This window comes from Demequina ureilytica (genome assembly GCF_048553575.1).
Lineage (GTDB): Bacteria > Actinomycetota > Actinomycetes > Actinomycetales > Demequinaceae > Demequina.
Genome location: NZ_JBLZIE010000001.1, coordinates 155,735 through 386,420, shown reverse-complemented (window position 1 = coordinate 386,420; position 230,686 = coordinate 155,735). Strand labels below are relative to the sequence as shown.

The 230,686-nt window shown below is 68.1% G+C and carries 197 protein-coding genes, 5 tRNA genes, 4 pseudogenes and 1 riboswitch (2 of these 207 cut by a window edge); of the genes and pseudogenes, 132 read left to right on the top strand and 74 right to left on the bottom strand.

What is annotated here, in order from left to right; genetic code table 11:
• A protein-coding gene (locus ACNI3K_RS01700; protein ID WP_419390127.1) for a sensor histidine kinase crosses the window boundary here: on the bottom strand, positions 1-581 show its 5' portion. The gene continues 256 nt to the left of window position 1, outside the view; the window shows 581 of its 837 coding nt (coding positions 1-581); the start codon lies at positions 579-581; its stop codon lies off the left edge, out of view.
• Positions 582-702: 121 nt separating this feature from the next.
• On the opposite strand from ACNI3K_RS01700, the gene ACNI3K_RS01695 reads away from it, so the two are divergent.
• The 10 genes from ACNI3K_RS01695 (at position 703) to purM (ending at position 12,124) form a co-directional block, all read left to right on the top strand.
• Entirely contained in the window at positions 703-1,128 is a 426-nt protein-coding gene (locus ACNI3K_RS01695) for a hypothetical protein (protein WP_419390126.1), read from the top strand.
• 267 nt (positions 1,129-1,395) lie between these two features.
• Positions 1,396-3,720, top strand: coding sequence for a phosphoribosylformylglycinamidine synthase subunit PurL (gene purL, locus ACNI3K_RS01690; RefSeq protein ID WP_419390125.1), 2,325 nt, complete (start codon positions 1,396-1,398; stop codon positions 3,718-3,720).
• Between the two features lie 103 nt (positions 3,721-3,823).
• Positions 3,824-4,708, top strand: a complete 885-nt coding sequence (locus ACNI3K_RS01685) for a hypothetical protein (protein ID WP_419390124.1) — start codon at positions 3,824-3,826, stop codon at positions 4,706-4,708.
• Positions 4,709-4,898: 190 nt separating this feature from the next.
• Entirely contained in the window at positions 4,899-5,330 is a 432-nt protein-coding gene (locus ACNI3K_RS01680) for a sterol carrier family protein (protein WP_419390123.1), read from the top strand.
• Positions 5,331-5,532: 202 nt separating this feature from the next.
• A complete protein-coding gene (locus ACNI3K_RS01675) occupies positions 5,533-6,921 on the top strand; it encodes an ABC transporter substrate-binding protein (RefSeq protein ID WP_419390122.1) in 1,389 nt (462 codons plus the stop codon).
• A gap of 88 nt (positions 6,922-7,009) precedes the next feature.
• Positions 7,010-8,083, top strand: coding sequence for a carbohydrate ABC transporter permease (locus ACNI3K_RS01670; protein WP_419390121.1), 1,074 nt, complete (start codon positions 7,010-7,012; stop codon positions 8,081-8,083).
• Positions 8,083-9,030 (top strand): carbohydrate ABC transporter permease, encoded by a 948-nt coding sequence (locus ACNI3K_RS01665; protein WP_419390120.1) that lies wholly within the window; start codon positions 8,083-8,085, stop codon positions 9,028-9,030. Before ACNI3K_RS01670 ends, ACNI3K_RS01665 begins: the two co-directional genes overlap by 1 nt.
• Before the next feature lie 84 nt (positions 9,031-9,114).
• Positions 9,115-9,531, top strand: coding sequence for a hypothetical protein (locus tag ACNI3K_RS01660; RefSeq protein WP_419390119.1), 417 nt, complete (start codon positions 9,115-9,117; stop codon positions 9,529-9,531).
• A complete protein-coding gene (purF, locus tag ACNI3K_RS01655) occupies positions 9,531-11,006 on the top strand; it encodes an amidophosphoribosyltransferase (RefSeq protein WP_419390118.1) in 1,476 nt (491 codons plus the stop codon). Before ACNI3K_RS01660 ends, purF begins: the two co-directional genes overlap by 1 nt.
• On the top strand, positions 11,003-12,124 hold the full coding sequence (gene purM, locus ACNI3K_RS01650) for a phosphoribosylformylglycinamidine cyclo-ligase (protein WP_419390117.1): 1,122 nt from the start codon (positions 11,003-11,005) through the stop codon (positions 12,122-12,124). Before purF ends, purM begins: the two co-directional genes overlap by 4 nt.
• 98 nt (positions 12,125-12,222) lie before the next feature.
• Here the strand turns inward: purM and ACNI3K_RS01645 are convergent, their stop codons facing one another.
• Complete coding sequence (locus ACNI3K_RS01645) at positions 12,223-13,143, bottom strand: type IV toxin-antitoxin system AbiEi family antitoxin domain-containing protein (RefSeq protein ID WP_419390116.1); 921 nt, start codon at positions 13,141-13,143, stop codon at positions 12,223-12,225.
• Between the two features lie 262 nt (positions 13,144-13,405).
• Positions 13,406-13,600 carry a DUF3073 family protein gene (locus ACNI3K_RS01640; protein ID WP_419390115.1) on the bottom strand — a complete coding sequence of 65 codons (195 nt, stop codon included), beginning with the start codon at positions 13,598-13,600 and terminating at the stop codon, positions 13,406-13,408.
• A gap of 224 nt (positions 13,601-13,824) precedes the next feature.
• Here ACNI3K_RS01640 and ACNI3K_RS01635 point away from each other — a divergent pair, with 224 nt between their 5' ends.
• The 3 genes from ACNI3K_RS01635 (at position 13,825) to ACNI3K_RS01625 (ending at position 15,665) form a co-directional block, all read left to right on the top strand.
• Positions 13,825-14,028, top strand: a complete 204-nt coding sequence (locus tag ACNI3K_RS01635; protein ID WP_419390114.1) for a BldC family transcriptional regulator — start codon at positions 13,825-13,827, stop codon at positions 14,026-14,028.
• Positions 14,029-14,175: 147 nt separating this feature from the next.
• The gene (locus tag ACNI3K_RS01630; RefSeq protein ID WP_419390113.1) at positions 14,176-14,727 is read left to right on the top strand and encodes a methylated-DNA--[protein]-cysteine S-methyltransferase; all 552 of its coding nucleotides are present in this window, start codon (positions 14,176-14,178) and stop codon (positions 14,725-14,727) included.
• Between the two features lie 77 nt (positions 14,728-14,804).
• Positions 14,805-15,665, top strand: coding sequence for a DMT family transporter (locus ACNI3K_RS01625; protein WP_419391085.1), 861 nt, complete (start codon positions 14,805-14,807; stop codon positions 15,663-15,665).
• 38 nt (positions 15,666-15,703) lie between these two features.
• Here ACNI3K_RS01625 and ACNI3K_RS01620 read toward each other — a convergent pair whose 3' ends face one another.
• The 4 genes from ACNI3K_RS01620 to ACNI3K_RS01605 form a co-directional block, all read right to left on the bottom strand.
• The gene (locus ACNI3K_RS01620; protein ID WP_419390112.1) at positions 15,704-16,078 is read right to left on the bottom strand and encodes a phage holin family protein; all 375 of its coding nucleotides are present in this window, start codon (positions 16,076-16,078) and stop codon (positions 15,704-15,706) included.
• Between the two features lie 142 nt (positions 16,079-16,220).
• Positions 16,221-16,293: transfer RNA gene (locus ACNI3K_RS01615), tRNA-Phe, on the bottom strand.
• Between the two features lie 61 nt (positions 16,294-16,354).
• Positions 16,355-16,428, bottom strand: a tRNA-Asp gene (locus tag ACNI3K_RS01610).
• A 63-nt stretch (positions 16,429-16,491) separates the two neighbouring features.
• A tRNA-Glu gene (locus tag ACNI3K_RS01605) sits at positions 16,492-16,564 on the bottom strand.
• Positions 16,565-16,700: 136 nt separating this feature from the next.
• Here ACNI3K_RS01605 and ACNI3K_RS01600 point away from each other — a divergent pair.
• Positions 16,701-17,054, top strand: a complete 354-nt coding sequence (locus ACNI3K_RS01600) for a metallopeptidase family protein (protein WP_419390111.1) — start codon at positions 16,701-16,703, stop codon at positions 17,052-17,054.
• A 4-nt stretch (positions 17,055-17,058) separates the two neighbouring features.
• Here ACNI3K_RS01600 and ACNI3K_RS01595 read toward each other — a convergent pair whose 3' ends face one another.
• Positions 17,059-17,280: a hypothetical protein gene (locus ACNI3K_RS01595; RefSeq protein ID WP_419390110.1), complete on the bottom strand. Its 222-nt coding sequence runs from the start codon at positions 17,278-17,280 to the stop codon at positions 17,059-17,061.
• Between the two features lie 42 nt (positions 17,281-17,322).
• Here ACNI3K_RS01595 and ACNI3K_RS01590 point away from each other — a divergent pair, with 42 nt between their 5' ends.
• Positions 17,323-17,712, top strand: coding sequence for a Rid family hydrolase (locus ACNI3K_RS01590; RefSeq protein ID WP_419390109.1), 390 nt, complete (start codon positions 17,323-17,325; stop codon positions 17,710-17,712).
• Positions 17,713-17,727: 15 nt separating this feature from the next.
• On the opposite strand, the gene ACNI3K_RS01585 is transcribed toward ACNI3K_RS01590, so the two are convergent.
• The 4 genes from ACNI3K_RS01585 to galK all read right to left on the bottom strand — a co-directional run bounded on the left by ACNI3K_RS01585 (position 17,728) and on the right by galK (position 22,274).
• Entirely contained in the window at positions 17,728-18,939 is a 1,212-nt protein-coding gene (locus ACNI3K_RS01585) for a kynureninase (RefSeq protein ID WP_419390108.1), read from the bottom strand.
• A 146-nt stretch (positions 18,940-19,085) separates the two neighbouring features.
• Positions 19,086-20,072 (bottom strand): UDP-glucose 4-epimerase GalE, encoded by a 987-nt coding sequence (gene galE / locus ACNI3K_RS01580; protein WP_419390107.1) that lies wholly within the window; start codon positions 20,070-20,072, stop codon positions 19,086-19,088.
• A gap of 35 nt (positions 20,073-20,107) precedes the next feature.
• Positions 20,108-21,082, bottom strand: coding sequence for a UDP-glucose 4-epimerase GalE (gene galE / locus ACNI3K_RS01575; protein ID WP_419390106.1), 975 nt, complete (start codon positions 21,080-21,082; stop codon positions 20,108-20,110).
• 31 nt (positions 21,083-21,113) lie between these two features.
• Positions 21,114-22,274, bottom strand: a complete 1,161-nt coding sequence (gene galK / locus ACNI3K_RS01570) for a galactokinase (RefSeq protein ID WP_419390105.1) — start codon at positions 22,272-22,274, stop codon at positions 21,114-21,116.
• A 274-nt stretch (positions 22,275-22,548) separates the two neighbouring features.
• Between galK and ACNI3K_RS01565 the strand changes: the two genes are divergently transcribed.
• From ACNI3K_RS01565 to mmsB, 4 genes are all read left to right on the top strand, one after another.
• Positions 22,549-23,523 (top strand): LacI family DNA-binding transcriptional regulator, encoded by a 975-nt coding sequence (locus tag ACNI3K_RS01565; RefSeq protein WP_419390104.1) that lies wholly within the window; start codon positions 22,549-22,551, stop codon positions 23,521-23,523.
• Between the two features lie 174 nt (positions 23,524-23,697).
• Positions 23,698-24,861, top strand: a complete 1,164-nt coding sequence (gene chvE / locus ACNI3K_RS01560; protein WP_419390103.1) for a multiple monosaccharide ABC transporter substrate-binding protein — start codon at positions 23,698-23,700, stop codon at positions 24,859-24,861.
• A gap of 89 nt (positions 24,862-24,950) precedes the next feature.
• Positions 24,951-26,525: a multiple monosaccharide ABC transporter ATP-binding protein gene (gene mmsA / locus ACNI3K_RS01555; protein ID WP_419390102.1), complete on the top strand. Its 1,575-nt coding sequence runs from the start codon at positions 24,951-24,953 to the stop codon at positions 26,523-26,525.
• On the top strand, positions 26,525-27,703 hold the full coding sequence (gene mmsB / locus ACNI3K_RS01550) for a multiple monosaccharide ABC transporter permease (protein WP_419390101.1): 1,179 nt from the start codon (positions 26,525-26,527) through the stop codon (positions 27,701-27,703). Before mmsA ends, mmsB begins: the two co-directional genes overlap by 1 nt.
• A 90-nt stretch (positions 27,704-27,793) precedes the next feature.
• On the opposite strand, the gene ACNI3K_RS01545 is transcribed toward mmsB, so the two are convergent.
• The gene (locus ACNI3K_RS01545) at positions 27,794-28,564 is read right to left on the bottom strand and encodes an SDR family NAD(P)-dependent oxidoreductase (RefSeq protein ID WP_419390100.1); all 771 of its coding nucleotides are present in this window, start codon (positions 28,562-28,564) and stop codon (positions 27,794-27,796) included.
• 97 nt (positions 28,565-28,661) lie between these two features.
• Here ACNI3K_RS01545 and ACNI3K_RS01540 point away from each other — a divergent pair, with 97 nt between their 5' ends.
• From ACNI3K_RS01540 to ACNI3K_RS01510, 7 genes are all read left to right on the top strand, one after another.
• The gene (locus ACNI3K_RS01540; RefSeq protein WP_419390099.1) at positions 28,662-29,150 is read left to right on the top strand and encodes a beta-class carbonic anhydrase; all 489 of its coding nucleotides are present in this window, start codon (positions 28,662-28,664) and stop codon (positions 29,148-29,150) included.
• Between the two features lie 229 nt (positions 29,151-29,379).
• Positions 29,380-29,628 (top strand): YkvA family protein, encoded by a 249-nt coding sequence (locus ACNI3K_RS01535; protein ID WP_419390098.1) that lies wholly within the window; start codon positions 29,380-29,382, stop codon positions 29,626-29,628.
• Between the two features lie 52 nt (positions 29,629-29,680).
• Complete coding sequence (locus ACNI3K_RS01530; RefSeq protein ID WP_419390097.1) at positions 29,681-30,421, top strand: flavodoxin family protein; 741 nt, start codon at positions 29,681-29,683, stop codon at positions 30,419-30,421.
• Positions 30,422-30,491: 70 nt separating this feature from the next.
• Complete coding sequence (locus ACNI3K_RS01525; protein ID WP_419390096.1) at positions 30,492-30,992, top strand: GyrI-like domain-containing protein; 501 nt, start codon at positions 30,492-30,494, stop codon at positions 30,990-30,992.
• 120 nt (positions 30,993-31,112) lie between these two features.
• Positions 31,113-31,910: a LamB/YcsF family protein gene (locus ACNI3K_RS01520; RefSeq protein ID WP_419390095.1), complete on the top strand. Its 798-nt coding sequence runs from the start codon at positions 31,113-31,115 to the stop codon at positions 31,908-31,910.
• 36 nt (positions 31,911-31,946) lie between these two features.
• Positions 31,947-32,684 carry a 5-oxoprolinase subunit B family protein gene (locus ACNI3K_RS01515; RefSeq protein ID WP_419390094.1) on the top strand — a complete coding sequence of 246 codons (738 nt, stop codon included), beginning with the start codon at positions 31,947-31,949 and terminating at the stop codon, positions 32,682-32,684.
• Entirely contained in the window at positions 32,681-33,613 is a 933-nt protein-coding gene (locus ACNI3K_RS01510) for a 5-oxoprolinase subunit C family protein (RefSeq protein WP_419390093.1), read from the top strand. Before ACNI3K_RS01515 ends, ACNI3K_RS01510 begins: the two co-directional genes overlap by 4 nt.
• 9 nt (positions 33,614-33,622) lie before the next feature.
• On the opposite strand, the gene ACNI3K_RS01505 is transcribed toward ACNI3K_RS01510, so the two are convergent.
• The 5 genes from ACNI3K_RS01505 to ACNI3K_RS01485 form a co-directional block, all read right to left on the bottom strand.
• A complete protein-coding gene (locus ACNI3K_RS01505) occupies positions 33,623-35,467 on the bottom strand; it encodes a BCCT family transporter (RefSeq protein WP_419390092.1) in 1,845 nt (614 codons plus the stop codon).
• Between the two features lie 97 nt (positions 35,468-35,564).
• Positions 35,565-36,182 (bottom strand): Pr6Pr family membrane protein, encoded by a 618-nt coding sequence (locus tag ACNI3K_RS01500; RefSeq protein ID WP_419390091.1) that lies wholly within the window; start codon positions 36,180-36,182, stop codon positions 35,565-35,567.
• 21 nt (positions 36,183-36,203) lie between these two features.
• Complete coding sequence (locus tag ACNI3K_RS01495; protein ID WP_419390090.1) at positions 36,204-37,553, bottom strand: APC family permease; 1,350 nt, start codon at positions 37,551-37,553, stop codon at positions 36,204-36,206.
• Positions 37,554-37,624: 71 nt separating this feature from the next.
• The gene (locus tag ACNI3K_RS01490) at positions 37,625-38,818 is read right to left on the bottom strand and encodes a low temperature requirement protein A (protein ID WP_419390089.1); all 1,194 of its coding nucleotides are present in this window, start codon (positions 38,816-38,818) and stop codon (positions 37,625-37,627) included.
• 22 nt (positions 38,819-38,840) lie between these two features.
• Entirely contained in the window at positions 38,841-41,267 is a 2,427-nt protein-coding gene (locus ACNI3K_RS01485; RefSeq protein ID WP_419390088.1) for a glycoside hydrolase family 3 C-terminal domain-containing protein, read from the bottom strand.
• Between the two features lie 115 nt (positions 41,268-41,382).
• On the opposite strand from ACNI3K_RS01485, the gene ACNI3K_RS01480 reads away from it, so the two are divergent.
• Positions 41,383-41,937, top strand: a complete 555-nt coding sequence (locus tag ACNI3K_RS01480; RefSeq protein ID WP_419390087.1) for a TetR/AcrR family transcriptional regulator — start codon at positions 41,383-41,385, stop codon at positions 41,935-41,937.
• 168 nt (positions 41,938-42,105) lie between these two features.
• On the top strand, positions 42,106-42,891 hold the full coding sequence (locus tag ACNI3K_RS01475; protein ID WP_419390086.1) for a siderophore-interacting protein: 786 nt from the start codon (positions 42,106-42,108) through the stop codon (positions 42,889-42,891).
• An 84-nt stretch (positions 42,892-42,975) separates the two neighbouring features.
• Here ACNI3K_RS01475 and ACNI3K_RS01470 read toward each other — a convergent pair whose 3' ends face one another.
• From ACNI3K_RS01470 to ACNI3K_RS01450, 5 genes are all read right to left on the bottom strand, one after another.
• Positions 42,976-43,710, bottom strand: coding sequence for a hypothetical protein (locus ACNI3K_RS01470; protein WP_419390085.1), 735 nt, complete (start codon positions 43,708-43,710; stop codon positions 42,976-42,978).
• 53 nt (positions 43,711-43,763) lie between these two features.
• Positions 43,764-44,612 (bottom strand): aldo/keto reductase, encoded by an 849-nt coding sequence (locus tag ACNI3K_RS01465; protein ID WP_419390084.1) that lies wholly within the window; start codon positions 44,610-44,612, stop codon positions 43,764-43,766.
• Positions 44,613-44,674: 62 nt separating this feature from the next.
• A complete protein-coding gene (locus ACNI3K_RS01460; RefSeq protein WP_419390083.1) occupies positions 44,675-46,066 on the bottom strand; it encodes an MFS transporter in 1,392 nt (463 codons plus the stop codon).
• 91 nt (positions 46,067-46,157) lie between these two features.
• The gene (locus ACNI3K_RS01455) at positions 46,158-46,523 is read right to left on the bottom strand and encodes a VOC family protein (RefSeq protein WP_419390082.1); all 366 of its coding nucleotides are present in this window, start codon (positions 46,521-46,523) and stop codon (positions 46,158-46,160) included.
• 187 nt (positions 46,524-46,710) lie between these two features.
• Positions 46,711-47,400, bottom strand: coding sequence for a fasciclin domain-containing protein (locus tag ACNI3K_RS01450; protein WP_419390081.1), 690 nt, complete (start codon positions 47,398-47,400; stop codon positions 46,711-46,713).
• Positions 47,401-47,608: 208 nt separating this feature from the next.
• On the opposite strand from ACNI3K_RS01450, the gene ACNI3K_RS01445 reads away from it, so the two are divergent.
• The 3 genes from ACNI3K_RS01445 to ACNI3K_RS01435 all read left to right on the top strand — a co-directional run bounded on the left by ACNI3K_RS01445 (position 47,609) and on the right by ACNI3K_RS01435 (position 51,943).
• Positions 47,609-49,408, top strand: a complete 1,800-nt coding sequence (locus ACNI3K_RS01445; protein WP_419390080.1) for a cytochrome c biogenesis protein CcdA — start codon at positions 47,609-47,611, stop codon at positions 49,406-49,408.
• A gap of 59 nt (positions 49,409-49,467) precedes the next feature.
• Positions 49,468-49,638, top strand: a complete 171-nt coding sequence (locus ACNI3K_RS01440; RefSeq protein ID WP_419390079.1) for a hypothetical protein — start codon at positions 49,468-49,470, stop codon at positions 49,636-49,638.
• Positions 49,639-49,792: 154 nt separating this feature from the next.
• Positions 49,793-51,943: a putative bifunctional diguanylate cyclase/phosphodiesterase gene (locus tag ACNI3K_RS01435; RefSeq protein WP_419390078.1), complete on the top strand. Its 2,151-nt coding sequence runs from the start codon at positions 49,793-49,795 to the stop codon at positions 51,941-51,943.
• A gap of 39 nt (positions 51,944-51,982) precedes the next feature.
• Here the strand turns inward: ACNI3K_RS01435 and ACNI3K_RS01430 are convergent, their stop codons facing one another.
• From ACNI3K_RS01430 to ACNI3K_RS01405, 6 genes are all read right to left on the bottom strand, one after another.
• Positions 51,983-53,908: an S-layer homology domain-containing protein gene (locus ACNI3K_RS01430; protein WP_419390077.1), complete on the bottom strand. Its 1,926-nt coding sequence runs from the start codon at positions 53,906-53,908 to the stop codon at positions 51,983-51,985.
• A 442-nt stretch (positions 53,909-54,350) separates the two neighbouring features.
• Entirely contained in the window at positions 54,351-56,378 is a 2,028-nt protein-coding gene (locus ACNI3K_RS01425) for a CocE/NonD family hydrolase (RefSeq protein WP_419390076.1), read from the bottom strand.
• Positions 56,379-56,390: 12 nt separating this feature from the next.
• Positions 56,391-57,731, bottom strand: coding sequence for an ATP-grasp domain-containing protein (locus tag ACNI3K_RS01420; RefSeq protein ID WP_419390075.1), 1,341 nt, complete (start codon positions 57,729-57,731; stop codon positions 56,391-56,393).
• A gap of 110 nt (positions 57,732-57,841) precedes the next feature.
• On the bottom strand, positions 57,842-58,399 hold the full coding sequence (locus ACNI3K_RS01415) for a VanZ family protein (protein WP_419390074.1): 558 nt from the start codon (positions 58,397-58,399) through the stop codon (positions 57,842-57,844).
• Between the two features lie 55 nt (positions 58,400-58,454).
• Positions 58,455-58,527 (bottom strand) — tRNA-Lys (locus ACNI3K_RS01410).
• Between the two features lie 12 nt (positions 58,528-58,539).
• Positions 58,540-59,556 carry a phosphotransferase gene (locus ACNI3K_RS01405; RefSeq protein WP_419390073.1) on the bottom strand — a complete coding sequence of 339 codons (1,017 nt, stop codon included), beginning with the start codon at positions 59,554-59,556 and terminating at the stop codon, positions 58,540-58,542.
• Between the two features lie 116 nt (positions 59,557-59,672).
• Here ACNI3K_RS01405 and ACNI3K_RS01400 point away from each other — a divergent pair, with 116 nt between their 5' ends.
• The gene (locus tag ACNI3K_RS01400) at positions 59,673-59,954 is read left to right on the top strand and encodes a hypothetical protein (RefSeq protein WP_419390072.1); all 282 of its coding nucleotides are present in this window, start codon (positions 59,673-59,675) and stop codon (positions 59,952-59,954) included.
• 12 nt (positions 59,955-59,966) lie between these two features.
• Here the strand turns inward: ACNI3K_RS01400 and surE are convergent, their stop codons facing one another.
• The 3 genes from surE to ACNI3K_RS01385 form a co-directional block, all read right to left on the bottom strand.
• Positions 59,967-60,836, bottom strand: coding sequence for a 5'/3'-nucleotidase SurE (surE, locus tag ACNI3K_RS01395; RefSeq protein WP_419390071.1), 870 nt, complete (start codon positions 60,834-60,836; stop codon positions 59,967-59,969).
• Positions 60,837-60,875: 39 nt separating this feature from the next.
• Positions 60,876-61,889 (bottom strand): 1-phosphofructokinase family hexose kinase, encoded by a 1,014-nt coding sequence (locus ACNI3K_RS01390; RefSeq protein ID WP_419390070.1) that lies wholly within the window; start codon positions 61,887-61,889, stop codon positions 60,876-60,878.
• 78 nt (positions 61,890-61,967) lie between these two features.
• Entirely contained in the window at positions 61,968-62,306 is a 339-nt protein-coding gene (locus ACNI3K_RS01385) for a YciI family protein (RefSeq protein WP_419390069.1), read from the bottom strand.
• 88 nt (positions 62,307-62,394) lie between these two features.
• On the opposite strand from ACNI3K_RS01385, the gene ACNI3K_RS01380 reads away from it, so the two are divergent.
• Positions 62,395-62,994 carry a DUF1349 domain-containing protein gene (locus tag ACNI3K_RS01380; RefSeq protein WP_419390068.1) on the top strand — a complete coding sequence of 200 codons (600 nt, stop codon included), beginning with the start codon at positions 62,395-62,397 and terminating at the stop codon, positions 62,992-62,994.
• 130 nt (positions 62,995-63,124) lie between these two features.
• Here ACNI3K_RS01380 and ACNI3K_RS01375 read toward each other — a convergent pair whose 3' ends face one another.
• The 7 genes from ACNI3K_RS01375 to ACNI3K_RS01345 all read right to left on the bottom strand — a co-directional run bounded on the left by ACNI3K_RS01375 (position 63,125) and on the right by ACNI3K_RS01345 (position 68,548).
• The gene (locus ACNI3K_RS01375) at positions 63,125-63,442 is read right to left on the bottom strand and encodes an AzlD domain-containing protein (RefSeq protein WP_419390067.1); all 318 of its coding nucleotides are present in this window, start codon (positions 63,440-63,442) and stop codon (positions 63,125-63,127) included.
• On the bottom strand, positions 63,439-64,227 hold the full coding sequence (locus ACNI3K_RS01370; protein WP_419390066.1) for an AzlC family ABC transporter permease: 789 nt from the start codon (positions 64,225-64,227) through the stop codon (positions 63,439-63,441). Before ACNI3K_RS01370 ends, ACNI3K_RS01375 begins: the two co-directional genes overlap by 4 nt.
• 78 nt (positions 64,228-64,305) lie before the next feature.
• Complete coding sequence (locus tag ACNI3K_RS01365; protein ID WP_419390065.1) at positions 64,306-64,608, bottom strand: DUF1540 domain-containing protein; 303 nt, start codon at positions 64,606-64,608, stop codon at positions 64,306-64,308.
• 129 nt (positions 64,609-64,737) lie between these two features.
• Positions 64,738-65,496, bottom strand: coding sequence for an iron ABC transporter ATP-binding protein (locus ACNI3K_RS01360; protein WP_419390064.1), 759 nt, complete (start codon positions 65,494-65,496; stop codon positions 64,738-64,740).
• Positions 65,493-66,557: an iron chelate uptake ABC transporter family permease subunit gene (locus ACNI3K_RS01355; RefSeq protein WP_419390063.1), complete on the bottom strand. Its 1,065-nt coding sequence runs from the start codon at positions 66,555-66,557 to the stop codon at positions 65,493-65,495. The genes ACNI3K_RS01360 and ACNI3K_RS01355 overlap by 4 nt, the downstream gene beginning before the upstream one ends.
• On the bottom strand, positions 66,544-67,530 hold the full coding sequence (locus ACNI3K_RS01350; RefSeq protein WP_419390062.1) for an ABC transporter permease: 987 nt from the start codon (positions 67,528-67,530) through the stop codon (positions 66,544-66,546). The genes ACNI3K_RS01355 and ACNI3K_RS01350 overlap by 14 nt, the downstream gene beginning before the upstream one ends.
• A 4-nt stretch (positions 67,531-67,534) precedes the next feature.
• Positions 67,535-68,548, bottom strand: coding sequence for a siderophore ABC transporter substrate-binding protein (locus ACNI3K_RS01345; RefSeq protein ID WP_419390061.1), 1,014 nt, complete (start codon positions 68,546-68,548; stop codon positions 67,535-67,537).
• Positions 68,549-68,997: 449 nt separating this feature from the next.
• Between ACNI3K_RS01345 and msrB the strand changes: the two are divergent.
• Positions 68,998-69,384, top strand: a pseudogene (msrB, locus tag ACNI3K_RS01340) (peptide-methionine (R)-S-oxide reductase MsrB); the annotation flags it as partial.
• Between the two features lie 85 nt (positions 69,385-69,469).
• On the top strand, positions 69,470-70,099 hold the full coding sequence (locus tag ACNI3K_RS01335) for a hypothetical protein (RefSeq protein WP_419390060.1): 630 nt from the start codon (positions 69,470-69,472) through the stop codon (positions 70,097-70,099).
• Between the two features lie 628 nt (positions 70,100-70,727).
• Here the strand turns inward: ACNI3K_RS01335 and ACNI3K_RS01330 are convergent.
• Both ACNI3K_RS01330 and ACNI3K_RS01325 read right to left on the bottom strand, forming a co-directional pair.
• The gene (locus ACNI3K_RS01330) at positions 70,728-71,699 is read right to left on the bottom strand and encodes an NUDIX hydrolase (protein ID WP_419390059.1); all 972 of its coding nucleotides are present in this window, start codon (positions 71,697-71,699) and stop codon (positions 70,728-70,730) included.
• Positions 71,696-73,972, bottom strand: a complete 2,277-nt coding sequence (locus ACNI3K_RS01325; protein WP_419390058.1) for an RNA degradosome polyphosphate kinase — start codon at positions 73,970-73,972, stop codon at positions 71,696-71,698. The genes ACNI3K_RS01330 and ACNI3K_RS01325 overlap by 4 nt, the downstream gene beginning before the upstream one ends.
• 114 nt (positions 73,973-74,086) lie before the next feature.
• Between ACNI3K_RS01325 and ACNI3K_RS01320 the strand changes: the two genes are divergently transcribed.
• From ACNI3K_RS01320 to ACNI3K_RS01305, 4 genes are all read left to right on the top strand, one after another.
• On the top strand, positions 74,087-74,572 hold the full coding sequence (locus tag ACNI3K_RS01320) for a GbsR/MarR family transcriptional regulator (protein WP_419390057.1): 486 nt from the start codon (positions 74,087-74,089) through the stop codon (positions 74,570-74,572).
• On the top strand, positions 74,569-75,522 hold the full coding sequence (locus tag ACNI3K_RS01315) for an ABC transporter ATP-binding protein (RefSeq protein ID WP_419390056.1): 954 nt from the start codon (positions 74,569-74,571) through the stop codon (positions 75,520-75,522). Before ACNI3K_RS01320 ends, ACNI3K_RS01315 begins: the two co-directional genes overlap by 4 nt.
• Positions 75,522-77,177 carry an ABC transporter permease subunit gene (locus ACNI3K_RS01310; RefSeq protein ID WP_419391084.1) on the top strand — a complete coding sequence of 552 codons (1,656 nt, stop codon included), beginning with the start codon at positions 75,522-75,524 and terminating at the stop codon, positions 77,175-77,177. Before ACNI3K_RS01315 ends, ACNI3K_RS01310 begins: the two co-directional genes overlap by 1 nt.
• Before the next feature lie 63 nt (positions 77,178-77,240).
• Entirely contained in the window at positions 77,241-77,954 is a 714-nt protein-coding gene (locus tag ACNI3K_RS01305; RefSeq protein WP_419390055.1) for a phosphatase PAP2 family protein, read from the top strand.
• Between the two features lie 28 nt (positions 77,955-77,982).
• Here the strand turns inward: ACNI3K_RS01305 and ACNI3K_RS01300 are convergent, their stop codons facing one another.
• The gene (locus ACNI3K_RS01300) at positions 77,983-78,438 is read right to left on the bottom strand and encodes a plastocyanin/azurin family copper-binding protein (protein WP_419390054.1); all 456 of its coding nucleotides are present in this window, start codon (positions 78,436-78,438) and stop codon (positions 77,983-77,985) included.
• A gap of 72 nt (positions 78,439-78,510) precedes the next feature.
• Here ACNI3K_RS01300 and ACNI3K_RS01295 point away from each other — a divergent pair, with 72 nt between their 5' ends.
• Positions 78,511-78,798 carry a hypothetical protein gene (locus ACNI3K_RS01295; RefSeq protein WP_419390053.1) on the top strand — a complete coding sequence of 96 codons (288 nt, stop codon included), beginning with the start codon at positions 78,511-78,513 and terminating at the stop codon, positions 78,796-78,798.
• A gap of 74 nt (positions 78,799-78,872) precedes the next feature.
• Here the strand turns inward: ACNI3K_RS01295 and ACNI3K_RS01290 are convergent, their stop codons facing one another.
• A complete protein-coding gene (locus ACNI3K_RS01290) occupies positions 78,873-79,469 on the bottom strand; it encodes a TetR/AcrR family transcriptional regulator (protein ID WP_419390052.1) in 597 nt (198 codons plus the stop codon).
• Positions 79,470-79,616: 147 nt separating this feature from the next.
• On the opposite strand from ACNI3K_RS01290, the gene ACNI3K_RS01285 reads away from it, so the two are divergent.
• From ACNI3K_RS01285 to ACNI3K_RS01275, 3 genes are all read left to right on the top strand, one after another.
• Positions 79,617-80,633, top strand: a complete 1,017-nt coding sequence (locus tag ACNI3K_RS01285) for an ABC transporter permease (RefSeq protein ID WP_419391083.1) — start codon at positions 79,617-79,619, stop codon at positions 80,631-80,633.
• Entirely contained in the window at positions 80,630-82,435 is a 1,806-nt protein-coding gene (locus ACNI3K_RS01280) for an ATP-binding cassette domain-containing protein (protein ID WP_419390051.1), read from the top strand. Before ACNI3K_RS01285 ends, ACNI3K_RS01280 begins: the two co-directional genes overlap by 4 nt.
• Before the next feature lie 61 nt (positions 82,436-82,496).
• Positions 82,497-84,584, top strand: coding sequence for a prolyl oligopeptidase family serine peptidase (locus tag ACNI3K_RS01275; protein ID WP_419390050.1), 2,088 nt, complete (start codon positions 82,497-82,499; stop codon positions 84,582-84,584).
• Here ACNI3K_RS01275 and ACNI3K_RS01270 read toward each other — a convergent pair.
• The 3 genes from ACNI3K_RS01270 to ACNI3K_RS01260 all read right to left on the bottom strand — a co-directional run bounded on the left by ACNI3K_RS01270 (position 84,581) and on the right by ACNI3K_RS01260 (position 89,959).
• Positions 84,581-85,987, bottom strand: coding sequence for an FAD-dependent oxidoreductase (locus tag ACNI3K_RS01270; RefSeq protein ID WP_419390049.1), 1,407 nt, complete (start codon positions 85,985-85,987; stop codon positions 84,581-84,583). The genes ACNI3K_RS01275 and ACNI3K_RS01270 overlap by 4 nt on opposite strands.
• Before the next feature lie 74 nt (positions 85,988-86,061).
• Positions 86,062-88,065, bottom strand: coding sequence for an acetate--CoA ligase (acs, locus tag ACNI3K_RS01265; protein WP_419390048.1), 2,004 nt, complete (start codon positions 88,063-88,065; stop codon positions 86,062-86,064).
• A 235-nt stretch (positions 88,066-88,300) separates the two neighbouring features.
• Complete coding sequence (locus tag ACNI3K_RS01260) at positions 88,301-89,959, bottom strand: catalase (protein WP_419390047.1); 1,659 nt, start codon at positions 89,957-89,959, stop codon at positions 88,301-88,303.
• A 262-nt stretch (positions 89,960-90,221) separates the two neighbouring features.
• Here ACNI3K_RS01260 and ACNI3K_RS01255 point away from each other — a divergent pair, with 262 nt between their 5' ends.
• On the top strand, positions 90,222-90,518 hold the full coding sequence (locus ACNI3K_RS01255; RefSeq protein ID WP_419390046.1) for a hypothetical protein: 297 nt from the start codon (positions 90,222-90,224) through the stop codon (positions 90,516-90,518).
• Positions 90,519-90,597: 79 nt separating this feature from the next.
• The gene (locus ACNI3K_RS01250; RefSeq protein ID WP_419390045.1) at positions 90,598-90,876 is read left to right on the top strand and encodes a hypothetical protein; all 279 of its coding nucleotides are present in this window, start codon (positions 90,598-90,600) and stop codon (positions 90,874-90,876) included.
• 24 nt (positions 90,877-90,900) lie between these two features.
• Here ACNI3K_RS01250 and ACNI3K_RS01245 read toward each other — a convergent pair whose 3' ends face one another.
• The 5 genes from ACNI3K_RS01245 to ACNI3K_RS01225 all read right to left on the bottom strand — a co-directional run bounded on the left by ACNI3K_RS01245 (position 90,901) and on the right by ACNI3K_RS01225 (position 95,361).
• Entirely contained in the window at positions 90,901-91,842 is a 942-nt protein-coding gene (locus tag ACNI3K_RS01245) for a hypothetical protein (RefSeq protein ID WP_419390044.1), read from the bottom strand.
• 175 nt (positions 91,843-92,017) lie between these two features.
• Positions 92,018-92,161: a hypothetical protein gene (locus ACNI3K_RS01240; RefSeq protein WP_419390043.1), complete on the bottom strand. Its 144-nt coding sequence runs from the start codon at positions 92,159-92,161 to the stop codon at positions 92,018-92,020.
• Positions 92,162-92,234: 73 nt separating this feature from the next.
• Positions 92,235-93,776: a hypothetical protein gene (locus tag ACNI3K_RS01235; RefSeq protein ID WP_419390042.1), complete on the bottom strand. Its 1,542-nt coding sequence runs from the start codon at positions 93,774-93,776 to the stop codon at positions 92,235-92,237.
• A 1-nt stretch (position 93,777) separates the two neighbouring features.
• The gene (locus ACNI3K_RS01230) at positions 93,778-94,542 is read right to left on the bottom strand and encodes a sigma factor-like helix-turn-helix DNA-binding protein (RefSeq protein ID WP_419390041.1); all 765 of its coding nucleotides are present in this window, start codon (positions 94,540-94,542) and stop codon (positions 93,778-93,780) included.
• A gap of 18 nt (positions 94,543-94,560) precedes the next feature.
• Positions 94,561-95,361 (bottom strand): HAD family hydrolase, encoded by an 801-nt coding sequence (locus ACNI3K_RS01225; protein ID WP_419390040.1) that lies wholly within the window; start codon positions 95,359-95,361, stop codon positions 94,561-94,563.
• 132 nt (positions 95,362-95,493) lie between these two features.
• Here ACNI3K_RS01225 and ACNI3K_RS01220 point away from each other — a divergent pair, with 132 nt between their 5' ends.
• From ACNI3K_RS01220 to ACNI3K_RS01195, 6 genes are all read left to right on the top strand, one after another.
• Complete coding sequence (locus tag ACNI3K_RS01220; protein WP_419390039.1) at positions 95,494-96,567, top strand: TadA family conjugal transfer-associated ATPase; 1,074 nt, start codon at positions 95,494-95,496, stop codon at positions 96,565-96,567.
• Positions 96,568-96,673: 106 nt separating this feature from the next.
• Positions 96,674-97,633, top strand: a complete 960-nt coding sequence (locus ACNI3K_RS01215) for a type II secretion system F family protein (RefSeq protein ID WP_419390038.1) — start codon at positions 96,674-96,676, stop codon at positions 97,631-97,633.
• A gap of 270 nt (positions 97,634-97,903) precedes the next feature.
• Positions 97,904-98,092, top strand: coding sequence for a DUF4244 domain-containing protein (locus ACNI3K_RS01210; protein WP_419390037.1), 189 nt, complete (start codon positions 97,904-97,906; stop codon positions 98,090-98,092).
• Entirely contained in the window at positions 98,089-98,493 is a 405-nt protein-coding gene (locus ACNI3K_RS01205; protein WP_419390036.1) for a TadE family type IV pilus minor pilin, read from the top strand. Before ACNI3K_RS01210 ends, ACNI3K_RS01205 begins: the two co-directional genes overlap by 4 nt.
• Positions 98,490-98,876 (top strand): pilus assembly protein TadG-related protein, encoded by a 387-nt coding sequence (locus ACNI3K_RS01200; RefSeq protein ID WP_419390035.1) that lies wholly within the window; start codon positions 98,490-98,492, stop codon positions 98,874-98,876. The genes ACNI3K_RS01205 and ACNI3K_RS01200 overlap by 4 nt, the downstream gene beginning before the upstream one ends.
• Positions 98,877-99,161: 285 nt before the next feature.
• On the top strand, positions 99,162-100,304 hold the full coding sequence (locus ACNI3K_RS01195; RefSeq protein WP_419390034.1) for an MFS transporter: 1,143 nt from the start codon (positions 99,162-99,164) through the stop codon (positions 100,302-100,304).
• Positions 100,305-100,423: 119 nt separating this feature from the next.
• Here the strand turns inward: ACNI3K_RS01195 and ACNI3K_RS01190 are convergent, their stop codons facing one another.
• Together ACNI3K_RS01190 and ACNI3K_RS01185 are read right to left on the bottom strand one after the other, a co-directional pair.
• Positions 100,424-102,358, bottom strand: coding sequence for a hypothetical protein (locus tag ACNI3K_RS01190; protein ID WP_419390033.1), 1,935 nt, complete (start codon positions 102,356-102,358; stop codon positions 100,424-100,426).
• Positions 102,355-102,915 (bottom strand): sigma-70 family RNA polymerase sigma factor, encoded by a 561-nt coding sequence (locus ACNI3K_RS01185; RefSeq protein ID WP_419390032.1) that lies wholly within the window; start codon positions 102,913-102,915, stop codon positions 102,355-102,357. Before ACNI3K_RS01185 ends, ACNI3K_RS01190 begins: the two co-directional genes overlap by 4 nt.
• A gap of 187 nt (positions 102,916-103,102) precedes the next feature.
• On the opposite strand from ACNI3K_RS01185, the gene ACNI3K_RS01180 reads away from it, so the two are divergent.
• The 6 genes from ACNI3K_RS01180 to ACNI3K_RS01155 all read left to right on the top strand — a co-directional run bounded on the left by ACNI3K_RS01180 (position 103,103) and on the right by ACNI3K_RS01155 (position 114,522).
• Positions 103,103-105,484, top strand: coding sequence for a sodium-translocating pyrophosphatase (locus ACNI3K_RS01180; RefSeq protein ID WP_419390031.1), 2,382 nt, complete (start codon positions 103,103-103,105; stop codon positions 105,482-105,484).
• 117 nt (positions 105,485-105,601) lie between these two features.
• Complete coding sequence (locus ACNI3K_RS01175; RefSeq protein WP_419390030.1) at positions 105,602-107,134, top strand: MFS transporter; 1,533 nt, start codon at positions 105,602-105,604, stop codon at positions 107,132-107,134.
• A complete protein-coding gene (locus tag ACNI3K_RS01170) occupies positions 107,131-108,585 on the top strand; it encodes a M20/M25/M40 family metallo-hydrolase (protein ID WP_419390029.1) in 1,455 nt (484 codons plus the stop codon). Before ACNI3K_RS01175 ends, ACNI3K_RS01170 begins: the two co-directional genes overlap by 4 nt.
• 21 nt (positions 108,586-108,606) lie before the next feature.
• Positions 108,607-110,202 (top strand): DUF7059 domain-containing protein, encoded by a 1,596-nt coding sequence (locus ACNI3K_RS01165; RefSeq protein ID WP_419390028.1) that lies wholly within the window; start codon positions 108,607-108,609, stop codon positions 110,200-110,202.
• Between the two features lie 176 nt (positions 110,203-110,378).
• Positions 110,379-113,573, top strand: coding sequence for a fibronectin type III domain-containing protein (locus ACNI3K_RS01160; RefSeq protein ID WP_419390027.1), 3,195 nt, complete (start codon positions 110,379-110,381; stop codon positions 113,571-113,573).
• 250 nt (positions 113,574-113,823) lie between these two features.
• Complete coding sequence (locus tag ACNI3K_RS01155; protein ID WP_419390026.1) at positions 113,824-114,522, top strand: hypothetical protein; 699 nt, start codon at positions 113,824-113,826, stop codon at positions 114,520-114,522.
• Positions 114,523-114,769: 247 nt separating this feature from the next.
• Here the strand turns inward: ACNI3K_RS01155 and ACNI3K_RS01150 are convergent, their stop codons facing one another.
• Positions 114,770-115,600 (bottom strand): inositol monophosphatase family protein, encoded by an 831-nt coding sequence (locus ACNI3K_RS01150; RefSeq protein WP_419390025.1) that lies wholly within the window; start codon positions 115,598-115,600, stop codon positions 114,770-114,772.
• A 142-nt stretch (positions 115,601-115,742) separates the two neighbouring features.
• Between ACNI3K_RS01150 and ACNI3K_RS01145 the strand changes: the two genes are divergently transcribed.
• The 7 genes from ACNI3K_RS01145 to ACNI3K_RS01115 all read left to right on the top strand — a co-directional run bounded on the left by ACNI3K_RS01145 (position 115,743) and on the right by ACNI3K_RS01115 (position 126,802).
• Positions 115,743-119,486: an Ig-like domain-containing protein gene (locus ACNI3K_RS01145; protein WP_419390024.1), complete on the top strand. Its 3,744-nt coding sequence runs from the start codon at positions 115,743-115,745 to the stop codon at positions 119,484-119,486.
• A 162-nt stretch (positions 119,487-119,648) separates the two neighbouring features.
• Positions 119,649-122,309 (top strand): type I DNA topoisomerase, encoded by a 2,661-nt coding sequence (gene topA / locus ACNI3K_RS01140; protein ID WP_419390023.1) that lies wholly within the window; start codon positions 119,649-119,651, stop codon positions 122,307-122,309.
• Positions 122,310-122,470: 161 nt separating this feature from the next.
• Positions 122,471-123,007 carry a sigma-70 family RNA polymerase sigma factor gene (locus ACNI3K_RS01135; protein ID WP_419390022.1) on the top strand — a complete coding sequence of 179 codons (537 nt, stop codon included), beginning with the start codon at positions 122,471-122,473 and terminating at the stop codon, positions 123,005-123,007.
• The gene (locus ACNI3K_RS01130; RefSeq protein ID WP_419390021.1) at positions 123,004-124,443 is read left to right on the top strand and encodes a hypothetical protein; all 1,440 of its coding nucleotides are present in this window, start codon (positions 123,004-123,006) and stop codon (positions 124,441-124,443) included. Before ACNI3K_RS01135 ends, ACNI3K_RS01130 begins: the two co-directional genes overlap by 4 nt.
• A 112-nt stretch (positions 124,444-124,555) precedes the next feature.
• Positions 124,556-124,726 (top strand): hypothetical protein, encoded by a 171-nt coding sequence (locus tag ACNI3K_RS01125; RefSeq protein ID WP_419390020.1) that lies wholly within the window; start codon positions 124,556-124,558, stop codon positions 124,724-124,726.
• Positions 124,727-124,835: 109 nt separating this feature from the next.
• Positions 124,836-125,372 carry an RNA polymerase sigma factor gene (locus tag ACNI3K_RS01120; RefSeq protein ID WP_419390019.1) on the top strand — a complete coding sequence of 179 codons (537 nt, stop codon included), beginning with the start codon at positions 124,836-124,838 and terminating at the stop codon, positions 125,370-125,372.
• Positions 125,369-126,802, top strand: coding sequence for a hypothetical protein (locus ACNI3K_RS01115; protein WP_419390018.1), 1,434 nt, complete (start codon positions 125,369-125,371; stop codon positions 126,800-126,802). The genes ACNI3K_RS01120 and ACNI3K_RS01115 overlap by 4 nt, the downstream gene beginning before the upstream one ends.
• Before the next feature lie 117 nt (positions 126,803-126,919).
• Here ACNI3K_RS01115 and ACNI3K_RS01110 read toward each other — a convergent pair whose 3' ends face one another.
• Together ACNI3K_RS01110 and ACNI3K_RS01105 are read right to left on the bottom strand one after the other, a co-directional pair.
• Entirely contained in the window at positions 126,920-127,585 is a 666-nt protein-coding gene (locus ACNI3K_RS01110; RefSeq protein ID WP_419390017.1) for a DUF998 domain-containing protein, read from the bottom strand.
• 181 nt (positions 127,586-127,766) lie between these two features.
• Positions 127,767-128,474, bottom strand: a complete 708-nt coding sequence (locus tag ACNI3K_RS01105) for a DUF998 domain-containing protein (RefSeq protein WP_419390016.1) — start codon at positions 128,472-128,474, stop codon at positions 127,767-127,769.
• 74 nt (positions 128,475-128,548) lie between these two features.
• On the opposite strand from ACNI3K_RS01105, the gene ACNI3K_RS01100 reads away from it, so the two are divergent.
• Positions 128,549-129,598, top strand: a complete 1,050-nt coding sequence (locus ACNI3K_RS01100; protein WP_419390015.1) for a Gfo/Idh/MocA family protein — start codon at positions 128,549-128,551, stop codon at positions 129,596-129,598.
• A 121-nt stretch (positions 129,599-129,719) separates the two neighbouring features.
• Here ACNI3K_RS01100 and ACNI3K_RS01095 read toward each other — a convergent pair whose 3' ends face one another.
• Positions 129,720-130,886, bottom strand: a complete 1,167-nt coding sequence (locus ACNI3K_RS01095; RefSeq protein ID WP_419390014.1) for an S-layer homology domain-containing protein — start codon at positions 130,884-130,886, stop codon at positions 129,720-129,722.
• A gap of 155 nt (positions 130,887-131,041) precedes the next feature.
• Between ACNI3K_RS01095 and tmk the strand changes: the two genes are divergently transcribed.
• The 6 genes from tmk to ACNI3K_RS01065 all read left to right on the top strand — a co-directional run bounded on the left by tmk (position 131,042) and on the right by ACNI3K_RS01065 (position 136,837).
• Complete coding sequence (gene tmk / locus ACNI3K_RS01090; RefSeq protein ID WP_419390013.1) at positions 131,042-131,731, top strand: dTMP kinase; 690 nt, start codon at positions 131,042-131,044, stop codon at positions 131,729-131,731.
• Positions 131,728-132,924: a DNA polymerase III subunit delta' gene (locus ACNI3K_RS01085; protein ID WP_419390012.1), complete on the top strand. Its 1,197-nt coding sequence runs from the start codon at positions 131,728-131,730 to the stop codon at positions 132,922-132,924. The genes tmk and ACNI3K_RS01085 overlap by 4 nt, the downstream gene beginning before the upstream one ends.
• A gap of 47 nt (positions 132,925-132,971) precedes the next feature.
• Entirely contained in the window at positions 132,972-134,519 is a 1,548-nt protein-coding gene (locus ACNI3K_RS01080) for an alpha/beta hydrolase (protein WP_419390011.1), read from the top strand.
• 35 nt (positions 134,520-134,554) lie between these two features.
• Positions 134,555-134,627: transfer RNA gene (locus tag ACNI3K_RS01075), tRNA-Thr, on the top strand.
• 597 nt (positions 134,628-135,224) lie between these two features.
• A riboswitch (cyclic di-GMP riboswitch) is annotated at positions 135,225-135,300 on the top strand.
• A 14-nt stretch (positions 135,301-135,314) separates the two neighbouring features.
• The gene (locus ACNI3K_RS01070; RefSeq protein WP_419390010.1) at positions 135,315-135,821 is read left to right on the top strand and encodes a hypothetical protein; all 507 of its coding nucleotides are present in this window, start codon (positions 135,315-135,317) and stop codon (positions 135,819-135,821) included.
• A gap of 44 nt (positions 135,822-135,865) precedes the next feature.
• Positions 135,866-136,837 (top strand): hypothetical protein, encoded by a 972-nt coding sequence (locus ACNI3K_RS01065; RefSeq protein ID WP_419390009.1) that lies wholly within the window; start codon positions 135,866-135,868, stop codon positions 136,835-136,837.
• A gap of 268 nt (positions 136,838-137,105) precedes the next feature.
• On the opposite strand, the gene ACNI3K_RS01060 is transcribed toward ACNI3K_RS01065, so the two are convergent.
• Complete coding sequence (locus tag ACNI3K_RS01060) at positions 137,106-137,978, bottom strand: hypothetical protein (protein ID WP_419390008.1); 873 nt, start codon at positions 137,976-137,978, stop codon at positions 137,106-137,108.
• Between the two features lie 120 nt (positions 137,979-138,098).
• The gene (locus tag ACNI3K_RS01055) at positions 138,099-139,559 is read right to left on the bottom strand and encodes an NAD-dependent succinate-semialdehyde dehydrogenase (RefSeq protein WP_419390007.1); all 1,461 of its coding nucleotides are present in this window, start codon (positions 139,557-139,559) and stop codon (positions 138,099-138,101) included.
• A 254-nt stretch (positions 139,560-139,813) separates the two neighbouring features.
• On the opposite strand from ACNI3K_RS01055, the gene ACNI3K_RS01050 reads away from it, so the two are divergent.
• Positions 139,814-140,632 (top strand): L,D-transpeptidase family protein, encoded by an 819-nt coding sequence (locus ACNI3K_RS01050; protein WP_419390006.1) that lies wholly within the window; start codon positions 139,814-139,816, stop codon positions 140,630-140,632.
• A gap of 255 nt (positions 140,633-140,887) precedes the next feature.
• Here ACNI3K_RS01050 and ACNI3K_RS01045 read toward each other — a convergent pair whose 3' ends face one another.
• A complete protein-coding gene (locus ACNI3K_RS01045; protein WP_419390005.1) occupies positions 140,888-143,911 on the bottom strand; it encodes a hypothetical protein in 3,024 nt (1,007 codons plus the stop codon).
• 352 nt (positions 143,912-144,263) lie between these two features.
• On the opposite strand from ACNI3K_RS01045, the gene ACNI3K_RS01040 reads away from it, so the two are divergent.
• The 4 genes from ACNI3K_RS01040 (at position 144,264) to ACNI3K_RS01025 (ending at position 149,879) form a co-directional block, all read left to right on the top strand.
• Positions 144,264-144,950, top strand: coding sequence for an arsenate reductase/protein-tyrosine-phosphatase family protein (locus ACNI3K_RS01040; RefSeq protein ID WP_419390004.1), 687 nt, complete (start codon positions 144,264-144,266; stop codon positions 144,948-144,950).
• Positions 144,951-144,953: 3 nt separating this feature from the next.
• Positions 144,954-145,625 carry an arsenate reductase ArsC gene (locus ACNI3K_RS01035; protein ID WP_419390003.1) on the top strand — a complete coding sequence of 224 codons (672 nt, stop codon included), beginning with the start codon at positions 144,954-144,956 and terminating at the stop codon, positions 145,623-145,625.
• A gap of 111 nt (positions 145,626-145,736) precedes the next feature.
• Positions 145,737-149,123 carry an FAD-binding and (Fe-S)-binding domain-containing protein gene (locus ACNI3K_RS01030; RefSeq protein ID WP_419390002.1) on the top strand — a complete coding sequence of 1,129 codons (3,387 nt, stop codon included), beginning with the start codon at positions 145,737-145,739 and terminating at the stop codon, positions 149,121-149,123.
• Between the two features lie 6 nt (positions 149,124-149,129).
• On the top strand, positions 149,130-149,879 hold the full coding sequence (locus ACNI3K_RS01025; RefSeq protein WP_419390001.1) for a YdcF family protein: 750 nt from the start codon (positions 149,130-149,132) through the stop codon (positions 149,877-149,879).
• A 25-nt stretch (positions 149,880-149,904) separates the two neighbouring features.
• Here ACNI3K_RS01025 and ACNI3K_RS01020 read toward each other — a convergent pair whose 3' ends face one another.
• Positions 149,905-151,476 carry an HNH endonuclease signature motif containing protein gene (locus ACNI3K_RS01020; RefSeq protein ID WP_419390000.1) on the bottom strand — a complete coding sequence of 524 codons (1,572 nt, stop codon included), beginning with the start codon at positions 151,474-151,476 and terminating at the stop codon, positions 149,905-149,907.
• Positions 151,477-151,733: 257 nt separating this feature from the next.
• On the opposite strand from ACNI3K_RS01020, the gene ACNI3K_RS01015 reads away from it, so the two are divergent.
• From ACNI3K_RS01015 to ACNI3K_RS01000, 4 genes are all read left to right on the top strand, one after another.
• Positions 151,734-152,147, top strand: a complete 414-nt coding sequence (locus ACNI3K_RS01015; protein WP_419389999.1) for a CAP domain-containing protein — start codon at positions 151,734-151,736, stop codon at positions 152,145-152,147.
• A gap of 47 nt (positions 152,148-152,194) precedes the next feature.
• The gene (locus ACNI3K_RS01010) at positions 152,195-152,623 is read left to right on the top strand and encodes a CAP domain-containing protein (RefSeq protein WP_419389998.1); all 429 of its coding nucleotides are present in this window, start codon (positions 152,195-152,197) and stop codon (positions 152,621-152,623) included.
• 132 nt (positions 152,624-152,755) lie between these two features.
• Positions 152,756-154,528, top strand: coding sequence for a DUF4012 domain-containing protein (locus ACNI3K_RS01005; RefSeq protein ID WP_419389997.1), 1,773 nt, complete (start codon positions 152,756-152,758; stop codon positions 154,526-154,528).
• A gap of 54 nt (positions 154,529-154,582) precedes the next feature.
• On the top strand, positions 154,583-155,137 hold the full coding sequence (locus tag ACNI3K_RS01000) for an LPXTG cell wall anchor domain-containing protein (RefSeq protein WP_419389996.1): 555 nt from the start codon (positions 154,583-154,585) through the stop codon (positions 155,135-155,137).
• A 69-nt stretch (positions 155,138-155,206) separates the two neighbouring features.
• Here ACNI3K_RS01000 and ACNI3K_RS00995 read toward each other — a convergent pair whose 3' ends face one another.
• Entirely contained in the window at positions 155,207-155,746 is a 540-nt protein-coding gene (locus ACNI3K_RS00995; protein WP_419389995.1) for an arsenate reductase/protein-tyrosine-phosphatase family protein, read from the bottom strand.
• Between the two features lie 217 nt (positions 155,747-155,963).
• Between ACNI3K_RS00995 and ACNI3K_RS00990 the strand changes: the two genes are divergently transcribed.
• Positions 155,964-156,488 (top strand): hypothetical protein, encoded by a 525-nt coding sequence (locus ACNI3K_RS00990; RefSeq protein WP_419389994.1) that lies wholly within the window; start codon positions 155,964-155,966, stop codon positions 156,486-156,488.
• A 59-nt stretch (positions 156,489-156,547) separates the two neighbouring features.
• Here the strand turns inward: ACNI3K_RS00990 and ACNI3K_RS00985 are convergent, their stop codons facing one another.
• Positions 156,548-157,924 (bottom strand): tyrosine-protein kinase domain-containing protein, encoded by a 1,377-nt coding sequence (locus ACNI3K_RS00985; protein ID WP_419389993.1) that lies wholly within the window; start codon positions 157,922-157,924, stop codon positions 156,548-156,550.
• Positions 157,925-158,026: 102 nt separating this feature from the next.
• Here ACNI3K_RS00985 and ACNI3K_RS00980 point away from each other — a divergent pair, with 102 nt between their 5' ends.
• Positions 158,027-159,505, top strand: a complete 1,479-nt coding sequence (locus ACNI3K_RS00980) for a sugar transferase (protein ID WP_419389992.1) — start codon at positions 158,027-158,029, stop codon at positions 159,503-159,505.
• A 249-nt stretch (positions 159,506-159,754) separates the two neighbouring features.
• On the opposite strand, the pseudogene ACNI3K_RS00975 reads toward ACNI3K_RS00980, so the two are convergent.
• A pseudogene (locus tag ACNI3K_RS00975) lies at positions 159,755-160,435 on the bottom strand (helix-turn-helix domain-containing protein); the annotation flags it as partial.
• Positions 160,436-160,710: 275 nt separating this feature from the next.
• Here ACNI3K_RS00975 and ACNI3K_RS00970 point away from each other — a divergent pair.
• The 8 genes from ACNI3K_RS00970 (at position 160,711) to ACNI3K_RS00935 (ending at position 170,124) form a co-directional block, all read left to right on the top strand.
• Entirely contained in the window at positions 160,711-161,913 is a 1,203-nt protein-coding gene (locus ACNI3K_RS00970; protein ID WP_419389991.1) for a glycosyltransferase family 4 protein, read from the top strand.
• 116 nt (positions 161,914-162,029) lie between these two features.
• Positions 162,030-163,196, top strand: a complete 1,167-nt coding sequence (locus ACNI3K_RS00965) for a glycosyltransferase (RefSeq protein WP_419389990.1) — start codon at positions 162,030-162,032, stop codon at positions 163,194-163,196.
• A gap of 285 nt (positions 163,197-163,481) precedes the next feature.
• On the top strand, positions 163,482-164,870 hold the full coding sequence (locus ACNI3K_RS00960; RefSeq protein WP_419389989.1) for an oligosaccharide flippase family protein: 1,389 nt from the start codon (positions 163,482-163,484) through the stop codon (positions 164,868-164,870).
• A gap of 293 nt (positions 164,871-165,163) precedes the next feature.
• Positions 165,164-166,033 carry a glycosyltransferase gene (locus tag ACNI3K_RS00955; protein WP_419389988.1) on the top strand — a complete coding sequence of 290 codons (870 nt, stop codon included), beginning with the start codon at positions 165,164-165,166 and terminating at the stop codon, positions 166,031-166,033.
• Between the two features lie 32 nt (positions 166,034-166,065).
• Entirely contained in the window at positions 166,066-167,166 is a 1,101-nt protein-coding gene (locus tag ACNI3K_RS00950) for a glycosyltransferase (protein ID WP_419391082.1), read from the top strand.
• Complete coding sequence (locus tag ACNI3K_RS00945) at positions 167,070-168,227, top strand: glycosyltransferase family 4 protein (RefSeq protein WP_419389987.1); 1,158 nt, start codon at positions 167,070-167,072, stop codon at positions 168,225-168,227. The genes ACNI3K_RS00950 and ACNI3K_RS00945 overlap by 97 nt, the downstream gene beginning before the upstream one ends.
• The gene (locus tag ACNI3K_RS00940; RefSeq protein WP_419389986.1) at positions 168,224-169,093 is read left to right on the top strand and encodes a glycosyltransferase family 2 protein; all 870 of its coding nucleotides are present in this window, start codon (positions 168,224-168,226) and stop codon (positions 169,091-169,093) included. Before ACNI3K_RS00945 ends, ACNI3K_RS00940 begins: the two co-directional genes overlap by 4 nt.
• Positions 169,090-170,124 carry a glycosyltransferase family 4 protein gene (locus tag ACNI3K_RS00935; RefSeq protein WP_419389985.1) on the top strand — a complete coding sequence of 345 codons (1,035 nt, stop codon included), beginning with the start codon at positions 169,090-169,092 and terminating at the stop codon, positions 170,122-170,124. The genes ACNI3K_RS00940 and ACNI3K_RS00935 overlap by 4 nt, the downstream gene beginning before the upstream one ends.
• Positions 170,125-170,278: 154 nt before the next feature.
• Here the strand turns inward: ACNI3K_RS00935 and ACNI3K_RS00930 are convergent.
• Positions 170,279-170,680: pseudogene (locus ACNI3K_RS00930) on the bottom strand (integrase core domain-containing protein); the annotation flags it as partial.
• 19 nt (positions 170,681-170,699) lie between these two features.
• Positions 170,700-171,943 (bottom strand): annotated as a pseudogene (locus ACNI3K_RS00925) (IS3 family transposase).
• A 199-nt stretch (positions 171,944-172,142) separates the two neighbouring features.
• Here ACNI3K_RS00925 and ACNI3K_RS00920 point away from each other — a divergent pair.
• The 3 genes from ACNI3K_RS00920 (at position 172,143) to ACNI3K_RS00910 (ending at position 175,871) form a co-directional block, all read left to right on the top strand.
• Entirely contained in the window at positions 172,143-173,144 is a 1,002-nt protein-coding gene (locus ACNI3K_RS00920) for a GDP-mannose 4,6-dehydratase (protein WP_419389984.1), read from the top strand.
• A 2-nt stretch (positions 173,145-173,146) separates the two neighbouring features.
• On the top strand, positions 173,147-174,061 hold the full coding sequence (locus tag ACNI3K_RS00915; protein ID WP_419389983.1) for an NAD-dependent epimerase/dehydratase family protein: 915 nt from the start codon (positions 173,147-173,149) through the stop codon (positions 174,059-174,061).
• Between the two features lie 409 nt (positions 174,062-174,470).
• Entirely contained in the window at positions 174,471-175,871 is a 1,401-nt protein-coding gene (locus tag ACNI3K_RS00910) for an O-antigen ligase family protein (RefSeq protein ID WP_419389982.1), read from the top strand.
• A 66-nt stretch (positions 175,872-175,937) separates the two neighbouring features.
• On the opposite strand, the gene ACNI3K_RS00905 is transcribed toward ACNI3K_RS00910, so the two are convergent.
• From ACNI3K_RS00905 to ACNI3K_RS00890, 4 genes are all read right to left on the bottom strand, one after another.
• Complete coding sequence (locus ACNI3K_RS00905) at positions 175,938-176,696, bottom strand: SGNH/GDSL hydrolase family protein (protein ID WP_419389981.1); 759 nt, start codon at positions 176,694-176,696, stop codon at positions 175,938-175,940.
• Positions 176,697-177,113: 417 nt separating this feature from the next.
• Positions 177,114-177,572 (bottom strand): homoserine O-acetyltransferase family protein, encoded by a 459-nt coding sequence (locus tag ACNI3K_RS00900; RefSeq protein ID WP_419389980.1) that lies wholly within the window; start codon positions 177,570-177,572, stop codon positions 177,114-177,116.
• A gap of 73 nt (positions 177,573-177,645) precedes the next feature.
• Positions 177,646-178,818, bottom strand: coding sequence for a homoserine O-acetyltransferase MetX (metX, locus tag ACNI3K_RS00895; protein ID WP_419389979.1), 1,173 nt, complete (start codon positions 178,816-178,818; stop codon positions 177,646-177,648).
• Between the two features lie 3 nt (positions 178,819-178,821).
• Positions 178,822-180,171, bottom strand: coding sequence for a bifunctional o-acetylhomoserine/o-acetylserine sulfhydrylase (locus tag ACNI3K_RS00890; protein ID WP_419389978.1), 1,350 nt, complete (start codon positions 180,169-180,171; stop codon positions 178,822-178,824).
• A gap of 521 nt (positions 180,172-180,692) precedes the next feature.
• On the opposite strand from ACNI3K_RS00890, the gene ACNI3K_RS00885 reads away from it, so the two are divergent.
• From ACNI3K_RS00885 to ACNI3K_RS00875, 3 genes are all read left to right on the top strand, one after another.
• Entirely contained in the window at positions 180,693-181,439 is a 747-nt protein-coding gene (locus ACNI3K_RS00885; protein WP_419389977.1) for an SGNH/GDSL hydrolase family protein, read from the top strand.
• Between the two features lie 563 nt (positions 181,440-182,002).
• Complete coding sequence (locus ACNI3K_RS00880; protein ID WP_419389976.1) at positions 182,003-183,598, top strand: S-layer homology domain-containing protein; 1,596 nt, start codon at positions 182,003-182,005, stop codon at positions 183,596-183,598.
• Positions 183,599-183,777: 179 nt separating this feature from the next.
• On the top strand, positions 183,778-184,182 hold the full coding sequence (locus tag ACNI3K_RS00875; protein WP_419389975.1) for a DUF4383 domain-containing protein: 405 nt from the start codon (positions 183,778-183,780) through the stop codon (positions 184,180-184,182).
• Between the two features lie 64 nt (positions 184,183-184,246).
• Here the strand turns inward: ACNI3K_RS00875 and metX (ACNI3K_RS00870) are convergent, their stop codons facing one another.
• A complete protein-coding gene (metX, locus tag ACNI3K_RS00870; protein ID WP_419389974.1) occupies positions 184,247-185,443 on the bottom strand; it encodes a homoserine O-acetyltransferase MetX in 1,197 nt (398 codons plus the stop codon).
• A 155-nt stretch (positions 185,444-185,598) separates the two neighbouring features.
• Here metX (ACNI3K_RS00870) and ACNI3K_RS00865 point away from each other — a divergent pair, with 155 nt between their 5' ends.
• From ACNI3K_RS00865 to ACNI3K_RS00855, 3 genes are all read left to right on the top strand, one after another.
• On the top strand, positions 185,599-187,032 hold the full coding sequence (locus tag ACNI3K_RS00865) for a C40 family peptidase (RefSeq protein WP_419389973.1): 1,434 nt from the start codon (positions 185,599-185,601) through the stop codon (positions 187,030-187,032).
• Between the two features lie 311 nt (positions 187,033-187,343).
• Entirely contained in the window at positions 187,344-190,391 is a 3,048-nt protein-coding gene (locus ACNI3K_RS00860; protein ID WP_419389972.1) for an S-layer homology domain-containing protein, read from the top strand.
• A 314-nt stretch (positions 190,392-190,705) separates the two neighbouring features.
• On the top strand, positions 190,706-191,266 hold the full coding sequence (locus ACNI3K_RS00855; protein ID WP_419389971.1) for a hypothetical protein: 561 nt from the start codon (positions 190,706-190,708) through the stop codon (positions 191,264-191,266).
• Positions 191,267-191,278: 12 nt separating this feature from the next.
• On the opposite strand, the gene ACNI3K_RS00850 is transcribed toward ACNI3K_RS00855, so the two are convergent.
• Positions 191,279-191,803, bottom strand: a complete 525-nt coding sequence (locus ACNI3K_RS00850; RefSeq protein ID WP_419389970.1) for an inorganic diphosphatase — start codon at positions 191,801-191,803, stop codon at positions 191,279-191,281.
• A 64-nt stretch (positions 191,804-191,867) separates the two neighbouring features.
• On the opposite strand from ACNI3K_RS00850, the gene dacB reads away from it, so the two are divergent.
• From dacB to ACNI3K_RS00745, 21 genes are all read left to right on the top strand, one after another.
• The gene (dacB, locus tag ACNI3K_RS00845) at positions 191,868-193,286 is read left to right on the top strand and encodes a D-alanyl-D-alanine carboxypeptidase/D-alanyl-D-alanine endopeptidase (protein WP_419389969.1); all 1,419 of its coding nucleotides are present in this window, start codon (positions 191,868-191,870) and stop codon (positions 193,284-193,286) included.
• A gap of 78 nt (positions 193,287-193,364) precedes the next feature.
• Entirely contained in the window at positions 193,365-194,396 is a 1,032-nt protein-coding gene (gene tilS, locus ACNI3K_RS00840) for a tRNA lysidine(34) synthetase TilS (RefSeq protein ID WP_419389968.1), read from the top strand.
• A 43-nt stretch (positions 194,397-194,439) separates the two neighbouring features.
• Positions 194,440-194,976 (top strand): hypoxanthine phosphoribosyltransferase, encoded by a 537-nt coding sequence (gene hpt, locus ACNI3K_RS00835; RefSeq protein WP_419391081.1) that lies wholly within the window; start codon positions 194,440-194,442, stop codon positions 194,974-194,976.
• 764 nt (positions 194,977-195,740) lie between these two features.
• Positions 195,741-196,043 carry an endonuclease domain-containing protein gene (locus tag ACNI3K_RS00830; RefSeq protein ID WP_419389967.1) on the top strand — a complete coding sequence of 101 codons (303 nt, stop codon included), beginning with the start codon at positions 195,741-195,743 and terminating at the stop codon, positions 196,041-196,043.
• A 190-nt stretch (positions 196,044-196,233) separates the two neighbouring features.
• Positions 196,234-198,291, top strand: a complete 2,058-nt coding sequence (ftsH, locus tag ACNI3K_RS00825; RefSeq protein ID WP_419389966.1) for an ATP-dependent zinc metalloprotease FtsH — start codon at positions 196,234-196,236, stop codon at positions 198,289-198,291.
• 10 nt (positions 198,292-198,301) lie between these two features.
• On the top strand, positions 198,302-199,000 hold the full coding sequence (gene folE / locus ACNI3K_RS00820; protein ID WP_419389965.1) for a GTP cyclohydrolase I FolE: 699 nt from the start codon (positions 198,302-198,304) through the stop codon (positions 198,998-199,000).
• A 6-nt stretch (positions 199,001-199,006) separates the two neighbouring features.
• Positions 199,007-199,852 carry a dihydropteroate synthase gene (gene folP, locus ACNI3K_RS00815; RefSeq protein WP_419389964.1) on the top strand — a complete coding sequence of 282 codons (846 nt, stop codon included), beginning with the start codon at positions 199,007-199,009 and terminating at the stop codon, positions 199,850-199,852.
• Positions 199,853-199,856: 4 nt separating this feature from the next.
• Positions 199,857-201,095, top strand: a complete 1,239-nt coding sequence (folK, locus tag ACNI3K_RS00810; RefSeq protein WP_419389963.1) for a 2-amino-4-hydroxy-6-hydroxymethyldihydropteridine diphosphokinase — start codon at positions 199,857-199,859, stop codon at positions 201,093-201,095.
• Positions 201,096-201,104: 9 nt separating this feature from the next.
• Positions 201,105-201,572 (top strand): DUF3180 domain-containing protein, encoded by a 468-nt coding sequence (locus ACNI3K_RS00805; protein ID WP_419389962.1) that lies wholly within the window; start codon positions 201,105-201,107, stop codon positions 201,570-201,572.
• 73 nt (positions 201,573-201,645) lie between these two features.
• Complete coding sequence (locus ACNI3K_RS00800) at positions 201,646-202,125, top strand: PH domain-containing protein (protein WP_419389961.1); 480 nt, start codon at positions 201,646-201,648, stop codon at positions 202,123-202,125.
• A complete protein-coding gene (locus ACNI3K_RS00795; RefSeq protein ID WP_419389960.1) occupies positions 202,122-203,741 on the top strand; it encodes a PH domain-containing protein in 1,620 nt (539 codons plus the stop codon). Before ACNI3K_RS00800 ends, ACNI3K_RS00795 begins: the two co-directional genes overlap by 4 nt.
• Complete coding sequence (locus ACNI3K_RS00790; protein ID WP_419389959.1) at positions 203,734-204,618, top strand: Rossmann-like and DUF2520 domain-containing protein; 885 nt, start codon at positions 203,734-203,736, stop codon at positions 204,616-204,618. Before ACNI3K_RS00795 ends, ACNI3K_RS00790 begins: the two co-directional genes overlap by 8 nt.
• Positions 204,615-205,478 carry a pantoate--beta-alanine ligase gene (panC, locus tag ACNI3K_RS00785; RefSeq protein WP_419389958.1) on the top strand — a complete coding sequence of 288 codons (864 nt, stop codon included), beginning with the start codon at positions 204,615-204,617 and terminating at the stop codon, positions 205,476-205,478. Before ACNI3K_RS00790 ends, panC begins: the two co-directional genes overlap by 4 nt.
• Positions 205,475-205,936, top strand: coding sequence for an aspartate 1-decarboxylase (gene panD / locus ACNI3K_RS00780; RefSeq protein ID WP_419389957.1), 462 nt, complete (start codon positions 205,475-205,477; stop codon positions 205,934-205,936). The genes panC and panD overlap by 4 nt, the downstream gene beginning before the upstream one ends.
• A gap of 171 nt (positions 205,937-206,107) precedes the next feature.
• Entirely contained in the window at positions 206,108-207,802 is a 1,695-nt protein-coding gene (locus tag ACNI3K_RS00775) for an L-aspartate oxidase (protein WP_419389956.1), read from the top strand.
• Positions 207,803-208,120: 318 nt separating this feature from the next.
• Positions 208,121-209,023: a carboxylating nicotinate-nucleotide diphosphorylase gene (gene nadC / locus ACNI3K_RS00770; RefSeq protein ID WP_419391080.1), complete on the top strand. Its 903-nt coding sequence runs from the start codon at positions 208,121-208,123 to the stop codon at positions 209,021-209,023.
• A gap of 122 nt (positions 209,024-209,145) precedes the next feature.
• On the top strand, positions 209,146-210,609 hold the full coding sequence (gene lysS / locus ACNI3K_RS00765) for a lysine--tRNA ligase (protein WP_419391079.1): 1,464 nt from the start codon (positions 209,146-209,148) through the stop codon (positions 210,607-210,609).
• A gap of 3 nt (positions 210,610-210,612) precedes the next feature.
• Positions 210,613-210,798, top strand: a complete 186-nt coding sequence (locus ACNI3K_RS00760; protein ID WP_419389955.1) for a hypothetical protein — start codon at positions 210,613-210,615, stop codon at positions 210,796-210,798.
• Positions 210,799-210,935: 137 nt separating this feature from the next.
• Positions 210,936-211,250, top strand: coding sequence for a histone-like nucleoid-structuring protein Lsr2 (locus ACNI3K_RS00755; protein ID WP_419389954.1), 315 nt, complete (start codon positions 210,936-210,938; stop codon positions 211,248-211,250).
• Between the two features lie 69 nt (positions 211,251-211,319).
• A complete protein-coding gene (locus tag ACNI3K_RS00750; protein ID WP_419389953.1) occupies positions 211,320-212,411 on the top strand; it encodes a lactonase family protein in 1,092 nt (363 codons plus the stop codon).
• Positions 212,412-212,572: 161 nt separating this feature from the next.
• Positions 212,573-213,316 carry a phosphoglyceromutase gene (locus ACNI3K_RS00745; protein ID WP_419389952.1) on the top strand — a complete coding sequence of 248 codons (744 nt, stop codon included), beginning with the start codon at positions 212,573-212,575 and terminating at the stop codon, positions 213,314-213,316.
• A 107-nt stretch (positions 213,317-213,423) separates the two neighbouring features.
• Here ACNI3K_RS00745 and phoU read toward each other — a convergent pair whose 3' ends face one another.
• On the bottom strand, positions 213,424-214,083 hold the full coding sequence (phoU, locus tag ACNI3K_RS00740) for a phosphate signaling complex protein PhoU (protein ID WP_419389951.1): 660 nt from the start codon (positions 214,081-214,083) through the stop codon (positions 213,424-213,426).
• A 142-nt stretch (positions 214,084-214,225) separates the two neighbouring features.
• On the opposite strand from phoU, the gene ACNI3K_RS00735 reads away from it, so the two are divergent.
• The 6 genes from ACNI3K_RS00735 to pstB all read left to right on the top strand — a co-directional run bounded on the left by ACNI3K_RS00735 (position 214,226) and on the right by pstB (position 220,200).
• The gene (locus ACNI3K_RS00735) at positions 214,226-215,368 is read left to right on the top strand and encodes a sensor histidine kinase (protein WP_419389950.1); all 1,143 of its coding nucleotides are present in this window, start codon (positions 214,226-214,228) and stop codon (positions 215,366-215,368) included.
• Positions 215,365-216,060: a winged helix-turn-helix domain-containing protein gene (locus tag ACNI3K_RS00730; protein ID WP_419389949.1), complete on the top strand. Its 696-nt coding sequence runs from the start codon at positions 215,365-215,367 to the stop codon at positions 216,058-216,060. Before ACNI3K_RS00735 ends, ACNI3K_RS00730 begins: the two co-directional genes overlap by 4 nt.
• Positions 216,061-216,213: 153 nt before the next feature.
• Positions 216,214-217,344 carry a phosphate ABC transporter substrate-binding protein PstS gene (gene pstS, locus ACNI3K_RS00725; RefSeq protein ID WP_419389948.1) on the top strand — a complete coding sequence of 377 codons (1,131 nt, stop codon included), beginning with the start codon at positions 216,214-216,216 and terminating at the stop codon, positions 217,342-217,344.
• Between the two features lie 82 nt (positions 217,345-217,426).
• On the top strand, positions 217,427-218,431 hold the full coding sequence (gene pstC / locus ACNI3K_RS00720; protein ID WP_419389947.1) for a phosphate ABC transporter permease subunit PstC: 1,005 nt from the start codon (positions 217,427-217,429) through the stop codon (positions 218,429-218,431).
• Positions 218,431-219,396: a phosphate ABC transporter permease PstA gene (pstA, locus tag ACNI3K_RS00715; protein WP_419389946.1), complete on the top strand. Its 966-nt coding sequence runs from the start codon at positions 218,431-218,433 to the stop codon at positions 219,394-219,396. The genes pstC and pstA overlap by 1 nt, the downstream gene beginning before the upstream one ends.
• 24 nt (positions 219,397-219,420) lie before the next feature.
• On the top strand, positions 219,421-220,200 hold the full coding sequence (gene pstB, locus ACNI3K_RS00710; protein ID WP_419389945.1) for a phosphate ABC transporter ATP-binding protein PstB: 780 nt from the start codon (positions 219,421-219,423) through the stop codon (positions 220,198-220,200).
• Positions 220,201-220,341: 141 nt separating this feature from the next.
• Here pstB and ACNI3K_RS00705 read toward each other — a convergent pair whose 3' ends face one another.
• On the bottom strand, positions 220,342-220,803 hold the full coding sequence (locus ACNI3K_RS00705) for a hypothetical protein (RefSeq protein ID WP_419389944.1): 462 nt from the start codon (positions 220,801-220,803) through the stop codon (positions 220,342-220,344).
• 157 nt (positions 220,804-220,960) lie between these two features.
• Between ACNI3K_RS00705 and ACNI3K_RS00700 the strand changes: the two genes are divergently transcribed.
• The 6 genes from ACNI3K_RS00700 to ACNI3K_RS00675 all read left to right on the top strand — a co-directional run.
• Positions 220,961-221,443 (top strand): CarD family transcriptional regulator, encoded by a 483-nt coding sequence (locus tag ACNI3K_RS00700; protein ID WP_301141442.1) that lies wholly within the window; start codon positions 220,961-220,963, stop codon positions 221,441-221,443.
• Complete coding sequence (locus tag ACNI3K_RS00695; protein WP_419389943.1) at positions 221,440-222,168, top strand: IspD/TarI family cytidylyltransferase; 729 nt, start codon at positions 221,440-221,442, stop codon at positions 222,166-222,168. The genes ACNI3K_RS00700 and ACNI3K_RS00695 overlap by 4 nt, the downstream gene beginning before the upstream one ends.
• Positions 222,165-222,650 (top strand): 2-C-methyl-D-erythritol 2,4-cyclodiphosphate synthase, encoded by a 486-nt coding sequence (gene ispF / locus ACNI3K_RS00690; RefSeq protein WP_419389942.1) that lies wholly within the window; start codon positions 222,165-222,167, stop codon positions 222,648-222,650. The genes ACNI3K_RS00695 and ispF overlap by 4 nt, the downstream gene beginning before the upstream one ends.
• Before the next feature lie 10 nt (positions 222,651-222,660).
• Positions 222,661-224,082, top strand: coding sequence for a cysteine--tRNA ligase (cysS, locus tag ACNI3K_RS00685; protein ID WP_419389941.1), 1,422 nt, complete (start codon positions 222,661-222,663; stop codon positions 224,080-224,082).
• Between the two features lie 468 nt (positions 224,083-224,550).
• The gene (locus ACNI3K_RS00680; protein WP_419389940.1) at positions 224,551-227,985 is read left to right on the top strand and encodes a beta-xylosidase family glycoside hydrolase; all 3,435 of its coding nucleotides are present in this window, start codon (positions 224,551-224,553) and stop codon (positions 227,983-227,985) included.
• A 59-nt stretch (positions 227,986-228,044) separates the two neighbouring features.
• Positions 228,045-230,686, top strand: partial view of a carbohydrate binding domain-containing protein gene (locus ACNI3K_RS00675; protein WP_419389939.1) — the 5' portion only. Its footprint extends 799 nt past the window's final position; only the first 2,642 of its 3,441 coding nucleotides appear in the window; its start codon is at positions 228,045-228,047; the stop codon falls past the right edge of the window.

Genomic DNA, 230,686 nt, shown 5'->3' with positions numbered 1-230,686 from the left:
GTCAGCTGCACGTAGACGCTGGGCGAGGGACCTGCGTGCTTGCGCACGTTGGTCAGCGCCTCTTGCACGATTCTGTACACCGCCAGCCCCGCCCCGATCGGCAGGGGTCGCGGCGTGCCCGTCGTCACGTAGCTCACGTCCAGTCCGCCCTCCCGCGTGGACGCCACCAGGGCGGGGATGTCCGCGAGGCTCGGCTGGGGCCCGAGCGCGACCGCGGAATCGGTGTCGCGCAGCAGGCCGAGCATCGCGCGCATCTCTGCCAGCGCCGACCGCCCCACCTCCGCGATCGTCTCAAGGGCGCGCGCCGCTGCGGCAGGGTCCTGGGGGCCGGCGAACCGGCCGCCGTCGGCCTGAGCGACCACCACGGACAGCGTGTGCGCCACGACGTCGTGCATCTCGCGCGCGATCCGGGCGCGCTCATCCGCCGCAGCCAGGGTCCGTTCGGCCTCGGTGTCGCGGCTCAGCTCGGCCTCGAGAGCGCCGATGCGCGCGCGGGCGCGGCGCAGACGTCGCCATTGGATGGCGGCGAGCACGGCAAGGCAGACGGCACCGGTGCCCAGAGCGATCGTCAGCCATTCCATAGCGCTCACCCTAGAGCGGTGCCGACTCGCTGCCCCGATTGTCTGATTTGTCACCTCGATTTCACATCGAGTGAGCGGGTGAGGTGTCATGGAGAGACCTTCAACTGCCGAAGGAGAAGTCATGGCACCGCCACGTCCCAACGCTGAGCACCGAGGCGCACTCGAGCATCTCGCGGACGAGCTCGCACACGACGCCGATTCCTTCACGCCCGAGGTCGAGTCCGTCAACGCTGATCTTCCCGGACGCCGGCGAGGCGCGGCGTCCGCGAGCGACCAGCGTCCGGGCACCGGCGCAGCGGCCGTGCTACTCGACATCGGCACCTCTCGGCACGAGGGTTACACGCACGTGCTGTGGGTCTCGGCCTCGGCGGAGTCCCAGCTGGGGTCCGGCGTTTTCGAGGGACTGGGTGACCGGCTGGGCCAGATCAGGGGCGTGCGCGGATACGAATGGGAGGGTCTCGATCACCTTCACCTGCGCGCTCCTGGCCGTGACCACACGAGCCTCCTGGAGGACGCTCGCCGAGTCGTGGCGAACCTGCTCGGCTGAGTGATCAGGTGACGCCGTGATCTGGTGACGCCGTGATCTGGTGACGCCGTGGGCGAGGCCGGCCCGCGCATCGGCCGCATGCCCTGTGGCCGACGGACCGGATGAACTGCGCCCCAAGCGGCGCGCCATGCGGTGCGCCCGGGTCCTTGCCTCAGTTGGTCCCGCCCGTCGGAGCCCGAGGGTGTCCTCACGCGGATCCGTGCTTGCGCGCGCCCGCCGGTAGTCTGTGGACATACGCCCCGGCCGCCTCTCACTCCAAGGGATCTCATGACCGACGCCCCCGCCCGCCAGTCCGATCACGCCCTGGACACCGTGGAGCAGGCCTCCTCGACTCCTGACCAGGAGATGCCCTTCGCCGCGCTCGGTCTGAAGCCCGACGAGTACGCACAGATCGTCGCGCTGTTGGGGCGCCGCCCCACCGCCGCGGAGCTCGCGATGTACTCCGTGATGTGGTCCGAGCACTGCAGCTACAAGTCCTCCAAGATTCACCTCAAGCAGTTCGGGGAGAAGACCACGGAGGCGATGAAGGAACGCCTGATGGTGGGCATGGGCGAGAACGCGGGCGTGGTGGACATCGGTGACGGCTGGGCTGTGACGTTCAAGGTCGAGTCGCACAATCACCCCTCGTATGTGGAGCCTCACCAGGGCGCGGCGACCGGCGTGGGCGGCATCGTGCGCGACATCCTCGCCATGGGCGCGCGCCCCGTCGCCGTAATGGACGAGCTGCGATTCGGTGCCATCGACCACCCGGACACCGCCCGCGTGGTGCACGGCGTCGTCAGCGGCGTCGGCTCGTACGGCAACTCGCTGGGGCTGCCGAACATTGGCGGCGGCTCGCTGTTCGATAGCGGATTCCAGGGAAACCCCCTGGTCAACGCGCTGTGCGTGGGCGTGATGAAGCACGAGGACATCCACCTGGCCTCCGCCGAAGGCGTGGGCAACAAGGTGGTGCTGTTCGGCGCCCGCACCGGTGGCGACGGGATCGGCGGAGCGTCCATCCTGGCCTCGGAGACCTTCGAGGACGGTGTCCCCACCAAGCGGCCGAGCGTCCAAGTGGGCGACCCGTTCATGGAGAAGGTGCTGATCGAGTGCTGCCTGGAGCTGTTCCGCGCCGATGTGGTGCAGGGCATTCAGGACCTGGGCGCCGCAGGCATCTCGTGCGCGACGAGCGAGCTCGCGAGCAACGGCTCGGGCGGCATGCACGTGTGGCTCGACGGCGTGCTACTGCGCGATCCGTCGCTGAATGCGGGCGAGATCCTGATGTCCGAGTCGCAGGAGCGCATGATGGCGGTCGTCACGCCGGACAAGCTCGACAAGTTCCTGGAGATCGCGGCCAAGTGGGACATCGAGTCCTCCGTGGTGGGCGAGGTCAACGATTCGGGCCGCCTCACGATCGACCACCACGGCCAGCGGATCGTCGATGTCGACCCGCGCACCGTCGCCCACGAGGGCCCCACGTACGACCGGCCGTACGAGCGCCCCGAGTGGATGGACGCCCTTCAGGCGGACACCGCGGGCGCCGCGCTCGAGCTGCCGTCCACGCCAGAGGACATGCGCGCCACCGTGATCGCGCTGATGTCGACGCCCAACCTCGCGGACCGCAGCTGGATCACCGACCAGTACGACCGCTACGTGCAGGGCAACACCGCGCTCGCACGCCCCGACTCCGTGGGCGTGGTGCGCGTGGACGAGGTCAGCGGCCGCGGCGTCGCGATCGCCACGCGGTCAAATGACCGCTTCACCAAGCTCGACCCGTACGAGGGCGCGCGCCAGTCGGTGGTCGCCGCGTATCGCGCGGTAGCGATCGCGGGAGCGACCCCCACGGCCATCACGGACGGGCTCAACTTCGGCTCTCCTGAGGATCCGGACGCGATGTGGCAGTTCGTCGAGGCCATCCGCGGCCTGGCCGACGTGTGTGCCGAGCTGGGCGTGCCCGTCACCGGCGGCAACGTCAGCCTGTACAACGGCACGGGCGAGCCGGGCCGCATCGACAGCTCGATCAATCCGACCGCCATCGTGGGGATGCTAGGCATCCTCGACACGGTCGACCGTGCGACACCGTCCGCGTGGCGCAAGGACGGCCAGCTGCTCTACCTGCTGGGCACCACGGCCGCGGAGCTCGACGGGTCGCGATTCGCCGAGTTGCACGGCCACCTGGGCGGTCTGCCGCCCCGGATCGACATCGAGGCCGAGAAGGTTCTCGCCGAGGTCATGGTCTCCGCCTCCCGCGACGGACTGATCGACGCCGCGCGAGAGGTGGGCGACGGGGGGCTGGCCGCAGCCATCGCTCAGGGCGCGCTGCGCTACGGCGTGGGCGCCCGCATCGTTCTCGACGAGATCGTCGAGCGCGACGGCGTGGCTCCCGCTCAGGCGCTGTTCTCCGAGAGCCAGGGCCGCGTGCTCGTGGCGCTGCCGCGCGACGAGGAGACCCGGTTGGTGGCGATGCTCGAGGCTCGTGGCGTGCCCGCGATCCGGCTGGGCGTCACCGAGAACGGGGACGAGCCGGCGATCGACGTGCAGGACCAGTTCTCGCTACCGCTCGCGGAGTTACGCGCCGCGTGGCAGGCACCGGTGCGGGCGCACTTCGCCTGAGCGATGTCGGCTCCATCACTGGGCCGTTGACGCTCTCGCGAGCGCGGCGCTAGCGTCTCGCCAGCGCCCCGGCACGACGGCCGATGCGCGGGACGGGGAGACCATGCGGGCTCGAGCGGTCCTGGCTTCAGCGCTGATGCTGCTCGTGACCGGGTGTGGGGCGACCGGAGAGGGGACTGCGACAGCGGCCACCCCGACCGCCGACTCCAGCCCCACTGTCGGTCCCGCAGAAGCCAGCCCCACCGCCGTTGCCGCGAGCGACGAGTCGCGCGACTCCGATGGCGACGGGCTCCCTGACACCAAGGAGGCCGAGCTCGGGACCGATCCCCAGAATCCGGACACCGACGGGGACGGCCTCGACGATCTCTACGAGCTCATCCACAGCCTCACGGACCCGCTCCTGGCCGCCACGTACGACGGGGTTCCGGACCCCCAGGTGGACCTCGATGAGGACGGCCTGACTCTCACCGAGGAGCTCGACCTCGGCACCGACCCCCTCACCGGAGACACCGACGGGGACGGCATCGACGACGGCGAGGAGGCGGCCGCGAGCACCGATCCGTTGGACGCCTATTCCCCGGGACCGGTCATGATCGACGGTGCAGTGGTGATGCACGACGGCGGCGAGACCGAGGTGACGGTGACGGCGGAGGGCTCTGACGATTCGCTCGCGCAACTGAACGTATTTCTGTCCGAGGACGGGCAGTGGGCCGAAACCCCCGCGCGACTTGGACCGGTCGTGAGCGCGATCGGAGGCACGGAGCCCGTGACGCTCAGGCTCCGGTACCCGGAGACGATCGCGGGCGGGCTCGCGGCGGAAGAGCTGATCGTCGCCGTGGACGACTACAGGTCCGGGACCATCGACTTCCTGGTGCTCGAGCACGATGCGAAGGCGGGAGTATTCACGGCAGAGCTCACGGTCGCGCCGGACGCGGCGCCCGACCTCGTGCTGCTGGACCTCGAGGCGTACAAGGTCCTGTTCCGCTAGCCCCGGCCCGCGCATCGGCGCTCCTTGCGCCCGGCCGGACGGATCAACTGAGTGCTCTGGTGACGCGCATGCGGGGAGCTCCGCGGCCGGCTCAGATGGTCCGGCTCCTCGGACGGCGACCCCGGGAGGGGAGCGGGTGTCGGGGGCACGTCAGACCCCAATCGAGTGGGAGTCATGCGAATCTAGGACCATGGCTACTCCCAAGAATCCCCGCCGCCGCATCGACCCCGAGGAAGGTCGCGCGGCCCTGCACATGTGGAGCTCGGGCCAGCGCGAGGCTGAGCTGCATCCCGGTGGCCTCGCGCTCGCCGAGGACGCGACGGCCGGCACCGAGCGCGCGACGCTCGCGACAGCTGTGCGGTACTCCCTCGAGGAGCTCGCGTCCCGCGCCCCGGGCCAGGCGCTCGAGGTGCGCGTCCCGCCGTTCGGCGCGACTCAATGCATCGAGGGCCCGTCCCACCGGCGCGGCACTCCTCCGGCGGTCGTGGAGGTGAGCCCGGACGTCTGGCTCGGGCTTGTGACTGGACGCGTGTCGTGGGCCGATGCGGTCGCGGCGGGAGAGGTCGACGCGTCGGGAGAGCGCTCGGACCTGTCCGCTCACGTGCCGATCACCGATTTCTAGCCAGATATCGAAACGGTAGTGAATGTCACGATTCTGTGACGTTGGCCGGTCCTGTTGCCCGGAGCGACATCCCTGCATAGTGTGGGACCGCAAGCGCTTACGTCGATGTTCGCGCCTCACGTGAACACGACTCGGCGGTTGGCCCCGGCACGCTCTGCACCAGGCAGGTCGGAGCAGTACTCAACGAGGAGGAGTGTTACGCATGAGAAGAAGGATCATCGGACCCATCGCGGTTATCGCCGCCGCGGGCCTCGTGCTGACGGGCTGTGCGTCCGACGGCGATGAAGAGCCCGCCGACGACGGCACCATGACGGCCACCGGCGACACTGACAACGGCGGCGATGTCGCCGCCGGCTGTGAGGACTACGCGGACTACGGCACCCACGAAGGCTCGGAGGTCGAGCTCTACGGCACCATCTCCGGCGTTGAGGCGGACCAGCTCGTGGAGTCGATCACGACGTTCGAGGACTGCACGGGAATCGACGTCACCTACAACGGCTCGGACGAGTTCGAGACCGAGATCAACATCCGCGTCGAGGGCGGCAACGCACCCGACCTCGCGATCGTCCCCCAGCCGGGCCTGCTGCAGCGCGTGGTCGGCACCGGAGCGGTCGTCGCGGCCCCCGAGGCCGTCGAGGCGAACGTCGACGAGTTCTGGTCCGAGGACTGGAAGAACTACGGCACCGTCGGCACCACGTTCTACGCGGCGCCGCTGATGGCGTCCGTCAAGGGCTGGGTCTGGTACTCGCCGAGCGAGTTCGAGGAGAAGGGCTACGAGGTTCCGACCACGTGGGACGAGCTCATGACCCTCACCGAGACCATGGCTGAGACCGGCGGCGAGGGCGACAACTACAAGCCCTGGTGCATCGGCTTCGAGTCCGGAACCGCTACCGGCTGGCCGGGAACTGACTGGATCGAGGACCTGGTCCTGCGTCAGCACGGTCCCGAGGCATACGACGCCTGGGTTGCTGGCGACCTGGACTTCACGTCCCCCGAGATCACCGAGTCCTTCGAGGCCTTCGGAGACATCGCGCTCAACGAGGACTACGTGAACGGCGGGCTCGGCGGTCCTTCGTCGATCGTCGACACGGCGTTCCAGGAAGCTGGACTCGAGATTCTCGAGAACTCGTGCTCGCTGCACCACCAGGCATCGTTCTACGAGGCACAGTGGCCCGAGGGCACGAACGTGGCCGAGGACGGCGACATCTGGGCATTCCTGACGCCCAACATCAACGCTGACGACCCGGACGCCGTGACCGGCGGCGGCGAGTTCGTGGCCGCGTTCAACGAAGAGGAGGCCACGCAGGCGCTGCAGGCCTTCCTCTCGTCCGACACCTGGGCGAACGAGCGCGTCTCCATCGGCGGCGTGATCTCGGCGAACACGGGTCTTGACCCCGCCAACGCATCGAGCCCGATCGGCCAGGCGTCGATCGAGATCCTGCAGGGCGAGGACACGATCTTCCGCTTCGACGCATCGGACCTGATGCCCGCCGAGGTGGGTTCGTCGGCCTTCTGGACGAGCATCAATGACTACGTCTCGGGCACCCCGCTCGACACGGTTCTGTCGGACATCGACAGCGCCTGGCCGTGATTCGGCGTAGGTGAGCTGTACGGCTGGGCCCCGCGCGATGAGCGCGGGGCTCAGCCGGGCCCGTCCCACGACTTGAAAGGAATCGACGATGCCGTCGACTGAGGTGTTCCTGGCCGGGCCGCGTGCGCTCCCGGCATCTGGGCTTGATGGGAGTTTCTGGGCGACCCAGAGCTCGAATCTGCTATTCGGCGGCATCGCGATCGTGGTGTTTCTCACCATCGTGGTGCTGGTCATGTATGGCGCGGACCTGGTCAAGGGCAGGTTTCGCGAGAAGTTGACGTTGTTCGTGCTGGTGTCACCAGCGCTGTTCATGCTGGCAGTTGGTCTGATCTGGCCTGCGGTCGATACCACCTGGCTGTCCTTCAACGAAGTGACGGAGGCCCCGGATCCCGACACGGGCATCTACACGACGACCATGCAGTTCGTGGGACTCGAAAACTACCGCTACGCGTTCACGGACGATGGAACGCTGCGCACGATCCTCAACACCTTCGTGTGGATGATCCTGGTGCCGTTGCTATCCACCGGCTTCGGCCTCGCCTACGCGGTCTTCATCGACAAGGCCAAGGGCGAGAAGGTCCTGAAGTCGCTGGTGTTCATGCCCATGGCCATCTCGCTCGTGGGCGCCTCGGTCATCTGGGGCAACATCATGTACGACTACCAGCAGGTGGGAGAGCAGACGGGAATGCTGAACGCCCTCCGCTCGCTGGTGGGGCTCGACCCTTACAACTTCCTGGCTGACGATCCGTTCAACACGTTCTGGCTTATCATCATCTTGGTGTGGATCCAGACCGGTTTCGCGATGGTCATCCTTTCCGCCGCGATCAAGGGTGTTCCGGCGGAGCTCAACGAGGCGGCGTCCCTCGATGGCGCCAGCGCGTGGCAGCGGTTCCGATCGATCACCATCCCCTCGATCCGCAGCACCATCGTGGTAGTGCTGACCACCATCACCATCATGGCGCTCAAGGTCTACGACATCGTCCGGACGGTGACACAGGGCCGCAATGACACGGACATCGTCGCCAACCGCATGTACGTGCTGAGTTTCGTCGAAGGACGTGAGTCCCTGGGTGCGGCGCTCGCGGTGATCCTCTTCGTGTTCGTGGTGCCGATCGTGATCTACAACGTCCGCTCCCTCAACAAGGTGAAGGAGACCCGCTGATGAGCACGTCAATGCAGCCTCCCGTGCAGCAGCCGGTGAGGGAGGGCAAGGACAGGGCGGGCAAAGCCACGGTCCGGGCCAAGAAGGCCAAGGAGAACCTGACCTCCCCGTGGGCTACCGCCGTCGCTATCATCATCGCGATGGTGTGGACCATCCCCACCGTCGCGTTGTTCATGAACGCGCTGATACCGGGCGATCGCTACCGCACCGACGCGTGGTGGACGGTCATGGCCGACGGCGAGTTGACCTTCGAGAACTTCAACACCGTGCTGTTCGACTCCTTTGGCGACAGTGCGAACTCTCCGCCGTTGCTCGCGAACGTGATCAACTCGATCGTCGTCACGGTGCCGTCCGTCGTGTTCCCCGTGGTGCTCGCCATGATGGCGGCCTACGCGTTCGCGTGGATCCCGTTCCGCGGCTCGAACTTCCTGTTCGTGCTCATCTTCGCGCTCCAGGTGGTGCCGCTGCAGCTCGCGCTCATCCCGCTGCTGCGCATCCTCGGACCGGAGAACCTGGGCCTGGCGGGAGAGTTCGGAGGCGTGTGGATCGCCCACACGATCTTCGCGCTGCCGCTATGCGTGTTCCTGTTGCACAACTTCGTGTCCCATATCCCGCGCGAGGTCCTCGAGGCCGCGCGCGTGGACGGTGCGAGCCACACGCAGATGTTCTTCCGGATCATCATCCCGCTGTCGTTGCCGGCGATCGCGTCCATCGCGATCTTCCAGTTCCTGTGGGTGTGGAACGACCTGCTCGTGTCTGCGGTGTTCGGAAGCAATGACACGTACCCGCTGACGTACCCGATCTCGAACCTCGCGGGCGACTACGGCCAGTACGCGTACCTGGTACCGCCGGCAGCGTTCATCTCGATGGTTATCCCGCTCATCGTGTTCTTCTCGCTCCAGCGCTACTTCGTGCGCGGCCTGCTCGCGGGTTCCACGAAGGGCTGATGCCCAAGGTGGGGGGGCAGGGGGCCCATGCTCGCGCATCGGCCCCCGTGCCCCACCGTGGAGAGCACGGCCTAGACTGATGCCGTGAGTGACGCCCCCCGCCCACCGGTGCCATCGGATCCTCCTTCGGAGGACGAGCTGCGGCGCACCGCGATTCCCGCACACCTGCGCCGCGCGCCCCGTTTCGCGCGTGTCGTGGGCACGGGTGTGACGGCCGGATTCGTCATCGGCGCGCTGTGCGGGCTGCTGCTGCCGAACTCCACAGGTGTGGGCCGCGGCGCGGTAGCCGTCCTGGTGGGACTCGCCTTTGCTCTCATCGGTGGCCTCGCGACCGGGCTCATCGCGATCGGTCTCGATCGCGGCACCCCGCGCTATCTCAAGTCCGCTCCGTCCGCGGCCTGGCCGCCGCCGACCGCGGAAAGCACGAACGCGGACGCGGGTCCCGCATCGGTCGGTGTCGAGCCGGCGGAGCCCCCCACGCGGGACGAAGAGCGCCGCTGATGGGGCGCGGAGACGGACGCCTGAACCACGATCTGCTGCCGGGCGAGAAGGGGCCGCAAGACGCGTGCGGCGTATTCGGCATCTATGCACCCGACGAGGAGGTCGCCAAACTCACTTACTTTGGCCTCTACGCGCTCCAGCACCGCGGACAGGAGTCCGCGGGCATCGCCACCTCGATGGGCGACAAGATCCTCGTCTACAAAGACATGGGGCTCGTCTCGCAGGTATTCGACGAGCGGGCGCTTGAGGCGCTCCAGGGGCACCTCGCCATCGGGCATGCGCGCTACTCGACCACCGGCGCCTCCGTATGGGCGAACGCCCAGCCGACCCTGGGTCCCACGAGCTCAGGCACCGTCGCGCTCGGGCACAACGGCAACCTCACGAACACCCCTCAGCTGCTCGAGCTCGTGCAGGAGCGGCTTGGCAGCGAACGCCACGATGCGATTCGCGCCGCCGGCTTCACGGACACGTCGATCGTCACCGCGCTGCTGGGCTGGGACCGTTACGACACCCTCGCGGAGACCGCGCTCGAACTGATGCCGCACCTCGCCGGGGCGTTCTCGCTGGTGTTCATGGATGAGACCACGCTGTATGCCGCCCGCGACCCGCAGGGGGTGCGACCGCTCGTGCTCGGCAAGCTCGCCTCGGGCGGGTACGTAGTGGCCTCCGAGACCGCGGCACTGGACATTGTGGGAGCCACCTGGGAACGCGAGGTCGAGCCCGGAGAGTTCCTGACCATCGACGGCGACGGCGTGCACTCTCAGCGCTTCGCTGAGTCGCGACCCAAGGGCTGCGTGTTCGAGTACGTCTACCTTGCGCGACCCGACACGGCGATCGCCGGCCGCTCCGTACACGCCGCGCGCGTGGAGATGGGGCGCCGCCTGGCGATCGAGCACCCTGTGGACGCGGACATGGTCATGCCGACCCCCGAGTCGGGCACACCTGCCGCCGTGGGGTACGCGCAGCAGTCCGGCATCCCGTTCGGCCAGGGTCTCACCAAGAACGCCTACGTGGGCCGCACCTTCATCCAGCCGTCGCAGACACTGCGCAAGCTGGGTATTCGTCTCAAGCTCAATCCCCTGCGCGAGCAGATCGCCGGCAAGCGGCTCATCGTTGTCGACGACTCCATCGTGCGCGGCAACACGCAGAGCGCCATCGTCGCGATGCTGCGCGAGGCGGGCGCTGCCGAGGTGCACGTGCGCATCTCGTCGCCGCCGGTGCAGTGGCCGTGCTTCTACGGCATCGACTTCGCGACCCGTGAGGAGCTTGCGGCGGTGGGCCACACCATCGACGAGATTCGCGACGAGCTGGGCGCGGATTCGCTGGGCTACATCTCGACCGAGGGCATGATCGCGGCGACCGAGCAGCCTCGAGACCGCCTGTGTGCGGCGTGCTTCACTGGCGAATACCCGATCAAGCCGCCCGTCAATGCCCGCCTTCTGCTTGCCAGCCAGCCCGTGGAGGTTGCTCCGTGACCGCGTCGTTTAAGGATGTCCAGCCCATCACCTATGCCGATGCCGGAGTCGACACCGAGGCTGGCGACAAGGCCGTCGAGTTGATGAAGGAGGCGGTGGCGCGCACGCACGGACCCGAGGTCCTCGGCGGCGTGGGCGCATTCGCCGGGCTGTTCGACGCCTCCGCCCTCAAGGAGTACCGGCGTCCCCTGCTCGCCTCGTCGACCGACGGCGTGGGTACCAAGATCGTCATCGCGCGCCAGATGGGCGTGCACGACACCATCGGCCAGGACCTGGTCGCGATGGTCGTGGATGACATCGTGGTGTGCGGCGCCAAGCCCCTCGTCATGACCGACTACATCGCGTGCGGCAAGGTGGTGCCTGAGCGCATCGCGGACATCGTGCGAGGAATTGCTCTCGGCTGCGAGATGGCTGGCACCGCACTGGTGGGAGGCGAGACGGCCGAGCACCCCGGCGTCATGGATCCGGAGGACTACGACGTCGCCGGCGCGGCCATAGGCGTGGTGGAGGCCGATGCGCTTCTTGGCTCCGAGCGGGTGCGCACCGGGGACGCGGTGGTTGCGCTCGGCTCGTCCGGTCTGCACTCGAACGGCTACTCACTCGTACGGCGGGTCGCCTCTCATGCCGGCTGGTCGCTCGAGGATCACCTCGACGAGCTGGGTCGCACCGTGGGCGAGGAACTGCTCGAGCCGACCCGCATCTACGCCCAACTGTGCGTTGACCTCGCCGCGTCGACCCCAGGCCTGCGGGCGTTCTCGCACGTGACCGGCGGCGGGCTGGCGGCCAACGTCGCACGCGTCATCCCCCGCGGCCTGGCTGCCACCGTCGCTCGGGACGCCTGGGCCCTGCCGGCCGTCTTCGGATTGGTGCAGGCCGCAGGCTCCGTGCCGTGGAATGACCTCGAGTCCACCCTCAACATGGGCGTGGGCATGGTGGCCATCGTCGCCCCGGACGAGGCAGACGCCCTCGTGGCCGCATCGGCCGCCGCCGGAGTGCCGGCATGGACCCTCGGCGAGATCATCGCTGACGACGGCCGTCTGACGAGCCCTGACGCCGTACGGGGCTCCAAGGGCGTCGACGGCGGCGCGGTGCTGCTCAGCGGCGCTTACCGGGCCTAAGCGCCCCCAGCGCGCCGCTCCTCCACCCGTCGCTGCGCCGGCGGGCCGGATGAACTGAGCCCGCGCATCGGCCGCACGCGGCGCGACCGCCGGCGGACTCAGTTGATCCGTCCGGTCGGCATCCCGCGCCAAGCGACCCACGGGTGCCATCGGCGTATTGTGATCCGCGTCAGCGGACCCAACCCGCGCCGCATGCGCTCAAGCTCGACCCCCCGCGTGACCGTGTCCACGAGTCCGGCGAGATCGCGCTCCACGTCCTGCCGGGTGAACCGCAGCGCGAGTCGGCCTCCCACCTGCGTCACGCGGTCACGCCGCCGGTCATCCCAGAACGAACGCTCGTTCATGTGGTAGGTCGAGCCGTCGACCTCCACCACCACCGCATCATCCACGACGAAGTCGACACGCCCCACGCCAGGAAGATGGACCTGCGTCGCAACCGGCAACCCCGCCTCGCGTAGCGCGACCCGGGCGAAGGTCTCCAGCGGGGATTGGCATGATGGGTCGCAGCTGTCGCGCAGCCACTGCGCGCGGCTCGGAGGAGTGATGAGCAGGTGGTCAAGGTCGGCGACGGTCAGCAGCCCGCCGTTGAGCGCCGCGTCAACAGCCGCGAGCTGATCCTGAGCGGACAGGCACATCGATGCGCAGTCCAGTGCTCCCAGCACCGTCCCCGCGTGGGCGACGGGGCCCCGGACCCAGTGGAGCCTCACCTCCAACGACCGCCGCTGCGAAGCCGTGAGGGAACGCGAGTGCGGGATCGCGACGTGGGCCTTCGAGTCGACCGAGGGTGCGGGCAGCCCCCACGCACGCAACGCAGTGATGCATGTGCGTTGTGCACGCCAGGCGGCCTCGAGATGGACGATGCGCGGGGAGGCGGGCAGCGCGTACACGCCTCGCGCGACGCGGAAGACGGCTCGCGCGTCGACGGCTCGGGCCAGAGCGGCGCGTGTCACCCCGAGAGCACGCAGCTGTGCCCAGGAGGCGGCACCCCCTCGCGCGGCGCAGGCCTCCACGGGTGTCATGAGAATGACCTGGCCCCACGTCGCGAGTGGGGAAGGGTATCCACAGGGTGGGGGCCCTGGGGTGCGGTGCGCGGGGCCTTGGGGACGGATCAACTCAGCCGAGGGGAGGCCCGGCCCGTGCGGACTCGAGCCCGGCGCTCAGTTGATCCGGCTGTTGTGTCTGCTCGTGCAGTGCCGGAGCCGACGGGCTAAGTGGCGCAGAGGAAGCAGCGCACTGATGGCGCAGCGAACCGGGGGCCTTGCTGGGTGACGAGGGCGCGAATCAGCGCTCGTCGTCGTCGGCCCACTTGTCGTAGGGGTCCTCGGGCTCTTCGGGCTCGGGAGGGGTGACGGGCGCTGGGGCAGGAGAGCCCGAGATAAGTTCGCGCTCGAGGTCTCGCAGATCCGCTCCGTGGTTGGAGTACTTGAGCTGACGCGCGATCTTCGCGTCCTTCGCCTTCTGACGGCCGCGCCCCATGTCGCCGTCCCTTCTTTAGTTGCGCGGGCGCACTGTGTCGCGGGCCCTGCGGCGTGAGTTCTGAACGTACTTTACAACGCTCACGCACATGGGTGCGAGTCCCCTCAGAACGGAGAGGAGGTGAAAAATCTCGCAAACATCGCCATAATCGATAACGACCCCCGCATTTGGGGTCAAACTGGGGGAGCGGAGTCCACATTTCCAACTGAGGGAAGTACACGACGATGGCAGACACAATTCAAGAACCGGAGAGGTTGCTCACGCCCAGCGAGGTGGCCGCAATCTTTCGCGTAGACCCGAAGACCGTCACGCGATGGGCCAAGGTGGGCAAGCTGTCCTCCATTCGGACCCTCGGCGGTCACCGGCGATTCCGTGAGACAGAGGTTCATGCCCTGCTCGCAGACGCGCAGGAGTTACGCCGCACGTAGCAACAGTGAGTTCACCGGCCCCCGCCCACCTCCGCAGGAGGGCGGGGGCCGATTCACGTGCGGGGTAGCTGAGCGCCACCAGCAGGCGGCGGACCTGGTGCCACCAGGAACTGCACTGGCCCGGTGCGGCGGGCGTAGCCTGTCGGCATGACCCTTGACCCCCTTGTGAGCACCGCCCACGCGACCCCCTTCGGGGAGGTCAACGTGCTGGTGACGCCCGAGGACGGGGTGGTGCGCGCGGCGGGCTTCCGCCCGCTCCGCGACGTGGCATTCGGACTGCGCGCAGACCTCTCGACGCGGGGTTGGGTCGCTGGTGAGGCCCCTGAGATCGATGATGCCGTCGTGCGGTGGCTCGGTGGCGATGCCGATGCGATCGCCACCGTTCCGGTCGACCAGCCGGGTGGCCCGTTCTTCCAGGAGGTGTGGGCGGCACTGCGGTCCGTTCCCGGCGGTCAGGTGGTGTCGTATGGCGAGCTGGCGCAGATGGCGGGACGGCCGCGTGCGATGCGTGCCGTGGGCACGGCGTGCGCCCGCAATGGGATCGCTCCGTTCGTGCCGTGCCACCGTGTCATCCAATCCGGTGGGCGGCTGGGCTCGTACGGGTTTGGCGGGATGGCGGTGAAGGCCGCCATGCTCGAGCACGAGGGGCTGTCCGTCCCCTTGCCTCACCCCGACGCTCGCGTGACGGCCGCGAGGTGACCGGCCTCTCCGATGTGCCGCTGCGCAGTTGGCTGCCGTACTTCTTGGGCGTCTCCGCCGTATAGGGTTCCAGCTTCCTGTTCATCGAGGTGGCGCTCGATGAGTTCACCCCCGTCCAGGTGGCGTTCGGACGGCTGGCGTGCGGTGCGGTAGTGCTGATCGTGCTCGCCGTGTCGATGCGCGCGGTGCCGCGGTTCACGTGGCGCATGACGGGTGCGCTGGCGGTGGTGGGCATCTTCATGTCGGGACTGCCGTTCATCCTGATCCCGCTCGCTCAGCAGCATGTCACGTCCATCCTCGCGAGCCTGCTGAACGCGACTACCCCGCTGTGGACCGCGATGTTCGTGGCACTGCTGATTCCCGCGGAGCGGGCGAACCGCGCGCAGCTCTTCGGCCTTGTGATCGGCGCGCTGGGAATCGCGGTGCTGCTCGGAGCGTGGCGAGTGGACGACTTCCCGGCGCTGGGCGCAGCGTTCATGCTGGGGGCGACCGCCTGCTACGGCATCGGTTCCACGCTGTCACGTGTGCTGCTGAACCGCATTCAGGCGTCCCCCGTGGGCTTGTCAGCCATACAGATCACGCTGTCGACGTTGATCATCGCTCCGCTCGCCCTCGCGACCCCTGTACCGGCGGAGGGCGCGTTCGAGCTTGGCTCCGCAGCCATGTGGGCGCTGATCGCGCTGGGCGTGACGGGGACGTCCTTCGCCTACGTGTGGTTCTGGAAGATCGTGAAGGCGGCGGGCGCGACAACGGCCGCCTCGGTCACGTATGCCGTGCCAGTGATCGCGACGGCGCTCGGGATCGTCGTGCTCGGTGAGCGGCTGCACTGGTACGAGCCGGTGGGGGCGCTGGTGGTGATGTCCGGCGTATGGCTCGCGCAACGCCGCCCGCGACCCCGGCCCGAGGTCCTGCCTGAACTCCAGGGGTCCTCGGTCTGACGCCTTAAGGCAGAAGACGAGTCAAGCGACCGAGGTCGCTACATCTTCTTCTTGATGCGCTCGATCGACGCGGTGGGCACCAGGTCCTTGTTCTTCTTGATCTTGCTCGCACCGACGGCGGCGAAGATCGCGACGAATACCAGAAGGATGCCCGCGACGACGAGGGCGGCGGCCCACGGCTCGAGGATGAGGGCGAAGGCAAGCACGGCTGCGGCGATAAGCACCAGCAGCATGAAGAACCCGAGTGCGCCGGCGATGGCGAGGAAGGCCGCGCCCTTGCCGAGCTCGCGGCTCTTGACCTTCAGCTCAACCTTGGCGACCTCTACCTCGGTCTTGATCGTTGCGATCCACTGGCCGGCGACAGCGCCGAGGATCGCGTTGACGATCATCTTTCCGAGTTTCGAGTCAGCCATGAGAGCTCCCTTGTTTGCTTGACACCTAGTACACCGCCTATCGGCACACCAGTGCAAACGCAGGAGACGCTGGGAGTCTTCCGCGCGGCCGTGCCGTGACATGCAGAAAGCCCCCGCCTTGAGGCGAGGGCTTGTCTGGAAGTGGCTCCGACCGGCGTCGATCCGGTGACCTTTCGATTTTCAGTCGAACGCTCTACCAACTGAGCTACAGAGCCTTGGGGGATGACCCCATCTTCACGCACAATGCCCCTTGCGAACAAGGGGCATTGCCGCTCGCGACCCTGACGGGACTTGAACCCGCGACCTCCGCCGTGACAGGGCGGCGCGCTAACCAACTGCGCTACAGGGCCTAGCGGTCCTTGCAATAGATGCGAGGACCGTATGAAGTGTAGACCATCCCTAGGGAGTAGTCGTACCCCCAACGGGATTCGAACCCGTGCTACCGCCGTGAAAGGGCGGCGTCCTAGGCCGCTAGACGATGAGGGCGCCGTCTGACGCGCGATGTTCTCATGCGTCAAGGACGGTGCCCATGCTACGTCCCGTGGGCGATATTCGCCAAGTCACGGCCTCGCAGCCGTGCGGAGGGCCGATGCGGGGGCGGGCTTGGGCAACAATGGTCGCCATGGTGGAGATGTCAATCGAGGAGTTCGAGTCCGCGGTCAACGACGCCTTGGACACGATTCCCGAGCGGCTGCTCGAGATGGTCGACAACGTGGTGATCCTGGTGGAGGACGATCCGGAGGGCGACGACCCCGACCTGCTGGGTCTGTATGACGGCGTGGCGTTGACGGAGCGCGGCTCCGAGTGGGGCCTGGGCGAGCTCCCCGACCGTATCCTCATCTTCCGCAATCCCACGCTACGCGTGTGCGAGGACGCGGATCACGTGCGTGAGGAGGTTGCAGTGACGGTGGTTCACGAGATCGCCCACCACTTCGGCATCGACGACGACCGCCTGCACGAACTGGGCTGGAGCTGACCCGTCAGGAGGGCTCGACGAGTGTCCAGCCCTGGCGCTGCAGGTCGAACACGAACTTCTGGAGAACGGCCTGCGACTCGTCCTCGTTCTCGCATTGCTCGTAGCCCACGTGCGGCGGTCGCTCCGGAGCGGCGGTGTCGGTGGTGGTGATCACGATCGTCGCGTCGTTGTCCTCGAGGTGGAAGACCTTCACCTCGGTGCCCTTGGTCATGCTGAACGGTTCCATCCCGCCAGCGTACGGTCCTCGGCCTCGTCATAGGGTGGGCATATGAGGATCGTGCGCGGCTCGGAGGGGCCTTTCGAGGAGATGTACGGGTACTCCCGCGCGGTGCGCGTGGACGGTCACGTGACGGTGGCGGGCACCTGTGCGCGTGAGGAGGCGCTGGACGGCGATGCGTACGCACAGGCGGCCGATGCGCTCCACACCATTGAGCGGGCGCTCGGTGAGGTGGGGGCGGAGCTGGCAGACGTGGTGAGGACCGTCGCCTATGTCACCGACATCCGTGACTTGGAGAAGGTGGCCGCGGCGCACCGGGCTGTGTTCGCCGACATCCGTCCGGCGGCGACCCTGGTCGAGGTGAGCCGACTGGCCGATCCGCGCTACCTGGTGGAGATTCAGGCGGACGCCATCGTTGCGGGTGCTGCGGGTTCGGCCTGACGATCTCGGTCGCTGTCAGGAGACCGTGCCGAGCGCCTTCGCAAGGGCCCGCACCCCGTGCTCGACTTCGGTGAACGAGGTGCTGAGCGGCGACAGGCCGATGCGCACGCCGCTCGGGTGTCGAAAGTCGGGGATGACCCCTTCGCCCCAGAGCTGCTCGACCGCCCGGCGTGCGTGCGGGTGGTCGATGGTGATGTGGCCGCCGCGGCGCTCGGGATCACGCGGAGTCGCGAGCCGTGCGTCGGGGACAGAATTGTCGATGAGCGCGATGGCGTAGGACGTGAGCGCGACCGACTTCGCCCTGATCGCGGCGAGACCCGCACGCTCGATGAGCGACACCATGTCGGCGAGCGGCAGCATGGCGAAGATGGGAGGGGTTCCGCTCACGAGCCGCCGGATGCCGGGTGCAGGCGAGAACTCGGTCGTCATGGCGAACGGCTCGCGAGCGCCCAGCCAGCCGGGGATGGGGTTGCGGAGCTGGTCCTGATGCCGCGCGGCGACGTAGCCCCAAGCCGGAGCCCCGGGGCCGCCGTTGAGGTACTTGTACGAGCACCCGACTGCCATGTCGACGCCCCAGGCGTCGAGTTCGAGGGGAACCGAGCCGACCGCGTGCGAGCAGTCCCAGATCATGAGGGCTCCGTGCGCTTGCACGACCTCCGTGACGGCGGCCATGTCCGCCCACCAGCCGCTGCGGTACGCGACCCCGCTGATGAGGGCCGCGATCGTCTTCGCACTCGCGTGCTCGGCGACGAGCGCGGGCGTGACCCCCGCATCGGGCGGTGCGTCGATCCACCGGATCGTGAGCCCGTGCTCCTCGGCGAGCCGCTCGACGATGAAGCGGTCGGTGGGGAACTCGTCGCGCATGATGATCAGCTCGTCGCGGCCGGGCCGAGCGTCGATGGCCGCCCGCAGCAGTTTGAAGATGAGCACGGACGTCGAGTCGGCCACGATCGTCTGCCCGGGCGCGGCTCCTAGACAGGCGGCGCCGATGCGGTCGCCGAGCTCTTCGGCGTGAGTCAGCCAGCCTTCGTCCCAGCCGCGGATGAGCCGGCCGCCCCAGCTCTCGCGCACGAACCTGGGCACGGATTCGGTGGTGACTCGCAGGGGACGCCCGAGCGAGTTCCCGTCGAGGTACGCGACGAGGTCGTCACCCGGAACGAACTCCTCGAGATGATGTTCGAGCGGATCCGTAGGGGCCGGGACAGAGCTGGCAGCGTGCGCGTTCACGCCGCCAGCCTAAGGCGGCGCGGGAGAACCTTGTCGCGAAACTCACCCGGGTGTGACCGCTGGTGCCAGTGGGACGTGGGTGCGGCCACCGGCGTCCCTTGCGTCCCGCCCCTCACACCTGTGTGAGGAATGCGACGGCAGGCGATCTAGCGGGTCGCGCCCGATCTGGGATGCGCCGCCCACGCCGAGGCGACCATGTCCCTCACCGAGTGCCGCATCTGCCACTCGAGGTCGTACGAGGCGCGCTTGCCGGAGGCGACGATGCGGGCGGGGTCGCCCGCGCGCCGCCCGGTGAGCACGGGCTCGAGCTCCGCTCCCGCCACGTCGATGCAGGTGTTCACGATCTCGCGTACCGAGGTGCCGGTGCCTGAGCCCAGGTTGTAGACGGTGCGCAGGTCCTCGCGCCGGTCGAGCGCCTGCGCCGCCACCACGTGTGCCGCAGCGACGTCCGCGACGTGCACGTAGTCCCGCACGCATGTTCCGTCGGGAGTGTCGTAGTCGGTGCCGAAGATGCGCGGCGCGTCGCCGCGGGCAATGGCATCCATCACCAGCGGAAACAGATTGTGCGGCGAGGAGTCGTAGACGCCGGGCGCGCTTGAGCCCACCACGTTGAAGTAGCGCAGCGCGGTGTGACGCAGCTGCTTGCCGACGGAGCGCTGCGCAGCTGCCTGCTCGATGATCGCGCGCTCTGCGGCCAGCTTGGAGGAGCCGTAAGGGGACTCGGGATGCGTGGGGGTGTCCTCGGTGACGAGTTCCGTCTCGGGCGTGCCGTAGACGGCCGCCGTCGACGAGAACACTAGTCGGTCGATCCCGAGCTCCTGCATGGCCCCGAGAACGGCCACGGTGCCGCCCAGGTTCTGGCGCCAGGTCTTCAGCGGCTGTTTGACGGACTCGCCCGCGTACTTGAAGGCCGCGAGGTGCACCACGCCGGTGATGTCGTTCTCCTCCATCACGTCGCGCACGTCGTCCTGGTCCGTCACCGACACCCAGCCGAGCGGCACAGTGTCGGGCAGGAACGCGCGGTGGCCGCTCGACAAGTTATCCAGCGCCACGACGTCGAGCCCGGCGTCGACCATGGCGTGCGCCACATGCGCGCCGATGTATCCGGCTCCGCCCGTCACCAACCAGGTCATGCGGTCACTGTATGCCGGGCCACCGGCGCTGTCACCTAGGATTCGGGCGCCGAGGCCCAGGCGCTCGACGCCATTTCGTGGATAGTGTGTGCCATCTTCCATTCGATGTCGTCCCCGGCGAGCTCGCCGGTGGCGACGATCCGCGCGGGGTCTCCGGGCCGGCGGGGCTTGACGGCGGGTTCGAGGTCGGAGCCGGCCGCCTCGAGGAGGGAGCCGACGATCTGGCGCACCGAGGTGCCTTCGCCGGAGCCGAGGTTGTACACGGGCGCAAGCGGCCGGCCCGCATCGAGCATGCGCGCGGCGGCGACGTGGGAGTGGGCGAGGTCCTCGACGTGGACGTAGTCGCGCACGCAGGTGCCGTCGGGGGTGTCGTAGTCGTCACCGAAGATCAGCGGGGGCTGTCCCGCCTTGATCGCGCGAATGACCTTGGGGAACAGGTTGTGGGGAGAGGCGTCGTAGACCTCCTCCGACCCCGAGCCCACCACGTTGAAGTACCGCAAGCTCGTGGCGCGCAGCGGTGCATCGGACTGTGCCGTGGCGCGCACCTGATCCCGGATGAGCCATTCGGCGACCAACTTGGATTCGCCGTAGGGCGACTCGGGGGTGGTGGCGGTGGCTTCGGTCACCACGGGTGCAGCGGGCGTGCCGTAGACCCCAGCGGAGGACGAGAACACAAGCTGGGTGACGCCCGCCTGAGCCATCGCGTCGAGCAGCGTGCCGGTGCCCTCGACGTTCTGCCGATAGGTGTGGACGGGGTGCTTCACGGACTCTCCGGCGTATTTGTAGCCCGCGCAGTGGATCACGCCCCGCACGTCGTGCTCGCGCAGTGCCGCCGCAACCGCCTCGGTGTCGAGCACCGTCGCACGTGCGAATGGCACGCCGTCCGGCACGAACTCCTCGAAACCGCTCGAGAGGTCGTCGAGCACCACCGGCTCCATGCCCGCTGCGGCGAGAGCGCGCACCACGTGCGCGCCGATGTATCCGGCTCCTCCGGTGACCATCCAGGCCATGGTGACTCCTTAGGGGTGAGATCAGTGCAGGTCAGATGTCGCGGCGCGCGCCCTCGGACGGGGTGACGGTGAACAGGTGGGGTTCGCGAAGACCTGCGCTCGCCAATGCCGAGGTGACGGCCGAGCCGATGTCGGAACGCGCATCAGCCGGAACCAAGGCGATCGCGGAACCGCCGAATCCGCCACCGGTCATGCGGGCACCGATGGCGCCGTTCTCCACGGCGGTGGCGCACGCGAGGTCGATCTCGGGGACGGTGATCTCGAAGTCGTCGCGCATGGACGCCTGCGACGCGTCCAGCAGTGCGCCGATGGCGCGCGGACCGGAGTCGCCGAGCGTGCGCACCGTGTCGACCACGCGGGCGTTCTCGGTGACGATGTGCCGCACGCGGCGGAACGTCTCCTCGTCCAGGGCGGCCGATGCGCGGTCCAGGTCGTCCTCGGACAGTTCGCGGAGCGTGGAGACACCGAGAGCGGCGGCGCCCTTCTCGCACGAGTCACGGCGGTCTCGGTAGCCGCCGGTCGCGTGCTCGTGCTCCACTCGAGAGTCCATGACGAGGATCTCGAGGCCCTCCTCGCGCAGGTGCAGCGCGACTGGCTCTGCCTCCTCCGTGTCGCAGTCGAGGAACACGCCGTGGTCCTCGCGTCCGAGCATGGAGGCGGCCTGATCGAGCAGTCCGGTGGGGGCGCCCACGGCGCGGTTCTCGGCAATGCGGCCGATCCGCGCGAGGTCCAGCGGGGACAGGTTCAGGTCCCATAGGTCATTGAGCGCGACGGCCACGGCACACTCGATGGCGGCCGAGGAAGACAGCCCTGCACCCACCGGCACCCGCGAGTCAATGAGGATGTCGAGGCCAGGCGCTGAGGACAGGTCGTGGCCCTCGTCCGACAGCGCCCACGCGACACCGAGGACGTACGCGCTCCAGCCCTGCATCGCACCGGGGGACAAGTCATCGATCGCGAGCGACACCTCTTCCTCGGTGAAGGTCGAACTCACACGCAGCACGCGGTCGTCACACACCCCCACGGCGGCGACGGTGCGCCGGTCGATCGCGAACGGGAGCACGAAGCCTCGATTGTAGTCAGTGTGCTCACCGATGAGGTTGACGCGTCCGGGAGCCGACCACACGCCATCGGGGCGGCGACCATGGCGGGCGGCGAAGCCGTCTCCCACAGCGCTGACCTGATCACTCATGTGTATCTCCGCTCTCTGGGTGGCTACGGTGGCGTCGCTCGAGTGCCGGCGGCGGGCCTGGCGCGCCACCATGCTAGCCCCAGCGTCCAGGAGCGCGGCCGGCGCCGGGAGTGCCTGATGACCAGCGCCTGACAGGCCCACGCATAGCTGGCGACTGCTGCGACTATCGCCCGCCAACATGCTTGCGTCCGCATCGGGCCAGTTCATCGGTGCTGCCGATACAGTGTGCTCCAAGGAGGAACGACAAGTGGTGAACAGCGCGCGCGGACCGAGCATGCATGACGTCGCTGCGCGCGCGGGCGTGTCCCACCAGACCGTGTCGCGAGTCATCAACGAGTTCGAAGGAATCAGGCCCGCAACTCGTGAGCGTGTGCTCGCCGCCATCGAGGAGCTCGGCTACCACCGCAACCTGTCGGCGAGGGCGCTCGTGACGGGTCGCACGCACACCATCGGCATGATCGGGCCGCTGATTCCCGACATCGGGCCCCTGTCGACACTGCACGCAATCGAGCGCTCGGCGCGCGGCGTCGGGTTGCACACCCTGATGACGAGCGCCGACGCGACCAGCGAGAGCGCGACGGAGGCCGTTGGCTTTCTCCTCGGACGTGGAGTCGACGCGATCGCCCTGGTCGCTCAGCAGCAGGCGATCGCCGATGCCGTCGCAGCCATGCGCATGGACGTGCCGGTCATTCATCTCCTCACCGGTGGCGAGCCCCGCGGCGAGGCGGCGTCCATCGACCAGCGGGCGGGGGTGCGGCTCGCGCTCGACCACCTCATCGACCTCGGGCACACCCGGATTCAGCACGTGAGCGGTCCCCCCACCTACACCGAGTCTCAGTTGCGCAGGGACGAGTACCTGAAGGTGGTCGCCGAGCGTCAGCTCGCCTCCCTCGACATCCTCGACGGCAACTGGACCGCAGACGCCGGATACGCCGCGGGCGGCCGGCTCGACCCGACCGCGACGGCGGTGTTCTGTGCGAACGACCAGATGGCCTTCGGCCTCATTCACGCGCTCGCGGACGCGGGCAAGGCCGTGCCCCACGACGTCTCGGTGGTGGGCTTCGACGACACGTCCGAGGCGCGGCACAGTCTGCCCCCGCTGACGACGGTGAGGCAGGACTTCGTCGCAGTTGGCCACCTCGCCGTGGACCTCATCGTCCGGGCCTTCGACGGCGCGGACACGTCCGAGACCAAGCAGCTCCTGCCTGAGCTGGTGGTCAGGCAGACCACCGGGACCCCCCGAATCTAGGCCGAAGGTCCCGCATGTAGCGCAACGTGCGGCTCGCTGACCGGAAAACCCGGTGGGTGCATGTGAACGACACTCAATCGTGACCTGCTGAGATTGGCGCTGGCGTGCAAACGTGTTCACAATGATCAGCACGACGGACGCGCAAGGTTGCGCGCCGAATCTCGAGGAGGAGATATGAAGGGCAAGAAGTTCTTTGCCGCAGGAGCGGGCGCCGCGATGGCGTTCACGCTGGCTGCATGCAGTGGTGGCGGCGCAGGATCCGACCCGGACCCGACCGGTCCTGACGAACAAGGCGCAGTCACTGAGGACATGAGCGTGGGCGTTGCGATGCCCACGCAGACCTCCGAGCGCTGGATCGCTGACGGCGAAGCCGTCGAGTCCGGACTCACGGAGCTCGGCTACGAGGTGGATCTTCAGTTCGCGAACGACGACATCCCCACCCAGTCGCAGCAGATCGACCAGATGATCACCAACGGCGTCGATGCCCTCATCATCGCGGCCATTGACGGCACCGCCCTCAACTCGCAGCTCGAAGCAGCTGCCGCAGCGAACATCCCGGTCGTCTCGTACGACCGTCTGATCCTGGACTCGGAGAACGTCGACTTCTACGTCACGTTCGACAACTACAACGTGGGCGTGCAGCAGGCGACCTCGCTGCTCGTGGGTCTGGGCCTGCTCAACCAGGACGGTTCCGAAGGCGACGCCGAGGGTCCCTTCAACGTCGAGCTGTTCGCGGGATCGCCCGATGACAACAACGCCACGTTCTTCTGGAACGGCGCGATGGACACCCTGCAGCCCTACATGGACGAGGGCACTCTGACGGTTCCGTCGGGTCAGACCGACTTCGAGCAGGCCGCCATTCTGCGCTGGCAGCAGGAGACCGCTCAGCGCCGCATGGAGGACGTGCTCACGTCGACCTACGTGGGCACCGACCTTGAGATCGACGGCGTGCTGTCGCCCTACGACGGCTTGTCGCGCGGCATCATCACTGCGCTGGAGAGCAACGGCTACGACGGCACCGTCGAAGAGGGCTTCCCCGTCGTGACCGGTCAGGACGCGGAGATCGCGTCGGTCAAGTTGATCGCGGACGGCGTGCAGTACTCGACGATCTTCAAGGACACCCGCAAGCTCGCTGCCCAGGCGGTGACGGCCACGGAGGCCTTCCTCGCGGGCGAGGAGCCTGAGGCGAACGACACCGAGACGTACGACAACGGCGTGAAGGTCGTGCCGTCGTACCTGCTCGAGTCGGACATCGTCTACCAGGACAACATCCAGGAGCTGCTCGTCGACTCCGGATACTGGACCGCAGAAGAGGTCGAGTCGGGCACGGCCGAGTAACACACTCACCCGCACGGCACGCGGTGCCGGCTCCTCAATTGAGAGGAGTCGGCACCGCGGCCTCCCGCGTCACCCTTGGAGAGGACCCGATGGCTCGCAACATTCTGGAGATGCGCAGCATCACCAAGACCTTCCCCGGCGTGAAGGCGCTCTCGGATGTGGAACTCCACGTCCGCGAGGGCGAGATTCACGCCATCTGCGGCGAGAACGGCGCCGGCAAGTCCACGCTCATGAAGGTGCTGTCAGGTGTGTACCCCTACGGCACCTACGAGGGCGAGATCCATTACGAGGGCAAGGAGGCTCGCTTTCACAGCATCAACGAGTCCGAGAGTTCTGGTGTGGTGATCATCCACCAGGAGCTCGCCCTCGTCCCGCACCTCACGGTCGCAGAGAACATCTTCCTCGGCAACGAACGCCGCGGAAAGACCGGCCTCATCGACTGGAACCAGGCGAACCACGAGGCGCTCAGCCTCATGGAGGAGGTAGGACTCCACGAGAACCCCGTGACCCCCGTCTCGCAGCTGGGCGTCGGCAAGCAGCAGCTCATCGAGATCGCGAAGGCACTGTCCAAGGACGTGCGCCTGCTGATCCTTGATGAGCCCACCGCGGCGCTCAACGACTCGGACTCCGCGCACCTGCTTGACCTGCTGCGCAAGCTCAAGGGTCGCGGCATCACCTCGATCATGATCTCCCACAAGCTGGGCGAGATCGAGGCGATCGCGGACCGCACCACGATCATTCGCGATGGCGAGACCATCGAGACCTTGGACATGTCCGAGGAGGACTCGACCCAGGACCGCATCATCCGCGGCATGGTGGGCCGCGACCTGGAGCACCGGTACCCCGAACGAATCGACCACGCGATCGGCGAGGAGCTGTTCCGGGTCGAGGACTGGACCGTCGAGCACCCCACGCAGCCGGGGCGCATCGTCGTGGACGGTGCCAGCTTCGACGTGCGTGCCGGCGAGGTGGTCGGTATCGCCGGTCTCATGGGCGCGGGCCGCACCGAGCTCGCGATGAGCATCTTCGGCCGCACCTACGGGAGTCATGCGAAGGGCACGGTCTACAAGCGCGGCGAAGTCATCCACACGCGGACCGTGTCGGAGGCGATCCGCAACGGCATCGCCTACGCGACCGAGGATCGCAAGAAGTACGGCCTCAATCTCATTGAGGACATCCGCCGCAACATCTCTTCGGCCGGACTGTTCAAGATGACCAAGCGTGGCTTCGTGAACGGCAACGAGGAGTTGAAGGTCGCAGAGCAGTACCGCGAGTCGATGAACATCAAGACGCCCTCGGTCCTGCAGAAGACGGGTAACCTCTCGGGCGGCAACCAGCAGAAGGTGGTGCTGAGCAAGTGGATGTACACCGACGCTGACGTGATCATCCTCGACGAGCCCACGCGCGGCATCGATGTCGGCGCGAAGTTCGAGATCTACACGATCGTCAACAAGCTGGCAGCGGAGGGCAAGGGCGTGATCGTGATCTCGTCCGAGCTTCCCGAGCTGCTTGGCACGTGCGATCGCATCTTCACCCTGGCCTTCGGCCGCATCACCGGCGTCACGGACGTCAAGGATGCGACCCCCGAGGGCCTGATGACACTCATGACCCAGGAACGAGACGCCGAGGCCCCTGCGGGTGCTAGCGCTGAGGAGAAGCACTGATGACCGGGATTGCCAATGTGCGTGAGCTACTCACGCGCAACCTCCGCCAGAGCGGAATCTACGTCGCCTTCGTGGCGATCATCGGACTGTTCGCTGTGCTCACGGACGGCACTCTGATCAGCCCGACGAACCTCACCAACGTCGTGCTGCAGTACTCGTACATCCTCATCTTGGCTATCGGCATGGTGATCGTCATCATCGGCGGGCACATCGACCTGTCGGTCGGCTCGCTCGTCGCGCTCACAGGCGCTGTGGCCGCCGTCGTCATGATCAGGGGAGGACAACCCTGGTGGGTCGGCGTTCTCGTCGCCCTGGGCGTGGGCCTCCTGGCAGGCGCATGGCAGGGCTTCTGGGTCGCCTTCGTGGGCATCCCGGCCTTCATCACGACCCTGGCGGGCATGCTGCTGTTCCGCGGCCTGACCTTCCGGGTGCTCGAGAACACGTCGCTGTCCCCGGTACCGAACGCGTATTCGGAGATTGCCACCGGCTTCCAGAATGGAATCCTCGGCGGCCCGGGTTACGACATCTTCACACTGGTGATTTTCGGCATCGCCATTGCTGGGTACGTGGTGTCGGAGATCCGCAAGCGCCGCGCAGCAGTCGCCTACAAGCAGACGGTGCCCGTCCTCCCGCTGTTCATCCTCAAGCTCGTCATCGTGGCGGCCGTGGTGATGTGGTTCGCGTGGCAGCTGGCCAACTACCGCGGACTCCCGAACGTGCTGATCCTCCTCGCGGTGCTGGTGATCGTCTACACGATCGTGACGACTCGCACGGTGTTCGGTCGCCACGTCTACGCCATCGGTGGCAACCTGACCGCCGCGACCCTGTCCGGGGTCAAGGTCAAGTGGGTCAACTTCGGCATCATGGTGAACATGGGTGTGCTCGCAGCTGTGGCGGGCGTGGTCTACTCGGCCCGCAGCAACGGTGCACAGCCGAGTGCTGGTGAGATGTTCGAGCTCGACGCGATCGCCGCATCGTTCATTGGTGGCGCGGCCGTCACCGGTGGCGTGGGACGCGTGACCGGTGCGATCGTCGGTGGTCTGATCATGGCGATCATGACCAACGGCATGCAGCTGCTGGGCTACGAGCAGTCGATCCAGAACGTCGTCAAGGGCCTGGTGCTGCTGCTCGCAGTCGCCTTCGACGTGTGGAACAAGCGCCGCGCAGGCGCCCGCTAGTTCGACGACGCCCCGAGCGACCGCATCGGTCCCCCACCTGTCACGCAGGTGGGGGGCCGATGCGCGTCTGGGGTGAGCGCGCGCGGTGCCCTACGGTACGGGCACGCCCGTGAGCTTGATGAGCTCGTAGACCAACGCGGCGCGCGCATCGGCGTCCCGCACGGCGGGATTCGGCTCGAGCTCTTCGCGGCGCTTGAGGTAACGGCCCGTCGCAGTCGCGGCCGGCTCGTCTGAGTCCGCGAGCCACACCTGGGTCTCGGCGCCGAGCTCGACCGGGTCCCATGCCTCGGAGCCGCCCATGTTGGTGCGGATCCAGCCCGGGTCGACCACGTTCACCGCGGCCTCGGGGTGACGTGTCGCGACCTCGATCGCGAGCATCGACACGTGCATCTTGGAGTCCGAGTAGGCCTGCATGCCGTCCCACTCGCGCGTGCTGCCCTGGACGTCGTAGGGATTCCAGCGGCCGTCGGCCTCGAGCCCCGACGTGAGGTAGATCATGCGCTCGGCGACCGGAATGAGCGCCGTCAGCAGGTACGGCGCGACCACGTTCACGTGGAAGATTCGCTCGATCCCGTCGGCGGTCGTCTCCCGCTCCGGGGCCTTGCCGCCGAGCCCGGCGTTGTGGATCACCACGTCGAAGGGACCCTGCTCGTTGGCCGCTGCGGCGAGGGCGGTGGTCTGCTCGATGCTCGCGAGGTCGCCCTTGACCACGGCGGCGGCACGCGGGTTCGCTTCGAGCGCAGCGGCGGCCCTGGCGTCGTCGCGAGCGTGCAGCACGACGTCGTGGCCGAGCGCGATGAGCTGGCGAGCGCACTCGGCGCCGATGCCCTGGGAGGATCCGGTGATGAAGATGCGTGACATGGGCCCATCGTGACACGAGCGGCCGCGACGCGTGCACGTGGGCGCGGTCCCGGATCGGGCACAATGACTGCTGAACGCCCATCCCGGAGGAGACCTCATGAGCATCGCTGACGAGCTGATCGAGAACAACAACCGCTACGCCGAGTCCTACCTGCCTGACCGCCCGCTGCCCCCACGCCGCAAGCTCGCGGTCGTGGCGTGCATGGACTCGCGTCTCGACACCTTCGCGATGCTCGGCCTCGAGGTGGGCGACGCGCACGTGATGCGTAACGCCGGCGGGGTGATCACGGACGACATGATCCGCTCGTTGGTGATCTCTCAGCGCAAGCTCGGCACCCGCGAGATCATCCTCATCCACCACACGGACTGCGGCGCGCTGACGTTCACCGACGACGAGCTGCGCAACGAGCTCCTCGACGAGACTGGTCTCAAGCCCACCTGGTCGCCCGAGTCCTTCAAGGATCTCGACGCGGACCTTCGCCAGTCCATCGCGCGGCTGCGGAACAACCCGTTCCTGGTGGACGCGTCTCAGGTGCGCGGCTTCGTGTTCGACGTGCACTCCGGGCTGCTGCGCGAGGTCGTCTAGCCAGATCAAGCCGGGCCGATGCGGGGGTGAGCGAGCGCTCGCACGTCCAGCAAGTGCATCGGCCGCCTTGCCGCGTGCCGACGGACCGGATCAACTGAGCGCTGCCGCTGGGTTTCCCGTTCGGAGCGGGCGGCCCGGCTGAGTTCGTCCGTCCGCTGTGCCCCCAACACTGCTGTGCGGGCCGCGCGCCGGGGTTAACGTAGAAACAGGAAACCGAGGAGGTGCACCCATGTGGTGGAGGTTCTTCAAGGCCGTGCGACGCGGCGAGCACAGGTTGTCGCCGATGACGTGGCTCACGGCGATCGGCGTCGTGCTCTACACGATCAGCCCGATCGACGTCATCCCCGAGCTGTTCCTTGGCCCCGTCGGGTTCATCGACGACCTGGGGCTCTGGGGCGTGTTCGTGATGCTCGCGACCCGTGAGAAGAACGCGTGGGAGGTGGCGCGAGGCAACCGCGCCACGGTGGTCGACGCCTGAGGCGGAATAGACGGCGCTCGATGCGCGTGTGACATGGCAGGAGGTGTCACCCATGACAGACACGAGCACGCAGCACTTCGCCGGACTCAAGGCCGTCTTCGTCAACTGCACGTTGAAGCCGAGCCCGGCCGTCAGCAACACGCAGGGCCTCATGGACAACGCGATCGCGATCATGGAGAAGCAGGGGGTCCAGGTCGACACCTTCCGCGCGGTCGACTTCGACATCGCACCCGGTGTGTCGCCCGACATGACGGAAGACGTCGAAGGCGGCAACCAGGCGGCAGACGACTGGCCCGCGCTGTCCGAGCGGATCCTCGCCGCCGACATCCTCGTGATCGGTACCCCGATCTGGCTCGGTGACCAGTCGTCGGTGTCTAAGCGCCTGGTCGAGCGCCTCGATGCGCTCTCGGGCCAGACGAACGAGCGCGGTCAGACCATCTACTACGGTCGCGCGGGCGGAGTCATGATCACCGGCAACGAGGACGGCGCCAAGCACATCGCGATGAACCTGATGTTCTCACTTCAGCACCTGGGATTCACGGTGCCACCGAACAGCTATGCGTCGTGGCTCGGAGAGGTCGGCCCGGGGCCGTCCTACTTGGACGAAGGCAGCGGCGGACCGGAGAGCGACTTCACCCGGCGCAACACGGCGTTCATGGCGTGGAACCTCATGCACACCGCCGCGTGGTTGCGCTCGGGCGGCGGGTTCCCCACGGGCGGCAACTCGAGCGAGGAGTGGAGCAACGGCAACCACTTCGGTCATCCCGATCCCGAGCAGGTTCCCCGCCAGTAAGTACCTGTAGGGCGGCCCTTGCCCACATCACCCCTGGTGGCTGGCCGGTGCTGGGTCTAGCCATGGCGTCATGGCCGGTTTCCGCGTCGAGCACCGCGAGGCCGTCGCCTACATCGCTGTCCCCGTTCACACGACAATGGCGGCCTTCCCCGCCCGGGTGGGCGAGGCGTTCGCCGAACTTGATGCATATCTGGCGCAGCGCGGAGCCGAGACGATCGGCGCGGGCGCGATCCGCTATCGCTCCGTCGCGCTCGATGCGACGTTCACGGTCGAGGTTGCGCACGCGGTCGTGGGGGTACCGAAGGTGCGAGACCGGAACCTCGCGGGTCGGTTCGAGGCCGGAACGTACGCCGTCGCCGAGCAGCACGGCCCCTACGCCTGGATCGGCGGACTCACTCGGGATTTGATGGACTGGGGCGATTCGCAGGGGCTTGACTTTGCCATGACCCCAGGGGATGAGCGGCGCCCCGACGTATGGGACTGTTGGTACGAGTACTACCCGGGATTTCCCGTCGAAGGGCCCCGGGGCCTGGAGGGAAACGTCCAGGTATGCGTACTCCTGCGGACCTGACGCCCGGCCGATGCGCGGGTCGGGCAAGCGCCGCCCCAGTCTCGGTCGGTCGCCGGGCTAGGCATGCGGCCGCGCCGCACCGGCGTGGTGCGACACGGCCCGTCGCGCTACGTTGAGGGGGTGAGCGACGGAACCGTCATCGACCTGAACGCGGACCTCGGCGAGGGCTTCGGCCGCTGGTCGCTGACCGACGATGATGCGCTGCTCGAGTCCGTGACCAGCGCGAACGTTGCGTGCGGCTTCCACGGCGGCGACCCGGCGACCATGCGCCGCGTGTGCCTACGCGCGGCGCGCGGGGGAGTGGCGATCGGGGCCCAGGTGTCGTACCGGGACCTTGCCGGGTTCGGCCGACGGGCGATGGACGTGCCGCCGGATGAGCTGGCGGCGGAAGTGGCGTATCAGATAGGCGCTCTCGAGGTTTTCGCCTCCGCTGCCGGTCCGGGCGTCGCATACGTCAAGCCCCACGGTGCCCTGTACCACCGCGTGGTGCACGACTCCAAGCAGGCGGCGGCCGTGATCGACGGCGTGCTCGTCGCGTGCGAGGCGACAGGACGGGACCTCGCCGTGCTCGGCCTGCCAGGGTCTCGCCTGCTCGAGACGGCCAGCGCGGCCGGCCTGCCCATCGTGACGGAGGCGTTCGCCGACCGGGCGTATACCGCGGGCGGCACGTTGGTGCCGCGCGCCGAGCACCGCGCCGTCATCAAGGATCCGCAGGACGTGGTGGCCCGCGCGATCGCCATCGCTGCGGGAGTGCCCATCGACGCCCACGACGGGTCCTCGCTCACGGTGACGGCGCGCTCGCTGTGCGTGCACGGCGACACTCCGGGCGCGGCGGCGCTCGCGGCACGCGTGCGCGCGGCGCTCGTGGAGGCAGGTGTTCAGGTGCGCGCCTTCACCGGCTCCGGCAGCGAGCAGTGACGCCGCAGCGCTGTTCCCATGAATACCGCTGTGCGCATGAATGACCCCATCACGGTGGGGGACCTCGTGTCGCGGGTCCGGCGGGCGGGGGCCCATGGGTTGCTCATCGAGCTCTCCGACCCCACCTGGGTGACGGCGCTCGACGCGCAGGTGAGGCAGCAGTGGGGCGGCTCCAAGAGCCGTGGCGTGTGGGTGCGCGACATCGTGCCGGCAGCGCGCACGCTCCTCCTCGACGGGATCGATGTCGGCGACGATCCTGGCCGGGAGCTTTCGGCCCCGGGTGCGTTCGACCCAGGTGCACTGGAGGCCGGTGCAATGCGGAGTCTTATCGATGAGTTGACCTCGTGGACGCTCACGCCCCTCCGGTCCCGCGACGCTCGCAGCGTCGAGGTGCCCGTCGTCTTCGACGGCCCCGACCTCAAGGCGGTCGCGGAGATGTGGGACATGACCGTCGCTGAGGCCGTCGCCACCGTGGTCGGCTGCGACTTCCAGGTGGCGTTCTGCGGGTTTGCGCCCGGCTTCGCGTACATGTCGGGCCTTCCACCGGAGCGCTCGGTCCCCCGCCGCTCCATCCCTCGCACGCGGGTGCCGGCCGGTGCCTTCGGTCTCGCCGGCGAGTACGCGGGAATCTACCCGCGGAGCTCTCCGGGCGGCTGGCAGCTGCTGGGCACTGCGGTCGAGGTCTTGCTCTGGGACGAGGGACGCCAGGATCCCGCGCTGCTCACGCCCGGCACCAGGGTCCGGGTCCACGAGCACCCCGGCGCGGAGCGATGAGTTCGGGGCTCGAGGTGGTGGACGCGGGCACGCTCACCACCATCCAGGATCGGGGGCGGCCCGGTCTCGCCCACCTGGGCGTGCCCCGGTCAGGCGCCGTCGACGCCCGTGCCGCCGCGCTCGCGAACCGGCTCGTCGGCAACGACCCGGCCGCCGCAGTGCTCGAGGTCACGGCTACGGGATGCATGCTGCGCGCGACGGGCCCGCTGGTGGTCGCGGTCACCGGAGCGCCGTGCCCGGTCTTCGTCGGCTGGGTGCCGGCGCCATTCGGCTCTCCCGTCAGGCTGACCGGCGGCCAGACACTCGAGCTCGGTGCGCCCGCGCACGGGATGCACAGCTACGTCGCCGTGCGAGGAGGAATCGACGTCGAGCCCGTGCTCGGCAGCCGCTCGACGGACACGCTCTCGGGGTTGGGCCCGGCTCCGCTGGTCGCGGAGGACCGAGTGCCCGTCGCAGCAAGTGAGCCGCTGACCGACCGCGACTTCGCGGCGCTTCGCGATGCGGGCAGGGGAAGCCCAGTGTCCGAGACGTCCCGGGGCCGGCGCCGGTCCTCGAGGGAGGATGCCCGCCGCGGGCACGGAGTCGTCATACTCCCGCTCCGGCTGGGACCGCGCGACGACTGGTTCACAGAGCAGTCGCTCGTCGCCCTCGTCGCCGAGGAGTACACGGTCTCGGTCGACTCGAATCGGGTGGGGCTGCGCCTCACCGGAGCCGCGCTCGAGCACGCGAGGGACGGTGAACTGGCCAGCGAGGGACTGGTGCTCGGCGCAGTTCAAGTGCCACCGTCGGGCCAACCCGTGGTGTTTCTCGCGGATCACCCGACCACCGGGGGATACCCGGTGGTCGGGGTCATCGACGCGGCGGGGCTCGCCGCAGCCGCCCAGGCGCGGCCGGGCGACCGGGTGAGATTCGAGATCATCACCGACTGACCACCCGCATCAGCGGTCCTCGTCCTCCTCGGGCAGAGGTTGCACGATGTGATCAGCCTGATGACGCTCGTAGTCCGGGGTGGACTCCTCGCGATCGTCGGGGGCCGGCTCGGGCGGGCTGCCCACCACGAATGTGCGTCCGGTGGCGGCGCCCGTAGTGGACTCCTGTGCCCGCTCGTCACCCTCCGACTGTCCGCGGCGAGGCCGCTTGCGCCCCGGCCAATGCGGCAGGTGTGGGGCGTGAGTGCGCGCGCCCTCGGGATCGATGTCGCTCGGGCTCGGCTCGAGCCCATAGGACTCGCCGACCCGTTCAGTGATGTGGTCCGCGAACTCCGCGCGGTTGGCGCTCAGGTAGCTCCGATGCTCTCGCCGGAATGCGCGCAGCGTGGCCGCGCACATCGCGATCATCACGAACGAGAATGGCAGCGCGGTGATGATCGCCGCCGTCTGCAGTGCATCGAGTCCTCCCGCGAGCAGCAGGGCGATCGCGACGATGGCCTCTACGGATGCCCAGAACACTCGCAGCCATCGCTTGGGATTGTCATTGCCGCCGGACGTGAGCATCGACAGCACGAGGGAGCCCGAGTCGGAACTGGTGACGAAGAACACCGCGATCAGGATGATCGCGCCGATTGCGGCCACGCTCCCGCCGGGGAGCCCGTCCAGGAGCTGGAACAGCGACCCCGTGTAGTCGATGGACCCGTCTGCGGCGATGAACCGTCCATCGCCGTAGACCTGCTCGTACAGCGCGGAGCCTCCCAGCACCGAGAACCACAGGAATGTCACCAGAGCGGGCACCAACAACACGCCCCACACGAACTCGCGGACCGTGCGGCCCTTGGACACGCGGGCGATGAATACCCCGACGAACGGTGCCCACGAGATCCACCAGCCCCAGTAGAACGTGGTCCAGGCAGCCTGCCACTCGGCACCGGCGTCTCCCTGGTATGCGGACACGTCGAAGCTCATTCCGATGAAGGCTTGGATGTACGAGCCGATGGACTGCACGAACTCCTGGAGCAGGAACACCGTGGGACCGGTGGAAAGCACGTAGAGAAGCAGCAAGCCGGCGAGCGCGAGATTGATGTTCGACAGCCACTTCATGCCCCGGTGGACGCCGGTGACCAGGGAGAAGATTCCGATGATGGTGATGATGATGATCAGCACGATCTGCGTGGTGGTGCCCGGCTCCGCGATTCCCGCGCTGCCGAGCCCCGAGGAGATCTGCTGAACACCCAGGCCGAGCGAGGTCGCGACTCCGAACAGCGTGCCCACCACCGCGGTGACGTCGATGACGTTTCCCCACACGCCGTGGATGCGGTCGCCGAGGAGGGGTTCGAGCGCGTAGCGGATCGAGACGGGGCGTCCTCTGCGGTGGACCGCGTACGCGATCGCGATGCCGACGACGATGTAGATCGACCACGCATGCACGCCCCAGTGAAGGAAGGTCCGCGACATGGCCTGCTGTGCGATCGACTCCGGTGTACCGGTCACGCCGGGCGGTGGCGCTGCGAAGTGGGCAAGCGGCTCGGACACCCCATAGAAGACGAGGCCGATTCCCATGCCTGCGGCGAACAGCAGCGCGAACCACGAGAACATGGAGAACTGCGGCTTCTCGTCGTCCTTGCCGAGCACAATCCCGCCGTACTTGCTGAAGCCGATGAACAGCGCGAACGCGACGAAGAACGCCGCGATCAGCACGTAGTACCAGCCGAACGCGCCGATGATCTCGCCCTGAATGGTGGCGAAGGCGCTCTCGGCGGCGCCGGGGGCGACGATCGCGAACAGTGCGAAACCGAGAATGATGACGGTGGAGGGCCAGAACACCCATGTAGCGAGGGTCTTCTTGGTCATGGGCTCACGGGCGACAGAGGTAGTGGTGGCCATCGTTCTCGCGCCGGGGGACAGTCGGCGCGCTCTCCTTTCTCGCTCCACGTTAACGCTCTTCCTGCTAGACCGCCGAGTATTGCGGAGAGACCCGCCTCCACCGCGTCACCTGGAACATCGCGGACCCGGCGAGCACCCCGGCGGCCACGATTCCGACTAAGACCGCGACCACCGGTCCGTAGCCGTCATCCGCGTCGAGGAACGGGTACGGCACCCACCCGTCCGTCGCGCCGCGCACCAACACAACCGCCAGCCATACCAGCGGATACAGCGCGGGAACCCACGCCCACCGCCACGAGATCGGACGCCGAGGGCCCTCCAGCAGCCAGTCGGCGAGCACCACCGCACCGCTCACCGCGTGAATGATCGCGTTCGCCCACGGGTGGGCCACCTGCCCCAGGGTGGGCCACAGCAGGATCCAATAGACACTCACCACGATGAGCAGATACACGACGGCCGATGCTCGGGCCAGCTCGACCCACAAAGCCCGGTCGCGCGCGGTGCGGGGCAGCGCGATGAGCAGCACGGCGGCGGCGATCAGGTTCGCCTGGTTGGTGAAGTAGCCGAAGTAATCGACGAACACGAACCTGTCTCCGCGCACGTCGGTGATGAGATTGGCGGTGATCGCCGCCAGGATCGCGACCGGCGTGAGCACTCGCCACAGTCGCACGACCATCGTCATGCCGCGATGCTAGCCCGGGCACTACTGGCCGGTGGGCGAAGCGTCCTCCTCAGCCCCCGCATTGGCCTGCTCGCTGTCGTCGCCCGGGTGTGTCCGGAGGTACCAGGCCTCGAGCGCGTAGACCACGCCCACCCCCGTGAAGGCGGCCACGATCACCCACGGTGCCTCCTGACCGCGCACGACGGCGAACGCGGTCAGCACCACCGCATCGGCGATGAGCGCGCTCACCAGCACCCACGCCTTCGCGCCCACGTCGCGGCGCAGCCGGCGCAGCACTCCCCAGTGGATGACGATGTCCATCACGAGATAGAAGATGATCCCCACGGCGGCGATCTGACCCATGTCGAGGGCCACCGCGAGCACCGCCGCGACCACGCCCAGATAGATCAGGATGTGATGGCGGACGTCGCCGGCCATCCCGAAGTGGCGGTGCGGAATCATGCGCATGTCGGTGACCATCGTCAGCATGCGCGAGACCGCGAACAGCGAGGAGATCAGGCCGGTGATGCACGCGACTACCGCGACCGCCACCGTTGCCCACACTCCCCACTGGCCGAGCGCCGGGCGAGCGGCCTCGGCGAGCGAATAGTCCCGAGCGTTCACGATCTCGTCGACGGTCAGCGACGACCCTGCCCCGATGGCGACGATGACGTAGACCACGGCGCACAGCGCCAGCGAGATGATGATCGCGCGGCCCACGTTGCGCGACGGGTTCTCGAGCTCGGAGCCGTCGTTGGTGATGGTGGTGAATCCCTTGTAGGCCAGCACTCCCAGGCCGGTCGCGGCGATGAAGCCGGCGAGCGAGGTGCCTGCGGTGAGTCCCTCGGAGCCCGCCTCGTAGGTCCCTCCCGCCGCCACGAACGCGGCGATGGCGAGCAGCCCGATTCCGCCGATCTTCACGATGGCCCCGCCGGTCTGAAGCCACCCGATCGATTCGTTGCGGACGAGGTTGATCCCGACTGCGCTCGCGATGACGAGCACCGCCAGCACCGGCACGAGCCAGCGGGAACCGAGTCCGAGCGGCTCCACCAGATAGGTGCCGAAGGTGCGCGCGACGAGAGCCTGGTTCAGCACCATCGACAGCGCCATCAGCATCGCCGAACCCGCCGCGACCGTCGAACGTCCGTAGCCTAAAGTGAGGATCATCGCGATGCCGCCGGCGTCGGGATGCTTGCGTGTCACCAAGACGTAGGAGTAGGCGCCCAGCCCAGCGACTCCCGCTGCGGTGACGAACGCAAGCGGCAGCAGCGGCCCGGCAAGCGCGGCGATCTGCCCCGTGAGGGCGAAGATGCCCGCGCCGACCATGACGCCCGTGCCCATCGCCACGGCGCCTCGCAGGGAGAGCGACCCCTCCCGGTAGCTGTCTGCCATACGTGAGGTTCGACGCGCCCGGGCGGCCTGCTATTCCCGCTTCGGCTAGCGGGCCGATGCGCGGGCTGGGTTCAGTGCTCTTCGTTCGCCGCGATCACGACGGACTCGCGGTGCCGGGCGGCGGGGGTGAGCCAGCCCACCGCGCACAGCACCACCACGGTCACTAGGGTCGCGATCGTGGGATCGATCAGGGGCATCCACAGCATCGCAAGCACGAAGAACACGGCTGAGACCACGAGCCACCGAGCCGTGCCGCCCGCCATGCGCATGAGCCAAGCGCACGTGAGGGCGACCAGCGCCGCGCCCCCTGCCATCAGCAGCGCCGAGTCCCCCGACGGCTGCTCCGACTCGATGGCCAGGACGGATCCCTTGTTGCCCGCGGAGACCAGCAGGATGCCCATGATGAGCGGCAGGTGCAGATACGTGTAGGCGTCGCGTGCGAGGTCGTTGCGGTGCTCCGGATCGGCTTCGCCGAGTGCATTCTCGAGGGTCGGCCCGACGTCCTTGAAGTACGGCCACCACAGGGCGATCGCGATGAGCACACCCAGCAGCGCTATCGCCATCAGTTCCGGGTTGAGCTCGATTCCGGCGGCGGTGATGCCGACGGCCAGCACGGATTCACCGATCGCCAGAATCACCATCAGATCGAACCGCTCCGCGAAGTGCTCGCCCGAGTGCACCTTCCAGCCGGGGCCGCGCACGGACAGGATCCACGTGGCGAGGATGTCGAGCGCAACGGTGCCGACCCACCAGTACAGCCGCTGCTCGGGTTCGACCAGGGCGCCCGCCACCAGGAGCCCCGCGGCCGGAATCCATGCGGCGGTGGACAGTATGATCTGCCGGCGGATCCGGGGATCGTCGCGCACTCCCCAGAAGAACACTGCGGCATGGAGCACCCGGATCAGCACGTAGAACGCCGTGAAGGCGAGGGGGGCGAGGCCCCCAGCTTCCGCCTCCCATAGGCCCGGGATCGTGATGGTGAGGCCGAACACGGCGACCATCGACACGACGAATCCGGCAAGAGGGAGCCCCTTGTCCGCGCGCATGACGTTGCCGAGCCAGGCCCACGCGATCCACACCCACCACAGGATCGCGAGCACCGTGAGGCCCTCCGCTGTCGTGCGCCACGAGAAGTCCTTGGCCATCCAATCGGTCACCTGGATGAAGGCGAAGACGTATACGACGTCGAACAGCAGCTCCTTGGGCGTGACGCGATGGTCCTCGCCGTTGATGCGGGCGCGCAACGACCAGCGGGTGGGGCTCATCTGCCGAGCATAAGCGCGCCTCTCACTTCCGTGCCGCGCGCCGGGAGGACAGCGCCGTGGAGTTGAGCAGCCTGATCAGGCGGTCGAGGGACGCGAAGGTGAGCCGGTCCTCGGACATCGCCGGCAGCGCCCGCAGTGGCATGTTGACGACGAACGAGGTCATGGTCTCGCGCACCTCGTCGGGCATGTCGCCGTCCGTGGGCATCGCCTTCGCCATGGCTGCGCGGAGCACACCCCCGAACCTGCGACCCAGCCAGGTCGATGTCAGGTCGCCGATCGTGGAGTCATAGTGGAACGGGAACAGCGGCCGCGGCGCGGGGATCGGTCGGCCCAGCATCCCGGCGAACTCCTTGTCCGCGGCGATGGCCGATGCTGGGGCGGCAGCGGGCGCGATCACGTCGTCGGACGAGATGCGGACCGTCTTGGTCGCGACGATCCGGGTCGACGAGAGCCCGATGCGCAGTTCGTACTCGCCGGCCTCGACCTTCCACGCGGAAGCGTCGACGTCGTACACGGCGAAGGAGCGCGCGTCCAGTGCGATGGCGGCCTGAGCGGTCTCGCCTGGCTCGAGCCATACCTTCGCGAAGCCTTTGAGCTCCTGGGCCGGCCGATGGAGGGTCGAGACCGGGTCGTGCACGTAGACCTGCACGACTGTCGAACCCGCGCGCCCGCTGGTGTTCGTGACCGGCACGGTCACGGTGCGCGAGGTGCCGCGGCCGGTGAGCTTGGTGTCGCCGATCTCGAATGTCGTGTAGCTGAGGCCGTGCCCGAAAGGGAACCTCGCGGGCACCCCGAAGGTGTCGTGGAACCGATATCCCACGTAGATGCCCTCGCGGTACTGCACCTGCGTGGGTGCGCTCGCGAAGTGGTGATCCGAGGGCAGGTCCTTCGCTTGCACGGGATAGGACTCGGCGAGGCGGCCGCCGGGCTCCGCGTCTCCGAACAGCACGTCGACGATGGCGCTGCCGGCGGCCTGGCCGCCCAGGTGCCCGGTCACGATGGCCTCCGGAGCGTCGGCCCACGGCATGTGCACGGGCGCGCCGTGGGACAGGGCAACAACCACACGGTCATGTCGCGCGGTGACGGCTTGAATGAGCCGCTCGTGAGAGGAGGGCAGGTCAAGGTGGTCGCGGTCGTAGCCCTCGGATTCGAAGGAGGTGGGCAGCCCGACCATCAGCACCACGGCCTCGGCGCCCTCAGCTGCGGCGAGGGCCTCCGCAATCTGGGCGTCGCTCGCCTCACCCGTCGCGGCGTCGTAGCCGGGCGCGTACACGACCTCGCCGTCGTCGCCCAGGCGTGTACGCATCGCCGCCAGCGCGGTGTCCATCCGAGTCGAGTTGACGAGCGAGCTGCCGCCGCCTTGGTGGCGCGGGGTCTCTGCGAAGGCGCCGATGAGCGCGATCCGCCCGCGCGGTGCCAATGGCAGCGTGCCGTCGTTCGTGAGCAGCGTCGCGGCGGCCGCGGCGACGCGGCGCGCCAGGTCGTGATGGTCGTCGTGCATGGCGACGGGGTCGGCCGGCAGCCGCGAGGCGCGTTCGGCGGCGACCTTGAGGGCGAGCGTCACCACGCGCCCGCATGCGACGTCGAGGTCTGCCTCTGAGAGCTCGCCCGCCTCGATCGCGGCCTCGATGCGCCCGTCCCACGCCCCCGAGCTTGACGGCATCTCGAGGTCGAGCCCCGCGCGGATTCCGGCGGGGCGGTCGAACGTGGCGAACCAGTCGGTCATCACCAGCCCGTCGAATCCCCACTCGTCGCGCAGCACCTCGGTCAGCAGCTTGTGGGACTCGCCCGCGTGCTCGCCGTTGATGAGGTTGTACGCGCACATCACGGTCCACGGCTCGGCCTCGCGCACCGCGATCTCGAAGCCCGTGAGGTAGATCTCTCGCAGGGCGCGCTCGTCGACGAGGGTGTCGATCCGCATGCGGTCGGACTCTTGGTTGTTCGCGGCGAAGTGCTTGAGGCACGCACCCACACCTTCGGACTGGATGCCGCGCACGAGCGCCGCAGCCATGCGTCCGGACAACAGCGGGTCCTCCGAGAGGTACTCGAAGTTGCGCCCGCCGGCGGGGTGGCGCTTGATGTTGAGACCGGGGCCGAGCAGCACGCCCACCTCCTCGGTGCGCGACTCGCGGCCGAGCGCGGCGCCCACCTCTTCCAGCAGCGGCACGTCCCAGGTGGACCCGAGGGCCGACGCGGTGGGGAAGCATGTGGCCGGTACCGAGTCGTGGAGCCCGGCGTGGTCTCCGGAGCCGTTCTGCTTGCGCAGGCCGTGCGGCCCGTCCGTCAGCATGAAGGCGGAGACGCCCTGGCCCTCGGCCGCTTCGGTGTTCCAGAAATCCGCGCCGGACACGAGCCGGATCTTCTCCGCGCGCGGGAGCGCCGCAATGATGCTGGCGGCCTGGGCCGTGACTCCGCGCGACTGGGCGGGAGAGGTGCTGGCGGCGGTCATGATCGCTCCTTCTGCGGCGACATCGCCGCGAGGTCGTTACCCTTATCTAACAGCATTAGATAAAGTCCATCCTAGGTGCTCGTCGGGTGCCCGGACAAGCACGGGAGGTGGCTGTATGGCGCAGCGACTCGCTCCCGAGGTGCGCCGCGAGCAGATCCTCGACACCGCGCTCGCGATCATCGACGCCGACGGCCACCGGGGCCTCACCATGGCCGCTCTCGCGCGCCGGTGCGGGATGTCCGCGCCGGGACTCATGCACTACTTTCCGAACATGCCCACGCTGCTGGTCGCGCTGGTCCGGCGGCGCGACGAGCGCGACAGCGCAGAGTTCTCGGCGCTCGCGCCGGGGGCCGATGCGCGGGCCGTCTTGGACGCAATCGTCGCCAACATTGCGGCCCGGCCACGCGCAGCGCAACTGTTCGTGATGGTGGGCGCGGATGCGCTCGACCCCGCGCATCCCGGCCACGAGTACTTTCGAGAGCGCGCAGACGCTGTGGCGTGGTGGCTCGCCGACCTGCTCGGCGATGAGGACGCCGGAAGAGCGCGACGAGTGTTCGCCGCCATGGATGGGTTGCAGGCGCACTTTCTGCGCGACCCCGAGGGCTTCGACCTCCTGGGCCAGTGGCGCGCCACGGCCGATGGTCTGCTCGGCCCGCACCCGGCCCACTGAGCGCGCGCACGGGCCCGGCCCGCGCATCGGCCGCTGGCCATCCCGGCCGTTGGATCCACTCACGGACCGGACCAACTGAGTGGGCACGCGCCGGGCGCCGTCTAGCACCCCCGGGCCGGCTCAGTTGATCCGGCTCGTCGGCATGCCCAGCGTGCCTACGATGACTAGATGGCAGACAAGAAGACGTTGCGCACGGCTCGAGTGGTCCGCACCGAGCGCCTGTCGCCGTCGATGGTGCGAGTGGTCGTCGGCGGCCCGGACCTCGCCGACATGCCCCCGCTCGAGCTCACCGACCACTACGTCAAACTCAGGTTCGACGACGTCAAGCGCACCTACACGATCCGATGGTTCGACCGCGAGGCGCTCGAGATGGCGATCGACTTCGTGATCCACGGCGACGAGGGGATCGCGGGCCCGTGGGCGGCGCGCGCGCAGCCGGGGGACGAACTCCACTTCGTGGGGCCCGGAGGCAAGTGGGCCCCGCGTCCCGATGCTGACGCCCACGTGCTCGTCGGGGACGAGTCCGCGCTGCCCGCGATCGCCGCTGCGCTTGACGCCCTGCCCGCCGAGGCGGTGGCGCGCGTATTCCTGGAGGTCGCATCGGCCGCCGAGAGGCAGGCGCTGCCGGTGACCGACCGCACCGAGGTGACCTGGATCCACCGCGACGAACTGGGCACGGCGTACGGCGAGGCATTGACCTATGCCGTGGAATCCTGCGAGTGGCCCAACGGCGACGTCGAGGCGTTCGTGCATGGCAACGCGGACATGATCAAGCCCCTGCGGCGCCACCTGTTCCGCGACCTCGGCGTCCCGAAGGGGCGCGTGTCCATCTCCGGCTACTGGCGTACCGGCATGAACGAGGACGGCTGGCAGTCGAGCAAGGCGGAGTTCGTGGCCCAGATGGAGGCCGAGCAGGACGGTCCCGCCGGCCCTTCCGACCGACCGGCCGGATGAACTGAGCCGCGGACGCCCCGCGGCCGTGTGCCGGTCGCGCTAGCGCTCAGTTGATCCGGTCGGTGTGCACGGGCCGCCGCGACTCTAGAGGCAGCCGCCCGCGACGTCGTCGCTGTTGGCCGTCGCGAAGTCCGGGTCGGACTCGTCGTCTAGCACGCGCATCAGTATCACCGTGGGAGGGGTGCCCTCGGGCTGAAGACCAGACTCCTCGCCCTGGGTCTCGAACACGAGGTAGCCCTCGTCGCCCTCGATCCACCACACGTCGGACACCCCGCCGCTGGAGCCTGACTCAAGGTCAGGGTGTGCGTCCTCAAGCTCCGCGAGCGTGGACCCGATCGAGATCCCCGCCTCGCTCGCGATCTCGGTGGCGAAGATGTCGATGCGCCACACTCCCTCGTCGTCATCCACGGCGAGGGTGAAGGGCGCTGTGGTGCTGTCGTAGAAGCCGGTCACGTCGTCGTACTCCGCGACCCATCGCCCGGGGTCAGCTCCCTCTGCGCCGCCGGGGCCTCCGGCGCAGTAGTCCTCGTCGAAGCTGATCATCTGCTCGCCAGGATTGCCCTCGGGGGGTTCACCGATGGCGAGCGGCCCGAGTCCGTCCGGCGTCGCCACCAACTCCTCGACAGGGGGGTGGGGATCCAGGGTGGGGCTCGGCGAAGGCGATGCCTCTGCACTGGTAGTGGCTGTGGCGGTCGCCGTAGTCGTCTCCACGGCGGTGGGGTCGGGAGTCGCGGTGGGTGACTGATCTCCCGAAGCGTCGCACCCGGCCACCAGCAAGGCCAACGCGGTGATTCCCATTGCGGACAGTGAGCGCATCATCGTTCCTCCTTGGGGTGGGGCTCGTGTCGCGCGCCGTCGTTTGTCTGCGCGCCTTACATCTCCTCGTGAGTGTTCGGGTCGCCGCCGAACAGCCGCCCGTCCTCGCGGGTAAGCCCCGAGATCGCGGACATCTCGGCCTCCGACAACTCGAAGCTGAACACGTCCAGGTTCTCCGCTTGGCGCTCGGGCGTCCCGGACTTGGGCAGCGGCACGTTGCCCAGTTGCACCTGCCAGCGCAGGATCACCTGGGCTGGAGTGACGTCGTGGGCCTTGGCGGCGTCTCCCACCGGACGCTCGGCGAACGGCGCATTGGCTTTTCCGAGCGGGCTCCAGGACTGCGTGAGGATGCCGCGCTGGTGGTGCTCGGCGCGCATCTGCTCCTGGATGAAGTACGGGTGCAGCTCGATCTGGTTGATCGCGGGCGTCTCCCCGCTCGATTCGACGATGTCCGCGAGGTGTTGGGCGGTGAAGTTGGACACGCCGATCGTGCGGACCACGCCGCTGGCGCGCAGATCCACCAGCGCCCGCCACGCGTCGCGGTACTTGTTGGTGATGGGATTCGGCCAGTGGATCAGCAGCACGTCGATGCGCTGCAGCCCGAGCCGCTCGAGGGACTCCTCGACCGAGGCGATCGCCAAGTGGTAGTCGTGGTGGCGGCCGGGGAGCTTGGTCTGGATCGTCAGCTCATCGCGGTCCACGCCGTTGTCCTCGAGCCAGTCGCGGGCGGCGCGCCCCACCTCCGCCTCGTTCTGGTAGTTGACCGCGCTGTCCAGCAGTCGGTAGCCGTGGTCGAGAGCGGAGCGGACGGCCTGGTAGCCCTCGTCCCCCTTGAGGGGGTAGGTCCCGAAGCCGATCGCGGGGATCTCGTTGCCGTCGTTGAGGGTGCGGGTGGGAATCGTCATACCTCCACGCTACGCCCGATCCGTGCCTCGGGCCCGTCCGGCAAGACCGAGCGCGGGTGCGGCTAGAGCCGCCTGCCCTCTCGCAAGGCCTTGCGCAGCGGCGGAACGGTGACGCCCGCATCGGCCATCTGTGCGCGGGTGCGTCGGCGAGAGTGGAGGATGCCCGCGACCCCGATGGTCCAGGGCACTGCCATGGTTGCGAGCGCGATCCGGTAGTCGTCGAGCGAATAGTCGGAGGTGCCGGGGGAGACGATCTGCAGGGCGGCGCCGATCAGGGCGACGGAGACCACGGTCGCCGCGAACCCACCGATGTTGACGAACCCGGTCGCGGTGCCGAGCCGGCCGCGGATGCCGAACGTGCGTGCGTAGTCCATGCCCACGAGCGCAACCGGGCCGCCGAGGCCCAGCACGACGATGAGCCCCGCGAGCTGCCACAAGGGCCGGGGGTTCGACGGCAGCAGGATTGCCGCCCATGTGACGGCGATCGCGGTCGCGCCGCCGAGGATCAGCCACGACCTGCGCAGCGGATGGCGCGCGGTAAGCGTGCCGATCACGGGCGCGGCGGCGATGTTGGTCATCACCAGCAGCGTGAGCAGGCCGCTCGCCTGCGCCGTCGTGAGCCCCTGTCCCTGCACGAAGAACGGCACGCCCCACAGCAGCGCAACGGTGTTGGCGGAGAACAGCCCGGTCCAGTGGGTCCAGAACCCGAGCTTGACGCCGGAGGGACGGATCGCATCGCGCATGCGCAGCGCCACGGGCTCAGCGGGGGAGTCGCCTTCATGCGGCCGATGCGCGGGCGAGGCAGGCGCCACCTCGCCTGAGGCGCCGGTTGCGGAGGGCACGGGATGGTGAGCGTGGTTCTCGGGTGGCATCCGCACCTGCCACAGCGACATGGCGCCAGCGAGCAGACCCAGGGCCGCGAGCGTGGCGAAGGTGGTGGTCCAGCCCTGCTGGTGCAGCAGCCACGCGACGGGGATCGCGCTCGCCAGCTGGCCCACCTGTCCGAGCGTGCCCGTGACCTGCACCATGAGCGGCGCGCGCCGGGGCGGGAACCACTCGGACACCAGGCGCGTGGCGGCGATGAACACGGGCGCGTCGCCCGCGCCGATCAGCACGCGGGCCGCGAGCGCCCAGCCCAGCTGATCGGTGAAGGCCAGCAGCAACTGCCCGAGGCCCATGATCAGCGAGCCCGCGAGCAGCATGCGCTTGGGCCCCAACCGGTCCAGTAGCGCGCCAGCGGGCAGCTGCAACGAGGCGTAGACGGTGATCTGCACCACGGACAGGGCGGACAGCCCGAGCGCCTCGACGCCGAACCGGTCGAGCGCCTCGACCCCCGCCACGCCGAGCGCGGTGCGCTGCACGACCGCCACGAAGTAGATGAAGGCAGCAGCCGCGAAGATGATCCAGGCGGTGCGAGGGGTGAGCGAGCCGCGGGTGGTGGCGGGCTGGCTCATGCGTGCTCCTGGAGTGTTGGCAGGCTTCACGCTAGTGTCCCAGCCTCCGGTGGTGCCAGGGACCCACGGCCTGGTCGGGCCTGGGTTCGGGTCAGTCCATGTTGGTGACGCCCTCGTAGAGCCCCACGGCGTTGCCGTCCGGGTCTGCGAAGGCGGCCCACCAGCTCGTCTCGTCGATCTCCGACTTCTCGACCAGGACCGTGCCGCCGTGCTTGATGATGAGCGCGAGAGTGACCTCGATCGAATCCACCTCGATGTACGAGCGCGGCTGGGTGAAGTCCTCGGACCGTGGCGCGAGGCCCCCGCTCCCGACCCCGTTGGGGGTGCTCCACATCGGATAGCCCTCGAAGCCCGGCGGCTCCGAGATCTGCCAACCGAACAGCGTGCCGTAGAACTCCGTCGCGGCTTCCATGTTGGAGACCGGGATGTCGATGTGGGTGATGTCGCCGTGCGCCATGGCGCCTCCTCGTCTTGGGCCACCGAGATCGCGGGCACCTGGATGGCGCGCCGTCCACGGCACGAGTGTCGCCCCGCTTCGCGCGCCTGGCAACCGGAGGGGCATGTCGGGCCTGGACGCCACAACGGCCGCCGACACCCGGGGGTGTCGACGGCCGCGCCTCAGGGAGAGAGGTCTGTGACGAGGACTACGGCATCAGCACCGTGTCGACCAGGTAGACGGTGGCGTTGGCGGTCTGGACGCCGCCGCACAGCACGGCGGACTCGCCGTTGATGGCGAAGTCGTCGCCTTCGCCCGTGACCTCGACGTCGGCGCCGTTCACGGTCGTGTGGGTGCCGGCGATGTCCATCGGCTCGATCTGGCCGGGGACCACGTGGTAGGTGAGGATCGAGCTCAGCAGGTCGGCGTCCTCCTGGAGCACACCAATGGTCTCCTCGTCGATCTTCGCGAAGGCATCGTCGACCGGTGCGAAGACGGTGAACTCGTCACCGTTGAGGGTGTCGACCAGGTTCACGTCGGGATTGAGCTCGCCGCTCACTGCGGACACGAGGGTGGTGAGCATCGGGTTGTTGGAAGCGGCGACCGCGACCGGGTCCTGGGACATGCCCTGGATCGAGCCGGCGCCATCGGGCACCTCTTCTGCGTAGGCCATGCAGGCCGGGCCCACGAGATTCGCTGCGGGGTCCATCGCCATGGCGTCGTCGTCCATCGCGTCCTCTGACATCGCCGGGGTGGGGGACTCCTCGGTCATTGTGGGGCTTTCCGACATGGCCGGGTCCATCGCCTCGTCGTCGGATGCGGAACAGGCGGACAGGGCGAACGTGCTGGCAACCGCGAGTGCGAGGCCCGTCGAGAACTTCGTCTTGCTGGTGAGCATGACTACCTCCGAAAAGTGAGCCCGAGCGTCCGGGCCGTGAGTGAGGCGTCCCGGGTGGGGCGCCCGCCGCTGTTGCGGCGATGACCGGGGTTCGCCTGGCTCGACCCGGCGGATTGGTGCGTGTCGAGAAATCCGACGGCCGCATCGGCCGCCCAATCCGTGACCCCGTGCCGAGCGAACCCACCGCAACAACTCGAGAGGCACGGACATGGAACTCGTGATCATCGGACTGCTGGGCGGTCTCATCACCGGCATATCGCCGTGCATTTTGCCGGTGCTGCCGGTCATCTTCCTGACGGGAGGCGCGCAGTCCGCGCGGACTCAGGGCTCGACCATCCCCCGGATCGATGCCATCGGCCCCGGGGGCGTGGCGCGCACCGGCACCACGGCGGTCAAAGCCCGGCCGGCCGAGCGGAAAGTCGGCTCGGTCTCGCGCTGGCGCCCGTTCTTGGTGATCGCGGGGCTGGTGACGAGCTTCACGCTCGTCACGCTGGTCGGCTCGCTGATTCTTGGTGCGCTGAACCTGCCGCAGGACATCATCCGGTGGGTCGCGATGGCCGTGCTGGTGGCGATCGGCGTGGGGCTCATCGTTCCCCGTTTCGCACACGTGCTGGAGCGGGCCTTCACGTGGGTGCCGCAGCGGCGTGTGGAGAACAACCGCGGCGGGTTCGGCGTGGGGCTAGCGCTCGGCGCCGTCTTCGTCCCGTGCGCCGGACCGGTGCTCGCCGCGATCATCGTCGCTGGTTCGACAGGGCAGATCGGCTGGGGCACCGTCCTGCTGACCATCGCCTTTGCCATCGGCGTCGCGGGCCCGTTGCTGTTCTTCGCGCTCGCGGGCCGCCGGGTGGCGGAGCGGGTCAAGGCGTTCCGTCGTCGTGAGCGCGGCCTGCGGATCGCCGCCGGCGTGGCCATGATCGCCCTCGCCGCCGGCCTGGCCGTGAACCTTCCGCAGACGTTGCAGCGACTCGTGCCCGACTACACCGCCGGGATCCAGAGCGACCTCACCGACAACGAGTCTGCACGGCGCGCTCTCGACCTGGGCGGACTGGTCACGGAGGAGAACAAGGACCTCGACCAGTGCACCAACGGCGCGACCGAGCTCGAGAGCTGCGGCACCGCGCCCAGCATCAGGGGCATCGAGCGGTGGCTGAACACTCCCGGCGGCGAGGGGATCGAACTCGATGAGCTGCGCGGCCAGCTGGTGCTCATCGACTTCTGGGCCTACTCGTGCATCAACTGCCAGCGCTCGATCCCCCACACCGTCGCGTGGAACGAGGCCTACGGGGACCTGGGGCTGAACGTGATCGGCGTGCACTCTCCGGAGTACGCCTTCGAGAAGGACGCGGGCAACGTGCGCGCCGGGGCCGAGGACTTTGGCATCACCTACCCCGTGGCGCTCGACAACAACCTGTCGACCTGGACCAACTACCGGAACCGCTACTGGCCCGCCCACTACCTGATCGACGCCGAGGGCACCGTCCGTCACATCGCCTTCGGCGAGGGCAACTACGAGGCGACCGAGGGGCTGATCCGCGAGCTGCTGCGGGACGCGGACCCCGATGTCGAGCTGCCCGGCGATACCGACGTTCAGGACGTGACTCCGGACGCGGGTTCGACCACCCGGGAGACCTTCCTGGGGACCTCGAAGGACGTCAACTACGGCGGCGAGGGCCGGTACGCGCCTGGCGAGGGGACGTACGCGTTCCCAGCGGCCCAGCCCGATGACTCGTTCACCCTTGCCGGAGACTGGGTGCTGGAGACGCAGTACGCCACCCCCGCATCGGCCGATGCGCGGGTCAGGTTGGACTTCCATGCCACCGAGGTGCGGATGGTCCTGGCCGGTTCCGGCGCGGTCACGGTGACGCTGGATGACGGCGAGGCGCGGGTGATCGAAGTGGACGGAACCCCACGCTCGTACGCGCTCGCGGAAGGCGTGGACGACGGGCAGCACGTGCTCGACGTCGAGCTGTCGGAGGGGGTGCAGGCCTACTCCTTCACGTTTGGGTGACAGCGCGTGGACGGGACCACGCAGGGAATGTGCCCGTCGGCGACCACGTTGACCCGGGCATGAAGACACTCATCATCGCCCTGCTCGTGCTGTGGCTCCTGCTCGCCGTCGTCGGCTTCGTCGTCGAGGCGCTGCTGTGGCTCGCGTTTATCGGCCTCATCCTCTTCGCCGCCACCGCGGTGTACTGGTGGGTCAAGAACAAGCGCTCACGAGGGTCCGCCACGAGATAGTTCACCTGTCGTCAGACCCGGGGGTCCGGGCCGCTTCAAGCGGCCCGGACCCCCGGGTCTGCTGCATGCGGGAGGGCGCGCCCGGCACGCGTTCGTGGGGATTGTCACAGGACGCGGGCGCGTGCCCCTTGCTGGCCCTACAGTGGGGTCCACCATGAATAGTTCGTCGGGCGCGAGGCTGACAACGCCCGGCGACTGCGCTGACGCCGCTGCCCGCAAGGCGTCCGCCACGGAGGCCGCCGCGCGTCTAGCCCCGTTTGAGCACTCCACGCTGGGTGTCCTCTTCACCAGGCCGGACGGGGACATCGTCGCGGCCAACCCCGCCGCGTGCCGGTTGCTGCAGCGAGACGACGCCGAGATTCAAGCGCTCGGCCGTGCCGGCCTGGCGGACCCGACGGACGACCGGTGGGGTGCTGCGGTGGAGACCCGCGCCCAGCACGGGGCGTTCCGCGGCAGGCTCCGCCTGGTGCGGGGCGACGGCTCGGTGTTCACGGCCGACCTCGCATCGGCGATCTTCCTGCACGATGGCGAGCCGTGGAGTTACGTTCTCTTTGAAGACGCCTCCGACGTCGACGCGGAGCTGCAGGCGGCCTCGCGCGAGCGGGAGCACGCCGGCTTCGTGATGGAGATGCTCGACTCCATCAGCGACGCGTACTTCTCGGTGGACACAGACTGGCGCATCACGTTCTTCAACCGACAGGCCGAGCGGCTGCTCGGCGTGGATCGCGCCGATGTGCTCGGCGAGGGTTTGTGGGAGTCCTTCCCGGCAGCTCGAGGCACGGAGTTCCAGCACCATTACGAGCACGCGGTGCACACCGGCCAGGCCGTGACGTTCGAGGGTCACTACCTGGGGACGGACCTGAGGTGCGAGGTGCGGGCCTACCCGCTCGACGGCGGTGGTCTGGCCGTGTACTTCCTCGACGTGGGTGATCGCTACGCCGTGGCGGCCGAGCGCGAGCGCCTGCTGGAGGCCGAGAGCTCCGCCCGTGAGGAAGCCGAGGCGGCCCGCGCTGCCGCCGAGCGGGCACGTGCGGAGCTGGCGCTGCGGGCGGCGTCGGATGACCTCACCGGCCTGCTCAACCGCTCCGGCCTGGCCGAGGCGCTGCGAGGCGAGCTCAGGGTGGACTCCGGACGGGCCTGCCTGCTGCTCGCCGACCTCGACAATTTCAAGCTTGTCAACGACACGCTGGGACATGTGGCGGGAGACGCCGTCCTCCGGGCATTCGCCGAGCGCCTTCGTGCGACCGCCGGACCCACGGCGCTGCTGGCGCGCCTGGGGGGTGATGAGTTCGCGATCATTCTCCCGGGAGACGCGGCGGCGGACGCCGAGCTGATCGCCACGCGAATCCTCGACATGGCGCGGCAGCCGGTGGAGGTGGACGGCAACTCGCTGCTCGTCACGGCCAGCATCGGGCTGGCCACGATCCCCGACGGGCGAGCGGACTTCGGGCGACTGCTGCGCGACGCCGACGCCGCCCTGTACCGGGCCAAGGGCGGAGGACGCGACCGGGCGGCATGGTTCGATGACGCGCTGCACGCTCAAGCCGTCGAGCGCGTCGATCTTGAGCAGCGCTTGCGAACCGCCCTGGCATCCGGTGGCCTGAGCGCCCGGTATCAGGCGGCCTTCGACCTGCGCACCGGCCGTGCCGTCGATGTCGAGGCCTTGGCCCGGTGGACGGATGCAGAGCGCGGCCCCATCTCGCCTGCGGCCTTCATTCCTGTGGCAGAGGAGTCAGGGCTCATCCAGGTGCTGGGCGATTCGGTGCTCGCGCTCGCGGCGTCCCAAGCCGCGCGCTGGGCCTCGACCCAGCAGGTGCGGGTGTGGGTGAACGTCTCGCCACGGCAGCTGGGGGCGACTGGCCTCGCCGACCGCATCGGCGCGGTGTTGGCAGACCTGGGACTCCCCCCCGAGCGATTCGGCGTCGAGATCACCGAGTCGAGCCTGGTGGATGAGCATCGGTTCGTGGAGGAGCTGCAGGCCATCCACGGGATGGGCGTGGGTCTCGCGGTCGACGACTTCGGCACGGGTTACTCGTCTCTTGCCCGGCTCGCTCGCATGCCGGTCGACCTGGTCAAGATCGATCGGGGCTTCGTGTCTGGCGAAGCGTCGCCCCGCCGCGAGTCCGTCCTGCAAGGCATCGTGGCGCTCGGGCATGCCCTAGGAGCGCGCGTGACGGCGGAGGGCGTCGAGACGCCCGACGAGCTGAGGCGTGTCATCGACTCGGGGTGCGATACCGCGAGCGGATACCTCCTGCAGCGCCCGGTCGAGCCCGAGGACGTCGCGTGGTCGGCGGACCTGTCGTAGCAGTGGTGGGCCTCCGGGCGTAGCGGCCGCGCGGGAGTCTCAGGCGGCCAGTCGGTAGAGGAACGCCGCCATTGCCTCGCGGGTGACGTGATCCAGCGGGCGGAAGGTGCCGTCCTTCCAGCCGGTCGAGATTCCAGCGTTCGCCATCCAGGTGATCTCGTCGTAGAACTCGCTTGACGTGCGGCTCACATCCTTGAATGACGCTTCGCCGGTCGCAGTCGCCGTCGCTCCGGCATATCGGTACAGGAACGCCGCCATGGCGTCACGGGTGATGCGCGATTCGGGCCGGAACTCGAAGCCGCCGCCGCGGGCCCAGCCGCTGGTGATGCCTTGTTGGTGCGCCCACACGATCTCCTCGTAGAACTCGGTGTTGGTGGGAGTGACGTCGGTGAAGGGGGATCGGCGTGGCAGGGTCACGGCGGGCTCGCCGGCCAGGCGGTAGAGGAACGCCGCCATCGCGTCGCGAGTGACGTTGGCGCGAGGACGGAAGGTGCCATCGGCCCAGTTGCTCGTGATGCCGTTGTCCCGCAGCCAGTCGATCTCCTCGCCGAACGGAGACGGGTTCGGGCCGCCGGTGGTGATGGTCACCTTGACGGCTTCGGTCGTGGTCGCGCCCCCAGCGATGGAGAAGCGGTCGAGATCGTCGACGAGCGTCGTGCCTGCGCGCTGAACGGCGTCCCACCGGTTGGTCGCCGTCAGCGAGGTCAGCACCGACACGGCCCCGTCGTGCCCATGCTGGGAGACGACGACGCCGGGGCCGAAGCGCACCTGTCCGCCGTCGAGCCGGATGCTCGAGGTCGACTGGTAGAAGGTGCCGGCGTCCTTGCCTCCACCGGCGCGGTACTCGACGAAGAACGTCTCGCCCGTGGCGGAATCGAGGAGACGCACGGCGGTAGTGCCTGAGTCGGCATAGACGGGGGCGAGCGTGATGGTGCGAGTGTCGCCCATCCCCATCTCGATCAGCATGTGTTCGGTGCTGTCGCGCGCTCCGGGCAGTCCCAAGAAGTATCGCTGTGAGGCGCCGACCGCTCCGGGTGCGAAGTCTGCGCCGACGGAGCCAGCCATCGGGCCGAAGAGCCCGAAGTACTCGTGCGCCTTCCAGCGTCCGTCCTTCAGGTACTGCAGGTTCGAGTGCATCAGCGACAGGTTGTGGCCGATCTCGTGGACGATCGTGGGGTGCTCATTCGCCGCGATGTGGACGACGCCGCCGTCCAGCCGTCCGCCCACGGAGGCGATGCCGGCGTACTCGTAGGTGCAGTCGTCAGGGGTGTACACGATCAGATGATCCGTGCCGGCAAAGAAGTCGACGTCGGGGTAGAGCCCCATGGCCTGGTTCCACAGCGTGAGGTATGCCGGGCACCGCGATCCGGGCGTGAAGGTCCGCGAATCGGCAATAGTGAAGTCGCCGATGGCGCCGTCGGTCTCGTCCATCCAGTAGTCGAGCGCTAGTCCCGTGGCATCGACAGCCTCGGCGACAGGGACGTCCGTCTCGGTCGCGTTGTCGTCCACGGTCACGACGTAGGCCCGGTGCGACGCGCCGTCCTTGGCGACTGGCGCCTGCGCCACGACCGTCACGGTCTCGAGCTGGACCTCGTCCTGCTCCTCGCCCTCCTCGCCGCTGGGCGCTCCAGCGGGGTCCGCGGCGTCCTGCTCGAACGAGGTGATCACGTCCACAGATCCCGCCGTGGCTGTCGCCTCGACCTGCGAGCCGGCCTCCACTTCGACGCCTGCGGGCAGCTCGACGGGGACCAGCACACCGTCGTCAGTGACGATGACGTCCTGGTCGCTGGCGTGCCCCTCGTCGGCGAAGACGTCGTCCCCCTGCGCGTGGGCGACGGTGATGAGCACCCCGTCGACGCTGTTGGCCGAGCCGGCACCCTCGGCGGGAGCGGCCAGGGCGGTCGCGGCAGCGATGGTCACGGCTGCGGCGGCAACACGGCCGGGGAAGGGGCGGCGGCCAGTCATCGATGCTGGGATGGCTCGCAGGCTAGGCAGATGCACGGGCCCCTGTACCTCTCTATGCCGAGCGCTCCTGGGGCGTCAGGAAGCGGCGTGTCGCAAACGGTACCGGCACTATGCGGCCGTTTCGGGGGAAACGGGGACGTGCGGACCGAGTGGGGGGCGCTGCCGCCGGGTGGCCAGATCAGCGGGCGGCGGCAACTGCCGGCGCGACGAGCCCCCTAAGGGCTTCTACCAGGAGGATCAATGGGGCTTCCAAAGTCATGGCGGTGTCGAGACCCCCGTCGTTCACCGCAACAGTACGAGGGCCGTCGCGCTGTGAGATGTATCACTGGGTGACGAGGATGCCTGAGTGGGGAGGGCAACCGTCGGGTCCGGCAGCGTGGCCAGGTCGCTGCGATCGACTTCGGTGGCCCGGCCTCACATGGCGCTCGTGCTTCCAGGCTTTTCAGATGAAGTCGCGAGGGATGCGGGTGCTCCAATTCTTGGCGAACACGCGCTCGTCTCCCTCGAAGCCGTCGAGTTCGGCCCGGACATGGAACTCGGTCGGAGTCGACGTGAGCACCGTGCGAGTCTGCGCGCGCACGCTCCACTCGTCGCGCTCGAATCCCATCAGCCAGTCGGTGCGACCGCGGACGGAGTTCGCATCGCTTCCCTCGAACGTGTATCTCTCGTCCGCGCGCCGGGTCACCATGAGGTCGATGTCCTCGAAGTGCACCTTGCCGAGGTCCTTGACGACGTCCAGCGTCCCCTCCATGGTCACGAGGTTCCGGCTCACGTGCCAGTCGTGCTCGCCGGGCACGATCTGGCGCACCGTGATGGGTGCTGCACCTTCCGGCTCCGCGAAGGTGGGCGGAGGGAACTCGTCGTCGATGCGGGTGGGACGCACAGGGAGCACCAGAGAGCTCTCGTTGGGGTGAACCGTGAGGCGCGCGGGCTCCGGCGAAGGCCACACCACCGGCCAGTACGACGAGGACAGCGACAGCCGCAGCCGATGGCCGGGAGGAAACGACTGCGCCATGCCGTTGAGCTGGACCTTCACCGTCACCAGCTCGCCTGGTTCCAGCATCTGCGGAGCGTCTGAACCTTCGTAGTGGTTCAGGTTGCACACGCCATAGCTCACGCGCGTGGCCTTGCCATCTGGCGCGACGTCGGACAATCGCAAGGCGACCATCGCGACCGGCTTGTCCGCGGACAGGGCCAGCTCGGCGACGGGAGCCCCCAGCGCCTCGAGCCGCTCCTCGAGTGGCTCGCTGTCGAACACCAGCGCTCCGCCGTCCTCCTCCCGCTGGTCGTACGGCATGTCGGGCGGCGCGTTGTAGGAGCACCACTTGCCGGCGAACTGTCCCACGGACAGGGGGGACTGCACCGTCAGCTCGGGGCTGACAGGATCGGTGTCGGGGGCGCAGATGCGGTGGCGCCCGAGCGGGTACCGCGTGCGCTCGATATGTGGGCTGGGCCAGCTCGGCTCGCCCACCCAGCGGCCGGGGCGCTCCTCATACGTCGTCGCGGGTCGCACCGCGTCCTGCATCCAGATGCTCAGCGCGGGGCCGTCCATCGCGCCGTTGTCCTCCTCGTCCTTTAACCAGCGGTCCCACCAGCCCACTGCCTCCTGCAGAAAGCCGATGGCGGGGCCGGGCTGGCCCAGGTGCGGGTACTTGTGGCTCCACGGCCCGATCAGGCCCCGGGTCGGAGCGTCGAGGCTTTCGAGCAGGCGAAACACCGAGTTGGAGTAGCCGTCGGCCCAGCCGCTGACCGCAAACACGGGGCATTCGATGGCGCTGTAGTCCACGCTCACCGATCCGCGTGTCCAGTAGTCGTCGCGGCGCTGGTGACGGAGCCACTCCTCGAGCCACAGGCCGCTGTGCTCGAGCCGCTCGAGCCACATGTCGCGCCAGTGCTCGCCGACGATCGCCGGGTCAGGGGGACACGAGTTGTAGGCGAACATGGTCGACGCCCAGGAGAGGTTGTCGGTGAGCAGGCAGCCACCCATGTAGTGGACGTCGTCCGAGTAGCGGTCGTCGGAGGAGCACGCGGTGATGATGGCGCCGAGACTCGGCGGTCGCCGTGCGGCCACCTGGAGTGCGTTGAACCCTCCCCACGAGATGCCCATCATGCCGGTGCGCCCGTTGCACCAGGGCTGTTCGGCGAGCCACGAGAGGACGTCCTCAGCGTCCTCGAACTCCTGATCGAGGTACTCGTCGGTGAGCACGCCCTCGGAGTTCCCGCTGCCGCGCAGGTCCACACGTACGCAGGCGTAGCCGTGCCCGGCGAAGTAGGGGTGATGGATCGAGTCCCGCTGTGCGGTGAGGTCGCGCTGGCGATAGGGGATCATCTCGACGATCCCCGGGACGGGCTCGCGCTCGGCATTGCTCGGTCTCCACACGCGCGCCGCGAGGCGGGTGCCGTCGGTCATCGGGATCCATACGTGCTCGAGCTGCTCAACGGCGAACGGCAATTGGGTGACTATTCGCATTGCGCTCCTCCCTCAGGCGTGGCCCTGCTCGTCGGTGTCGTGTTCAGGGCCCATCGTGTCCAGCGTTTCGGGATCGCTCACCTCGTCGATCTCGAAAGGCAGTGCGTCCAGGCAGCGCGAGTACTTGTTTGTGAGATCGCGTTCGTCCGCTGCGCCGATGAAGATCTCGGCGAGCACGTAGCTGTAGCTGTCCTCACCAAAGCCGGCTGACAGGCGCTCGCCCTCGTCCACGGTCACGTGCACGCGCACACCGTCGATCTCTCGCTCGCAGGCGGCGATCTCCGCATCTGTGGGCGTTCTCGCGACCACGCCGTCGGTGAAGCTGCGCACGAACCATTTCGCGGCGACCCCGTACCGCCCGTTCCCGGTGCGAGGCGTAGGACGACGGCCCAGTGCGAGATCAAGCATGTAGGCGTGATTGGCAACGCCGTCCACATGCTCGAACATGAGGGCGTGCGACTGCGAGTGCCGCGCGTTGATCTCGAGAAGAGCGAGCGTCTCCGTGTCTGGATCCCAGAAGAACTCGATGTTGAACGTGCTGTTGTCGAGACCCACCGCCACCATCACGCGACGTGCGACGTCGCACATGTGGTCCTGGGTGGCTTGGTCGATGCGAGTGGCCGGGTACTGATAGCGCAGAAAACTCGGTGCCTGCTCGTAGGTGATCGAGTCGACGACCCCGTACGTGACCGCCTCGCCGTCCTTGCAGAAGCCTTCGACTGTCATCTGATAGCCGGTGGCGGCCTCCTCCACCAGGCACATCCGATCAGTGACGGAGACGATCTCCTCGGGGAAATCGAAGCGGTCGAGCAGAGCACGGAAGGGACCCGAGAGCCGGTCGACCGTCTCGCGCTCGCTCTCGAGCGCCTCGCGCAGGCGCTCCTCGCCGTCGATGTAGTGCGCTCCCTCGGATGAGTAGGACTCGATCGGCTTGATCCACACCGGGTACGACATGCCCGAGGGCAGCACGGGGTCGTCATCCTCCAGGTCGAGGAGGCCGAAAGCGGGGTGCTCATCGATGGCGCTGCGCTGGATGAGGCGACTCCAGTACTTGTGCTCGCACTTGACGACGGCCTCCATCGGGGCGGACCGGAGACCGTGCCGTTCGCACAGGATCGGGACCATGAGCGTGCTGGGAAAGTCCCAGTACCCGACGATGGCGTCGATCTCCCCGTCGAACTCGTCGAGCTGGCGCTCCGCCCTGGCGATGAGCGCGGGCACCGAGACGGTGTCCTCCTGGAGATCCTCGACGGTGAGGAGCTGGTGGAACCGGTAGTCCTCGGCGCCGGGAACGCGGCGCAACACCGACAGATTCTCCTCGTCCAGCCCCACCACGAAGATGTTCTTGCTCATGAGTCCCCTTCCCGAGCACTCATGACCACGGTGCTCCTGGTACGCGCGTGCTTCCTCAGGCGACCCTCGACTTCGATGGTAGGCCGAGATCTCTGAGAGTTCAGGTCGAACTAGGACCTGCGTGACCGCACATGGCCCGAGGGGACGCCTCTTCGGGTGCTGAGCACGATCACGGAGAGGAGAGCGCCGAGGAGTCCCCCGGCGAGCGCGCCAGCGCTGTTGAGCAGCACGTCGTCGACATCGGCCACGCGACCGAGGACGTACTGCGATATCTCGATCGACAGCGACAGCACGAACCCGGAGATGAACGTAGCCGCCACCCGAATGAGGAAGCCGCCCCTCACCAGGCACGCGGTAACGAAGCCGAAGGGCAGGAACAGTGCGATGTTGCCGACGAGGTTGTCCCACGCCCCGGAACCGCGCGCCCCAAGCCCCCGGTCGATCTCCTGGAACGGTACGAGGTTCAGGCGGCGGTCTCCCTGGAACTGCGAGGTCACGGTGGAGCCGAGGGTGACCACCGCGATCACGAAGAGACACAGGATGAGCGCGGTCCACAGCACGTACCGGGTGGCGCGTCCCCGCCGCGCGCCGATCAGCCCTGCAGCGACCAGAGCCAAGGTCCCGAAGGCTCCGAAGCTGATGGCGGACACGAGCTCGTCGCCGATCATCTGCGGCATCCTTCCTCGGGCTCGGGACCAGTCGCGCTCGCCGAGCGCGGCGCAGTGGGCCCCGTGGGGCTCGAACCCACGACCTACGGATTAAAAGTCCGCTGCTCTACCAACTGAGCTAGAGGCCCCGTCAAAGAATCCTACGCGGATGAGACGACCCCGAGCTCGCGCAGCCCCCGCCACGCCATCGCGACGTTCAGCGGCCGGTCGAGCGTCGCCCACAGGAGGCACTTGTGAAGCGCGATGCCGAGCAGGCGGGCCTCGAGACCCGCATCGTCCACGCCGGTGGCCGCGCGGTACGCGGACACGGCGCTGTCGACGCCGGTGCGGGGCATCGCCGTGTAGAGGAACGCCAGGTCGACGGCCCGGTCCCCGCGCGCGATCTTGCCCCAGTCGATGATGCCGGCGAAGTCGCCGTGGTCGCCCAGCAGATTCGACCCGTGCAGGTCCGCGTGCGACCACACCTGCACGTCGGGTCCAGGAGCGTCCAGCGCGGCCTCCCACATCGCTCGCGCGGCGCCCGCTTCCACGCGCTCTCCCGACGGTCCGCCGTCGCCGGCCTCGACCTGCCCCAGCGCCCACATCACCTCGGGGCTGCGGTCAGCCAGGGTAAGGGACTGCTCGGGGTTGAACCACGCCTGCTCGACAGACGGTCTGCCGGACTGTCCCGCGGACCCTGCCCGCGCATCGGCCGCAGGCGTCGAGCTGACACCGTGGATCTCCGCGATCGCTCGCCCTACCGTGTCGCCGGCCGCCGCGTCCAGAGGGGCCGCATCGGCCGTCGTGCCCGGCACCCAGGTGACCACTGCCCAGGGCCAAGGAAAGCCCTCGCCCGGGACGCCGCTGCTCACCACATGCGGGTAGGCGAACGACCACTCGTGCCCGAGCGCCGCGGTCCAGCGGGTCTCGCGCGCAAGCGACGCGACAGCGGGCTCGACCCGCGGCAGACGCACGGCGAGCGCGTCTCCCAGCCGGTACATCGCCATGTCCCAGCCGTCGAACCGCTCTCCCACTGGGTGGTCAGCGAGGTGGGGCATCTGAGTTGCGAGCAGCGCACGCACCGTGTCGCGAGAGATCGAGGGGTGCGCGGCGGGCGGGCCGGTGTCCAGGGGGCCGTCCGTGATGGTGGAGGCGCCCGTCGCGTTGGCCTTGCTCATGTTCGCGACGCTAGCACCGTTGCAGCGCAAGGCAACGGCGCCCGCACCCCCATGGATGGATCGCGCGCCGTCATGCGTTACGGACGCAAGAGGCAATCCAAGGAAGGGAGCACATCATGACCGATGACAAGCACCACGACCAGGACAAGCCGCGGGACGACGCGAGCGAGACGGACCAGGACAAGCCTGTCGCCGTGGACAACGCCGCGAGCCACCGCCCGCCGCAGGCCGGAGGCCCTGATCTGCAGTCACCGCCGAAGGAGCCCGTCTCCGCGAAGGGGCGGATCGCCAAGGGCGGCAACCAGAACCCCGAGGCGAAGCAGCCGCCCGACTCGCGGATCCAGAAGGAACAGCGCAGTCAGGGCATGAACCACTCGGGGTGGGAAGGCAAGGGCTGAGGAGCCTCAGCCCTACGGCTTCGCGCCGTCTTCGCCGTCGTCGCTGAGTTCGCCCGCACCGGCGTCCTCGCCCGTCGACATGACGGTGCCGGCGGAGACGTCCAGCGAACTCCCGGACTCCTTGGCCATGTCGATGCGCGGCAGCACCAGGTCTCCGGAGTCAGCGATCGGGGCGCGGACAAGCGTCCACGTCGCCCAACCTCGCGTGAGCAGGTGGTGATCCGAATTTGGCTCGATCGTCGCCTCCACGCCTGAGTAGGTCAGTTGCACGTAGCCGACGCCTTCCTCCTTGACCCGGGCCTGGACGGCACCGAAGGTGGCGAGTTCGGCCGAGCGTATTCCGCGCAGTCGCTCGATTGGCGTGTCGGGCACGTTGACGTTCAGTACGCGGTCGCCGACATCGTGCTCAGAGGTCCACGCGAGCGCGTGGTCGACGACGGCGCGCGCGGTGTCCCAGTGCTGAGGCTCGGCGGAGGCGATCGATACCGCCATGCCCTTCACGCCGTGGGAGGCCGCCGCGAGCGCGGCACCCACCGTTCCCGAGTGCAGCACCGCCCGCCCGGTGTTGGCCCCGAGGTTGACCCCCGACATCACCAGATCGGGGACGAAGCCGAACGCCCCGGAGCTGGCGACGAACCCGATGAGACCGGGCGCGGCCTTCACGCCGGTGGCGCGCACCGACTCGTCCAGGCCTGGCGGGCGGGCGTCGACGAACACGAGATGCCCATCCGCCTCCGTCGCGGTGAGCGATGCGCTGGCCCCCGAGTACTGGCGGTGCGGGGCCACCACGGAGACCTCGTGCCCGGCAGCCAGGGCCGCGTGGGCCAGCACGGTCAACCCATATGAGTCGATGCCGTCGTCGTTCGTCACCAGCACATGCATGTCACTGTATCCCTCCCGTGTCGCTGTGTCCTTCCCACGTCACGCTGTCCCGTGGTGGTTCCGCTCGCCGTTCGTGATCTCGATGTGCGCGGCCAGGCGTTCAATCTGCTCACGGCGGCCAGATCCGAGGCCGCGCCGGGTCACGTTGAGAGTGCCCGCCGCGGTGCCGAGTCTGAGCGCGTCCGTCACCGCCATGCCGCGTCCGATGCCCACGGCGAGGCCGGCGGTCAGCGAATCCCCAGCGCCCTGGTGGACCACGGGCCTGACGGCCGGCCCTGAGGCGAGGCGGTAGCCCGCGGAGGTCACCAGCAGGGTCGGCTCGTGCGCGCGCGAGATCACGACGGCGCCCACGCCTGCCTCGACCATGCGCTCTGCTGCGCCACGCAGCGAATCCAGGTCGTCGTCCTCAGCGAGGCCGGCGGCGTTCACCTCCTCGTGGCTCATCTTCAGCACGGCCGGCCCCTCCTCGATCACCGCCAGTGCCGCCGCACCGGACAGATCCGCGACCACAGGCAGCCCGGCCGCGCGCACGTCCGCGACGAGCCGCGCGAAGAAGCTCGGCGGGACCAGGCCAGCGGGCTCGACGCCCGTGACCACCACTACGTCGGAGCCCAAGGCATCGACGAGCGCCATGCCGTAGAGATCGTCGAGGTCGTGGCGGCCGAGGGCCGGGGGCGGCATGTGCGCGACCGTGGCTCGCTCCGCTCCGCGCAGGTCGATCACCGCGGCCCCCGTGCCGGCGCCCACGCCCGCGTCGACCACCGTGATGCCGGCCGCACGGAGCATGCTGCGGACGGGTTCGCCCAGCTCTCCGCCAAGCGGTGCGCACACGCTGACCGTCGCGCCCAGCGACACGCCCATGCTCGCGACCCAGATGCCCTGCCCGCCTGGGTGCATGTGCACGGTCGGTTGGCCGGCAACTCCGGCGGTGCCGTCGTCGCCGGTGATCTCGACGAACATCATGGGCGCGGGCGCCAGCACGCACACGCGGGGGCCGCCGCCGCCCGAGTCGGGACCTTGCTCGGAGGACCCACGTTCGGCGAATGCGCTCATGTCAGCAAGCCTAGATCGCGAGACCTGAGAATTCGCGGGTGAACGCTTCCCCGAGGTCAGCAGGCGCTCGGGCCGTGCCTATCCTCCGTGAAGCGGACGGACCTCGATGGGGGCGCCGCAGGCATCGGCGGTCCGTGCCGCCCAGCTCTGCGCTGCTGCGAGGGTCGGCACCTCGATCACCCAGATGCCCGCGATGTGCTCACCCGACTGGGCGAACGGACCTTCGGTGACGACCGCATCGGCCGTCACCGTGTTGGCTTCGCTGGCGGGCGCGAGGCCCGCCCCGAAGACCCACACGCCGTCCGTGCTCATGTCTCGCTCGAGGGCGCCGACCCGCCGGCCAAAGTCGGCCATGCGTTCGGGCGTGGGCGCAGGGCCGTCGCCGCGATCGTGCACCATCAGTGCGAACTGAGCCACGTCACCCTCCCTGTGGACGGACCTCGGCCGGGTCCCTGGCACGCTGCGGAAGCCTTCGCGGCCCATGCTAGCGCCGTAGCCTGGCCGTATGCATGAGACGAACACAGGTCTTCAGGAGCTGGTGCGCACCGGCGCGTGGACCACCGAGCCGATGCGCGCGGAGTGGGGCGCGGACGGCGAGCTGCTGGTCGAGGCCCGCGAAGAGTCCGACGCGTGGCGCGAGACGTCGTACGGGTTCGTCCACGACAGTGCGCACGCGCTGTTGTCCCCCTTTGGTGCGCGCGAGGCCGTCGAGGTCACGTTCGTGCTCGACTACGACCAGCAGTTCGACCAGGCGGGCGTCATGATCCGCGTCGACGAGTCCACCTGGATCAAGGCGGGGGTCGAGGTCTCGGACGGTGCCGCGCAGGTCGGTGCGGTCGTCACCCACGGCGTCTCGGACTGGTCGGTCGCGCCGGTGCCCGAGTGGATGGGCCGTGAGGTGACGGTGAGGGCGTCGCGCGACGGCGGCGCAGTCACCATTCGCGCGCGGGTCGACGACGAACCCTGGCGGTTGGTGCGCGTCGCGCCCTTGTCTCCCACGGCCGATGCGCGGGCTGGCTTGTTCTGCTGCGCACCTACCCGGGCGGGCCTGGTGGTGAGGTTCGTGGCGCATCGGCGCGGTGAAGTAGACGCCGCGCTGCACTGATCTCGGGTCCCGTGAGTCCCGCGCGTCCTAGAGGGACATGAGTGCAGGATCCGGCCGTCTTCTTGCGCTCATGTCCCTCCAGGACGCGGGGTCGGTGGCCGGGAGGTGGGGCAGTGGGCGCAGCGATGAGTCAGAGGCCAGCGAGCAGCAGCGCCGCGAATGCCGCCGCGCCCGCCAGCAGCGTCCATCCCATGGACCGCTTCCACAGCGCGACGCCCACGGCCACGAGTGCCGCCAGGTGCCACGCGCCGAAGCCGCGCCACTCGGTCTGGTCCAGGAACAGCGAGTTCGCCACGATGGCGGCCATCGCGGCCGGTGCGACGAGGGACAGGGCCTTGCGCACGCGCGGCGGCAGATCACGGTCGCCGCCCAGCAGCACGATTCCCGAGATGCGGATCGCGAACGTGCCGATGGCGGCGATCGTGAACACGACGAAGGCGGTCATCATGGTGCGGCCTCCGGGGGCGGCTCGGCCGTGCCTGCGTCCTGCGGGCCACGGCGAGCCGGCACGAGCGTGCCGAGACCGATTCCCACCAGCGCGCCGATCAGCACGTTGAGGCCGTACGGCACGTCCTTCAGCGCCAGCACGACGGTGATGGAGATGCCCGCCGCGGCGACGGCCGGCCAGGTCGTGAGCGCGGGCACCAGGACCGCGAGGAACATCAGCGGCACGATGAAGCCGATCTGCCACGACTCGGGTATCACGGGGCCCAGCACCACCCCCGCCGCAGTGCCCAGGATCCACACCACGACGAACGGCCCTGACACCCCAAAGATGAACCAGCGTCGCCGCACGGCGTCCGGCCACTCGCCGGCCTTCAGCACCGACACGGCCGCCGACTGGTCCGTCATCAGGTAGGCGAGACCGAGCTTCCAGCGCATGGGGAAGGCCGAGAACACCGGGGCGAGCGCCGCCGAGTACAGCGCGAGCCGCGCGTTGATCACGAGCGCCGTCGCGATCGCGATTACGGCTGGAGCCCCTTGCCGCAGCGCCTCGATGATGGCGATCTGGCTCGCGCCCGCGGAGACCGTGCTGCTGGCGTAGGGCGCCATCCATCCCGGGAGCCCGACGACCTGGATGAGGGCACCGAAGGCGAGGCCGAACACCGCGGCGCCCGGCATCAGGGGGGCGATCGCGCGGATGCCCGTCCAGATATCCCGCCACTGCGCTGCGCCGATGCGCAGGAAGCTGCGCGCCCCGGGTTCGCGGGCGGGCGGCGGGGCAGCGGTCACCGGGTCAGTGTGGCATGGCCCGATGTCGCGCAGATGTCGCGTGACGGGCCGATGCGGGGGCCCAGCACGTGCCCAGGGTCAGGCGCGCGCGGCGAAGGTGAGGCAGTCGGCCTCGTCGAACGATGCGCCCACCTCGATGGCCTCCGCGGTGCAGCTGAGCTCTTCGTTGTGCACGCAGTCGGTGCGCGAGCACGCGCCGACGGCGGCGACGTCGGCGTTGCCGCCCTTGGCGTCGGTTACCGCATAGGTGTTGCACGCCGAGTTCTCGTTGCCGCGCGCAGCTCCAACCGAGATTGCTGAGGCGTGGCAGCCGTCGTGGTTGTAGCCGCAGCTCTCAACGGAGCAGGACGAGACGATGGGCAGTCCGATCATCGTGGGCATGGTTCCTCCTTGGTAGATCCATTTCCCTCAACAATACGCCGAGAATGCACACCTTGCGCGATTTGAAATAAAGAAACAATGCGGTTCCGCAATCATTATGGGAACATTATTGTTGGAGAAAGGTGACCCTTACCGGAAGTACGCGGCGATCCGGTCGCCATCCACGGCGTGCACCCGGAAGTTCATGCCGTACACGTCCTCGAGCGCATGCTCGGTGATCACCGTCTCTGGCGGACCGTCCTGGACCAGTGCGCCGTCACGCATCGCGATAATCCGGTCGGAGTACGCGCTCGCGTAGTTGACGTCGTGCAGCACCATCACCACGGACTTGCCCTGGCTGTCCGCGAGCCCGCGCAGCAGCCGCATCAGCCCCGTAGCGTGCACCATGTCCAGGTTGTTGAGCGGCTCGTCGAGCAGCACGTAGCGCGTGTCCTGGGCGAGCACCATCGCCACGTAAGCGCGCTGGCGCTGGCCTCCCGAGAGCTCGTGGATGGGCCGCTCGGTCAGGTCGCCGAGGTCGCAGTAGTCGACGGCCTCGGCGACCGCGACGCGGCATTCGGGCGTCAGGCGCCCGTTCGAGTGTGGAAAGCGGCCGAACTCGACGAGCTCGCGCACGGTGATGCGCGCTGTCATGTGAGTGTCCTGACGCAGGATGCTGAGCCGTTTGGCGACCTCCTTGGACGGTGAGGTGAACACGTCCAGGCCCTCGACCGAGACGACTCCGGCATCGGCGCCGAGGATGCGGCTCACCACAGACAGCAAGGTGGACTTGCCCGCCCCGTTGGGCCCGATGATCGAGGTGACCCCCGCATCGGGCAGTGCGAGCGAGACGTCGTCGACCACCACGTGGGAGCCGTAGGACTTGGTGACCGAATCGATCGCGATCATGCGCGCGCCTCCTTGATGAGCAGGGCGATCAAGTAGACACCGCCCACGAGATTGATGAGCGAGCCGAGAGTGCCGCCGAAGTGCAGCACATGCTGAAGGATGGCCTGGCCCAGCACGAGCGCGACCATGGCGATAAGCGCTGCGGCGGTGAGGGTCACGAGGTGACGGTGGGTGCGGGTGAGCTGATAGGCAAGATTGGCCACCAGCAGCCCGAGGAAGGTGATGGGGCCCACCAGCGCGGTCGAGACCGCCACCAGCCCGGCCACGATGATGAGCAGCGCGGTGACCGTCCGCTGATACTCGAGGCCGAGCGCGATCGCGCGCTCGCGACCGAGCGTGAGCACGTCCAGGCGCGGCGCGAGGGCGTAGGCGGCCACGATCCCGGCGCCCAGCAGCGCCGTCGCCATCCCCAGGAGGGTCGTGTCGATGGCGTTGAACGACGCGAACAGTTGGTCCATGAGCGTGTCGAACTCATTGGGGTCCATGACCCGAAACATGAATGAGGACAGCGAGGAGAAGAACGTGCCGGCTACGACGCCCACCAGGATCAGCGTGTACAGCCCGCGGGTCCCGTCGCCCAGCACCCACCGGTACAGCAGAGTCGCGCCGCCCATCATGAGTGCGGTGTTGACGGCGAACATGGCCAACGGATCGATCGCCTCGGCCGTCGCGGAGCCGAGAACGAACACCAGCGCGGTGGTGACCAGGACATAGAGCGCGTCGAAGCCCATGATGGACGGGGTGAGGATGCGGTTCTGCGTCAGGGTCTGGAACACGACGGTGCTGACGGCGATCGCGGCGCCCACGACCACCAGCGCGGCGAGCTGCTCGAGCCGGCGCGGCAGCGCGAAGTCCCAGTGGCCGTCGACGCCCCACGTCAAGAACAGGGCGACGGCGCCCGCGAGCAGCACGGCCAGGCCGATGAACAGCAGCGGCAGGCGGCGATCGCGGCGCCGATGCGCGGGCTGGCTCGTCCGTCCGGCTCCTGGGGGCGCGGCGGCATGGGTCCGATGCGCGGGCGGCTGCGCGGCAGGCGCGGCGGGGGCGTCAGGCATGGGCATAGCGGTTCCCCTTGCGCATCAGCAGGAACAGGAAGATCGCGGAGCCGGTCACGCCCACGATGGTGCCGACGGCGATCTCGTAGGGGAAGATCAGCCAGCGGCCCAGGATGTCGCACGCCAGCACGAGGGCAGCGCCGCCGAGGGCCGTGGTCGGCAGGCCGCGGCGCAGGTTGTCCCCCATCGTCATGGTCACGATGTTCGGGACGATGAGTCCCAGGAACGGGATGGCGCCCACGGTCACGATCACGACCGCGGTGACGAGCGCCGCGATCGTGAGGCCGCCGGCGACGGCGAGACGGTAGTTGACCCCGATGTTGGTGGCGAAGTCCTGGCCCATGCCGGCGGCCGTGAGCCTGTTGGCGAACAGGTACGCGAGCAGCGCGATCCCTCCCGCGAACCACAGCGTCTCGTACCGCCCTTGGATCACGCCCGAGAAGTCGCCGTTCATCCACACGTCAAGGGTCTGGGTGAGGTTGGCGCGGTAGGCGAAGAACTCGCTGATCGCGCGGAACACGCCGCCGAGCACCAGACCCAACAGCGGGACGAAGATGACGTCCTTGAACTGGATTCGCTGGATGAGCGCCAGGAACAGGGCGGTGCCCGCGAGGGCGAACAGCATCGCCAGCAGGATCTTGGACATGATCGAGGCGCCCGCGAAGAGGATGGTCGCGGTGAGCAGGCCCAGGCCGGCGGCGTCGATCGTGCCAGCGGTGGTGGGGGCGACGAACCGGTTGCGGGTGAGGTGCTGCATGATCAGGCCTGCGATCGCCATCGCCGCGCCGGCGAGGATGACCGCCGCGGTGCGCGGGAACCGGCTGATGACGAACACCTCACGCGCGGCGGGGTCCGTCAGTAGCGATCCCAGGTCGACCTGCGCGACTCCGACGAACAGCGATGTGAGGGCGAGGACGAGCACGACCGCGGCCGCCGCCCAGGGGGCGACGGCCGCGACCTTGCTGCGAGGAGGGGCCATCGGGTCAGCCGACCAGCGTGCCGACCTCGTCGAAGATGGACGTCACCGAGGTGAGACCGCCGAAGGCGAGGTACCACTTCTCGGTGTCCACATACGCGACCTTGTCGTTCTGGACGGCCGTCGTGCCTGCGACCAGGTCGTTGTCGAGTACCGCCTGGGCGGAGTCGCCGGGCTCGCCGATGGCGGCGTCACGGTCGAGCACAATCAGCAGGTCGGGATCCAGCTCGGAGATGAACTCGAACGAGATCGCATCGCCGTGGTCGTCGATCGCGACCTGGTCGACTGCGGGCGCGATGCCCAGCAGGTTGTAGACGAAGTCGAACCGGCCCTCTTCAGACGGCCCGTACGCGGAGACCTCGCCGGCGCTGGTCATGAGGACCAGGCCCTCGCCCTTGTCTGCGGCATCGGCCGCGACTGCCTCCGCGGTCGCGGTGACCTCTGCGAGCGCCACCTCCGCCTCATCGTCCGCCCCGAAGATCTGGCCGATCGCGCGGGTGTTGGCCTCGAACGTCGACATGAAGGCCTCCGAGCCCCAGCCGAACGACAGGTCGATGGTGGGTGCGATCTCCTCCATCTCGGCAAGGGTCGCGGCAGAGCGTCCGCCCACGATGATGAGGTCCGGCTCAGCGGCGTTGATGGCCTCGTAGTCCGGCTCGAAGAGCGTGCCGGTGTTCTCGGTCGAGGACTCGAAGTCCGAGAGGTAGGACGGGACCGCGTGGTGGGGGATGCCCACCACGGCGTCGCCGGCACCGAGGAAGTCGATCGTGTCGAGGATGCCGTGCTCGACGACCACGACCCGCTCGGGCTGGAAGGGCACGGTCACCTCTCCCTGCGCGGTGCTAACGGTGACTTCCGTGGGGGCCTCCGTCTCCTGCTGGTCCGTCTCCTGCTGTGCGGAGGTGGCAGAGGCGGTGGCTGTGGTGTCGGCGGGGGCCCCGGGCTCGGATGCGCATGCGGTGAGAGCGAGAGCGGCAATCGCGAGCAGCGTCGGCGCGCTGAATGACTTGGAAAGAGGCATGGAAACTCCAGTACTAGCGGTGGATGGAGAGCGTCGACGTCGATTGCGTGGCCCCGTCGGCGGGGCTGGCGGGAATTACGCTAGCGGAGAGTTGCGAAAAGGCCAACCTCGTAGGTAAGGTTTGCCTTATTCGGATATTTGCCAGGGGTTATGATCGACCAGGCCAACCCGCGCATCGGTCGCCGTGCTGGGGGCGGGGAACAAATCTGCGGCCGCCGGCGTCTCACTTGGTGACCTGTCACGGCGAGATGCTGCACGGGAACCTTTCAGTCACAGCGTGCGGCGCCCGGTCATCCCCCCCTCAGCGGCCGGGCGTCGCGCCTGTCCCTGCACAACCGTGCGTGCACTCCATGTGCTGCGGAGCGATGTGCTGTGACTCGACGTGGCATGAACCGAGGCTCCCGCGCGTACGCTGACAGCTACGGAGAGCCAATCCGAAGGGAACCACCATGACACCGCGCATCGAGAAGTCCGACGCCGAATGGCGCGCCGAGTTGAGCCCCGACGAGTTCCACGTGCTGCGCGAGGCGGGCACCGAGCGCCCCTGGACGGGTGAGTTGCTCGACAACGCGCGCGACGGGGTCTACCGCTGTCGCGCCTGCGGCGCCGAGCTGTTCCGCTCCGACACCAAGTTCGACTCCCACTGCGGCTGGCCGTCCTTCTTCACCGCCGAGAACGACGCAGTCAACCTCACCGAGGACGTGTCGCTGGGCATGATCCGCACCGAGGTGCGCTGCGCCACCTGCGACTCCCACCTGGGCCACGTCTTCAAGGATGCGCCGCAGACACCCACCGGCGACAGGTTCTGCATCAACTCCGTATCGCTCACCTTCGAGGACGGCGGCGAGAGCGGCGGGGGCAAGACGGCCGATGCTCGGGAGACTTACGGCGACGGCGCCGGGACCACTCAGGAGGACTGACGTGGTCGAGCCGCGCTTTCGCCGACCAGCCATGCTCGACATGGAGGAGGCCGAACAGATCGAGGGGGACATCGATCCCGCTGATCGCGGCCTGATCGCGCACGAGACTGCGCTCGCCCTGGTGTCCCAGGCTCGCGCCGCCCACGACCCGGACCTCACCAACCGACTCGTGCGGCTCGTCGACGAGGAGGGCATCGACACCGTCGCGATGATGTGGTCCAAGGCCGGCGCGCATAGTCTTCCCGGAGCCCTGTGGCGCATCTACATGCTGCGCGAGTGGGTCAAGCACGAGCCTCGCTCCGTCGCGCGCTCGTATCACCACGGCGTTCACGCGGCTCACGTCCGGCACGCCATCGCGGGCGTCGAGGATCCTCCGGGTCCCGACGAGGTACAGGCGCTCGCCGACTCGGTACTGTCCGGCGTGTTCTCCGGCGACCTGGCCGTAGCGCTCGAGCGCGCGGGGGCGTTCTGCCGTGTGGTCGCCACTGGCGCCGCATACGAGGCGGAGTCGGACGACGGCCACAACGATCGCCGTGCCCACGAGACCTCGTTGCGCGCCGCCCAGCTGCTGCGCACCGGCGAGGACCTCGAGCGTTGCGCCGCGATGTGGCGCGAAGACCGCCTGGACTGAAGCGCCTGGACTGGGCCGCCTGGACTGGGCCGTCTGGACTGGACCGCTGGTCCCGGCCCGCGCATCGGCAGGGCTCCCGCCCACTCGCCCGCCAGCAGTCACTCAGTGCCGAAGGCGGGCCCGCTCTCAGCACTCGATGACTGCTAGGACACGATCAGCCCAAGGGCGGCGTGGGGTGGGACTTGAGGTCCGCGGCGAGAGGCGTAAAGTGGAACCAGACATCGGACTGCGGTAGCCCCGGGCTCCAAATCAAGCCGCCACGAGCGGCCTTCGCGCCGACTGGCGCTCCCAGTCCGATGTCGCCCCTTTCTCCCTCGCGGCTGCGGCCGTACGCGCCCCTGTGCTGCGTGCCCCCGTGCCCCCGCCTGCGTACTGCGGCCCCTTGCCCCCGCTCCTGCGCCGCTGTGCTGTGCCGACGGGCCGGATGAACTGAGCCAGCGCCGCTCCGCCAAACGTGAGCTGAGGCGCGGGAGCTGAGTTGGTCCGGCCGCTCGGGTCGAGCAGCGGCGGGGGTGGGTCGCAGCCGGAGGGGCTGAGCAGTCGCGCAGTCCCGCAGTCGCAGAGTTCTGCGGTCCCGGTGACGGGGGTGCGGTAACGGGGCCCGGGTGATACGAGTGCGGGCGCAGCGCTACGGGTGCACCTGCAGCAGGTGGGTCTCGATGGCCGTCACGCGCGGCCCGGAGTCAGTGTCGAGCACGTGTGCCACCAGCACCCCGCCCGCAGGCAGGTACGGGTTCTTGCGGGGCAGCGCGCCACGCGTGTAGGAGCGGGTGGCCGCGCGGACCATCTCGACGATGGTCGGCAGCGTGGGGCGGTGCACGGAAACGACCCGGCTCGACTCCCTCCCCAGGAGATTCACGAACACCGATGCCGTCGACAGCGGCTTGGATGCGTGGCCGGGCTCCGTGAGGGCACGGAAACTCTTCACCTTGAGGCCGGCGGCGTCCGCGTAAGGCTCGACGGTCTGGATGCAACGCAGCGCCGGCGAGGAGTCGATGTGCTTGATCCCGAAGGCCGCGAACAGCGGCACGAGCTGCTGTGCACGCTCGCGGCCGGCCTTGGTGATGGGCCGGTCGATGTCGTCGCCCGCCCACGCCTTCCGGCGCTTGGCGCGGGCGTGGCGTGCGAGCACGAAGGCGCGGGTCTCGAGCCTGTCATTCCGGTACGCGTCGACCAGCACCTCGAGCGGCCGCAGATCGTCCTTGAACGTGATCTTGGCGCGGGCCTCGTCGACGTTGAGCCACCGCTTCTTGTCGATCTCCTCCTTGGAGGCGGGCTTGTAGGCGGGACGCGCCTTCACGGCGCAGGCACCGTCCGATGCGAGGTGGGCTGCCCAGTATTTGACCACCTTGGTCTTGCCTCCGGCCGGATAGCGCAGGGTCGGCAGGGGCTGCCCGAGGATCACCTGCTTGCCGGTTTCCTCGGCGACCTCGCGGATCGCGCACCCGGGCAGCGTCTCGCCCGGGTCGAGCTTTCCCTTGGGCCACGACCAGTCGTCGTACCTGGGGCGATGTACCGCGAGGACCTGCAACTCGCCGTCCCGGACACGCCAGATCAGAGCCCCTGCCGCGATGACGGTCCCGGGGGGATATCGCTTCACTTGCGCTTGGCCCTCCGCTTGGGCTGGCGTTTGATGTAGGTGGCTTGGACGTCCTTGAGCCGGCGGCCGTCGGCGTCCTCGGTGGTGCGGGTGAACACGCCGTCCTCCCCGAGCTCCCACGCGGAGTAGTCGGTCGACATCGCCATGTCGATGTTCTCGAGGAGGAATTCCTTCTGGTGCGGCGCGACGATGGAGATCAGCGCCTCGATGCGCCGGTCCAGGTTGCGGTGCATGAGGTCGGCGGAGCCGAGGAAGATCTCGGGCTCGCCGCCGCCCGCGAACGCGAAGATTCGCGAGTGCTCGAGGAACCGTCCCAGCACGGAGCGCACACGGATGTTCTCGCTGAGTCCCGGTACGCCTGGCCGCAGTGCGGAGATCCCGCGCACCACCAGGTCCACCTGCACGCCGGCCTGCGAGGCACGGTACAGCGCATCGATGGTCTTCTCGTCGACGATGGAGTTGAGCTTGAACTTGACCCACGCCTCCTTGCCGGCGCGGGCGTTCTCGGCCTCGCGCTCGATCCGGTCGATGAGGCCGATGCGCACGCCGGTGGGCGCCACGATCAGGCGCTTGAACTTTGCCTTGGGCGCGTAGCCGGAGAGCTGGTTGAACAGCTTGGTGAGGTCCGCCCCGACGTCGGGATCCTTGGTGAGGAGTCCGTAGTCCTCATACAGGCGGGCGGTCTTCGGGTGGTAATTGCCGGTGCCGACGTGGCAATAGCGCACCAGCCCCTCGTCCTCCTGCCGCACGACGAGTGACAGCTTGCAGTGAGTCTTCAGACCCACGAGTCCGTACACGACGTGCACGCCGGCCTTCTCGAGCTTGCGGGCCCAGCCGATGTTCTGCTGCTCGTCGAACCGCGCCTTGATCTCGACCAGCGCGAGCACCTGCTTGCCGTTGCGTGCCGCCTCGATGAGCGCGTCCACGATGGGGCTGTCGCCGGAGGTGCGGTACAGCGTCTGCTTGATCGCCAGCACCTTGGGGTCGAGCGCAGCCTGGGACAGGAATGCCTGCACCGACGTCGAGAACGAGTCGTACGGGTGGTGCAGCAGGATGTCGCCGCGGCGGATCGCATCGAACACGTTCTGCTCGTCTGCGGTCTCGACCGGCGCGAGCTGGTGGTGCGTGGTGGGGCGGAAGGCGGGGAACTGGAGCTTGGGGCGATCCAGGTCCGCGATGACGTTCAAGCCGGTGAGGTCCAGCGGCGCCGGCAGGTGGAACACGTCGTGCTCGGTGATGCCGAGCTCGCGCACCAGCAGGTCGTGGACGTGCCCGGGCAGATCCTGCGCCACCTCAAGACGCACGGCGGGGCCGAACCGGCGGCGCAGCAGCTCGCGCTCCATGGCCTTGAGCAGGTTCTCGGCGTCGTCCTCCTCGACCTCGACGTCCTCGTTGCGGGTGACGCGGAAGGTGGAGCTGCTCATCACCTCCATGCCGGGGAACAGGTAGTCGAGGTGCTCGGCGATCACGTCCTCGAGCGGCACGAAGCTGCGCGGCTCGTCCGACAGCGCCGATGCGTCGGTCACCTGAGCGGCCTTTCCCGTCGAGTCGACGCTCAGGAATCGGGGCAGCGTCTCGGGCACCTTCACGCGAGCGAAGAACTGCTTCAGGGTGTCGGGGTCGCGCAACTCAACGGCGAGATTGAGCGACAGCCCGGAGATGTACGGGAACGGGTGAGCGGGGTCGACGGCGAGCGGCGTCAGCACCGGGAAGATGTCGGAGCGGAACAGCTTGCGCAGTCGCTCACGCTCGGTCTCGTCGAGGTTCTGGATGTGCACCAGGTGGATGCCCTGCTCCTGGAGCTGCGGAAGCACCTGGTCCTCGAACACGTCCGCGTGACGGTCCATGAGGTGGTGGGCGCGGTCAGTGAGCGCCTCGACCAGACGGGTGGGGCTCATGCCGGTCGCGCTGGGCACGGCGAACCCTGCCGCGATGCGGCGTTTGAGGCCCGCCACGCGCACCATGAAGAACTCGTCCAGGTTCGAGGCGAAGATGGCGAGGAACCGGGCGCGTTCGAGCAGGGGAGTGGACTGGTCCTCGGCCAGCTCGAGCACGCGCTCGTTGAACGCAAGCCACGACAGCTCGCGGTCCAGGTAGCGGTTCGGCGGGAGGTGTGCGGAATCGTCCGGCGTGTCCGCGTCGTCGTCGTGGGCGTTGTCACCTGCGGTGGCGATCGCCCCGCTCGTGGGCGAGGTTGCCTCCGTCGTCTCCCCGACGGGAGGGGGCCCGGCTGCGGTCTTGTCGAGGCTGTCAGCCTGGGTGCCATCTTGCATGTGCCCATGGTGACATGGCCTCGCGCGCGCGACCACCCCCAGGGTCCCGGTCCCGGCGCGGATCATCCGCACGGACGATGGACAGTTTCATTAATTTCAAATAGAACTGAAACTATGACCGACGACAAGGCCTCCCACGACCTCACCCCCGAGCGTCTGGCGTATGTCGAGCGCGTGGCGGACTACTGGCAGGCGGGCGGGCTCGGGCACGCCGCAGGTGCCATCCTCGGGTACCTGAGCGTGTGCGAACCTGCCGCGCAGACCCAAGCCGAGATCGCATCGGCCCTTGGGCTCTCCGCCGGCACCGTGTCCACGCAGCTGCGCAACCTCGCCGGCGTGGAGATGGTCGAGAAGGTGCGGCGCATGGGCGTGCGGACGCACTTCTACCAGTTGCCGCAGGACATGTGGGTGCGGCTCATCGGCTCCGAGGACCGCCGCATCGCGGGTCTGCGTGAGCTCGCGGACATGGGCGCCGACGTGATGCCCGCCACCCGCCACGACCGCATCGTGTCTCTCGACCAGATGGTGCGGTTCTTCGAGCACGAGTGGCCGCTGCTGTCGAAGCGGCTCGAGGAGTTCCTCAGGAAGGAAGAGTCATGACCGACACCCCCGCGATCGAGATCGATCGCCTCACCAAGAAGTTCGGGCAGTTCACCGCGGTGGACGACGTGAGCTTCGACATCCATCCCGGCGAGATCTTCGGCTTCCTGGGACCCAACGGCGCGGGCAAGTCCACCACCATCAGGGCGCTTCTCGACCTTATCCGGCCCACTTCCGGAGAATGCCGGGTCCTGGGCCTCGACAGCAGGCGCGACGCCGTGGAGATCCATCGTCGCATTGGGTTCCTGCCCTCCGACCTCGCGCTGTGGCCGGGACTCACGGGCCGCCAGACGGTCCAGTACCTGGGGGGACTCCGTGGGGGTGTGGACCGGACGCGCGTCGACGAGCTCGCGGAGCGCCTGGATGCGGATCTGTCCCGGAAAGTCGGCGAGTACTCGTCGGGCAACCGACAGAAGCTCGGGATCGTGCTCGCCTTCATGCACTCTCCCGAGGTGGTGATCCTCGACGAGCCCATCACGGGTCTCGACCCGCTGGTGCAACTCGAGTTCCACACGCTGCTGCGCGAGATGGCCGATGCGGGCGGCACCGTCCTGCTGTCGTCTCACACCATCAGCGAGGTCGAGCGGGTCGCGGACCGGGTGGGGTTCATTCGCCGTGGCCACCTGATCGCAGTGGAGCGGATGGATGAGCTCCAGGACAAGGCGCTCCGGCGCATCACTCTCGAGTTCGGCGACGCCGTGCCTCGGAATGCCTTCGAGGGTGTGGAGGGCGTACACGAGCTGACTGTCGACGGCCCCACGGTCACCGCGCAGTACGAGGGCTCGATGGCGCCGCTGCTGGCCGTCGCGACCGAGCACGACGTCCTCTCGGTCTCCTCCGCGAGCGTCGATCTCGACGAGATCTTCCTCGAGTTCTATCGTGACGAGGTCGAGGCCGCGGGCGATGACCCGGACGGTCGCCGTGACCCCGAGGACGGCAGGGCGGCGTGATGCTGCGCACCGTCTATCTGAAGAGCCTGCGCGACCGCTGGCTGAGCGCCGCCATCGCGGTCGCATCCCTGTTCGCGATCGCCTGGATGGGGATGTGGGCCTACGCCGGCATGGGGGACGACGTGATCGACTTCATCTCCCAGATGCCACCCGCCTACCTGTCCTTGCTGGGCATCACGGCTGATGCGGGCGCCGCCGGGCTCATGCTCGGCAACCTGTTCAACTTCCTGGGTCCGTTCGTGATCGCGGGGATAGGCGTGTCGATGGGTGCGGCGGCGATTGCCGGCGAGGAGTCGGCGGGCACCATGAACGTGCTGGGCACGATGCCCCGCAGTCGCAGCCGGCTGCTGCGTTCCAAGGCGCTCGCGGGGGCGACGATCGTGGTGGTCGCGGGCGTCGCCGCCTCGGCCTCGTACGCGGGTGCCGCCGCGCTCGCGGGGTCCGACATCGGCTCCATGGACCTGACCGCCGCGACGGTGCACCTGCTCGTCGTCTGCCTGTTCTTCGCGGCTCTTGCGCTCGCCGTGGGCGCGTGGACGGGCGGCCGTGCCCTCGCATCGGGCGTAGGTGTGGGGCTGATCGTGCTGTCCTTCCTGGTCTCGGGTTTGCTGCCGCTGTTCGAGGGCTTCGAGGAGTGGGCGAAGGCATCGCCCTGGTACTGGATTAGCGGTTCGCAGCCCATGGCGAACGGCGTGGACTGGCCGCCGCTGCTGGTGCTCGGCGCGTTGACTGCCGGGCTGGTCGCTGCGGCGTGGTGGGGAGTGAACCGCCGTGACCTCGGCTCCGGAACCGTGCGCGCCCCCCTGCTGGAGCGGCTGCGCGAGGACCCGCGCGTGGGGCGGATCGTCTCGATGCTGACCGGGAGCGGCTCGACCCGGGGGATCGCAGCCAAGGCGACGACCGACCTGCGCCCGCTCCTCCTTGTCGCAGGTGGGGCGCTGGTCTTCCAGACCCTGGTGCTGGGGCCCATGTTCTCGGCGATCAGCGGGGAGATCGGCGACGTGGTCGACGCGATGCCGGAGTCCATCCTCGCGATGGTGGGCTTTGCCGACTTCTCGACGCCCGAGGGTTGGTACTTCGGCGAGGCAATGAGCATCGTCGCACCGGTCGCCGTCGCCGTGGTCGCGATCAACGCCGGTGCCGCGCTCGCGGGCGAGGAGAAGCGCCGCACCGTCAGCATGCTGGCCACGATGCCGGTCTCTCGCACCGCGATCGCGGCGCGGAAGGCGGCGGCGATGGCGGTCGGATCGCTCCTCGTGGGCGCGGCGCTCTTCGCGGGGGTCGCGGGCGGCAACGCGATCGCGGGCCTGGGGATGGACGTCGGTCACATCGCGGCTGCGGGAGCGCTGCTCGCGGGGCTGGGGATGCTGCTCGGGTCTGTCGCCTTCGCGGCTGGCGCGGTCACGGGGCGCGCGAGCACTGCGATCGGGGCGGGCACGGCGGTGGCCGTGCTCGGGTGGGGCATCAACAGCTTCGTGCCCGTGAACCCCGACCTTGCGAACTGGGCGCGCGTCTCGCCCTTCTACTACTACGGAAACGGAAACCCGCTCGAGATCGGGATGACGTGGTGGTATCTCGCGGTGCTCGTGGGCGTGGCGGCCGTGCTCGTCCTAGGAGGACTCGCGGCCTACCGCCACCGCGACCTGCGGGGATAGCGAGGGCGGCCGATGCGGGGGCCGGCTGGGGTGCTCGAGCGTGGGGCCGCTTAGGCTTGGTGGATGATTCGGGACCGTTGGATGAGGCTGCCGCCGCTGGTGCGCGTGATCGTGCCCGGCGCACTGCTCCTCGGCCTCGGCGCGTGGGGATTCGTCGCGGTGCTCGACGAGGTGCTCGACAACGACATCATCGAGGCGGCGGACCAGCCGCTCATCGAGTGGCTCGTCGACAACCGTGTCGCGTGGTTGACGACGGTGATGACCGCGATCACCGAGACCTTCGGACCGGTGGTCTTGCCGATCCTGATCCTGATCGGCTGCACGTTCTGGGTCCGGCGCACGCGTGCGTGGCGGGACCCACTGCTGCTCGCGGGGTCGATGGTGATGGCCACCGCGACGTCCATGCTCGTGAAGGCGATCGTGGCACGGGCGCGGCCGGAGGAGGGGTTTCAAAGCGTCCCCGGTTACGAGACCTCGTACTCGTTCCCGTCAGGCCACACCAGCGGCGCGGCCACTCTGGTGCTCGTCACGGCGTACCTGCTGTGGCGGGGGCGTAGCAGCGTGCGCGCCGCGCTGTGGTGGACGTTCGGTTCCGCCCTGCTCATCGCTCTCGTCGGCGGCACCCGGCTCTACCTGGGCTATCACTTCTTGTCCGACGTGCTGGCAGGAGCGTGCGTAGGCGTCATGGTGCTGGGCCTCGTGGTTGCTGCTGATCGCTGGCTGGATCTGCGCCGGGCGCAACTCGGGCCGCGTGCCGAGCCCGCGTCCTACGACTAGGCGGCCCTACGACTAGGCGGCCCTACGACTAGGTGACGGTGAACGTGACCTCCATGCCCTGTGCGCGGTGCGCGCCCACGGAGCAGTACAGCGTGTAGGTGCCGGGTTCGAGATCCACCGTGAACGAGTCCGTCTCGCCCGGGTTGATGATGGCGGTCGCGCCCCTGGCGTCCTCCCCTTCGAGCACCAGGTCGTGCTGCATGTCGCCGTCGTTGAACATCTCGAACGTGTAGCGGCCGGCCTCGATGGGTGCCACGAGCTGGTAGCCGTACTCGAACGCGGACACGGCGACCAGGGCCGCCTGCTCCTCGGCGCCCCCGCCGGTGCCGCCGGTGGGCTCGGGCGTTGATGCGGGCGCACTGTTGCCAGTGCCGAGGTCGACGACGTCTCCGCCGCCAGAGGAGCCGCATGCGCTGAGAGCCACGGCTGCGATCGTCGCCACCGCTGCGGCGGCGGCCCTGCGGGTCAAGGTGAGGTGAGCCATGGTCCGATGCTAACCCGGCGCGTTTGGGCGTGTGCGGGCGGGGGACGAAGGGGAGGCGCTAACGTGTGCCGCATGAGGGCAACCGCGAGGGCGATTGGCGGCGTGGGCGCGATGATCGGCCTGGTGATGGTCGCATCGGTGCTGGTGCTGGGGGTGACGCTGCCCGGCTTCAGTGGCGAGGGTGGCTTCGCCGGCGACGTGCGCGCCGCGCTCGTCGGCGTGGCGATCATCGCGGTGTCGCTCACGATTGGCGCGATCGCGCGCCGCTCGGACCTGTGGGCGAACCACGTGTTCGTGCTGCTCGGGGTCCTGGGTGCGGCCGCCGCGGCGTGGTGGGCGGTCGCCGAGCTGCTCGGCTGAGGACGCCTCCCTCACCCCGCCCGCGCATCGGCCCCCCGCCTGCGCAACGGGCGCTGTGGGGAAGAGTGGCGGCGCTACAGGCCGGTGCGCTCGCCCAGCGCCCGGAGTGCGCCCGCGGCGTCGACCTCGCCGAAGATCCGCCGTTGCAGCAGTAGCCCTGGCATGACGCCCGCGAGCGCGATCGTCAGCGTCTCCGGGTCTTCGCTGGCGGGGATGTGGCCGGCCTCCTGCCAGCGAGTCACGAGCGCGCCCAGATCAGCGCGAATGCCGCCGTACACCTGCTGAAGCGCGTCACGAATCTCGGCATCCCGCTGCGACTCGGCCCACACGTCGAGGGTCAGCGCGGTCATGTCGGTGCCGTCCTGCTGGGCCCTCTCCAGCAGCGCGGCGAACATCATTCCCATCGCCTCCGTGGGGCGCACCACCTTGCCCGAAGCGGCGAGCGCGGTCAGCGGAGCGGCGGCGGGCAGGAACACCGCGCGGCCGGCGGCGACCACCAGCGCGGACTTGGACGGGAAGTAGCGATAGACGGTGCCCGCAGAGACGCCGGCCGCCGCGATCACGTCCGCCATCGACGCCGCGTGGAAGCCGTCGCGCGCGAAGCACTGCAGCGCGGCAGCGAGCACCTGCTCGCGGCGCTGCTCGTGGTGCTGAGGAGAGCGACGGGGCATGCGCCCACCTTAACGAATGAACGTTCGTTCTTGACAAGCCACGGGGCGCGCGCCACGATGGATCCGTAAAGCGAATGAACATTCGGTTTAGGCCTCCGGCACCGTCGGGGCCACGTGAACGACGCCGAGGAGGCACCCGTGAGGGCCATGATTCTCAAGGAGTTCCGCGAGCTGCGGCGGGACCGGCGCACCATGGCCATGCTGGTCGCGCTGCCCATCGTGCTGCTCATCGTCTTTGGGTACGCGGCCAACTTCACCGTCGACGAGATCCCCACCGCAGTGACGGGCGAGCGAGCCGATCAGGTCGAGCAGGCGCTGCCCGAGATCTTTGTCGTGGCCGCCAGCAACGATCCCGGCGCCGATCCGCGGGACCTGCTTCGCGACGACGTCGTCGACGTGGCCATCGACACCTCGACGCAGCCCCCGACCGCCTACCTCGACGGTTCGAGCCTGTTCGCCGCCCAGTCCGCAGGGGCCGCGCTGGCCCGCGCGGGTGGCGCCGTCCAGGTCGAAATCCTCTTCAACCCCGGGCTGGACACCTCGTGGGTCATGGTCCCCGCGCTGATAGGCCTGATCCTGACGTTCATCGGCACCATCATCACGTCGATAGGCCTGGTCAAGGAGCGCCAGAATGGCACGCTGGAGCAGCTCGCGGTGATGCCCCTGAGGCCCTGGGAGGTGATCCTGGGCAAGATTGCGCCGTACTTCATCCTTGCGGCGATCGACATGCTCATCGTCACGCTGGTGGGCGTGTGGCTGTTCGACGTCCCCCTCGCGGGCAATCCCTGGCTGTTCGCCGCAGGCGCTGGTCTGTACTTGTTCGTAGTGCTGGGGTTGGGCGTGCTGATCTCGACGGTGTCCCAGACGCAGGCGCAGGCCATCCAACTCGCGATCATGATGTTGCTCCCACAGATCCTGCTCTCCGGCTTCATCTTCCCGCTCGACGCGATGCCCACCGTGATCGCATGGATAGGCCGCTGCCTGCCGCTCACCTACTTCGTCGAGATGAGCCAGGGCATCTTCCTGCGCGGCGCGGGGCTCGCGTCACTGTGGCCGGTCTTCGCCGTGCTGGTGGGGATGGCAGTGCTGATCTTCACCGCGGCCGTGCTGCGGTTCCGCCGCGACTTGGCCCCCAGCCCGCATCGGAAGGTGCGGGCCTCATGACGGCCGATGCGAGGGCCTGGGGGCTCGACTCCGTCACCGTCCGCTACGGGCGCCATACGGCGCTCGATCAGGTGACGCTGCACGCGGTACCGGGAGAGGTGCGCGCCCTGGTCGGCGGCGACGGGGCCGGGAAGACCACGGCACTGCGAGCGCTGGCCGGCGCGCTGCGACCCGAGGAGGGCGAGGTGCGCGCACCGGGCCGGTCGCGCATCGGCTTCATGCCTACCGCCGCCGGGGTGTGGCGCGATCTGTCCGTCGACGAGAACATCGCGTTCGCCGCCGCGGCGCACGGCGTGCGCGGAGCGACGTTGCGCGAGCGTCGCGCTGAACTGCTCGAGCGCGCGGGACTCGCTGCTGCGACCGACCGGCTCGCGGGCGCCCTGTCGGGCGGCATGCGCCAGAAACTCGCGTTCTTCCTGGCAATGCTCCACCGCCCCGACCTGTTGATCCTCGACGAGCCGTCCACCGGCGTCGACCCCGTGAGCCGCGTCGACCTGTGGCGCATGATCTCCCAGGCCGCCGCAGACGGCGCAGCCGTGGTGATGGCGACCACGTACCTGGACGAGGCCGAGCGCGCCTCGCACGTGCTCGCGCTCGACACCGGACGGGTGCTCATCGAGGGCACGCCGGCGCAGGTGCTGGCCGCCGTGCCGGGCCACGTGACCACGCTCGAGACCCCTGAAGTGCCCGCGTACGCGTGGAGGCGAGGCGCGGCGTGGCGGCAGTGGTCACCCGAGGCCCCGGCGTCCGGCGATGCGCCCGCGGCGGATCTGGAGGATGCGATGGTGGCCGCGGCGTTCGCGAAGCAAGCGAGCGCGGAGGGGGAGGACTCTTCGCGTGGCGCACCCGCTGCCCCGGCGCCATCCGACGCCCGGCGACCCCGCGCCGTGCCATCGTCGGTGCCGGCCGGGCGGCTTGGTCAGCAGGTTGGCGCAGACGCCGCGCCGCTGATCCGCGCTACCGCCGTGACCCGGCGCTTCGGGGAGTTCACGGCCGTCGACGACGTGTCCCTCACGGTGCGGCCCGGCGAGATCGTGGGACTCCTGGGCGCGAACGGCGCCGGCAAGACCACGCTGATCCGCATGATCCTGGGGCTGCTGCCGGCCTCGGAGGGCGAGTTGGAGCTGTTCGGGCAGGTCCCGTCGCGGCACACCCGCGCGCGCCAGGGATACGTGCCGCAGGGTCTGGGGCTGTGGTCCGCGCTCACCGCACGCGAGAACCTCGACTTCGTGGATGCCGTGTTCGGGGCTGGCGCGACCGCGCTGCCGGAGGCGCTCGCGGCCTCGGGCAACCGCACCGTGGGCCAGATCGGGCTGGGCGGTCAGCGACAGCTCGCGTTCGCCGCCGCCCTCGGGCACGAGCCCGAACTGCTGGTGCTGGACGAGCCCACCTCAGGCGTGGACCCGTTGTCGCGCGCACGGCTGTGGGACGTGATCCACGAGCGCGCCGACCACGGCGTCGGGGTGCTTGTCACGACGCACTACATGCAGGAGGCGGAGCAGTGCGACCGGCTGGTGCTGATGTCGCGGGGGCGCAACGTCGCCGCCGGGTCGCGCGCCGACATCGTGGGCGACGTGCGCGCCCTCGAGGTCGAGGTTGAGCAGTGGCCGGCCGCCTTCCGTGCGCTTTCCGAGGCGGGGCTGTTGGTGTCGCTCGCGGGGACGCGGGTGCGGGTGATTGGGTCCTCGGCGGAGCGGGTCCGGGACTCCCTGGGCGCCGCCGGGCTCCGCGGCACCGTCAGCCAGGTCCCGGCGACGCTCGAGGAGTCGATGCTGGAGCGCGAGGCTGGCGTGCGGATCTGATACCAGCACCGCGCTCGCCTTGACGCATCGTCGGGGTGAGGCGGCGGGATACCGTGGACCGGTGAACGAGCCATACGAATCCCTGACCGACATCATCGCCATCCCCCGCATCGAGGGCCTCGCCCTGTCGCCCGACGGCACTCGCGCCGTGCTCACGGTCGCCACCCTGAGTTCAGACTCGACGGCGTTTGAGCGCGCCCTGTGGGAGGTGCCGGCGGACGGCTCGGGGGCGCCCGTGCGCCTGACGCGCTCGGCCAAGGGCGAGACGGGTGCGGCCTTCACGGCGGACGGAGACGTGCTGTTCACCTCCGCGCGCCCCGACGGCGACGAGGAGGACGCAGCCCAGCTGTGGCTGCTCCCGGCACGTGGGGGAGAGGCCCGATGCGTGACGCGCCTGGGCGGGGGTGCCGGGCTGGCAGCGGTGGCGGCGGACGCCCCGGTGGTGGTGGTGACCTCCGAGCTGATGGCCTCCGCGCAGAGCCTCGAGGACGACGCCCGCATTCGCGCGGACCGCACCAAGCGCAAGGTCAGCGCGATCCTGCATACCTCGTACCCGATGCGTCACTGGGATCACGACCTCGGACCCGCCGAGCCCCATCTGCTGGCCCTCGACCTCGGCGAGCTCCCAGCGGAGGCCGCCCGCGCATCGGCCGGCAGCCCCGGCGAGGCGCACGCTGGGGACGCGGATTCCGCCGCGTCCACCAAGCCCTACCCGGAGACGATGCCGCGGCCGCGCGACTTGACGCCGGCACCGGGACGTCAATCAGAGGCGCCCGAGGCGGCCGTGACGCCCGACGGCACGACGGTCATCGCGACGCAGTCCGTGCCCGAGGGACGCTCGAACCGCTACCGGCTGGTCGCGATCGAGGTCGCCACCGGCGCCACGACCGTGCTGGCGGACGAGCCGCGAGTGGATTTCTCGAGCCCCGCGGTGAGTCCCGATGGCGGGATGATCGCCTACGGGCGCGGCGCGAAGTCGACCCCGGCGGGCCCTGCGGACCAGGAGATCTGGGTCGCGAACCTGGACGGGTCCGGCGCCCGCCGCGTCGCCCCCGCATGGGACCGGTGGGCCACGTCGCTCGCGTTCTCCGCGAACGGTCGCGCGCTCGTGGTGACGGCCGACGACGATGGCCGCGCGCCGATCTTCCTGATCGATCTCGAGGACGACGAGGTGATCCGCCTCACCCAGGACGATTACGCGTACGCGAACGTCCAGGTCGACCGCAATGGCGGCGGGCTGGTCGCGCTGCGGTCGAACTGGCTCGAGCCGCCCCACCCGGTGCGGATCGACAGCGAGGGGGCCGTGACCGAGCTCGCGACGCCGGCACCGGCCGCCCCGGTCAATGCGGACATGACGCGCGTCGAGTCCACGGCCGAGGACGGCGCGCGTGTGCCCGGCTGGCTGCTGACGCCGCCTTCCGCGACGGCCGACACCCCCGCGCCGCTGCTGCTGTGGATCCACGGCGGCCCCTTGGGCTCGTGGAACGCGTGGTCGTGGCGGTGGATCCCGGCGCACGCCGTAGCTCAGGGCTACGCGGTGCTGCTCGCGGACCCCGCTCTCTCCACCGGCTACGGGCTCGACTACATCGCACGCGGCTGGAACAGCTGGGGCGACAAGCCCTTCACGGACCTGATGACCATCACCGATGCGGTGGAGGCGCGGCCCGAGATCGACCAGGATCGAACCGCCGCAATGGGCGGATCGTTCGGCGGATACATGGCCAACTGGGTCGCGGGTCACACCGGCCGCTTCGACGCGATCGTGACGCACGCGAGCCTGTGGGCGCTGGACCAGTTCGCACCCACCACTGACCACGCCGACTACTGGCAATCGATCTTCACACCCGAGGCCATGGTCGAGCACTCGCCGCACCAATACGTGGACGCGATCACCTCGCCCATGCTGGTGATCCACGGGGACAAGGACTACCGCGTGCCGATCGGCGAGGGGCTGCGGCTGTGGGCCGAGCTCGCCGAGCGCTTCGCGGAGCCCGACGGCACCATGGCGCACCGGTTCCTGTACTTCCCCGACGAGAACCACTGGATCCTGAAGCCCCAGCACGCGGTGGTCTGGTACGAGACGGTGTTCGCCTTCCTAGCTCAGCACGTGCTCGGCGAGGAGCCCGAGCTGCCGGAGGTGTTGGGCTAGCTCTCGTCGGGCTCCAGTGCGCCGTAGACGGTGGGCAGGAGCTCGGCCACGGTGGGGTGGATAGTGAGCCACGTGTGCAGCGCCGATGCGGGCCCGTCGAGGTGCATCAGCATCGACAGCGCGTGGATCACCTCGTCGCCATGGTGGCCCAGGACTGCGGCGCCCACGAGCCGGTCGCGGTCCGCGTCCACGACCAGCCGGATCGTGCCGGCCGTCACGCCGTCGAGGGCGGCGCGCGCGACGCCAGCCATGTCGTAGTTCGCGACTGCGACGTTGATGCCCTCCTCCCGAGCCTGCGCCAGCGTCATGCCGACGCGTCCGAGGGGCGGGTCGGTGAACATCGCGTAGGTGGGGATGCGGCCCGCCACGGACCGCTCCTCGCCCCCGAGGTGCTCGGCCAGGATCTCGTGATCCTGATAGCTGGTGTGGGTGAAGGCGCCGCGGCCGTTGACGTCCCCCAGCGCATAGATGCCGAGCACCGAGGTCTGGAAGTGCTCGTCGGTGGTGATGTAGCCGCGTCCGTCCGTGTCGACACCCACGGTGTCCAGCCCCAGGTCGTCGCTGTTGGGGATGCGCCCGGCTGCGACCAGCACCCGGTCCGCCTCCACGGTAGAACCGTCCGCAAGCGTCAGCACCGCACCCTCTCCGCGACGGTCCGCGCGGGTGATGTTCACGCCGGTGCGAATGTCGAGGCCCTCGTCGCGCAGGAAGGTGGCCGCGACATCGGCAATGTCCGGGTCCTCCCGCGGCATGATGTGCTCACCCGCCTGCAGCACGGTGACGTGTGAGCCGAACCGCGCCCAGATCTGGCCCAGCTCGAGACCGATGTAGCTGCCGCCGATCACGGCCAGCCGCGCGGGCAGGTCGGTGAGGTCCAGGATGGTGTGGTGGTCGAGAAAGTCGACCTCGTCCAGCCCGTCGATGGGCGGAGGCACGGAGCGTGCGCCCGGATTGAGGACGATGCGCGGCGCGGTGACCACCGTCAGCTCGTGCGCACCGTCACCGCCGAACTCGACCCGGAACAGATCGCCCTCGCGACCCGCGATGCGGGCCCTGGCGGTCACGTAGCTGATGGTCTCGTGGTCCTCGAAGTACCCGCCGCCGCTGTCGCGCCAGCCGTCGATCAGTTCGTCCTTGCGCGCGATCGCCTTGGACACGTCCACGGTGACCTCGCCCACGTGGACGCCGTGCGCGGCCGCGGTGCGGGCAACGTGCGCGGCATGGGCCGATGCGCGCAGCGCCTTGGTGGGCCGGCAGCCGTCATTGAGGCAGGTGCCGCCGAATGGCCCGTCTTGGAACACGGCGACGCGCTCCCCGCGACCGTCGAGCTTCGCGGCGAGCGATGGACCGGCCTGGCCGCCGCCGATGACGATGGTGTCGAACTCAGTGTGGTGAAGTGTCATACCTCATTGTGCGCCCTTTTGCGGCCGATGCGCAGGCCGGGTATCGCGTCACGAGCGACCAACCTCGGCTCGGTTCAGTCGTCCTTGCCGGACTCCAGTCCCGCCGAGATCGCGTCCATGACCGACGAGTCGGCCAGGGTCGTGACGTCTCCCACCGGCCGGTGCTCGGCGACGTCGCGCAGCAGGCGCCGCATGATCTTGCCAGAACGGGTCTTGGGTACCTCGGAGACCACAAGGATGGTGCGCGGCTTCGCGAGCGGGCCGATCTCCTTGGCGACCTGCTCGCGCAGCGCGACGGAGACGTCGTGGCCGGAGGCGTCGGCCCCCGCAGCATCGGACCGCACGACCACGAACGCCACCACGGCTTGGCCGGTGGTCTCGTCGCTCGCGCCCACCACGGCGGCCTCCGCGACCCACGGGTGCGACACGAGGGCGTGCTCGAGCTCGGTGGTGGACAGGCGGTGGCCGGAGATGTTCATGACGTCGTCCACGCGGCCCATGAGCCAGATGTCGCCGTCGGCGTCGCGCTTGGCGCCGTCGCCCGCGAAGTACAGGTGGCGCCAGCGGCTCCAGTAGGTGCGTTCGTAGCGGGCGCGGTCGTTCCACACGCCGCGAAGCATCGACGGCCACGGCTCGGTGAGGGCCAGGTAGCCGCCGTGACCGGGACCCACCTCGTCTCCGTGATCGTCGACCACGGCGGCCGCGACGCCGGGAATCGGCTTCTGCGCCGAGCCGGGCTTGGTGGCCGTGACGCCCGGCAGGGGCGAGATCATGATCGAGCCCGTCTCCGTCTGCCACCAGGTGTCGACCACTGGGCAGCGGTCGCCTCCGACGACGCGGCGGTACCACATCCAGGCCTCAGGGTTGATGGGTTCACCCACCGAGCCGAGCAGGCGTAGCGAGCTGAGGTCGAACTTCGCGGGGATCGCCTCGCCCCACTTCATGAACGTGCGGATCGCGGTGGGCGCGGTGTAGAAGATCGACACCTTGTACTTCTCGATGATCTCCCACCAGCGCCCCTGGTGCGGGGTGTTGGGGGTGCCCTCGTAGAGCACCTGGGTCGCGCCGTTGATCATGGGTCCGTAGACGATGTAGGAGTGGCCGGTGATCCAGCCCACGTCCGCCGAGCACCAGAACACGTCCGTCTCGGGCTTGAGGTCGAACACCACGCGGTGCGTGTACGAGACGCCGGTGAGGTAGCCGCCGGTCGTGTGGAACAGGCCCTTGGGGGTGCCGGTCGTGCCCGAGGTGTACAGGATGAACAGCGGGTGCTCGGCCTCGACCATCACGGGGACGTGGACCTCGGACGCCGGCTCGACGACGTCGTGCCACCACGTGTCGCGGCCCTCCACCCAGTGCGTGTCCTGGCCGGTGCGCTTGACCACGAGCACGTTCTCCACGGTCGCCGACGGCTCGGGGTGGTGGTCGCCCGCAGCGATCGCGGCGTCCACCAGGGGCTTGAGGGCGAGGTGCGCGCCGCGGCGGTTGCCGCCGTCCGCGGTGATGACCAGCTTCGCCTCGGCATCGTCGATGCGCTGGCGCAGCGACTCTGCGCTGAAGCCGCCGAACACGACGGAGTGGATGGCGCCGATGCGCGCGCAAGCCAGCATGGCGACCACGGCTTCCGGGATCTGGGGCAGGTAGATCGCGACCCGGTCCCCCTTGGTCAGGCCGAGGCTCTCCAGGCCGTTCGCGGCCTTGGACACCTCGCGCTGCATGTCGGCATAGGTCAGTGTGCGGGTGTCGCCCGGCTCCCCCTCGAAGTGAAAGGCGACGCGGTCGCCGCGCCCCTCGCGCACGTGGCGGTCGACGGCGTTGTCGCAGGCGTTGAGGGTGCCGTCGGCGAACCACCGCGCCACGGGAGCGTCCGACCAGTCGAGCACCTCGGTGAAAGGTTTCTCCCAATCCAGGCGTCGTGCCTGCTCAGCCCAGAACTCGGGGCCGTCGGCCTCCGCCTGCTTGTACAGCTCGGCGGTCGCGTTCGCCTGAGCGGCGAACTCGTCGCTGGGAGGGAAGGAGCGAGTCTCGGTGTGGAGGTTCTCGAGGGTGGGGGACTGTGTCCGGGCGTCATCGACCATGATCGCCAGCCTAGGAGGACTTTGGTCCTAGGCCAACCGTTTGTGTGTGCCCGCCGTTTGTGTGTGCCCGGTGTAGGGGGCCGGTGCTCGGACCGTGTCCCGTGCCTTTCGATCTGCCCAGACCTCTCTCGGTGACCGGCGTCTTAGAGTCCGGACGCCCACCCGGATCACGCTGAAAAGGAGCCGCATCGCCAGAGTTCTCGGCGGACACGGCCCCTTCCGAGCGTCAGCGAGATCAGCTGGCGAGCACCACTCGCTCGTTGGGCACGCAGTGAGTCATCACCAGGTCGTCGACCTCGCGCGGTCCGTTCTGGCCGAGGTTGCCCAGGCGGGCGAGTTCGGCGTCTGACAGGGTCTGGCTCTGCAGCGGAGGGAGGTCACGGATCTCTTCGAGCGAGATGCCGAGTCCGTCGCCGACGCGTGCACCCAGCTCGTCTTCGACGAGGTAGAAGTGCCAGAGCATCCGCTCCTGCACCTCACGGGACGCCTGCGAGATCAGCGTGATGAAGTTGTCCACGAGGTCGTCGCGCTCCCAGTCCTCCATCAGGCGGAAACGCTGGCCGGCCTGCGTGTAGTCGTCGGTACGGGCAATCCGCTTGCGCGTCAGGCGACCGACGATCTCGGGGCCCTGCTCGTCGTGCGTGGGGTAGGTGCCCTCGCGCAGCCCACCGGTGATGGAGGGCTCGTAGTTGACGTGCGGGTTTTCGCCGCCGCCATCCACCGCATAGGTCATCTGGCCGTCGCGCTGGTTGGTGCGAACCTTGGCGTTCTTGGCCTGGTTGACCGGTAGCTGGAGGTAGTTCGGGCCGACACGGTAGCGCTGGGTGTCGCTGTAGGAAAAGGTGCGTCCCACCAGCATCTTGTCGTCCGAGAAGTCGAGGCCGTCAACGAGAACTCCCGTGCCGAATGAGAGCTGCTCGTTCTCGGCGAAGTGGTTGGTGACGTTGCGGTTGAGCACCATCTTGCCCACGGTCTTCGGCGGGAAGTCGTTCTCGGGCCAGACCTTGGTGTCGTCGAGCGGGTCGAAGTCGAGCTCGGAGTGGTCGTCGTCGCTCATGAGTTGCACGCGCAGCTCCCACTCGGGGAACTCGCCGCTCTCAATGGACTCGTAGAGGTCCTTCGAGGCGTGGCCGAGGTCCTGGCCCTGCACCACAGCGGCGTCCGCGTCGGTGAGGCTCTTGACGCCGACGGACGGGATCCAGTGGTACTTGACCAGCTTCGTCTCGCCGGCCGCATTGACCCATTTGTAGGTGTTGACGCCGAAGCCCTGCATGGTGCGGTAGTTCGCGGGGATGCCCCGCGGGCTGAACAGGTTCATCAGCATGTGCATCGACTCCGGGGTCTGCGACATGAAGTCGAAGATGCGGCCCGGCTCCTGGCGGAATGTGACCGGGTCGGGCTTCAGTGAGTGGATGACGTCGGGAAACTTGATGGCGTCGCGGATGAAGAAGACGCCAATGTTGTTTCCGACGAGGTCCCAGTTGCCGTCTTCGGTGTAGAACTTCACGGCGAACCCGCGGGGATCGCGTGCGGCTTCAGAGGAGTCACGCCCGCCGATGACGGAAGAGAAGCGGATGGCGACGTCCGTACGCTTTCCCGGCTCATTGAACAGCTTCGCGCGAGTAAAGGCCGAGATGGGCTCGTCGCCCCACAGCCCGGTGGCCTCGAAGTAGCCGAAGGCGACCGCGCCGCGGGCGTGGACGACTCGCTCCGGGATGCGCTCGCGGTCGAAGTGGCTGATCTTTTCGAGGAACTGGTAGTTCTCCAGAGTTGCGGGACCACGGTGTCCGACGGTGCGGGAGTTCTGGTTGTCGTAGACCTGGTGGCCCTGCCGGTTGGTGAGGATCTCGCGGTCGTCGCCGTCGTCGGGTGAAAGAGATGAGACGTCGGTCATGGCTACTCCTCGCTCGTGGGTATCGGTGGGCGCATTACTGCTGCGTATGCGTTGCACCCCGCACTGGGTTCTTTCGAATATATCGAAACAACGCGAACTGTTGGCGGTGAACCAAAGCCCACTTCCCCCTCGCAGAAACGGATGTGGTGCAGCACCCGAACCGTGCTCCCGGCCTGAAAGTGACTCAGCCACGAGTGGCGGTGTTGGCCACGTTCGACCAAACCGCACGCGCATCGGCCGCCTGTCGTGTCACGATGGGCAGATGACTGAATCCGAGAACTTCAGCTACACGACCCGCAAGAACGGCGAGGTCGAGATCCTGCGCGGCGGATCGGTGTCCCGCCTGCTGCGCGGCGACGATGCCCGGGACTTCCTCGCGCAGGTCAAGGAGGGCGATGCCGAGGAGGTGATGGCGCGCTTTGTCGACTCGCAGTCGGAGACGGCGCAGACCTCGGGCACCGACACCCACCCCGCGATGGAGCGGCCTTTCGACGGCCCCGTGCCTCACGGCGACGGCGTGACGCGCGAGTACGACGGCGAGGAGCGCCCCTCGTCGTAGCCCGCCAGCCACCGCGGCGCGGGAGCGTCCGCACCCGCTCCTCGCGCGCATCGGCCGGTTGTCGTGTCACCATGAACCCATGACTGGATCAGAAGGATTCGACTACCGCACCCGCAGCAACGGCGAGGCGGTGATCTTCCACCACGGCAAGCTCGCGAAGATGATGCGGGACGAGGAAGCGAAGAAGTTCCTCGAGGACGTGAAGGCCGGGGACCCGCAAGAGGTCATGGGCACCTACGTCGGGAACGACGGTCAGGCGCAGAAGCCTGGCAGCGCGGGCAAGAGCGCCGGACCGGACTCCTTGCACGGCAATGGCGAGGCGCACTCCGCCAAGGACTTCCGCCGCAAGACCGGCTGAGCCACCTCTACTCCACCGTGCCTCTTACTCCACTGTGAAGGTGGCGGGCTCCGAGATCGCGACTGCAGCGGGCGCATCCACGACGTAGTGCTCGGGCACGTCCCGCGTCAGCACCTCGGCGAGCACGTCCTGAGGGACGTTGCACAGCAGTTCGGTCTGACCCTCGGGGGTCTCGGACTCGGTGCAGTGCTCCACAATTCTGGGATCGTCCTGCAGGACCGAGTATCCCGCCGTGTACTGCAGGTACGCGAGGCCCTCGAGACCCTCCTCGGCCAGGGCGCGGGCAGCGGCCGCCGGCTCCCCGAGGATGACGGGCGTCCACGCGTACACCTCGTACTCGCCGGGCGGCAGGTCGGAGTTCTCGGCCGCGAAGTCCTCGGCCTCCTGCTGACGTTCGGCGATCTGCTCCTCAGTGGCGTTCGACCACTCGAAGTCGTCCCAGATGGCGGACAGCTCGGCTGCCGTGTCGCACAGGGTCGCGCCGGAGAACTCGACCGAGTCCGAGGACGGCGCGGTGGTGTCGGCCGAGGTGACGAACAGGTCCGGCACGAACTCGGTTCCCCAGTCGGGGGTCACCACCACGCCATCGCGAGTGATGATGAGCTGCCCCTCCTGCGCGAGGAACGCGGTCAGATCATCGTCTTCGCTGGTGAAGGTCACCGTGGCCGATGCGCTCACCTCACCCTGGGTCACGCTGACCTCGGGGATCACGCCGTTCGCCGGGGTGGGCTCCGCCGACCACTCGGCGCCGCAGTCCGGGGGAGAGAAGAGGCCACTGGCCTGAGCCTCGACCTCGTCGATGTTGAACGTGACCGTCACGGTGTCGACGTCGGAGGCAGGCGGATCGGACTGCCCTGCGACCGGAGTCTCTTCGCCCGCCGTGAGGAACTGGACGCCATACCAGCCCACTGCTGCCGACAGTCCCGCGATCGCTATCGCGCCCACGGCCATGAGCCCCTTGTTCATCGGCTGGTCGTGCCCCCCTGGGCGCTTGCTGCCGCCCTGCTGAAAACTTGTGTTGAGGCTCAATGGTACGTCCCCCAAAGGGGGCGAAACGTAGGTCTTGAGGACGATTCTGCGCCGTCCCTGGTCAGGGACATGCCCCTGCGAAAAGTTCTTTGGAGAGCCCGGCGCGTCGGCCTCATTCGGCCGCCTTGAGGGGTGCTGTGGCCACTCCTGCGTTGGCCATTCCGGCCGAAGGCTGCCACTGCTGCCACGTCCAACCTGTGGCCACACCCATCAGTAGCGCGAGCGCCGCCACGGTGGTGTACGCGATCCGGACCATGATTCCCCTTCAGACACGTCGAGCCACCGTCCTGTCACAGTGTCAACGTGTGGGGGGTGTCCAAAGGTTGGGGTCACGGACCGAAGAAATTGTTCTCCGGTCTGAAAGCGAGTGCATCGAGCTCGAGGAACGCGCCGTCTGGGCTCGTCGCGATGGACGCCGGCTCTGCGATGAAGGCCCCGTCGAATGCACCAGGTTCCCCTGCACCGTCGCACCATTCCAGGCCGGAGACCGTCAACGGCCATGGGGCTGGTCCCTGATAGCGGTCGATGGAGACGGTGGTCCCGCCGACTGCGGTGGTGTCGATCCAGCCCACGATTCGATGGCCTTCGTAGAGCCAGCTCCCGCCGTCTTCCTCGTCGACCTCGACGTCTTCCGCGCGAGTGATCCATAGCCGCGGCGCTTGCGGCACCTCGACCTCGGCGCTCGTCCATCCGAAGGCGAAGCGCCACAGCGACGGAGTCAGGGTGTCGCGCTCGTCGATGTCGCGAACATCGCTCGTGGATTCGTTCCAGACTCCGGCAAGCACACCGTAGGACCCGTCTGCGTAGATGTCTCCGCAGGCGGGCACGGTGCCTGGTTCGTACGTCGGTGGCTCGGTGTAGTCCCAGGTGTCAGGCTGGTCCGACTCGTCGAGGAGCGTCACGGTGATCGGCGGCGACACGTGAGTGAGATCGAGGTCACGGCTGTAGTAGTCGCTCTCATACGGCACTCTCGCGGTGAGCGCCTCGTAATCGAACTCGACCCCTGGCAGGGCATTTGGCACGCACGTGAGTGGGGTCGCCCCGAAGTACATCTGCGAGTTCTCGCATTCGTAGCCGCCCTCCCGAAAAGCGGGGGCGTCGGCCACTGGAGGCAAGGTGTAACCCTGCATCTCCAGGCTATGGATGGCCGCGGACGGCTCATCCATGCGGATGCTCGTCACGAGTACCGTCTCGTACTCGCCGGGTTCCAGCGGTCCATAGGTGCCCCCGTGGTCGCAGCCCACGACGTATCCGCCCCATCGCCACAATTGCGAGTCGCTGTATCCGGGAGTCATCGTGATCAGAGGTGACTCTTGCATCATGGGGTCCCACCCGACCACCTCGCCGTCGCGGAGGAACAGCGCATGGGGTGCGTCGACGAACGCGCGCAGATCCTCCGCTCCGGAGTAGGTGAACGTCACGGTCGCGTTGGCGTCCTCGGGTCGAACGGTCATGCCGGCGGTGGTGGGATCCAGTTCGAGGGTCAGGGGCGTCTCGGACCCGAACGAGAAGTCCTCGTCCTCGGCCACCGATTGGGGCGCGGGCTGTCCGCACAGCTCCGATTCTTCGACCACTCCGAGGCCCACGTCCGACTCCGGAAACGGCACGGTGGCGTACTCGATGGTGCTGTCGATGGACAGGTCGACGGAGGCGCTGGGGCTCGGCTCGGGCGAGGCGCCGATGCCGGTGAAGCCCGCCCCAGCGGCACCGACCGCTCCGATCGCCACGGCCGCGACGCCTGCGGCGCCGCCGAACCGCAGTATTCGTGCCCGCCCAACGGCGCGGCGCAGTTCGCGCGGCGCGCGAGCGTCCGAGGAGCGCTGGGCCTGCGCCTGGGCCGCGTCCCTGATGCGCTCGCTGAACTCGTTCACGTCAGGTCCTCCCGGCGTGGTCAGCGACGGTGACCTCGGAGCTCACGCAGCCCTCGGCCGCGTGCGGCTCCGCCTCGAGCTCGATGCCCAGACGGGTGCGCGCCACGCGGCGCACATCCTGCAGCGACGAGCGCACGCCGTCGAGGCTCAGCCCGAGCCGTTCAGAGATCTGCCCGGGTGTCAGCCCGTCGTGGTGGCGCAGCAACGCCACGACGCGCGCTCGGGGCGGGAGAGCCAGGAGCGCGTCGCGCAGGCGGCCATCATCGTCCGGCGGGGATGGTGAGCCATCGACCGGTTCGGTCACTGCGTCTTCGGTCACTACGGCCGATGCGGGGGCTGGCTCGTCCGCACGGTCGCCCTCTGCGGGGGCTGGGTGCGACGCGGGCGGGAATGCAGACTCCTCGCCCGGCGCAGGGGGCGCGTAGGGGTTGGGGCTCGCGTGATGATCAGGCTCGGGCCCGGCGACGGGAAGCGGCTCGGGTGACGTGCCCGCCTCGACACCGCCGTCGGCGGCTCGGGCCGGGACGGTCACCGCCTCGAATTCGCTCGCGCGTGCCAGGAACTCTGAGACGATCGCTTGCCGCACCTGGTGCTCGACCGGGCCGATGTCGCCGAGTCGCCTGGGCCGCGCGAAGGTGCGCCGGAGTGCAGCGGCGACGAGCGCATCGGCCGCTTGGCGTTCTCCGGTGAGGAGCTGCGCGTAGGCGAGGAGGGCGGGGTAGCGCGGACCTGCGAGCTCGTCGTAGAGCCGAGTCCACCGCACCATGTGATGTGCGCCGGGCCGCTAGCTCTTGTCCGAGCGCAGCGCCCGCACCAGCAGCACGACCCCCGTTGCGACGGCCGCGGTGGCGAGCAGCGTCAAGGCGGTTGAGCGCGCCGAAGGCCCGGTGCGCAGCCCCACCGGCTTCTTGAAGGTCAGGGTTCCCCAGCCGTGGTGAGCGGCGGCTCGCCGGAGCGCCCGGTCGGGGTTGATGACGAACCCGTAGCCGACGGCGTTGAGCATGGGTTCGTCGGTGATCGAGTCGGAGTAGGCGTACGAGCGCTCGAGGTCGTAGCCCTTCTCCTCCGCGAGCTGGCGCATCGCGTCCGCCTTGGCGGTGCCGTACGCATAGAACGTGATGTCGCCGGTGTAGAAGCCCTTCTTCACGCCGAGCTGCGAGGCCACCACCGCATCGGCGCCCAGCAGTTCCGCGATGGGCTCCACGATGTCGGAGGCCGAGGCGCTGACCACCACGACGTCCCGCCCGTTCGCCTGGTGCCGGCGGATCAGTTGGAGGGCCTCGTCGTAGACGACGGGGTCGATGTAGTCGTGGATGGTCTCGGCGACGATCCGCTTGACCTTCTCGACCTCCCACCCCTTGATGAGGTCGCTCAGGGAGTCGCGCAGCCGGCTGGTCTGGCGCTCGTCGGCACCGCCAACGAGAAACAAGAACTGCGCGTAGGCGGTGCGCAGGGCGTGCGCGCGCGTGACGAGGCCGCCGTCGTAGAACGGCCGCGAGAACGCCAGCGACGAACTGGTCGCGATGATGGTCTTGTCGAGGTCGAAGAACGCCGCGGTGGGCTTCGATACCTTCCTGTTCGCCATGCGGTCAGCCTAACCGTCGCGGCCGACATCCGACAGTTGTCGGCCGTCCCCAGTTGCTTGCGGCTGGCGTGCTTTCCACCGCTCAGGTGTGCGGCCGATGCGCGGGCGGGGCGACGCGGCCACGCTTGCTCGGTGACTGGTGCGGTGGAGGCTTCTGCGAACGGATTGGCCGCTTCGGGGGAGAGTGGTCCTGAGCCCGCTGCGACGTGGGCCGGCCCGCTCGCGATGCTGCTGCGCACCCCGGGCGTCACCGACGTGCTCGTGCACCGCCCTGGCGAGGCGTGGGTGGACAAGGGTCTCGGTCTCGAACGCGTCGAGGTGGCGCTTCCCGATGCCGACGCGGTGCGTGCGCTCGCGGTGCGGCTGGCCGCGGCCGGGGGACAGCGGCTCGATGACGCCAGCCCGGTCGCGGACGCGCGGCTTCCCGACGGGAACAGGCTGCATGCGGTGTTGCCCCCGGTGGCGCCAGGGTGTGCCGCGATCTCGCTGCGCGTGGTGCGCGCGCAGGCGCTCACGCTCGCCGATCTCGCCGCCGCGGGCGCGATCGACGCCCGCACTGCGGCGCTGCTCGCGCGGATCGTCCGGGCACGGCTGTCGGTGCTGGTGTGCGGGGCCACGGGCAGCGGCAAGACCACTCTGATGGCGTCCTTGCTGTCGCTGGCGGCGCCGCACGAGCGGATCGTGGTGATCGAGGAGGCCGGTGAGATCGCCCCCGCTCATCCCCACGTGGTGCGCCTGGTCGAGCGGCGCGCCAACGTCGAGGGGGCCGGGTCGGTGGGGCTCGCTCGCCTGGTGCGGGAGGCGCTGCGGATGCGTCCCGATCGCGTGGTGCTCGGGGAGTGCAGGGGAGCGGAGCTGCGGGAGGTGCTGTCCGCGTTCAACACCGGCCACCGGGGCGGCATGACCACCATCCATGCCAACTCCCCGGGAGACGTGCCGGTGCGGCTGACGACCTTGGGCGCGCTCGCGGGCATGCCTGCGGCGGCCGTCGAGGCGCAGGCTGCCGCGGGGCTGGACGTGGTGCTGCACGTCGCCCGGTCCGGGGGAGTACGGCGGCTCACCGAGGTGTGCGTGCTGCGTGCGCGCTCGCCTGGCCTCGCAGTGGAGGCGGCATGGTCGCTCGGCGCCCGCGGGAGGTGGGGCCCGGGGCCGGCGTGGGAGGAGCTCCTCTCGGTGCTCGGGGAGGCGGCCGATGCGGTGGCGTAGGGGCGGAGGTGCCGACGAGGGCGACGGGGGCGGCGCGGGCGGCAGTGGGACTGCGGCTGGCGGTAGCGGTCGAGCGCGCACTGGCTGGCGGGGGCGAGGCGGCGGCGTGTCGCGTGAGGCCGACGTCGCGCTGGTGTTCGCGGACGCGATCGCGCTGCTCGAGTCCGGCCTGCCGCCGGCGCGCGCTTGGTCGCTCGCGGGAGTACCCGTCGATGACCGGGGCGTTCCTCTCGCCCATGCCCCGGTGTGGCGCGGGGAGAGGCCCGCTGCGGAGTCGGTGGTGGCGGCCTGCGTGCTGGCGCGCGACACCGGCATGCCACTGGCGCGGGTGCTGGCGCGAGTCGACGACGCCGTGGCGCGCGACCGCGACTCGCGCGATGCCGCAGAGGCCCAACTCGCCGGCCCGCGCATGAGCGCACGCATTCTGCGGTGGCTGCCGCTGGTGGGGGTGGGGCTCGCGGCGGCCGTCGATCCGGGGGCGCTGGGGCTGCTCGTGACCTCGCCGTTGGGCTGGGCGATGCTCGGGGGCGCAGGACTGCTCACCTGGCTCGGGTCCTGGTGGATGGCGCGGCTCGTGGGCGCGGCGACCGCGAGCGACTCCGAGGGGCTGCCCATCCCGGTGGTCCTCGCGCTGGTGGATGCGGCACTGGCGGCAGGGCTCGACGTGTCGAGCGCGCTGGCCCGCACGGCCGATGCCACCGACCCTCGCACCGCCGTTCCCCTGCGTGCGCTCGCGGCTGCGCACGCCTACGGCGGGGTGGCCCCGGAGCTGGACGGCCCGCTGGTGCAGGCTCTCGCGCGTCCCTTGGCGCTCGCTCAGATGGCGGGCGCGCCGGCCAGCCACGGGCTCCGTGCCGCCATGGTGCGCCTGGACCGGGAGTCGCGGCGCGCGGCGGCGAAGTCTGCGGGTGAGCTGGGCGTGCGGCTCGCGCTGCCGCTGGCGCTGTGCCTGCTTCCCGCCTTCGCTCTTGCGGGCGTGCTGCCGCTGATTGTGGCGGTGGTGGCCGGAGCCGAGTTGGGGTCGCTTGAGGTGCCGGCTCTAGATGGACCGTCACCCGCTCCCTAGCCTGGCTCGCCGCGCCAGGGGGCGTTTGCCGGCTTCGTCTACGGCACATGTTGGCTCTGCCCGGCTCGGTGTCGCTGGCGGCCCAACTTGGCCCACGACACGGCCCAATTCGGCCCTTCCGTGCGCTCCACCGCATCCATGGGTATCCCGTCCCCAGGCAAGGGCACGCTGTCGCCGTCCACGGTTCGGCCGTGACGGCCATGCGCCGCCCGTGACGCGAGATCACCGTGGTTTCAGGGCGGCGAGGGTCGCGGCCCGGAAGGGATGCGGATGAACAAGTGGATGGACGATCGCACCGGTCGGGAGTTCGACCCGAGCGATGACGAAGGCATGGCCACCACGGAGTACGCGCTCGTGACGGTAGCGGCGGCCGCGTTCGCCGGCGTGCTGATCGCGCTGGTGCGCTCGGATGAGGTGAGGGAGCTGCTGGCGGGCATCCTCCGTTCAGCGTTCGGGTGAGCGGCGTTCCATCGCCACTCCCGCACTCTCATCGCGGCAAACTCGGCAGCGGGCTTGGCGGGGGATGGCGAGGCCGGCCCTGGCGTGACCGAGACCAGGGGTCCGTCACGGTCGAGCTCGCGGCGGCACTGCCTGCGGTGGTGATCGTCCTCGGGTTGGTGCTCGGCGCGGTGGGGTGGGCACGCACGGGCATCACCGCCACGGAGGCGGCCGCGGTCGGGGCGCGGATCGCCGCCGTGGAGGGGGCGGATGCGGCGCGCACCGAGATCGGGCGGTCGGTGCCGGGCGCGGTGGTCGCGGTGGATGCGAGCGGCGGTCGTGTCGAGGTCACGGTGAGCATCGACGGGCCGGGGTGGCTGCCCGCCGCCTCGGCCACGTCTGTGGCTCGCGTCGCGCCGTGAGTGCGACGTCGGGGTCGCGGTGCCCCCACGAGCGCGGCAGCGGGAGCGTGGTGGCCCTCGCGGTCGTGATGGTGGTGCTCGTGGTGGGTGCCGCGATCGTTGCCGGAGCCGCAGCATCCGCGACCCGGGTGGCCGCTCAGCAGGCCGCGGATGAGGCCGCGCTCGCGGGGGCGCACGCAGCCCGGGGCGAGGTTGCGCTCGGGCGTGACCCTGCGGCGCGTGCATGCGAGATGGCGGCAGCCGCAGCCGGCGACAATGGCGCCCGCTCGACCCGGTGCGCCGTCGTTGGCGCAGTGGTCACTGTCGAGGTGACGCTCACGCGGGCCCGGCTCGACGCGGTGGCCCTCGCCGTCGCGGGACCCGCATTCGCCGCGCCGGGGTGAACCGCGTCCGCCACGTCCACCGCGCCCACCGAGGCAGCGCCCGAGCGCGAAGCCTCCGCAGTCTCCCCGCGCTTTCTCCCCGTGCGGCCTGCTCGGAAACTCCCTCGCGAAGTGTCCGAAAAGAGAAGATGGATAAGAATGTCGGGGTGAGAAGCGTCAGAGCCCTGCGGACAACGTTCAAGACCTGCCGGTTGGATCGAGGCCGGGCGACGGCAGCGTGCCGTCGCGGCGCCTGAGGGAGGCCGCGTGGTGAGAGGGCGTCCAGAATTCTCGTCCAGTGGCCGCGTGGGTCTGGCTGGCGCCGCGGTGGTCGGCGTCGCCTTCGGCATGGCGCGGTACGCATACGGCTTGACGCTGCCGGGCATCGAGGAGGACTTCGATCTCTCCGAGTTGCTGCTCGGCATGATCGCGAGTGGGACCTTCGTGGGATATCTACTCGGTCTTGTGCTCGCGGTGCCGCTCGCCAACCGTCGTGGCCTCCGGGCACCCACCACGGTCGGCGGCTTGTGTGGCGCGGTGGGCGCGCTGCTCGTGACCTTCGCGCCGTCGGCTGCGGTGCTCGCCGTCGGCGCGGTCCTGGCGGGGAGCGCAGGAGGGTGGGTCTGGGCCACGTACTCCGACATCGTGAGGCAGGCGGTGGATCCCGCACGACGGCCGCGCACCCTGGCGATCATCACGACGGGCACCGCAGTGGGGCTGGTCGGGCTGGGCGCGCTCGGCGTGCTCGCAGCCCAAGGGGCGTGGCGGTGGGTGTGGGCCGGCATCGCTGTGGCCGCGGTTCTCGCCGCCCTCGTCAACATCCGGCTCGCGCCGCGAGCCGCGCGCGCCGAGCACTCCACGGGCCAGCACGGTGCCGCCGCGCTCCTGCGAGTACTCAAGTTGCCTGCGATCTATTCGTTCATCTACTTCGCGGTGATCATCGTCTACTTCACCTATGCCGCCGAGATCGTGGCGGAGGGCGAACTGCCGGCTGAGGCGGTGCCGGCCCTCTACGCCGTCATCGGCGTCACGGGAGTGGCGGGAGTGACAGCCGGCGCTCTCGCACAGCGGCTGGGCAGCCGCGCTGTTGCCGCCTGGTGCCTCGCGGCGGTGGCGGTGGCCTTGGCGCTGCTCGGCTGGGGGCAGGACTCGCTCGCCGCTACGGCGGCCTCAGCAGCCGTCTTCGGTGCGGCCTACATGATCGGGTCAGCGGTGCTCGCGGTGTGGACGGCCCAGCTCGTCCCCGACCGTGCGAGTGCAGCGTTCACGGTGTGCCTGGTCGTCGGGGCGGTCAGCTCGGCCGCTGCACCGGCGCTCGCGGGCATGGTGATCCCGGCCCTGGGCCTCGAGACGCTTCTGATCATCACCGGAGCGATCTCGCTCGTGTCCGGCGCGACGCTGCCGTGGAGCAGGTCCGCGAGGGCGGAGGACGCCGCCACGCACCGCTGAGGTCGTGCGCCCCGTCGGCGGGTCTGCTCGCCTGCAAGTCAACACCTCTGACCCCGCCGATGCGGCGCCGGACTGCCGGCACCGCATCGGCGATTCCTGCCGTCGGGCTACGGCGAGGCTCAGGAAGCCGAGAGCGTGATCGTGCCCAGAGAGGTCCAGCCCTGCAGCTCGATCCAGTCCATCTGTTCGCCTCCCCAGGTGGCGGTGGGCTCGGGCACGGCGATGGCGGGCTCGTCACCGCCCAGCTCCGAGTCGTATAGCGCCGCGTCGCCGCCGTCGAGGCTCCAGGGGGTCGGGGCGATCAGCGGCTCGCCGCTGGGCGCGATCCGCGGCTCCACTCCGGACCCTTCGAAGGCGATCTGCATGTTCGAAACGCTCACCGACTGCATGGCGAGGACGGTGTACTCACCGGCACGCACGTCCGCCTGGCCGGACTCGGTGTAGCAGCCCGTGACGTCCCGCCACAGGAAATCGTCGCTCACCGACTGACCCGGCTCGAGACCACGCCCGTATTCGGGAGCGATCACCATCCCGCTCTCCTCGGCCTCCATCGCTATCGACATGCCGTCCCGAGACGTGCTCACGGGATACGCCTCGGCCACGACCCGGCCGTCCCGCACCAGGAACAGCTGGGGCTGGGCGCTCCAGTAGCCCGGGATCGTGTAGTCCGATGCGTTGGTCACTGACGAGGAGACCAGCGGGTTGCCGTCCACGACGAAGCCGTAGGAGACGTCGATCCGCGCCGGCAGGTCGACGTCGACGTCCAACAAAGACATCTGGGCAGACGTGGCGGGGAACGTCGCCCCCTCGGCGGCGTCCCACGAGCAGCCGAAGTAGTGGCGTGCCCAGTCGTCCTGTCCTGATGCGGAGTCGCCCACCTTGACCCATCGCTGCGTTCCCGCAGCCATGTCCCACTCGCCTTCAGGCGCATTTGTCACCCCGGCCTCGAACATCTGACGCGCGATGTCGGGAGTCAGGTAGCCGTCGGGAAGGGGCGCGGGCCCACCGCTGGGTGCGGGTGACGGCAGCGGCTCGACCGGTCCGTCGCCGCCCAGGTAGTCGGCGAACGGGTCGTCGACGCGCTCTCCGTCGATCGTCAAGGGCACCGGTTCTGCGGCCACCCGGAACAGCTCCGGCGTCGGGGGTGCGGGTAGAGACTCGGCGCTGTCAGAGCCCTCTCCGGCCGAATCCTCCGCCACACCCGTTCCCGGGGAGGGGCTCGGGTCGACGGCGGGCCCGGACGGCTCGACGGGGCCCGATGGTTCTGCGGGCACTGGCGAACCCGAGGGCACGCCAGGCTCAGAGGGCGAAGACCACGGAACCACCGCATCGTCCCAATAGGCCAGCGTCCACGCCTGGTGCACCTCGTAGTCGGCGGCGGGCAGCGGCTCGCCGTCCCAGCAGTTGACGGGCTCCAGAACTGTGGACTGCTCGAGCGTGGCGAAGTCCGTCGCGGGGTCGAGCCGTTCGAAACCCCCGCTTTCGGGCAGCGTCGGCTCGTCCGCGGGTCCGTACTCGATGGGCGGCGGTTGCACCATGCGGCCTACGACGATGCCGTCCCACGTCACCACGTAGTCCGGGCTGGAGATCAGCTCGACGGGTCGGGAGGCCTCAAGGGAGTGAGGCAGCAGAATCTGCTCGCCGTCGACCTCGGGCTGCCCGACGGAGAACGTCACGCCGGAATCGTCGCCCCAGGACCAGGTGCCATCGGCGGGGTCGAACTCGGTGCCGCACATCCACTGCTCGGCGGGCCGGGAGGCCTCCGCTGCGGAGTCTTCTGAGGAGCTCATCTCCTCGTCCGCGCCGGAGTAGGACTCGGCCCCTCCGTCCATCGCCGGGGCGCTCATCGCGTCCTGGCTGGACATGCTGGCACCCAGCGGGCCCATCGCCCCCACGGCGATCACGGCGGCAGCGCTGGCTCCCACGAGTCCGTTTGCCCCCATGCGCAGCGCGCGCTCGCGCTTGACCCTGCTCGCGGCGCCCGCCGCGGAGACGCTCATCTGGTCGATGGGCGCGCGGTCTGCGGCGCCTCTCAGTGCGTCAGACAGCTTCATGACCCGTTCCTTCCATGCATGCGGTGCGAATCCACTGCGGTTTCGCCCGCGTCGGCGTCTTGCGCGTCTTCCAGCGGGCCGAGCGCCAGCTGCATCTGCGTCATCCCATCGCTGAGGTACCTCTTGACGGTGCCCTCGGCGATGCCGAGCGCCCGAGCGACCTGTGGAACCGTGAAGTCGTCGAAGAATCTGAGCACCACGCACGCCCTCACTCGAGGAGGGAGGGTGGCCAGCGCATCGGCCACCTCCGAGCCGGCCTCCACCTGGCCGAGCTCGTCGGGGGCAAGCCGCTCCGGACGGAACAGGTGCTGGACCCGCTGCCAGCGCTGCTGACGGCGGTACTGGTCGACGTAGATGGTGGTGATGGCGCGGCGCACGTAGGCCTCCGCCTTCACGGAGGTGAGGCCCTTGCGCTCCTTGGAGAAGGTCCGCACCAGCGCGTCCTGGACGAGGTCCTGGGCCTGCACGGGATTGCCGCACACGAGGTACGCATAGGACAGCAGTGCGCGTTCGCGATTGCGCACCAACTGCTCCATCGTGTCCTGCCACTGAGACATGACCCCTCCGGTCCTTCGAGAATGCGTCCTTGGCAAAATCTGGTTCCGTCGCAGTATCGACGCACTACTAGGGCGGATCGTTGGGTCACACCGTGCCCCGCGCACCATCGTCCCCTAGACTCCCCGAATACCGATCGACCGCGCGACACCGTCGTCGCTGCGGCAATGCTCTCGTCAAGGAGGACGAATGCATCACGTGGTCAGCCCCGCCGTCGAGGTCGGAAGTTCTAGCCTCACCATCGTCGCCATCATCGGGCTGATCGGGGTCGCGGCCCTGGTGTTCTCGTACGTCCTTCGCCAACAGGTGCTCAAATCCGCGGACGGCTCCGAGAAGATGCGCGACATCGCGGGCGCGATCCAAGAGGGCGCGTCGGCGTACCTCAGCCGGCAGTTCCGGACCCTGCTGCTGTTCGCGGTGGTGGTCTTCGCGCTGCTGTTCCTCCTTCCCGGCGATGCCGGCGTGCGCATCGGGCGTTCGATCTTCTTCCTGCTGGGTGCCGGGTTCTCGGCGACCATCGGCTACATGGGCATGTGGCTCGCGGTGCGGGCCAACGTGCGGGTCGCGCACGCCGCCACTCAGCCAGATGGACGCGTCGCCGGCGCGCGCATCGCGTTCCGCACGGGTGGCGCGGTGGGCATGTCCGTGGTGGGACTCGGCCTCCTTGGCGCGGCCTCGGTGGTGTTCCTGTACCGCGGCGACGCGGCGGCGGTCCTCGAGGGGTTCGGCTTCGGGGCGGCGCTGCTCGCGATGTTCATGCGGGTGGGCGGTGGCATCTTCACCAAGGCGGCCGATGTGGGGGCTGACTTGGTGGGCAAGGTCGAGCAGCACATACCTGAGGACGATCCCCGCAACGCCGCGACCATCGCGGACAACGTGGGCGACAACGTGGGCGACTGTGCCGGCATGGCCGCGGACCTGTTCGAGTCCTACGCCGTCATGCTGGTGGCCGCGTTGATCCTCGGCAAGGCCGCGATGGGCGAGCAGGGCCTGGTGTTCCCGCTCATCGTCACCGCCATCGGCGCCTTCGTGGCCGCCGTCGGAGTCTTCATCACCAAGATCCGCAAGGGAGAGCCGGGCCTCGCAGCGATCAATCGCGGCTTCTACACCTCCGCCGCGATCGGCGCGGTGCTTGCCGCCATCGCGGCGTTCGCCTACCTGCCGGATTCGTTCGACGAGATCGGCACCGCCGCACTCGAGGGCACCACGGGGGACCCCCGGATCATGGCCACGGTCGCCGTGTTCGTCGGGATCGGCCTCGCCGGTCTGATCCTGTGGCTCACCGGCTACTTCACGGACACCGCGTCCAAGCCCACCATGCGCGTGGCCGAGACCTCACGGACGGGAGCGGCGACCGTGGTGCTGTCCGGCATCGGCCTGGGTCTCGAGTCCGCCGTCTACACCGCGACGGTGATCGCGGGGGCGGTGGTGATCCTGTACTTCGTCGCCGGCGGCGTGATTACCCTCGCTCTGTTCCTGGTGGCGCTGGCAGGGTGCGGGCTGCTCACGACCGTGGGGGTCATCGTCGCGATGGACACCTTCGGGCCTGTCTCCGACAACGCGCAAGGCATCGCGGAGATGTCTGGGGAGGTCGACGCCGAGGCGGCTCAGATCCTCACCGACCTCGACGCCGTGGGCAACACCACCAAGGCCGTCACCAAGGGCATCGCGATCGCGACGGCGGTGCTTGCCGCGACCGCGCTGTTCGGCTCGTACTCCGATGCGGTGAGCCAGGCGATGGCGCAGGCCGCCGCATCTGCGGACGACTTCTCGTACGAGGTCATCAACCCGCTGACCCTGGTGGGCGTGATCATCGGTGGGGCGACCGTGTTCCTGTTCTCCGGGCTGGCCATCGACGCCGTCACGCGAGCGGCCGGCGCCATCGTGTACGAGGTTCGCCGCCAGTTCCGTGAGTTCCCCGGCATCATGACCGGCGAGGTGCGGCCGCAGTACGGCCGCGTGGTGGACATCTGCACGCGCGACAGCCTGCGCGAGCTCGCGACCCCCGGGTTGCTCGCCGCGATGGCCCCCGTCTTCGTGGGCTTCGGGCTAGGCGTGGGCGCCCTTGCCGGATTCCTGGCGGGCGCGATCGGCACCGGCGTGCTCATGGCAGTGTTCCTCGCCAACTCGGGCGGCTCGTGGGACAACGCGAAGAAGATCGTCGAGGACGGCCACCACGGCGGCAAGAACTCCCCGGCGCACGAGGCGACGGTGATCGGCGACACCATCGGCGACCCGTTCAAGGACACGGCGGGTCCTGCGATCAACCCGCTCATCAAGGTGATGAACCTGGTGGCGCTGCTGATCGCCCCGGCCGTGGTGATGCTCAGCTACGGCGACGAGGCCAATCCGTGGCTGCGGTGGGGCATCGCGGGCCTCGCGGCTGCGATCGCGATCGTGGCCGTGGCGGGCGCGTCTCGCCGGTCGCACGCCTCCGACCTCGAAGGGGTCGCGGACCGGGCGGTGGCCTCCGAGGGCCACCACGAGCCGTCGCCGGGGGACTCGGCCCAGGCCGGCATGGATCGCGACACGGCCGCCACCGCCACGACCGACGACCGCCCCTCAAAGTAGGCACGTGACGCTCACGAATCCGGCCCTTCGCTTCGGAGGAGGCACGTCAGGTCTACTGGCGCCACTGAACGCGCCCCGCGACACGGCCGCGACACATGCGCATGGCACCATGCCCTCATGACGAGATCCCGCACCGCGCTGGCCGGAGGGGTGGTGGGCGCGCTCGTGGTGGTCGAGGGTGTCTCCGGCGTGCTCCAGGGCTACTACACGCCGCTGTTCACCGACATCGCCCGCCATCTCGAGATCAACGACGCGGACATCAACTGGTTTGAGGCCGCCCAACTGCTGCTCAGCTCGATCGCGGTGCCGGTGCTCGCGCGGCTCGGGGACATGGTCGGTCACCGGAAGGTGCTGATCGCGTCCCTGATCCTCACGATGATCGCGAGCTTCGGCATCGCGTTCGCGCCCACGTTCCCATGGTTCGTGACCGCGTGGGCGCTGCAGGGGTTCTACGTGGTGTGGCTGCCGCTGAACGTGGCGATCATCTTCTCGCGGGCGCGTCACAGGCCCGATGGTGCCGCGCTCACCCGCAAGGGCGCGGGCATCATCGTCGTGGCCCTGCAGGCGGGTGCCATCTTCGGCGCGCTCGCAGGTGGCCAGATGGGCGAGCTGTTGCCTCTGTGGGCCGCGCTGTGCGTGCCCGCAGTGCTCGTCTCGGTCGCACTTATCGTAGTGATCGCCAAGGTTCCAGACACCGGCGAGCGCGGCGGCGGCACCATCGATACGCGCGGCACCTCGGTGCTGACTATCGCGCTGCTGGCGATCATGGGCGGGCTGTCCCTGGTGCGTCTGGACGGCATCACGGTGTGGGTCGTGGCCATGGTGCTCATCGGCATCGCACTGCTGTGGGTGTTCATCAAGGTCGAGCAGCGCACCGAGCACCCGCTGGTCGACATCACCATGCTGAAGAGCCCCGCGCTGTGGCCCGTAGTCGTGACCGCAGGGCTGTTCGGCGTGAGCGTGCTGGGTGCGCAGGGCCCGCTGTCCACCTTCGCGCGCACCGATCCCGCCGAGGTGGGCTATGGGCTCGGCCTCGGCTCGGCCACCGCCTCCTACCTCATCGGTGCGTATGTGATGTCGCTGCTCGTGGGCGCCGGGGTGTTCGCCAAGATCTCCACAATGACCTCGCCGCGACTGGTGCTCATCGGCGCGTCCGGGCTGGTAGGAGCCGGCTACCTGGCCCTGATCCCGTTCCACGACACGTTCGTGATGGTGCTCAGCTGCATGGTGGTCGCCGGGTTCGGCTCCGGGGCGCTCGTCGCCGCGCTGCCGGCCGCCGCGGCATCGGCCGCGCCCCCGCAGCACACCGGCGTCGCAGCAGGCCTCACGAACACCACCAAGACCATCGGCGGCGCGTTCGCCTCCGCCGCGTTCGCGATCGCGCTGTCCACCGGAGTCGCCGTCACCGCGACAGGGGCAGCCTCCACGGCCGGTTCGATGTCCGGCTACATCACCGTGTGGGCTATCTGCGGCGGTACGGCGCTGGTCGCCATGGCCTTCCTCTTCGCCATGCCCAAGGTTGCGTTCGCGTCTAGTTCCGATGCGCTCGTCGCCGAGGCGGGTGTGCCCGCCGGGGGCGTCCCCATACCAGGGCCCACAAGTGAGGTTCCTGACTATGATCGGCCCGGCAAGGAAGAGGAGCCGCGATGAGACTGAGGCGTCCGTTGAGAATGCTGAAGCGCGCATCGGCCGCACTGACCGCCGCGCCCACTGGGCAGGCACCCGATGTTCGTCAGGCACAGCGGGCCGCCGAGCACCTGGCACGCCTGGTCCGCATCCCCACCGTGACGCCTCCGCCGGGGCCGCTGTCGAAGTCCGATGCCGCCCTCTTCGCCGCGTACCGCGAGGAGCTCGAGGCGCTCTATCCGCGCGTGTTCGCCGCGGCGGAGGTCGAGACCACGGGTCGTGCGGGTCTGCTCCTGCGCGTGCCGGGGCAGTTCGCGGAGCGGCCGGTGCTGCTCATGGCGCACCAGGACGTGGTGCCGGTGCCGGTCGATTGGGCCGCCGAGGGCTGGGAGCACCCGCCGTTCGACGGCGTGATCGCGGGCGGTCGCGTGCACGGCCGCGGCACGCTCGACGACAAGGGCGCGATGGTGGTGGCGCTCGAGGCTCTCGAGTCGCTGCTCACTGACGGCTGGTCGCCGCTGCGGGATCTGTATCTGTTCTTCGGTGGCGACGAGGAGTCACATGGCGCGGCCGCGGTCGAGGCCGTCCGGCTGCTCGAGGAGCGCGGCGTCGAGCCGTGGATGGTGCTCGACGAGGGCGGCGCGGTCGCCACCCAGGCGTTCCCCACTTTGCGGCGGCCGATGGCCGTGATCGGCGCCTCGGAGAAGGGCATGATGACGCTGCGGCTCGCGGTCGAGAGCCTGGGCGGGCACGCCTCGACGCCTCCCCGCCAATCCGCGCCGGGCATCCTGGCGCACGCCTTGGTCGCGATCGAGGACAAGCCCTTCCCCACGGCGGTGCACGACGTGACCATCGAGATGCTCGAAGGAGTGGCGCCTCACGTCGCCCGGCCGATGCGGGCACTCCTGAAGCGCGCAGGTCGCCGGCGCTCGCTGCTGGGCCGGGTCGTGCCGAGGCTGGGACCCGAGCTCGCGGCGATGGTGCGCACCACGGCCGCGATCACTCAGCTCGAGGGCAGCCCCGCGCAGAACGTACTGGCGACCCGTGCGACTGCCGTCATCAACGTGCGGGTGGCCGTCGGGTCCACCTGCGACGAGGCCGTGGCGCACTTGCGCGCGGCCATCGACGACCCACGCGTGGACCTGGAGATCCTTGAGGCCAGCGAGCCCTCACCCGTGTCCCCTACCGGGGACGATGCCAGGTGGCGCGCGCTGGGAGCGGCCGTCTCGGCCTCGTACCCGGACGCGGTGACCGTGCCGTACATCATGCTCGCGGCGTCCGATGCTCGGCACGTGGCCCGCATCTCGCCTGCCGTGTACCGATTCTCGCCGCTCGCCATGAACAAGGCGCAGCGCGAGGCCATCCACGGGCCGAACGAGAGCGTCGAGATCTCCGCGCTCGGCGCCGGGGTGACGTTCTATCGCGCGCTGCTCACCGGGGACGCGCTGGGCCCGTCGGATCCCGCTGCTTCGTAGCCACCGGCTAGCCTCGATCCCGTGACCACCCGTCCCCCCGCGGCCGATGCCCCCATGGCCGCCTCCCTCCGCGCTGACCTCGACGGGTGGACCGTCGACGGCGTGAGCGAGCTCGTGGGCGACCGCGCCTTCCGCGCCCTTGACCGCGAGCAGGTGACCCCGGCCCTGGTGGCGGCACGCGCCGCGAGCTCCGACTCGGCGGCGGTGCTGACGCGGCTGTTCATGCTCGGCGACGATGTCACCCGTGCCCAAGCCGACGCCGCGCTGAGCCGGCTGAGCGCACAGGGTGCCGAGCGCATCGGCCTCATCGAGGCGGCCGGGGAGGCTCCCGACGACCCCGTGCGCGCGCTGGTGGACCTGCAGCCGTACTCGTCCACCACCGAGCACGGACAGGTCGACTGGTGGATCGCCTCGGACCAGGGTGAGGCCGTGACCGCACGGGCCGTGGGGCGCGACCACGTGCTAGGGGTCGGCGGGGCGTCGAACACGCTGGCGTCGGTGACCATGCGCGCGCCGCGACGCCGGGTGCTCGACCTGGGCACCGGCTGCGGGATCCAGGCCATGCACGCCTCCCTCCACGCCGATGCGGTGGTGGGCACCGATATCTCGTCGCGGGCATTGGCATACGCGCGGTTCAACGAGACGGTCAACGCCGCGGCGCTCGGGGTTCACGGCGTGGGCGCTGGCGCGGCGGCCCACCGCGCGTGGGACCTGCGCGAGGGGTCGATGCTGGAGCCGGTCGCGGGCGAGGAGTTCGACCTGGTGGTGTCCAACCCGCCGTTCGTGATCACCCCGCCCGGCGCGCCCACGTACGAGTACCGCGACGGCGGGGCGGTGGGAGATGGGGTGACCGGGGCGCTGATCCGCGATGTCGGGACCGTGCTCGCCCCCGGAGGCGTCGCGCAGCTGCTGGGCAACTGGGAGATTCGCGCGGGCGCTGGACTGGGTGAGGCGAGCGCGGACTGGCGTGACCGCATCGGCCGCTGGCTGGACGCCGCCCCCGCGCCGCTGGATGCCTGGATTGTGCAGCGCGACGCGCTGGACGCGGCCGAATACGCGGAGACGTGGCTGCGCGACGCCGGCGTGACGGCCGACCGCGATCCCGAGCTGTGGTCGAGCGCATACGAGGCGTACCTGCGGGCCTTCGACGAGGGCGGTGTCGAGGCGATCGGGTTCGGGCTGGTGGTGCTGCGACGGCCGCTGTCCGGCGCGCCCACCATGCGCCGCTTCGAGGAGCACGAGGGGACGTTGGCGATGCCGCTCGGGCCTACGTTGACGGCGGCGCTCGAGGCGCACGATTGGCTGGCGTCCGTGTCCGATGCTGCGTTGTTGGACACCGCGTTCACGGTAGCGCCGGACGTCACCAAGGAGACTCATGGGCGGCCGCTCGAGGCCCATCCCGAGCACATCCTGCTGCGCCAGGGCGGCGGGTTCGGGCGCGTGATCAAGGCCGACACCGCGCTCGCCGGCTTGGTAGGGGCATGCGACGGTGAGCTGACCGTGGGGCAGATCGCCCACGCACTCGCGGCGCTGCTGGATGTGGCGCCCGGCGAGATGATCCGCGGCCTGGTGCCCGCGGTGCGCGACCTCGTGCGGGACGGCCTGCTGCTCCACTAGGTCGTTTCCACTAGGTCGTTGAGCGTGCGGCACCCTGCGCAGTCTGTTGGTCGCCTGCTGGTCGCCTATCGGTCGCCTGCCGTTCATCGGGCGGTCAGCGGCCAGCCATGGGCCCGTCATTCGGCACCTCTAGCGTCCTAGTGAAACGTTCTCCCTCACTCAGGAAAGGCCCCGCTGTGCTCTCTCGCGCCGCTCGTACCTCGGCAGTTATCGCCGTCGCCACGGCCCTCGTCGCCCTCGTCGCCGTGCCCGGCGTCGCGGTGGATCAGGACCAATCCCCAACCAGGGTCGTGCTGACCCCGCCCGAGGACCCGTCGACCTCGCAGTCCTTCACGTGGCGCGTTCCCGCGGAGGTGACCGACGGCGCGGTGCATCTGCGCGAGGTCGGCACGGAGGAATGGACCGTCGAGGACGCCTCCTCCGTGGTGCCGCTCGACGAGGCCTACCTGAACCACTCCGCTACCGTCGGCGGCCTCGCTCCTGCGACGGAGTACGAGTACTGGGTCGGCACTGAGGCCGCACCCAGCCCGACCTACAACTTCACCACTGCGGACGCAGCGGGCGAGCCCTTCACCTTCATCTATTTCGGTGACGCGCAGAACAACGTCGCCGAGGAATGGTCCCCAGTCGTCGCCCAGGCCTACGAGCGGTTCCCGGACGCGGTCGGCACCGTCAACGCTGGCGACCTCATCAACGTCTCCGGCAACGACTCCGAGTGGGACGAGTGGTTCGGCGCGATGGATGGGCACAGCCAGACCACCAACGTGATCGCGGCACCCGGCAACCACGAGTACAGCGGCGACAGTTTTCTGCGGAACTGGAAGGCGACCTTCGAGTATGCCGAGAACGGCCCGCAGGTCATCGGCGACTACGGCGACTCGGCCGGCGAGGCCCAGCGGCGCGCCTACGAGGAGCAGATGGTGACGGCGCTTGAAGAGACGGCGTACTACACCGACTACCAGGGCGTGCGCTTCATCTCGCTGAACGCCTCCCGAAGCCAGGCCGCGGCCCTCTTCACGCCGGAGGACCTCCCCGCGTGCACGGTGGACTGCCCCAACCCGGCGGAGCTGTGGCTCGACATGCAGTCGCAGTGGCTCGACCAGATCCTCGAGAACAATCCGAACGAGTGGGCCGTCGCGGTGTTCCACCAGCCCGTGTTCTCGACGGCCGAGGGCCGCAACGAGGTGGACGTGCGCCGTGCATGGCTGCCGGTCTTCCAGAACCACAACATCGACCTGGTCTTGATGGGCCACGACCACACCTACGCCCGCGGCCACATGGTGGACGACCAGACCGACGTCGACGGCGTGACGTCCGGACCGGTCTACGCCGTGTCAGTGTCGGGACCCAAGTACTACGAGATGCAGCCCGAAGACGCGAACGTCTGGACGGCAAACGGCGCCACCCAGGTGGTGCGCGCCGGGCACACGTCCACCTTCCAGGGCATCACCGTCGACGGCGACACTCTGACCTACGAGTCCGTGGTCGCGCGCAAGGGCGCGGAGTCCACCACTTCCCTGGAGATCGGGGACACGCTCGACGCTTTCAGCATCACCAAGTACGACGACGGCACCAAGTGCGTGATGGAGGACGGCGTCGCCGCGCCGGGGCCCGGCGTGTGCACGTTCTCCTACGAGGACGAGACCGAGGGGCCAGGCGCGCAGCGTCCTGACGCGCCGCTCGGGCACGTGGTTGCCGGCGACATCGAGGCCGGGCTGACCGCCGCCGGTCCCATCGCTTTCGACGAGGACCACGGCACCGTATTCGTCGCCGACGATGCCGCCGACGGTCCCCGCATCGTCGAGGTCGACGTCGAGACGGGCGCGGAGCTGCGGTCCTTCGCGGTGCCGTACATGCCCGTCGACATGCAGTTCGGGGCCAACGAGCGAGCCGTGCTGGTGGGCTTCGCTGAGGGCGTGGTGGCCGCCTACTCGGTGGACCCGTGGTCCATGGGCGAACCGCTGATTGACCCCACTCCGATCCAGGAGGGCATCACCGGCGTCGCTTACGACCCGTGGCGCGCATTCGCGTATGTCGCAGTCGACGCGGGTGCCTACGGCGTGATCCTCACGCTCGACCTCGACAGCGGCGACCTGCTGGGACAGACCGTGACCGACGGCGGCGTGGGTCCCATGGCGCTCAATCCGTCATCCGGCCGTCTCTACGTGTCGTACGACGGCGACCCTGCGGTGCGGGTGTTCTCGACCCTCGAGGACATGGCGCCGGCGGGCGAATACTCCCTGCGGGCGGGAGCCGCTGCGGTGGCTCTCGACGCGCCCGCTGGCCTGCTGTATGTCGCGCACCCCGGAGCGGGTGAGGATGATGGTGGCCTCTCGGTCGTCGACTTGGGGACTGGCACAGTGGCTGTGCTCGACGACGCCGGCTTCGGCCGCTCTCTCGCCGGAGTGGCCGTCGACACGAGTTCCGAGCGTGTCTATGCGGCCTCGGCCTCCGGTGTCCCTGCGCCGATCGCCGTGGCCGAGCGGTGGAAGGCACCATTGGTCACGGCACACCCGGCCGATGCCTCAGTCGGCGAGGGCGACGCAGTCACCATGGATGCAGCGGCTGACGGCGTGCCGGAGCCGACGGTGCAGTGGCAGCGGCGTGACGGCGAGACCTGGACGGACGTGCCTGGCGCGAACGCGACCACCCTCGCCTTCGATGCAGCACCCGCCGACGACGGCGCCGTGTTCCGCGCGGTGTTCACCTCGGAGATGGGTGACGAGGACATGACGGTCACTAGCGACGCGGCCTCGGTGGACGTGACGGTCGCTGGGGTGCGCGTGGAGTTCACCGACGTCACCACGGCCTCGTCCGAGTTCTACACGGAGATCATGTGGCTTAGTCAGCAGGGCATCACCAAGGGCTGGGAGACCGAGAACGGCACCGAGTTCCGACCGTTCCGCGCCATCACCCGCGACGCCATGGCAGCGTTCCTCTACCGCTACGCGGGTTCGCCCGAGGTGACCTTGCCCGACGAGTCGCCGTTCGTGGACATCACTCCGGACACCACGGAGTTCTACAAGGAGATCGTGTGGCTGTCGCAGCAAGACATCACCGAGGGCTGGGAGACGGACGAGGGTATCGAGTTCCGTCCCTTCGAGCCCATCACGCGCGACGCGATGGCTGCGTTCCTCTACCGGCTTGCTGAGGAGCCCGCCTGGGAGGACCCGGAGAGCTCGCCGTTCGTGGACATCGCGCGCGACGAGACTGAGTTCTACACGGAGATCACATGGCTTGAGAGCACAGGTATCACCACGGGATGGAAGGCGAAGGGCGGCGTAGAGTTCCGGCCCTTCGCGTCCACCACGCGCGACGCGATGGCGGCGTTCGTCTACCGGTACGAAGAGGCCGTCCCCGTCATCGATTGATCAGCGCCACCGTCCGCTCGGGGGCCGTGTCAGGGTTTGCACCTGGCACGGTCCCCGAGGCGTTGTGGTCCTGCGTTGCCCCACGTCCCCCCCGCCTTGGCGCGTTGGCGGGCGCTCAGTGTCGGATTTCTCACGGCTGCGCCGTGGCAATTCCGCTGAGTCGGGCCCATAGTCCCGTACGAGTGCGTTTTCGTGCCCTCAGTCTTGGGTCACACGCAGTACCAACCCCGGATGGGAAAGGACCCACATCATGAATGCTCGAATCAAGCTCCTCGGCATCATTCTCGCCATCATCGGCATCGGCTTCATCGGCATCGGCGCATTCGCCGCGCTGCAGGTCAAGGCCGGCAACGACTCCCTGCAGGCGTTCTCGGAAGCGCAGAACGTCACTCTCACCTACAACGAGGAAGGCCAGCTGGTCGACCGCGGCGAGGTGGAAGGCGCAGAGGCCATCAAGTCTCTGGTCGAAGACGACTGGAACTACTCGCTGAAGAGCTGGGAGATGGACGCCAACGACCCGCTCGTGAACACCGGTTCCGAGTACATGTACCAGATGGGCCTCGTGGCGTACCACACCCTGTCCGGCACCACCGAGGTCACCCTGGCCGAGCCCGTCGAGTACAACGGCGAGACCTTCGAAGCTGGCACCTACGAGGTCGCGACCGATGGCCGCTACTGGGCCGACTTCGACCGCATGCACCCGCTCGAGGGGCAGGCTCGCGAAGCGGCCTGGACCCCCACCGCTCACGCGCTGATCGGTGAGCTGGGCGTCGGCTCCGTCACCGCAAATGTGCTGGTCCTCGGACTCGGCACCGCGGCCATCGCCGCTGGACTGGGCCTGACCCTGATCCTCGCCGGCCTCGGCCTGGTGTGGGTGAGCCGCGCTGACAAGCCGGCCCTCAAGGAGGCACCGGCCATCGAGAAGATCGACGAGCCCGCCACCGTCTAGTCAGTTCACGAAGGGGCCCTCTGCGGAGGGCCCCTTTTGTGCGTCCGGCCCCGCCCCATCTCCTGTCCGGCACTCATTGTCGCTCTTGAGCGGTCCGAGCGCGCTGTCCGGCTGTCACGGTCGGATCGAGCAGGAGAGACGGCAGGCTCAGGGAGACGGCTGCCGACAGTGAGTGCCGGACAGGAGGCCGCGACTGCCTGTCGGCGACAACCAGTGCCGGACAGGGGGAGGGGACAGGAGGGGTGGGTTAGAGCACGCCGGCGCGGGAACGGATGGCGTCCGCCAGCGCCTCCCACTCGGATTCCCGGGCCACCAGGAACGGCCGGCCAGGCGCCCCAGGACGGTACTCGGCCCCATCGAGGTGCCGCACCGTATACCCCGCGGCCCGGCAGATCGCCGCACCGGGCGCGTGGTCCCACGGCATGGCGCGGAAGTACAGCAGGAAGTCGAGCTCGCCGTCGATGATGTCCCAGTAGTCCCATCCGGCGCACATGCGCGGCGGCGTGATCTCGGCCACGTCCTCGGCGAGTCCCACCAGCCCCGTGGCGGCGGAATCCGGGGCGAACCTCAGCACCGCCATGCCGCGCAGCTCGGACAGGGGCCGCGCCGACTCGCCGGCGACGGACTCGATGTGCCGCACGAGGCCGTCGTCGCCGGTCACGGTCACGGGGGAATCGACCCCGCCGTGAAACAGGTACCCCGTCTCGGGCTGCAGGATCCAGCCGGAGTGCGCGTCGCCGCCAACCACGTGCCCCACCATGACCGCATAGTCGATCGAGCCGTGCGCGAAGTTCCAGGTGCCGTCGACGGGGTCGACGGTCCAAGCGGCCGATGCGGTCGCGAGCAGGTCCGGCAGGGAAGGGTTGGCTGCGGTGGCTTCTTCGCCCACGACGGGCTGATCCTCGATGCCCGCGAGGATCGGGGTGAGCGCGTGTTCGGCCTCGATGTCCGCGACCGTCACGAGATCGTCGGGCCCCGACTTGGTGTCGATGTCGCCATCCACGAGGGTTCGAAACCTCGGTCGGATGAGATCGTCCGCGACGTCTCGCATCGCCTGTCCTACTGCGTCACTGTTCACGCCCCTATCGTGACAGAGCCTGGTGACGCGCGGGCGAGATCCGGACCGAGCGGCCGCGATCGCCGTGTCCCCTTCCCACGCGAGCGGCGCAATGATAACGTTCACAACGGCTCATCCATGTCTCAAAGAGGAGATGCACTTCATGCGACTCACGCGCGCATTTTTCCCTGCTGTACTGACGGCGGCCCTCGCCGCAACCGTGCTCGTGCCCGCGGCGCAAGCCGCCGAGGCTCCACAGCCGGTCGCTCACTATCCGTTGACGGAAGACGTCGCGGACGTAGTCGGCTCCTACGACGGCACCGTGAACGGCACCGTCACCTACCCGGATGGACTGAGGCTGACCGGAGGGTCAAACACAGGTCCGTTCGTGGACCTCCCCCCTGGGCTGATTACCGACCGCGGCGAGGACCTCACGGTCTCCGTGTGGGTCAAGCGCGAGGTGGCGAACGGCAACTACGCCGCGATGTTCTTCGGCACCGCGCCGGTGAGCAACGTTCCGCAGAACTACTGGATCCTGAACCCCGCGAGCCCTGCCGGCTACTTCAAGTCGGTGTTCACCAACAGCACGGGCACGTCGCCGTGGAGCACCGAGGTGGGCCCGTCGGGCTCGGCCAACTCGGTGAGCACCACGTCGCTGCGCAGCAAGTGGGCGCTCTACACGACCGTCTTCACCGAGACCTCGATCCAGGGATACCTGAACGGCGTCCCGGTCGGCCCGGCGCAGACCAAGGCCCTCGCCATCGGCGACTTCTCCGGACCCATCGATGTGATGATCGGCAAGTCCAACTACACCGCCGATCAGACCTACAACGGCTCGTACCGGGACCTGATGGTCTTCGAGGACGCTCTCGACGCCAGTGCGATCGAGCAGATCTACCTTGACGCGATCGATGTCCCTCAGGCGGGACCCGCGTCCGCATCGTCCTCCACCACGGCCGACACCGTCATGGCGACGTGGAGCGCCGTGGAGGCAGGCGGCGACTGGGAGCCCGTCTCGGGCTACCGAGTCACACTGACCGACACCACGACGTCCGCCGTCACCACGGAAGAGGTCGGCGCGAGTGCCACCTCGGCCACCCTCAGCGGCGTGGCCGACGGCACGTACGACGTGTCCGTCGCGGCCTTCAACGCCGCGGGCTCGAGCCCGGCGACATCCGCCGGAACCGTCACCGTGATCGCCAACCCGACCGATGAGCAACTGGTGCAGAGGGCCGCTGACGGCCTTGCCGAGATTGCGGCGCTCACCGCACCCCAGGCCGATGCGGTCCGCGGTTCTCTCACGCTCCCCGAGACGCTCGCGGCGCTCCAGGGCGAGGTCACCGATGCCGGAGCGGCCGACGTCACCATCGACTGGGTCTCCTCCGACCCGGCCGTGATCAGCGACGCTGACGTCGCACCTGGTTCGACGACGGACGGCGTGGCCGACGTGATCGAGCAGGGCTTCGTCACACGACCCGACGTGGACACCGACGTCACCCTGACCGCGACCATCACCTCGGGCGCCGAGTCCGATGCTGTCGCGTTCGATCTCACCGTGCTGGCCGATCCCGGCCTGACCGACGAGTCGTACGAGTCTTACCTGTTCTCCTACTTCACGGGCAACACCACCGCCGGCCAGCAGATCTACATGGCGACCGCGCGTGGAAATGACGCGTTGGAGTGGGACGAGGTCAATGACGGCGAGGCCGTGCTGACCTCGTCTGAGGGCACCGGGGGTCTGCGTGACCCCTCGATCGTGCGTTCTGTGGACGGCGACAGCTTCTACATGCTCGCCACCGACCTGGACATCACTCAGACCACGTGGCCCGAGGCGTACACCAACGGTTCGCGCTACTTGGAGATCTGGGAGTCCACCGACCTGGTGAACTGGACCGAGCAGCGTCACACGCTCATCGCACCCGAGTGGGTGGGCATGACGTGGGCACCTGAGGCGACCTGGGATCCGTCCATCGGCGCCTACCTCGTGTACTGGTCCTCCCGCGTGTACCCCGAGGGCGAGCCGCACGTGACGGGTGCTCCCGGCACCACGACGGCCCGTACCGTGGCCGTCACGACCCGTGACTTCGTCAACTTCTCCGACCCGTTCATCTGGGTGGACGAGGGCGACCAGATCGACGCTGACGTGTTCACCGACGATGGCACCTTCTATCGCTTCATCAAAGAGGTAGCAGGCCCCGCTGGCTGCCAGGGCATCATCACGGACTACTCGACCGAGCTGCGCTCCGTCCTGACGGCGGAGGACACGGGTGCGTGGACCCCCATCGAGGACTGCGTGACACAGAACGCCGACTACACGCCGATCGTCGAGGGCTCGACCACGTTCAAGGCCAACCCGGGTGACGTGAATGGTCCTGGCTACTACATGTTCGCCGACTACTTCAACGGAGACGGCTACCAGGCCTTCTTCACCGAGGACATCAGCCAGCCTGGGTGGGACTACCTCAACCCGGCGACTGACGACAGGGTGGACCTGCCGGGCGCCCCGCGTCACGGTTCGGTGATTCCGATCACCCGCGCCGAGCGCGACGGAGTGCTGGCGGCGTACCAGCCGGAGATGCTCGTCACCTCGGTGGTCCCCGAGACCCTTGAGGTCGCGGTCGGCACCGACTCGGGCATCACCCCGCCGGCGACCGTCACCGCGGTGTACGGCAACGACGGTGACCGCACCGAAGAGGTCGAGGTCGAGTGGGAGACCATCGACTACGGGCCCCTCGCCACGGTGGGTGGCACGACGACGGTTACCGGCTCGCTCCTCAACGGAGCGGCCACGCCGGCGACGTTTGAGATCACCGCTGTGGCCGCGGCACCTACCTCGGTGTCCGTCACGCCCACGACGCTCGACCTCGAGCTCGGTGACACGGGAAGCCTTGCGGCGACCGTGGCACCTGCCGAGGCGTCGCAGACGGTGACCTGGTCCTCGGATGACGAGTCGGTCGCGACGGTGAGCGCCAGTGGCGTGGTCACCGCAGTGGCCGCAGGCACGGCGACCGTCACCGCGACGTCGACCGCCAACAGTTCGCTATCCGGGAGCGCCGACGTCACGGTCGCCGCACCTGCGCCGGAGCTGGAGTCGATTGCGGTGACGCAGTTGCCGTCCAAGTCGGAGTATGTGGTGGGTGACGATCTGGATCTTGATGGTCTGGAGGTCACGGCGACGTGGACCGGTCAGTCGACGACGGTGCTGGATGCTGCGGAATACACGGTGTCGGGCTTTGATTCGTCGGTGGCTGCCACGGTGATGGTGTCGGTGACGTCGACGGATGATGCGTCGATCACGACGTCGTTCACTGTGACGGTGTCCGAGCCGGCTCCGGTGGAGTTTGCCAATATGGACGAGTCGCTGGAGCATTACGACTCGATCATGTGGCTGGCGGATCGGGGTATCACGCAGGGCGGGGTTGTCGATGGTGAAACCCAGTTCCGTCCGTTCAACAAGATCACGCGTGATGCGATGGCGACGTTCCTGTACCGCTACGCCGGTTCGCCGGATGTGACGTTGCCGGCTCAGTCTCCGTTCGCGGACGTGGACGTCTCATCCGAGCACTACGAGGCGATCGTGTGGCTGGCCCAGGAGGGTATCTCCGAGGGTTGGGACACCAACGCGGGTCAGGAGTTCCGTCCGTTCGAGCCGATCACGCGTGATGCGATGGCGGCGTTCTTGTACCGCCTCGCGGACGAGCCCACCTGGGTCGAACCGGTGAACTCTCCGTTCGTGGACATCACGTCCACGAACACGGAGTTCTACACCGAGATCACGTGGCTCGAGGACACCGGCATCACGACCGGGTGGCAGACGGACGAGGGAACGAAGTTCCTTCCGTACCGTTCGACCACCCGTGACGCGATGGCGGCGTTCTTGAACCGCTACGACAACCTGCCCAAGTAGCACGACTGCTCGGGGCCGTGCCAGGGTTTGCGCCCGGCACGGCCCCGAGCCACGTGTGGCCTCGGGGCACCCGTCCGTTCGACACCTCTCAGTCCGTATGTATCCTGTGAGCGTCCCTGGCCAGTTGCGCCCGTGACGACCCCACCCCGAAAGCAGGAGCAGATGACGCACAAGCTCGTGATCGTCGAGTCGCCCACCAAGTCGCGCACCATCGGCGGCTACCTGGGTGCCGACTACGAGGTGGTGTCGTCCGTCGGCCACATTCGTGACCTCCCGCAGCCCAGCGAGATGCCAGCCGACAAGAAGACGGGGTCGCTCGGAAAGTTCGCCGTCGACGTCGAGAACGGCTTCGCGCCCTTCTACGTGGTGAGCCCGGAGAAGAAGAAGCTGGTGGCGGACCTCAAGCGCGCGCTCAAGGGCGCCGACGAGCTCTACCTCGCGACTGATGAGGACCGCGAGGGAGAGGCCATCGCGTGGCACCTGCTCGAGGTGCTGCAGCCCAAGGTCCCCGTCAAGCGCCTGGCATTCCACGAGATCACCCGCGAGGGGATCGAGCGGGCGCTCGCCAACCCGCGCGACATCGACATGGAGCTGGTGGAGGCCCAGGAGGCCCGCCGCGTCCTGGACCGCCTTTACGGCTACGAGGTGTCGCCCGTGTTGTGGCGCAAGGTCCAGCAGGGCCTGAGCGCCGGCCGCGTGCAGTCCGCCGCGCTGCGCCTGGTCGTGGACCGCGAGAAGGAGCGCATGGCGTTCCAGTCCGCCGAGTACTGGGACCTCACCGCCACCTTCAGCGCCACCGAGGGGGCCGATGCGGGCAAGGACTTCTCCGCTCGCCTCACCACAGTGGACGGCAAGCGAGTCGCGACCGGTAAGGACTTCGACGACCGCGGCGTGCTTAGAAACACCAAAGTGCACCACGTGACGGCCGGAGAGGCCGGTGCCCTCGCATCGGGCCTTGCGCACTCGGACTACAAGGTCGCAAGTGTCGAGTCCAAGCCGTACAAGCGCCGCCCCGCGGCGCCGTTCATCACGTCGAGCCTCATCCAGGAGGCCAGCCGCAAGCTGCGCCTGGGGGCTCGCCAGTCGATGGGCGTCGCGCAGGGCCTGTACCAGCGCGGTTACATCACCTATATGAGGTCGGACTCGCCTGTGCTGTCGGGTGAGGCCATCCGTGCCGCCCGTGCGCAGGCCGCCGAGCTCTACGGCTCCGACTCGGTCGCGTCCTCGCCCCGCATCTACGCCAGCCAGGACACCAACGCTCAAGAGGCGCACGAGGCGATCCGCCCCGCCGGCGACAAGTTCCGCACGCCGGCCTCGGTCCGCAGTGAGCTCGCGGGCGATGAGTTCCGCATGTACGAGATGATCTGGAAGCGCACCGTCGCCTCGCAGATGGCCGATGCGATCGGCAGCACCTCAACCGTGCGCATCGGGGCGAAGACCTCGGGCGGGCACGCGGTCGAGTTCTCGGCGTCCGGCACCATCATCACGGCGCCCGGCTTCCTCGCCGCCTACGAGGAGACCAAGGAGCGTTCGCGCTACGAAGAGGACGCCAAGGACGAGACGCAGGACAAGGACAAGCGCCTGCCGCAAGTCAAAGAGGGACAGAAGGTGGACGCCGAGGACCTTGCGCCCATCACTCACTCGACCACGCCGCCGCCCCGCTTCACACAGGGCGGGATGATCCAGGAACTCGAGGACCGCAAGCTCGGCCGCCCGTCGACCTACGCCTCGACCGTGGATGTGCTGGTGGCGCGCGAGTACGTGCGTATCGACAAGCAGGTGCTGGTGCCCACGTGGATCGCCTTCGCGATCGTGCGACTGCTCGAGCAGCACTTCCCCACGCTGGTGGACTACGCGTTCACCGCCGAGATGGAGGCGGGCCTCGACCGCATCGCCACGGGCGAGCGGGACATGAAGAAGTGGCTGCACGAGTTCTACTTCGGCAAGGACGGCGACGGCCCCGAAGGGCTGAAGAACCTCGTGGACTCGCTGGGCGACATCGACGCGAAGGCCATCAACACGTTCGAGATCGGCGAGGGCATCGCGGCGCGCCCCGGCCGCTACGGCCCGTACATCGAGCGCACCGTGGACGGCGAGCGCGAGACCGCCTCGATCCCCGAGGACCTGGCCCCCGACGAGCTCACGGTCGCCAAGGCGCTGGAACTGTTCGAGAACCAGGGCGGCGACGAGCGCTCGCTGGGCAAGCACCCCGAGACCGGCCACGAGATCATCGCGAAGGGCGGACGCTACGGCCCGTACGTGACTGAGGTGCTGCCCGAGGACGCCAAGGGCAAGCCCGCCACCGCGAGCCTGCTCAAGTCGATGCAGCTCGAAACGGTCACGCTCGAGGATGCGCTGCAGCTGATGAGCCTGCCACGCGAGGTCGGCAAGGACCCCGAGTCGGGCGACGTCATCACGGCGCAGAACGGCCGCTACGGCCCGTACCTCAAGAAGGGCACGGACTCGCGTTCGCTCGAGACCGAGGATCAGATCTTCACGGTCACCCTCGAGGAGGCCCTCAAGATCTACGCCGAGCCCAAGCGCGGTCGCGGCCGTCCCGCCGCCAAGCCGCCGCTCAAGGAGCTGGGCGAGGACCCCGTCAGCAAGAAGCCCATCGTCATCAAGGAAGGCCGTTTCGGCGAGTACATCACCGACGGCGAGACCAATGTGACGATCCCGCGCGGCGACACCGTCGAGGGCATGACTCCGGAGCGTGCGATCGAACTGCTGCAGGACAAGCGCGCCAAGGGCCCGGCCAAGAAGAAGCGCGCCCCGGCCAAGAAGAAGCCGGCTGCGAAGAAGGCCGCGCCTAAGAAGAAGTAGCGCCGCCCTCGGCGTACCCTCCCGAACATCTGGTGAGCAACACGCCGGGCGCGACCCGCGCATCGGCTGCCCTGACCGGGGTGTCGCGGTCCAGAATGTTCGGGACGGTCCACAACCCTTTCCGCGCATCGGCCGTTTGTATGCCGACGAGAGGGGCCACCGTGACCGATGACGAGCTGCTGGGCGAGATGCTCGAGCGCGCGTCCAAGCGGCTCGCGGCCTACGGCTACCTGCTGACGGGCTCGCAGCATGCGGGCGAGGACCTGGTGCAAGACGCGATCGTCAAGGTGTTCGTGCGCCGCCGTCGCATCCCGAACGCCGCCGCGGCCGAGGGCTACGTGCGTGCCGCGATGCGCACCCTGCACCTCGACGGGCTGCGGCGCGACAAGCGGTGGCGCCGCCTCATTCCGGGGCAGGCCGTCCGCGACGAGCAGCCCGACGCCACCGAGCGCATTCATGCGGCCGATGCTGTGGGCAGGGCGCTCGGCGCGCTCAGTCCGCGCCAGCGCACCGCTGTCGTTCTGCGCTTCTACGACGACCTCACGGTGGCGGACGTCGCGCACGAGATGGGCCTCGCGACCGGGACCGTCAAGAGGTATCTCTCGGATGCCCTCGACCGGCTCGCGGTCGAGGTGGGTGACGACGCGACCTTCGACGTCGAACGCGTCGCGGTGGTGGAGACGGAGGGTCGATCATGAATCTTCACGAGGAGCTTGGAAGGCACGGGGCCGATGCGGTCGACGAGTCCGCGCAGCGCTTGAGTTCGAGCGACGTGCGTTCGGCGCTGGGCGAGCGGGTGCGCCGGGGGCGCCGACGTCGTGCAGTCGGGGGCGGTGTGGGTGCCGTGGCCGGGATCGCTCTCGTGGGCGTGGGTGTTTGGGGCGTGCTGCCCGGGGCGACTATGAACTCTGAGCCTGCCGCGCCCGTTGCCTCGATTGACCCGGAGCTCGAGGCACGCGGCGAGGTCTACCGCATCGATGGATCGGCGCCGGCGGATCCGGAGATCCCGATCGATGTGCAGGATCTGTCCGAGGAGATCTGCGCCATGACGCTCGACGTGAATGAGGGTGTGACGGTGCACGATCCGGACGTCGTCGACAGAGGCGTGGCGGTGGCCGCCCTGTCGCTCCAGGCTACGCCGGAAGATGTCACTGAGGAGTGGCTCCGCGAACTCCCGTCGGGAGACCCGGGAGATGCCTGGGACAACCTAGTGGCCGAGAACCCAGTGGCTGTGGACGCTACGGCCGAGCAGCACTTGTTCGATCACCAGGTGGCTTGGCAGGTGGGTGACGACATCACCACCACCTCCGTCGCGCTGCTTCTGCAGGACGACGAGGTTGTGGGCGTGTCGGGCTCCAAGGGCTTCTCCGGGGACGGGGCTGGGTCGGCGTCCTCGCACATGTGGACACCAAGTCCGGGTGTGTGTGGGGATGGCAGCGACGGCGAGGTCTACACCGACGGCGTCTACGAGCCGGTGCTCGTCTCCCAGGTCTGGTCCGACGAGGGTGGCGCACCGCTCGCGACGGTCGTGATCAGCGCGGGCGAGGTCGACTACACGGGGCTCCGCGAGCCAGACCTCGACGACTCCGACTCGCTCGGAAGCGCTTGGGGTGACGACGCTCTTGCGTCCGTCATCGAGGTGCGGGAGTGGACCGGCGGGCTCGAGTGCGCCGCGCTCTTGGGTGACCAGGACTTCGTGACCGGGACAGGCGACTCCGGAGGCTTCGTCGGCAGCATCCCGGTGCCCAGCACCATCGAAACTGGTCGCCTGTACGGGTACGGCGACGACGCCCTCGTGGGTGGGTACCCGATCCCCGTCGGCGGCGCCGATGGTGAGGCAGACCCGGTTGAGCGCATGACAGACGTCGGGGATACGCGACTCCTGCTGCGCGGGGTGGATGGGACGTGGGTGTTCGACGCCCGCTGGTCGGAGCGGGACGACCTGCCTCACGACGAGCCGGGTTGGTTTGTCGAACTGAATCAGGTGTGGGACTGCGGCAACCCAGATCTCATCGCAGAGGGGGAGTACTCCGCCAGCCTCGTGGTGCCTGAGATGGGGGATGTGTACGACCTCACGCCCATCACCGTCGTGAACGGTGTCCCCTCTATCCCCGAGATCGACGAGCAGGGCTGAGCGAAAGCCAGCCCGCGCATCGGCCCGCTGCACCGCGACACGGTTCCCGACCTCGCATATGGTGGAAAGTGCCGGTGTCGCGAAGCGCCGGCGGCGTCGAAGGGAGAGACCGATGACGGAACCAGGGGATGACCCAAACCGCACAGGCCATTCGGCTGACGATGCGAGGGCCGCTGGGCGCGCCGAACGTGCCCAGCGCGGCACCCGGCGCACGACGGCGCTCATCGGCGTCGGGGTGGCCCTCGCCCTCATCATCATTGCGGTGTTGGCCCTGTCGCTCTGAAGCCGGAGTGATCCGAAGACCGGCGGCCGTCGCCGGGTCCGCAGTCGAGCGCGGCAAAGTCGCACCCCACCCTTGAGCAGTCCCCAACCGTCTCTATGGTGTGAGGGACATGAGACAGCCAGACATCGCGCAGGTGGTCGCGGACGTGTACCGCGAGGCCGGGTCGCGCCTGGCCGCCTACGGCTACGTGCTCACCGGCACCCACCACGGTGCCGAGGAGCTGGTCCAAGCGGCGGTCGTGAAGACCCTCGTCAAGCGCAGCCGCCTCGACGACCATCGCGCCATCGAGGGCTACGTCCGAGCGACCATGCGCACCCTCCACATCGACGGGATCCGCCGCGACGCGACGTGGCGCCGGCTGATTCCCAAGGTCGCCTCGCGCGATCCGCACGAGCACGCCAGCGACGTCGAGGAGCATGACGAGATAAGCCGGGCGCTCGCGGCCCTTCCGCCGCGCGTGCGCACCGCCGTCGCGCTGCGGTTCTACGACGACCTCACGGTCGCGGACGTCGCTGTCGCGATGCACCTGAGCGACGGCACGGTCAAGAAGTACCTGGCAGAGGGGCGCCAACGACTCGCGCCCGTGCTGGGAGTGAGCGACGAGGAGCCCGAGCAGGTCCCCGTCGCCGAGAGGAGCAAGCCATGAGCGACTTCCACGACGCGCTGCGGCGCGCGGCACAGCAGCACGGCGAGGAGGTGGCGCCTGGGCTTTCGGCCGATGCGGTCGTCACCTCGAGCGTCCACGGCATCTCTCGCGGTCGGCAGCGGAGGGCTGCGGCTCAGGCCGGGGCCGGCGCTCTGGGCGTGGTGGCGATCGGCGTGGCCGGATGGGTGGGGCTGCCACTCCTGGGAGAGGGGAACATGGAGCCAGCGGGTCCAGAGATCGGGGTCGAGGCGGGCCCGTGGCGCTACGACGCGGAGCCTGGTGAGGCCACCGAGGGAGACCCACAGGTGATGCTGCAAGGTGAAGACGAGGTCATGTGCTTGGACGAACTGTCTTTGGACCCCGGGGTGAGAGTCCACGATGACCAGGCGTACGAGCGTTCGATCTGGCTCGAGGCCGCCCTTGCCAGGATCGACGAAGCGGCAGCGTCGCCTCCGCCCAGCCAGCCCAATGTCGCCCCGACGCCTGAGGGGCGGCTGACGCCGATCCCGAGTGCACCACAGTGGGTAGTCTCCACGGGAGGCGAGGCGGCGTCGTTGACCTTGGCAACTCTACGAGTCGTCCACGGGACGGTGACGGGCCTCTCTCTCCACTATGCCGGCCGCGACCGAGGTGAAGGGACCCGGGCAGAGGCCACTCTCGTGCCCGGCGGAAATGCTTGTGCGATCCCGACCGGGGACTTGACCGGGACGTCCGCCGAGCCCTCGGGCCAGGGGGAGGAGACGCTCGTAGTCGCGCAATTCTGGGCGACCGGAGACTCGGGCGATGGTGACCCGCTTGCGACCATCGTCGTCGACTCGAGCGAGCCGGCCAACACCACGGACTTGCCGCGCATCGGTGAGACCTCACCGACGCCGGAGCCGACGGCCGGCACTTCGGGCGTTCCCGAGCCCAGCGACGAACCGACTCCGTACCCGGCGACGCCCGCGCACCTGCGCGCGCCCGAAGGTAGCGAGTACCAGGCGTTCGTGGTCGAGCGGCCGCAGCCAGGCTGCTCCCCGCTCGCGGACCTGCTGGCCGCCGGTCAACCCAGTCCGAGCGCCCCCGAATACACCGTGGAGGTTCCCGGCGTGACTGACAGCCTCACGGCCGAGTTGTGGGCCCGCGGCACCTTGGCGACATTGCCGGCTGGTGACGACCCATGGTTCCTGAAGCACCACGCGTGGCTCGTATCGCAAGAGATCACCGACGGAGTGAGACCCGAGGCTCACCTGGAGTGGACCGGCGATCGCGTACTCCAATGGGGAGAGTCGGACCCGTTACAAGGTCCCGACTGCGCGTACGTCGAGGTGATGCCCCAGATCGGCGGGTCCGTGTTCCTGGTGATCGACGGCGTGGACCCGAGTGTGGCCGGCAGCCTCGACTCTCCCGACGACTACCAGACCTGGGTCTACCTGGGCGAGGCCGACTGACCGCTCTTCGCGGACCCTCTTGAACATCTGGCGAGCGACACGCAGGGGTCAGCCCGCGCATCGGCCGGGGTGCCGGAGTGTTGCGGCCAAGGATGTTTGGGACGGTCCGGTGGAGGCTCAGGCGCGGCGGACGTCGGCCCTTGCCGTCCGCACCAGGCGCCAGCTCAGCCACATCAGCCAGCCCGGCATCACCACCATGGTCAGCGCGCGCTGCCACCAGCCGAACCCGTCGCTCTCGGCCATGAGGTTGAAGGTCAAGAACAGCGCGAGCGTGACGAGGCCGAGCAATAGGTGCGGGACGGCGAGGCCCTGCAGCCGCGTGCCGCGCAGGAGCCACGCGGCGAGCAGACCGAACACGATCAGCCCGCCGAACGCTGCCAGGCTGCCGGCGGTGTGGAACACGTCCTCGGGGCTGGCGTCGCCGGCACCCAGGTCGTCGGCGCGCCACATCCCGGCGACCAGCAGCCCGAACCCCACAATGAGCAGCAGGATCCGTAGCACGCCGCCCGCACGTGACTCGCGGAGCGCGCGGCTCAACGAGATCCCGGCGGCCATCCAGCCGAAGCCGAACACCACGAACGCCGCCTGCATGAGCCACTCGTAGTCGCCGCGGCCGTAGTTGCTGACGTATGCGCAGCACGGGTCGAGGTCGGGCCGGATCCAGTGGAAGGCCAGCACCACCAGCACCCAGAAGATCGCGGCGTAGATCGCCCCGAAGCCCAAGAACGAGGACGACAGTGGCACGCGCTTGGACCTACGTGGACCTGCTTCGTTGCCGGTCATGTGAGCCCCCTCTCGAGGTCATGCCTGATACCTCCGACGTTACTCCTCGCCGGACCTGCCCGCCGCCACCCGCGCGCCGTCGCGTTCCTCACACGCTTGTGACAGGTGGGGTGCGTGACGCGGGTGGGGCAGACCCAGCGGTCCCAGGCGTCGCGGGGGTCACACGTGTGTGAGGAACGCTTCAGGGTGCGGGGCGGACCTCCGCCGGCCGACGCGAGTGCGGCTGGGGAGCGACGTCCTTCCGGGATGCTTCGCGGGTCAGGCGCCACCCCACCGATGCCAGCGCCCCCGGGATCACCACGGCCGCGAGCAGCCGCTGCCACCACCCGAAGCCGCCACCCGCGACGGCAGGCCAGGCGTTGAACGTGACGAACAAGATCAAGGTCGTGAACCCGAAGGCCAGGGACGGCAGCGACCAGTCGCCCCACGCATCGGACCGGCGCGCGGCCCACCACCCCACGAAGCCGATCGCGATGAAGCACAGGAACGCGAGGCCCGCGGTGCGCGAGTGGATCAGGCCCTCGAGAGATGGGTCGGTGGTCAGCAGTGGATCAGCCCGGAAGATCCCCGCTAGCGACATCCCGAGGGCCGCGACACCGCCGAGCACCGCCAGCGCAGTGGCTCCGGGTGCGGGCGCGAGCACCCGCCGCAGCCCGAGCCCGGCCGCCGCCCACCCCGCAGCGTTGATAAGGAACGCCGCCTGCATCACCCACGCCCACTCGCCGCGCGCGTAGTTGCTGATGTACGCGTCGCCGGGGGAGAGGTCGGGGCGAATCAGGTGAAACGCGGCGACCGTGCCGATCCACGCGACGGCGCCGACGATCGCGATGACGCCTAACCCGCGCGTGGAGGGGGAGGGCGACGTCGTTGACGAGGACGGTGAACTCATGAAAGAGGTTCGCACGCCGCGGCCGCGCGGTTGGGTCGGGTAGGCAACGCGGGCCGCATCGCTAGGCTGGCCGCATGAGCACTGACACCAACACCGCCAGCACCAAGCCCACCTATTCGCAGACCGCGATCTGCCCCGACCCCATGCACGCTCCGGCGTACCGGTGGGGGATCATCGGCGCTGGCGGCATTGCCCGCAAGCTCGCGGACGCCGTGACCCAGTACACGCAGTCGGAGGTGGTGGCGGTCGCATCGGCCTCCGGCGTGGAGCGCGCGCAGGCGTTCGCCGACGAGAAGGGCATCCCCGCGGCCTACGGGAGCTACGAGGAGCTGCTCGCTGACGACACCATCGACATCGTCTACGTCGCCACCACCCACAACAACCACCACGAGCCCGCGCTCCTGGCCATTGAGGCCGGCAAGCACGTGCTCGTCGAGAAGTCCTTCACACAGAACGAGGCCCAGGCCCAGCTGATCGTGGATGCGGCCCGCGCCAAGGGCGTGTTCGTCATGGAGGCCATGTGGGCCCGTCACCTGCCGCACATGTACGCGGTGCGCGCAGCGATCGCCCGCGGCGAGATCGGCCAAGTGGTCTCGGTGCAGGCCGACCACGGCCAGATGCTCACCCACGTGGACCGCATGGTGCGCGCCGACCTCGCGGGCGGCGCGCTGCTGGACTTGGGCGTGTACCCAATAGCCTTCGCTCACGACATGCTGGGCGTGCCGGACAAGATCACGGCGGTCGGCCGCCTGCGCGACACCGGGGTCGACGGCCAGGTGTCGATGGTGTTCGAGTACGAGGACGCTCAGGCGAGCCTCACCACGACGATGGAGGCCCGCTCGCCGGGCACCGCGCACATCGGCGGCACCGAGGGCGCGATCGAGATCGACGGCCTGTTCTACACGCCCACCACGTTCACGCTGTTCCGCCTCGACGGCACCTCGTGGACCTACGACGGCCTGGTCGACAACGGCTTCCAGTTCCAGGCCGCCGAGGTCGCGCGCCTGGTCGCGGCCGGCCAGACCGAGAGCCCGCTGCACACCCTCGACAACTCGCTCGAGATCATGCGCATTCAGGACGAGGTCCGCGCCCAGATCGGCGTGGTCTACCCCAACGAGAAGTAGCGCCGATGCGCGGGCGGGGTGTGCGCTGAAGCCCGCGCCCGCATCGGCCGCAGTCAAGTAGAAGGCGAAAGGCGCCGGCCCCAGCGAGGGGACCGGCGCCTTCGTCACGTGCGTCGCTAGATTAGCTCGGGCGCGCCTGTGTCACCGTGCGGTAGATGAACGCGGCGATGGCGTCACGGGTGATCTTCGCGGTGGGCCGGTACTCGGGGCCCTCGCTCGTCGACCAACCGTTGGCCAGCCCCTCCTCGTACATCCAGGCGATCGCCACGGCGTGCTCCGAGAAGTCCGCGGACTCGGGGTCGCTCGAGACGTCGGTGAAGGGGTTGCCCTGAGGAGCCGAGGCGCCACCGTCGAGGCGGAACATGAACGCCGCAACAGCGTCACGCGTGATCTGCGCGGTGGGACGGTATGCGTAGCCGCCGTCCACGGGCCAACCCTCGGCCAGGCCCTCCGCCGCCATCCAGTAGATGGCCTCCCAGTGCTCGTTGTAGTGCGGGGAGTCGGGGTCGGAGGACACGTCGACGAACGGCTCGACCGCAGGCTCGTCCGAGACGGGGTTCACCTCGTCGCCGAAGGTGCGGTACATGAACGCGGCGAGCGCGTCGCGGGTGGTGCGCTCGTACGGACGGAACTCGAAGCCTTCCGGCGTCTCCCATCCTCGAACGATCCCCATGTAGCCCAGGGATCCGATGGCCAGCCAGTGCTCGTTGTACTTGGAGAGAGCCATGTCGGCGTGGACGTCGATGAACGGGTGCTCGTCGGAGTGGACGATGCCGAACACCGCCGCGCCGTTCATGTCAGGGGACCCGCTCTCGATCAACGTCCACGAGGCGTACAGGGTGCCGTCGTAGAGGTAGTACTCGAGCTCGGTCTCAGCGTCGAACAGCGAGTCCGAGTACAGCTCGACGCCGCCCAGGATGAAGTCGCCCGTGATCTCGACGCTCACGTCTGCGGTCTCGAAGTTGCACGCGTCGCTTGAGCTGGACACCGTGATGGTCTGCATGCCGAGATCCACGTCCACCTCGACCTCGCCGCAGTACCCAGAGGGGTTCGCGATCTCGTCATCGCCCGTGAGCTCGGGGCCTTCGCCGATGACCACGTCCGTGGCCGAGAACACCATGGGTCCTTGGCCGCTGTCGTCGGTGGGCAGGTCGATCTCGACGACGATCGACGCGAGCGACTCCTCGTCCGGTGCTGCGTTCGCGGCGGTGGCCCCGGCGGCGACGGCGGCTGCGCCGATGGCCATGGTGGCGACGGCAGCGACCGTCCTTCTTGCAGATCTGTACACGTAGATTCCCCTCAGCGGTGATGTGGAAGCGGGAGCGCCCTTTTTTGCATTCTCACGCTTGCGAAAGGTAGCAGTACCAGCGCCGTCGCACTAGGGACACGCGGCAGGTTCGCCATGCGCCGTCCGGTGTCCGCGCCCGCCGGTAAGTTGGTCGCATGACGGGATTCTTCGTGGTGTTCGAGGGCGGCGACGGCGTGGGCAAGTCCACCCAGATCGACCTGCTCGCGGGTCACCTGCGTGCCCCGGCGGGCGGCGGCTTCGAGGTGGTGACCACCCGCGAGCCCGGCGGCACGCGGCTGGGGCAGGAGCTCCGGCAGGCGGTGATGCACGGGGACCACGTCGCCCCACGTGCCGAGGCGCTCCTGTACGCCGCCGACCGGGCCCACCACATCGCCACCAAGGTGCGCCCCGCCATCGAGCGCGGCGCCGTGGTGGTGCAGGACCGCTACGTCGACTCGTCGATCGTCTACCAGGGCGGGGCCCGCGGGCTGGGCGACGAGGTGGAGCGCATCTCGCGCTGGGCGACCGAGGGACTGCTGCCGGACCTGACCGTCGTGCTGGATATGGAGCCGGCCGAGGGGCGGATGGAGCGCGAGCTCGACCGCGTGGAGCGCGAGACGCTGGAGCACGCGGTGCTCATTCGCTCCGCTTTCCTCGATCTCGCCGCGCGCGAGCCCTCGCGGTACGCAGTGATCGACGCCGCGCGCTCGATCGAAGACGTCGCGAGCGACGTCTCACGCGCGGTGTCCGATGCGATGGCTCGGTCGGGTCCCTGGACGGCCGATGCGCGGGCTGGGTCTGCTTCCCGCGAGGCTGAAGGGCTCGAGCCTTGGGGAACGCCGTGAGCGCAGCGTCCACCGACAGCGCAGTGCCTACTAACAGCGCCGCGCGGGTGAAGAGCGTGTGGGACGAGGTGGTGGGCCAGGAGGTCGCCATCGCGCCGCTGCGGGCGGCGGTCGCCGACTCCGGTGCCATGACCCACGCCTGGATCATCACTGGGCCGCCGGGATCGGGGCGGTCGTATGCGGCCCGCGCCTTCGCCGCGGCGCTGCAGTGCCTCGAGGGCGGTTGCGGCACGTGCCGGGCGTGCACGACGTCGCTCAGTGGAGCGCACGCGGACGTGACGCTGCTCGCCACCGAGAAGGTCACCATCAGCATCGACGAGGTCCGCGACCTGATCGCGACCGCGCAGTCCTCGCCCAGCGAGGGGCGTTGGCGCGTGATGGTGATCGAGGACGCGGATCGTATGACCGAGCGCACCTCCAACGTGCTGCTGAAGTCCATCGAGGAGCCGCCGCCGCGCACCGTCTGGCTACTGTGCGCGCCGTCGGCGGAGGACGTCGCGGTGACCATCCGCTCGCGCTCGCGTCATGTGCGCCTGCGAGTGCCGGACCCCGAGGTGGTGGCGCAGCTGCTGGTCTCGCAGGACGGAGTGGAGCCGGAGCTCGCCCGTCAGTGCGCGTACGCGTCGCAGAGCCACATCGGCATCGCGCGGCGGCTCGCCCGTGATCCCGCCGCCCGCGGCCGGCGCGACCAGGTGCTCGCGCTCGCGACCGAGATTCGCGGCGTCGGTGACGCGGTGCTGGCTGCCGCCGACCTCGTGGCAGTGGCGGAGGCGGACGCGAAGGCCTCGACCGAGGAGCGCGACGTCGAGGAGCGCAACGAGCTGCTGCGCACTCTCGGCGCCGACGACGGTGGGCGCCTGCCGCCCGCGCTGCGCTCGCAGGTCAAGCAGCTCGAGGAGGACCAGAAGCGGCGCGCGACCCGGCTCAAGCGCGATGTGCTGGACCGCGCCATCGTCGACCTGATGTCGCTCTACCGGGACGTCGCCTGCCTGCAGGTGGGCGCGACGGTGCCGCTGGTCAACGAGTCGCACCGTGGGCACGTCGAGGGCCTGGCGGGGCGCGGCACGCTGGCGGACACCATGCGGTGCCTGGACGCGCTGGCCCAGACCCGGGACCGGCTGGCAGGCAACGTCGCGCCGGTGCTCGCCCTCGAGGCGATGGCGCTCGCGCTGCGGCCCCGCACCGCATCGTAGGAATGGCGCCGCGTCCTTCGAATAGCACAGGCGCTTAGGCTAGGCGCATGATCCGCCGCGCGCCCGCCCTTGCCCGCTTGGTTGCCGCATCGGCCGTCGCCGTGCTCGCCCTCGCCGCCTGCACTCCGGACAAGACGCAGGTCTCCCCGGACGATGCCGCGCCCACGTCCACGGGGACGCCCGCACCTGGGGGGACGGGCGCATCGGGCATCTACGAGCAGCAGCTCGAGTGGAGCGAATGCGGGGAGCTCGAGTGCGCGACGATCCGGGTGCCGCTCGACTGGAGCGACGAGGACGGCGACACCATAGAGGTCGCGCTCAACCGACACCGCGCGCTCGACGCCGATGCGCGGCTTGGCTCGCTGCTCATCAACCCGGGCGGGCCGGGCGGCTCGGGGCTGGCGCTTACGGAGCCCTTCGTGACCACCGCGGGCGAGGCGCTGCTGGACTCCTACGACGTCATCGGCTTCGACCCGCGCGGGGTGGCCGCATCGACGCCGGTGCAGTGCGGCACGGACGAGCAGGTCGACGAGTACTACATCCCCGACAGGCTGATCGAGACCCAGGACGACCTTGACGAGGCCAACGAGGCCGCCGCCGACTTCGCCGCCCTGTGTCGCTTGGAGTCGGGCGCCGTCGTCGAGAACGTGGACACGGTCAGTGCGGCGCGCGACATGGATGTGATCCGTGCCGCGGTGGGCGACGAGCAACTCAACTTCTTGGGGTTCTCGTACGGCACCCAACTGGGCGCGACGTATGCGGAGCTCTACCCCGAGAACGTGGGCCGGCTCGTGCTCGACGGCGCGGTCGACTTCCTGCTCCCGTCCGTCGAGCAGGCGAGCGGCCAGGCCGAGGGGTTCGAGAACGCGCTCACCAACTTCCTGCGGTGGTGCGGCGAGCGCGACTCGTGCCCGCTGGCGGGAGGGGTCGATGCGATGAAGTCGCAGCTGAGCTCCATGATGGATCGCGCTCTCGACGACCCCTTCCCCTCGGGCACCGAGTGGGGCGTGAACGGCAACCTGTTCGTCTACGGCGTGGTCGTCACGCTGTACGACGAGGCATCGTGGCCGTTCCTCGAGCAGGCGCTCGCGGAGGTCGCCGCCTCGGGGGATGCGTCGATCATGTACGAGCTCGCGAACTTCTATCTGGACCGCGACGGCACCACCGGCGAGTACACGACGAACTCGACGTGGGCCTTCACCGCGATCGGCTGCCTGGACGACGTCCCGGGCGACGAGTGGACCATCGAGGACGTGGACGACTTCCGGGCCGAGATGCGCGAAGCGTCGCCCACGTTCGGCTGGTGGTTCGCGAGCGGCGCGGGGTGCGACGCGTGGCCATGGACCGCGGACCGGCACATCACGTCGCTCGAGTCTGCTGCGACCGCCGAGCAGATGCTGGTCATCGGCACCACCAACGACCCGGCCACGCCGTACTGGTGGTCGGAGTCGCTCGCGGAGCGCCTGGACGCGACGCTGCTCACGTATGACGGCGAGGGTCACACGGCGTACGGGCGGTCGAACCAGTGCATCATCGACCAGGTCGACGGGTTCCTTGTGGACGGCGAGATGCCGGATTCGGGAACTCAGTGTTAAGCCGCTAAGATGGCAAACCGCACCGGTTGGTGCACGCCGCCTTAGCTCAGTCGGCAGAGCGATTCACTCGTAATGAATAGGTCAAGGGTTCGATTCCCTTAGGCGGCTCGTTTGGCCCCGGTCTTGTGATCGGGGCCTTTCGTATGTCCGCCCCGGCTCCGCCTCCTTCCCCCGACCTCCTGTCCGGCACTCATGGTCGCCTGTGGCGGGTTTCGTGGTGCTGTCCGGCACTGACGGTCCGCCAGGACCGGCGGCTCCCGCAGATCCGACACCCAGCGTCCGCTAGGGCGCTAAGGCGGATAAGGGGTGTGGGGCAAGGCCCGAACGCCGCCGCCGAATCTATGCCGTAGCGGGTGACCCAACCGGGAACCCACCCTGCCGCCGCGACGACCCTGTGCCGAATCCATCGCGGTGACAAAGCCAACACGCTGAGTCCTCTGCGCGACCTAGGTGTCGGGCAGGCTCCACACAGTCCTTGCGCCGCGACAGCGGGTCACGTGACCCTTCCATGACTTGACCAGGACTGATGAGGTATATGGGCTATCGCGTCAGTGGCCGTGACGGGGCCGCAACCGGACGACGCGACGAAGACCACTGCGCGGTCGACATCCACGAATTGGCGCGCTCGCTACTGCTTCGCGTCCGAAGTGACCTACAGTCACCCGCATGGCCATCACGGCCTACCCACCCGGTCAACCGATCCGGGCGTGAAAAAGGCAAACCCGTCGCAAGGCGGGGACGCAAAGCCAACGGGACCCACGCGGTCGGCCGGGCTACCACAGAGGGAGCATTACCATGCAAAAAATCACACGCGCCATCGGCGTTGGCATTGTCGCCACCGCACTCTTCGGCGCCACCACCGTCTCTGCTTCTGCCGGGGACACCACCACGACGTTCGCGCTCGCGGGAGGCACGCTTTCAGTCGCCGCGGCTGGGAGCGCAGCCCTCACGGCGGGGAACTCGGGTGCCACGTCAGTGAGCGGTGCGCTGGGCGACGTCGTCGTCACGGACAACCGCGGAGGCGTCACGGGCTGGTCCGTCAAGGCAAGTACGAGCGCGTTCACCAACACCACCACGAGCTCCACTGGTGTGTCGTACGTGACCGGCACGGTCGCCAAGACCGGAATCGTCACGGCTACCGGCGGGACAAAGGCGCTCACCGCGGTCGCTGTCGAGGTCGTCGGCGGCACGCTAGTCGAGGGCAACAACACGGCGACGTGGAACCCGACCCTCACGGTCACCTTGCCTGCGAGCAGCACTGCCGGAACCTACACCGGGACCATCACCACCTCTGTGGCCTGAGGCAGAGGTCAGTCTTGCGTAGAGCTTTAGTAACGCTCGCACTGGTGGCCGGGGCGATGGTCCCGGCCACCAGTGCGTGGGGCGTGACTGCCGGGTCGCAGGATGAGCCTGCCGGAGGCATCGGAATCCGACTGCTCGACGCCCCGGTGGCCACTGCAGACAATCCGAGGGCAAACGTCTACATCATCGACCATGTCGCACCGGGTACGGTCATCGAGCGACGCGTCGAGGTGTCCAACGGGACGAATGAGTCCACGACCGTCACGGTCTACCCGGCAGCTGCTCAGATTAGTGGCGGCAGTTTTGTGGGGGAGCCAGAGGACGCCCCGAACGAGCTCTCCAGTTGGATCGACGTGTCCCCCTCTGCGCCTGAACTTGAGGCGGGGGAGCGGGCGGAGGTCGACCTGAAGATCGCCGTGCCGACCGGTGCAACAAGGGGTGAGCACTACGGTGTCATTTGGGCCGAGGTTTCCGATGTGCCTGAGGGGGGCGGCGTCACCGCGGTGACTCGCGTGGGTATCCGCATTTACCTTTCGGTAGGCGAGGGGGGCGTTCCACCGTCGGACTTCACAGTCGATGGGCTGACGGCGTCTCGCACCGAAGATGGCTCACCTTCTCTCGAGGCCACCGTGACGAACACCGGCGAGCGGGCCCTTGATCTGACCGCTGAGGTCAGTCTGTCTGACGGACCCGGCGGCGTTTCAGCTGGTCCCTTCAGCACCGATCCGGTGACGACTCTGGGTATTGGGGAGAGCGCACCCGTGACGGTCGCACTCGACCCCTTGCTTCCGAACGGCCCATGGCACGCCGAACTCACCGTGACAAGCGGGCTCGAGGAGCGGTCGATCGAGGCGGACCTGACGTTCCCGGAGCCGGGGGGCGTTGCTGAGGCGACCATCGACGAAGGCGTGTCTCACCTGTTCGTCATCCTTGTCATCGCCGCAGCCCTGGCAGTTCTGGCGGCCGCCATCGTCGCCATCACGATCGCTCGAAAGCGCTCGCGGGCATCTTCGTAGGCCTCGCCCGACGCGCCTGCTGCCCCGTCAGACGCTGGCGGTCAGAGCCGCTCCAGTCCATTGGCGGCTCGTTCGGCCCCGGTCCTGCGACCGGGGCCTTTCGTGTGTCCCGGGGGCGCCCGATGCGCGGGCCGGGTCATCCTTCGCTGTCCGGCACTCACGGTCCTCCAGGATCCGTGACTCCCTCAGATTCGACACTGGGCCATCACTGGGACGCTACGGCGGTCGCGGGGGCCGGGCCTTTGCCATGCGCGCCAACCGCGTTGCGCTAGGGAGCGGTGATCGGCTCGCCGCGCGCGCCGTCGATGACATCGCGGTCGCCAAGCGGCTCCTCGAGCGTCACCACGAACGGCGTGGGCGGGTTGCCTTGGCAGGTCTGGTCGCCGGATTCGGGCTCGATGCCGAGGGTCACCGTGACCGCCGCCGCGGTCTCCGTGTGAGAGACCAATTCGATGCGCCCGTCCGCGGGCCGGCCTGAGTTGCAGCCGGCCTCCGTCACGAGGAGGTGTAGCTCGGTGGTGTCAGCGCTGGGAGGGGTCGCAGGGTCAAGCTCCACCGTGGGGACGGTGAGGTCACCCAGGTCGATCGTGAGGCTGCAGCCGCCCCCGGCCATCACGTACCAGCCATCGGGAATGTTGGATGCGCCCTCGACGCGGCGCACCTCGAGGAACTCGCGGTAGGTGCTGCCCAGGTCCTCCTGCGCGGCCAACTCCGCGGGCGCCTCCCTCATGATGGCGATGCCGTCCTCCCTGAGCTGGGCCAGGTACCAGGCGTCCGGATCCTCGAGCTCCAGCGGCTTGCCGTCGTCGTACATGGCCGCGTCGAGCATGGCCGCCGCGTCACCGGTGAGATCCGCCACCGGTGTGGCCTCGGCGAGCACCTCCCCGTCCAGGGTGAGGCCCTGGCAGAGGAAGGTCTCCGCGGCGTCGAACGGGACCTGGGCCGCAGGCGAGGACGACGTGGCCGGGGACGACGTGGCCGGGGACTGGGAGGCAGGCGTGGCGGCGGGTTCCTGTGCTGCAGTCGCGCACCCGGTGAGGGCCGATGCGGCAAGGACCATGCTCGCCAGGGTCGCCGTGGTGCGCGGGCGCCGCGAGCGGCGCGTGGCATCGGGCCCGGTGGTGGGCGGTGTCGCGGTCATGGTGTCCCCCTTGCCGGGGAGTATGGCACAGCGCACTCAGCGCCTCACAGTGTTCGCCGCCGCCCGACGACCAACACTGAGCAACTCATGCGGCGCTCAGACGGGGGAGGGCGCGAGGGATCAGGCCGGGGTCATTGTGTACCGCGTCTGCAGGTACTCGTGGATGCCCTCGGCACCGCCTTCGCGGCCCAGCCCGGACATCTTCACGCCGCCAAAGGGTGCGGACGCATTCGAGATCACGCCCACGTTGAGCCCCAGCATCCCGGTCTCGAGCCGGTCGATGATCCGCTGGCCGCGCGCGAGCGATTCGGTGTACGCGTACGCGACGAGCCCGAACTCGGTGTCGTTGGCCATGGCCACCGCCTGATCCTCGGTGTCGAAGGTCTGCATCGCGAGCACCGGTCCAAAGATCTCCTCGGCGAGCAGGTCCGCTCCGTCCGGCACGTCGGTCAGCACGGTGGGGGCGTAGAAGGTGCCCCCGCGGTCCAGCCGCTCGCCGCCGGTGCGCAGGGTCGCGCCCTTGTCCACCGCATCGGCCACGAGGCGGGAGACCTTGTCGAGCGCGTCGTCGTCGATGAGCGGCCCGATCTCCACGCCGTCCTCGGTGCCGCGGCCCACGGTCATGGCCTGGACGCGCTCGGTGACCCGGTCCGCGAACTCGTGGGCTACGGACGCGTGCACGATGAACCTGTTGGCGGACGTGCACGCCTGCCCGATGTTGCGGAACTTCGCCTGCATCGCGCCGTCGACGGCGGCGTCGAGGTCCGCGTCCTCGAACACCACGAACGGCGCGTTGCCGCCCAGCTCCATCGATGTGCGGAGGATCCCGGGGGCGGCCTGCTCGAGCAGCGACGAGCCCACGCCGGTGGACCCCGTGAAGGACAGCTTGCGCAGCCGCGGGTCGCTGATGATCGGCTCGGAGACGGCGCGTGATTCGGAGGTGGTCAACACGTTAAGCACTCCGGGTGGAAGGCCCGCCTCCTCCATGAGCGCCGCGAAGGCGAGCGTGGTGAGCGGCGTCGAGCTGGCGGGCTTGATCACCACGGTGCACCCGGCAGCGAGGGCCGGCGCGATCTTGCGCGTGGCCATCGCGAGCGGGAAGTTCCACGGCGTGATGAGGTAGCTCGGGCCCACGGGGTGGTGCGACACGATGGTGCGGCCGGTGCCCTCGGGGTTCGTACCGTAGCGGCCCTGGATGCGCGCGGCCTCCTCGGAGAACCAGCGCAGGAACTCGGCGCCGTACGTCACCTCGCCCTGCGATCCGGATAGCGGCTTGCCCATCTCGAGCGTCATCAGCAGTGCGAAGTCGTCGGCGCGCTCGGTGAGCAGGTCGAAGGCGCGGCGCAGGATCTCGCCGCGCTCGCGCGCGGGGGTTGCCGCCCACGCAGGGAAGGCCTCGCACGCGGCATCGAGGGCGGCGCGTCCGTCCTCCACACCGGCCGATGCGACCGTCCGGATCACCTTGCCCGTCGCCGGGTCTCGCACGTCCAGAGTCGCGCCGTCAGCGGCGTCTCGCCACTCGCCGGCGATGAGCAGCTGGTCGGGAACGGTCTCCAGCAGGGAGGTCTCGCGGTCGGTCATGACGGCTCCTTCGTTGGTCGTATGACGGGTTCAACGGCGGGAGGGCCGCGAGTCATCCGCCGACCGCGGGCATCCAGCGACACTGAGGGTCCGCCAGGATCCACGGGGGCGCCGAAGCCGACGCTGGGCGCCCCCTGCCGCGCTAAGGCGGAGGGGGCGGGAAGGGGCGGGGCAGGGCTGGGGCGCGGGTGGCAGGCCCGCATAGGATGGTGAGCGGTCGCTTGCCCGCGGCCACGTCGACTGAGGGGCCACACATGAGACTGCCGATGAGTGCGCTGGCGATGGCGGGCGCGGCCGTGCTCCTGGTGAGCGCGTGCGGCTCCGATCCGGAGCCTTCGACCAGCCCCACCGGTCCGAGCGCTGGCCCGACCCCGGCAGTCACGGCGCCGGAGACCTCGGTCAGCCCGACCGCGAGCCCGGTGGAGCTCAACGCGTCCACGATCGCAACGGCGGTCTCCTCGCCTATCGAGATCTACGACGGCCCCGATGGCGACGTGGCGCAGTCCATCGCAGCCGAGGACGTGCTGACGGCTCCCGAGGCGACCCCACTGGTGTTCCTGGTCAAGGATCAGGCCGACGGCTGGCTCGAGGTGTACCTGCCGGTGCGGCCCAACGGCTCGACCGGGTGGGTGCGCGCCGACGACGTCACGGTGGCCAGCACCGACTTCTCCGTCGAGGTGTCGCTGGTGGACTTCGAGCTCACGGTGATGAAGGGCTCGTCGGAGGTGCTGACGGCGCCCATCGGGGTCGGCCGTGAGGAGCGGCCCACGCCGGGCGGCGTCTACTTCATCCGGGAGTTGCTGCAGCCGCCGGACCCCACGGGCGTCTACGGGCCGTACGCGTACGGGCTCTCGGGGTTCTCGCCGGTGCTCGACGAGTTCAACGGCGGCGACGCGATCATCGGGGTGCACGGCACCAACGAGCCGGACCTCATCGGCGAATACGTGTCGAGCGGCTGCATCCGACTCTCGAACGACACCATCACGGAGCTCGTCATGGACATCGGCCTGCCCTTGGGAACGCCGGTGCGGATCAGCGACGAGGCGGCCCCGGTCGACGGCGAGGACGGCTGACCTCCACGTCCGCCCGCGAGACGGGCCGATGCTCGGGCTGGGCTTCGTACCTTCGCTCCGGCCGATGCGTCAGGCGGGCTACCCGCGCACACACTGGCAGCCAGACACGACCCGGCACGCAACTGCCCGGCCCGCGCATCGGCCGCCGGGCAGGACCACACACCCTGTGGCTGGCGCGACCGGCCGGACAAAGCACGACGCCCGCCACCGCGCCGTGAGGCGCGATAGCGGGCGTCAGTGCCTACCGGCTGGTGATCAGCCGGCGTAGGTGGCTACCGCGACGATGGGTGTCGCGGCCGGTGCCTCGAGCGGCGGAGCGCCGAGCACGACCGTGAAGTCCTCGCTGCAGCCGCCGTCTTCCATCTCCGCGTCCCAGAGGAGCATGTCCTCGGTGAGCTCGGATTCTGGAATGGTGCCGGCCTCGAAGGTGCCTTCCTCATCGCCCTCGACGCAGACCTCCACGTACGTGATCTCTTCCTCGTCCTCGAAGCAGTCCGAGGCGTCGCCGGTCCACAGGATGTACTCCGCGGGCAGCTCATCCTCGGTGACCGTCAGGCCGTACCAGGTGTCGCCGTCCTGGGCGCAGATGGTGACGTCGTTGACGGACTCGACGCAGTCCTCGCTGGCGACCGGATCGCCAAGCGGGAAGTTGCCGTCGTCGCGGACGGTGTCCTGAACGAACCCGCCGTCACCGTCGGCGAAGCAGTACGTCGCCTCGTCCGGGGTGCACTCGGAACCGTCGAACCACGGGGTCTGAGTGGGGCTGATGCTGTCGACCTCGGTCATGACCGGGGTGTCCTGCTCGTCGTCCCACAGGCAGATGTACAGCGGCTCGTCGTAGCAGTCCGCTGCGTCGCCAGTCCAGAGGATGTACTCCGCAGGCAGCTCGTCCTCGGTGACGGTCAGGCCGTACCAGGTGTCGCCGTCCTGGGCGCAGATCGTGTACTCGACCTCGTCCTCGACGCAGTTCTCAGCGTCCACGGGGTCGCCGAGCGGGTAAGTGCCGTCGTCGCGGACGGTGTCCTGAACGAACCCGCCGTCACCGTCGGCGAAGCAGTACGTCGCCTCGTCCGGGGTGCACTCGGAGCCGTCGACCCATTCGATGTCGCCCTCGCCGATCTCGGCGACCTCGGTCCTCACCGGAGTGTCGGTCTCAGCGTTCCACTCGCAGATGTACTCCGGAGTGGGCTCCTCGCACTCGTCACCGACGGCGGACTGGAACACCCAGTCCACGACCATGTAGGCGTCGTGCGCGCTCTCGCCGTTCCAACCGTTGCCGTTGGCCTTGAGGTACTCCAGGTACGCCTCGTCCTGCTCGGACTTCACGATGTACTCGTCGAGCTGGAACCAGGTGATGGTGTCGCAGTCGGCCACGATGTCCCAGCAGTCGCGCAGGTCGGTGAACGAGTCACCCTCCATGACGAACTCCTGCGGGGGTGTGAACAAGTCACCGTTGAACAGCGGGTGGCCCCACTGGTCGGTCTGCAGGTCCTCGCCCTGGATCTCCCAGCAGAAGAACGTCGTGTACTCCTCGAAGCAGTCCGCGGCGTCGCCGGTCCACAGGGTGTACTCCGCAGGGAGCTCATCCTCGGTGACGGTCATCCCGTACCAGCCGTTGTCGCCCTCGGCGCAGATCGTGTACTCGACCTCGTCCTCGACGCAATTCTCTGCGTCGACGGGGTCGCCCAGCGGGTAGGTGCCGTCGTCGCGGACGGTGGCCTCGGTGAAGCCGCCGTCACCGTCGGCGAAGCAGTACGTCGCCTCGTCGGGGGTGCACTCGGAGCCGTCGACCCACTCGATGTCGTCGCCGGTCATCGCTGGAACCGTGGTCTTCACCGCGGTGTCGGTGTCGGAGTTCCACACGCAGATCTCGTATTCGACCTCGTCCTCGATGCAGTTCTCTGCGTCGACGGGGTCGCCCAGCGGGTAGGTGCCGTCGTCGCGGACGGTGGCCTCGGTGAAGCCGCCGTCACCGTCGGCGAAGCAGTACGTCGCCTCGTCGGGGGTGCACTCGGAGCCGTCGACCCACTCGATGTCGTCGCCGGTCATCGCTGGAACCGTGGTCTTCACCGCGGTGTCGGTGTCGGAGTTCCACACGCAGATCTCGTATTCGACCTCGTCCTCGATGCAGTTCTCTGCGTCGACGGGGTCGCCCAGCGGGTAGGTGCCGTCGTCGCGGACGGTGGCCTCGGTGAAGCCGCCGTCACCGTCGGCGAAGCAGTACGTCGCCTCGTCGGGGGTGCACTCGGAGCCGTCGACCCACTCGATGTCGTCGCCGGTCATCGCTGGAACCGTGGTCTTCACCGCGGTGTCGGTGTCGGAGTTCCACACGCAGATCTCGTATTCGACCTCGTCCTCGATGCAGTTCTCTGCGTCGACGGGGTCGCCCAGCGGGTAGGTGCCGTCGTCGCGGACGGTGTCCTCGGTGAAGCCGCCGTCACCGTCGGCGAAGCAGTACGTCGCCTCGTCGGGGGTGCACTCGGAGCCGTCGACCCACTCGACGTCCTCGGCGCCGATGGACTCGACCTTGGTCTTCGTGAACTCGTCGGTCTCGGAGTTCCACTCGCAGATGAAGTACTCGGGGTCGGGCTCGCCGCAGTCGAGAGCGCCGGACCAGTGGTAGTCCTGCCCGGAGACCTGGACCCACACGACCGTGTACTCGGCCCAGCCTGGCCAGTTCGGGTGGTCGGCGTAGACCGCGGTGTAGGGGTTGCTCCACGAGTCGTCGTCGTTGTGGAAGTTCAGCGTGATGTTGCTCTCGCCGGCATCGGCGCCGCGAGGCTTGATCTCGACGTTGATGTGCTGGTCCTTGGTGGAGCCCGGATACTCGAACGTCATCGACGCACAGTCGGGCTGGAAGGTCTGCTGCTCTTGCGAGCCCTTACAGACGATCCAGTGCGAGACGCCAGCAGGCTTTCCGCTTGCGTTGTCGGGTGCGTGATAGACCTCGTTGGCGTTGGGCAACTCGTAGACGTTGCGGTCGTTGCCGCCCTTGACGATGAGCACCTCCCAGCGGTCACCCTCCCAGGACTGCACGAACTCCTTGAGCTTGACGCCCTCGTTTCCCTCGGCGTCGTCGGTCACTTCACCGTGACCGGAGTCGCCCTCGCTGTAGTAGCAGGCAACGGCGTTGTCGTACTGGTTCAACCAGTAGTCGGCAGTGTTCTTGTTATCGGATGAGCCTCCGCCGCCGGTCGCGACCGCGGCCGGTACGGCCCATCCCACGAGCGCGAGCGCAGTAGCGCTCAGCGTCACGAGAAATTTGGTTCCTAGCTTCATGACATCCTCCCCAGCACGAGGGATGGATCGCGATGTGCGCGATCCCCTCAACTCCCTCGCCCAATTCGAGATTAGTGACATTTCTCACACTGTCAACGGGAGGGTGTGACTCATGTGACGCCAGTCAACTCATGTGAACCAAGTGACGGAAGTAGTCACGCGTGAACGGAGAGTACGGGCTCATCGTTGAACCCCTAGGGACCTTCGTCATGCTAGCGCCAATGCGGGTGTGAGCGCCATCACTCTCGCCGCCTCGGCGCGGCGAAGGCGGGCATTGGGGCGGGCCTGGGCCCGTGCATGGTAGGCACTCGCTCGTCGAATACCTCAACCAACATTGAGGTACACTGGCGGCATGAGCGCGCCCCCGACGACCGACCGGCGAGCCCTGCTGTCCGCGCTGGCGGACCCCCAGCGGCTGCGCATCGTCGACGCCCTCGCGCTCTCGGACCGCTCCCCCTCCGAGCTGTCCCGCGACCTCGATCTCCCGAGTAACCTCCTCGCGCATCACGTAGGGGTTCTCACGCAGGCCGGAGCAGTCATCAGGCGGCGCTCCGAGGGCGACGGCCGTCGCTCGTACCTCGCCCTCGACTGGGAGCAGCCGCTCGTCGCGGCCACGGCCGCGCACGGAGACGCCGTCGGCGCCTGCCGAGTGGTGTTCGTCTGCACCGCCAACTCCGCCCGCTCGCAGTTCGCGGCCAGCCTGTTCGCACGCCAGTCCGACGTGCCGGTCGCCTCGGCCGGGACCGCGCCGGCGCCCTTCGTGAATCCGTATGCCGTCGCCGAGCTCGCGCGCCACGGCCTGCAGCCGCTGTCCTACGTCCCTACCGCCCTCGCCGCTGATCGCCGGGAAGGCGACCTCGTCATCACCGTGTGCGACAACGCGCGCGAAACCCTCGACGGCGACGCCGCCCTGCACTGGTCCGTGCCGGACCCAGCCCGTGCATCGGACGATTCCACCGCCCAGGCCTTCGCCCAAGCCTTCATTGAGATCCAACCCCGCGTGCAGCGCCTCGCTGCCGCTGTCACGAATGGAAGTTAAGCCATGAGCCACCTCAAGCGCCTCGAGACCTTCTCGATCGACCAGACGTACGCCCTCGAGACGGCCGCCCGCCAACTCGAGTCGGAGTTCGTCGGCACCTTCAATCGCGAGACCATCGAGAAGTTCCTCGCCACCTCTTACGACCAGTTCTCCGGCCGCGCGACCGTGGTGAACTACCTGCCGCTGCTTGCCGAGCGGTTCGCGCGCCAGCGCCTGCACGCGCTCAGCCGCATCGAGAACGAGACCCGCGACGGCAAGCCGGTGGTCCTCTTCCTGTGCGTCCACAACGCGGGCAAGTCGCAGATGGCGCTCGGCTTCATGAAGCAGCTGGCGGGCGACCGTGCGATCGGCTGGTCCGGCGGCTCCGAGCCGGGCCTCACGCTTAACGAGCACTCCGTGGCGGCCATGCGCGAGGTCGGCATCGACATCTCGGGCGAGTTCCCCAAGCCGTGGACCGAGGAGACCCTCAAGGCGGCCGACGTGGTGGTCACCATGGGCTGCGGCGACGCCTGCCCCGTGTATCCGGGCAAGCGCTACCTCGACTGGGAGATCGACGCGCTGCCGGGCACGAGCATCGAGAACGTGCGGCCGGTCCGCGACGAGATCGAGCAGCGGGTGCGCGGCCTGCTCGAGGAGCTGGGCGTGGAGATCGAGGAGAAGGCTGCGGCTTCCTGACCGCCTCGCCTTCTACGCAGCCTCCTGCGTAGTCACCATGGCCACTTTTCGAGGCCTCGTGCGCGCTACGTAGCCGTCAGGGCCGATCGGCGCCCGTGAAAGAATGACGGCGTGACCGCCCCTGCGCCTGAGACCACGGACCTCGCGGCTCACCTGCGCGCACACATCGACGGCGAGGTCGACGACAACACCCGCCGCCGCGCCGAGTACTCCTCGGATGCCTCCAACTATCGGGTGCCCCCGGCCGTGGTGGTCTTCCCGCGGGACGGTGACGACCTCGCCGCGACCTTGGAGGCCGCCCGCACGGCCGATGCGCAGGTCACCATGCGCGGCGGCGGCACCTCGGTCGCCGGCAACGCGATCGGGCCGGGCGTGGTCATCGATGTGAGCCGCCACCTGAACAAGATTCTTGAGGTCGACGCCGAGGGCGGCTCGGCGCGGGTCCAGCCCGGCGTGGTGCTCTCGGAGCTGCAGAAGGTCGCGGCGCCGCACGGGCTGCGGTTCGGCCCGGACCCGTCGACCACCAACCGCGCCACGCTGGGCGGGATGATCGGCAACAACGCATGCGGCCCTCACGCGGTCGCGCATGGCAAGACGGCGCAGAACGTCTTGGGTTTGCAGGCGATCACGGGCGACGGTCGGGTGCTGGCCGCGGGCCCACGGACGGCCGATGCGGTCGCCGGGTTGAGCGACCTCGTCCGGGCCAACATGGCTTTGATCCGCACGGAGTTCGGTCGGTTCGACCGGCAGGTGAGCGGCTACAGCCTCGAGCACCTCCTGACGGAGAACGGGGCGGACCTGGCCAAGTTCCTGGTGGGCACCGAGGGCACACTCGCGACCACGGTCGAGGCCACAGTGCGCCTGGTGCCGATCGCCCCGGTCCGGCTGACGGCCGCCCTGGGATATGCGGACATGCCTGCGGCGGCCGACGCCGTGGTGCCGATCATGAAGCACGGCCCCCACGCGGTCGAAGGGTTGGACGCGCGGCTGGTCGATCGGATCCGGCTGGCGAAGGGCGCGCAGGCGATCCCCGACCTGCCGCCGGGCGGGGGCTGGCTGTTCATCGAGGTGGGCGCGGACACCGAGGCGGAGGCGCGGTCGATCCTTGCCGGCCTGCTCGCCGACTGCGGCACCGACTCCGTGCGCGTGCTCGAGGACCCGCGCGAGGCGGCCCGGCTATGGGCGATCCGCGCCGACGGGGCTGGTCTCGCGGGCCGGAGCGCCGACAACAAGGAGTGCTGGCCGGGCTGGGAGGACGCGGCGGTCCCGCCGGAGCACCTGGGCACCTACCTGCGCGAGTTCGATTCGCTCATGGCCTCGCACGGGGTGACGGGTCAGCCGTTCGGACATTTTGGGGACGGCTGCATTCACGTGCGGCTCGACATTCCGCTGCAGCACGACGGCCGACCCTTGCGCGCGTTCATGGAGGACGCGGCCGCGCTGGTGGCCTCGCACGGCGGATCACTGTCGGGGGAGCACGGCGACGGTCGGGCCCGCGGTGAGCTGCTCAAGGCCATGTACTCGCCCGAGGCGATCGCGCTGTTCGGCCAGGTCAAGGCCCTGTTCGACCCACGCGGCCACCTGAACCCGGGCATCATCGTCGACCCGGCGCCGTTGGATCAGGACCTGCGCCGGCCCGCCGCGCCCCGTACGAAGCCCAGCAGCGGAGGCCTCGCCTTTGCTCACGATCACGGCGACCTGACCGAGGCGGTCCACCGCTGCACGGGCGTGGGCAAGTGCCGGGCCGATGCGATCGGCTCGGGCTCGGGATTCATGTGCCCCAGCTACGCGGCGACGGGGGACGAGAAGGACGTCACGCGCGGACGAGCTCGGGTGCTCCAGGATGCGATCAACGGCACGCTCGTGGGCGGCCTCACGGCGCCGGAGGTGCGCGAGAGCCTGGACCTGTGCCTCAGTTGCAAGGCGTGCAGCTCGGACTGCCCCTCGGGCGTGGACATGGCGGCCTATAAGGCCGAGGTGCTGCACCGGTCGTACAAGAACAAAGTAAGGCCGATGACTCACTACAGCATCGGCTGGCTGCCGCGCTGGCTCAAGGTGGTCGGCGTCGCGCCGAGGCTCGTCAACGCGCTGCTCCGTCCGGCGTGGATCCAGAAGTTTGCGGTGGGTGCGGCGGGCATGGACACGCGCCGCCGCTTGCCGGTCTTCGCGGCGACGCCCTTCCGCCGCACCGAGGTGGCGAAGTCGCATCGACCGGTGGGGCCTGGCGCTTCGGCGGCTGGGGCTGGCTACAAGGCGGCGCCCGACATTGACAGCGTGGCCGGGTTGAGTGCGCAGGTTTCGGGTGGGCGCGGGTCGGCTGGGTCCGGCATCGGCGGCGCTAGCGGTGCGCAGTCCGCTTCCGAGCTGGTGGGGTACACAGCGGCCCAGGACGGCGGCAGCGGGGTTGGGTCTGGTGCTCCAGGTTCGGCGAGCCCAGCAGAGCGCGGCTCGGCTCGCTCCGGCGAACCTCAGGCGGGCCAGTCCAGTTCGGCGGCTGGCGACAAGGTGGCCCTGGACGGCGGGAGCGGGACCCAGTCGAGCGCTCATCGTTCAGTAGGCCAGGAGTCGCCTCGCGCAGACGCGGGGCGCGGGATCGAGCCCGGCGCCGAGGGTTCGGCTTCATCCGCCACCGACGTCCCCACGCCAGCGGCAGGCACGGAGGCGGAGGTTCTCAGTGCGGTCCGTCCCGGCTCGCCCGCCTTTGATGCCGCGCAGTTGGACGACACAGCGCAGACGGACGGCAGTGCATCGGCCGAGGCAGGCAAGGCCCCCACCCGACAGCGTGTGGTGCTGTGGGCCGACAGCTTTACCGACGGACTCGACCCCGAGGTTCCGACGGCGATCATCCGGGTGCTCGAGGCGGCCGGGCTCGACGTGATCGTGCCCCGCGAGCAGGCGTGCTGCGGCGTCACGTGGATCAGCACCGGGCAGCTCGACGGCGCCCGGCGACGCATGAGCGACCTGCTGAAGGTGCTGGGCCCCTTCGCGATCAACGGGATCCCGATCATCGGTGTCGAGCCGAGCTGCATCGCCACGCTCCGCTCCGACCTGCTCGAGCTGCTGCCCGACGACCCGCGCGCCGTCGCGGTCGCGAGCCACACCTTCACGCTCGCCGAGGTCCTCACCGGCCAGGCGCCGGTGAAGCCCAAAGACGGCTGGAAGGCGCCGAGCCTCGCCGACGTCTCGGCCGTGGTGCAGCCGCACTGCCACCAGTACTCGGTCGTGGGGTTCGGCGCCGACCGCGAGCTCATGCGGGACCTGGGCGCGACCGTCACGGAGGCCTCGGGCTGCTGCGGACTGGCCGGCAACTGGGGCACCGAGAAGGGCCACTACGACGTCTCGGTCAAGGTCGCCGAGAACTCGCTGTTGCCGGCCCTGCGCGACGCACCCGAGGACAGCATCTTCCTCGCGGACGGCGTCAGTTGCCGCACTCAGGCCGACGACCTCGCCGGGATCCGCGGCCGCCACCTCGCCCAACTGCTCGCCGAAAGGCTCTAGCCGACGATGCGCCGGCGGGGCAAGGCGGCGATCGTCGTCGTCGCAGTGGCCATCGTGCTTGTCGTCGTCGGGATTCCGATTCTCGTCACGCCCGCCACCGACGACCCCGGCACGGTCAACGTGGACGTCGCCTACGTGATCGGCCCACCCACGGACGCCCGCATGGAGGTGGCCTACGACTTGATCGCAGACGGCCGCGCCGAGGCGCTGCTCGTCTCGCTCGACCCCGAGGAGAGCGACCGCTGGACCGAGGCCGCGCGGGCCTGCGGGCTCGACGGAAGGGCTGAGGGAATCGGCGCAGGGGCCGAGCGCACCGCCGAGGCGGTCGGCTCTGCCGGCGCGGGGGCCGAGCGCACCGCCGAGGCGAGCGGGTCTGCGGGCGCGGGGGACAAGCTCACCAACGAGGCTGCCGGGTCTGCCGGCGCGGAGAACTCGGGCACCGGTCCGGACGCTCCCGAGGCTCCGCTCGACCTTGAACCCGGAATCCCGGTGCTGTGCTCGAAGCCCGACCCCTTCACCACGCGCGGTGAGGCCCGCTGGCTCGAGGACGAGATGGTCGAGCACGGCTGGGACTCGGCCGCCGTCATCACTCTCACTCCCCACATCTCTCGAGCGCGCATGATCATGGAGCGCTGCGACACGGGCGACATCGCCATGGTGGACGTGGGGGAGAGTCTGGCCCCTTGGTACTGGGCCTACATGTACGCCTACCAGACCGCGGGCTTCACCAAGGCGGCGATCCTCCAGGGCTGCTGAGCTCGCGCCCGGAAACGGGCAGAGTTCACCCAGCATCGGGACTCACGGGTTCGTCAAACAACCCCAGTTCCAACTCCGAGTCAGCCCCGTCCTCGTCGCCGGGTCCGTCGGCGTCGTCAGGCCCGTCCTCATCGTTAGGCCCGCGCGGCGACCCCGCCGCGACCAGCTGTTCTCGTTCTTCGGGCGTGACCCCGAATCGAGCACGGCCACCCAGCCGCGGAGTCCTTGCCGGATCCACCTCCGCTGGCGGGATGAACCACACCTGGTCGTGGGTGGTCTTGATGCCCCAGTCGTTTCCATGCACCGTGTGGTGGCAAGCGACGCACAACATTACGCCGTTCGAAAGGTCCGTGCGCCCGCGGTCCCGGTCCCACCACTTGATGTGATGGGCCTCGCAGTGGCTCGGGGGCGCCCCGCACATCGCGCAGCCGCCGTCCCGCTCAAGGAATCCGGTTCGCTGCGCCCGGGAGAACCGGCGCCACTTGCGGCCCACGTCGAGCACCTCGCCCTTGCCGCCGAGCACCACGGGGATGTACTGCGCATCCACGCCCAGCCGCCGCAGCTCCGAGACGGGGATGACGCCGTCACCGCCCTCGACCTCGGCCGCACCCACGCCCCGGCGCAGTTCGTCCAGCCCGATCCGCACCACCACAGTGGTGGACGCGCGCGAGATCGGCGCCTTGCTGCACCCGAGCATGTGACGAGCAAAGGTGCTCAGGGCATCGGCCCGGATCTGTCCCACCGTGCGGTTGTCGGGCGCCAGGGGGTCAGGATCGTCCCGCCGCATACGGAACGCCCGCTTGACCATCCCCTCGATGGCCGCGCGCAGCGGCGCCGCGCTCACCGGATCGAGCCGGCCACGAATCTCCACCATGCCGTCGCTCTGCTCGGTGAGTAGCAGGTAGCGGTCGGCGGCCATGTTCTTCTGGCGCTCCTCGGCGGCTTCGGCGCGCAGCCAGGCCAAGTGCCGGCGCACGACCACCCGGAACTTCTCGGTAGAGAGCCCCGGGGCCTTGGCCACCAGCAGCCGCTCCGTCTCCGCCACCACCTCGCGCGTCACCATCTCTCGCACGGAGTCGAGCATCCCGGTGATCGCGCGAGCGGACTCCACTCCGATGCGCCCCTCCGCCAACGCCCGCGCCACCGCCGGGTATACCGGCTCCTCGGGCTCGGGCGGCGGCGCCCCGGTCGCCAAGGCCTCGAGCTCCTTGCGTTCCTGGGCCTCGGCATCGGCCATCGCGCGCCCCACGTCGATGAGCGTGCGGGCATCACGCCGGGAGCCGCCCGTCTGGTTGGCCAGCATGTCCGCAGGGTCTGTGAACCCGCGCTTGCGCGACAGTCCGGTCGAGCCCAGGTCAGGCGTCGAGCGCCGCCCGATCTCCGCGCTCGTGGGCGCCATGCACAGGTCCCACGACTTCTTCACGCCCGCGAGCTCCCCGTGCACCTCCATGAGGAGGTCCTCGTTGAGCTCGCGAACACCGGGGCCGGCCAGCGGCCCGCGCGCCTTGTCCATCAGCCGGTGCGCCTCGCGGAGCACGCCGACGAGCTCGGCCCAGTCGTCCTGGACCGGCGGGGCGGACTCGGTGGTCGTGGTCATGAGGCAAGTCAAACACCGACCTCTGACATTGAATAAGCCCTGGCAGAATACTGTGGACAAGACAAGTCCGGCACTGCCTGGGGACGGCTAGAAAACCGGGCCAACGAACCCACGCAAACCCGACCCCCGCATCGGCTGGCTACCCTGAACCCGTGAAGCCGCGAACCCGCCCAGCCAAAGCACTAGCCGCCGCAATAGCGCTAGCCGCGACCGCATCGGCCGCCTTGACAGGTTGCGCCATCCGGCAGCCGGTCGACATGCCTGCCCCGGCCGAGTACGAGCAGCAGCTGCTCGACCAGATCAACGCCATGCGCGTACAGGAAGGCGTCGGGCGCCTGACAACAAGCGACTGCATGACCGGCCACGCCCGCGACCGCGCCGCCGACCTGCCGGGCGCAGAGACCGTCCCTCGCGAGGAGCTCCCGGCCGATTGCGGCGACTTCGACTACGCGGGCGAGAACGTGTCGCGCTCGGACCAGAGCGCCGCGGAGGTGGTCGACACGTGGGCTGCGGACGACCTGCAGTTGCCCAACCTCATCGACCCACTGTTCGAGCGCGCGGGCGTGGGCTGCGTGGGCGTCTCGTTCGAGGACACCAACCGCGCCGTCGAGCCGGGCGAAGAGATCGCCGGGATGGCGTGCTCGGTGATCTTCCAGGGGTACGTGGAATGACATTCGGCCGAGCGAAAAGTGGCCTGGCAACGGCACTTGCCTTCGCCGTGGCAACAGTAGGGTGCGCCGGCCCTGAGCAGTCCCTCCTCGAGCCGGAGACCTACGCCCAGCAGCTCTTCGAGGGCACCAACGAGGAGCGCGCCGCCCAGGGCCTCGACGAGCTCGAATGGAGCGACTGCCTGGTCGAGCCCGCCACCGAGCGCGCGCGGGACGCCGCGGACGCCGACTCCCTCGAGCACCAGGTGCTGTCGCTCGACTGCGCGGAGGGGGCGATCGCCGGCGAGAACCTGTCGCGTGCGGACGTCGAGCCGCAGGAGATCGTGAACCGCTGGATGAACTCGGCGGGGCACCGGGCGAACATCGTCAACGAAGACTTCGCGGTGGGAGCGGTCGGGTGCGTCGCGGACGACGGCCTCATGACCTGCTCGTGGCTGGCGCACGGCGAGCCCGACAGCGACGGCGGCGCCATCAGTTAGACCCTCGCCAAAGCCCAGTACGGCCGATGCTCGGGCGGCGCAGTCCGCCTACGCGCCTTAGGTAAGGTGTCCCAGCGGGGCGGCGGGCATCCGACTCCGGCCCCCACTCCTTCTCTCTCAGCGAGGTCGTCCATGGCTCAGCAGCCCACCCACGCGGCGCCGCGCACGCGCAAGCGCCGCGTGTGGCCGTGGGTGCTGGCGCCCGTGCTCGCCCTCGCAGTATGGGCTGGCTGGCTCGCGTGGGACGGCATGCGGCTCATGGAAGAGGCGCAGGCTCTCGACAGCGGCGCCGCCCGCGCGCAGCAGGCGCTGACCGACCGCGACGCGGCGGCACTCTCCACCACCGTCGACGAACTCGCGCAGTCCGCGCAGAGCTTCAACGCCCACAGCGACGGCCCCCACTGGTGGCTGGCCGCCCGTACGCCGTGGCTGGGCGACCAGGTGCGGCCGCTGCAGGCCGCCGGCACCGCGATGGGCGTGCTCGCCGAGGACGCCTTGGGCCCGCTCGCGGAGCTCGACGACCTCAGTGCTCTCGAGGCGCCACCGTTCGAGGACGGGCGTATTGACCCGTTCTTCCTCGAGCCCTTTGTTCCCGCGCTGGAAAGTGCGGATGCCGCGCTCGCCAGTCAGAACACGGCATTGCAGGCGGCCGATGCGGACGGGGCCATCGCACAGGTGCGCGAGCCCTTCGAGCGGTTGCGCACGGAGATCGACGAACTCTCTGTGGTGGTGGCCGATGCCTACGCGACCGCGCAGGTGCTGCCCGGCATGCTCGGCGGCGAGGGGCCGCGCGAGTACATGGTGCTGATGCAGAACAACGCGGAGCCACGTGCGCTGGGCGGCATCGTGGGCGCGGCGCTGGAAGTGACCATTGACGATGGCCGGTTCGAACTGGGCGAGTACTACACCGCCGGCGACCTCAACGTGCCGGACGAAGAGGTCACCGAGCTCACCGACGACGAGTATCAGATCTTCACCCGCCGTATGTCGCTGTACCTGCAGAACGTCACCTTCACGCCGGAGTTCCCGCGTGCCGCCCAGGTGGCGTCCGCGTTCTGGGAACGGGAGCGGGGCAGCGTCCCCGACGGCGTCATCGCGGTGGACCCGGTGGCGCTCCAGTACATGATGGCCGGCTCCGACGAGCGTGAGGTGGACGGGCTCACCATCAGCGGGGACAACCTCGCTCAGGTGCTGCTTAACGAGATCTACCTGCGCTACGAGGACCCGAACGTTCAAGACGCGTTCTTCGCGCTCGCCGCGCGCGAACTGTTCGGCGAACTCGTCAGCGGCGGCGCGGGCGTGATGGATGGCGCTCAGCGGGCCCTCGACGAGGAGCGCCTACTGGTGTGGTCCGCCAACGAGGCGGAGCAGGCAGTCCTCGACACCACCGTCGCGGGTGGCAACATCCTTGAGCAGGACGAGACCCTCGGTGTTTTCATCAACGACGGCTCTGGCTCGAAGATCGGCTACTACGTCGACGCGACCCTGGAGGCGGAGCGCTCGATGTGTGGCGCAGGTGATCAAACCACCGGTGGCAGTGCGGTTCTTGAACTCACACACACATTCGACGGCGATGTGAATGACCTTCCGGGGTATGTCTCGGGGGCTGACGCCTTTGTGCCTGCAGGAGAGTTTCACGCGAATGTAGTGATCTACCCCCCTTCAGGTACCTCAGTGACGAATCTCGCACTCGATGGGGAGCAGGCCCAGATGCGGCCCGTAATCCATCACGGCCGGCCCGCAGCGAACGTCAGAGTAGAGGTTCTGCCAGGGCAGACGCGGACTCTCGCGTGGGAACTACAGTCCTACGAACCCTCGGCACAATGGACTGATGCGACTCTCACACCTGGCGCGAAACCTACTGTTAACGTCGCCGAAGTTCTCGAATCGCCGGAAGGTTGCTAACCTTTCGTCTGCATCCGTATTTTTTCGCATCACTTAGTTAGTCTGGGGAACCTCATGAGAGTTCGCGCACTTCTGGCCGGAGCGGCCACCGCCGCCGTCCTGGCACTCGGCACCGCTACCGGCGCCAACGCCACCTACCCGGCTCCCGAGGACTCCCTCCAGTTGGAGACCTCCGTTGTCGAGGCCGGTGCTTCCTTCAACGTGACCATCTCGGGTCCTAACGGTTCGGACGCGACGTTGTCCATCACCACCGATGGTGCTGATGCCTCGATCGCAGGCACTGTGTCCCTCACCAAGCTCATCGAGAACAACGCGGCAAATTTCACCGTGACCCTGCCTGAGGGTGTGAGCGGCGAAGTGACCATCACGGCCGCGCTCGACGGCGAAGTCGTGGACTCCTCGACGGTGACGATCACCGACGGAGACAGCGCAGTTGGCGGCGGCACCACCGCTGACGGCGACTCGCTCGCCGCCACAGGCGCAGACAACATGGGCCTTGCGGTCGCAGCGGGTGGCCTCCTGGTCGCCGGCGCAGCCGCACTGGCAATCGGTGCCCGTCGCAAGGCCGGCTCGAACAACCTGCAGTCGCGCGAGACGGTTTCCGTCTAACTCACACCGTTAACAAAAGTAGGCCGGGCGGTTCACCGCCCGGCCTACTTTTTAGTCTCGAGGGGCCGGTCAGCCCCGCACCCACGCGCTGATGTCACGCACCGCGGCCTCGATCATGGCGTAAGCACGGTCGTAATCGTCCTGGCTGCGACGGTACGGGTCGGGAACGTCCTCGATCTGGAACGCGCTGAGCTCGGGCCGGAAGCCCTGAATCGCATCGGGGATGTTGCGCAGCCGTTCGGCGGGGCTGTCGCCTTCCAGAGGCGCCTGTTCCCGCGCAGCCTTCGCGAGCTCGTCCAACAGGAACGTGCGGCGCAGCACAGAGGGCACCTCTTGCACTATGCGCGTGCGGTGCTCCGCCGTCATGGCGATGATGAGGTCCGCCTCGCGCGCTAATGACTCAGTGAGCTGGCGGGAACGGTGGGCGCGGGCGTCGATTCCGGCGGCGTCCAGGCCCATCAGCATCTGGGCGGGAATACCGGTGTCGGTCATGGCGTGGGTGCCCGCGCTGGAGAAGTCGGCAATATCGCCTAGGTGGTGCCTCAGCAGCGCCTCCACGGCGGGGGAGCGGCAGATGTTGCCCGTACACACGGTGAGGACCGTCGTCATGGGTGTTCCTCGCAGTTGCGTTGGTGGTTAGTCGAGCGGGCCTCGGAGCCCGCGTGGCACCACGGTACCTGTGGGTTCGCGGACCGAATGCAGCCGATGAGTCGGCGAGCCCTGTGGGGTAGATCACATATTGCGCATTCGGGCTGATGCTCGCCATTGTGCGAGTTACCATGCATCTTGGAGCCTAGACAGGGTAGCCACTTCCTTGGAGGGACACATGATCATTCGACGAACCTTGGCGATCGGCGCTATCGCCGGACTCTCGCTAGCAGCACCCACGGCCGCAATGGCCACCTATCCGGCACCTGAGGCCGAACTGACGTGCGCCACGAGCCAGACCGCTCCCGGCGACTCGTTCGCCTGCACGAGCACGGGCGCGGATGGCGACGAGCACCAGCTTCAGGCGACCACTGCAGGCGAGGACGCCTCGATCGCCGGCACGGTGACGTCCCAGGTCAAGGTCGTGGACGGCGGATCGGTCTCTTGGACCGTGACCCCGCCGAGCGACCAGGGCACGGTGGGCCTCTCGCTCATCGTCAACGGCGTGGCGACTGACACCGCTACCGTCGTCGTCGCAGAGGGCGGCGACACCGGCGATGGGGTGGGCGCCGGAACCGAGGATGGCCTCGCCGCCACCGGCTTCGACAACATGGGTCTGCTGGTTGGTGCCGGCGCGCTGGTTGTGGTCGGCGGAGGCGCCGCGGCATTCGCCGTGCGACGCCGCTCGAATCAGAGCGTCTGAGCCGCTCAATCAACTGACAGAAATGCCCCTCGCCTCGGCGGGGGGCATTTCGCGTTGAGCTACTTCTTCCTAGTTGACGGCTCCTCGTAGGTGTAGCCGTAGCGGCCGTACCCGTAAGCGTCAGGGCCCTTCGTGGTGAGCATGGTGAGCACGACTCCCGACACGGGAGCCTCGACGTTTTCGAGTGCGTCAACCGCGGCCTCGAGTTGAGGACGGCGCGTGCGGCCGGTGGCGACCACCAGCAGGCTCCCGCCCACCAGGCGTGCGAGCACCGCGGCGTCTGTCACCGGAAGCAGCGGGGGAGAGTCGTAGAGCACTACGTCGTATTCGCCGCGCAGGCGCTCAATGAGATCCGCCATGGTCGTGGATCCGAGCAGCTCGGAGGGGTTCGGAGGAATGGTGCCCGCCGGCAAGAGGTAGAGGCTAGTCCGCCCCCACTGCTGGGTGGCATCGGCCAGTTGCGCTCGGCCCACCAGCACGTCAGTGAGGCCTACTCCACCCTCGATGCCCATGTATTGCGCCGTCTTGGGCCGGCGCAGGTCGGCACCCACGAGAAGCACGCGCGCACCGGCGTCCGAGAGGGCAATCGCGAGGTTGGCCGCAGTGGTGCTCTTGCCCTCGCCCGGCAGCGAGCTCGTGACTACAAAACTCCTGTGCCGCTTGCCTGCATCGAGGAACTGCAGGTTGGTGCGCAGGGTGCGGAAGGACTCGGCGAGCGGACTGCGGGGCTCCGAGTGGAGCACCAGCGGGCGTTCTTTGGCCTTAGGGTCGAAGACAATGCCGCCTATGACGGGCTTGTCCGTGATCAGCTCTACTTCGCGCTCGCCTCGCACGCGCGTGTCGAGGGCGTTGCGCAGAAGTGCGAAACCGACGCCAATAGCAATGCCTAGCAAGAGTCCCAACGCTACGTTCAAGCTGAGCCGTGGGCTCGTGGGCTGTGACGGCACCTCGGCCTCCTGGACTACCGACAGGCTCACGGGTGACTCGGTATTCGCCTCGGTGGTCTCGATGTCCTCCACCACTTCGATGAGTGCGTTCGCTGTTGCTGTTGCGAGGCTAGCCGCGAACACAGGATCCGCGTTGGTGACCGTGATGTCCAGGACCGTGGTGTTGAGGGGCGCAGTTGCCGAGACGGCTTCACGCAGGCTCTCGACGGATGTGTCGATTCCCAGGGCCTCGATTGTGGGCTGCAGTACCGCCGCGGTCTTCACCAGTTGCGCGTAGGTGGTGACGCGCTGTTGCGTAAACGTGTTGCCCTGCTGAAGCTCGGAGACGCTGTCTCCACCAGAGGTGGAGACGAACACTTTGGCCGAGGCTGTGTAGGAGGGTGTGGCGGTGACGCTATATGCCACTGCCGCCGCTGAGCCCACGATGGCTGCAAGCAGAATCAGCCACCAGTTCTTCCTCAGAATGAGCAGGTAGTCCTGCAGTTCCACGTGATTGTCCCGTCCGCGCCTGGCTCTCAGGCGCTGGCCCATTCTGTCACGTGCGCGGGCCTAGGTAGTGAGAACCTCCGCACGCTCGCTAGTGTGTGCGGTGTGATATTCGCACGCGCTTCTATTCGTGATGAGGCGTCCTCAGAGCGCATGGGGGGCAAAGACGGCTGGTCGCTCAAATACGAGCGGCGCCTATTCCTCACGGACGCATTCGTCGTTGCGGTAGTAATGGTACTGGCCCACGCAGTGCGGTTCGGTTGGGATCCTGTTGCTCCTGTCTCAGGTACGTCGGCCCCCACCTACTGGCTTGTCTCACTTGCGATAGCAGTACTGTGGATACTCCAGCTTGGCTGGGCGCGATCGCGCGAGGCGCGGATTTTGGGTCACGGGCCGCAAGAATTCCAACGAGTGATAAACGCCTCGTGGCTGACCTTTGCGATCGTCGCCATTGTGGGATTCTTGACGCAATGGCAAATCAGCCGCGGTTATCTGCTATTCGCAATCCCAGTCGGCACCGCGACTCTTGTGCTCTATCGGGCTGCCTGGCGCCACTGGGTTCACGCGCAGCGTGACAGCGGTGAGTTGCAGGCACAGGTGCTGGTGGTGGGGCCGGTCCGCACCGTCGAGCAGATGGTGCGGCGGCTCAATCGAGCGCGTCGTGCGGGTCTACATGTCGTGGGAGTTGCGACGCCGCCGGGGTTGAGTCTGCAAGGGCTTGACGAGGTGTTGGGGGTGCCCTACGTGGGCCAACTCGACAACGCAGTCGACCAAGCTCGCGCGGTTGGCGCTGAACTCATCCTGCTCGCCGGCAACGACGCTATGTCTTTGGCTGAATCGCGCCGGCTCGGATGGTCGCTCGAGGGCACAGAGATTGGCCTGATCGTCGCGCCTTCACTCGTAGACGTTGCGGGGCCTCGGGTGCAAATGAGCCCGGTCGAGGGTCTTCCCCTCATGTATGTCGAGACGCCCACCTTCTCCGGCCTCAAGTACTGGGTCAAGGCGTTGTTCGACCGCACGATCGCCGCAGCCCTCCTGCTCATCTCAGCGCTGCCGATGGCGGTGATCGCTGTCGTCGTCAGGCTGAGTTCCCCCGGGCCTGTGCTGTTCCGACAACAGCGCGTGGGACAGAACATGCATCCGTTCGCCATGCTGAAGTTCCGGTCCATGCACGTGGACGCGGAGGAGCGTCTTGAGGACTTGCTAGAGACGAACGAGAGCGATGGAGCCCTGTTCAAGATGAGGAACGACCCACGCGTCACCGGACCCGGCAGGTACTTGCGCAGATTTTCGCTCGACGAGTTGCCTCAACTGATCAATGTTCTCAAGGGACAGATGTCGATGGTGGGGCCGAGGCCGCCCTTGCCGCGTGAGATCGAGCAGTGGGATGAGCGAGTGGGTCGTCGCCAATTGGTGAAGCCCGGCATCACAGGTCTGTGGCAGGTGAGCGGTCGTTCCGACCTTCCATGGGATCAGGCTGTGCTGCTCGACCTCTACTACACAGAGAACTGGAGCCTCGGCGGGGATCTGGTCATCATGTTCCGCACCTTCTTGGCAGTCTTCGCCAAGCGAGGGGCGTACTAGCTGTTGGTTCTCATGAGGTTAGGGACGGCATGGCCGCGAGGGAGGGATAGCCCCTGGGCCAGGATGGAAGTACCACTACATCCGTCTGCTGGAAGGACCGACCCCTCATGCACCACGCCGGGGACTGCTGAGGGTTGAGGTGATTCCTGACTTGCGGTGACTGAGGTTGCTGCTGGAAGGATGTTCCTCATGCCGAAAGCGTTGCCGAAGGAGTTCAGGGAGGACGTGCTCAGGGTGGCCCGCAACCGCGGCCCGGTAGTTGGCGCCGTTGGCGGTAACGACGCGCACGAACCTGTCGATGCCGTGAGCCTTGAGGAACGCGCGAGCTCGTGAGCAGAAGCCGATGGTGGTGGCGGCCTTCTCGTCTTCGAGGGGTTCAGCGTAGGCCAGGTGGAAGTAGTCGTCGATCATCGAGTGCAGAAAGACGTAGCTGCCCTTGGCGCCGCTTGTCTTGGCCCGATCCGAAGCACGATGCTGGGCGCTGCTGCGCCCGTGGGCGCGGTGTCCACCACTGTCGGGGATCCGTCCGACCTTCTTCACGTCCAAGTGGACCGTGTGGCCCGCGAACCGGGCCGTGATGGTGCCCACGACCCAGTTGGTTCATCCATCCGGGTCCAGGTGGCGAAACCGGGAGATCCTGAGACGTTTGAGCCACCCGCCGACGGTAGCCAACGAGATCGTATGGCCGTGAGCGACCAGTTCGCGCCGGATCGCTCTGGCCGTCCAGTAGTGCTCACGCCGCCACGCCTCGATCATGTCCACCACCTCGGACTCCGTGACCGCGGGACGTTCGAACGGTGCGCTGCAGCGGTCCTGAAGTCCCTGTTCACCCTCGCGCTCGAATCGGGACTTCCGCTTCGACAGGCACGCCCGCGACACCCCGGCTTCCGCGGCGACGTGAGCGACGGGACGATGCTGGCAGCACTGAATTGGGCGATACCGGCCCTCCGGCGCGCGCGGGGCTTAGCGTGGGTGATGAGGGATAGGTCCTTCCAGCAGGCAGATGTAGTGGTACTTCCATCCTGCCGCCAGGGCCCATCTCTCCCTCACGGCCCCGCTGTCACCACGCTTATGAGACGCAACAGCTACCTCGCGCCCCTCGACTATGCTCGCCACTGCACCAACGAAGTGGAACGCCACGGCTCACACACCGTCCGGACCAAACAACGGGGGCGGCCCAACGGTAGTGGGTCTGATGCGCAATAATGCTATCGAATGAGTCGACGCTTACTCGATCACATTTGTTGGAAAACCAGTTTCTGCCAGGCAAACAGAAGAAGGTGCCCACGTTGGACAACGAAGTTCGTGAACCGCCATTGCGAATCGCTTGCGTCGTACAGTCACAAGTCGCCGGCGGTGCTGAGAATTACCTCCGGCTGCTCTACGACCGGACCAGCCTCCCCGCGGACACAGCGGTACGACTCTTTGGTCACATTCCTCATTGGGACGACGCTGGCCAGCGCGCCACTGCAATCGACCTTGGGCCAAAGTGGGGACGTCGGACCCTGGCGAAGGGTCTACTAAGGGTCCGTGAGGAGCGCATGGCGGTTGAGAAGTCAGTGGCGGACTATCGTGCTGATGTTTTCCATCTCCAGTTCAAGCGTGAGCAGATCGCGTTCACGAAGTCGCTCGCGCGAACGGCTCCAGTGGTTTGGACGGAGCACGGAGTTGGCACCCCAGAAATGCGTGCGGTTCTCGGAGTCGCATACAGGCGGGCCGCTCAACATGCCGCAGCTATTGTTTGCGTATCCGACGACGTTGCAGCGCACGTTCGAGCACTTGTCGGGGAGAGCACGCAGATAGTCACGATAGAGAACGCCATAGACACGTCACAGCACCGGCCCACAGATGACGCAACCCGCCGCGCCGCGCGCTCGGAATTGGGGCTGAAAGAGGACGCCCTTGTGGCTGCCTGGGTAGGGCGAGTCGACCCAGACAAGAGGCCCATGCTTGCACTAGATATTGCACAGGGGTGGCACGGTCACCTGCTGGTTGCAGGAACGGGTTCGGAAGCGAGTGCTGTGCGGTCTCGCGCTGAAACTATGAACAATGTCCACTTCCTCGGATACCGCGATCCTGATGTCGTTTACCGCGCGGCCGACGTGTTTCTCATGACGACTCGCGGTTTGAGTGAAGGGCTACCGAACAACACTTTGCTCGAAGCAGCGGCGCGTGGCATCCCTACCGTCGGCGCGCCCGTCGGCGCGGTTGCCGACGTTGTTCGGCGCGCCGGTGGAAAGTCTCCCGATACCGACGCTCCGGAAGAATGGAGGCACGCGATCGAGGCGCTACGCGCAGACGTCGGAGCGCGAGGTCGTGCCATAGACTGGGCACTCGATCACGACATTGTGCAGTGGCGCGATAGGCACTTTGCGGCTTTCAGGCGCGTCGTTTCTGCCGCTGGATGAGCGGTGCCGCCTACAGAGCTGTAAGAGCGATGTGGAATCGCCCTTGTCTGCTTCACTCGGGATGACTGCGCCACACAATTGCCGCGGCGATAGCGACTGTATTGCCGCCGTGCGAGATGATTTTCGCCAGGAGCGCAACCTTTAGTTGGGCGCATCGCGGCGAGCTTCGGGAAGGAATTAGACGACACGTGACTCGCGGAGCAATCATCCATGAGTGGCTCGAACCATTCGGTGGAGCCGAAAATGTAGTCGATCGGCTTGCCGGTCTGTACCCGAGCGCAAATATTCACGCTCTCTGGAATGGTGCGCCCGGGCGCTATGAACAAGGCCGCGTCCATGAGACTTGGCTGGCACGTACCCCGCTGCGACACCATAAGGTACTTGCATTGCCCGCAATGCTCTCGGTTTGGAGGACACTTGGGCAGAGCGATATCGACTGGATGGTGTGCAGTTCTCACCTGTTCGCACACCACGCGAGGTTTTCCGGAAAGGCCCGAGATGCCGACAAGTATGTATATGCGTACACGCCAGCACGGTACGTATGGGAGCCCAATCTTGATCCTCGGGGCAAATCACCAGTTACGCGCCTTGCATCCAAAGTCTTGCAGCCACTCGACCGGGCTCGCGCCCAGGAGGCGAAAGCCGTGGCAGGAATTAGCAACTTCGTGCGCGAGCGCATTCGACGCGCGTGGGATGTCGACGCGACGGTAATCTACCCGCCAGTCGACGTCGGGCGGTTCGCCTCTGCGCCGGAGAACCTTAGTGGTGAAGATCTCGCCGTGTTGGAGTCGCTGCCGTCAGAATTCATTCTCGGGGCCTCCCGGTTCGTTGCTTACAAGCGCCTTGATTTGGTAGTCGAAGCCGGGGCGGCCCTGGGCATTCCCGTGGTGCTCGCCGGAGCAGGTCCACAGGAGTCGCAACTACGCGCGATGGCAAGTTCTCGGGCAGTGGATGTCAGGTTCGTGCACCAGCCCTCACATGAACTCTTGTCGATGCTCTATCGGGCGGCGGAAGCTTTTGTTTTTCCGGCGATCGAAGACTTCGGAATCATGCCTGTTGAGGCCATGGCGAGCAGTACTCCAGTGATTGCGCGTACGGTGGGCGGAGCGTCCGAGACGGTCGTTGACGGCGTGAGCGGTGCGCTCGTAGATCACTTCAGCCCAGGCTCTATACGTCAGGCGTTCGACACGGTGGTGACGCTGAATCGTTCCGACATCAGTCAGCGCGCCCAGCACTTTGATCAGCACGTCTTTGATATTCAAGTGAGTGCATGGCTGCCGTGAACTGTCGCGCGTCACGAAGGGGCGCCGTAGGGTTCTTGCGACACGACATTTTTCACTCCTGGTGTGAGGCGCCTGCTCCGTGACGAGCATTGACTTGACGCTGCGGCAGCGGCGGTACACTAGCCAGTCTGCACGCGCCCACCTACTTACGGGAAGGCGCTTCAGGTTCGTCATGTCTGAACGTGGATTGAGGGGGCGGCTTTGGGCGTGATGGCGAACAGACCGTCTGACGGCCAAGGAGCTAGCCCCCGAAGATTGTTGGGTGCAGTTTTCGGGAATGGCGGCGTGCGAATCTTAGGCGTTGCCAGTGGAATTGCAGTCGCTGCGACACTAGCCAGAGGGTTGAGCCACGCCGACTTCGGACGATTGGCACTTGTGCTCTCGCTAGTGGCGATGGCAACGGCCGTCAGTGATCTGGGCCTCACAAACACCGCAATCCGCCAACTTTCAGTCGAACCCGAATCGGATCGTGAAATTCTCGGTTCGCTTATTTCAGCGCGAGCCGTGACAGGATTTGTTGGCGCTTTGCTCGTCGGCGCTGTCGCCCTCGCGATCGATGGGTCTCCCCAGATGAAGGTGGTGGGACCGCTCGTTGCTGCCACGCTTCTTCTTAGTCCTGTGTCTTCGTGGCTGGCCATAGCTCAAGCCCGGCTGAAACTTGGGCGAGTCAACGGTCTGCTGTTACTCCAGAGCCTACTATGGACGACTTTTGTGCTCGTGTTGGCGGCCCTACACGCCCCACTCGTCGGATACGCGTGGGGGTTTCTGGGTTCTGCATCGATCCAGGCGGCTGCCACTTGGCTGTCACTTCGCTCTTATACTCGCCCAACATTCGTCGGGTCGGTGGCGAGGCTACGACAGCTCGCCACAGTTGCATGGCCAATAGCTGTAGGCGGCTTTTTTGTCACTGCGTACTATCGCATCGACGGTGTAATCCTCTACCAGCTCAAGGGGCCCATAGCTAACGCCGACTACTCTGCGGCCTACCGCGTTCTCGACGTGCTGCAGTTTCTCCCGGGTGCACTTCTGCTAGTTGTTCTTCCCCTTTTGTCTGCGACTTGGCGAACCGGCGTCCAACTAGGCGCAGAGAAGAGGGCTCGGCTATTCCGACTGGCGTCGACCGTAACTATGGCCATGTCACTGCCCGTCGCGGTTGGGGGCGCCCTTCTCGCGCCTAGGCTCGTTCGCTTGGTGTATGGGGAAACGTACGTAGATGCCGGGCCCCTCTTGGCGATCTTAATGTTGGGGTTTCCTGCTATCTCATTTGGTTATGTCGCCGTAGGCTTGGCTCTCGCGAGCGGCAAGACGAAACTGTATGCAATTACAGCGGCGACCGCAGCTGTCTTCAATATCGTGGCGAACATTCTGCTAATCCCGGGCTACGGTGCTGTGGCGGCGGCGTGGACCACTGTGGCCACCGAGTTCGCTGTTGCGGGTACGTTGCTGTTGGTCCTGACACGGCGTGAGCGATTACCGCTTCCCTGGTCCGCATGGCTCGGCTCGATTGTGGCGACTGTGTGCATGGCGGGTGTCCTGTTGGTGCTCGGGGGTGCACCTCTGGGCGTGTTGATTATTGTGCCCGGTTGCGTCTACGCCGTTGCGGCGCTGGGCTTCAAGGCTGTGCGCTGGGCTGACGTCAAGTCAGTCATGAGCCGGCGGAAATTGGAGTGGTAGTGACTCGAGATGTTGTCTGCCTTTCCACGGCTGATTGGGGCGCAGAGCTCTGGACGAACAAGCAGCACCTGATGTCCCGCCTGTCAGACGCGGGAGTGCGGGTCCTGTACGTCGACTCTCTAGGCCTTAGGGCTCCCAGTACGTCGAAACGCGACTTGAGACGGATCGGGAAGCGCCTAGCAGGCTGGCGGCCCTGGGCTACAAGACTGCGGCCGCATCTGTTCCGCGACTCCCCCCTTGCTCTTCCGTGGCCGGCGGCGCGACGGCTGAACAAGCGCCTCCTTCGAGCGCGAATGCGCCGAAACGCCCTGCGCTACCACCTGAGCAAGCCAGTGCTGTGGACCTACACGCCTACTGCCGTGGACGTCTATGAAGCTGAGCGTTTTTCCGGAATCGTGTACCACTGCGTGGACGATCTCGCCGCATACCCGGGCGTTGATGCCGAGCACTTTCTCGCTCGCGAGACAGAACTAGTGGCGATCGCCGACGTGTGCATTGCGTCGTCACGGCCTCTGCTGGAGCACCTCCATCGGCTTGGGGCCCGAAAGGCGATTTACTGGCCGAACCCCGCGGACGTAGCCCAGTTCCTGCCTCTCGTCAGGCGAAACAGGCCACTGACAGACCGTCCTCAGATCGGCTTCGTTGGCGCGATTCAGGAACACAAGGTCGACACTCAACTAGTAGTTGACATGGCAAAGCTAAGACCTGATTGGGACTTCGTTTTGGTTGGACCAGTCGGGTTTGGTCTCCAACAGTCGGGGTTGCACAAGGTGCATTGGCCTGTCAACGTTCATCTTCCCGGGATGGTTTCGCATCAAGAGTTGCCCGACGTCCTACAGAACTTCGATGTCGGCCTTATTCCATATCGCATCAATAACTACACCTCTTCGGTGTTCCCCATGAAGGTGTTTGAATACCTGGCGGCTGGGCTTGCGGTCGTATCCACGCCGCTGCCGAGCATCGTTGGCGAGGTCGAACATGTTGAGTTTGCGGACTCGGCCGCCACGATGATCACTGCCTTGGATCGCGTTCTTAGTGCCGATCTCAATTCAGATCGCGCGCGCTTCGCGCGTGTCGAGTACGCCTCCGGGCACTCTTGGGAGTCGCGATGCGATGAGGCCCTCGCCCTGCTTGACGAGCTCGCAAAGCAAAGGAGACTGTAGTGATTGACCTCCTAGTCGTCGCATTGGAACCCATGTGGCCCGCCCGCCAGGGAGGGCAAGTTCGCATGGCAGGTCTTATCGAGGCATTGTCAGGACAGTTCCACACTGTGGTAGCCCTTCCTCGGGGCCAGGTGATGACGGGCGCACCGGTAGCCGTGCGTTCATTGGGAGACCCAAACAGCAGACGCGCTATGGCTCGAGGGTTCTTGAGCCCACTACCGCGGATAGGTCACGCCACCCTTGGCGCCCAGGGGCGAGATCAAATCAGGTCCATAACCGAGGAGTTCAAGCCCCGCGCGATCCTCTACACACACAGCTACTTAGCCGCAATGGCTGGCCCTACGGACGTGCCAGTAATCGTCGACTTCCAGAATCTAGAAACCCAACGACTCTCCACGTTCGCGCGACGCGGGCGCTTGCACAACCGCGCATCAGCACACTTCGAGTATTTTAAAGCGCGCCGATGGGAGCCCGAGACCGCGCGCCGGGCCTCGCTTTGTTTAGCATTGAGCGACGCCGACAATGCAGAACTCAAGGGGTGGGGGGCCGAAGTGATAACTGTGCCCAATGGAACCGCTCGCGCCTCCGCTCTTGTACGATCGCCCCGCCGAGGACCTGCTGTGTACTTGGCTAGTGGCGACTATGCGCCGAACTTGGACGGTGGCAGGTGGCTACTCCGTCATGTTTGGCCCCAAGTTATCGCGAAGGATCCAGGGGCTAGGCTCGTCATCGCGGGAAGGGGCACCGCGGCCGCGTATGCCTACGCGGCGTCTATGCCTGGAGTGACAGTGCTCGGCGAGGTTGACGATACGCGCGCGCTACTAGATTCAGCGGCAGTTGTCGTCGCGCCCGTCAACTCGGGAGGGGGACAACAGCTAAAGGTCATAGAAGCGTTGTCCCGGGCTCGAGTCGTATTGGCGACGCCGTTCTCCGCGCGATCTGTACCCCCTGAGACGCGTGATCTGTGTATCACGGCCGAAGACGCCATGGCCTTTTCTTCGGCACTGGTGGACACGCTTCATGACACAGCGGCCAGATGGAGCCGCGAGGATACAGCCAGCAAGAGTGCCGAATTACTGCCCACATGGCGGGAGTCGGTTGCGCCGGTCGCGGTCTGGCTGGCCGCGAGATGAGCGCCGCACCCATATCCGTGCACTTCGTTGAACCGGGGGGGCAGGGCGGGGTATTCCAACACACGGCTGAAGTGGCCCGGCTTATAGTTGAGGACGGCGGTCGAGCGGTGCTACATACTTCCGCTGACCGTGAGCCTTTGGAATTTGGGGACATCGTCGTCTGCGGTTGCGTGAAGTGGTATCGCGACACTACACCTCGAGCACTTCGCTATTTCCAAATTGTCTTCGGTTATCTCTTCTTGACCTTGCCTCACCTGAGTGCAGAAACCAAGGGACGCATAGTGCATTTGCATGGACTCTTTAAAAGTCCGCTCTATGCGATGACACTGTGGCTGTTGAGACTGCGGGCGGAGCGTGTCGTCTTCAGTCCACACAATACTTTCTCTCGCGCTGGTCGGCGTTGGGAGGCGCGAACACTGCAATGGGCAATGCGCCGCACCGATATCGCAGTATGCTACTCGAATTTTGACGCTGAACATGTCAGGCCTTGGGGGGTTGAAGCGGTGGTCTGTCCGCTGGTCATGTGGATGCCGGAGACGACGCTGGACGATATCGCCGAGTGGAGAACGCGACTTTCGGAAGGCTCCTCTTCTGTCATCATTCTTATGGCTGGACAAATCCGCGCGGACAAAGGAATTGACCAGATGATACTGGCGGCGCCGCTGATCACCGTGCCTTTCAAGTTCGCGGTCGTGGGGGAAGACAAGGGGCATCTTGAGTACTGCCGCGAGATTGCCAATCGAACCGGTGTCGAAGTGGTCTGGATGAACGAATATTTCACAACTTCGGAAATTGCAAGCGCTATTGCTGCCGCCGATGTTGTTGTACTTCCCTACTCCCAAGCGAGCCAGAGCGCTGTAGCCGTCCTGGCGAATGCCGTGGGAACGCCGACCGTGGCCTACCCTGTAGGAGGAGTGCCGGAACTGGCAACCGTGACGACATCGCAGGCCAACCCGCGAGCCTTGGCTGAAGGGATCATGCGCGTGATAACAACACAGGACTGGTGCATCCGGGAGCCCGTTGAGGGGCTCGGCCCCTACGAAGGAGTATACGGTTCATGAATGCCCGCTCCCTCGATGGCGAGGTGAAGGTTAGCGCAGTACTGCCAACTTTCAACCGGTCGGCCGCGCTTCGCGAGAATCTTTCCAGTTTTTTGGAGATCGAGCACCTAGGTGAGTTGATTGTCGTTGACGATTGCTCTAGCGACGACACAGAGGCCTATCTGGCTGGGGTCGACAATCCGCTGCTTCGGATAGTCAAGCACTCCACAAACTGCGGATCTCCCACCGCCCGGGCAACTGGGGTTTCAGTGGCCCGCTTTCCTTGGATTCTTATGCTCGAGGACGACGTCCGAGTGCCACTTGACTACGCGAAGGTCTTGCTTGAGGTGGCCGAGCGTATGGACGCTTCTGTCGCGGGAGCGCCATGGGTGCACAGTTCCGCCGAACGCCTCGACGCTGATGTGCAAAGACTGCAGTCCCTTGCGGTAGACCGTATCGGTCTCGACACTCATCCCAGCACGTTTCCAATGACAGATACGGACACACCATTCTTGCCCGCCATTGTACTCGTGAATCGGAGCTTCTTCGAGGGAGTGAACTATGACCCGGGGTATCGAGGGAACGCCTGGCGTGAAGAGACTTCGCTGTACATCTCTGCTATTGAACTTGGGTACCGCTGTGTTTTGACGCCGCATACCTTCTCGTATCAGATTCAACAATGGGGCGGCGGACAAAGGCGCTCTCGTTTAGCATACGAGGGCTGGGTTTTTCGGAACAACTGGCGTTTTCTGCGCCGCCATGAGACGTTCCTTCGCGAAGAAGGATATATTGCTTCCGTACCTCTTGGACAGGCGGATTTTGTGATGGCCCGATTGGCGGGCCTCGTTCGCGGAAAACTGTCATCTTTGAAGCGGAGGTCGACGTGAGGCGGCGACTAGCCATCATTGCAGCTGGAACCGACACACGTATGGGTGGTGTTGAGCGTTTCTCATCGAATCTCGAGGAAGCGCTTGAAGGCGATCATGATATTGAACGTCTGTCTCCAAGCCGAATCGTTCCCAGGGGTGCAGCGAGATTCGGGCTGAAAGACGCTTGTCAGTCTCGGGATGCGACACGCGAGTTCGGCGAAGGCACCTTCGACCTCGGAATCAGCAACGGCACGCTTGGCTGGGGGTCACCGAAGACTATTCCTAGAATTCACGTCTTTCATGGCACTTCACCGACTTCGGCTTGGCGCAATAAGGCACTTCCACGAAGGGAGAGGATTAGAAGCGGTGTGTCCGGCGGGGTCGCGGAGTGGCTGGGGGGAAGAACCGTCACGACTGTCGCAGTGTCCCGCTCAGCTGCTGAGGAGGTTCACAGGCTCTATCGGATCAAAGTTGATGCCGTGATCGAGAACGGTATCGACACGAGGCTGTTCGCTCCCCGCGACCAAGCCGAGGCGCGGCGTCGGCTTGGACTGCGAGAGGGCCAGAAGGTGGCACTGTTTGTGGGTCGGGCTGAACCGAGAAAGGGGTCGGGGGTGGCTCTTGAGGCAGCCAGGGCTGCGGGATTCACGCTTGCGGTAGCCGGCGCGCGCCCCGTCGAGGGTGCAACTAATCTAGGACTACTCAGCCCGGACGAACTGTCCTGGGCATACTCTGCGGCGGACTGCGTCCTCTTTCCCACGAGCTATGAGGCCTGCAGTTTCGTAATTCTCGAAGCGCTGGCATGCGGCGTACCGCTCATCACGACCCCGACTGCGTGGGCGCGTGACTTGGGTGCCCGGGTAGGTGGCTACTCGGAACTACTAGTGCCACCCAGGGTGAAGGAAATCACTGCAGCGCTGCAAACGGTGCGCGACTCACGACTTGACTCTCTTGTGACTGCCGGTCGGGAGCTGGTCGAGGCTTCGAATTCGCTCGACTCGTTTGGGAGCGCCTGGAGAGAGTTAGCGACTCGAGCGATTCGTGGTTGACGTTAAGGGTGTCGCCTGTGGTGCCCGTGGAACTTATGCTGTTTTGCGGCTCAGTTGACGCGAGGAGCCACCGTGCCAAGTGATCCGTCCCGGGTTTAGTTCCGATTCCCATTTGGGAGGATCGTTTCATACCAAGCAATTATCCAGATGATTCTCAAACATGAGGGTAGTGTCCTGTGAGCCGCCCCCGTTGTTTGGCCCGTACTGTGTGTGAATCGTCGGGTTCCATTTCGTGGGGGCAGTGGCGAGCATAGTTGGCGGGGGCGAGGTAGCCCAGTGCTGAGTGGCATTGCACGGTGTTGTAGTCGTCCTTCCAGTCGCTGATCACGACTCGGGCGTGCAGGAGCGAGTAGAAGCGGTTAATGTTCAGGCACTCGTCGCGGATGAGTGAGCTGAGTGACTCGACGAAGCAGTTGCACCAGGGTGAGGCTGGAGGGATGTATGACAGGCCGCTGCGGGTGCCGGCCCAGCCGGCCACCGGCTGGCTGATGAACTCGGGGCCCTTGTCGCTCCTGAGCACCGCAGGGGCTCCTCGCTGGGCGGCGAGGTGAGCCGTCCCCGGTTTCTTGCCGCTCCTATGCGGGTAACAGTACCGGTGGTGTTGGCGTGGTGATGTCAGCGTAGTAGGCCGCCTCGAACTCGTCTGGTGGGACGTCTCCGAGGCGGGAGTGCAGGCGGTCCTGCTTGTACCAATCGACCCAGGCCATGGTGATCCATTCGACGTTCTCGGGACGCTTCAGCGGGCCGCCTCGAAACTGTGAATCCTCACGGATTGCTTCGTTCTTGAACAACCCGATCGTGGATTCTGCTAGAGCGTTGTCATACGCATCGCCGATCGAGCCGATCGATGCGGCGATCCCTCCCAACGCGAGGGTCTCGGCGAACGCCACGGATGTGAATTGGCTGCCAACGTCCGGGTGGTGCACGAGTCCATCTCCGATGGGGTGACCTGCATGGTCGCGTCGCCATAGTCCCATTCTTAGCGCTGTCGCTACCAGCGGGGTGGTCTTGGTCATCGATGCGTGCCAGCCGACGATGGCACGTGACCAGCAGTCGATCACGAAGGACACGTAGGCGAACCCGGCCCAGGTCCGGACGTAGGTGAAGTCCGCGACCCACCGCTGGTTCGGTGCCGGCAAGGAAGTCCCGGTCCAGCAGATCCGGTGCCCGGGTGGCGTTCTTGTTGGGCACGGTGGTGCGCACGCACTTGCCGCGGACAAGGCCGTTCATGCCGAGATCACGCATGAGTCGATCGACCTGCCGCGCACGGACGTCGAGCCCATGCCGGCGCGGATGGGGAACCATCTTGCGCCGCGCATACATCCCCTCCGGGGTCGCCGTGAGCTCGAGCAGTGCGTCGATCACGACAGCGTCGCCGCGGTCACGCGGCGACGCCTGGCGGCGCTTCATGGCCCGGTATGTTCGTGCGGCAACCCGCACGCCCTGCTCGCGCAGGCCGTTGCAGATCGACTCGACCGCACGACCCTTGGCCCGCTGCTCGTCGAGAAACCAGACGATCAACGGCGACGGGAGTCGAGTTCCCTTGGCTCAAGAAGACCGCCGCGTCCTTCAGGATCGCGTTGGCCTCACGGAGTTCGCGGTTCTCGCGTTGGAGCGCACGAATACGTGCCGATTCGCTCGAGCTGACGCCCTGGCGGCAGCAGGCATCGACCTGCGCTTGGCGCACCCAGCGGCGCAGTGACTCGAAACTGAAACCGAGCCGACCAGCGACGTTCTGGCACGCCACAGTGAGATTCTGATATTCATCGAGATGGTCAAGGACGAACCGCACAGTACGCTGCTTGGTGTCCTCCGGGATTCACTTCGGCATGGTGTCTAACCTCCTTCCAGACTCGGAAAGAAGCGGCATCAAACCGGGGACGGTTCATCGGCCCCACACTCGAACCTTGCCGACACTATCCGTGCGGCAGAGCGTGATTCTGTCCCGTTCAACGAGGTTGCCGAAGTGCGTTGATACGATCAGCGCTACGCTACGTGACCAACACGGCAGGGGAAAAATGACTAACGGAACCAAGTCTGCACTCGTGACTGGCATAACAGGGCAGGACGGCGGCCATCTTGCTCAGTTGCTTCACGAGCAGGGGTATACGGTGTATGGATTGGTGAGGGGGCAGCGCAACCCCAAGAAGGCGGAGGTCGAACGCGAGTATCCGTATGTGGAACTTATCGAAGGTGATCTCACGGATGCAACGTCGCTCTTTCGAGCGGTCGAGGTAGCAAATCCGAGCGAAATCTACAATCTCGCGGCCGTCAGCCACGTCGGTTACTCCTTCGATAACCCGTCGCTTACGGCGGATGTCACGGGCAAGGGCGTGCTCAACCTGCTTGAGGCGGTGCGACTGACTGGTCGATCAGAGTCGACGCGGGTCTATCAGGCCTCAACGTCCGAGATGTTTGGTGGCCTTGATTACAATAGGCCGGGCCGGGGTTATAACGAACAATCTCTCTTTCACCCGCGGAGTCCCTACGGCGTTGCGAAACTCTATGGCCACTGGATTGCAAGGAACTACCGCGAGAGCTACGGAATGTTCGTCTCGTGTGGAATCCTGTTCAACCACGAGGGTGAGCGCCGCGGACTCGAGTTCGTGACGCGAAAAGTTACTAACGCGGTCGCACGCATTAGCCTCGGTAAGCAAGACCACATTGTTTTGGGCGATCTGTGGCCCAAAAGAGATTGGGGCTATGCCGGAGATTACGTTCGCGGCATGTGGCAGATGATGCAGCACTCCGAGCCCGACGATTTTGTACTCGCCACGGGGCAGACTCACTCAATTGAGGACTTCTTGACCCTCGCATTCGCAGAAGTTGGAATCGGGGACTGGAGACCATATGTTCAGCAGGACCCCCGGTTCATGCGGCCCGCAGAGGTCGACATCCTGTTGGGAGACCCAACAAAGGCCGAGACCGTCCTAGGGTGGGAACGCTACGTCGACTTTCCTGGCCTAGTGAATCTCATGGTCATGCATGACCTCGAGTTCGAGCGCTCGACGTCACGCTAGAGATGTCGGTGCATACAGGCTCTCTTGTCGTCACGGGCGTGGATGGCTTTGTCGGGCGCCACGTTGCACGGCAGGCGAAGGACGCTGGGATGGCAGTCCACGGCATCGGCTACTCCAATGCTCCAGATTCGAGTGTGTCGGATTGCCTAGAGACCTACATTGCTACTGATCTTCGGCAGGGTTGGCCGTCGACAGCCAGGGCCGATTCGATCATCCATTTGGCCGCGCTAGCAGCGGTCGGACCATCTTTCGGCCAGCCGCAACGGTACATCGAAGCTAACTCAGCGATGGTGACGCATCTAGCGGAGTCTCTTGTTTCGAGCGGATTTGAGGGCACTTTACTTGCGGTCAGCAGCGGGGCCGTGTATCAACCTACGGGAGACAGCGCACAGACTGAGGCCTCCCCGATCGGCTTCACGTCGCCGTACGTAGTGAGCAAGATTCTGGTCGAGAATCAGATAGCGTACTATCGCAGACGGGGGATTCGCGCAGTTGTAACTCGTCCCTTCAACCACATCGGCCCGGGCCAGAAACCGGGATTCCTGGTGCCGGATCTCCGTCAACAACTGTTGGACCGTGACGTGACTCAGCCGATGCCCGTCGGCAACCTGACCACCTATCGCGACTACACGGATGTGCGCGACGTAGCGAGCGCGTATTTGACTCTCGTCAGGTCTCCGAGCCATCGCCATTTGGTCTACAATGTCTGTTCCGGCGTGTCGGTTGCGGGCATTGAAATTTTGGACCACATCTGCTCGGCCATGGGAATTCCGGTGCCGGAAACCTCTGCTGATCCCGCCCGATATCGCCCAGTAGATGCCCAAAGAATCACCGGCTCGAGTGAGCGGCTCCGTGAGGAATTTGGGTGGACCCCGCGCTATACGCTCCAGCAAACAATCACTGACGCCGTCGTGTAAGTGGTCGGCGAGTCAGGGAGGATCCGAAATAGGTCCGTTCAGCGCCGCAGAATCCCCGAGAAAGCCGTCGTGCCGGGTCTTCGCCTTCAGCACCGTCGACTCGGCATTGTTTGGGAGCGCCGGCGCTGTGCAGTGAGCGGCCTCCGCTGTGTATAGCCGGTCCGAGTCTACGGTGACAAAGATCGCGTGTCCCTCGAACGTCGCGAGCGCTTGCCGGGTGCCGCCGCGACCGCTACCCACATCTTGCCCCATAGGTGGAAGCCGAAATTGGGAGCAGCCAGCGCAGCCAGAATGATCTTGCTTGTGGTGGTGTTCGCCTTTTCAGGTAGCTGTCCACGATTCGGGGTCAATATGGCGGTCGACTATGCTCGGGGCACCCCTCCGCGGTTTGTGCCGATATGCTCTGAACATGGCCACGGTGACGCAGCGCATGGGGCGCGACATCAGCCAAGTCGTGTCACGTAGTTGGCTTCCAGCGGCAGGCATACCCCTCGCTGCAGTCGGCGGGTGGCAAGTGGCCCGCGGCGGCATGCACGGGTTCGTCCTCGTTATCGGGATGATCGCTGCGATTTCCGCATTCGTGGTGACCCTCAAGCGCCCCCAGATCGCGCCGTTCATCGTGATCGCGCTAGCCATCTATGACAAGCCGTTCCAGGTGGCCGGCGTCACGATGACAACGTCTCTCGCCGCTCTCGCCCTCTTCGCGCCGATCTTCTTCCGGGCTGCTACCGCGCGCCGGGTATTGCCGCGATACGCCGAGATCGGAGCGAGTGGGCTTTTGATCGGGCTTTTGATTGCCTCCGCGACGGCTGCTGACGGCGAAGCTGCACTGATCGGAACTTTGCAGTGGTTACTCGTCCTCAATATGATCTTAGGTGTCGCGGCGCTTTGCGCCAATGACAGCGCTTTGGTCCGACGCATCGCACTGGGGTTCGTAGTCGCTGGCGCTGTCGCAAGTGTTTTCGCTATTCTGCAGCGTCAAGGTATCTACTTCATCGTCGGAGCCCCTTATAGTAGTGACGTATTTGACTCGACATTCGCCTACTATAGCAATTTCGCGAACTTCGAGGCGCTCGCAACCGTAATCGGCGCGGGTCTCGCGGTCTATACGTTCCGCCGCTCCAGCGCGGTTTGGTTGCTCACAGTCGCGTGCACGCTGCTGTCCGCCTTGGGCGTGACTCTTGCCCTATCCCGCGGTGCCGCGCTGCTAGTCGCCGTCGGTCTTGTTGTGTTATTGCTCAAACAAGGATTACGGCCGGCTCGATTAATCGGTGGCGCAATCGGAATCGCGGTTGCGGGTTGGCTTATCTGGACGGTTACGCCCCAGGATGCATCGCAGCGCTTTATCGCGCGGTTCAGCGAAACCCAAGGCGGAGACTCATTGCGATCGCTTCTGCAAGCGGGTGGGACGGAGACGCTCCTGCAAACTCCACTGGGCATCGGTTTCGACAACTTCCGTTCACTTATTGAATCGGGCCTCATAAGCGCGCCCCAAGCTCTGGCCCACGCCCACAGCACCTACATCCAAATGGGTCTTGATGGTGGATGGCTTGGGCTCGCTGGCTTCCTCATCCTCGCCGTCGGCGCAGTTCTCAGCGCTCTTCGGTCCAAGGACAACACCGTCCGGATCACATTCGGTGCTGCCCTCGCGGGGTTACTTGTTCAGGTCACCCAGGACTACTTCTTCCTGGAGCCCGCGTCGCTTGTTTTCTTCGGACTGCTCGTCGCAGGCGCAATTGCAAAATCATCAACGCGCGCCAGTTCGGGTGGTGCTCCCACAGTGGAACGTCGGATGCACGTTAGGCGATGAGCGCTGCGTAGAGGCTGATGGCCTGTGCATGGATGGCCGTCCAACGTGACGAAGCGCATGCGAACTTTATTGCTTCGGGATGATGGCCGGGGCGACGACGTTGCCGATGTAGTCCATCCCCTCGTGGGTGGGATGCAGTGAATCTGGCTGATATGTCCCATCAGCATTGTCCGCCGTCGTTGCCTCCATCCGTGGGGAGAGGTCGATCACACCAACTCCCGCGCTTGCATCTTCCACCTCGCGCATACCCTCGATGTATGCCGACCAAGGCGCGGCATAGCTCCCCGCAGATTGGAAGTTAGCAACGAGCCCGATTGCGTAGCGCCCCGTCACGTACTGTCGGAACTGGCTGATGAGCGTTAGGAGGGATGCCCCGAAAATTGCCACCGAAACCATCCGCGCTCGCTGGCCATTCAACCCGAGCTCTAGGCGCACAAGACCTGGCCCTACCGAGCGGGTATCGCCGTGTCGGGAGATGTTTTGCGCGAAGTCGACGGTGGCCGCAAAACCCGAGTGGCGCGCCTCCATGACGTGAACTCCCTTGGAGTAGTCGCCATCGAGAACTAAAAGCCAGTGCAGATGAACGATTCCGCTTACCCAAGTAACAATGAGCGTGTGAGCCCCTGCGGTAAGCCCGGTGAGGTTAACGTGCCTACCGCTGAGGGCAATTGAGTCAGTCGATGTTGCAAAGGTGACGGTGACAGGGGGTGCGCCATCGGGGGAGTAGGCGAACGAGCCAGCGCTGTTGTACTCGCGGGCGTGGAAGAGGACAGCATCTGTGCCCGTGAACGGAATAGTGACCGTACCAGCAGCTGACATCCTCACGTTGCGTCGCCCAGGACCGAAGTCCGCCCTGATTTCGACGCCCCGGTGAACGCCCGTTGGCCGGGGAGTGCTGAACCCGCGTAGTAGGACGGCAGGTGTCGGGTTCCGGTTGCACCAGTGCTCGGCGCGATCAGTGGGAGGCGGGCGCGTAGGGCGCGTTGTAGCGCCTCACTGGAACGCTTCGACAGGTTCACATTCCCGGCTCCCTCGATTGTGGAATCCCCGATCCATACGATGGGAACCTTGGAATCGTGACGCTCCGAAAGACGCGCGTGGAAGGGGCGTAGCCACTCGGCGTCTGCTTGGGGCGCCGTTTCGACCGCCGCTGCAATCGTGCCATATAAACAGGAGGATGCGTTCGTGCGAGGGCAGGTGCACGTATGCGCCTAACCAGCCCGCGCATCGGCCGCGTGAAGGCTAGAGCGACCGCTCGAACTCCTGCATGAACGCGTTGAGCTGACCGGATTCGACCAGGAATCCGTCGTGGCCCACGGGGGAGTGGACCACCTTGACTCCGTCGGAGCCGGACATCGCCTGGTCGAGCCGCTGCGAGTTCTTGAGCGGGTAGAGGCGGTCGGAGTCGACCGCGATCACCAGCGCGGGGTCCGTGTAGCGGGCCAGTGCGGTCTCGACGCCGCCACGGCCGCGCCCCACGTCGTGGCTCTGGATGGCCTGCGCGAGCCGTACATACGTGTTCGCGTCGAACCGTCGCGCGAGCTTGCGGGCATGGTGCTGCAGGTAACTCTGAATGGCAAACAGCCCGCCCTTGCCCAGCGGGTCGCTATCACCCTGGTACTGGCGGCCGAACCTGTCGGCGAGCTCCCGTTCCGACCTATACGTGGCGTGCGCAATCACGCGCGCGATGCCCAGCCCCATGTGCGGGCCTTCGCCGTGCGGTTCGTGGCGAGCGCCGGTGCTGCGCGGACATCGCCAGCAAACTCCGGTCTGGTCAAAGACTGCGCTCGAACTGCCTTGCCTCATCGATGAGTGCTGGCCAGTCCGCGAGGAAACTGTCGTGGCCGCTCGTTGCTTCCAACACGGTGACCTCAGCGCCATTCGGGAGCGCGGCTGCCGTGCTACGAGCGTCCTCAACCGTGTAGAGCCGGTCAGAGTCCACGGCCACCACGAGTGCTTGGCCCTCGAAGGCCGCCAGGGCCGGCTTGGCTCCACCTCGACCACGCCCAACATCGTGCGTGTTGACAGCGTGGATCATGCGCAGGTACGAGTTCGCATCGAACCGGCCCACGAGTTTGCGGCCGTGGTGGGCCAGGTAGCTCTGCACCGCGAACTGACCGTCCGGCGTCAGCGGGTCTCCGTGCTGAACCTCACGACCGAACCGGGCCTCGAGCTCTGCAGACGTTCTATAGGTCGTGTGCGCAATCTCGCGCGCGAGGGCGAGGCCCCGCTCAGGGCCGGCTTCCGTCTCGTAGTAGTCGCCACCGAGGAAGTCGGGGTCCAACTTGATCGCCTGTGCTTGGGCCGAGCCCCACGCGATCTGATCTGCGGTGGTGGCCGCGGTCGCGCCGATCACGCCGATTCCCCTCACACGCTCCGGGTAGGTCGCCGCCCACTCGAGCGCTCGGAGCCCGCCCAGCGACGGACCGAGGACCATGCGCCAGCGGTCGATGCCGAGCGCATCGGCCAGGCGAACCTCCGCCGCGACCATGTCGCGCACGGTCACCCAAGGAAAACGGGAGCCCCATGGCTTGCCGTCCTCGGGGTGGGGGTGTGCCGGGCCGGTGGTGCCCTGGCAGCCGCCCACGACGTTGGCGCACACAATGAAGTGACGCTCGGGGTCGATGGCCTTGCCTGGGCCTACGACTCCCGGCCACCAGCCGGCGCTGGGGTGGCCAGGACCGGCTTCTCCCATCACGTGGCTGTCGCCCGTGAACGCGTGCGCCACGTAGATGGCGTTGTCTTTGGGCTCGTTCAGTTCGCCCCACGTCTCGTAGGCGAGGGAAACGTCGATGGCGCCAAGCGGATCGGCTTCGAGCGGGAGCGCCTCGATCTCAAGGAACTGGCGGTGGCCCACCGGGTCGCCGGGGCGCCAGGCCGCGGTCGCGCGCGGCTGTTCGCCGCGGGTGCTGCTGCCTGGCGCCACCGACGCTCGGGTATCGGTCATGGGTCAGGCCGTCGCTGCCTGTCCGGCGCCTTCGCGAACCTTCTTCGCTGCGGCGAAGCCCAGCTCGAGGTCCGCGAGGATGTCCTCGATGTGCTCGAGGCCCACGGCCAGGCGCACCAGCCCCGGCGTGACGCCGGCTGCCGCCTGCTCCTCCGCGGTGAGCTGCGAGTGCGTGGTGGTCGCGGGGTGGATCACCAGCGATCGGACGTCGCCGATGTTGGCGACCAGCGAGTGCAGGTCGAGGGCGTCGACGAAGGCCTGTCCGGCCTCCTTGCCGCCCTCGATGTCGAAGGCCAGCACGGCGCCGCCGCCGCGCGGTGCGTACTTCTGCTGCAGCGCGTGCCACGGCGAGGACTCCAGGCCGGTGTAGGCGACGGACAGGACGTCGTCGCGGGCCTCGAGGTAGTGCGCGACCTTGCCGGCGTTCTCGACGTGGCGCTCGATGCGCAGCGATAGCGTCTCGATGCCCTGCGAGATGAGGAAGGCGTTGAACGGAGAGATCGCGGGTCCGGTGTCGCGCAGCAGTTGCACCCGCGCCTTGAGGATGAAGGACAGGTTGGCGCCGAAGGCCGAGCCGACTCCGAGATCGCGGGCGTAGACCAGGCCGTGGTAGCTCGGGTCCGGGGTGTTGTACTGCGGGAACCGCTCCGGGTACTGGGCGAAGTCGAACGCGCCGCCGTCGACAATTGCCCCGCCGATCGCGGTGCCGTGTCCGCCCAGATACTTGGTGGCCGAGTGGGTCACGATGTCCGCGCCCCACTTGAGGGGCTCGACCAGGTACGGCGTGGCGACGGTGTTGTCGATGATCAGAGGCACGCCTAGCTCGTGGGCGACGCCGGCGACGACCTCGATGTCCAGCACATCCTGCTTGGGGTTGGAGATCGACTCGCCAAAGAACGCCTTGGTGTTGGGCTTGGCGGCCGCGCGCCAGGACTCCGGGTCATCCGGGTTCTCGACGAACGAGACCTCGATGCCGAACTTGGGCAGCGTGTAGTGGAACAGGTTGTACGTGCCGCCGTAGAGCGAGGGGGAGGAGACGATGTGGTCGCCGGCCTCCGCCAGGTTCTGGATCGCGATGGTGTTCGCCGCGGATCCCGAGGCGAGCAGCAACGCGCCCACGCCGCCCTCGAGCGCCGCGATGCGGTCCTCGACGGCCTGCTGGGTGGGGTTGCCGATGCGCGTGTAAATGGGTCCGAGCTCGGCGAGAGCGAAGCGGGCCGCAGCCTGCTCCGTGTCCTCGAAGACGTAGGAGGTGGTCTGGTGGATCGGCAGCGCGCGGGCACCGGTGGCGGGGTCGGGGACCTGGCCGGCATGGATCTGCTTGGTTTCGAAGGCCCAGCTATCGCGGGTCATGGGGTTCTCCTCGGGTTGTCGTTTGCGTGGTCGTTGCTGTGGTGATCTGTTGAGGCTGTCGGCCCGTCATCACCCGCGAGACGCAAGCGGGATCGCCGCCGGCCCACGGCCCATGAACGGGCCTGGTGTCACGTGGCATGTGCCCGAGGGGCGGCTGCCGGCCCGGGTGGGGCCGGTCGCGGTTCGCCTTTGGAGAGGCGCGCCCGAGCGGGCGCACGCCGAACGTGCGCTGGTCAGCGACACATTCGACGGAACATGTTTGGGAGTCTAGGACAGAGTGGTGCGCACAACCAAACCCGTCCCGCCCACGGGCCGGTGTGAAGGCATTCCTGACGCGGAACAGGGGTCCTTGTGGGCCTTTTTCACCATCGTGAGCGAAAACGCCCCTTGGCGTCACACGTTGTCTATTGCGCGGAAACCCAGCATGGGTAGACTGCACGCGGCGCTGAGGGGTGTCTATAGCAAAGCGGGGGAATTCTGTGGCAAAGCGTCGAACGCATCGGACGCACGGAACGCATCCGGTGCATCGGGGTTACGAGCCGCCTTGGCTCAAGCGCGAATTTGGGGGAATGCCCAACTGGGGCACGCTCGTGGTGCTCGCCATGTTGGGGGCGATGGTGTTCTTTGTCATCTCGGAACGGGCACAAACCAGCGCTGACACCGGCTTGATGCCGGCTGCTGAGGTGACTCCGCGTGCGTCTGCCGCCCCGTCTGCGGTACAAGCTCCCGAGCCCACCCGTGTGGTGGCGGTCAGCGACTCGTACACCGCTGGCTCAGCGGAGGACTCGGGTGCTGAGTCGCGGTGGCCTGCGTCCATTGGTGTGGAGCCCATTGCTACCTCCGGAGTGGGCTACGTCCAAGGAGGTGCAGAGGGCTCCTTTGTCGCCCTTGCAGGCGAGATACCTGCGGGCGCCACGACGGTCGTGTTCTTTGGCAGCCGGAATGACATGTCCTATGGGTACGACGCCGTTCGGGAAGGCGCCGATGCGGCGTTCGCTACCGCTCTTTCGATTGCGCCGGACGCCACCATGATTGTCATTGGTCCGCCCTGGGTGGACGCGGACCCGCCAGCGGAGATCCTCACGGTGCGGGACGCCGTTTCCGACGCGGCATCGGCGGTCGAGGCGACCTGGGTCGACCCGATCGCCGAAGGCTGGTTCGTCGACGACGAACAGTTGATCGGCTCCGACGGTGTTCACCCCACTGACGCGGGTCACGCGTTCCTCGCGGAGCGGATCAGCGAGATCCTCGCCGCCTCCAGAGGCTGAGTTCGGACGCCCAACTGCGCCACTCCTGACGCGCCGCCGGGTGAGTGTGCGTTCCCCTCGCTAGCCCCGCTTCTCGCTCCTGGTACCCCCATAACTGGGGGGTTGACCCTCGTTCGACCACGCCGCAACGATAGTGATGTACATCACACGAGACATCACGAACTCGGGGGAGTGGCCTATGCACTGGAGCACGATCCGAAGCCATCAGCGACCAGCCCGGTGGCGATATCGCTCCAGTCCCCCGCGAAACCGTGACGCGCACCGCGCGGGCCTCCGCGCACAGACCCTGCTCACTGTCGAGACGCAGGGCGGGCGCTCATGATCAAGTGGTTGTAGAGATCCCCAGAGACTCCTAGTGGCGAGGCCTGTTGCCAGGCCTGCCCCCGCATTGGCCGCGCTGAGAGCGCTTCGCTGGCCTTGACGGGCGCGCGTTGAACGGACCGCGTGGCACACACGTCAGTTCGGTCTCATTCCCGGTAATGGCTGTTGACACGGGGTGACGCTGCCGAAAGCATGGGGACGCGCGCATAGCGGATGGGCGCCACGATTCTGAGGGGAATTGCATGCGCTCGAGTGTCCTGGTCTCCATTGACTCGTACCGGGCGAGGCTCCTCGCTGGGCTTACCGCCATGACGGCCCTGCTGGCGGTGATGCTGATACCTGCCGCGCCGGCAGCTGCCGAGGAGGAGCAGGGGTACCTGACGATCACTACCTCCTCTCCCGACGATGAAAGAGAGGTCGTGGCGGGCGAGTGGTACGAGTTCACCTACGAGGTCCACAACGACACCGGTGCGCCCCTGACAGTTGACCGCGGCGCTTTTGTCGACATCTTGTTTGCCTTCGACCCCGAGTACTCTGCCCACCCGGCGAGGCGCGACTGCAACTTCGAACCCGACGTCCACTGGGACTTTGAGATCAACCGCGTTGTTGGGCTGTGGACTCTCGCATTGCCCACTGTCATCGATCCGGGCCTCGTGGGCGAGTGCACGTTCCGCTACGAAGCGACGAGCCACGATGTCGACTACGGCGGCCTGTGGACCATGCTCATCGTCCACTCGTCATCCGACTGGGGGGACTGGGAGTCCTGGATCGAGCATGCGATCACCGCACCCGGGGTGAACTACTGGCCCGAGGTGGCGGGCGATGGCCGGGCCGGCCATACCCTCACTGCCTCCACCGGATATTGGGGGCCGCTGGTGCCACCGCACGTCCCGGAACTTGAGTACCAGTGGTATCGAGGAGTCAACGCGATCCCGCGCGCAACCTCCCGCACGTACATCCCTACGACGGCTGACGTGGGCGAGGAGTTGTCGGTCGGCGTGTTCTCACCCGGAGTGGCACTCGAGAAGTTCTCGGACGCTGTCGTGATCGAGCCCGCCGGGCCCGTGGTGCTTACGGACGTCTCGGACAACGAGTCGTCGCGCTACTACTCCGAGTTCTACGACGAGATCACGTGGTTCGCGGAGCAGGGGATCACCACCGGCTACTCGAACGGCGACGGCACCAGCCAGTACCGGCCGTTCGGCAAGGTCACGCGCGACGCGATGGCCGCATTCCTGTACCGGTACGCGGGTGAGCCCGAGACGGTGCCGCCCGCGGAGTCACCCTTTGTGGACGTGACCCCGGCCAGCTCGGACTTCTATGGTGAGATCGCTTGGCTCTCGGACCAGAGGATCACCAAGGGCTGGGACACCCATGCCGGTGTGGAGTATCGCCCGTTCGAGCCCATCACTCGCGATGCGATGGCGGCCTTCCTCTATCGGTACGCGGGCGAGCCTCGGTTCGACGCGCCCGCGGAGTCGCCGTTCGTCGATGTGGATCGCATCCACCACGAGTTCTACACGGAGATCGCATGGCTCGCGGAGTCAGGGATCACCACCGGGTGGGATACGTCCGCAGGCAAGGAGTTCCGGCCTTTCGAGCCCATCACTCGCGACGCGATGGCGGCATTCATCTACCGCTACAACGAGATGTTCGGCGAGGTTGCGCCCGAGTTGGGTGCGCTGTCGGAGTCTCCGGAGCCTTCCGGCTCGACCGCGCGGTCTTCGCTTGCGGGGCCGTCGAGCGGGCCGTACTCGAGCGCCTCGGCTGGCTCATGTGTGGACGCCTCGGTCTGCGCCGCGCTTGCTGAGGAGCGGGTGAAGCCCACGGGGAAGTAAGGCCCCTCCCGCTCATCGGCCGCCTCCGCGCCTATGCGAGCGTGCGCACGCGTCTGTTTCGATGCGTCTGAACCGCCTGGATCGAGCGATGCCCCCGGTTCGGGTCCCTTCCGGTTGAAGACATGCCTGCGTTGTGCCTAACGTGGGGTGAAATGTCCGCTTTATGGGAGGAGACCAGCATGGTTGCACGGTTGTATGCACGGGTTCTTGGAATCATCCTCGCGCTGTTGGCGATCGTGGGGTTCTTCATCGAGGACGAGTTGCTCCTCGACTTCATGAACGTCGACATCTTTCTTGATGTGGTGCGCCTGCTGCTCGCAGTGCTGCTCATCTGGGTCGGCTTCTTCCGTACGTCTCCCCAGGCGCTCAACGCGGTGCTGGGGATCACGGCCGTCAGCTACCTCGGCGTAGGCCTGCTGGGCCTGTTCGACCGTGAGCTCTTTGGCCTGCTGCCCACCGGCCTGACCGGCTTCGACTTGGTCTTCCACATCGTGCTCGGTATCGCCACGGTCGCGGTGATGCTGGTGCCCGGTCGCTCGGGTGCAGGGGACGCCCACACGGGCGACCCCCGGCCGCGGGCGTAACTGCTGAGCGGGTGAGGTGCGCGGGCTGGGAAATCCGGCCCGCGCATCGGCCTGTCGGCGGGTGTTAGAGCGACCTCTCGAACTCCTGCATGAACGCGTTGAGCTGACCGGATTCGACCAGGAATCCGTCGTGGCCGACGGGGGAGTGGACCACCTTGACGCCGTCCGAGCCGGACATCGCTTGGTCGAGCCTTTGGGAGTTCTTGAGCGGGTAGAGGCGGTCGGAGTCGACCGCGATCACCAGCGCGGGGTCGGTGTAGCGGGCCAGCGCCGTCTCGACGCCGCCACGGTCGCGGCCCACGTCGTGACTCTGGATGGCCTGAGCGAGCCGTACGTATGTATTGGCGTCGAACCTGCGCGCGAGCTTGCGCGCGTGGTGCTGCAGGTAGCTCTGCACCGCGAACAGCCCGCCCTTGCCCAGGGGATCGCTATCGCCCTGGTACTGGCGGCCGAACCTGTCGGCGAGCTCCCGCTCCGACCTATACGTGGTGTGCGCGATCATGCGCGCAATGCCGAGCCCCACGTGTGGGCCCTCGCCGTCGGCGGCGCCGTAGTAGTCGCCGCCGCGGAAGTTCGGGTCCGCGTGGATCGCCGCCAGCTGGCTCGTGGACCACGCGATCTGGTCCGCGGTCACGGCCGCCGTCGAGCCCACCGGCGCGATCGCGCCCACGCGGCCCGGCGCCATGATGGTCCATTCAATGGCGCGCATGCCGCCCATCGACGGCCCAGTGATCAGCCGCCAGCGGCCCACGCCCAGGTGGTCGGCGAGCGCGATCTCCGCGTTCACCATGTCCCGCATGGTCACGTACGGGAACCGCGATCCCCACGGCTGGCCGTCCTCCGGGTGCGCGCTCGCGGGGCCCGTGCTGCCCTGGCAGCCGCCCACCACGTTCGCGCTCACGATGAAGTGCCGCTCGGGATCGATGGGCCGGCCCGGGCCCACCATCGCGTTCCACCAGCCGCCCGTGATGTGGCCATCTTCGGCCGGGCCCCACACGTGAGAGTCCCCCGTGAGCGCGTGCGCTATATATACGGCGTTGTCCTTGGCGGCGTTCAGCTCGCCCCAAGTCTCATACGCGAGCGTCACATCGGGCAGTGTGCCCATCGGGTCGGCCTCGAGCGCCAGGTCGCCCATGGCGAAAAATCGGCGGCGGCCCGGGTGGTCGCCTTCGCGCCATGCGGCCGATGCGGGGATCGGGGCGCCTATTGCGGGACCTTCGTCGGCGGCCCAGGCCTCGGTCTCGATGCCGTCGTCATCCATGCCGCAACCCTAGTGCGACGGGGTGTCCTGCCTGTTTTTTCACATGGGGTAGCCAGATGGGAGAACCCCGCCTACTCTTTGACAGGTGAGTCTCATGTGATTCATGTGACACATGTGACTGGATCTTGCTGAGGAGAACTGTGAAGGTAAGCGACATGCCGCGACGGCACGCTGTTCGCCGCGCGCCCAAGCGACTGACCGTGATGGGTCTCGTGGGTGCGCTCGCGATGACCGGGCTCATGACGTTCCCCATCGCGCCCGCGCAGGCCGCCGACTACCCCGGTGAGAACGAGATCGCCGCGGCCCAGGCCGCCGCCGCTGACGCCGCGGCCAGCGTCTCGCAGCTCGACGCCGCGATCGCGCAGCTCGAGGACGCCCTCCACCAGGCCGACGTCGCCGCCCGACTGGCCGACGAGGACTACCACATCGCTCAGGACGCCGCCGTGGCCGCCGAGCGCAACCTGTACGCCGCCAACAACCGCGCCGACGAGGCCGATGCCGCGCTCGCGGAGGCCAAGACCGGCCTCGCAGCCGTCGCCATGGCCTCGTACCGCAACGCCGGCTCGATGGGCAGCGTCGAGGCCATCGTCAAGTCCGACGGATTTGACGAGGTGGTGACGCGCACCGAGGGCATCAACCGCGCATCGGCCGACGCGGATTCCACCGTGCAGAAGGTTCAGGCCGCCGAGATCGTGGCCGACACCACCCGCGAGTACGCCGAGCAGGCCGCCATCGACTCCGAGAAGGCCGCTGAAGAAGCGGAAGAGGCGCTGGACACCGCGAAGGCCGCACGCGCATCGGCCGAACAAGCCGTCGGCGACGCCGCCACCGCGCGCGCCGCCGCCACCGAACGCCTCGCCGAGATGCGTGGCGTCACCGCCGAGCTCGAGCAGGAGCGCCAGAACGGCCTCGCCGCCGAGCGCGCCGCTCGCCAGCAGGCCCAGTTCCAGGAGGAGCAGGAGCGCGCTCAGCAGGCATCGGCCCCCTCCCGCGGTTCCTCGAACTCTGGGGGATCGAGCTCCGGCGGGTCCAGCTCCGGTGGCTCCAGCGGCTCGGGCGGCCAGCAGGCTGACAACCCCACTAACCCGAACCCGCGTCCCACGCAGACCTCGGACCCCGTGGAGACCTCGGAGCCCGCACCGGAGCAGACCTCCGACCCGGCCCCCAAGCCCAAGCCGGAACCCGAGCCCGAGCCGTCGAACTCCTGGCGCTCCAGCGCCTCGCAGGGCTCCACCGCGGCCGCGCACTCGCTCACGCTCAAGGGCGCCCCCTACGGATGGGGCCAGTCAGGACCGGCGTACGACTGCTCGGGACTCACCTCAGCCTCGTGGGCGAAGGCCGGGATCTCGATCCCGCGCTCCTCGGGACAGCAGTACAACGGCATGACGTTGCTGCCGTACTCCGAGCTGCGCAAGGGCGACCTGATCTTCTGGGGCGCCGGGCGCAGCTCCTCCGCGATCTATCACGTGGCCATGTACGTCGGCGGCGGCATGATCATGGAGGCGCAGACCAAGGGCACGACGGCGCAGTCGCGCGGCATGTACTCGTGGGCCGTGGGCGACATGATGCCGTACATCGGCCGCCCGTAGCCGTTCCGCTCGACCGGCGACGCCCGCACTGAGCCAGCCCGCGCATCGGCTGGACGCAGGCCCGCCAGTTGTGCACACGCCTGCGTTGCGCGTGACTGATGGGGTGCTAGAAAGGGACCACTCGTCTCCCTGGTTTCTGCCTTCACGACCGTGTGCAGAGGCGGCCGGAGCACCCCGCGAACATTCCGGAAATTGACTCTTGTCGAAACGTTCTCCGTAGCGCTACATTCAGCCTCGAACCCAGGTGTTCGGTGGCGGCCCTGAGTCCTGAAAGTCGACAACTGGTGTCGGCTTCGTCACGAGGGGTCGTCATGAGCAATTCGGGGTTGTCTGTGCGCGTGCGCGGTATTGCTGCCGCCACCATTGCAGTGCTGGGGATGGGCGCGGCGGTGACGCTTGCGGGGCCCGCGACCGCCGCCACCGGCGCATCTTTGACGGGAACGGTGACCATGCCGGCCGGCGCCCCCGCGGAGTGGCTCGACGGAGTGACGGTCTCCGTGGAGACGGACGCCCGGAGCTACGAGGCTGACGTCGAGGCCGAGACCGGCGCGTACGTGATCGAGGACGTGCCGGTGGGCAACCACGTCGTGTACTTCTCCGTGATGTCCTACTACGACCTCGACACCGACGAGTGGATCGATCCCAACCTGGTCCCCGAGTACCACGACGACGCCTGGTTCTACGAGGACGCCACCCCCGTGCGGTTCGACGAGGGTGCCTCGCTCACCATCGACGCGTCGCTCGACTACGGCCGTTCGATCACGGGCACCGTGTCTCTTGACGAGGGCGCGGACCCCGCACTGCTGGAGTCGCCCATCGAGGTTGCCGCGGCGCTGATGAGCGCGGACGAGTGGTTCGAGCGGGCCGCGAGGGTCGACCCCGAGACCGGCGCGTACTCGCTCACAGGGCTGACCCCCGGCGACTACCTGGTGAGTTTCTCCGGCATCGCCGACGGACCGGGTAGTGCCACCAACGTGATCCGCGAGTACTACGACGACGCCTCCTTCGAGGACACCGCGACGCTGGTCGACGTCCGCACGGCCGATGTGACCGGCATCGACGCCTCGCTGGCCGAGGGCCTCACGGTGTCGGGCACGGTCACTCTCCCCGACGGCGCTCCCCAGGAATGGCTCGCTGGCATTGCGGTGAGCGCATACGACGACGACGGCAACTGGTACGGCGCGTCCAACGTCGACCCCGCCGACGGCACTTACACCGTCGCGGGCCTGCCGAGCGGCGACTACACGGTGGAGTTCGCGGCCGACGGCTACTGGGACGACGAGTTGGGCGAGTGGGTCCAGATCAACCTGATCGGGGAGTTCTACGACAACGCGTCGTGGATGGACGAGGCCACGTACGTCGAGGTGACGAGCTCTGTCACGGGCATCGACGCGGAGCTCTCGGTGGGCGGCTCGATCTCCGGCACGGTGTCGCTGCCGAGCGGTTCCCCTGAGGAGTGGTGGAACGGCGTGGGAGTGTCGGTCGAGTCCGTCGACGGCTTCTACAGCTCGTACAGCGGGCTCGAGCCGGACGGCAAGTACACCGTGTGGGGCCTTCCCGCCGGCGAGTACATGGTGAGCTTCGAGGCCGAGGGCTACTGGGACGGGCAGACAGACGAGTGGATCCCTACCGGCCTGATGGGCGAGTACTACGACGACGCCGCTACCTACGACCAGGCCACCACCCTCGCAGTCGGTGCGGGCGAGGGGGTGACCGGGATCGACGCTTCCCTCGAGCCGGGCCTGACGCTCTCCGGCACTGTCGCGATCGAGGACGGCGGCGACCCCGGGCTGTTGGCCGAGGGCATCGCCGTGTCGGTGGAGGCCCCCGAGTGGGAGGGCTTTGGCGGCTGGGGCTCGGCCATCGCAGACCCGGTGACTGGCGAGTACACGATTTCTGGGCTCGCGCCCACGTCCTTCCACGTGACCTTCACGGGTGAAGAGGACTGGGACGGGGACGGGCCCTACTCGATCACCAACGTCGTCACCGAGTACTACGACGACGTCCTGGACTACTGGGATGCGACGCTCGTGGATCTGTCCGCGGGCAGCGTCACCGACATCGACGCCGAGCTGGCCGAGGGGTACTCGATCAGCGGCACCGTGACCCTCCCCGAGGGCGCGCCCGCCGAGGAGTACGAGGCAATCTCCGTCACGGTGGTCCACCCCGAACGCGACACCGTGCAGGGGGCGTGGGTGGACCCGGAGACCGGCGCCTACACGGTGTCCGGTCTTGCGGCCGACGAGTACTACGTGCGGTTCGAGGCGTACGAGTTCTACGACCCCGAGTTGGACGACTACGTGCAGTCGAACCTGGTCGCCGAGTTCTATGAGGATGCGATTGCGATCGAGGACGCGACGGCAGTGTCCGTCGTGGACGGCGACCGCGACGGGATCGACGTGGCGCTGGCCTACGGTTCGACGGTCTCCGGGACAGTGACGCTTCCCGAAGGGGCGGATCCCATGGCCGGCGAGGCCGTGTGGGTAACCCTCGAGCGGCCCGACGGCACCGGCCCGCAGTTCTGGGCCAACGCGGACTGGGAGACCGGCGCCTACGTGATCCGTGGGGTCCCGGACGGCACCTACGTCGCCTCCTTCGGCGCCGAGGACTACTGGGACGAGGCCAGCGACGACTACGTCCCGTCAGGGATCGCGACCGAGTACTACGACGACGTCGCCGACATCGAGGACGCGACCGACATCGTGGTGGACGGCGACGTGTCCGGGATCGACGCGGCGCTCGACTTCGCGGTCGACGACGGCGCGTTCTTGGCCGACATCTCGGACGACCCGGACTCGCCCGACTTCAGCGAGTTCTTCAACGAGATCACGTGGCTCGCGGACGAGGGCATCACGCGCGGCTGGGACAACGGTGACGGCACCGCGAACTTCCGGCCCTTCGCCAACGTCACCCGCGACGCGATGGCGGCGTTCCTCTACCGGTACGCCGGCTCTCCCGACGTTGACCTGCCGGACGAGTCGCCGTTCTCCGACGTGAGCCCCGAGACGTCGGAGTTCTACGAGGAGATCGTGTGGCTGTCGCAGCAGGAGATCACCGAGGGCTGGGTGGTCGGCGACGAGACCGAGTTCCGTCCCTTCGAGAAGATCACGCGTGACGCGATGGCGGCGTTCCTGTACCGTTTCGCCGATTCCCCGGAGTGGACGGCGCCCGAGGAGTCGCCGTTCGTTGACGTGACGGCCGACAACACGGAGTTCTACGCGGAGATCACGTGGCTTGCGGACAGCGGCATCACCACCGGGTGGACCGTGGGCGACGAGACGCAGTTCCGTCCCTTCTCGCCCATCACCCGCGACGCGATGGCCGCGTTCCTCTACCGGTTCGACCAGCTGCCCGAGTAGCCCGTGCCGAGGCCGATGCGCGGGCTGGCTTGGCCCGCGCATCGGCCGGACGGACGCTGAGCTGAAGCGTTGCTCACCCACTTGGGACTGGTGCGACGAGTGAGGCGAGTGGGGGCTCACATGCGTCACTGGCGTCACTCCCGCCACACGTGTGTGAGGAACGCGCCGGCGCCGACGGCGAGGACGCGCCGGGGCGCGACACGCCGAAGACGCCCGGCATGAGATCCCTCACTTTGCACAGGTTTTGCGTCATTGGGAGACCCGCCGTCCGTCACACTTCGTGAACGCCGTCACTTCACGAAAAGCAGGGCACGATGATCGAGTCACGTATCTACAAGCGCGAAGCCGAGCTGGGCCTCACCGGAGGCGCGCTGCGCCGCCGCCAGGCGCTGCGCGTGGTGCGCGACGGCACCATCACCCCGGCGGCGACCCCCGATTCGATCCAACTGCGCCTGCGTGCCGACGGGACGTTCGCGCAGCACGGGGTGCTCGGAAGTCCTGACGCGCTGGTGGTACGGGTGGTCGTCGAGAACACCGGCGCCCAGCCCGTGGCCGTCCGCGACGTTGATGTGGCCTTCGACCTGTCGGGCGCGCATGTGGCCATCGACACCGGGGCGGGAGCAGGCTGGCGCGGCCCGGCCGAAGGCTGGAGCTTCACTCTCACGCGCATCGGCGTGCGCGTGGCCGTCGCACTCCTGCACCGCGGCCCCATCGAGCCCGGCGCCACCGCAGAGGCGACGTTCCAGCTGAACATGACCCCCGAGGCACGGCTGGCCGAGGGGCTGACGCTGCGAGCCTCAGGGCACGCGGACGGTCAGCCGAGCGGCTCGTGGTCGAGCGAGATCACGTTCCCGGTGGAGCGACTGACGCTCTGACGTCCCGAGGGGTCAGTGGACCTGCGGGGGCAGCAGCGGGTTCATGTGTGCGAACACCGTGCCCTTGGCGCGCTCGAAGGAGCGGCGAATCTCCGCCTCGGCCTCCTCGCGGCCCTCCCAGGTCGCGCCCTCGACCGACTTGCCGGGCTCGAGGTCCTTGTAGACCTCGAAGAAGTGCTGGACCTCCAGGCGGTGGAAGTCGGAGATGTCCTCGAGCTCCTGGCGCCACGCCTGACGCTGGTCGCCCATGGGCACGCACAGCACCTTGTCGTCCACGCCGGCCTCGTCGCTCATGCGGAACATGCCCAGCGCGCGGCAGCGGATCATGCAGCCCGGGAACGTGGGCTCCTCGAGCAGCACCAGCGCATCGAGCGGGTCGCCGTCCTGGCCCAATGTGCCGTCGATGAACCCATAGTCATCCGGATACCGGGTAGACGTGAACAGCATGCGATCGAGGATGATGCGACCCGTCTCGTGGTCCACCTCGTACTTGTTCCGCGATCCCTTGGGGATCTCGATCGTCACGTTGAATTCCATGGTCTACCTCGCGTCGGGGAGTTAGGTGCTGCGTACTAGTGTGGCCTACGTCCGGAGGTGACGCGTGCGCAGAAAGGCGTTGGCGGGAATTCTTGTCCCCGCCTTTGTGATTGGCGGTGCCGCCCTTTACGCGACCGCCGATGCGTACGATCTCGTTCCCGGGTTCATCACCGCCGATCCCGTCCCGGTCGCCCCCGCCCCGTTCCTCACCCACGCGGCTGTGAGCGCCTCCCCGGCCCCCGCATCGGCCGTGTCCTTCATCGGGGACGACGCGCCCGTCCCCTCGGCCGCGCGGCTCGAGGAGCTCGCGCGGGCGGTCCGCGACGACCCGCGCACCGGCACCTCCACCAACATCTCCGTGATCGACGTGGTGACCGGCGACGTGCTCGTGGACCTCGACGCCGCAGACCCCCAGGTGCCCGCCTCCTCCACCAAGCTGCTGACCGCCGTCAGCGCCGTCGCCGACCTGGGCCCCGACTTTCAGATGATCACCACCGCGACGTGGGAGCCCGGCGAGCGGGTGCTGACCCTCGTCGCGGGCGGCGACATGATGCTCGCGGCGGGGGAGGGCCATCACGGTGAGGGGGAGGACGCGAATGGTTACGCCGGCGTGGCCGACCTCGCCGAAGCCATCGCGCTCGCGGCCCCCAGTGCCCTCGACGGCTCCCCGATCTCCGTGGCGGTCGACGACTCCGCCTTCGAGGGACCCGCGGTCAACCCCGACTGGCCCCAGTACGCACTCGACCAGGGTTACATCGCCGCCGCCACCGGGCTGGCCGTCGACGCCGGGCGCACCAGCCCCGAGACCTACGCCTCTCGCTACGACGACCCGTCCGTGGCCGCCGGCGAAGACTTCGCCGCCGCCGTCACCGAGCTGGGCGCGACCGTCTCCGGCGAAGTGGAACGCGCCGCCAGCCCGGCGGGCGCATCGGCCGTCGCCGCGGTGCCGAGCGCGCCGCTGAGCGACATCGTCGCCCTGCTCCTGCGGGAATCCGACAACACCATCGCCGAGATCGTCGCCCGCGTGCACGCCATGGAGACCGGCCGTCCCACCACTCCTGCCGGTGCGGCCGATGCGACCATCGCCGGGCTCTCCGAGCTTGGGGTGCCCGTGGAGGGCTTGGTACTTCGCGACGGCGCCGGGTTCTCCGAGCGCAACCGCATCTCGGCACAGCAGCTGACGAGCACGATCACGGCCGGGCGTGAGGCCCCGAACACCAGCGAGTTGCTCGACTGGCTGCCCGTCGGCGGGCTCGAGGGAACCGTCGCCGCGCGCTACGCCGAGGAGCCCGCCGCCGGGTCCTTGCGAGCCAAGACCGGGTCGCTTACCGGCGTGACCGCCCTGGCAGGCACCGTGCAGACCGCCGACGGCCGGCTGCTGGCCTTCGCGATGCTCGCCGATGGCATGGAGTACAACCCGCAGGGGCCGCGCGATGCGTTCGATGAGATGGTCAACGCTTTGGCACAATGCGGCTGTGAGTAGTTGCTGTCCGCTGACGCGCACCCCGGGTGCGTGCCGCGCTGAGCCGACCCCCGCATCGGCCGCCCGGACTGGTCAGAGATGACCGGCCCGCACCCCTCCGTCGCCGCGATCCGCACCGCCGTGCGCGCCGCCCTCGACGAGGCCGAGGTCGGCTCCCGCGTGTGGGTCGCGTGCTCGGGAGGGCCCGACTCGCTGGCGCTCGCGGCCGGCGCAGCATTTGTGGGCCGCAAGGAGGGCTACCTCACCGGCGCGATCATCGTGGACCACGGGCTGCAGGAGGGCTCGGCCGCAGTCGCCGAGCGCGCCGCCGCCGAGGTCCGCAAGGCCGGCATTCACCACGTCTTCATCGAGAAGGTCACCGTAGGCCGCGAGGGCGGGCTCGAATCCGCCGCGCGCAACGCCCGCTACGCCGCGCTCAACAACCGCATAGACGCCGAGGGCGGGCTGTCGCCCGTGCTGCTCACCGGTCACACCATGGACGATCAGGCCGAGACCGTGCTGTTGGCGCTCGCGCGCGGGTCCGGTGCTCGCGCGCTGGCCGGGATACCCGCGCGGCGCGGGCGCATCATTCGGCCCATGCTGTCGCTGCGCCGCAAGGACACGGTGGCGGCATGCGAGGTGCTCGGGCTCGAGCCGTGGCACGACCCCACCAACCTGGTGTCCGACGGGCCCAAGCGATCGGCGGTGCGCGCCAAGGTGATGCCCGCGCTGGTCGACGTGCTGGGGCCGGGCGTGGTGTCCGGGCTGGCGCGATCCGCGGCGCTGCTGCAGGCCGATGCCGACGAGCTCGACCGGCAGGCGCGCGCCGCCATGGGCACCGGCATGGGTGCCGGGAGTACGGGAGGTGCGGGCGCATCGGCCGGGCGGGGCGGCGACGAGGAATGGCAGTGCGACAGGCTCGCGGCGCTGCCCGATGCGATCCGCTCACGCATGATCAAGATGCTCGCCGAGAAGCGCGGGGCCGGGCCGCTCACCACCGCCCACGTGGTGGCGATCGACCTGCTCGTGACCGGGTTCCGCGGACAGGGCGGCGTCGCGCTCCCCGGAGGCTACGAGGCGCGGCGCGAATATGGCAGGCTGGTCATCACCCGCCCGAGTCCCCGCCCTTAAGCCCGGGCGTCACCAAGGAGCAGCCGTGGAACCCCAGTACGACATGAAGGATTTCACCAAGGTGATCGTCAGCGAGAACGACATCTCGCGCAAGCTCGACTCCCTCTCCGCGCAGATCCGCGCCGACTACGATGGCAAGGACCTGCTGCTGGTCGGCGTGCTGAAGGGCGCGGTCATGGTGATGGCGGACCTCGCGCGCCGCATGCCGCCGAGCGTGCAGATGGACTGGATGGCGGTGTCGTCGTACGGCTCCGGCACCAAGAGCTCCGGCGTGGTGCGCATCCTCAAGGACCTCGACGCCGACCTGTCCGGGCGCCACGTGCTCATCGTCGAGGACATCATCGACTCCGGCATCACGCTGCACTGGCTGCTGGGGAACCTGCGTTCGCGCGGCGCGGCCTCCGTCGAGGTCATGACGCTGCTGCGCAAGCCCGACGCCCAGCAGGTCGAGGTCCCGGTCAAGTACCAGGGCTTCGAGATCCCCAACGAGTTCGTGGTGGGCTACGGCCTCGACTACGCGGAGTCGTACCGGACACTGCCGTTCGTGGCGATCCTGAACCCGAAGGTCTACGGCGAATAGTCCGATCTGCAGCGTTCCTCACCCACGTGTGACGGGTGGTGCGCTTGAGCAGCAGGTGACTGTCACTCAAGCATCGACGGACTCACTCGTCACATCCGTGTGAGGAACACCCCGGGTTGGTGATGAGGCGCGGCGTCCCCAACGCTCCCAGGCTCACTCGCTTCCCCCGGCTGGGCGTACTGAAGTAGCCGTCGGTAAACGCCGCCTCCCATCCTCGGGCGATGGACCCACTCCGAGCGCTCCGTGCTGCTGGCGGTGCCGCTCACCGTGCAGCGCTGCTGAGAAGCGGGGTGAGCGAGCGTGCCCTCGACCGGGCATTTCGGGATGGACTCATTCACCGCCCATACCGAGGCGTCTACGTCCTCTCCGATGTCTCCGACGCGAGAGCGTTGGCGTGCTACTTCGGGGGGCGGATCACGTGCGTCAGTGCTGCGGAAGCACGTGGGCTTCGTGTGCTCGAGCGACCCACTGCGGTGCACCTGGAGCTCGCTGCCGAGCTCGGGCGCAGACGCCGGCCCACCCCTGCGCATGTCGCGGCACGGCTGCATCGTTCGCGCAGCTTCACAGAGGGGCGGGTGCTCGTGTCGACGCCCCGGGCAATTGACGTCTCGGCGCATTGCGTCGATGCCAGAGCGCAGTTGGTGATGCTCGACCACGCGTTTCGTATCGGCACATGCACCCGAGACGACATCGCCGCGTTCACTGTGACTCCCGGGCCGCGACGCGCGTGGTTGCTCGCTGCCGTTGATCCACGATCGGACTCGGTGTCAGAGACGTGCGCACGCATCGCGTTGCGGGCCGCAGGGCTCCAGGTGCAGAGCCAGGCCGTGTTCCCCGGAGTCGGCAGGGTGGATCTGCTGGTGGAGGGTCGGCTCGTGGTCGAGTGCGACGGGCGGGAGTACCACTCCGATCCCCGTGCGTTCGCGAAGGACCGCGCCCGGGACCGCGAGTTGGTTGCTCAGGGCCTCGACGTGCTTCGCTTCCCTTACGCCGACACGGTGTACCGCCCGGAAAGAGTGGTGAGCGACGTGCGCCGGGCACTCGATGCGAGCCCGTTGCGCAGGTGATGTGCAGCGTTCCTCACACACATGTGATGAGTGGGGGTGATGGTGATGCTGATGCAGCCCCAACGGCCCCACGCGCCCCGTGTTTCACATCCGTGTGAGGAACGCGACGCAGGGGAGGGGAGGGGTGCCGCCTCGCCTTCAGCGAAACCTTGATATCGCCCCAGCACACTGCCGTAGGCTCTACACCACCATGAAAAAGGCACTCACCCTGCGCCGCATCATCCCCCTCGTCCTCCTCGCCGTACTGATTGGCTGGCTGGTGTCGGGTCTGTTCGCGCCCCAAGTCCAGCGCGTCGACACGTCCACCGGCCTCCAGATCCTGGACGCCGAGCTGGTCGAGCAGGCGAAGATCATCGACATCGACCAGCGCGTGCAGCTCACGCTCGTCGAGGACTGGGCCGAGGAGATCCCGGAGGACGCCCCCGCAGAGTGGGCCGACTACCCCGCGCAGATCGAGTTCTTCTGGACCGCGCCGCAGGGCGAGGAGATCGTCGACGCGGTCAAGGCCGCGGACCCGGAGGGCGGCTACGACTCCGAGGTTCCGCAGTCCAGCATCTGGTCGACCCTCGCGTTCACGTTCCTGCCGATCCTGCTGCTGGTCGCGCTGTTCTGGTTCCTGATGTCGAGCATGCAGGGCGGCGGCAGCCGGCTCATGCAGTTCGGCAAGTCCAAGGCGTCGCTGGTCACGCCGGACACCCCCACCGTCAAGTTCGATGACGTCGCGGGCGTCGAGGAGGCCGTGGACGAGCTCCGCGAGATCGAGGAGTTCCTCGAGAACCCGGAGAAGTTCCAGGCCGTGGGCGCCAAGATCCCCAAGGGCGTGCTGCTGTACGGCCCGCCCGGAACCGGAAAGACACTGCTGGCCCGCGCCGTCGCGGGCGAGGCCGGCGTGCCGTTCTTCCACATCTCCGGATCCGACTTCGTCGAGATGTTCGTCGGCGTCGGCGCAAGCCGTGTGCGCGACCTGTTCGAGCAGGCCAAGAAGAACGCCCCGGCGATCATCTTCGTCGACGAGATCGACGCCGTGGGCCGTCACCGCGGCGCCGGCATGGGCGGCGGCCACGACGAGCGCGAGCAGACCCTCAACCAGATGCTGGTCGAGATGGACGGCTTCGACGCCAACACCAACGTCATCATGATCGCGGCGACCAACCGCCCCGACATCCTCGACCCCGCGTTGCTGCGCCCCGGCCGGTTCGACCGCCAGGTGGGCGTGGACGCGCCAGACCTCAAGGGCCGCCAGAAGGTGCTCGAGGTCCACGCCAAGGGCAAACCCATCGCTCCCGATGTGGACCTCACCCTCATGGCCCGCCGGACCCCGGGCTTCACGGGTGCCGACCTTGCGAACGTCCTCAACGAGGCCGCCCTGCTCACCGCACGAAGGGACCTCAAACTCATCGGCCCCTCCGAGCTCGACGAGGCCGTGGACCGCGTGATCGCCGGCCCGCAGAAGCGCACCCGCATCATGAACGACCACGACAAGGCCGTCACGGCCTATCACGAGGGCGGCCACGCCCTCGTGGCGGCCGCGATGAACCACACGGACCCGGTCACCAAGGTGACGATCCTGCCCCGCGGCCGCGCCCTCGGCTACACGATGGTGATGCCGCAGGAGGACCGCTACTCGAAGACCCGCAACCAACTGCTCGACAACCTCGCCTACGCGATGGGCGGCCGGGTCGCCGAGGAGCTGGTGTTCGGAGACCCCTCGACGGGCGCGAGCAACGACATCCAGCAGGCCACCGAGATCGCCAAGCAGATGGTGACCGAGTACGGCATGTCGCCAGAGGTGGGCTCCGTGCGCCTGGCCGGCAGCTCCGGCGAGGTGTTCCTGGGCCGCGACATGGGCCACGGGCGCGACTACTCGGAGACGCTCGCCGCGAAGGTCGACTCCGAGGTCCGCCAACTCATGGACAACGCGATGGAGGAGGCCACCAAGGCACTCCAGGCCAACCGCGCCGTGCTCGATCAGCTCGCGACGGAGCTCCTCGAGAAGGAGACCCTCAACGAGATCGAGCTCGCGGAAATCTTCACCAAGGTCAAGCAGGTCGCCCGGCGCAAGCACTGGGTGAGCGGCGACTGGGCGCCCAAGACCGCGCCCCGCAAGAAGCCGGTCACCGCGCCGCCGCCGCCCAAGGAGGAGCCCAAGGATTCACTCCCCACCGAGTCGCCGGACGGACCGGCGGACGGTGCAAGCGACCTGGCCACCGCGTCTCCTCACGACCCTGCCACTGACGACCAGAAGTAGCGTGACGTAGATGAGCAAGCAGCCTGGTAGCAGCAGCAACAGCCATCCGGCCGATGCGCGGGCCGGCCAGTCCTCCCCGCCCGCCTTGCGTGCGGCGGAGGCGCCGCGCGTGGACGAGGAGCCGGAGCGCGCATCGGACGCCGGAGCGGTCGACCACAAGCGCGCCGAGGCGGCCGTGCGCGAACTGCTGATCGCCATCGGCGAGGACCCGGACCGCGACGGTCTCAAGGACACTCCCGGCAGGGTCGCGCGCGCGTACGAGGAGTTCTTCGCCGGCCTCACCCAGAACCCCGAGGACGTGCTGAGCGCGGTCTTCGAGCTGGGCCATGAGGAGATGATCCTGGTCAAGGACATCGAGCTGTACTCCATGTGCGAGCACCACCTGGTCCCGTTCCACGGTGTGGCCCACGTGGCCTACATACCGGGCGAGGACGGCCGCATCACCGGGTTGAGCAAGTTGGCTCGCTTGGTAGAGATGTACGCGCGCCGCCCGCAGGTCCAGGAGCGCCTCACCACCCAGGTGGCGGATTCCCTCGTCGAGCACCTGGGCGCACGCGGCGTCATCGTCGTCGTCGAGGCCGAGCACCTGTGCATGTCCATGCGCGGCATCCGCAAGCCCGGCTCGCGCACCGTGACCAGCGCGGTCCGCGGCGTGATGCGGGACGCCGCCACGCGCGCCGAGGCGATGAGCCTCATCGTCGGAAAGTAGCCCGCCGTGACGCTGGTCATGGGGATTCTCAACGTCACCCCGGACAGCTTCAGCGACGGTGGTCGCTGGCATGCGGCCGATGCGGCCGTCGCCAAGGGCCTCGAGCTCGCCCGGGAGGGGGCGGACATCGTCGACGTGGGCGGGGAGAGCACGCGACCCGGCGCGGAGCGCGTCGAGCCGGGCGAGGAGGTCTCCCGCGTGCTGCCGGTCATCGAAGCGCTCGCGGGCGAGGGCCTCACGGTGTCGATCGACACCATGCGGGCGCGGACGGCGCGCGCCGCGGTGGACGCGGGAGCCCGGATCGTCAACGACGTCTCGGGCGGACTCGCCGACGCGGACATGGCGCGGATCGTCGCCGAGCTCGAATGCGATTACGTGGCCATGCACTGGCGCGCGCACAGCACCCGAATGGATGCACAGGCCCACTACGGCGACGTGGTGAGCGAGGTGCGGGACGAGCTCGCGGCGCGCGTGGACGCGCTGGTCGCGGCCGGGATCGAGCCAGCGCGGATCGTGCTCGACCCGGGCCTGGGATTTTCGAAGGTGGGGACAAGCAACTGGGAGTTGCTCGCGCACCTGGAGCAGCTCCGCGCCGTCGCCCCGAGCGGCCGGATCTTGGTGGGCGCGTCGCGCAAGCGGTTCCTGGGAGCGACCATCACGCGCGACGACCGCGAAGGCGACGGGCAGGCAAAACCGGCCCCCGCACGGATACGCGACCACGCCACCACCGCCGTCACGACGATGTGCGCCCAGCAGGGCGTCTGGGCGGTGCGTGTGCACGATGCATCGGCCGCTCGCGACGCGGTCCAGGTCGTGTCCGCTTGGCAGAACGCCCGCGAGGGGCAACGATGAGGCTATGACCACAGCAACGAGGCCCTACGTCAAAGACGGCATCGAGTTCGACCAGATCGCAGTGCGCGGCATCCGCGTCGCCGGCTTTCACGGTGTGTTCACGAACGAGCGCGAGGACGGTCAACTCTTCTTCGCGGACGTGGTCGCGCACGTGAACACGCGGTCGGCTGCGGCGACCGACGATGTGTCGCGCACCGTCAACTACTCGGACATCGCGGACCGCACCGCCGAGATCCTGGCGGGCTCTCCCTTCAAGCTCATCGAGGCCGTCGCCGAGCACGTCGCGCGCGACCTGCTCGGAATCGAGGGCATCGGCTGCGTGGACGTGACAATCCACAAGCCGCAGGCGCCCCTGCACGTCGAGTTCAAGGACGTCACGGTGTCGATCCGCCGGGACCGCCGCGACGGGTCGCTGACGGCGGACAAGCGCATCGGCTCCTCCGCAGGACTGTCCGACGACCCGCTCGACCCCGCCTCTGGACCCGCGAAGGACCGGATGGACGAGCGTCCCCCGCAGCCCGTGGGCGCCGTGATCGCGCTGGGTGGCAACATCGGCGACGTCGAGCCCGTCTTCCGCGACACGCTCGCGGCACTGCACCGCATCACCGGCATCGAGATGCGCGCCGCCTCGCCCCTGTTCCGGTCCGCACCCGAGGGCGGCGTCGATCAGCCCGACTACCTCAACGCCGTCGCGCGCATCCACACCATGCTGTCCCCGCGCGAGCTGCTCGCGGCGTGCCACGGCATCGAGATGCTGCACGGCCGCGACCGCAGCGTGCCGCGCGCCTCGCGCACGCTCGATCTCGACATCATCAGCTACGACGGCGTGACCGGCGAGACCGCCGACCTCACCCTCCCGCACCCCCGCGCGCACCAGCGGGCGTTCGTGCTCGTGCCGTGGTCCTACATGGAGCCCGATGCTGTGCTCGAGCCGCACGGCCGGGTGATGGACCTCGCGCGACAGATGAGCGCGGAGGGGCTCACCATGGCCGCGCCCGAGTGGCCGCACGTGCCCGCGCCCGATGCGCTTGAGACGGCCCCTCCCGTGCAGACCGCGGAGGCGGGTCCCGAACACCAGGCCGACTGGTCGGAGCCGGCCCTGGAGCCGGCGCTGGACCCGGCGCAGCCCGAGCAGCAGTACGGGCAGCCGGAGCAGCCCGACCAGCTGAGCCAGTCGGGCCAGCCTGACCAGCCCGAGCAGCCCCGCTGGGAGACCGACCCCGGTCCGTCCGGTCCGCAGTAGTCGCAGGCCTTGTCCTACCTGACGTGGCAGCGCCTCACCCTCGTGGGGCTGTGTTCCGTGGCACTCGCGTGGCTCGTGACCGTGGTGATGGAGGGCGGCGGGGCGACCCCCGAACCCGTGCCGTGGACCGTGTTCGTGGTGTGCGTGGCCGCCGGAGCCTTCGCGCTCTGGATGGGGTGGCAGGTGCGCCGCTACCTCAAGGGCGACAAGCCGGACCTGGACGGGATGCGCGCGGCACGCACCGCCGTGCTCGCGCAGGCATGCGCGTATGCGGGTGCGATCCTCGTGGGGGCGTTCCTCGGCTACGCGCTCGGCCTCGCCGATGAGTGGTCGCACACGCCCCGCCGCGAGGTGATCCTCTCGGCTCTGCTGGGCGCCCTCGCGGGCGCCGTGCTGCTTGCCTCGGGAGCCATCGCGGAGCACTGGTGCCGGCATGGCGGCGACGACGAGGACCGCAGCGAACCGTCCGCCGCCTGAACCCGCATCGGTCCGCACCGGCGCGAGGCGGCCCGGCGCGCGGCGAATCCTCCACGGCTGGCAGACTGGGCCCATGACCTGGTTCGAGCCCGACGACACCTCGTGGCAGTACGTGTCACGCAAGCTGATTCCCGCACGTCTGATCACGATGGCAATCGTGCTCGGCCTGCCGACGATCGCGCTGGTCGTGCTCGGTGCCCTGACCAGCACCTGGGTGTGGATCGGCGCGGGCGTCCTGTTGGTCGCCATGCTGTGGAGCGCCTGGGTGATCGTCCGTCAGGTGACCGCGCACGCGTGGGCTGAGCGGGAGGACGACCTCGTGGTGAAGCGCGGCCGCCTGTTCCGCTCCGTCACCGTGGTTCCCTACGGGCGCATGCAGTACGTCGAGGTCGAGTCCGGTCCGCTGGCGCGCGCCTTCGGCATCGCCCGCGTGCAGCTCCACACCGCGTCTCCCGGCACCGACGCCAACATCGCGGGCGTGCCGGAGAAGGAGGCCGCGCGCCTGCGCGACCGGCTGTCCTCGCGCGGCGAAGCGCAGCTGGCGGGACTGTGACCCACGAGCCCGAGCACGCCGGCGGAGCTGGGTCCGCGCCCAAGAGCGGTCAGCGCGTGGTCTACCGCGCCCCGCGCGAGTGGAGCCGCGTGCACCCCATCTCGCCGCTGCTCGGCGGCTGGGCGGTGCTCGGAGTGGTCGGCTCGATCATGCTCTACAACTACGCGCCCACCTGGGCCGGCCCCGACGAGGGCATGGTCGAGCTCGCGGACACCCTGACCAGTTCGCTCGGCTGGTTCGCGCTCGGCGCCATCGTCATCCTCGCTGTCACGCTCGGATTCGGCTATCTCCAGTGGCGCGTCAATCAGTACCGGCTCGGCGAGGAGGCCGTCCACCAGCGCAAGGGGATCCTGTTCCGCCAGCAGCGCCAGGCCCGGCTCGACCGCCTCCAGGCCGTCGACGTGGTGCAGCCGCTGCTGGCGCGCTTCTTTGGCTTCGCGGCGCTGCGCATCGAGGTGGCGGGCGGCGAGAACTCCGGCGTGGTCCTCGAGTACCTCCGGCTAGGCGACGCGGAGGCGATGCGCAACGAGCTGCTCGCGCTCGCGGCGGGCGTCAAGCGCGCCAAGGCCGCGGGCGAGGAGGCCACGGTGGACGCCGTCGCGAGCTCCGGCAGTGCGGCCGATGCTGGGGCGGCTCAGGCGGACAAGGCGTCACTTCGCGACCTCGCGGGGATGCCGGAGGGGGACGTCGAGACCGAGGCTGCGCCCGAGCGAGAGATCTACGCCGTGCCGCTGGCCCGGCTCGCGCTGTCGATCGTGCTGTCGGGGCCCTTCATCTTCCTCGTGTCGCTCCCGATCATCATCGGGCTCGCGGTGCTGCTGCTCCCGCTCGACCTGGACGACGTACTCGCCGCGACGGTGGGCGCCGGCCTGTTCACCGTGCTTCCTGCGGTCCTGGGGCTGGCGGGATTCTTCTGGTCGCGGTTCAACTCCGGGTTCGGCTTTAAGGCTGCGCTGTCGCCCGACGGCATCCGGCTGCGGCACGGGGCCCTCGAGACCCGCCGCCAGACCGTCCCGCCCGGCCGCGTGCAGGCCGTGCGGTTCCAGCAGACCCTGCTGTGGCGGCGCAAAGACTGGTGGCGCGTCACCATCAATGTGGCCGGCTACCAGGACGATCAGGAGAACGTCTCGACCTTGCTGCCCGTCGGCAACCGGCAGGACGCGCTCACCGCGCTGTGGCTCGTGCTCCCGGACCTGGGCGATCCCGATCCCGCCGGCACCGTCTCGGCCGCGCTGTCCGGCACCGGCAACGAGAACGGCTTCACGGCAAGCTCCAAGCGCGCGCGCCTGTTCGACCCGATCCAGTGGCGCCAGCGGGGCGTGCGCGCCACGGACCGCGCGCTGCTGATCCGGCGCGGCCGGCTGTCGCGCGAGATGTTCGTCGTGCCCCACGAGCGCACCCAGTCGCTGCAGCTGCAGCAGGGTCCGTGGGAGAAGCGGCGCGGTCTCGCCTCCTTCGTGGTCCACTCCACAAACGGTCCCGTGAGACCGGTCGCGGAGCACCTCGACGTCGAAGATGCCGTCGCGCTGCTCGAGTCGCAGTCCAAGCGCGCGGCCGAGGGCAGGCGCCGCCAGAGTCCCGAACAGTGGATGTCGGCGGTGGGGATCGGTGAATAGGCCCGGTCGCCTCGCCATCGGCGTGCTCGGCGCCGGCCGCGTGGGGGCGGTGCTGGGTGCCGCGCTCAGGCGTGCCGGCCACGAGATTGTGGGTGCCACGGGCGTGTCCGAGGAGTCACGCGACCGCATCGACGCGCTGCTGCCCGGCGTGCCCGTCCTAGAGCCAGACGTCCTCGTGCGGCAGGCCGACCTGGTGCTGCTGACCGTCCCGGACGATTCCATCGCAGCGGTCACGGCCGGACTGGCCTCCCTGGGTGCGTGGCGTCCCGGGCAGATCGTGGTGCACACCTCCGGCCGGTTCGGCACCGAGGCCCTCGCCGATGCGGCCGCCGCCGGAGCCCTGCCGCTCGCGATCCACCCCGCGATGACCTTCACGGGCACGTCGCTGGACCTGGACCGGCTGACGGACGCGGTGTTCGCGGTGTCCGCCCCCGCGCCAGTGCTGCCCATCGCCCAGGCCCTCGTGGTGGAGATGGGCGGCGAGCCGATGACGATCGAGGACTCGGCACGCCCCGCGTATCACGCCGCCCTGGTGCACGGGGCGAACCACGTCGTGACCGCGTTGACGCAGGCGGGCGCTCAACTCGCGCGGATCGGCGTCGAGGAGCCCGGCCGGCTGCTGGGGCCGCTCGTGCACGCCTCCGTCGAGGGCGCGCTTGCCGAAGCCCCCGGTGCCGTCGCCTCGCTGACCGGACCCGTCGTGCGCGGGGACGCGGGCACCGTGGCCGCGCACCTGTCGGCGCTCGCGGGCCAGACAGAAATGCTGCACGCGTACCGAGCCATGGCCCGCGCGACTGCCGATCTCGCACTGTCCGGCGGGCGCATCGGCCCCGCGGCGTATGCCGACATCATCGCGACGCTAGGAGCGGACACGTGAGACTCGCGTCCACCGCCGCGGAGCTGCCCGAGCGTCCGCGCGACGGCGCCCGCGCCATCGTGATGACCATGGGCGCGCTGCACGAGGGCCACCTGACCCTGGTTCGCCGCGCTCGCGAGCTCGGAGCCCAAGTCATCGTGACGATCTTCGTCAACCCACTGCAGTTCAATGACCCCGCCGACCTGGAGCGCTATCCCCGCACGCTCGAGGCCGACTGCGCGCTGCTCGAGGCCGAGGGTGTGGACGCCGTCTTCGCCCCGTCGGTGGAGGAGATGTACCCCGGCGGCGACCCCGTCGTGACCGTCAGCGCCGGCGCGATCGGCGAGGTGTTCGAGGGCGCGCACCGCCCGGGCCACTTCGACGGCGTGCTCACCGTCGTGCTGAAGCTCATGCACCTCACCTCCCCGGACGTCGCGCTGTTCGGCGCCAAGGACGCGCAGCAGGTGATTGCGGTGCGCGCCATGGTGCGCGACCTGGCGGTGCCGGTGCGCGTGGAGGCCGTCCCGACGGTCCGCGACCCCGACGGCCTGGCGCTCAGCTCGCGCAACGTCCACCTCTCACGGGCCGACCGCGAGGCGGCGTTGGCCCTGCCCCGAGCCCTCGCCGCCGCGGCCGCCGCCGCCCGGAATGGCGACCCCGCCGCCGACGTTGTCCGCACCGGGACGAACGTGCTGACGGAGGCCACCCGCGCATCGGCCAAATTTGCCGTGGACTACTTCGCGGCCCTGGACCCGAGGACCGCGCAGCAGGTGCCCGACGACCACCGTGGCGAAGCGGTGATCGCGGTCGCGGCCACAGTGGGCGGGACGCGGCTCATCGACAACATGACCGTCCTCATCGACCCGGAAGGATCGCCATGACCTCTCTGCAGCGCCACATGATGATCTCCAAGATCCACCGCGCGACCGTCACGCAGGCGGACCTGCACTACGTCGGCTCCATCACCATCGACGCCACCCTCATGGAGCGTGCGGACCTGCTCCCCGGTCAGCAGGTGGACGTGGTGGACGTGACCAACGGCGCGCGGCTCACGACCTATGCCATCCCCGGGGCGCCGGACACGGGGCAGATCTGCATCAACGGCGCCGCCGCGCACCTCGTGAACCCCGGCGACACCATCATCGTCATCGCGTACGGCACGCTCGCCGACGACGAGGCGCGGACCTTCGAGCCGCACGTGGTGTTCGTCGACGGCGACAACCGGATCGTGTCCGAGTGCGACGACCCGGGCCGGGTGCCCGACGGCTACGGGCTCGAGCGGTCCGGGGTTCCGGTCCACGAGTTCCACGAGCGCGGCTGGGACGCCTTCCGCTCCTGAGCCGTCCGACCCCGCGCCCGTGCCCCGTACCGTCCCAAACATGCTGGGCGGCGGCGCGCGGGCATGCCGTGCAGCCGGCGGGTCGTGAGCGGCGAGTCGGCTCCGGAGATGTTCGGGAGGGCTCGGGCAGGGGCGGGTCTGGCGGTGCCGATGCGCCGGTAGGTTGACCACATGACCTCGTTCGTTCGCCGGCTCGCCGCCCCGCGACCAGGCTGGACCATCAACGCCGACGTGATCGTGGTCGGCTCCGGCATCGCCGGACTCACCGCCGCCCTCGAGCTGCGGACCAAGGTGGACCGCGTGCTCGTGGTCACCAAGGGCGAGCTCAGCTCGGGATCGACCGTGTGGGCGCAGGGCGGCATCGCCGCGGCACTGCACCCCGAGGACACCCCCGACGAGCACCTGCAGGACACCCTCGTCGCCGGAGCCGGGCTGTGCTCCGAGCCAGCCGTGCGGGCGCTCGTCACCGAGGGCCCGGGCCGCGTGCGCGAGCTCGTGGGCAGGGGAGCGAACTTCGACACCGGACCCGACGGCGGCATCACCCTCACGCGTGAGGGCGGGCACATGCGCGACCGGATCGCGCACGCTGGCGGCGATGCGACCGGCGCGGAGATCTCCCGCGCCCTCATCGCCCAGCTCGCGGCCGTCCAGAACGATCCGGGCATCGAGGTCATCGAGCACGCGATGGTCGTGGACCTGCTGACCGCGGCGCCCGACGGGGACGGCAGGCCGGGCCCGGTGTGCGGCGTGACGCTGCACATCATCGGCGAGGGCTCCCGCGACGGCGTGGGCGCCGCGCTTGCCAAGTCCGTGATCCTTGCGACCGGCGGCATCGGGCAGGTGTTCCGCTCGTCGACCAACCCGGCCTCCGCGACCGGTGACGGCCTCGCGGCGGCGCTCCGTGCCGGCGCCGCGATCGCGGACCTCGAGTTCGTGCAGTTCCACCCGACCGTGCTGTGGCAGGGCTCCGCAGCGCGGGGCCAGCAGCCGCTGATCTCCGAGGCAGTGCGTGGGGAGGGCGCATACCTACTCAACGCGACCGGCGAGAGGTTCATGGTCGACCTGCATCCCATGGCCGAGCTCGCTCCGCGCGACGTCGTGAGCCAAGGAATCGTCGCGATGATGGACGAGGAGGGCTCGGAGAACGTCTTCCTCGACTGCCGCCACCTGGGCAAGACCTTCGTCAAGGAGCGCTTCCCGACGATCTGGGAGCGGCTCGAGGAGCGCGGCATCGACATGGGCCGCGACCTCATCCCCGTCGCGCCGGCCCAGCACTACCACTCGGGCGGCATCCTCACGGATCTGCGCGGACGGTCCACACAGGCCGGCCTCTACGCCATAGGCGAGGCCGCGTGCACCGGCGTGCACGGCGCCAACCGGTTGGCCTCCAACTCGCTGCTCGAGGGCCTGGTCTTCGCAGCGCGGGCGGCGGCCGATGCGGCAGGCGCGGTGGCGGACGGCGTGGTCTCCCAACGGGAGCCGGTCGAGCGCCCGGGCCCGCCGGCACTCGTGCCCGCGACAGCGCGCCCGCAGATTCAGTCCGCGGCTCACCGCGGCGCGGGCCCCGTGCGGACGGCCGCAGGCCTGCAGCGCGCGATCGACAGGTTGGCCGGGCTGCGCGCGAAGTTCCGCGCCGACGCGCTCCGCACCGCCGTACCCCAGACCGCGGAGTGGGAGACGAGCAACATCCTGGCGGTCGCCTCGGTGCTGGCAGCCGTCGCCCTCGAGCGTGAAGAGACGAGGGGTGGTCACCTGCGCGAGGACTTTCCCGAGACGGACGACGAGCGGTGGCGGGTACGGCTGGCGGCGACGCTCGGGCCCGACGGCGATCTCTCGCTGCTGCGCGCCCCGCTCGACCTGGGCTGACGCCCGGCGACGCGGGCTCACCCCCGACGGCCTGGGCCCGCTGCCACTCACGCTCGCAGCCGCGCGGATTTACTCACAGTGGAGCGCACTCGCACCTGCGCATACTCGCACCTCCGGACACTCAGTCCCGCGAATACTCACACGCGGTGGCGCGCAGGCCGGGGTAGCGGCGCGCCACCGCGCGGAGTCCTCAGCGCCTCATCAGTCGATGTACGCTCCTCGCGGGACGAGGCTATCGCGTGAGTGTGACATTTGTCACTACTTGCGCGTCGTCGGGTGTCCGGCGCCGCGCGCCCTGGTCATAGGGTGGTGGTCGTGATGATGCCAGAAGACCTGCCCCAGGACCGTCGACTGCGCGCCTCGTGGCTCGCCTCATCGGTGGGGGAGGCTCTCGACGAGGACCTCGGGCCCGGACCTGGCCGCGACGTCACCACGCAATCGACCATATCGATCGGCACCGTGGTCACCGGGCACATCGTGATGCGCGAGCCCGGCGTCGTGGCGGGACTGCCCGTGATCACCGAGACCCTCGGACAGGTCGCCGAACGGCTCGGCCTACCCACTCCGCACGTGCGCCTGCGCGCCACTGACGGCGACCGGCTAGAGGCGGGTGCCGCGGTCGCCGAGGTCTCCGGCGCCGGTCAGGTGGTGCTGATCGCCGAACGCACCATGCTGAACTTTCTGTCCCGCGCATCGGGCATCGCCACCCATACCTGCCGATGGGCCGATGCCCTCGAGGGCACCGGTGCACGTGTCCTGGACACGCGCAAGACCACTCCCGGGCTCCGCGAGCTCGAGAAGTACGCGGTGCGCGTGGGCGGCGGCACCAACAAGAGGTTCGGCCTGTACGACTGCGCGATGGTCAAGGACAACCACATCGTCGCCGCAGGTTCTGTGGCCGCCGCGATCCACGCGATCCGGACCGCCTTCCCGGACGTGCCCATTCAGGTCGAGGTCGAGGACGAGGCGCAGGCCCGTGAGGCCATCGGTGCCGGAGCGCGGTTCCTGATGCTCGACAACATGGGGCCCGCTGCGATGACCGCCCTCGTGAAGGCCGTCCGTGACATGGAGCCGGACGTGGGCCCGGTCCGGCTCGAGGCCACCGGCGGCCTCGCGCTGAACCGCGCCCGTGAAGTCGCGCAGACGGGTGTTGACTTCCTGTCCGTGGGAGCGCTGACGCACTCGAGCCCCATCCTGGACCTCGCTCTCGACCTGAACTGAGCCGCACGCGCGCGGACCCGGCCCGCGCATCGGCCGCACGCATCTCCCATACGACGCGCCCGGGTAGCCTAGGGGGCGTGACTGACGCGCCTGACACCAGCCCCGACGACGTTCCCGAGCAGATGCGGGTGCGGCGTGCCAAGCGCGACCGCATCATCGCCGCTGGCGGTCAGGCGTACCCCGTGTCCGTGCCGCGCACTCACGAGATCGCGGACGTCAAGCGCGAGTACGACTCTCTCGAGACCGGCGAGGAGACCCAGGACGTGGTGGGCGTCGCCGGTCGCGTGGTCTTTGTGCGCAACACCGGCAAGCTGTGCTTCGCGGCCATCCAGGACGGCACGGGGGAGCGCCTGCAGATCATGCTGAGCCTTGCCGAGGTGGGCGAGGAGTCGCTCGCGGCGTTCAAGGCCGACGTGGACCTGGGCGACCACCTGTTCGCGCACGGCCGCGTGATCAAGTCGCGGCGCGGCGAGGTCTCGGTGTTCGCCGACGAATGGCAGATCGCAGCCAAGGCGCTGCGCCCCTTGCCGGTGCTTCACAAGGACCTTGCCGAGGACACGCGCGTGCGCCAGCGTTACGTCGATCTGATTGCGCGACCGGTGGCGCGAGACATGGTCAGGAACCGCGCCTCGGTGATGCGGAGTCTGCGCGAATCGCTGCATTCGCGTGGCTTCATCGAGATTGAGACGCCCATGCTTCAGACCCAGCATGGTGGAGCTGCGGCCCGACCGTTCATGACGCACATGAACGCCTTCGACATCGACCTGTTCCTGCGCATCGCTCCCGAGCTCTTTCTCAAGCGCGCTGTCGTGGGCGGAATCGAGAAGGTCTTCGAGATCAATCGCAACTTCCGAAACGAAGGCGCGGACTCGTCGCATTCCCCCGAATTCTCGATGCTTGAGGCATACGAGGCTTATGGCGACTACGACACGATGGCGACCCTCACGCGGGAATTGGTGCAGGGGGCGGCGAGCGACGTCTTCGGCACCCAGATCGTCACGCTGGCCGACGGCGAGGAGTACGACCTGTCGGGTGAATGGGATCAACTGACCATGTACGGGTCGCTGTCCGCAGCGCTCGGCGAGGAGGTCACCCCGGCCACGACCGTCGAGCAGCTGCAGCGCTGGTGCGACGCCGCCGAGGTGTCCGTCGATCCCAAGCGCGCCAACCACGGCAAGCTGGTCGAGGAGCTTTGGGAGCACCACGTGGGCGACGGGCTCACCGCCCCCACGTTCGTGCGCGACTTTCCTGTGGAGACCAGCCCGCTCACCAGGGATCACCGTGTGCACGAGGGCATCGTGGAGAAGTGGGACCTCTACATCCGCGGCTTCGAGCTCGCGACCGCGTACTCGGAGCTCGTGGACCCCGTCGTGCAGCGCGCACGGTTCGAGCAGCAGGCCGTCATGGCCGCTCAAGGCGACGACGAGGCCATGCGCCTGGACGAAGACTTCCTCACCGCAATGGAGCACGCGATGCCGCCGGCCGGGGGCATGGGCATGGGCATGGATCGCCTGCTGATGGCGCTCACCGGGCTCGGCATTCGCGAGACCATCACGTTCCCGCTCGTGAAGCCCACGGAGGACTGACGCGTGAGTTGGGGCCCCATTCTCGCCGGAATCATTCCGAGCATTGGCGTGGGCCTGCTGTTCTGGCTCGCCATGCGTGCGGTCCTGCGCGCCGACCGCAATGAGCGGACCGCGCTTGCCCAGTCGGACGATGCGGAACGCAGCGGCACCGGCGAAACTGGCACTGCGGAGAACCCCAACAGGGAATAGATCGCCCTGCTCGAACCGTTTTGTCTGATGAATTCCGCAAACAATGTGAGCATTCTCACGTCCGCGAATGTTCTTCAATTTGACGCCAAAGGATTGTGCGTGTAAATCTTGGCTTACCGCTTGAGAAAGGGTGGAAGATGGCACAGAAGGTACAGGTCGTCCTCGTCGATGATGTCGACGGCGGCGAGGCGAGCGAGACGGTGAGTTTCTCGATCGAGAATGTCTCGTACGAGATTGATCTTTCCGAAGAGCACGCCGCGCAGATGCGCAAGGACTTCGAGAAGTGGACCACGCGGGCTCGGCGGGTGACCAGCAAGCGCGGCGGGTCCTCGCGTGCGCGCCGGTCGGACTCGTCCAAGGTGCGGGCGTGGGCCAAGGCACAGGGCTACGAAGTGTCGGAGCGCGGACGCATCTCGTCCGAGATCCGAGAGGCCTATTCCAAGGCCAACTAGTCGTCAAGAGCATGCTTGTGCGGCCCCGCCCTTCTCGGGCGGGGCCGCGCTTGCGTTCAAGGAGCGATCATGAACAACGTCATTCCAGAGGTGTCCGCGCAGGGCGCGGTGTGGTGGGGCACCTACCCCGAGGCCGGGCTGGGCACGCCCACCGGGGTGGGCGAAGGCCTGTGGCGGCAGACGGCGGACGATGCGCGGCTCGCGCTCGAGCTGCCCGCGCCCTCCTTCCTGGTCTCCCACCCCGAGCGCCCGTTGCTGTACGCGGTGAGCGAGACGGACTCCTCCGAGGTCCACGCGATCGACGTGAGCGACCCTGAGCACCCACGCGTGGCGGCGACCGTCCGCACCGAGGGCGCCTCTGGCTGCCACTTGCTCCTCAGCGCAGACTCCCGCGTGCTGTACGTCAGCCACTACATGAGTGGCGACCTCGCCGTGGTGCTGTTGGGCGAGGACGGTCTGCCCACGCTCGACGAGCCCGCCCAGATGTTCGGCCACGAGGGATCGGGGCCGCGCGAAGACCGCCAGGAGGCGTCGCACGCGCACTTCGCCGGATTCGGCCCCGGCGGCCACCACGTGCTGGTGGCGGACCTCGGCACCGACGAGCTGCGCCGCTACGCGATCAAGGACGGCGGGCTGCTCGAGGATCACGGCATCGCCGCGACCCTTCCGCCCGGCTCCGGCCCCCGCCACTTCGTGGTCCGCGGCGAGTGGATCTACGTGGTGTGCGAGCTGGACCACCGGCTGCGCGCGCTGCGCTGGGACGCCGCGTCCGGCACCGCGGAGGTCGTGTTCGACATTGCGAGCACCACCGCACCGCAACGCACCGGCGACGACGTCAACGACTCGCACGTGGTGCTCGCCGATGACGACACTCTCCTGGTGGGCGTGCGCGGGCCCGACGTGATCTCCGTCATCGACCTGTCCCCCGAGGGCGAGCCGCGCTACCGCGGCTGCTTCGACGCGGGTCACTGGCCCCGCCACTTCGCCGTGGTGGGCGACCGGCTCCACGTGGGCGCCGAGCGCGGGCACGAGGTGCGCACGTTCGCCCTCGCCGACGCGCTCGCGCTCGAGCCGGAGCCCGAGGTGGGCCACATCGCCGAACTGCCATACGTGACAGCGCCCCTGCCGAGCCCCGCCTGCGTGGTTGCCGACCCGAACTAGGCAAATCACGCCTTCGTTTCTGGCTGCTCGCGATCCTGTGGGCAAGTGGTGTACACAGTTCGCGCTCAGGGTGCGCGCTGTAGGAAGGTTCTGTACTCACCCCGACAGGAAGGGACCGTAGGCCCACAGCCCCGCCCGCGCATCGGCGCTACGCTGTTTTCATGACCTACACACTGATCCTGCTCCGCCACGGTGAGAGCGAATGGAACGCAAAGAACCTGTTCACCGGCTGGGTCGACGTGCCCCTCAACGAGAAGGGCTGGGGCGAGGCCGTCCGCGGCGGCGAGCTGCTGAAGGCCGAGGGTGTGCTGCCCGACGTGGTGCACACCTCGCTGCTGCGCCGCGCGATCATGACCGCCAACCTCGCGCTCGACTCCGCGGACCGCCACTGGATCCCCGTGAAGCGCGACTGGCGCCTCAACGAGCGTCACTACGGCGACCTGCAGGGCAAGAACAAGGCCGAGACCCTCGAGCAGTTCGGCGAGGAGAAGTTCATGACCTGGCGCCGCTCTTACGACGTGCCGCCGCCGGAGATCTCCGCCGACAACCAGTACTCGCAGGAGGGGGACGTGCGCTACACGGGCGAGCCCATCCCCAAGACCGAGTGCCTCAAGGACGTGCTCGAGCGCGCTCTGCCCTACTGGGATGCGGCGATCGTGCCGGACCTCAAGGATGGCAAGACGGTCATGGTCGCGGCGCACGGCAACTCGCTGCGCGCGATCATCAAGTACCTGGACGACGTCAGCGACGACGAGATCGTGGGCGTGAACGTGCCCACCGGCATCCCGCTGCTGTACGAGCTCGACGAGGACACCCTCAAGCCCATCAAGGCCGGCGGCACCTATCTGGACGCGGACGCCGCCGCCGCGGCCATCCAGGCGGTCGCGAACCAGGGCAAGAAGTAAAGACGGTCGGTCACCCTCTCATAGCGTGGCCGAACACGACGGGCCCCCTGCCAGCACTGGCAGGGGGCCCGTCGTGTTCATTCGGCCGATGTGCGGGCCGGGTTGCGCTAGATGCGGCCGCGGTCTCCGGTGACATCCCCGGTGACCAAGTACACGATGCGGCGCGAGACGCTCACTGCGTGGTCCCCGAACCGCTCGAAGTAGCGCGCGAGCAGAGCGATGTCGAGCGTCTCCTGGGCGCTGCCGGAGTAGTCGTCGGCGAGCATCGTCTTGTACGCCCGCGCATGGAGCTCGTCCAGGGCATCGTCGTCGGAGACGATTCCTGCCGCGAGGTTGAGGTCGCGCGTCTCGAGCAGCTCGATGACCTCGGTGGCGACCTTCTTGGCGGCCTCGGCCATGCCGGCGAAGATCTCCTCGTGTCCCACGGGGATCGCGGACCCGGGATAGGCGCGGCGGGCAGCCTCGGCGATGTGCTGAGCGAGGTCGCCCATGCGCTCGAGTGCGGCGGAGATCCGCAGCGACGCGACGATGCTGCGCAGGTCGAGTCCCACGGGCTGCTGCTGAGCGATCAGGAGCACGCAGCGCTCGTCGACCGTCTCCTCGAGGCCGTCGAGCTTGGCGTCGTCCGCGATCACCTGCTGAGCGAGCTCGACGTTCTGGGTGAGCAGCGCCTCGGAGGCGCGAGAGATCGCCGACTCCACGTGCGTGGCCATGGTGGTCAGATCGTCGGCAAGTTCCGACATCTCTGCGGTGAAGAGGGTGCGCATGCTTCTCCTAGCGGTGTGACGTTGTCCCTAGTGTGTCATCACGCCTGCGCGGGGCGGAAGTCATGCGCCCGAGCAGGGGTGAACTTTCGGTGTCGTTCCTGAACATTGGGTGAACCCAGGGGCGTGTGGTTACTGTGACCCCATGACCCCCGAGATGTGGCTGGTCGCCGCTGTCGCGCTCGCTGTTGGAGCAGGATTCGGAGCACTCGCACACCGCCGCACCGTGACTAGCGGCGCCGTCTCCAGCACTCTCGTGCCTCACCGCACGCGGCAGATCGTCTCCGTGCTCCAGTCCGGTGCCGCCGTGGTGCGCCGGGACCGCCGCAGCGCGTTCTCCAACACGGTCGCGGCCGCCCTGGGCATCGCCCGCCCCGACGGCGCGCTCCACCCGAAGGTGGCCGACCTTGCCGAGCGGGCCTGGGCGACCGGCACTCCCGTCGAGGACGAGGTGGAGATCAAGCGCGGCGTGCTGGGCGCGTCCAGCATCGTGCACGTGCGGGTGACGCGAATCAACGACGAGCTCGCGCTCGCGGTCGCCAACGACAACACCGAGCAGCGTGCGGCGGAGCAGACACGCCGGGAGTTCGCGGTCAACGTGTCGCACGAGCTCAAGACGCCGGTGGGGGCGCTGTCGCTGCTCGCCGAGACGATCGAGGACAACGCCGACGACACCGAGATGGTGCGCTCGTTCGCCAAGAAGATCCGCAAGGAGACGCGCCGGTTGACCAAGCTGATCCAGGAGATCGTCGAGATCTCCCGGCTGCAGGGCGGCGAGTCCGTGATCGACTACGAGGCGGTGGACCTCGCGGACGTGATCGACGAGGTGCTGGACGGCGTCAACCTGAGCGCGGAGCACAAACGGATCGCCCTCGTGGCCGACGTGGCCGCCCGACCCACCGTGATGGGCGACCGCGATCTGCTCGCGATGGCGCTGCGCAACCTCGTCGACAACGCCGTCAACTACTCTGACGCGGGCTCCAAGGTCACCGTCGCGCTGGCCATCGACGGGGAGGCCGCGCGGGTCTCCGTCATCGACCAGGGCATCGGCATCGCGGCCGAGGACCAGGAGCGCATCTTCGAGCGGTTCTACCGCACCGATCCGGCCCGCTCGCGGGAGACTGGGGGCACCGGTCTCGGTCTGTCCATCGTCAAGCACGTGGCTCTGCAGCATTCGGGCACCGTTGAATTGTGGTCGCAGCCTTCTGTGGGCTCGACCTTCACCCTCCGCCTCGCTGTTCACCAGCAGATGGCCGATGCGGGGGACGACTTACAGGAGGACGCATGAGTGAGGCACGGGTTTTGGTCGTGGAGGACGAGGAGTCCTACCGGGACTCCCTCAAGTATCTGCTCGCGCGTGAAGGATTCGACGTGCTGTTGGCGGACACCGGCCCGAAGGGGCTCGAGACCTACCTGCGCGACGGTGCGGACGTGATCCTGCTCGACCTGATGTTGCCGGGCATGTCGGGTTCGGACGTGTTCCGCAATATTCGCGAGCGTTCGGACGTGCCCATCATCATGGTCACCGCGAAGGACGACCAGGTCGACCGGATCATCGGGCTCGAACTGGGCGCGGACGACTACGTCACCAAGCCGTACTCCGGGCGCGAGCTCGTCGCGCGCATCCGCGCCGTGCTGCGGCGCCAGAACGCGGGAATGGGCGGCATGGGTGATGAGCCCGAGCGGCTGTCGGTGGCGGGCCTCACCCTCGACCCCGAGCGTCTCACCGTGACCCGGGACGGTCAGCCTCAGTCGCTGCCGCCCAAGGAGTTCGCGCTGCTGCACTTGCTCGCGCAGAATGCGGGTCGGGTGCTGCCGCGCCAGGTGATCATCGATCGCGTGTGGGGAGCCGACTACTTCGGCGACACCAAGACACTCGACGTTCACATCAAGCGGCTTCGTGGACGCATCGAACAGGATCCGTCGGAACCGGTCCTCATTCAGACCGTGCGAGGCGTGGGCTACACCTTCGAGGCATAACATTTTGGTCACGGCACGCTCAGCGTGCGCGCCCGTTCACGGAACGTTCACCCAGCGTTCAGTCGGGCCACGGGAAGCCGTTACCTTGCGTGCCTACGTTGGAGACCGTCCGGCACCAAGCCGGGTCCACCAAGCAAGTGAGGAAACTCGACTGTGAAGATTGCCACTCGTACCGGCGCCGTGATTTCGGCAGCCGCGCTGACGTTTGCGCTGGCGGCGTGCTCGCCGTCCAACGAAGAGACCGACACCACCGAGTCCGCAGCTGGCGGCGGCACGACCACCGAGCCCAGCGAGTCTGCAGACCTCTCCGGCAACCTGGTTGGCGCCGGCGCCTCGTCGCAGGAGTCCGCCATGGAGGCCTGGCGCGCCGGGTTCCAGGGCATGAACCCTGACGTCACCATCAGTTACGACCCCGTCGGCTCCGGCGGTGGCCGTACCCAGTTCACCGACGGCGCGACCTCGTTCGCCGGTTCGGACGCCCTGATGGACGAAGAGGAGTACGCGGGCGCTGTTGAGGCCTGCGACGGCGACATGGGTGCGATTCACCTGCCGCTGTACATCTCGCCCATCGCCGTCGTGTTCAACCTCGAGGGCATCGACTCGCTGAACATGGATGCGAACACCATCTCCGCCATCTTCTCGGGCGAGATCAGCTCGTGGGACGACCCGATGATCGCGGACCAGAACCCTGACGTCGAGCTCCCCTCGGACACGATCACCATCGTGCACCGCGCGGACGAGTCCGGCACCACCGAGAACTTCCAGGACTACCTGGTGAAGGCCTCGGACAACTGGGTTGCGGACGAGACGTCCGGTGACTGGCAGGGTGCTTCCGGCGAGTCCGGCCCCGGCACCTCGGCGGTCGTTCAGATCGTTCAGGACAACTCGGGAACGATCGGCTATGTCGACGCTTCACGCGCCGGCGAGCTCGGCACCGTGGCGCTCAAGGTGGGCGAGGAGTACGTTCCCTTCTCCGCCGAGGCCGCAGCCGCGGTCGTCGACGCCTCGCCGCTCTCGACCGGTGCCAACGGCGAGAACGACCTGGCCTACGAGCTGGACCGCACCACCACCGCATCGGGCGCCTACCCGCTCGTGCTGGTGTCCTACACCATCGTGTGCCAGCAGTACGACGACGAGAACGAGCGCGCGCTCGTGACCGAGTTCGTCAAGTACATCGCTGGCGACGGCCAGGAGCAGGCTGCCTCGGCCGCCGGCTCTTCGCCCATCTCGGATAACCTGTCGACCCGTGTCACGGAGATCCTCGACGGCATCGCCGCGGGCTAACCTCATCAAGTAGACCGGTGGTGGGTTCGTCCGCAAGGATGAGCCCACCACCGTCTTGCCCGCCGAACTCTGGAGACTGCGCGTGACGACCACCCAGGAGCCGCCCGCCACCGACGCGGAGGTCCAGGAGTACACGACTCATCCCGGCGCCCTCGCGAACCGAGCTTTCGGTGGGCTGTCCGCCATTGCCGCCAGTCTGATTCTGGTGACGCTCGCCGCGGTCGCGAGCTTCCTGCTGCTCGAGGCATGGCCCGCGATGACCTCGTCGGCTGCGGATCTGTCCGACCAGGTCCACTGGATCGGCACGGAGTCCGGCGAGACCCTGATCGCCATCATCGGCTATCTGGTCTACGGGACCATCCTGATCTCCGCGATCGCGCTGCTGATCGCGACGCCGCTGTCGTTCGGGATCGCCCTCTTCATCTCGCACTACGCGCCCCGCAAGCTCGCTCAGGGCCTGGGCTATCTCATCGACCTGCTTGCCGCCATCCCGTCAGTGGTTTACGGGCTCTGGGGCGCGCTGGTCGTGATCCCCGTCCTGCAGCCCTTCTACCAGTTCCTGTCGGAGTACCTCGGCTGGATCCCCATCTTCGCAGCCGCTGACGACGGCACCGTTTCTGGCACCGGGCGCGTGGCGATGTCCGCAGGGATCGTCCTCGCGATCATGATCATCCCGATCATCACGGCGGTGACGCGAGAGGTGTTCCTCCAGACGCCCGTCCTGCACGAGGAGGCCGCCCTGGCGATGGGCGCCACTCGGTGGGAGATGGTGAAGATGGCCGTCATTCCGTTCGGCAAGCCCGGGATGATCGGCGCGACCATGCTGGGCCTCGGGCGAGCGCTCGGCGAGACCATGGCCGTCTACATGATCCTGTCGCCCGGACTGTCGTTCTCGCCCAACATCCTGCAGGCCGCTGAACATAACACGATCGCGTCGTACATCGCGCTGCAATTCCCAGAGGCGAACGCCGCCGGAGTCTCGGCGCTCATCACAATGGGACTCGCACTGTTCGTGATCACCCTGCTCGTGAACATGCTGGCACGCTGGGTCGTGTCTCGCCGATCCGAATTCTCGGGGGCCAACTGATGGCTGTGACCACTCCCACTGACGCCTCCCCCTTGGGGCCGCTCAGCAGTAAGCGCAAGTTCACCGACAAGGGTATGACCGTCGTGGTCTACGCGGCGTTCGCGGTGGCGCTCATCCCGTTGATCTGGCTGTCCTACACGGTGATTGACCGCGGCGTGAGCCGCTTCATGGTCGACGCCAACGGCGACGCGAACCTGAACTTCAACTTTCTCAGCGAGACCTCGCGCAACATCTTTGGCGGCATGCCGGAGGGCGGCATCCTGCACGCGATCTGGGGCACTGTTCTCATGACGCTCGCGGCCACCGTCATCTCAGTGCCGATTGGTCTGCTGACGTCGATCTACCTCGTCGAGTACGGCACCGGCAAGCTCAAGAAGGCGGTCACGTTCTTCGTGGACGTGATGACGGGGATCCCGTCAATCGTCGCCGGTCTGTTCGCCTATGCGGTGTTCGCGATCCTGGTCGGGCCGGGCACCAAACTCGGGATCGTGGGGGCCGTGGCGCTGTCGGTGCTGATGATCCCAGTAGTGGTGCGATCCTCCGAGGAGATGCTCCGCCTGGTTCCCAACGAGTTGCGCGAGGCCGCGTACGCGCTAGGCGTGCCCAAGTGGCTCACCATCATCAAGGTGGTGCTGCGGACGGCGATCGCGGGCATCTCGACGGGTGTCACCCTCGCGATCGCGCGAGTGATCGGCGAGACGGCGCCGCTGCTGATCGCGGTGGGTGTCGCCGACTCGCTGAACATGAATCTGTTCGAGGGCCGCATGATGAGCCTTCCGGTGTACATCGTCGCCGAGTGGCGCAAGGGTGAGCAGCCGTGCAACAACGAGGCCATCGCGTGCGTCTCAAATATCACCGAGCTGAACGCGTGGGCCGCTGCCCTCGTGCTGATCGTCATCGTCATGGCGCTCAACCTCATCGCTCGTCTGATCGCCAAGTACTTCTCCCCCAAGACCGGCCGCTGAGCCGAGAAGAACCGGAGTCAACCTGTGTCCAAGCGCATCGACATCAACAACATGGATGTCTACTACAGCAAGTTCCTGGCTGTGGAGGACGTGTCCCTGTCGATCGAGCCCAACTCGGTCACCGCACTCATCGGGCCCTCCGGGTGCGGCAAGTCGACGTTCCTCCGCACCCTCAACCGGATGCACGAGGTTATCCCCGGCGCCCGCGTCGAGGGCGAGGTGCTGATGGACGGCGTCGACCTGTACGGCGAGGACGTTGACCCAGTGACCGTCCGCCGCCACGTCGGCATGGTGTTCCAGCGTCCCAACCCGTTCCCGACGATGTCGATCTCGGAGAACGTGCTCGCGGGGATGAAGCTCAACAACAAGCGCATGAACAAGTCCGAGACCGAGGAGGTCGTCGAGACCTCCCTGCGCGGCGCGAACCTGTGGGAAGAGGTCAAGGACCGCCTCGACAAGCCCGGCTCGTCGCTCTCAGGCGGGCAGCAGCAGCGCCTGTGCATCGCGCGGGCGATCGCGATCAAGCCCGACGTGATGCTGATGGACGAGCCCTGCTCGGCCCTCGACCCCATCTCGACGCTCGCCATCGAGGACCTCATCGCGGAGCTCAAGAACGATTACACGATTGTGATCGTCACTCACAACATGCAGCAGGCGGCGCGCGTGTCCGACCGGACGGGATTCTTCAACATCGCGGGGACCGGCAAGCCGGGCAAGCTCATCGAGATGAACGACACCCCGACCATGTTCTCCACGCCGTCGGAGAAGGCCACCGAGGACTACATCTCGGGCCGCTTCGGCTGAGCCGCGCCCCCAAACCGGCGACCGCATCGGCCACCGTGCCGTCTCGAACATCCCAGCAACAGACGCGCCGATGCGCGGGCTGGGCAAGCAGGATGCGCGGCGAGTCGCCGCGCCAGATGTTCGGGACGGGCCGGGGAGGGCTCAGTCGAGCGCTTCCACGATGGGCTGGTACTCGGAGAGGGTGCCGTCCATGACGGGCGCCTGGACGGTGTAGAACGCGTTGGCACCAGTGGCGAAGCCCACCTCGGTGAGCAAGCCCGGCATCACGGGCGACGTGCCGGGAACCTCGACGCCGTCGAGGGGAGTGAGCTCGACGGAGGAACGCGCGGGTACCGGCACCGTGGTCGAGGTCTCGGCGTCGAACGAGATCTCGAACTCCATTTCCTCGTCCGTGTCGTTGTACACGCGGCCGATCAGTGCGCCAGGCTCGCCCTCGCCGGTGGACACCACGATGAGGTTGAATGCCTCGAAATCGTCGGCGATCAGCTGGACACCATCGGACGCAGAGTAGTTCTGCTGAGTGGTGATGGGGTTCACGTAGCTGCAGCCGGCGAGCACCAATGCGGCGACGGCGGCGGTGCCGGCGGAGACGATGGACTTCACGGCGATTCCTTTCGTGGCGGGGCTGTCCCAAGGATACTGGTGCGCGGCCGCGGGCACAGCCGGCGCGTCGGTGCTGGACAACACGCAGAGCGCCTGTTAAGGCGGCGTGTCGCGGTGGTAGAATAGGTCTTCCGCGAAGAAGGGGCACACCTCCATCATGAATTTCGTCGTCGGCGAGACCGTCGTCTACCCGCACCACGGTGCGGCGAAGATCCAGGACATCAAGAAGCGCACCGTCAAGGGCGAGGAGAAGATCTACCTCAAGCTCAAGGTCGCGCAGGGAGACCTCACGATCGAGGTTCCCGCAGAGAACGTGGACCTCGTAGGGGTCCGCGACGTCGTCGACCAGGCCGGCCTCGAGAAGGTCTTCGGGGTGCTGCGCGAGCCGTACATCGAGGAGCCCACCAACTGGTCGCGCCGCTACAAGGCTAATGTGGAGAAGCTCGCCTCCGGCGATGTGATCCGTGTGGCCGAGGTCGTGCGCGACCTGTCGCGCCGCGACACCGACAAGGGCCTGTCCGCCGGTGAGAAGCGCATGCTTCACAAGGCGCGCCAGATCCTCGTCTCAGAGCTGGCACTGGCCGAGAAGTGCACGGAGGACACCGCCGAGGAGCGCTTGGACAAGGTTCTCGCCTCGTGACCATCGCGGCCGTCATCACGGCCGCGGGTTCGGGCACCAGGCTCGGGGCCAGGTCGTCTGACGGCACCGCGTCTAGAGTTTCGGTGCCCAAAGCCTTGGTGCCCATCGAGGGCAAGGCTTTGGTGGCGTGGGCAGCTCTCCGTTTGACTGAGGTCGTTGACTCAGTGGTGGTGACCGCGCCTGCGGCTCACCTCGACGCGATGCGCGCCGCCCTGGCTGATGCCGGGGTGAGCGCGCGCGTCGTCGTGGGGGGCGACACCCGCCAGGCCTCGGTTGCCGCCGGCCTGGCCGCCCTCGATCTCGACGCTCAAGACATCGTGCTCATCCACGACGCCGCGCGGGCCTTCCAAGAGCCCGCTGTCGCACTCGCGACCATCGAGGCGGTGCGGGACGGAGCCGACGGCGCGATCCCGGTGCTGCCGGTGGTCGACACCCTCATCCGCGCCCCGGGGCCCGACGGGCTGATCGGCGACGTCGTGGACCGCGACGAGCTGCGCATCGTCCAGACTCCCCAGACGTTCCGCGCCCACGTCGCCATCGACGCGCACACAGGAGCCGGCGGTGCCGCCGCCCGCCCGGCCACCGACGACGCCACCTTGGCGCGCGCCCGCGGCCACCGCATCGTCGCCGTGGACGGGCACGAGTGGGGCTTCAAGGTCACGCGACCCGGCGACCTCCCGCTCGCCCGCCACATCGCCCGCTCCCTGGCCGGAGGCGGCGCATGATCCCCAGGACCGGCATCGGCGTCGACGTGCACGCCTTCGGCGAACCCGGCGCCGGCATCCTCGCGCTCGCGGGCCTGACGTGGCCGGGGGAGACCCCGCTGTCGGGTCACTCGGACGGCGACGTCGCGGCGCACGCGGCATGCGACGCCCTGCTCAGCGCGGCGGCTCTGGGCGACCTGGGCTCGAACTTCGGCACGGACCGCCCCGAGTGGGCGGGAGCGACGGGCGCCGCGCTGCTGACCGAGACCGCGTCCCGCGTGCGTCAGGCGGGCTTCGAGATCGGGAACGTCGCGGTGCAGGTGCTCGGCAACCGCCCCAAGCTCTCGCCCCGCCGGGCCGAGGCGGAGGCCGCGCTGAGCGCTGCAGCCGGGGCGCCCGTGACGGTGACCGCGACCACCACGGACGGGCTCGGGCTGACCGGGCGCGGCGAGGGCGTGGCGGCTATCGCCACGGCGCTCGTGTTCGCACGTCAGCCCCGGTAGCCTGGCACGCGTGACTCTCCGCCTGTTCGACACCGCCACCCGCACCGAGCGCGACCTCGAGCCGCTCGAGCCCGGCCGCGTCGGCATCTATCTGTGCGGGCCCACGGTTCAGGGCAGCCCCCACGTGGGTCACCTGCGCAGCGCCGTCGCGTTCGACGTGCTGCAGCGTTGGCTCGAGCGCACTGGCCACGAGGTCACCATGGTGCGCAACGTCACCGACATCGACGACAAGACCCTCGCGAAGGCGGCCGATGCGGGGGAGGCTTGGTGGGCATGGGCGCTGCGCTTTGAGCGCGAGTTCCAGGCCGCGTACTCCGCGGTCGGAGTGAAGGCACCGGCGGCCGAGCCGCGGGCGACGGGACACATCCCCGAGATCATCGCGCTTGTCCAGGCACTGGTCGGCAACGGCCACGCGTACGAGCTCGACGGGTCCGTGTACTTCGACGTCCGTTCCTTCCCCGAGTACGGCGCCCTCACGCATCAGGCGCTCGAGGACCTCACCCCGGCGCCCGATGCGACCGCTGGGGACAAGCGCGATCCGCGCGACTTCGCGCTGTGGAAGGCACACAAGGCGGGTGAGCCCGACACCGCCGGGTGGGACTCACCGTGGGGCCGCGGACGGCCCGGCTGGCACATCGAGTGCTCGGCGATGGCCAAGCGCTACCTGGGGACCGAGTTCGACATTCACGGTGGCGGGCTGGACCTGCGATTCCCTCATCACGAGAACGAGCAGGCGCAGTCGCGCGCCGCGGGCGACCCGTTCGCGCGCCTGTGGATGCACTCCGCATGGGTGACGCAGTCGGGCGCCAAGATGTCCAAGTCGCTCGGCAACGGGCTGCTGGTCACCGAGGTACTGGAACGCCACCCGGCGCCCGCGCTGCGGCTCGCGCTCGCGCAGGTGCACTACCGATCGATGCTCGAGTACTCGGAGCAGACCATGGACGATGCGGCGGCGACGTGGACGCGCCTCGCGGGGTTCGTGCTGCGGGCCTCGGAGAAAGTCGGGGTGGTCACCGCGGAGCAGGTCGCAGCGGCCGAGCTGCCGGAGCCCTTCGTGTTCGCGATGAATGACGACCTGGGCGTGCCGCGCGCCCTCGCGCACGTCCACGAGACCGTGCGCGCCGGCAACGCCGCGCTGACTGCGGGCGACGACTCGGCCCTCGCCTCGGCGCTGCTGTCGGTGAGGGCGATGCTCGACGTGCTCGGTCTCGACCCCGGCTCGGCCGAGTGGGCCGGCGTGGGTGCCGGCTCCTCCGCAGCGATGGCCGCTCTCGACTCGATGGTGCGCGCCGACATCGAAGCGCGCGCGCAGGCACGCGCCGCTAAGGACTGGGCCACCGCAGACGCGATCCGGGACCGCCTAGCGGCCGCCGGAATCGTGGTCGAGGACGGCGCAGAGGGTGTGCGCTGGTCCCTCTCCACCGAGGACTGAGCCTTCCACCCCTAGCCGGCCCCGGCATCGGCCACTGGCTCGCCACTTCTGCACACCGCCGTGACTGATGGGGTGCACGGGCGCGGTGTGCGTCAACTCTGGCTTCGGCTCCCTCGCCCGTCGCACGTGTGTGAAGAAGTGACGGCGGCAAGGCCCCGATGCGCGTGCCATGAGGCCACCGCTTAGCGGCGGTGGTTCCGATTCTTGCTTTGCTGACGGGCACGCTCACAAGTGGAATCTCCCGATCATGTGACGATTCGATGCAAAAGATCGGGTCTCCAGGTTGGCAAACCCCTTTGTTTTGTCTAGCATCAAACTCAGCGGCGAGAATGGGAACGCTCACATATGCGGGAGTCCCCATCGGTTCGCGTGGCTGTGGCAGCGATGCAGCCCCGCACGACGAGCAGGCTGAACGCAGGCACGGCGAGTCGCTGACAGTTCGACTGACGCACGATCAACGGAGATCAGATGTCCTTGAAGTACACCCAACCCCTGCGCCGTGCAGGTGCTGCCGCGTCGCTCATGGCCATGGCGATCACCGCCGTCGCCGCCATCCCGGCCCAGGCCGCGGAAGATGCTCCGCAAATCATCGTCAACGGCGGTTTCGAGGACGGCACTGCGGAGTGGGGCAGCGACAACGGCGCCTCCACGATCACCGCGGTGTCGGACCCCGTGCACGCAGGTGCGCGCGCGGTGCACGTCACCGACCGCACCGCCACCGGCTCCGGTGTCTCGCAGGACGTGTCCGGCAAGCTCCAGCAGGGGCGCGACTACGAGGTCTCCGCGTGGGTGCGCTACGACGAGGGCCCCGCGACCAAACAGTTCAACGCCACGGTGCGTTACGGCGGGAACTCGTGGACCAACTTCGCGACCGAGACCCTCACGCGCGGTGAGTGGGGAGAGATCACGGGCACGCTCTCGGTGCCGGCCGACGGCAACGTCGGTGACGCGCTCATCTTCCTCGAGACGCCGTACGTCGCGAGCCCCGACCCCGTCAACGACCTCATGGACTACTACGCGGACGACGTCTCGCTCATCGGCCAGCCCTTCACGCCGCCGCCGCCGCCCGCCGGCGACGCGATCCGCGGACTCACCTCGACCGTTCGGGATGACGGCACGTTCGCCAACTCGATCTTGAAGGCCGACGTACCCGACGTCAGCACCATCATGGTGCCCAAGGAGGACACCGGCGCCGAGCACGATGCGTACTACATGGTCTCGACCACCATGCACCTGAACCCCGGCGCCCCGATCATGAAGTCGATCGACCTCGTCAACTGGGAGATCGTCAACTACACGTACGACATCCTCTCGACGGGCGACTCGGACTCGCTGCGCGGCGGCACCAGCGCGTACGGCGAGGGCCAGTGGGCCACATCGCTCCGCTACCACGAGGGCAAGTACTACGTGTTCTTCAACACCAACAACAACGGTCACGCTTACCTGTTCATCACGGAGGACATCGAGAGCGGCGAGTGGGAGCGCATCGAGTACGACCGCACCTTCCACGACCCCTCGCTGTTCTGGGACCCGAACGACAACGACAAGCCGTACGTGCTGCACGGCTACAACGGCCTCACGATCACCGAGCTCACCGAGGACCTCACGCAGGCTGCACCCGGCGGCGTGAACGGCCAGCTCATCCACGCCTCGATGTATGAAGGTGGCCTCGGCAGCGGGTACGAGGGCGCTCACGCGTACTTCCGCGACGGCCAGTACTACGTGGTGATGATCAGTTGGATCAACAACCGCCGTCAGACGCAGCTGTTCCGGAGCGACGACCTGCTGGGTCCCGTCGGCGGTGGCGACCCCTACGACTACCAGGTCGTTCTCGACTCCAACGGCATTGCGCAGGGTGGCCTCATCGACGTCCGTCATGACGGCGGCGAGGTCGACAGCTACGCGATGCTGTTCCGCGACAACTACCCTCTGGGGCGCATTCCCACGCTGGTGCCGGTCGAGTGGCCCGCGGCGGGATCAGGTGAGTGGCCGCAGTTCGGCGACGAGAACGGCGACGTCGACCTGCCCGGCAACCTCGAGATCCCCGTCGAGCTGACCGCCGACGAGCAGCACCGCGAGAACCTCCGTCAGATCGTCACCTCCGACGACTTCGCCAACGACGCCGCTCCGCGCGCATTCAACGACGAGGTGCACGAGGGATACGAGGAGGAGTGGACGAACAACGGCTCGGAGCTCGCTCTCGAGTGGCAGTGGAACCACGCGCCCCACAACGAGCACTGGTCGCTGACCGACCGCGAGGGATGGCTGCGGATCGAGAACTTCGACGTGGTCACGGGCGTCGCGCAGTTCAACAAGAACCCGATCGAGGCGAACCGCCTCACGTACTTCGAAGAGACGCGCAACACGCTGTCTCAGCGCACGTTCGGTCCCAAGTCGTCTGCGGAGACCCGCGTCGACATCTCCGGCCTGAACGACGGCGACGTGGCCGGCCTCGCGACCTACACCCGCGAGTACGGATACGTCGCGGTACAGGACAACGGTGACACCCGCACGGTGGGTGTGGTTCACCGCACCCGCACCGGCGGTGCCTACGAGGACGACGTCACCGCTGTCGAGGACTTCGAGCCGGGCACCACCGCCGACTTGCCGGCCGGCACGACGGACGTCTTTCTGAAGGCTGACATCGACTACACGGGCCCGGGCCGCATGGCGTTCTACTACAGCCTCGACAACGAGACCTGGACCCTGTTGGGCGAGGACTACTCGATGCCGAACGACTCATACCAGGGCCACTTCATGGGCTACCGGTTCGGGCTGTTCACCTACGCCAAGGAGACCACCGGCGGCCACGCCGACTTCGACTACTACTACCTGTCGGACACCCTCACTGCCGATTCCGAGACGCTCGACACGACGCGTGCCGATGCGCTCCTGGGCCTGGTCGACGGCATGGACTCGTCGGGCTACTCGTCGGAGAGCTGGGCAGCGGTCGACTCCGCAGCAACGTGGCTGAGCGCTGCTGTCGCCGACTCCAGTACTCAGAACCAGATCGATGCCCCCGAGTACGAGCTCGAGGTGGCGATCGCGGAGCTCGAGGCAGCCGAGCCGGCCACGGTGGAGTCGATCGAGGTCACGCAGTTGCCGACCACCACCGACTACATGGTGGGTGACGATCTGGATCTCGATGGTCTGGAGGTCACGGCGACGTGGACCGACAGTGCCACGTCGGTACTGACCGCGGATGAGTTCACGGTGACGGGCTTCGATTCGTCTACCGCCGGTGACGTGACTCTGACGGTGACGTATGGCGCGGACGAGTCGGTCACGACGATGTTCGATGTCTCGGTCTCCGACGCGGTGGAGACGCCCGAGTTCGCGGACGTCGACGAGGCGCTGGAGCACTACGAGTCGATCATGTGGCTCGCGGGTCGGGGCATCACCGAGGGTTGGGAGACCGAGTCGGGCACGGAATTCCGTCCGTTCAGGTCGATCACGCGTGATGCCATGGCGGCGTTCCTGTACCGCTACGCCGGTTCGCCGGACGTCACGTTGCCGTCGGAGTCTCCGTTCGTGGATATCACCACGGACAACACGGAGTTCTACGAGGAGATCGTGTGGCTCGAGTCCACGGGCATCACCGAGGGGTGGGAGACGGACGAGGGGACTGAGTTCCGTCCCTTTGAGCCCATCACCCGTGACGCGATGGCGGCGTTCTTGTACCGCATGGCGGGCGAGCCCACGGTTGACACCTCCGCCGGTTCGCCGTTCGAGGACATCAGACCTAAGAACACCGAGTTCTACGAGGAGATCCTCTGGCTCGAGTCCACGGGCATCTCCGAGGGGTGGGAGACGTCCACGGGCGTCGAGTTCCGGCCGTTCGGCGAGACCACCCGCGACGCGATGGCCGCATTCCTGAGCCGCTACGACAACTGGGCGGACTGAGACCTCACGACCACAGATTCACCTCACTGCACCATGAACACTCAAGGAGGAGTCACATCATGACCGTTAGAACACCAAAGAGGGCCGTGATCGCGGCCGTGGGACTGGGGGCGGTCATGTTTGCCGCCCTCGTTCCCGCGGCTAGCGCCGCGGACCTGGAGCTCGTCCCCGATGGCGGGTTCGAATCCGGCAGCCTGGAAGGCTGGTCCGCTCAGAACGGCGGCGCGTTGCAGATCAGCGACGACGCCCGGACCGGAGCCCAGTCGATGGAGGTGAACAACCGCACGGGAACTCAGTCGGGACCGTACCTCGACATGTCCGCCGTTGCTGAGGCCGGAGTCGAGTACAGCGTCTCGCTGTGGCTCAAGTGGGAGTCCGCAGAGGCCACCGTCACGGAGAAGACCTTCAACCTGACCACCTGGGCAGGCGGCTTCGCCTTCGACGACCGCTTTTCGGTCACGGCGACTGAAGGCGAGTGGACCGAGCTCGCGGGCTCGTTCACGCTCACCGAGGACCAGGTCACCGAGAGCACCTCGATCTTCATCGAGACTCCGTTCGTCGGCGAACCCGGCCCCAACGATCTCATGGGATACGTGGTTGACGACGTGTCCGTGCTCGCTCCCATCGACGAGGGTGACAACATCATCGTCAACGGAGGCTTCGAGGCCGGCATCGACCCCTGGTATGGCGATGGAAACGGCGTCTCCACGGTCACGCTGACCGGTCCGGAAGATGCACGCACGGGCGAAGCTGCGGTTCTCGTCAGCGAGCGTCAGGGCACCTTCGCGGGTGCCACTCAGGACCTGAGCGGACTGCTCGAGCAGGGACGTTCCTACTACCTGTCCGCATGGGTGCGCTACGAGGGCGAGGCCACTCCGGCCACCAAGCGCTTCAACGGAACCGCGCGGTTTGGCGGCACGAGCAACAGCTACTTCGACTTCGCCTCCACCAACCGGAGCGGCAACGGAGTGGCTGCCAAGGGCGAATGGACAGAGATCACGGGAACCCTCAACGTGGCCGATGACGCGAACGTCGACGACGTGATCCTGTTCTTCGAGACCCCCTACGTCGCTGACGGAGACCCCGACGCAGACCTGATGGACTTCTACGTCGACGACGTCGTCATGACGCTGCTCCCCGTGGTCGAGCCTCCGTCGGCGGACGACCTCACGATTCCGATCGTCGGCAAGCAGGTGGGCAACCACAACCCGCTGATGTCCCACCGGTTCGGCGCCGACGGCAACGCGTTCGTCTACGACGGTCGCGTGTACATGTACATGACGAACGACACGCAGGAGTGGGACCCGTCCTTGGACTCGGACACCAACACCTACGCGCGTATCAACGAGATCGTGGTGATCTCTTCTGACGACATGGTCAACTGGGTTGACCACGGCGCCATCAGCGTGGCGGGTCCCGACGGTGCGGCCACGTGGGCCTCCAACTCGTGGGCTCCCGCGTTCGCGACCAAGGAGGTCAACGGAGAGCAGAAGTTCTTCCTGTACTTCTCCAACAACGGCTCGAGCGTAGGCGTGCTGGAGGCACCGACCCCCACCGGTCCATTCACCGACCCGATCGGCGAGCCCATCGCCGACCGCAACACCCCCGGAGTTCCCACCGAGTACTCGGGCTGGTACTTCGACCCGGGCGTCTACGTCGCGGACGACGGCCAGGCCTACCTCTACTACGGCGGCGGAGACCCCAACCCGTCCTCCGCGGTCGAGGACCCGGTCAACAACCCCATGACCACGTACGTGGTGAAGCTGGCCGACGACATGATCTCTCTCGAGGGAGAGGCTCAGGTCATTGACGCCCCGAACATCTTCGAGGCGAGCCACGTCTTCGAGCGCGACGGCAAGTACTACTACTCGTACTCGACCGACTTCACAAGCCAGGGCCGCGACCCGGGAGCTCCTCCGACGGGTGCCATCGCGTACCTGATGGCGGACGACCCGATGGGACCGTGGACCCCTGCGGAGTTCGCCGGAACGGCGTTCGTCAACCAGGCGAACTTCTTCGGCAACGGCACCGGTGGCAACAACCACCAGTCGTTCTTCGAGCTGGGCGGTGAGTACTACTTCACCTACCACGCCCCGACCATCAATGCGCGGATGAACACCGAGGTCGGGACCAACATCTCCGGCTACCGCAGTCCGCACATGCAGAAGGTCGAGTTCAACGAGGACGGCACCATCGTCCCGATTCAGGGCGACTACGCGGGCGTGGACCAGATCAAGAACCTGGACCCCTTCCGCGTGATCGAGGCCGAGACCATCGGCTGGCAGTCCGGCGTGCTGACCGAGCTGGTCGAGCGTGGCTCTGCCGAGTTCGGCCCCTTGGAGTCCAACTCGGTGCTGACGGCACTGAACAACGGCGACTGGACTGCGCTGTCCTCGGTCGACTTCGGCACGAACAACGAGGTCGAGTTCAGCGCAATGGCGACCCCGCTGGTCGACGGCGTCCAGATTGAGGTCCGTGCAGGAGCCGCCGATGGCGCTCTCCTGGGCACCCTCGACCTCGACGGCACCGTCGGAGAGCTCGGCGAGTACACGACCACGCTCTCGGGCGTGGCCGGCGTCCACGACGTGTTCTTCGTCTACACCGGCGCTGCCGATGTCGCTCTCGCTCAGGTCGATACCTGGGAGTTCGCGGCGAGCGGCGAGCCGGCGACGGTGGAGTCGATCGAGGTGGCGCAGTTGCC

Bases quoted from the DNA above. Each gene is read 5' to 3' on its own strand.
- ACNI3K_RS01485 (WP_419390088.1), bottom strand. From the start codon at position 41,267: ATGACCGCCGCCAGCACCTCTCCCGCCCAGTCGCGCGGAGTCACGGCC.
- ACNI3K_RS01595 (WP_419390110.1), bottom strand. From the start codon at position 17,280: ATGGAACCGTTCAGCATGACCAAGGGCACCGAGGTGAAGGTCTTCCAC.
- ACNI3K_RS01515 (WP_419390094.1), top strand. From the start codon at position 31,947: ATGAATGACCCCATCACGGTGGGGGACCTCGTGTCGCGGGTCCGGCGG.
- ACNI3K_RS01355 (WP_419390063.1), bottom strand. From the start codon at position 66,557: ATGCCCATGCCTGACGCCCCCGCCGCGCCTGCCGCGCAGCCGCCCGCG.
- chvE (WP_419390103.1), top strand. From the start codon at position 23,698: ATGAAGGGCAAGAAGTTCTTTGCCGCAGGAGCGGGCGCCGCGATGGCG.
- ACNI3K_RS01415 (WP_419390074.1), bottom strand. From the start codon at position 58,399: ATGATCGGCGACGAGCTCGTGTCCGCCATCAGCTTCGGAGCCTTCGGG.
- ACNI3K_RS01450 (WP_419390081.1), bottom strand. From the start codon at position 47,400: ATGCTCACCAGCAAGACGAAGTTCTCGACGGGCCTCGCACTCGCGGTT.
- ACNI3K_RS01665 (WP_419390120.1), top strand. From the start codon at position 8,083: ATGAGCACGTCAATGCAGCCTCCCGTGCAGCAGCCGGTGAGGGAGGGC.
- ACNI3K_RS01185 (WP_419390032.1), bottom strand. From the start codon at position 102,915: ATGTCTCAGTGGCAGGACACGATGGAGCAGTTGGTGCGCAATCGCGAA.
- ACNI3K_RS01145 (WP_419390024.1), top strand. From the start codon at position 115,743: ATGCGACTCACGCGCGCATTTTTCCCTGCTGTACTGACGGCGGCCCTC.
- ACNI3K_RS01180 (WP_419390031.1), top strand. From the start codon at position 103,103: ATGCATCACGTGGTCAGCCCCGCCGTCGAGGTCGGAAGTTCTAGCCTC.
- tmk (WP_419390013.1), top strand. From the start codon at position 131,042: ATGACGGGATTCTTCGTGGTGTTCGAGGGCGGCGACGGCGTGGGCAAG.
- ACNI3K_RS01530 (WP_419390097.1), top strand. From the start codon at position 29,681: ATGACAGACACGAGCACGCAGCACTTCGCCGGACTCAAGGCCGTCTTC.
- mmsA (WP_419390102.1), top strand. From the start codon at position 24,951: ATGGCTCGCAACATTCTGGAGATGCGCAGCATCACCAAGACCTTCCCC.
- ACNI3K_RS01290 (WP_419390052.1), bottom strand. From the start codon at position 79,469: ATGCCCCGTCGCTCTCCTCAGCACCACGAGCAGCGCCGCGAGCAGGTG.
- ACNI3K_RS01500 (WP_419390091.1), bottom strand. From the start codon at position 36,182: ATGACGATGGTCGTGCGACTGTGGCGAGTGCTCACGCCGGTCGCGATC.
- ACNI3K_RS01300 (WP_419390054.1), bottom strand. From the start codon at position 78,438: ATGGCTCACCTCACCTTGACCCGCAGGGCCGCCGCCGCAGCGGTGGCG.
- lysS (WP_419391079.1), top strand. From the start codon at position 209,146: ATGCGGGTGCGGCGTGCCAAGCGCGACCGCATCATCGCCGCTGGCGGT.
- ACNI3K_RS01245 (WP_419390044.1), bottom strand. From the start codon at position 91,842: ATGAACAAGGGGCTCATGGCCGTGGGCGCGATAGCGATCGCGGGACTG.
- ACNI3K_RS01680 (WP_419390123.1), top strand. From the start codon at position 4,899: ATGGCTACTCCCAAGAATCCCCGCCGCCGCATCGACCCCGAGGAAGGT.
- ACNI3K_RS01080 (WP_419390011.1), top strand. From the start codon at position 132,972: ATGATCCGCCGCGCGCCCGCCCTTGCCCGCTTGGTTGCCGCATCGGCC.
- ACNI3K_RS01360 (WP_419390064.1), bottom strand. From the start codon at position 65,496: ATGATCGCGATCGATTCGGTCACCAAGTCCTACGGCTCCCACGTGGTG.
- ACNI3K_RS01015 (WP_419389999.1), top strand. From the start codon at position 151,734: ATGCCTGCCCCGGCCGAGTACGAGCAGCAGCTGCTCGACCAGATCAAC.
- ACNI3K_RS00775 (WP_419389956.1), top strand. From the start codon at position 206,108: ATGACCTCGTTCGTTCGCCGGCTCGCCGCCCCGCGACCAGGCTGGACC.
- ACNI3K_RS01475 (WP_419390086.1), top strand. From the start codon at position 42,106: ATGGCAGACAAGAAGACGTTGCGCACGGCTCGAGTGGTCCGCACCGAG.
- ACNI3K_RS01435 (WP_419390078.1), top strand. From the start codon at position 49,793: ATGAATAGTTCGTCGGGCGCGAGGCTGACAACGCCCGGCGACTGCGCT.
- ACNI3K_RS01545 (WP_419390100.1), bottom strand. From the start codon at position 28,564: ATGTCACGCATCTTCATCACCGGATCCTCCCAGGGCATCGGCGCCGAG.
- ACNI3K_RS01070 (WP_419390010.1), top strand. From the start codon at position 135,315: ATGCAAAAAATCACACGCGCCATCGGCGTTGGCATTGTCGCCACCGCA.
- ACNI3K_RS00910 (WP_419389982.1), top strand. From the start codon at position 174,471: ATGGCCACGGTGACGCAGCGCATGGGGCGCGACATCAGCCAAGTCGTG.
- ACNI3K_RS01445 (WP_419390080.1), top strand. From the start codon at position 47,609: ATGGAACTCGTGATCATCGGACTGCTGGGCGGTCTCATCACCGGCATA.
- ACNI3K_RS01670 (WP_419390121.1), top strand. From the start codon at position 7,010: ATGCCGTCGACTGAGGTGTTCCTGGCCGGGCCGCGTGCGCTCCCGGCA.
- ACNI3K_RS00730 (WP_419389949.1), top strand. From the start codon at position 215,365: ATGAGTGAGGCACGGGTTTTGGTCGTGGAGGACGAGGAGTCCTACCGG.
- ACNI3K_RS01540 (WP_419390099.1), top strand. From the start codon at position 28,662: ATGAGCATCGCTGACGAGCTGATCGAGAACAACAACCGCTACGCCGAG.
- folK (WP_419389963.1), top strand. From the start codon at position 199,857: ATGACCACAGCAACGAGGCCCTACGTCAAAGACGGCATCGAGTTCGAC.
- ACNI3K_RS01505 (WP_419390092.1), bottom strand. From the start codon at position 35,467: ATGACCAAGAAGACCCTCGCTACATGGGTGTTCTGGCCCTCCACCGTC.
- ACNI3K_RS00875 (WP_419389975.1), top strand. From the start codon at position 183,778: ATGGTTGCACGGTTGTATGCACGGGTTCTTGGAATCATCCTCGCGCTG.
- ACNI3K_RS01425 (WP_419390076.1), bottom strand. From the start codon at position 56,378: ATGCGAATAGTCACCCAATTGCCGTTCGCCGTTGAGCAGCTCGAGCAC.
- ACNI3K_RS00890 (WP_419389978.1), bottom strand. From the start codon at position 180,171: ATGACCCGCGATAGCTGGGCCTTCGAAACCAAGCAGATCCATGCCGGC.
- metX (WP_419389979.1), bottom strand. From the start codon at position 178,818: ATGACCGATACCCGAGCGTCGGTGGCGCCAGGCAGCAGCACCCGCGGC.
- ACNI3K_RS01695 (WP_419390126.1), top strand. From the start codon at position 703: ATGGCACCGCCACGTCCCAACGCTGAGCACCGAGGCGCACTCGAGCAT.
- ACNI3K_RS01240 (WP_419390043.1), bottom strand. From the start codon at position 92,161: ATGGTCCGGATCGCGTACACCACCGTGGCGGCGCTCGCGCTACTGATG.
- ACNI3K_RS00955 (WP_419389988.1), top strand. From the start codon at position 165,164: ATGCGCCGAAACGCCCTGCGCTACCACCTGAGCAAGCCAGTGCTGTGG.
- ACNI3K_RS01640 (WP_419390115.1), bottom strand. From the start codon at position 13,600: ATGGGGCGCGGCCGTCAGAAGGCGAAGGACGCGAAGATCGCGCGTCAG.
- ACNI3K_RS00750 (WP_419389953.1), top strand. From the start codon at position 211,320: ATGAACAACGTCATTCCAGAGGTGTCCGCGCAGGGCGCGGTGTGGTGG.
- ACNI3K_RS01230 (WP_419390041.1), bottom strand. From the start codon at position 94,542: ATGGTGCGGTGGACTCGGCTCTACGACGAGCTCGCAGGTCCGCGCTAC.
- ACNI3K_RS01460 (WP_419390083.1), bottom strand. From the start codon at position 46,066: ATGAGCCAGCCCGCCACCACCCGCGGCTCGCTCACCCCTCGCACCGCC.
- ACNI3K_RS01190 (WP_419390033.1), bottom strand. From the start codon at position 102,358: ATGAAGCTGTCTGACGCACTGAGAGGCGCCGCAGACCGCGCGCCCATC.
- galK (WP_419390105.1), bottom strand. From the start codon at position 22,274: ATGAGTGATCAGGTCAGCGCTGTGGGAGACGGCTTCGCCGCCCGCCAT.
- ACNI3K_RS00920 (WP_419389984.1), top strand. From the start codon at position 172,143: ATGACTAACGGAACCAAGTCTGCACTCGTGACTGGCATAACAGGGCAG.
- ACNI3K_RS01060 (WP_419390008.1), bottom strand. From the start codon at position 137,978: ATGACCGCGACACCGCCCACCACCGGGCCCGATGCCACGCGCCGCTCG.
- ACNI3K_RS01345 (WP_419390061.1), bottom strand. From the start codon at position 68,548: ATGCCTCTTTCCAAGTCATTCAGCGCGCCGACGCTGCTCGCGATTGCC.
- ACNI3K_RS01255 (WP_419390046.1), top strand. From the start codon at position 90,222: ATGACTGAATCCGAGAACTTCAGCTACACGACCCGCAAGAACGGCGAG.
- acs (WP_419390048.1), bottom strand. From the start codon at position 88,065: ATGGTCGATGACGCCCGGACACAGTCCCCCACCCTCGAGAACCTCCAC.
- topA (WP_419390023.1), top strand. From the start codon at position 119,649: ATGACGCACAAGCTCGTGATCGTCGAGTCGCCCACCAAGTCGCGCACC.
- surE (WP_419390071.1), bottom strand. From the start codon at position 60,836: ATGCATGTGCTGGTGACGAACGACGACGGCATCGACTCATATGGGTTG.
- ACNI3K_RS01400 (WP_419390072.1), top strand. From the start codon at position 59,673: ATGACCGATGACAAGCACCACGACCAGGACAAGCCGCGGGACGACGCG.
- ACNI3K_RS01005 (WP_419389997.1), top strand. From the start codon at position 152,756: ATGGCTCAGCAGCCCACCCACGCGGCGCCGCGCACGCGCAAGCGCCGC.
- ACNI3K_RS00860 (WP_419389972.1), top strand. From the start codon at position 187,344: ATGAGCAATTCGGGGTTGTCTGTGCGCGTGCGCGGTATTGCTGCCGCC.
- ACNI3K_RS00880 (WP_419389976.1), top strand. From the start codon at position 182,003: ATGCGCTCGAGTGTCCTGGTCTCCATTGACTCGTACCGGGCGAGGCTC.
- ACNI3K_RS00990 (WP_419389994.1), top strand. From the start codon at position 155,964: ATGATCATTCGACGAACCTTGGCGATCGGCGCTATCGCCGGACTCTCG.
- mmsB (WP_419390101.1), top strand. From the start codon at position 26,525: ATGACCGGGATTGCCAATGTGCGTGAGCTACTCACGCGCAACCTCCGC.
- ACNI3K_RS01155 (WP_419390026.1), top strand. From the start codon at position 113,824: ATGAATGCTCGAATCAAGCTCCTCGGCATCATTCTCGCCATCATCGGC.
- ACNI3K_RS01635 (WP_419390114.1), top strand. From the start codon at position 13,825: ATGGCAGACACAATTCAAGAACCGGAGAGGTTGCTCACGCCCAGCGAG.
- ACNI3K_RS01440 (WP_419390079.1), top strand. From the start codon at position 49,468: ATGAAGACACTCATCATCGCCCTGCTCGTGCTGTGGCTCCTGCTCGCC.
- ACNI3K_RS01250 (WP_419390045.1), top strand. From the start codon at position 90,598: ATGACTGGATCAGAAGGATTCGACTACCGCACCCGCAGCAACGGCGAG.
- galE (WP_419390107.1), bottom strand. From the start codon at position 20,072: ATGACCTGGTTGGTGACGGGCGGAGCCGGATACATCGGCGCGCATGTG.
- ACNI3K_RS01380 (WP_419390068.1), top strand. From the start codon at position 62,395: ATGCATGAGACGAACACAGGTCTTCAGGAGCTGGTGCGCACCGGCGCG.
- ACNI3K_RS01590 (WP_419390109.1), top strand. From the start codon at position 17,323: ATGAGGATCGTGCGCGGCTCGGAGGGGCCTTTCGAGGAGATGTACGGG.
- ACNI3K_RS01620 (WP_419390112.1), bottom strand. From the start codon at position 16,078: ATGGCTGACTCGAAACTCGGAAAGATGATCGTCAACGCGATCCTCGGC.
- ACNI3K_RS01365 (WP_419390065.1), bottom strand. From the start codon at position 64,608: ATGCCCACGATGATCGGACTGCCCATCGTCTCGTCCTGCTCCGTTGAG.
- ACNI3K_RS00680 (WP_419389940.1), top strand. From the start codon at position 224,551: ATGTCCTTGAAGTACACCCAACCCCTGCGCCGTGCAGGTGCTGCCGCG.
- ACNI3K_RS01115 (WP_419390018.1), top strand. From the start codon at position 125,369: ATGAGCGACTTCCACGACGCGCTGCGGCGCGCGGCACAGCAGCACGGC.
- ACNI3K_RS01280 (WP_419390051.1), top strand. From the start codon at position 80,630: ATGACGGCCGATGCGAGGGCCTGGGGGCTCGACTCCGTCACCGTCCGC.
- ACNI3K_RS01035 (WP_419390003.1), top strand. From the start codon at position 144,954: ATGAGCCACCTCAAGCGCCTCGAGACCTTCTCGATCGACCAGACGTAC.
- ACNI3K_RS00735 (WP_419389950.1), top strand. From the start codon at position 214,226: ATGACCCCCGAGATGTGGCTGGTCGCCGCTGTCGCGCTCGCTGTTGGA.
- ACNI3K_RS01495 (WP_419390090.1), bottom strand. From the start codon at position 37,553: ATGGCAGACAGCTACCGGGAGGGGTCGCTCTCCCTGCGAGGCGCCGTG.
- folE (WP_419389965.1), top strand. From the start codon at position 198,302: ATGAGCAAGCAGCCTGGTAGCAGCAGCAACAGCCATCCGGCCGATGCG.
- ACNI3K_RS01130 (WP_419390021.1), top strand. From the start codon at position 123,004: ATGAATCTTCACGAGGAGCTTGGAAGGCACGGGGCCGATGCGGTCGAC.
- ispF (WP_419389942.1), top strand. From the start codon at position 222,165: ATGATCCCCAGGACCGGCATCGGCGTCGACGTGCACGCCTTCGGCGAA.
- ACNI3K_RS00850 (WP_419389970.1), bottom strand. From the start codon at position 191,803: ATGGAATTCAACGTGACGATCGAGATCCCCAAGGGATCGCGGAACAAG.
- ACNI3K_RS01285 (WP_419391083.1), top strand. From the start codon at position 79,617: ATGATTCTCAAGGAGTTCCGCGAGCTGCGGCGGGACCGGCGCACCATG.
- ACNI3K_RS01120 (WP_419390019.1), top strand. From the start codon at position 124,836: ATGAGACAGCCAGACATCGCGCAGGTGGTCGCGGACGTGTACCGCGAG.
- ACNI3K_RS00800 (WP_419389961.1), top strand. From the start codon at position 201,646: ATGACCTGGTTCGAGCCCGACGACACCTCGTGGCAGTACGTGTCACGC.
- panD (WP_419389957.1), top strand. From the start codon at position 205,475: ATGACCTCTCTGCAGCGCCACATGATGATCTCCAAGATCCACCGCGCG.
- ACNI3K_RS01390 (WP_419390070.1), bottom strand. From the start codon at position 61,889: ATGAGCGCATTCGCCGAACGTGGGTCCTCCGAGCAAGGTCCCGACTCG.
- ACNI3K_RS01325 (WP_419390058.1), bottom strand. From the start codon at position 73,972: ATGCAAGATGGCACCCAGGCTGACAGCCTCGACAAGACCGCAGCCGGG.
- ACNI3K_RS01600 (WP_419390111.1), top strand. From the start codon at position 16,701: ATGGTGGAGATGTCAATCGAGGAGTTCGAGTCCGCGGTCAACGACGCC.
- ACNI3K_RS01465 (WP_419390084.1), bottom strand. From the start codon at position 44,612: ATGACGATTCCCACCCGCACCCTCAACGACGGCAACGAGATCCCCGCG.
- metX (WP_419389974.1), bottom strand. From the start codon at position 185,443: ATGGATGACGACGGCATCGAGACCGAGGCCTGGGCCGCCGACGAAGGT.
- ACNI3K_RS01315 (WP_419390056.1), top strand. From the start codon at position 74,569: ATGACCGACACCCCCGCGATCGAGATCGATCGCCTCACCAAGAAGTTC.
- ACNI3K_RS00855 (WP_419389971.1), top strand. From the start codon at position 190,706: ATGATCGAGTCACGTATCTACAAGCGCGAAGCCGAGCTGGGCCTCACC.
- ACNI3K_RS00970 (WP_419389991.1), top strand. From the start codon at position 160,711: ATGCTATCGAATGAGTCGACGCTTACTCGATCACATTTGTTGGAAAAC.
- phoU (WP_419389951.1), bottom strand. From the start codon at position 214,083: ATGCGCACCCTCTTCACCGCAGAGATGTCGGAACTTGCCGACGATCTG.
- ACNI3K_RS01490 (WP_419390089.1), bottom strand. From the start codon at position 38,818: ATGAGCCCCACCCGCTGGTCGTTGCGCGCCCGCATCAACGGCGAGGAC.
- ACNI3K_RS00900 (WP_419389980.1), bottom strand. From the start codon at position 177,572: ATGGGGCTGGGCATCGCGCGCGTGATTGCGCACGCCACGTATAGGTCG.
- ACNI3K_RS01630 (WP_419390113.1), top strand. From the start codon at position 14,176: ATGACCCTTGACCCCCTTGTGAGCACCGCCCACGCGACCCCCTTCGGG.
- ACNI3K_RS01305 (WP_419390055.1), top strand. From the start codon at position 77,241: ATGATTCGGGACCGTTGGATGAGGCTGCCGCCGCTGGTGCGCGTGATC.
- ACNI3K_RS01105 (WP_419390016.1), bottom strand. From the start codon at position 128,474: ATGAGTTCACCGTCCTCGTCAACGACGTCGCCCTCCCCCTCCACGCGC.
- ACNI3K_RS01040 (WP_419390004.1), top strand. From the start codon at position 144,264: ATGAGCGCGCCCCCGACGACCGACCGGCGAGCCCTGCTGTCCGCGCTG.
- ACNI3K_RS01565 (WP_419390104.1), top strand. From the start codon at position 22,549: ATGCATGACGTCGCTGCGCGCGCGGGCGTGTCCCACCAGACCGTGTCG.
- ACNI3K_RS01405 (WP_419390073.1), bottom strand. From the start codon at position 59,556: ATGAGCAAGGCCAACGCGACGGGCGCCTCCACCATCACGGACGGCCCC.
- ACNI3K_RS00995 (WP_419389995.1), bottom strand. From the start codon at position 155,746: ATGACGACGGTCCTCACCGTGTGTACGGGCAACATCTGCCGCTCCCCC.
- ACNI3K_RS01470 (WP_419390085.1), bottom strand. From the start codon at position 43,710: ATGATGCGCTCACTGTCCGCAATGGGAATCACCGCGTTGGCCTTGCTG.
- ACNI3K_RS01420 (WP_419390075.1), bottom strand. From the start codon at position 57,731: ATGAGCAAGAACATCTTCGTGGTGGGGCTGGACGAGGAGAATCTGTCG.
- ACNI3K_RS01210 (WP_419390037.1), top strand. From the start codon at position 97,904: ATGAACAAGTGGATGGACGATCGCACCGGTCGGGAGTTCGACCCGAGC.
- ACNI3K_RS00745 (WP_419389952.1), top strand. From the start codon at position 212,573: ATGACCTACACACTGATCCTGCTCCGCCACGGTGAGAGCGAATGGAAC.
- ACNI3K_RS01055 (WP_419390007.1), bottom strand. From the start codon at position 139,559: ATGACCGACCGCGAGACCTCCCTGCTGGAGACCGTTCCCGACCAGCTG.
- hpt (WP_419391081.1), top strand. From the start codon at position 194,440: ATGAAGGATTTCACCAAGGTGATCGTCAGCGAGAACGACATCTCGCGC.
- ACNI3K_RS01225 (WP_419390040.1), bottom strand. From the start codon at position 95,361: ATGGCGAACAGGAAGGTATCGAAGCCCACCGCGGCGTTCTTCGACCTC.
- ACNI3K_RS01260 (WP_419390047.1), bottom strand. From the start codon at position 89,959: ATGACCGACGTCTCATCTCTTTCACCCGACGACGGCGACGACCGCGAG.
- ACNI3K_RS01535 (WP_419390098.1), top strand. From the start codon at position 29,380: ATGTGGTGGAGGTTCTTCAAGGCCGTGCGACGCGGCGAGCACAGGTTG.
- ACNI3K_RS01170 (WP_419390029.1), top strand. From the start codon at position 107,131: ATGAGACTGAGGCGTCCGTTGAGAATGCTGAAGCGCGCATCGGCCGCA.
- ACNI3K_RS00865 (WP_419389973.1), top strand. From the start codon at position 185,599: ATGCCGCGACGGCACGCTGTTCGCCGCGCGCCCAAGCGACTGACCGTG.
- ACNI3K_RS01320 (WP_419390057.1), top strand. From the start codon at position 74,087: ATGACCGACGACAAGGCCTCCCACGACCTCACCCCCGAGCGTCTGGCG.
- ACNI3K_RS01685 (WP_419390124.1), top strand. From the start codon at position 3,824: ATGCGGGCTCGAGCGGTCCTGGCTTCAGCGCTGATGCTGCTCGTGACC.
- ACNI3K_RS01270 (WP_419390049.1), bottom strand. From the start codon at position 85,987: ATGACACTTCACCACACTGAGTTCGACACCATCGTCATCGGCGGCGGC.
- ACNI3K_RS01020 (WP_419390000.1), bottom strand. From the start codon at position 151,476: ATGACCACGACCACCGAGTCCGCCCCGCCGGTCCAGGACGACTGGGCC.
- ACNI3K_RS00945 (WP_419389987.1), top strand. From the start codon at position 167,070: ATGGAGCCGCGAGGATACAGCCAGCAAGAGTGCCGAATTACTGCCCAC.
- pstA (WP_419389946.1), top strand. From the start codon at position 218,431: ATGGCTGTGACCACTCCCACTGACGCCTCCCCCTTGGGGCCGCTCAGC.
- ACNI3K_RS00950 (WP_419391082.1), top strand. From the start codon at position 166,066: ATGTGGCCCGCCCGCCAGGGAGGGCAAGTTCGCATGGCAGGTCTTATC.
- ACNI3K_RS00755 (WP_419389954.1), top strand. From the start codon at position 210,936: ATGGCACAGAAGGTACAGGTCGTCCTCGTCGATGATGTCGACGGCGGC.
- ACNI3K_RS01045 (WP_419390005.1), bottom strand. From the start codon at position 143,911: ATGAAGCTAGGAACCAAATTTCTCGTGACGCTGAGCGCTACTGCGCTC.
- purL (WP_419390125.1), top strand. From the start codon at position 1,396: ATGACCGACGCCCCCGCCCGCCAGTCCGATCACGCCCTGGACACCGTG.
- ACNI3K_RS01510 (WP_419390093.1), top strand. From the start codon at position 32,681: ATGAGTTCGGGGCTCGAGGTGGTGGACGCGGGCACGCTCACCACCATC.
- ACNI3K_RS00965 (WP_419389990.1), top strand. From the start codon at position 162,030: ATGATTTTCGCCAGGAGCGCAACCTTTAGTTGGGCGCATCGCGGCGAG.
- ACNI3K_RS01455 (WP_419390082.1), bottom strand. From the start codon at position 46,523: ATGGCGCACGGCGACATCACCCACATCGACATCCCGGTCTCCAACATG.
- purF (WP_419390118.1), top strand. From the start codon at position 9,531: ATGGGGCGCGGAGACGGACGCCTGAACCACGATCTGCTGCCGGGCGAG.
- ftsH (WP_419389966.1), top strand. From the start codon at position 196,234: ATGAAAAAGGCACTCACCCTGCGCCGCATCATCCCCCTCGTCCTCCTC.
- galE (WP_419390106.1), bottom strand. From the start codon at position 21,082: ATGGCCTGGATGGTCACCGGAGGAGCCGGATACATCGGCGCGCACGTG.
- nadC (WP_419391080.1), top strand. From the start codon at position 208,121: ATGATGCCAGAAGACCTGCCCCAGGACCGTCGACTGCGCGCCTCGTGG.
- ACNI3K_RS01375 (WP_419390067.1), bottom strand. From the start codon at position 63,442: ATGATGACCGCCTTCGTCGTGTTCACGATCGCCGCCATCGGCACGTTC.
- ACNI3K_RS00700 (WP_301141442.1), top strand. From the start codon at position 220,961: ATGAATTTCGTCGTCGGCGAGACCGTCGTCTACCCGCACCACGGTGCG.
- ACNI3K_RS01480 (WP_419390087.1), top strand. From the start codon at position 41,383: ATGGCGCAGCGACTCGCTCCCGAGGTGCGCCGCGAGCAGATCCTCGAC.
- ACNI3K_RS01525 (WP_419390096.1), top strand. From the start codon at position 30,492: ATGGCCGGTTTCCGCGTCGAGCACCGCGAGGCCGTCGCCTACATCGCT.
- tilS (WP_419389968.1), top strand. From the start codon at position 193,365: ATGACCGGCCCGCACCCCTCCGTCGCCGCGATCCGCACCGCCGTGCGC.
- ACNI3K_RS01175 (WP_419390030.1), top strand. From the start codon at position 105,602: ATGACGAGATCCCGCACCGCGCTGGCCGGAGGGGTGGTGGGCGCGCTC.
- ACNI3K_RS01295 (WP_419390053.1), top strand. From the start codon at position 78,511: ATGAGGGCAACCGCGAGGGCGATTGGCGGCGTGGGCGCGATGATCGGC.
- ACNI3K_RS01110 (WP_419390017.1), bottom strand. From the start codon at position 127,585: ATGACCGGCAACGAAGCAGGTCCACGTAGGTCCAAGCGCGTGCCACTG.
- ACNI3K_RS00940 (WP_419389986.1), top strand. From the start codon at position 168,224: ATGAATGCCCGCTCCCTCGATGGCGAGGTGAAGGTTAGCGCAGTACTG.
- ACNI3K_RS01125 (WP_419390020.1), top strand. From the start codon at position 124,556: ATGACGGAACCAGGGGATGACCCAAACCGCACAGGCCATTCGGCTGAC.
- ACNI3K_RS01050 (WP_419390006.1), top strand. From the start codon at position 139,814: ATGAGACTGCCGATGAGTGCGCTGGCGATGGCGGGCGCGGCCGTGCTC.
- ACNI3K_RS01025 (WP_419390001.1), top strand. From the start codon at position 149,130: ATGCGCCGGCGGGGCAAGGCGGCGATCGTCGTCGTCGCAGTGGCCATC.
- ACNI3K_RS01430 (WP_419390077.1), bottom strand. From the start codon at position 53,908: ATGACTGGCCGCCGCCCCTTCCCCGGCCGTGTTGCCGCCGCAGCCGTG.
- ACNI3K_RS01350 (WP_419390062.1), bottom strand. From the start codon at position 67,530: ATGGCCCCTCCTCGCAGCAAGGTCGCGGCCGTCGCCCCCTGGGCGGCG.
- ACNI3K_RS01675 (WP_419390122.1), top strand. From the start codon at position 5,533: ATGAGAAGAAGGATCATCGGACCCATCGCGGTTATCGCCGCCGCGGGC.
- ACNI3K_RS01645 (WP_419390116.1), bottom strand. From the start codon at position 13,143: ATGACACCCGTGGAGGCCTGCGCCGCGCGAGGGGGTGCCGCCTCCTGG.
- ACNI3K_RS01310 (WP_419391084.1), top strand. From the start codon at position 75,522: ATGCTGCGCACCGTCTATCTGAAGAGCCTGCGCGACCGCTGGCTGAGC.
- ACNI3K_RS00915 (WP_419389983.1), top strand. From the start codon at position 173,147: ATGTCGGTGCATACAGGCTCTCTTGTCGTCACGGGCGTGGATGGCTTT.
- ACNI3K_RS01000 (WP_419389996.1), top strand. From the start codon at position 154,583: ATGAGAGTTCGCGCACTTCTGGCCGGAGCGGCCACCGCCGCCGTCCTG.
- ACNI3K_RS01100 (WP_419390015.1), top strand. From the start codon at position 128,549: ATGAGCACTGACACCAACACCGCCAGCACCAAGCCCACCTATTCGCAG.